This window comes from Paracoccus sp. MBLB3053 (assembly GCF_031822435.1).
GTDB lineage: Bacteria > Pseudomonadota > Alphaproteobacteria > Rhodobacterales > Rhodobacteraceae > Paracoccus > Paracoccus aurantius.
In genome coordinates, this window is the sequence record NZ_JAVQLW010000003.1 from 56,176 (window position 1) to 284,951 (window position 228,776).

General features: G+C 61.6%; 210 protein-coding genes (2 of these 210 only partly in view). 117 read left to right on the forward strand and 93 right to left on the reverse strand.

Annotated features, from left to right (window positions below):
• Window positions 1–99 carry the final stretch of an acyl-CoA dehydrogenase family protein gene (locus RGQ15_RS16885; protein ID WP_311161812.1) on the forward strand. The gene continues 1,029 nt to the left of window position 1, outside the view, so only the last 99 of its 1,128 coding nucleotides appear in the window; its start codon lies beyond the left edge, outside the window; the stop codon is at window positions 97–99.
• A gap of 84 nt (window positions 100–183) precedes the next feature.
• On the opposite strand, the gene RGQ15_RS16890 is transcribed toward RGQ15_RS16885, so the two are convergent.
• Both RGQ15_RS16890 and RGQ15_RS16895 read right to left on the reverse strand, forming a co-directional pair.
• Window positions 184–582, reverse strand: a complete 399-nt coding sequence (locus RGQ15_RS16890) for a hypothetical protein (protein WP_311161813.1) — start codon at window positions 580–582, stop codon at window positions 184–186.
• Between the two features lie 505 nt (window positions 583–1,087).
• Entirely contained in the window at window positions 1,088–2,041 is a 954-nt protein-coding gene (locus RGQ15_RS16895; RefSeq protein ID WP_311161814.1) for a GlxA family transcriptional regulator, read from the reverse strand.
• A 120-nt stretch (window positions 2,042–2,161) separates the two neighbouring features.
• Between RGQ15_RS16895 and RGQ15_RS16900 the strand changes: the two genes are divergently transcribed.
• The 3 genes from RGQ15_RS16900 (at window position 2,162) to RGQ15_RS16910 (ending at window position 5,606) form a co-directional block, all read left to right on the forward strand.
• Window positions 2,162–3,085 (forward strand): BKACE family enzyme, encoded by a 924-nt coding sequence (locus tag RGQ15_RS16900; RefSeq protein ID WP_311161815.1) that lies wholly within the window; start codon window positions 2,162–2,164, stop codon window positions 3,083–3,085.
• Complete coding sequence (locus tag RGQ15_RS16905) at window positions 3,082–4,521, forward strand: carnitine 3-dehydrogenase (protein ID WP_311161817.1); 1,440 nt, start codon at window positions 3,082–3,084, stop codon at window positions 4,519–4,521. Before RGQ15_RS16900 ends, RGQ15_RS16905 begins: the two co-directional genes overlap by 4 nt.
• Before the next feature lie 104 nt (window positions 4,522–4,625).
• Window positions 4,626–5,606, forward strand: coding sequence for a GlxA family transcriptional regulator (locus RGQ15_RS16910; RefSeq protein ID WP_311161818.1), 981 nt, complete (start codon window positions 4,626–4,628; stop codon window positions 5,604–5,606).
• Here RGQ15_RS16910 and RGQ15_RS16915 read toward each other — a convergent pair.
• From RGQ15_RS16915 to RGQ15_RS16925, 3 genes are all read right to left on the reverse strand, one after another.
• Window positions 5,595–5,900 (reverse strand): glycine betaine ABC transporter substrate-binding protein, encoded by a 306-nt coding sequence (locus RGQ15_RS16915; protein WP_311162215.1) that lies wholly within the window; start codon window positions 5,898–5,900, stop codon window positions 5,595–5,597. The two genes, RGQ15_RS16910 and RGQ15_RS16915, sit on opposite strands and share 12 nt — an antisense overlap.
• Window positions 5,843–6,532 (reverse strand): glycine betaine ABC transporter substrate-binding protein, encoded by a 690-nt coding sequence (locus tag RGQ15_RS16920; RefSeq protein ID WP_311161820.1) that lies wholly within the window; start codon window positions 6,530–6,532, stop codon window positions 5,843–5,845. The genes RGQ15_RS16915 and RGQ15_RS16920 overlap by 58 nt, the downstream gene beginning before the upstream one ends.
• 122 nt (window positions 6,533–6,654) lie before the next feature.
• Window positions 6,655–7,110: an Lrp/AsnC family transcriptional regulator gene (locus RGQ15_RS16925; RefSeq protein ID WP_311161822.1), complete on the reverse strand. Its 456-nt coding sequence runs from the start codon at window positions 7,108–7,110 to the stop codon at window positions 6,655–6,657.
• A gap of 133 nt (window positions 7,111–7,243) precedes the next feature.
• On the opposite strand from RGQ15_RS16925, the gene hppD reads away from it, so the two are divergent.
• Window positions 7,244–8,341: a 4-hydroxyphenylpyruvate dioxygenase gene (hppD, locus tag RGQ15_RS16930; RefSeq protein ID WP_311161823.1), complete on the forward strand. Its 1,098-nt coding sequence runs from the start codon at window positions 7,244–7,246 to the stop codon at window positions 8,339–8,341.
• Here the strand turns inward: hppD and fahA are convergent.
• Together fahA and hmgA are read right to left on the reverse strand one after the other, a co-directional pair.
• Window positions 8,308–9,609 (reverse strand): fumarylacetoacetase, encoded by a 1,302-nt coding sequence (gene fahA, locus RGQ15_RS16935; RefSeq protein ID WP_311161824.1) that lies wholly within the window; start codon window positions 9,607–9,609, stop codon window positions 8,308–8,310. The two genes, hppD and fahA, sit on opposite strands and share 34 nt — an antisense overlap.
• 62 nt (window positions 9,610–9,671) lie before the next feature.
• Window positions 9,672–11,033 (reverse strand): homogentisate 1,2-dioxygenase, encoded by a 1,362-nt coding sequence (gene hmgA / locus RGQ15_RS16940; RefSeq protein ID WP_409201350.1) that lies wholly within the window; start codon window positions 11,031–11,033, stop codon window positions 9,672–9,674.
• A gap of 94 nt (window positions 11,034–11,127) precedes the next feature.
• Between hmgA and RGQ15_RS16945 the strand changes: the two genes are divergently transcribed.
• Window positions 11,128–11,556, forward strand: a complete 429-nt coding sequence (locus RGQ15_RS16945; protein WP_311161826.1) for a MarR family winged helix-turn-helix transcriptional regulator — start codon at window positions 11,128–11,130, stop codon at window positions 11,554–11,556.
• Between the two features lie 3 nt (window positions 11,557–11,559).
• Here RGQ15_RS16945 and RGQ15_RS16950 read toward each other — a convergent pair whose 3' ends face one another.
• Window positions 11,560–12,732 carry a dihydrolipoamide acetyltransferase family protein gene (locus tag RGQ15_RS16950; RefSeq protein WP_311161827.1) on the reverse strand — a complete coding sequence of 391 codons (1,173 nt, stop codon included), beginning with the start codon at window positions 12,730–12,732 and terminating at the stop codon, window positions 11,560–11,562.
• 1 nt (window position 12,733) lies between these two features.
• Window positions 12,734–14,812 (reverse strand): alpha-ketoacid dehydrogenase subunit alpha/beta, encoded by a 2,079-nt coding sequence (locus RGQ15_RS16955; protein ID WP_311161829.1) that lies wholly within the window; start codon window positions 14,810–14,812, stop codon window positions 12,734–12,736.
• A gap of 115 nt (window positions 14,813–14,927) precedes the next feature.
• Here RGQ15_RS16955 and RGQ15_RS16960 point away from each other — a divergent pair, with 115 nt between their 5' ends.
• The 22 genes from RGQ15_RS16960 (at window position 14,928) to RGQ15_RS17065 (ending at window position 36,031) form a co-directional block, all read left to right on the forward strand.
• Window positions 14,928–15,407, forward strand: coding sequence for an Lrp/AsnC family transcriptional regulator (locus tag RGQ15_RS16960; RefSeq protein ID WP_311161831.1), 480 nt, complete (start codon window positions 14,928–14,930; stop codon window positions 15,405–15,407).
• Window positions 15,408–15,646: 239 nt separating this feature from the next.
• Window positions 15,647–15,853 carry a cold-shock protein gene (locus tag RGQ15_RS16965; protein WP_311161832.1) on the forward strand — a complete coding sequence of 69 codons (207 nt, stop codon included), beginning with the start codon at window positions 15,647–15,649 and terminating at the stop codon, window positions 15,851–15,853.
• 292 nt (window positions 15,854–16,145) lie between these two features.
• On the forward strand, window positions 16,146–17,153 hold the full coding sequence (locus RGQ15_RS16970; protein WP_311161833.1) for an aKG-HExxH-type peptide beta-hydroxylase: 1,008 nt from the start codon (window positions 16,146–16,148) through the stop codon (window positions 17,151–17,153).
• Window positions 17,153–18,613 carry a class I adenylate-forming enzyme family protein gene (locus tag RGQ15_RS16975; protein WP_311161834.1) on the forward strand — a complete coding sequence of 487 codons (1,461 nt, stop codon included), beginning with the start codon at window positions 17,153–17,155 and terminating at the stop codon, window positions 18,611–18,613. The genes RGQ15_RS16970 and RGQ15_RS16975 overlap by 1 nt, the downstream gene beginning before the upstream one ends.
• 10 nt (window positions 18,614–18,623) lie before the next feature.
• Window positions 18,624–18,863, forward strand: coding sequence for an acyl carrier protein (locus tag RGQ15_RS16980; RefSeq protein WP_311161835.1), 240 nt, complete (start codon window positions 18,624–18,626; stop codon window positions 18,861–18,863).
• Window positions 18,860–20,041, forward strand: a complete 1,182-nt coding sequence (locus RGQ15_RS16985) for a hypothetical protein (protein WP_311161836.1) — start codon at window positions 18,860–18,862, stop codon at window positions 20,039–20,041. Before RGQ15_RS16980 ends, RGQ15_RS16985 begins: the two co-directional genes overlap by 4 nt.
• A gap of 291 nt (window positions 20,042–20,332) precedes the next feature.
• Window positions 20,333–21,127 (forward strand): hypothetical protein, encoded by a 795-nt coding sequence (locus RGQ15_RS16990; RefSeq protein ID WP_311161837.1) that lies wholly within the window; start codon window positions 20,333–20,335, stop codon window positions 21,125–21,127.
• A 207-nt stretch (window positions 21,128–21,334) separates the two neighbouring features.
• The gene (locus tag RGQ15_RS16995) at window positions 21,335–22,753 is read left to right on the forward strand and encodes a mechanosensitive ion channel family protein (RefSeq protein WP_311161838.1); all 1,419 of its coding nucleotides are present in this window, start codon (window positions 21,335–21,337) and stop codon (window positions 22,751–22,753) included.
• Between the two features lie 246 nt (window positions 22,754–22,999).
• Window positions 23,000–23,764 carry a septum site-determining protein MinC gene (gene minC / locus RGQ15_RS17000; RefSeq protein WP_311161839.1) on the forward strand — a complete coding sequence of 255 codons (765 nt, stop codon included), beginning with the start codon at window positions 23,000–23,002 and terminating at the stop codon, window positions 23,762–23,764.
• 24 nt (window positions 23,765–23,788) lie between these two features.
• On the forward strand, window positions 23,789–24,607 hold the full coding sequence (minD, locus tag RGQ15_RS17005) for a septum site-determining protein MinD (protein ID WP_311161840.1): 819 nt from the start codon (window positions 23,789–23,791) through the stop codon (window positions 24,605–24,607).
• 2 nt (window positions 24,608–24,609) lie between these two features.
• The gene (minE, locus tag RGQ15_RS17010) at window positions 24,610–24,879 is read left to right on the forward strand and encodes a cell division topological specificity factor MinE (protein WP_311162217.1); all 270 of its coding nucleotides are present in this window, start codon (window positions 24,610–24,612) and stop codon (window positions 24,877–24,879) included.
• 264 nt (window positions 24,880–25,143) lie between these two features.
• Window positions 25,144–25,977, forward strand: a complete 834-nt coding sequence (locus tag RGQ15_RS17015) for a PaaX family transcriptional regulator C-terminal domain-containing protein (protein WP_311161842.1) — start codon at window positions 25,144–25,146, stop codon at window positions 25,975–25,977.
• Window positions 25,978–26,133: 156 nt separating this feature from the next.
• Window positions 26,134–27,339: a 3-oxoadipyl-CoA thiolase gene (gene pcaF / locus RGQ15_RS17020; RefSeq protein ID WP_311161843.1), complete on the forward strand. Its 1,206-nt coding sequence runs from the start codon at window positions 26,134–26,136 to the stop codon at window positions 27,337–27,339.
• A 14-nt stretch (window positions 27,340–27,353) separates the two neighbouring features.
• A complete protein-coding gene (gene paaA / locus RGQ15_RS17025; protein ID WP_311161845.1) occupies window positions 27,354–28,340 on the forward strand; it encodes a 1,2-phenylacetyl-CoA epoxidase subunit PaaA in 987 nt (328 codons plus the stop codon).
• A 16-nt stretch (window positions 28,341–28,356) separates the two neighbouring features.
• Window positions 28,357–29,808, forward strand: coding sequence for an amidase family protein (locus RGQ15_RS17030; RefSeq protein ID WP_311161846.1), 1,452 nt, complete (start codon window positions 28,357–28,359; stop codon window positions 29,806–29,808).
• Window positions 29,809–29,844: 36 nt separating this feature from the next.
• Window positions 29,845–30,132, forward strand: coding sequence for a 1,2-phenylacetyl-CoA epoxidase subunit PaaB (paaB, locus tag RGQ15_RS17035; RefSeq protein WP_311161847.1), 288 nt, complete (start codon window positions 29,845–29,847; stop codon window positions 30,130–30,132).
• On the forward strand, window positions 30,132–30,905 hold the full coding sequence (paaC, locus tag RGQ15_RS17040; protein ID WP_311161848.1) for a 1,2-phenylacetyl-CoA epoxidase subunit PaaC: 774 nt from the start codon (window positions 30,132–30,134) through the stop codon (window positions 30,903–30,905). Before paaB ends, paaC begins: the two co-directional genes overlap by 1 nt.
• A gap of 5 nt (window positions 30,906–30,910) precedes the next feature.
• Window positions 30,911–31,435 carry a 1,2-phenylacetyl-CoA epoxidase subunit PaaD gene (paaD, locus tag RGQ15_RS17045; protein ID WP_311161849.1) on the forward strand — a complete coding sequence of 175 codons (525 nt, stop codon included), beginning with the start codon at window positions 30,911–30,913 and terminating at the stop codon, window positions 31,433–31,435.
• 34 nt (window positions 31,436–31,469) lie between these two features.
• The gene (gene paaE / locus RGQ15_RS17050; RefSeq protein WP_311161852.1) at window positions 31,470–32,546 is read left to right on the forward strand and encodes a 1,2-phenylacetyl-CoA epoxidase subunit PaaE; all 1,077 of its coding nucleotides are present in this window, start codon (window positions 31,470–31,472) and stop codon (window positions 32,544–32,546) included.
• Window positions 32,547–32,556: 10 nt separating this feature from the next.
• Window positions 32,557–33,309, forward strand: a complete 753-nt coding sequence (locus RGQ15_RS17055) for a Phenylacetic acid catabolic protein (protein ID WP_311161853.1) — start codon at window positions 32,557–32,559, stop codon at window positions 33,307–33,309.
• Window positions 33,310–33,350: 41 nt separating this feature from the next.
• Window positions 33,351–35,414 (forward strand): phenylacetic acid degradation bifunctional protein PaaZ, encoded by a 2,064-nt coding sequence (gene paaZ / locus RGQ15_RS17060; protein ID WP_311161854.1) that lies wholly within the window; start codon window positions 33,351–33,353, stop codon window positions 35,412–35,414.
• On the forward strand, window positions 35,411–36,031 hold the full coding sequence (locus tag RGQ15_RS17065) for an acyltransferase (protein WP_311161855.1): 621 nt from the start codon (window positions 35,411–35,413) through the stop codon (window positions 36,029–36,031). Before paaZ ends, RGQ15_RS17065 begins: the two co-directional genes overlap by 4 nt.
• Here the strand turns inward: RGQ15_RS17065 and RGQ15_RS17070 are convergent.
• The 4 genes from RGQ15_RS17070 to paaG all read right to left on the reverse strand — a co-directional run bounded on the left by RGQ15_RS17070 (window position 36,015) and on the right by paaG (window position 39,300).
• Entirely contained in the window at window positions 36,015–36,614 is a 600-nt protein-coding gene (locus RGQ15_RS17070) for a TetR/AcrR family transcriptional regulator (RefSeq protein WP_311161856.1), read from the reverse strand. The genes RGQ15_RS17065 and RGQ15_RS17070 overlap by 17 nt on opposite strands.
• 113 nt (window positions 36,615–36,727) lie before the next feature.
• Window positions 36,728–38,038, reverse strand: a complete 1,311-nt coding sequence (gene paaK / locus RGQ15_RS17075) for a phenylacetate--CoA ligase PaaK (protein ID WP_311161857.1) — start codon at window positions 38,036–38,038, stop codon at window positions 36,728–36,730.
• A gap of 27 nt (window positions 38,039–38,065) precedes the next feature.
• Window positions 38,066–38,497, reverse strand: a complete 432-nt coding sequence (paaI, locus tag RGQ15_RS17080; RefSeq protein ID WP_311162220.1) for a hydroxyphenylacetyl-CoA thioesterase PaaI — start codon at window positions 38,495–38,497, stop codon at window positions 38,066–38,068.
• 14 nt (window positions 38,498–38,511) lie between these two features.
• Complete coding sequence (gene paaG / locus RGQ15_RS17085) at window positions 38,512–39,300, reverse strand: 2-(1,2-epoxy-1,2-dihydrophenyl)acetyl-CoA isomerase PaaG (RefSeq protein WP_311161858.1); 789 nt, start codon at window positions 39,298–39,300, stop codon at window positions 38,512–38,514.
• A 99-nt stretch (window positions 39,301–39,399) separates the two neighbouring features.
• Between paaG and paaN the strand changes: the two genes are divergently transcribed.
• From paaN to RGQ15_RS17120, 7 genes are read left to right on the forward strand one after another with little or no spacing between them, the layout of a single operon-like run.
• Window positions 39,400–41,049 carry a phenylacetic acid degradation protein PaaN gene (gene paaN, locus RGQ15_RS17090; protein WP_311161859.1) on the forward strand — a complete coding sequence of 550 codons (1,650 nt, stop codon included), beginning with the start codon at window positions 39,400–39,402 and terminating at the stop codon, window positions 41,047–41,049.
• 28 nt (window positions 41,050–41,077) lie between these two features.
• Window positions 41,078–42,223: an ABC transporter substrate-binding protein gene (locus RGQ15_RS17095; protein WP_311161860.1), complete on the forward strand. Its 1,146-nt coding sequence runs from the start codon at window positions 41,078–41,080 to the stop codon at window positions 42,221–42,223.
• A gap of 59 nt (window positions 42,224–42,282) precedes the next feature.
• Window positions 42,283–43,155: a branched-chain amino acid ABC transporter permease gene (locus tag RGQ15_RS17100; RefSeq protein WP_311161861.1), complete on the forward strand. Its 873-nt coding sequence runs from the start codon at window positions 42,283–42,285 to the stop codon at window positions 43,153–43,155.
• A 1-nt stretch (window position 43,156) separates the two neighbouring features.
• Entirely contained in the window at window positions 43,157–44,113 is a 957-nt protein-coding gene (locus RGQ15_RS17105; protein ID WP_311161862.1) for a branched-chain amino acid ABC transporter permease, read from the forward strand.
• Window positions 44,110–44,886, forward strand: a complete 777-nt coding sequence (locus RGQ15_RS17110) for an ABC transporter ATP-binding protein (protein ID WP_311161864.1) — start codon at window positions 44,110–44,112, stop codon at window positions 44,884–44,886. The genes RGQ15_RS17105 and RGQ15_RS17110 overlap by 4 nt, the downstream gene beginning before the upstream one ends.
• Window positions 44,873–45,574, forward strand: a complete 702-nt coding sequence (locus RGQ15_RS17115) for an ABC transporter ATP-binding protein (protein WP_311161865.1) — start codon at window positions 44,873–44,875, stop codon at window positions 45,572–45,574. The genes RGQ15_RS17110 and RGQ15_RS17115 overlap by 14 nt, the downstream gene beginning before the upstream one ends.
• A 2-nt stretch (window positions 45,575–45,576) precedes the next feature.
• Window positions 45,577–47,520 (forward strand): 3-hydroxyacyl-CoA dehydrogenase NAD-binding domain-containing protein, encoded by a 1,944-nt coding sequence (locus tag RGQ15_RS17120; protein ID WP_311161867.1) that lies wholly within the window; start codon window positions 45,577–45,579, stop codon window positions 47,518–47,520.
• 15 nt (window positions 47,521–47,535) lie between these two features.
• Here RGQ15_RS17120 and RGQ15_RS17125 read toward each other — a convergent pair whose 3' ends face one another.
• The gene (locus tag RGQ15_RS17125) at window positions 47,536–49,095 is read right to left on the reverse strand and encodes a winged helix-turn-helix domain-containing tetratricopeptide repeat protein (RefSeq protein WP_311161868.1); all 1,560 of its coding nucleotides are present in this window, start codon (window positions 49,093–49,095) and stop codon (window positions 47,536–47,538) included.
• A 129-nt stretch (window positions 49,096–49,224) separates the two neighbouring features.
• Here RGQ15_RS17125 and RGQ15_RS17130 point away from each other — a divergent pair, with 129 nt between their 5' ends.
• Window positions 49,225–50,304 carry a PLP-dependent cysteine synthase family protein gene (locus RGQ15_RS17130; RefSeq protein ID WP_311161870.1) on the forward strand — a complete coding sequence of 360 codons (1,080 nt, stop codon included), beginning with the start codon at window positions 49,225–49,227 and terminating at the stop codon, window positions 50,302–50,304.
• 6 nt (window positions 50,305–50,310) lie between these two features.
• Window positions 50,311–51,786, forward strand: coding sequence for a pyridoxal phosphate-dependent decarboxylase family protein (locus tag RGQ15_RS17135; RefSeq protein WP_311161872.1), 1,476 nt, complete (start codon window positions 50,311–50,313; stop codon window positions 51,784–51,786).
• A 40-nt stretch (window positions 51,787–51,826) separates the two neighbouring features.
• Here the strand turns inward: RGQ15_RS17135 and RGQ15_RS17140 are convergent, their stop codons facing one another.
• The 5 genes from RGQ15_RS17140 to RGQ15_RS17160 are packed head-to-tail and all read right to left on the reverse strand — an operon-like array spanning window position 51,827 to window position 57,398.
• Entirely contained in the window at window positions 51,827–52,789 is a 963-nt protein-coding gene (locus RGQ15_RS17140; protein WP_311161874.1) for an ABC transporter substrate-binding protein, read from the reverse strand.
• A gap of 19 nt (window positions 52,790–52,808) precedes the next feature.
• Window positions 52,809–53,780 carry an ABC transporter permease gene (locus tag RGQ15_RS17145; protein ID WP_311161876.1) on the reverse strand — a complete coding sequence of 324 codons (972 nt, stop codon included), beginning with the start codon at window positions 53,778–53,780 and terminating at the stop codon, window positions 52,809–52,811.
• Entirely contained in the window at window positions 53,777–55,258 is a 1,482-nt protein-coding gene (locus RGQ15_RS17150; protein WP_311161878.1) for a sugar ABC transporter ATP-binding protein, read from the reverse strand. Before RGQ15_RS17150 ends, RGQ15_RS17145 begins: the two co-directional genes overlap by 4 nt.
• Entirely contained in the window at window positions 55,255–56,349 is a 1,095-nt protein-coding gene (locus tag RGQ15_RS17155) for a Gfo/Idh/MocA family protein (RefSeq protein WP_311161879.1), read from the reverse strand. Before RGQ15_RS17155 ends, RGQ15_RS17150 begins: the two co-directional genes overlap by 4 nt.
• A complete protein-coding gene (locus RGQ15_RS17160) occupies window positions 56,346–57,398 on the reverse strand; it encodes a sugar phosphate isomerase/epimerase family protein (RefSeq protein ID WP_311161880.1) in 1,053 nt (350 codons plus the stop codon). The genes RGQ15_RS17155 and RGQ15_RS17160 overlap by 4 nt, the downstream gene beginning before the upstream one ends.
• Before the next feature lie 104 nt (window positions 57,399–57,502).
• Between RGQ15_RS17160 and RGQ15_RS17165 the strand changes: the two genes are divergently transcribed.
• Complete coding sequence (locus RGQ15_RS17165) at window positions 57,503–58,549, forward strand: LacI family DNA-binding transcriptional regulator (RefSeq protein ID WP_311161881.1); 1,047 nt, start codon at window positions 57,503–57,505, stop codon at window positions 58,547–58,549.
• A 66-nt stretch (window positions 58,550–58,615) separates the two neighbouring features.
• Here the strand turns inward: RGQ15_RS17165 and ilvD are convergent, their stop codons facing one another.
• From ilvD to RGQ15_RS17185, 4 genes are all read right to left on the reverse strand, one after another.
• Window positions 58,616–60,451: a dihydroxy-acid dehydratase gene (ilvD, locus tag RGQ15_RS17170; RefSeq protein WP_311161883.1), complete on the reverse strand. Its 1,836-nt coding sequence runs from the start codon at window positions 60,449–60,451 to the stop codon at window positions 58,616–58,618.
• Window positions 60,452–60,698: 247 nt separating this feature from the next.
• Entirely contained in the window at window positions 60,699–61,229 is a 531-nt protein-coding gene (locus RGQ15_RS17175; RefSeq protein WP_311161885.1) for an SRPBCC family protein, read from the reverse strand.
• Between the two features lie 148 nt (window positions 61,230–61,377).
• Complete coding sequence (locus tag RGQ15_RS17180) at window positions 61,378–61,731, reverse strand: ArsR/SmtB family transcription factor (RefSeq protein WP_311161887.1); 354 nt, start codon at window positions 61,729–61,731, stop codon at window positions 61,378–61,380.
• 112 nt (window positions 61,732–61,843) lie between these two features.
• The gene (locus RGQ15_RS17185) at window positions 61,844–63,256 is read right to left on the reverse strand and encodes a hypothetical protein (RefSeq protein ID WP_311161889.1); all 1,413 of its coding nucleotides are present in this window, start codon (window positions 63,254–63,256) and stop codon (window positions 61,844–61,846) included.
• A 350-nt stretch (window positions 63,257–63,606) separates the two neighbouring features.
• Here RGQ15_RS17185 and RGQ15_RS17190 point away from each other — a divergent pair, with 350 nt between their 5' ends.
• From RGQ15_RS17190 to RGQ15_RS17205, 4 genes are all read left to right on the forward strand, one after another.
• The gene (locus RGQ15_RS17190) at window positions 63,607–65,253 is read left to right on the forward strand and encodes a BCCT family transporter (RefSeq protein ID WP_311162222.1); all 1,647 of its coding nucleotides are present in this window, start codon (window positions 63,607–63,609) and stop codon (window positions 65,251–65,253) included.
• 156 nt (window positions 65,254–65,409) lie between these two features.
• Window positions 65,410–65,970 (forward strand): hypothetical protein, encoded by a 561-nt coding sequence (locus RGQ15_RS17195; RefSeq protein WP_311161890.1) that lies wholly within the window; start codon window positions 65,410–65,412, stop codon window positions 65,968–65,970.
• Window positions 65,967–67,313 carry a GAF domain-containing protein gene (locus tag RGQ15_RS17200; RefSeq protein WP_311161891.1) on the forward strand — a complete coding sequence of 449 codons (1,347 nt, stop codon included), beginning with the start codon at window positions 65,967–65,969 and terminating at the stop codon, window positions 67,311–67,313. Before RGQ15_RS17195 ends, RGQ15_RS17200 begins: the two co-directional genes overlap by 4 nt.
• Window positions 67,314–67,479: 166 nt before the next feature.
• Entirely contained in the window at window positions 67,480–68,898 is a 1,419-nt protein-coding gene (locus RGQ15_RS17205) for an FAD-binding oxidoreductase (protein WP_311161892.1), read from the forward strand.
• A 44-nt stretch (window positions 68,899–68,942) separates the two neighbouring features.
• Here RGQ15_RS17205 and arsH read toward each other — a convergent pair whose 3' ends face one another.
• The 3 genes from arsH to RGQ15_RS17220 form a co-directional block, all read right to left on the reverse strand.
• Window positions 68,943–69,656 carry an arsenical resistance protein ArsH gene (gene arsH / locus RGQ15_RS17210; protein ID WP_409201351.1) on the reverse strand — a complete coding sequence of 238 codons (714 nt, stop codon included), beginning with the start codon at window positions 69,654–69,656 and terminating at the stop codon, window positions 68,943–68,945.
• Window positions 69,657–69,670: 14 nt separating this feature from the next.
• A complete protein-coding gene (arsB, locus tag RGQ15_RS17215) occupies window positions 69,671–70,711 on the reverse strand; it encodes an ACR3 family arsenite efflux transporter (protein ID WP_311161894.1) in 1,041 nt (346 codons plus the stop codon).
• 153 nt (window positions 70,712–70,864) lie between these two features.
• A complete protein-coding gene (locus RGQ15_RS17220; RefSeq protein ID WP_457621029.1) occupies window positions 70,865–71,317 on the reverse strand; it encodes an ArsR/SmtB family transcription factor in 453 nt (150 codons plus the stop codon).
• Between the two features lie 36 nt (window positions 71,318–71,353).
• On the opposite strand from RGQ15_RS17220, the gene RGQ15_RS17225 reads away from it, so the two are divergent.
• From RGQ15_RS17225 to RGQ15_RS17250, 5 genes are all read left to right on the forward strand, one after another.
• Window positions 71,354–72,262: a LysR substrate-binding domain-containing protein gene (locus RGQ15_RS17225; protein ID WP_311161896.1), complete on the forward strand. Its 909-nt coding sequence runs from the start codon at window positions 71,354–71,356 to the stop codon at window positions 72,260–72,262.
• A 108-nt stretch (window positions 72,263–72,370) separates the two neighbouring features.
• On the forward strand, window positions 72,371–73,417 hold the full coding sequence (locus tag RGQ15_RS22400) for an ABC transporter ATP-binding protein (protein WP_409201352.1): 1,047 nt from the start codon (window positions 72,371–72,373) through the stop codon (window positions 73,415–73,417).
• A 49-nt stretch (window positions 73,418–73,466) separates the two neighbouring features.
• Window positions 73,467–74,579 carry an ABC transporter substrate-binding protein gene (locus tag RGQ15_RS17240; protein WP_311161897.1) on the forward strand — a complete coding sequence of 371 codons (1,113 nt, stop codon included), beginning with the start codon at window positions 73,467–73,469 and terminating at the stop codon, window positions 74,577–74,579.
• A 50-nt stretch (window positions 74,580–74,629) separates the two neighbouring features.
• A complete protein-coding gene (locus tag RGQ15_RS17245; RefSeq protein ID WP_311161899.1) occupies window positions 74,630–75,436 on the forward strand; it encodes an ABC transporter permease in 807 nt (268 codons plus the stop codon).
• Window positions 75,433–76,248: an ABC transporter permease gene (locus RGQ15_RS17250; RefSeq protein WP_311161901.1), complete on the forward strand. Its 816-nt coding sequence runs from the start codon at window positions 75,433–75,435 to the stop codon at window positions 76,246–76,248. The genes RGQ15_RS17245 and RGQ15_RS17250 overlap by 4 nt, the downstream gene beginning before the upstream one ends.
• Here the strand turns inward: RGQ15_RS17250 and RGQ15_RS17255 are convergent.
• Window positions 76,239–77,141, reverse strand: a complete 903-nt coding sequence (locus RGQ15_RS17255; protein WP_311161903.1) for a LysR substrate-binding domain-containing protein — start codon at window positions 77,139–77,141, stop codon at window positions 76,239–76,241. The genes RGQ15_RS17250 and RGQ15_RS17255 overlap by 10 nt on opposite strands.
• Window positions 77,142–77,279: 138 nt before the next feature.
• Between RGQ15_RS17255 and RGQ15_RS17260 the strand changes: the two genes are divergently transcribed.
• Both RGQ15_RS17260 and RGQ15_RS17265 read left to right on the forward strand, forming a co-directional pair.
• Complete coding sequence (locus tag RGQ15_RS17260; protein WP_311161904.1) at window positions 77,280–78,416, forward strand: TauD/TfdA family dioxygenase; 1,137 nt, start codon at window positions 77,280–77,282, stop codon at window positions 78,414–78,416.
• A gap of 14 nt (window positions 78,417–78,430) precedes the next feature.
• Window positions 78,431–79,177, forward strand: coding sequence for a class II aldolase/adducin family protein (locus tag RGQ15_RS17265; protein WP_311161905.1), 747 nt, complete (start codon window positions 78,431–78,433; stop codon window positions 79,175–79,177).
• Window positions 79,178–79,190: 13 nt separating this feature from the next.
• Here RGQ15_RS17265 and RGQ15_RS17270 read toward each other — a convergent pair whose 3' ends face one another.
• The gene (locus RGQ15_RS17270; RefSeq protein WP_311161906.1) at window positions 79,191–80,174 is read right to left on the reverse strand and encodes a GlxA family transcriptional regulator; all 984 of its coding nucleotides are present in this window, start codon (window positions 80,172–80,174) and stop codon (window positions 79,191–79,193) included.
• A gap of 57 nt (window positions 80,175–80,231) precedes the next feature.
• Here RGQ15_RS17270 and RGQ15_RS17275 point away from each other — a divergent pair, with 57 nt between their 5' ends.
• From RGQ15_RS17275 to RGQ15_RS17300, 6 genes are read left to right on the forward strand one after another with little or no spacing between them, the layout of a single operon-like run.
• Window positions 80,232–81,392, forward strand: coding sequence for an acyl-CoA dehydrogenase family protein (locus RGQ15_RS17275; RefSeq protein WP_311161907.1), 1,161 nt, complete (start codon window positions 80,232–80,234; stop codon window positions 81,390–81,392).
• A gap of 1 nt (window position 81,393) precedes the next feature.
• Window positions 81,394–83,430: an acetate--CoA ligase family protein gene (locus RGQ15_RS17280; protein ID WP_311161909.1), complete on the forward strand. Its 2,037-nt coding sequence runs from the start codon at window positions 81,394–81,396 to the stop codon at window positions 83,428–83,430.
• Window positions 83,427–84,212, forward strand: a complete 786-nt coding sequence (locus tag RGQ15_RS17285; protein WP_311161910.1) for a carnitinyl-CoA dehydratase — start codon at window positions 83,427–83,429, stop codon at window positions 84,210–84,212. The genes RGQ15_RS17280 and RGQ15_RS17285 overlap by 4 nt, the downstream gene beginning before the upstream one ends.
• A 16-nt stretch (window positions 84,213–84,228) precedes the next feature.
• Window positions 84,229–85,152, forward strand: a complete 924-nt coding sequence (locus tag RGQ15_RS17290) for a BKACE family enzyme (protein WP_311161912.1) — start codon at window positions 84,229–84,231, stop codon at window positions 85,150–85,152.
• Window positions 85,149–86,573, forward strand: a complete 1,425-nt coding sequence (locus RGQ15_RS17295; RefSeq protein WP_311161913.1) for a carnitine 3-dehydrogenase — start codon at window positions 85,149–85,151, stop codon at window positions 86,571–86,573. Before RGQ15_RS17290 ends, RGQ15_RS17295 begins: the two co-directional genes overlap by 4 nt.
• Before the next feature lie 55 nt (window positions 86,574–86,628).
• Entirely contained in the window at window positions 86,629–87,363 is a 735-nt protein-coding gene (locus tag RGQ15_RS17300) for a class II aldolase/adducin family protein (protein WP_311162226.1), read from the forward strand.
• Window positions 87,364–87,398: 35 nt separating this feature from the next.
• On the opposite strand, the gene RGQ15_RS17305 is transcribed toward RGQ15_RS17300, so the two are convergent.
• From RGQ15_RS17305 to RGQ15_RS17315, 3 genes are read right to left on the reverse strand one after another with little or no spacing between them, the layout of a single operon-like run.
• A complete protein-coding gene (locus tag RGQ15_RS17305) occupies window positions 87,399–88,352 on the reverse strand; it encodes an NAD(P)-dependent oxidoreductase (protein WP_311161915.1) in 954 nt (317 codons plus the stop codon).
• A 28-nt stretch (window positions 88,353–88,380) separates the two neighbouring features.
• A complete protein-coding gene (locus RGQ15_RS17310) occupies window positions 88,381–89,229 on the reverse strand; it encodes a sugar phosphate isomerase/epimerase family protein (RefSeq protein WP_311161916.1) in 849 nt (282 codons plus the stop codon).
• Complete coding sequence (locus RGQ15_RS17315) at window positions 89,226–90,209, reverse strand: fatty acid desaturase (RefSeq protein WP_311161918.1); 984 nt, start codon at window positions 90,207–90,209, stop codon at window positions 89,226–89,228. Before RGQ15_RS17315 ends, RGQ15_RS17310 begins: the two co-directional genes overlap by 4 nt.
• A 95-nt stretch (window positions 90,210–90,304) precedes the next feature.
• Here RGQ15_RS17315 and RGQ15_RS17320 point away from each other — a divergent pair, with 95 nt between their 5' ends.
• Window positions 90,305–91,192 carry a LysR substrate-binding domain-containing protein gene (locus tag RGQ15_RS17320; RefSeq protein WP_311161919.1) on the forward strand — a complete coding sequence of 296 codons (888 nt, stop codon included), beginning with the start codon at window positions 90,305–90,307 and terminating at the stop codon, window positions 91,190–91,192.
• A gap of 27 nt (window positions 91,193–91,219) precedes the next feature.
• Here the strand turns inward: RGQ15_RS17320 and RGQ15_RS17325 are convergent, their stop codons facing one another.
• Together RGQ15_RS17325 and RGQ15_RS17330 are read right to left on the reverse strand one after the other, a co-directional pair.
• Window positions 91,220–92,443, reverse strand: a complete 1,224-nt coding sequence (locus RGQ15_RS17325) for a pyridoxal phosphate-dependent aminotransferase (protein ID WP_311161921.1) — start codon at window positions 92,441–92,443, stop codon at window positions 91,220–91,222.
• Between the two features lie 2 nt (window positions 92,444–92,445).
• Entirely contained in the window at window positions 92,446–93,084 is a 639-nt protein-coding gene (locus RGQ15_RS17330; protein ID WP_311161922.1) for a TetR/AcrR family transcriptional regulator, read from the reverse strand.
• 304 nt (window positions 93,085–93,388) lie between these two features.
• Between RGQ15_RS17330 and RGQ15_RS17335 the strand changes: the two genes are divergently transcribed.
• From RGQ15_RS17335 to RGQ15_RS17360, 6 genes are all read left to right on the forward strand, one after another.
• Window positions 93,389–94,162 (forward strand): ABC transporter ATP-binding protein, encoded by a 774-nt coding sequence (locus RGQ15_RS17335; RefSeq protein WP_311161923.1) that lies wholly within the window; start codon window positions 93,389–93,391, stop codon window positions 94,160–94,162.
• A 46-nt stretch (window positions 94,163–94,208) separates the two neighbouring features.
• Window positions 94,209–94,985 (forward strand): transporter substrate-binding domain-containing protein, encoded by a 777-nt coding sequence (locus RGQ15_RS17340; protein ID WP_311161925.1) that lies wholly within the window; start codon window positions 94,209–94,211, stop codon window positions 94,983–94,985.
• Between the two features lie 74 nt (window positions 94,986–95,059).
• Window positions 95,060–95,779, forward strand: coding sequence for an ABC transporter permease (locus tag RGQ15_RS17345; protein WP_311161926.1), 720 nt, complete (start codon window positions 95,060–95,062; stop codon window positions 95,777–95,779).
• Window positions 95,776–96,603 carry an ABC transporter permease subunit gene (locus RGQ15_RS17350; protein WP_311161928.1) on the forward strand — a complete coding sequence of 276 codons (828 nt, stop codon included), beginning with the start codon at window positions 95,776–95,778 and terminating at the stop codon, window positions 96,601–96,603. The genes RGQ15_RS17345 and RGQ15_RS17350 overlap by 4 nt, the downstream gene beginning before the upstream one ends.
• Before the next feature lies 1 nt (window position 96,604).
• Window positions 96,605–97,777, forward strand: coding sequence for a M20 aminoacylase family protein (locus RGQ15_RS17355; protein WP_311161929.1), 1,173 nt, complete (start codon window positions 96,605–96,607; stop codon window positions 97,775–97,777).
• A gap of 12 nt (window positions 97,778–97,789) precedes the next feature.
• On the forward strand, window positions 97,790–98,713 hold the full coding sequence (locus RGQ15_RS17360) for a DMT family transporter (RefSeq protein ID WP_311161930.1): 924 nt from the start codon (window positions 97,790–97,792) through the stop codon (window positions 98,711–98,713).
• Window positions 98,714–98,794: 81 nt separating this feature from the next.
• On the opposite strand, the gene RGQ15_RS17365 is transcribed toward RGQ15_RS17360, so the two are convergent.
• Window positions 98,795–99,694 (reverse strand): hypothetical protein, encoded by a 900-nt coding sequence (locus tag RGQ15_RS17365; protein WP_311161931.1) that lies wholly within the window; start codon window positions 99,692–99,694, stop codon window positions 98,795–98,797.
• Window positions 99,684–100,634, reverse strand: coding sequence for a glycosyltransferase family 8 protein (locus RGQ15_RS17370; RefSeq protein WP_311161932.1), 951 nt, complete (start codon window positions 100,632–100,634; stop codon window positions 99,684–99,686). The genes RGQ15_RS17365 and RGQ15_RS17370 overlap by 11 nt, the downstream gene beginning before the upstream one ends.
• Window positions 100,635–100,702: 68 nt before the next feature.
• On the opposite strand from RGQ15_RS17370, the gene RGQ15_RS17375 reads away from it, so the two are divergent.
• On the forward strand, window positions 100,703–101,431 hold the full coding sequence (locus tag RGQ15_RS17375; protein ID WP_311161933.1) for a hypothetical protein: 729 nt from the start codon (window positions 100,703–100,705) through the stop codon (window positions 101,429–101,431).
• A gap of 19 nt (window positions 101,432–101,450) precedes the next feature.
• Here RGQ15_RS17375 and RGQ15_RS17380 read toward each other — a convergent pair whose 3' ends face one another.
• Complete coding sequence (locus tag RGQ15_RS17380; RefSeq protein ID WP_311161934.1) at window positions 101,451–102,149, reverse strand: hypothetical protein; 699 nt, start codon at window positions 102,147–102,149, stop codon at window positions 101,451–101,453.
• Window positions 102,150–102,726: 577 nt separating this feature from the next.
• Here RGQ15_RS17380 and RGQ15_RS17385 point away from each other — a divergent pair.
• The 7 genes from RGQ15_RS17385 to RGQ15_RS17415 all read left to right on the forward strand — a co-directional run bounded on the left by RGQ15_RS17385 (window position 102,727) and on the right by RGQ15_RS17415 (window position 110,830).
• The gene (locus tag RGQ15_RS17385; protein WP_311161936.1) at window positions 102,727–104,292 is read left to right on the forward strand and encodes an arylsulfatase; all 1,566 of its coding nucleotides are present in this window, start codon (window positions 102,727–102,729) and stop codon (window positions 104,290–104,292) included.
• 75 nt (window positions 104,293–104,367) lie between these two features.
• Entirely contained in the window at window positions 104,368–105,381 is a 1,014-nt protein-coding gene (locus RGQ15_RS17390) for an AAA family ATPase (protein WP_311161938.1), read from the forward strand.
• 108 nt (window positions 105,382–105,489) lie between these two features.
• Window positions 105,490–106,512: a DUF58 domain-containing protein gene (locus RGQ15_RS17395; protein ID WP_311161940.1), complete on the forward strand. Its 1,023-nt coding sequence runs from the start codon at window positions 105,490–105,492 to the stop codon at window positions 106,510–106,512.
• Entirely contained in the window at window positions 106,509–107,027 is a 519-nt protein-coding gene (locus tag RGQ15_RS17400) for a DUF4381 domain-containing protein (RefSeq protein ID WP_311161942.1), read from the forward strand. Before RGQ15_RS17395 ends, RGQ15_RS17400 begins: the two co-directional genes overlap by 4 nt.
• Window positions 107,020–108,024, forward strand: coding sequence for a VWA domain-containing protein (locus RGQ15_RS17405; RefSeq protein WP_311161943.1), 1,005 nt, complete (start codon window positions 107,020–107,022; stop codon window positions 108,022–108,024). Before RGQ15_RS17400 ends, RGQ15_RS17405 begins: the two co-directional genes overlap by 8 nt.
• Window positions 108,021–109,556: a VWA domain-containing protein gene (locus RGQ15_RS17410; RefSeq protein WP_311161945.1), complete on the forward strand. Its 1,536-nt coding sequence runs from the start codon at window positions 108,021–108,023 to the stop codon at window positions 109,554–109,556. The genes RGQ15_RS17405 and RGQ15_RS17410 overlap by 4 nt, the downstream gene beginning before the upstream one ends.
• Window positions 109,553–110,830 (forward strand): hypothetical protein, encoded by a 1,278-nt coding sequence (locus RGQ15_RS17415; RefSeq protein WP_311161946.1) that lies wholly within the window; start codon window positions 109,553–109,555, stop codon window positions 110,828–110,830. Before RGQ15_RS17410 ends, RGQ15_RS17415 begins: the two co-directional genes overlap by 4 nt.
• Here the strand turns inward: RGQ15_RS17415 and RGQ15_RS17420 are convergent.
• The 4 genes from RGQ15_RS17420 to RGQ15_RS17435 all read right to left on the reverse strand — a co-directional run bounded on the left by RGQ15_RS17420 (window position 110,817) and on the right by RGQ15_RS17435 (window position 114,867).
• Window positions 110,817–112,409, reverse strand: coding sequence for a D-aminopeptidase (locus tag RGQ15_RS17420; RefSeq protein ID WP_311161947.1), 1,593 nt, complete (start codon window positions 112,407–112,409; stop codon window positions 110,817–110,819). The two genes, RGQ15_RS17415 and RGQ15_RS17420, sit on opposite strands and share 14 nt — an antisense overlap.
• A gap of 180 nt (window positions 112,410–112,589) precedes the next feature.
• Window positions 112,590–113,549: a biotin synthase BioB gene (bioB, locus tag RGQ15_RS17425; RefSeq protein WP_311161948.1), complete on the reverse strand. Its 960-nt coding sequence runs from the start codon at window positions 113,547–113,549 to the stop codon at window positions 112,590–112,592.
• Window positions 113,546–114,109: a biotin transporter BioY gene (locus tag RGQ15_RS17430; RefSeq protein ID WP_409201353.1), complete on the reverse strand. Its 564-nt coding sequence runs from the start codon at window positions 114,107–114,109 to the stop codon at window positions 113,546–113,548. Before RGQ15_RS17430 ends, bioB begins: the two co-directional genes overlap by 4 nt.
• Before the next feature lie 104 nt (window positions 114,110–114,213).
• Complete coding sequence (locus RGQ15_RS17435; protein WP_311161950.1) at window positions 114,214–114,867, reverse strand: GntR family transcriptional regulator; 654 nt, start codon at window positions 114,865–114,867, stop codon at window positions 114,214–114,216.
• Window positions 114,868–114,992: 125 nt separating this feature from the next.
• Between RGQ15_RS17435 and RGQ15_RS17440 the strand changes: the two genes are divergently transcribed.
• On the forward strand, window positions 114,993–116,066 hold the full coding sequence (locus RGQ15_RS17440) for a lactonase family protein (protein WP_311161952.1): 1,074 nt from the start codon (window positions 114,993–114,995) through the stop codon (window positions 116,064–116,066).
• A 45-nt stretch (window positions 116,067–116,111) separates the two neighbouring features.
• On the opposite strand, the gene RGQ15_RS17445 is transcribed toward RGQ15_RS17440, so the two are convergent.
• The 11 genes from RGQ15_RS17445 to RGQ15_RS17495 form a co-directional block, all read right to left on the reverse strand.
• A complete protein-coding gene (locus tag RGQ15_RS17445; RefSeq protein WP_311161953.1) occupies window positions 116,112–116,888 on the reverse strand; it encodes an IclR family transcriptional regulator in 777 nt (258 codons plus the stop codon).
• Between the two features lie 56 nt (window positions 116,889–116,944).
• Window positions 116,945–118,180 (reverse strand): aminotransferase class V-fold PLP-dependent enzyme, encoded by a 1,236-nt coding sequence (locus RGQ15_RS17450; RefSeq protein WP_311161955.1) that lies wholly within the window; start codon window positions 118,178–118,180, stop codon window positions 116,945–116,947.
• Entirely contained in the window at window positions 118,177–118,668 is a 492-nt protein-coding gene (locus RGQ15_RS17455; protein ID WP_311161957.1) for a RidA family protein, read from the reverse strand. Before RGQ15_RS17455 ends, RGQ15_RS17450 begins: the two co-directional genes overlap by 4 nt.
• Complete coding sequence (locus RGQ15_RS17460) at window positions 118,665–119,639, reverse strand: ABC transporter ATP-binding protein (protein WP_311161959.1); 975 nt, start codon at window positions 119,637–119,639, stop codon at window positions 118,665–118,667. The genes RGQ15_RS17455 and RGQ15_RS17460 overlap by 4 nt, the downstream gene beginning before the upstream one ends.
• On the reverse strand, window positions 119,632–120,645 hold the full coding sequence (locus RGQ15_RS17465) for an ABC transporter ATP-binding protein (protein ID WP_311161960.1): 1,014 nt from the start codon (window positions 120,643–120,645) through the stop codon (window positions 119,632–119,634). The genes RGQ15_RS17460 and RGQ15_RS17465 overlap by 8 nt, the downstream gene beginning before the upstream one ends.
• Complete coding sequence (locus RGQ15_RS17470) at window positions 120,642–121,751, reverse strand: amidohydrolase family protein (RefSeq protein WP_311161961.1); 1,110 nt, start codon at window positions 121,749–121,751, stop codon at window positions 120,642–120,644. The genes RGQ15_RS17465 and RGQ15_RS17470 overlap by 4 nt, the downstream gene beginning before the upstream one ends.
• A gap of 2 nt (window positions 121,752–121,753) precedes the next feature.
• Window positions 121,754–122,614, reverse strand: coding sequence for an ABC transporter permease (locus RGQ15_RS17475; protein ID WP_311161963.1), 861 nt, complete (start codon window positions 122,612–122,614; stop codon window positions 121,754–121,756).
• A gap of 10 nt (window positions 122,615–122,624) precedes the next feature.
• The gene (locus tag RGQ15_RS17480) at window positions 122,625–123,566 is read right to left on the reverse strand and encodes an ABC transporter permease (RefSeq protein WP_311161965.1); all 942 of its coding nucleotides are present in this window, start codon (window positions 123,564–123,566) and stop codon (window positions 122,625–122,627) included.
• Window positions 123,567–123,633: 67 nt separating this feature from the next.
• The gene (locus RGQ15_RS17485; RefSeq protein WP_311161966.1) at window positions 123,634–125,148 is read right to left on the reverse strand and encodes an ABC transporter substrate-binding protein; all 1,515 of its coding nucleotides are present in this window, start codon (window positions 125,146–125,148) and stop codon (window positions 123,634–123,636) included.
• A 253-nt stretch (window positions 125,149–125,401) separates the two neighbouring features.
• Entirely contained in the window at window positions 125,402–126,916 is a 1,515-nt protein-coding gene (gene betC, locus RGQ15_RS17490; protein ID WP_311161967.1) for a choline-sulfatase, read from the reverse strand.
• 19 nt (window positions 126,917–126,935) lie between these two features.
• Window positions 126,936–127,880, reverse strand: a complete 945-nt coding sequence (locus tag RGQ15_RS17495; RefSeq protein WP_311161968.1) for a choline ABC transporter substrate-binding protein — start codon at window positions 127,878–127,880, stop codon at window positions 126,936–126,938.
• A 104-nt stretch (window positions 127,881–127,984) separates the two neighbouring features.
• Between RGQ15_RS17495 and RGQ15_RS17500 the strand changes: the two genes are divergently transcribed.
• Window positions 127,985–128,914 (forward strand): LysR substrate-binding domain-containing protein, encoded by a 930-nt coding sequence (locus tag RGQ15_RS17500; protein WP_311161969.1) that lies wholly within the window; start codon window positions 127,985–127,987, stop codon window positions 128,912–128,914.
• Here the strand turns inward: RGQ15_RS17500 and RGQ15_RS17505 are convergent.
• Window positions 128,891–130,522 carry an acyl-CoA dehydrogenase family protein gene (locus tag RGQ15_RS17505; protein ID WP_311161970.1) on the reverse strand — a complete coding sequence of 544 codons (1,632 nt, stop codon included), beginning with the start codon at window positions 130,520–130,522 and terminating at the stop codon, window positions 128,891–128,893. The genes RGQ15_RS17500 and RGQ15_RS17505 overlap by 24 nt on opposite strands.
• 128 nt (window positions 130,523–130,650) lie before the next feature.
• Window positions 130,651–132,018: a dicarboxylate/amino acid:cation symporter gene (locus RGQ15_RS17510; RefSeq protein WP_311161971.1), complete on the reverse strand. Its 1,368-nt coding sequence runs from the start codon at window positions 132,016–132,018 to the stop codon at window positions 130,651–130,653.
• A gap of 215 nt (window positions 132,019–132,233) precedes the next feature.
• On the opposite strand from RGQ15_RS17510, the gene RGQ15_RS17515 reads away from it, so the two are divergent.
• Window positions 132,234–133,922, forward strand: a complete 1,689-nt coding sequence (locus RGQ15_RS17515; protein ID WP_311161972.1) for a sensor histidine kinase — start codon at window positions 132,234–132,236, stop codon at window positions 133,920–133,922.
• A complete protein-coding gene (locus RGQ15_RS17520; RefSeq protein WP_311161973.1) occupies window positions 133,919–135,256 on the forward strand; it encodes a sigma-54-dependent transcriptional regulator in 1,338 nt (445 codons plus the stop codon). The genes RGQ15_RS17515 and RGQ15_RS17520 overlap by 4 nt, the downstream gene beginning before the upstream one ends.
• An 85-nt stretch (window positions 135,257–135,341) precedes the next feature.
• Here the strand turns inward: RGQ15_RS17520 and RGQ15_RS17525 are convergent, their stop codons facing one another.
• The 6 genes from RGQ15_RS17525 to RGQ15_RS17550 all read right to left on the reverse strand — a co-directional run bounded on the left by RGQ15_RS17525 (window position 135,342) and on the right by RGQ15_RS17550 (window position 141,736).
• On the reverse strand, window positions 135,342–136,355 hold the full coding sequence (locus RGQ15_RS17525) for a TRAP transporter substrate-binding protein (RefSeq protein ID WP_311161974.1): 1,014 nt from the start codon (window positions 136,353–136,355) through the stop codon (window positions 135,342–135,344).
• 41 nt (window positions 136,356–136,396) lie between these two features.
• Entirely contained in the window at window positions 136,397–137,674 is a 1,278-nt protein-coding gene (locus RGQ15_RS17530; RefSeq protein WP_311161975.1) for a TRAP transporter large permease, read from the reverse strand.
• Window positions 137,671–138,210, reverse strand: a complete 540-nt coding sequence (locus RGQ15_RS17535) for a TRAP transporter small permease (protein WP_311161976.1) — start codon at window positions 138,208–138,210, stop codon at window positions 137,671–137,673. The genes RGQ15_RS17530 and RGQ15_RS17535 overlap by 4 nt, the downstream gene beginning before the upstream one ends.
• Window position 138,211: 1 nt before the next feature.
• Window positions 138,212–139,378: a fumarylacetoacetate hydrolase family protein gene (locus RGQ15_RS17540; RefSeq protein WP_311161977.1), complete on the reverse strand. Its 1,167-nt coding sequence runs from the start codon at window positions 139,376–139,378 to the stop codon at window positions 138,212–138,214.
• A gap of 146 nt (window positions 139,379–139,524) precedes the next feature.
• Window positions 139,525–140,241 (reverse strand): FadR/GntR family transcriptional regulator, encoded by a 717-nt coding sequence (locus RGQ15_RS17545; RefSeq protein ID WP_311161978.1) that lies wholly within the window; start codon window positions 140,239–140,241, stop codon window positions 139,525–139,527.
• Between the two features lie 37 nt (window positions 140,242–140,278).
• Window positions 140,279–141,736, reverse strand: a complete 1,458-nt coding sequence (locus RGQ15_RS17550) for an FAD-binding oxidoreductase (RefSeq protein WP_311161979.1) — start codon at window positions 141,734–141,736, stop codon at window positions 140,279–140,281.
• Window positions 141,737–141,875: 139 nt separating this feature from the next.
• Between RGQ15_RS17550 and denD the strand changes: the two genes are divergently transcribed.
• Genes denD through RGQ15_RS17565 form a run of 3 tightly spaced genes read left to right on the forward strand, consistent with a single transcriptional unit; the run spans window position 141,876 to window position 145,533 of the window.
• Window positions 141,876–142,859 carry a D-erythronate dehydrogenase gene (denD, locus tag RGQ15_RS17555; RefSeq protein ID WP_311161980.1) on the forward strand — a complete coding sequence of 328 codons (984 nt, stop codon included), beginning with the start codon at window positions 141,876–141,878 and terminating at the stop codon, window positions 142,857–142,859.
• A gap of 5 nt (window positions 142,860–142,864) precedes the next feature.
• On the forward strand, window positions 142,865–143,752 hold the full coding sequence (locus RGQ15_RS17560) for an NAD(P)-dependent oxidoreductase (protein ID WP_311161981.1): 888 nt from the start codon (window positions 142,865–142,867) through the stop codon (window positions 143,750–143,752).
• A complete protein-coding gene (locus RGQ15_RS17565) occupies window positions 143,749–145,533 on the forward strand; it encodes an IlvD/Edd family dehydratase (protein ID WP_311161982.1) in 1,785 nt (594 codons plus the stop codon). Before RGQ15_RS17560 ends, RGQ15_RS17565 begins: the two co-directional genes overlap by 4 nt.
• Before the next feature lie 77 nt (window positions 145,534–145,610).
• Here RGQ15_RS17565 and RGQ15_RS17570 read toward each other — a convergent pair whose 3' ends face one another.
• Window positions 145,611–146,870: an ATP-binding protein gene (locus tag RGQ15_RS17570; RefSeq protein ID WP_311161984.1), complete on the reverse strand. Its 1,260-nt coding sequence runs from the start codon at window positions 146,868–146,870 to the stop codon at window positions 145,611–145,613.
• Window positions 146,871–146,898: 28 nt separating this feature from the next.
• The gene (locus tag RGQ15_RS17575) at window positions 146,899–147,615 is read right to left on the reverse strand and encodes a response regulator transcription factor (RefSeq protein WP_311161985.1); all 717 of its coding nucleotides are present in this window, start codon (window positions 147,613–147,615) and stop codon (window positions 146,899–146,901) included.
• A gap of 250 nt (window positions 147,616–147,865) precedes the next feature.
• Between RGQ15_RS17575 and RGQ15_RS17580 the strand changes: the two genes are divergently transcribed.
• Complete coding sequence (locus RGQ15_RS17580; RefSeq protein WP_311161986.1) at window positions 147,866–148,312, forward strand: hypothetical protein; 447 nt, start codon at window positions 147,866–147,868, stop codon at window positions 148,310–148,312.
• A 57-nt stretch (window positions 148,313–148,369) separates the two neighbouring features.
• Here RGQ15_RS17580 and RGQ15_RS17585 read toward each other — a convergent pair whose 3' ends face one another.
• Window positions 148,370–150,301, reverse strand: a complete 1,932-nt coding sequence (locus tag RGQ15_RS17585; protein ID WP_311161987.1) for a MacB family efflux pump subunit — start codon at window positions 150,299–150,301, stop codon at window positions 148,370–148,372.
• A 3-nt stretch (window positions 150,302–150,304) separates the two neighbouring features.
• The gene (locus RGQ15_RS17590) at window positions 150,305–151,513 is read right to left on the reverse strand and encodes an efflux RND transporter periplasmic adaptor subunit (protein WP_311161988.1); all 1,209 of its coding nucleotides are present in this window, start codon (window positions 151,511–151,513) and stop codon (window positions 150,305–150,307) included.
• 332 nt (window positions 151,514–151,845) lie between these two features.
• On the opposite strand from RGQ15_RS17590, the gene RGQ15_RS17595 reads away from it, so the two are divergent.
• The 9 genes from RGQ15_RS17595 (at window position 151,846) to RGQ15_RS17635 (ending at window position 161,052) form a co-directional block, all read left to right on the forward strand.
• Complete coding sequence (locus tag RGQ15_RS17595; RefSeq protein ID WP_311161989.1) at window positions 151,846–153,054, forward strand: cytochrome P450; 1,209 nt, start codon at window positions 151,846–151,848, stop codon at window positions 153,052–153,054.
• Between the two features lie 237 nt (window positions 153,055–153,291).
• Complete coding sequence (locus RGQ15_RS17600) at window positions 153,292–154,923, forward strand: ABC transporter substrate-binding protein (RefSeq protein ID WP_311161990.1); 1,632 nt, start codon at window positions 153,292–153,294, stop codon at window positions 154,921–154,923.
• Window positions 154,924–154,997: 74 nt separating this feature from the next.
• Window positions 154,998–155,993, forward strand: a complete 996-nt coding sequence (locus RGQ15_RS17605) for an ABC transporter ATP-binding protein (protein WP_311161991.1) — start codon at window positions 154,998–155,000, stop codon at window positions 155,991–155,993.
• Window positions 155,990–156,967, forward strand: coding sequence for an ABC transporter ATP-binding protein (locus RGQ15_RS17610; RefSeq protein ID WP_311161992.1), 978 nt, complete (start codon window positions 155,990–155,992; stop codon window positions 156,965–156,967). The genes RGQ15_RS17605 and RGQ15_RS17610 overlap by 4 nt, the downstream gene beginning before the upstream one ends.
• A gap of 8 nt (window positions 156,968–156,975) precedes the next feature.
• Complete coding sequence (locus RGQ15_RS17615; protein ID WP_311161993.1) at window positions 156,976–157,905, forward strand: ABC transporter permease; 930 nt, start codon at window positions 156,976–156,978, stop codon at window positions 157,903–157,905.
• 10 nt (window positions 157,906–157,915) lie between these two features.
• Complete coding sequence (locus RGQ15_RS17620) at window positions 157,916–158,776, forward strand: ABC transporter permease (protein WP_311161994.1); 861 nt, start codon at window positions 157,916–157,918, stop codon at window positions 158,774–158,776.
• A 13-nt stretch (window positions 158,777–158,789) separates the two neighbouring features.
• A complete protein-coding gene (locus RGQ15_RS17625; RefSeq protein ID WP_311161995.1) occupies window positions 158,790–159,548 on the forward strand; it encodes a glycerophosphodiester phosphodiesterase family protein in 759 nt (252 codons plus the stop codon).
• The gene (locus tag RGQ15_RS17630) at window positions 159,545–160,225 is read left to right on the forward strand and encodes an HAD family hydrolase (protein WP_311161996.1); all 681 of its coding nucleotides are present in this window, start codon (window positions 159,545–159,547) and stop codon (window positions 160,223–160,225) included. The genes RGQ15_RS17625 and RGQ15_RS17630 overlap by 4 nt, the downstream gene beginning before the upstream one ends.
• 2 nt (window positions 160,226–160,227) lie before the next feature.
• On the forward strand, window positions 160,228–161,052 hold the full coding sequence (locus RGQ15_RS17635; RefSeq protein WP_311161997.1) for a sugar phosphate isomerase/epimerase family protein: 825 nt from the start codon (window positions 160,228–160,230) through the stop codon (window positions 161,050–161,052).
• A gap of 12 nt (window positions 161,053–161,064) precedes the next feature.
• Here RGQ15_RS17635 and RGQ15_RS17640 read toward each other — a convergent pair whose 3' ends face one another.
• Genes RGQ15_RS17640 through RGQ15_RS17660 form a run of 5 tightly spaced genes read right to left on the reverse strand, consistent with a single transcriptional unit; the run spans window position 161,065 to window position 165,642 of the window.
• On the reverse strand, window positions 161,065–161,760 hold the full coding sequence (locus RGQ15_RS17640; protein ID WP_311161998.1) for an ABC transporter ATP-binding protein: 696 nt from the start codon (window positions 161,758–161,760) through the stop codon (window positions 161,065–161,067).
• Window positions 161,760–162,515 carry an ABC transporter ATP-binding protein gene (locus RGQ15_RS17645; protein ID WP_311161999.1) on the reverse strand — a complete coding sequence of 252 codons (756 nt, stop codon included), beginning with the start codon at window positions 162,513–162,515 and terminating at the stop codon, window positions 161,760–161,762. Before RGQ15_RS17645 ends, RGQ15_RS17640 begins: the two co-directional genes overlap by 1 nt.
• Window positions 162,512–163,495: a branched-chain amino acid ABC transporter permease gene (locus RGQ15_RS17650; protein WP_311162000.1), complete on the reverse strand. Its 984-nt coding sequence runs from the start codon at window positions 163,493–163,495 to the stop codon at window positions 162,512–162,514. Before RGQ15_RS17650 ends, RGQ15_RS17645 begins: the two co-directional genes overlap by 4 nt.
• A gap of 5 nt (window positions 163,496–163,500) precedes the next feature.
• The gene (locus tag RGQ15_RS17655; RefSeq protein WP_311162001.1) at window positions 163,501–164,427 is read right to left on the reverse strand and encodes a branched-chain amino acid ABC transporter permease; all 927 of its coding nucleotides are present in this window, start codon (window positions 164,425–164,427) and stop codon (window positions 163,501–163,503) included.
• 54 nt (window positions 164,428–164,481) lie between these two features.
• Window positions 164,482–165,642, reverse strand: coding sequence for an ABC transporter substrate-binding protein (locus tag RGQ15_RS17660; RefSeq protein WP_311162002.1), 1,161 nt, complete (start codon window positions 165,640–165,642; stop codon window positions 164,482–164,484).
• Window positions 165,643–166,013: 371 nt separating this feature from the next.
• On the opposite strand from RGQ15_RS17660, the gene RGQ15_RS17665 reads away from it, so the two are divergent.
• From RGQ15_RS17665 to RGQ15_RS17675, 3 genes are all read left to right on the forward strand, one after another.
• Entirely contained in the window at window positions 166,014–167,009 is a 996-nt protein-coding gene (locus tag RGQ15_RS17665) for an ABC transporter substrate-binding protein (protein WP_409201354.1), read from the forward strand.
• Between the two features lie 74 nt (window positions 167,010–167,083).
• The gene (locus tag RGQ15_RS17670; protein ID WP_311162003.1) at window positions 167,084–167,968 is read left to right on the forward strand and encodes an ABC transporter permease; all 885 of its coding nucleotides are present in this window, start codon (window positions 167,084–167,086) and stop codon (window positions 167,966–167,968) included.
• Window positions 167,961–169,025 (forward strand): quaternary amine ABC transporter ATP-binding protein, encoded by a 1,065-nt coding sequence (locus tag RGQ15_RS17675; RefSeq protein ID WP_311162004.1) that lies wholly within the window; start codon window positions 167,961–167,963, stop codon window positions 169,023–169,025. Before RGQ15_RS17670 ends, RGQ15_RS17675 begins: the two co-directional genes overlap by 8 nt.
• A gap of 100 nt (window positions 169,026–169,125) precedes the next feature.
• Here RGQ15_RS17675 and RGQ15_RS17680 read toward each other — a convergent pair whose 3' ends face one another.
• Window positions 169,126–171,039 (reverse strand): multiheme c-type cytochrome, encoded by a 1,914-nt coding sequence (locus RGQ15_RS17680; protein ID WP_311162005.1) that lies wholly within the window; start codon window positions 171,037–171,039, stop codon window positions 169,126–169,128.
• Between the two features lie 226 nt (window positions 171,040–171,265).
• Between RGQ15_RS17680 and RGQ15_RS17685 the strand changes: the two genes are divergently transcribed.
• Entirely contained in the window at window positions 171,266–172,240 is a 975-nt protein-coding gene (locus RGQ15_RS17685) for an HAD family hydrolase (protein WP_311162006.1), read from the forward strand.
• A 148-nt stretch (window positions 172,241–172,388) separates the two neighbouring features.
• The gene (locus tag RGQ15_RS17690; RefSeq protein WP_311162007.1) at window positions 172,389–173,798 is read left to right on the forward strand and encodes a GntP family permease; all 1,410 of its coding nucleotides are present in this window, start codon (window positions 172,389–172,391) and stop codon (window positions 173,796–173,798) included.
• 3 nt (window positions 173,799–173,801) lie between these two features.
• On the opposite strand, the gene RGQ15_RS17695 is transcribed toward RGQ15_RS17690, so the two are convergent.
• Complete coding sequence (locus RGQ15_RS17695) at window positions 173,802–174,800, reverse strand: 2-hydroxyacid dehydrogenase (protein ID WP_311162008.1); 999 nt, start codon at window positions 174,798–174,800, stop codon at window positions 173,802–173,804.
• A 98-nt stretch (window positions 174,801–174,898) separates the two neighbouring features.
• Complete coding sequence (gene tam, locus RGQ15_RS17700) at window positions 174,899–175,663, reverse strand: trans-aconitate 2-methyltransferase (RefSeq protein WP_311162012.1); 765 nt, start codon at window positions 175,661–175,663, stop codon at window positions 174,899–174,901.
• A gap of 272 nt (window positions 175,664–175,935) precedes the next feature.
• On the opposite strand from tam, the gene RGQ15_RS17705 reads away from it, so the two are divergent.
• Complete coding sequence (locus RGQ15_RS17705; RefSeq protein ID WP_311162014.1) at window positions 175,936–177,186, forward strand: PQQ-dependent sugar dehydrogenase; 1,251 nt, start codon at window positions 175,936–175,938, stop codon at window positions 177,184–177,186.
• A complete protein-coding gene (locus tag RGQ15_RS17710; RefSeq protein WP_311162015.1) occupies window positions 177,183–177,758 on the forward strand; it encodes a c-type cytochrome in 576 nt (191 codons plus the stop codon). The genes RGQ15_RS17705 and RGQ15_RS17710 overlap by 4 nt, the downstream gene beginning before the upstream one ends.
• 69 nt (window positions 177,759–177,827) lie before the next feature.
• Here RGQ15_RS17710 and RGQ15_RS17715 read toward each other — a convergent pair whose 3' ends face one another.
• From RGQ15_RS17715 to RGQ15_RS17750, 8 genes are all read right to left on the reverse strand, one after another.
• A complete protein-coding gene (locus RGQ15_RS17715; RefSeq protein WP_311162016.1) occupies window positions 177,828–179,183 on the reverse strand; it encodes a cytosine deaminase in 1,356 nt (451 codons plus the stop codon).
• 38 nt (window positions 179,184–179,221) lie between these two features.
• The gene (locus RGQ15_RS17720) at window positions 179,222–180,184 is read right to left on the reverse strand and encodes a LysR family transcriptional regulator (RefSeq protein WP_311162018.1); all 963 of its coding nucleotides are present in this window, start codon (window positions 180,182–180,184) and stop codon (window positions 179,222–179,224) included.
• Between the two features lie 10 nt (window positions 180,185–180,194).
• Window positions 180,195–181,190, reverse strand: coding sequence for an isopenicillin N synthase family dioxygenase (locus tag RGQ15_RS17725; RefSeq protein ID WP_311162020.1), 996 nt, complete (start codon window positions 181,188–181,190; stop codon window positions 180,195–180,197).
• A gap of 86 nt (window positions 181,191–181,276) precedes the next feature.
• A complete protein-coding gene (locus RGQ15_RS17730; RefSeq protein WP_311162021.1) occupies window positions 181,277–182,179 on the reverse strand; it encodes an ABC transporter permease in 903 nt (300 codons plus the stop codon).
• 13 nt (window positions 182,180–182,192) lie between these two features.
• On the reverse strand, window positions 182,193–182,972 hold the full coding sequence (locus tag RGQ15_RS17735) for an ABC transporter ATP-binding protein (protein ID WP_311162022.1): 780 nt from the start codon (window positions 182,970–182,972) through the stop codon (window positions 182,193–182,195).
• A complete protein-coding gene (locus tag RGQ15_RS17740; protein WP_311162023.1) occupies window positions 182,972–183,997 on the reverse strand; it encodes an ABC transporter substrate-binding protein in 1,026 nt (341 codons plus the stop codon). Before RGQ15_RS17740 ends, RGQ15_RS17735 begins: the two co-directional genes overlap by 1 nt.
• A gap of 7 nt (window positions 183,998–184,004) precedes the next feature.
• The gene (locus RGQ15_RS17745; protein ID WP_311162024.1) at window positions 184,005–184,196 is read right to left on the reverse strand and encodes a hypothetical protein; all 192 of its coding nucleotides are present in this window, start codon (window positions 184,194–184,196) and stop codon (window positions 184,005–184,007) included.
• Between the two features lie 572 nt (window positions 184,197–184,768).
• Window positions 184,769–185,281: a MarR family winged helix-turn-helix transcriptional regulator gene (locus RGQ15_RS17750; RefSeq protein WP_311162025.1), complete on the reverse strand. Its 513-nt coding sequence runs from the start codon at window positions 185,279–185,281 to the stop codon at window positions 184,769–184,771.
• A gap of 125 nt (window positions 185,282–185,406) precedes the next feature.
• On the opposite strand from RGQ15_RS17750, the gene RGQ15_RS17755 reads away from it, so the two are divergent.
• Entirely contained in the window at window positions 185,407–186,951 is a 1,545-nt protein-coding gene (locus RGQ15_RS17755; protein WP_311162027.1) for an MDR family MFS transporter, read from the forward strand.
• Between the two features lie 139 nt (window positions 186,952–187,090).
• Here the strand turns inward: RGQ15_RS17755 and cysN are convergent, their stop codons facing one another.
• Both cysN and cysD read right to left on the reverse strand, forming a co-directional pair.
• Window positions 187,091–188,998 (reverse strand): sulfate adenylyltransferase subunit CysN, encoded by a 1,908-nt coding sequence (gene cysN, locus RGQ15_RS17760; RefSeq protein WP_311162028.1) that lies wholly within the window; start codon window positions 188,996–188,998, stop codon window positions 187,091–187,093.
• Between the two features lie 46 nt (window positions 188,999–189,044).
• Window positions 189,045–189,950 (reverse strand): sulfate adenylyltransferase subunit CysD, encoded by a 906-nt coding sequence (cysD, locus tag RGQ15_RS17765; protein ID WP_311162029.1) that lies wholly within the window; start codon window positions 189,948–189,950, stop codon window positions 189,045–189,047.
• A 207-nt stretch (window positions 189,951–190,157) separates the two neighbouring features.
• Here cysD and RGQ15_RS17770 point away from each other — a divergent pair, with 207 nt between their 5' ends.
• Window positions 190,158–191,063, forward strand: a complete 906-nt coding sequence (locus RGQ15_RS17770) for a helix-turn-helix transcriptional regulator (RefSeq protein WP_311162030.1) — start codon at window positions 190,158–190,160, stop codon at window positions 191,061–191,063.
• A 60-nt stretch (window positions 191,064–191,123) separates the two neighbouring features.
• On the opposite strand, the gene RGQ15_RS17775 is transcribed toward RGQ15_RS17770, so the two are convergent.
• Window positions 191,124–192,857, reverse strand: coding sequence for a Hint domain-containing protein (locus RGQ15_RS17775; protein WP_311162033.1), 1,734 nt, complete (start codon window positions 192,855–192,857; stop codon window positions 191,124–191,126).
• 470 nt (window positions 192,858–193,327) lie between these two features.
• Here RGQ15_RS17775 and RGQ15_RS17780 point away from each other — a divergent pair, with 470 nt between their 5' ends.
• Both RGQ15_RS17780 and RGQ15_RS17785 read left to right on the forward strand, forming a co-directional pair.
• Window positions 193,328–194,443 carry a metallophosphoesterase family protein gene (locus RGQ15_RS17780; RefSeq protein ID WP_311162035.1) on the forward strand — a complete coding sequence of 372 codons (1,116 nt, stop codon included), beginning with the start codon at window positions 193,328–193,330 and terminating at the stop codon, window positions 194,441–194,443.
• On the forward strand, window positions 194,440–197,073 hold the full coding sequence (locus tag RGQ15_RS17785) for an AAA family ATPase (RefSeq protein WP_311162036.1): 2,634 nt from the start codon (window positions 194,440–194,442) through the stop codon (window positions 197,071–197,073). Before RGQ15_RS17780 ends, RGQ15_RS17785 begins: the two co-directional genes overlap by 4 nt.
• Before the next feature lie 3 nt (window positions 197,074–197,076).
• Here RGQ15_RS17785 and RGQ15_RS17790 read toward each other — a convergent pair whose 3' ends face one another.
• Together RGQ15_RS17790 and RGQ15_RS17795 are read right to left on the reverse strand one after the other, a co-directional pair.
• Entirely contained in the window at window positions 197,077–197,430 is a 354-nt protein-coding gene (locus RGQ15_RS17790) for a cupin domain-containing protein (RefSeq protein ID WP_311162038.1), read from the reverse strand.
• 90 nt (window positions 197,431–197,520) lie between these two features.
• Window positions 197,521–198,366, reverse strand: coding sequence for a 2-keto-4-pentenoate hydratase (locus tag RGQ15_RS17795; RefSeq protein ID WP_311162039.1), 846 nt, complete (start codon window positions 198,364–198,366; stop codon window positions 197,521–197,523).
• Window positions 198,367–198,578: 212 nt separating this feature from the next.
• Here RGQ15_RS17795 and RGQ15_RS17800 point away from each other — a divergent pair, with 212 nt between their 5' ends.
• Window positions 198,579–199,643: a mechanosensitive ion channel family protein gene (locus RGQ15_RS17800; protein ID WP_311162040.1), complete on the forward strand. Its 1,065-nt coding sequence runs from the start codon at window positions 198,579–198,581 to the stop codon at window positions 199,641–199,643.
• Between the two features lie 6 nt (window positions 199,644–199,649).
• Here the strand turns inward: RGQ15_RS17800 and RGQ15_RS17805 are convergent, their stop codons facing one another.
• The 4 genes from RGQ15_RS17805 to RGQ15_RS17820 all read right to left on the reverse strand — a co-directional run bounded on the left by RGQ15_RS17805 (window position 199,650) and on the right by RGQ15_RS17820 (window position 203,817).
• On the reverse strand, window positions 199,650–200,726 hold the full coding sequence (locus RGQ15_RS17805) for an ABC transporter ATP-binding protein (RefSeq protein ID WP_311162041.1): 1,077 nt from the start codon (window positions 200,724–200,726) through the stop codon (window positions 199,650–199,652).
• Window positions 200,727–200,729: 3 nt separating this feature from the next.
• Window positions 200,730–201,617 (reverse strand): carbohydrate ABC transporter permease, encoded by an 888-nt coding sequence (locus RGQ15_RS17810; protein ID WP_311162043.1) that lies wholly within the window; start codon window positions 201,615–201,617, stop codon window positions 200,730–200,732.
• Window positions 201,614–202,507 carry a carbohydrate ABC transporter permease gene (locus RGQ15_RS17815; RefSeq protein WP_311162046.1) on the reverse strand — a complete coding sequence of 298 codons (894 nt, stop codon included), beginning with the start codon at window positions 202,505–202,507 and terminating at the stop codon, window positions 201,614–201,616. Before RGQ15_RS17815 ends, RGQ15_RS17810 begins: the two co-directional genes overlap by 4 nt.
• A 62-nt stretch (window positions 202,508–202,569) precedes the next feature.
• The gene (locus tag RGQ15_RS17820) at window positions 202,570–203,817 is read right to left on the reverse strand and encodes an ABC transporter substrate-binding protein (protein WP_311162047.1); all 1,248 of its coding nucleotides are present in this window, start codon (window positions 203,815–203,817) and stop codon (window positions 202,570–202,572) included.
• Window positions 203,818–204,010: 193 nt separating this feature from the next.
• Between RGQ15_RS17820 and RGQ15_RS17825 the strand changes: the two genes are divergently transcribed.
• The 9 genes from RGQ15_RS17825 (at window position 204,011) to RGQ15_RS17865 (ending at window position 213,582) form a co-directional block, all read left to right on the forward strand.
• A complete protein-coding gene (locus tag RGQ15_RS17825; protein ID WP_311162049.1) occupies window positions 204,011–205,024 on the forward strand; it encodes a LacI family transcriptional regulator in 1,014 nt (337 codons plus the stop codon).
• Window positions 205,025–205,129: 105 nt separating this feature from the next.
• Window positions 205,130–206,008, forward strand: a complete 879-nt coding sequence (locus tag RGQ15_RS17830) for an alpha/beta fold hydrolase (protein ID WP_311162050.1) — start codon at window positions 205,130–205,132, stop codon at window positions 206,006–206,008.
• Between the two features lie 31 nt (window positions 206,009–206,039).
• Window positions 206,040–206,879, forward strand: coding sequence for an alpha/beta hydrolase (locus RGQ15_RS17835; protein WP_311162051.1), 840 nt, complete (start codon window positions 206,040–206,042; stop codon window positions 206,877–206,879).
• Between the two features lie 216 nt (window positions 206,880–207,095).
• Complete coding sequence (locus RGQ15_RS17840; RefSeq protein WP_311162052.1) at window positions 207,096–207,470, forward strand: response regulator transcription factor; 375 nt, start codon at window positions 207,096–207,098, stop codon at window positions 207,468–207,470.
• Between the two features lie 268 nt (window positions 207,471–207,738).
• Window positions 207,739–208,752, forward strand: a complete 1,014-nt coding sequence (locus RGQ15_RS17845) for a BMP family protein (protein ID WP_311162055.1) — start codon at window positions 207,739–207,741, stop codon at window positions 208,750–208,752.
• A gap of 7 nt (window positions 208,753–208,759) precedes the next feature.
• Window positions 208,760–210,295: an ABC transporter ATP-binding protein gene (locus RGQ15_RS17850; RefSeq protein WP_311162056.1), complete on the forward strand. Its 1,536-nt coding sequence runs from the start codon at window positions 208,760–208,762 to the stop codon at window positions 210,293–210,295.
• A complete protein-coding gene (locus RGQ15_RS17855; protein ID WP_311162057.1) occupies window positions 210,285–211,334 on the forward strand; it encodes an ABC transporter permease in 1,050 nt (349 codons plus the stop codon). The genes RGQ15_RS17850 and RGQ15_RS17855 overlap by 11 nt, the downstream gene beginning before the upstream one ends.
• Window positions 211,331–212,278, forward strand: a complete 948-nt coding sequence (locus tag RGQ15_RS17860; protein ID WP_311162059.1) for an ABC transporter permease — start codon at window positions 211,331–211,333, stop codon at window positions 212,276–212,278. Before RGQ15_RS17855 ends, RGQ15_RS17860 begins: the two co-directional genes overlap by 4 nt.
• An 11-nt stretch (window positions 212,279–212,289) precedes the next feature.
• Window positions 212,290–213,582, forward strand: a complete 1,293-nt coding sequence (locus RGQ15_RS17865) for an amidohydrolase family protein (protein ID WP_311162061.1) — start codon at window positions 212,290–212,292, stop codon at window positions 213,580–213,582.
• A gap of 674 nt (window positions 213,583–214,256) precedes the next feature.
• Here the strand turns inward: RGQ15_RS17865 and RGQ15_RS17870 are convergent.
• The 3 genes from RGQ15_RS17870 to RGQ15_RS17880 form a co-directional block, all read right to left on the reverse strand.
• On the reverse strand, window positions 214,257–214,724 hold the full coding sequence (locus RGQ15_RS17870) for a GFA family protein (RefSeq protein WP_311162062.1): 468 nt from the start codon (window positions 214,722–214,724) through the stop codon (window positions 214,257–214,259).
• 97 nt (window positions 214,725–214,821) lie between these two features.
• Window positions 214,822–215,655 carry a GNAT family N-acetyltransferase gene (locus RGQ15_RS17875; protein WP_311162063.1) on the reverse strand — a complete coding sequence of 278 codons (834 nt, stop codon included), beginning with the start codon at window positions 215,653–215,655 and terminating at the stop codon, window positions 214,822–214,824.
• Window positions 215,652–216,335, reverse strand: coding sequence for a GntR family transcriptional regulator (locus tag RGQ15_RS17880; RefSeq protein ID WP_311162064.1), 684 nt, complete (start codon window positions 216,333–216,335; stop codon window positions 215,652–215,654). The genes RGQ15_RS17875 and RGQ15_RS17880 overlap by 4 nt, the downstream gene beginning before the upstream one ends.
• Window positions 216,336–216,566: 231 nt before the next feature.
• Here RGQ15_RS17880 and RGQ15_RS17885 point away from each other — a divergent pair, with 231 nt between their 5' ends.
• The 5 genes from RGQ15_RS17885 to RGQ15_RS17905 all read left to right on the forward strand — a co-directional run bounded on the left by RGQ15_RS17885 (window position 216,567) and on the right by RGQ15_RS17905 (window position 221,241).
• The gene (locus RGQ15_RS17885; protein ID WP_311162065.1) at window positions 216,567–217,541 is read left to right on the forward strand and encodes an ABC transporter ATP-binding protein; all 975 of its coding nucleotides are present in this window, start codon (window positions 216,567–216,569) and stop codon (window positions 217,539–217,541) included.
• Window positions 217,542–217,580: 39 nt separating this feature from the next.
• Complete coding sequence (locus RGQ15_RS17890; RefSeq protein WP_311162066.1) at window positions 217,581–218,846, forward strand: ABC transporter substrate-binding protein; 1,266 nt, start codon at window positions 217,581–217,583, stop codon at window positions 218,844–218,846.
• A 64-nt stretch (window positions 218,847–218,910) separates the two neighbouring features.
• Window positions 218,911–219,771 (forward strand): ABC transporter permease, encoded by an 861-nt coding sequence (locus RGQ15_RS17895; RefSeq protein ID WP_311162069.1) that lies wholly within the window; start codon window positions 218,911–218,913, stop codon window positions 219,769–219,771.
• A gap of 1 nt (window position 219,772) precedes the next feature.
• Window positions 219,773–220,588, forward strand: a complete 816-nt coding sequence (locus RGQ15_RS17900) for an ABC transporter permease (RefSeq protein ID WP_311162070.1) — start codon at window positions 219,773–219,775, stop codon at window positions 220,586–220,588.
• A 2-nt stretch (window positions 220,589–220,590) separates the two neighbouring features.
• Window positions 220,591–221,241 carry an aspartate/glutamate racemase family protein gene (locus RGQ15_RS17905; RefSeq protein ID WP_311162228.1) on the forward strand — a complete coding sequence of 217 codons (651 nt, stop codon included), beginning with the start codon at window positions 220,591–220,593 and terminating at the stop codon, window positions 221,239–221,241.
• A 39-nt stretch (window positions 221,242–221,280) separates the two neighbouring features.
• On the opposite strand, the gene RGQ15_RS17910 is transcribed toward RGQ15_RS17905, so the two are convergent.
• Both RGQ15_RS17910 and RGQ15_RS17915 read right to left on the reverse strand, forming a co-directional pair.
• Window positions 221,281–223,335 carry a catalase gene (locus RGQ15_RS17910; RefSeq protein WP_311162071.1) on the reverse strand — a complete coding sequence of 685 codons (2,055 nt, stop codon included), beginning with the start codon at window positions 223,333–223,335 and terminating at the stop codon, window positions 221,281–221,283.
• A 482-nt stretch (window positions 223,336–223,817) separates the two neighbouring features.
• On the reverse strand, window positions 223,818–224,471 hold the full coding sequence (locus RGQ15_RS17915; RefSeq protein WP_311162072.1) for a TetR/AcrR family transcriptional regulator: 654 nt from the start codon (window positions 224,469–224,471) through the stop codon (window positions 223,818–223,820).
• 103 nt (window positions 224,472–224,574) lie between these two features.
• On the opposite strand from RGQ15_RS17915, the gene RGQ15_RS17920 reads away from it, so the two are divergent.
• The 4 genes in view from RGQ15_RS17920 to RGQ15_RS17935 are tightly spaced (at most 2 nt apart) and all read left to right on the forward strand, a layout consistent with a single transcriptional unit that may run on beyond the window.
• The gene (locus RGQ15_RS17920) at window positions 224,575–225,570 is read left to right on the forward strand and encodes an HlyD family efflux transporter periplasmic adaptor subunit (protein ID WP_311162073.1); all 996 of its coding nucleotides are present in this window, start codon (window positions 224,575–224,577) and stop codon (window positions 225,568–225,570) included.
• Entirely contained in the window at window positions 225,567–227,324 is a 1,758-nt protein-coding gene (locus tag RGQ15_RS17925) for an ATP-binding cassette domain-containing protein (RefSeq protein WP_311162075.1), read from the forward strand. Before RGQ15_RS17920 ends, RGQ15_RS17925 begins: the two co-directional genes overlap by 4 nt.
• Window positions 227,321–228,451: an ABC transporter permease gene (locus tag RGQ15_RS17930; protein ID WP_311162077.1), complete on the forward strand. Its 1,131-nt coding sequence runs from the start codon at window positions 227,321–227,323 to the stop codon at window positions 228,449–228,451. Before RGQ15_RS17925 ends, RGQ15_RS17930 begins: the two co-directional genes overlap by 4 nt.
• 2 nt (window positions 228,452–228,453) lie before the next feature.
• Window positions 228,454–228,776 carry the beginning of an ABC transporter permease gene (locus tag RGQ15_RS17935; protein WP_311162230.1) on the forward strand. The gene runs 790 nt beyond the window's last position, so 323 of the gene's 1,113 nt are visible here — the first part of the coding sequence; it begins with the start codon at window positions 228,454–228,456; the stop codon falls past the right edge of the window.

The window sequence follows — 228,776 nt, forward strand, 5'->3', positions numbered from 1 at the left end:
CCGCTTGAACGCTACCTGAGAGACCTGCGGATATTTCGCATCTATGAAGGAAGCTCCGAGATCCAGCGCACAATCATCGCCCGAAATCTGCTGGCGTGAATCCGCGGGCGGGGCCGGGGCCATGCCCCGCGCCAGGCGGCCCCTCGATGGGGCCGACCGGGCGAGCCTTCCTCGATCAGGCGATCACTTCAAGAGTTCCGACGCCAGGCCGAGGACATGGACGATCTTGAGCGAACTCGCATCAACGAGCACCACGCGATCCTCCACGACACGATAGTCGCGACCTGCGCCCGGCCCGGCAAGCCGCCGCAACTCATCGGACCTAAGCGTCCGGCCGTTCCTCGCCGACCCGCCCGTTCGTGGCGCAGCGTGTTGTTGCTGCGTGGTGACGGATTTTGCCCCCTTATTTGCAGCTTGTGCCTGAGGCGCCTTTTTCTGCTCGGTCTTCTCGCCCGCCGCCAAGGGCTGCACACAGTTCGGTTTGTCGTGTTGGCAGGGGCTTTGTTCCGCCGGCGCGGCCAGTGCTGGGGTGCAGGCCAGGTTCGCAAGGCCCAGTGCCGCGGAAATCAGAAACTTTCTCATCATAGTCCCGAAATTGTTGAAAAGTGGAAATGGTCGGCTGGCAGGGTGCCATTTGCGTCGCCCCGGCCATGACAGGGGCAGCCCCGAGGGCCAGCAGGGGTGACGCCAAGAAGGGTCTTGAGAGAGAGGGGGCGGGTCACGGGATTAACCTTCCATCGCTTGTGTCGTCGATCAGGCTAATCCGGCATTTTTTCTCCCTTTCGTCCGGCGCGTGACGAAACCTTTCTGCGGAAAATGAATTTGCAACCGCGTGTTTCTGTCCGCTTGGGCATGTCGTATTGCAGGCCCTCCTATCCGCACGCAACGAGGTCCCCCGACATGGGGCCCTTCGCCGCGAACCGCGTGCGGCCATGCTGGAACCGCCGTCCCGCCCTGGCTCGAACCAGCCAAGCGGATGCCTGACCGAACGAACGCCTGTACTGTGTCATTCGTCACATGGTGCCAGGGCACGCCCGGAAAGCCGGTCGCGGCAAATCGAGAACGACCGGTCAAGCTGGCGCGCGTCCTACGTCTCTTGTGCGGCGCCCTTGATACGCGGGCTCTGGGATTGCCGGATCGGGTGACCGTAAGCGCGCCGGTACGCCTTGCACAGCGCCGCGGCATCCGCATATCCGCAGCGCAGAGCGATTTCGCGCAGGTCATAGGATGAACCGTCCGCCAGTTCGCGGGCATGCGACAAACGCATCATCTGGAAGTAACGTCCGGGCGACATCCCAAGCTCGGCCTTGAAAAGGCGGTCCAGCTTGCTCAACGAAAGGCCGCAGCAGCTGGCGATCTCGCTCAGAGTCGGGGGGGTCTCGATCGTTTCGGCCATCAGGTTGACGACCTGCCGAAGCCGCGCGGTTCCCTTCCCGACAAGTCGCGCCGCCGTCGACAGGGCATTTTGCTGCCTGTCGAAGTCATGGAGGAACATCGAGGAAGCGATGAATGCATTGGCCGGACCGAAGCGCTCTGAAATGAAGGCCAGCATCAGGTCAAGGGCCGCGGACGCGCCCCCGCAACTCCAGACCTTTCCCTCCATCACATAGGGTGCGGGATCGACGTGAACTTGCGGGAATGTCTCGGCAAAGTCGGGCAGCAGCGACCAGTGTAGGGTCGCGCGCTGATCGCGCAAAAGGCCGGCAGCAGCGATGAGCCAGGCGCCGGTATCCGCTCCGACGACAATTCTGCCTTGCCGCGAAAGCGCCAGGATCTGGCGCAGCGTGCTTCTCGTGGCATGTTCGCGGTAGCCGTAGCCCGCCACCACCACCAACAGATCGATCGCACCTGCGCCATCGGCAGGTCTGTCCGGCGAGATCAGAAGGCCGCTGGAAGACCTGATCGGCTGATCCCCGTCCGTCAGGATCTGCCACAGGATTTCTATGCGCGCCTGATCGCGAACGGCCCGAAGGGGCTCGAGCAGGCAGGAAAGGACCATGTTCGAAAAGCCTTCGAACAGCAGGAAAGTGACGCGAACCATTCAAAAATATGACCGAATTGGACAAGAACGTGACATGATAGGACAATGGCTGACGGGTGTAACCCCCTAGCATCAGCCGAAAGAAAAGCCGCGCCATGCGGCTGCTGTCGGGAGTTCGAAATGCCGCTCACCATGAACCGCGAGGTTTTCATCACCTGTGCCGTTACGGGTTCCGGGGGAACCCAGGACCGGTCACCGCATGTTCCGCGCAGCCCGCGCGCGATTGCCGAGAGCGCGATCGCGGCGGCGAAGGCGGGCGCGGCGGTTGTGCATTGCCATGTGCGCGACCCCGAGACGGGCAAGCCCTCGCGCCGGCTCGACCTTTATCGCGAGGTGACCGATCGGATCCGCGATGCCGAGGTCGACGTGGTGCTGAACCTGACCGCGGGCATGGGGGGTGACCTGGTTCTGGGCTCGCCCGAGGCGCCGCTGCCCTTCAACGCGGCTGGCACGGACATGGTGGGCGCGAATGCGCGCATGGCCCATGTCGCCGAATGCCTGCCCGAGATCTGCACGCTGGATTGCGGCACGATGAACTTCGCCGAGGCGGATTACGTCATGACCAACACGCCCGGCATGCTGCGCGCGATGGGCGGCATGATGACGGCGCTTGGCGTCAAGCCCGAGATCGAGGCCTTCGACACCGGGCATCTGTGGTTTGCCAAGCAGCTTGTCGCCGAGGGCGTGCTGACCGGCCCGGCTCTGGTGCAGCTTTGCATGGGGGTGCCGTGGGGGGCGCCCAATGACCTCAATACCTTCCTTGCGATGGTGAATGCGGTGCCCTCGGACTGGAACTGGTCGGCCTTCAGCCTGGGCCGGGACCAGATGGCCTATGTCTCGGCCGCGGTTCTGGCCGGGGGCAATGTGCGGGTCGGGCTCGAGGACAACCTGTGGCTCGGCAAGGGCCAGCTTGCGACCAATGCGCAGCTGGTCGACCGCGCGGTGACGATCATCGAAAGCATGGGGGCGCGGGTGATCGGCCCCGATGCGGTGCGCGAAAGGCTGGGCCTGGTGAAGCGGGCGCCGGTGGGGGTGATGGCATGAGCAAGGCTGCGATCATTGGCGGCGGCGTCATCGGCGGCGGCTGGGCGGCGCGGTTCCTGCTGAACGGCTGGGACGTGGCGGTCTGTGACCCCGATCCCGAGGCCGGGCGCAAGATCGGCGAGGTGCTGGCCAATGCCCGCCGCTCGCTGCCCGCGCTTTACGACCGCGCCCTGCCCGCCGAGGGCAAGCTGAGCTTCCACACCGACCTCGCCGAAGCCGTCAAAGGCGCAAAATGGGTCCAGGAAAGCGTGCCGGAAACGCTTGAGTTGAAACACAGGGTTCTGCCCGCCATCCAGGCGGCGGTCGGTCCCGATGCGATCATCGGCTCATCGACCTCGGGCTTCAAACCCTCAGAACTGAACGCGGCCGGAACGCGTGCCATCGTCGCCCATCCGTTCAATCCCGTCTACCTGCTGCCGCTGGTCGAACTGGTCGGTGATCCTGACACCTGCGCGCAAGCCGCGGAGATCCTGCGCGGCATTGGCATGTTTCCCTTGCATGTCCGCAAGGAAATCGACGCCCATATCGCGGACCGGCTGCTCGAAGCCGTCTGGCGTGAGGCACTTTGGCTGGTCAAGGACGGCGTTGCCACGACCGAGGAAATCGACGAGTCGATCCGGATGGCCTTTGGTATTCGCTGGGCGCAGATGGGCCTTTTCGAGACATATCGCATCGCGGGTGGCGAAGCGGGCATGAAACATTTCATGGCGCAATTCGGCCCGGCCTTGTCCTGGCCCTGGACGAAGCTCATGGACGTGCCCGAGTTCAATGACGCGTTGGTCGATCTGATCGCCTCGCAATCTGATGCACAATCGGGCCATCTCTCGATCCGCGAGCTTGAACGCCTGCGCGACGATAACGTGGTCGGCATGATCCGGGCGCTGCGTCGGTCGGGCAGCGGGGCGGGGGGCGTGGTGCGCGCGCATGAGGGCGGTCTTGTCCAGGGGGGTGAGCACGAGGGCCTGCCGATCACTGTGGCCCGACAGGTTCCGACGACCTGGACCGATTACAACGGTCACATGAACGAGACGCATTACCTTGAGGCCGCCTCGATTGCGACGGATCGCTTCATGGAGATGATCGGGGCCGATGCAGCATATGTCGCGTCCGGGAAAAGCTATTTCACCGTCGAGAACCATGTCCGCTATCTGGACGAGGTCCATGCCGGTGAGCGGCTTACAGTTACGACGCAGGTTCTGGCGGCCGAAGGCAAGAAGATGCAGCTGTTCCACCGCTTATGGCGCGAGGACGACCGGCTCGCGGCCACGGTGGAGACGCTGCTTCTGCATACCGATCTGACCACGCGCCGGACCAGCCTTCCCGAGCCGCAAGTGACCGCGGCACTGACGGGATGGGCCGCGCGCCACGCCGCAATGCCGGCGGATGGAGCAGGCCGCTTTGTTGGTCAACGAGTTCCGGCTCCGGAAACGGTGTAGCGGGAGCGGGGGGGCTACGGCCCCTCGCCATTCGGCGAGAAAGGGGGTCAATCGCTTGACCCTTTCGTCGGAACCCGTCTTATCATTTGCGCAGAAGCTTTTACATGTCGCGCAACTTGATCTTTCAGCCATCCGATCAACCTCTGAGCGTAACGATCCTCGTTCTGCCCGACGCTTCCCTGATGAGCCTGGCGGCGACACTTGATCCGATGCGTGCAGCGAACCGGATTTCCGGTCGCAAGCCTTATCGCTGGCGCGTCGTGTCCATGGATGGACAGCCGGTCGCGACAAGCTGTGGCCTTGCAATGCAGGTCGATGGCGCATTCCAATCGCAGGACGAATGCGATCTTTTGATCGTGGTCGCAGCTTTCAACATTGCCCGTCACGCGACTTCGGCCGTGCTTTCCTCGGTCAGGAAGGGTGCCCGGCGCGCCAGGATGGTCGGAGGCGTCGAGGCCGGAAGCTGGGTCCTGGCCATGGCCGGGCTGCTCGATCAGCGCCAGGCCACGACCCACTGGGAAGATCTGGAAGATTTCGCCGCGCGGTTTCCGCAGGTCAGGGTGATCCCCGATCGTTGGGTGGTCGACGGACCGGTTTTCACCACCGGGGGCGCCGCCCCTGCGCTGGATTTCATGCTTGCGCTGATCCGGGCGCGACAAGGCTTCGGCTCGGCGCTGAATGTCGCCAGTCTCTATGTCTATGAGGAGGTCCGGCTTCCTTCTGACGCGCAACCGCTGGTATCATTGGGCCGGATCGGCAAGCTCGAGCACCGGGTCGCCCAGGCAATCCGGATCATGGAAGAGCATGTCGATGCGCCGCTTCCGATCAAGGTCATTGCAGGACGGGTCAAATGCTCGGCGCGTACGCTTGAGGGGTTGTTTCGGGAAGCGGTCGAAACCTCGCCCGGTGCCTATTACCTGTCACTGCGCCTTCAGGCGGCGCGCAGGCTGATCGTCGATACCGATCTGTCGATGGCCGAGATCGCCGTCAGGACCGGCTTTTCGTCGATCGCCACCTTGGCGCGGTCATTCAGGCGGCAGTTCGGGCAACCCCCGACCGCCGCCCGCAAGGGATCAAAGGCCTAGCGATTCCTTGGCCGCCGGAAGGCCCGGGGCGCCTTCATAGGTGGTGACATCGGCCAGCCAGCCATCCAGTGCCGCAGGATTTTCCTTGAGCCAGCGTTCGGCCGCGGCGCGGGGTTCCATCCCTTCGTCCAGGATATAGGACATCATCACGTCCTCGGCTTCGACCGTGAAGCTGAGATTGGTCAGGAAATTTCCGAGATTGGGGCAGTCCTTCGAGAATCCCGCACGGGTATTGGTCAGGACGGTGGCGCCCCATCTTCGGGCCCGAACACGTCGTTTCCTTCGGACAGGTATTCGAGCTCATAGCGCACGTTCATCGGATGGGGGCGCCAGCCGAAGAACACGATGTCATTGCCGGACCCGATCGCACGTTGCACTTGGGCAAGCATACCTTGCTCGCTGGATTCGACGAGTTCGAAACCGCCAAGACCGAACATGTCCTCATCGATCATCTTGAGGATGGTTCCGTTCGCGCCACTGCCGGCCTCGATGCCGTAGATCTTGCCTCCAAGCTGGTCCTTGAACTTGGCGATGTCGGCATAGGTCTTGAGGCCGGCTTCGTAGCTTTTCGCCGGGACGGCGTAGCCGATCAGGGCCCCTTCGAGATTGGTCGCGACGACCTCGATCTCGCCGGCATCGACGAGCGGCTTCTGGGTCGCCTCCTGCAGCGGCATCCAGTTGCCAAGGAAGATGTCCGTGTCACCCTTTTTCAGCGATTCGAACGTCACGGCGACGGATAGGATCTGGATTTCCGGCTTGTAACCCAGCGCCTCGAGCAGAATGGCACTTGTCGCGGTCGTCGCCGAGATATCGGTCCAGCCGACATCCGAAAATGTCGGCGCCTGGCACGCGGCCGGTTCTGCCGCGTGGGCCTGTGACATCATGGCAAATGCAGTCAGCATGCCGGTGGCGATCTTGATTTTCATCCTTGCGTCCTCCTGTGTCGGCGTTCTTTCAAGAAGGATAACCGAGGAGTGCCAGCCGGATTGTCACAAAGCGCAGCAAATTTTGCAATTTGCGAATCAGCGCCAAAATCCATGGCACCGAGCTAGACTGGAAGTCCGGCATCGGCCTTGGGTTGGTCCATGACGATCTGGCTTTGAACGCGGGCCACCGCAGGATGCGGCAGCAGACGGTGATGAATAAGCGTGTTCAGCGCCGGCAGATCGGCGCACCAGACACGAAGCAGGTAGTCCGCCTCTCCGGTCAGGGTCCAGCAACTGACGACTTCGGGCAGGGTGGCCACGAGGCGGGCGAAGTTCTGGGCGTTGTCTTCACTGTGCGCCGCCATCTGGACCTGGACAAAAGCCTGCACCGTCAAGCCGAGTTTTCCGGGATCGAGACGCGCACCATAACCCAGGATGATCCCTTCTTCCTCGAGCCGGGCGCGTCTTCGCGCAGCCTGGGATGGTGACAGGTTCAGGACTTCGCCAAGTTCCTGCGCGGTGATGTTCGCCCGGCGCTGGAGGGTGGCAAGCAAGCGGGAATCGGTGGGATCATACATGCGGGTTTTTTGCGATAAACCTGTGATTTAGGCGAATATGACGCATGGAAAGACGGCTTGGAACCAAAAATTGCGCGCATCCGGCATGGATCAGGTGCGATCCTCTGTCCAAGCACCTTTGTGGGAGGAACAAATGGGCCCTTTTCCGCACGACGCACCCCGCGCCACGATATCCGAACAGAACCCGGCGGGAACGGATGGTTTCGAATTCGTGGAATTCGCTCATCCGCAACCGGACGAATTGCGCATGCTGTTCATCCGCATGGGCTATACACTCACGGCCAGACACCTGACGAAAGCCATCGAGCTTTGGCAACAGGGCGACATCACCTATGTTTTGAATGACGAGCCGGGCAGCCATGCCAGAGATTTCGTCGAACGGCACGGACCCTGCGCTCCCTCGATGGCCTGGCGTGTCGCAGACGCGCGGCACGCGTTCGAACATGCCGTGAAGAACGGCGCCAAGCCCTATGAAGGTTCGGGGAAGACCCTCGAGTGGCCAGCGATTATCGGCATCGGTGGTTCCCTGATCTACTTCACCGATCGCTATGGCGGCGATGCCAATCCCTATGCCGACGAATTCAGGTTCATCACGGCGCCCAAGCCGGCGGGCGTCGGGTTTCACTATCTCGACCACCTGACCCATAACGTCCACCGGGGCAACATGGACAAGTGGTTCGACTTTTACGGCAAGATCTTCCAGTTCCGCCAGATCCGGTTCTTCGATATCGAAGGAAAGTATACCGGTCTTTTCAGCCGTGCATTGACCAGCCCCTGTGGCCGTATTCGCATCCCGATCAACGAGGATCGGGGCGAGACAGGTCAGATCGTCGAATATCTGCGCCGCTACAACGGCGAGGGCATCCAGCACATCGCTGTCGGCTCCGAGGACATCTATGCCTCGACCGACGCGATTGCCGCGCGCGGGCTGAAATTCATGCCAAAGCCGCCAATGTCCTATTACGAGATGTCGCATGACCGGGTGAAGGGGCATGAAGAGCCGATCGATCGCATGGCCGAGCATGGCATCCTGATCGACGGCGAAGGCGTGGTCGATGGCGGTGAGACGCGCATCCTGTTGCAGATCTTCTCGAAAACGGTAATCGGCCCGATTTTCTTCGAATTCATCCAACGCAAGGGCGATGACGGCTTTGGTGAGGGGAATTTCCGTGCCTTGTTCGAAAGCATCGAGCAGGATCAGATCGAGCGCGGGGTCCTGCAGGCGTCGTAAACGCCGTCCTCTCGCGCATAGGGATCGGTGAGCGCGGCCAGCAACCGGCCGCTGCAGTCGCCGAAACCGATTGCATAGCCATCACCCTGCGCCCGACCGCGCAGGGTGATCTGGTCACCGTCTTCGAGAAAGCTTCGCGAACCGCCCGAGATCATCACGCGTTCAGTACCCCCCCAGCTTAGCTCGAGCATGCTGCCACGGCTGGCTTTGTCCGGCCCGGAAATCGTGCCCGACCCGAGGAGATCGCCGGTCGACATTGCACAACCGGATAGGGTGTGATGAGCCAGTTGCTGGCCCGCCGAATAGTAAAGCTGCGAGGCGTTCGTTCGGCAGATCACGGTTTCCGTCCCGCCCTGCGGGGTAAGGCCAACCTCAAGAGCGATATCGTAGTTCATCGCCCGCGGCTCGGCCAGATAGGGCAGCAGCGCAGCCTGACGGGTCGGCGTTTCGACCCGGAAAGGCTCCAATGCGGCTCGCGTGACGATCCATGGTGAAATCGTTGTGGCCGTGGCCTTCGATTGAAACGGGCCAAGGGGCTGGTATTCCCAGGCCTGAATGTCGCGCGCCGACCAATCGTTGAGCAGCACATAGCCGAAGATCATTGCATCGGCTTCTTCGACGGTGACAGGTCGACCGGGCTGCGACGGCATTCCGACGACGGCGCCCAGTTCAAGCTCGAAATCAAAACGTGTCGAGGGCGAAAATTGGGGCGTTATCTCGTTCGGATGCTTCACTTGCCCCCAGGGGCGACGCAGCTCTGTCCCGGACACCACCACGGAAGAAGCTCTGCCATTATAGCCGATCGGCATGTGCAGCCAGTTCGGCGGAAGGGCATTTTCGGCCCCCCTGAACATGGTACCCACATTCTCGGCGTGGCATCGAGCGGCGTAGAAATCGGTGTATTCAGCGATTCTGAATGGCAGGTGCAGTTGCGCGACGTTCATCGAAACGAGGTGCGGGGCCACTTCCCTTGCTTCGGCCGAACCTTCCGCAAGCAACTCGATCAATCGCCCACGCATCCGCGACCAGGTACTGGGCCCGGCTGCCATCAAGGCGTTCCAGAAGGGCTTGTCAAACAGCGGCTCGGCCGAAATGTGCAGGAGGCCCGCCCGCTCCAATTTCGCCATGTCGACGATCATATCGCCGATCGCAACGCCGCATCGCGGGGCTTCGCCAAGGCAAGAAAATACGCCGCAGGGCAGATTGTTCAGGGGAAACGAGCTTTCCGCATCATTCGCCCCCGGTACCCAGGACCTGATCAAAGCCATGTTTTGCTTGTCACCTTGATTCAAGAATATGTTGATGCAGCGGTGTGAACCCCATCCGCTGCCTATTTTGGATCGGGTGTGCCGTCGAATTTCTTTTCGAGGCTTCCCCAGCAGTCGATGTAATCTTCTTGCAGGTGACCGGATTGCGCCGCGAACGGCGTCAGGTGTTGGGCGAAGCGGGTTTCGAACATGAACGACATGGTCTGATCGAGTTTTTCCGGTCTCAACTCGGCATTCGATGCCGCCTCGAAGGCGTTTCGATCCGGGCCGTGAGGCAGCATGCAATTGTGCAGGCTCATGCCGCCCGGCGCGAAGCCCTTGGGCTTGGCGTCATAGACCCCGTAGATGTTCCCCATCAATTCGGACATGACGTTCTTGTGGTACCAAGGCGGACGGAAGGTCTGCTCGGCCACCAACCAGCGTTCCCGGAACAGGACGAAGTCGATATTCGCCGTGCCCTCGACCCCCGAAGGCGCGGTCAGGACGGTGAAGATCGAAGGATCGGGATGATCGAACAGGATCGCGCCAACCGGGCAATAATTGCGCAGGTCGTATTTGCAGGGCGCATAATTCCCATGCCAGGCGACAACATCCAACGGCGAATGGCCGATCCTTGTCCGATGGAACTGACCGCACCACTTCACGGTCACAGTCGAAGATGTCTCGCGATCCTCGAATGCGGCAACCGGTGTCTTGAAGTCGCGCCTGTTCGCCATGCAGTTTGCGCCTATCGGCCCCCGCCCAGGCAACGCGAATTTCTGGCCGTAGTTTTCGCAGACGAATCCTCGCGCGGGACCTTCGAGCAGTTCAACGCGATAGACGAGGCCACGGGGGATCACGGCAATTTCCTTGGGCTCGATATCAATGATCCCGAGTTCGGTGCAGAAGCGCAGCCGCCCCTCTTGCGGGACGACCAGGAGCTCGCTGTCGGCGGAATAGAAATAGGCGTCCTGCATCGAATGGGTCACAAGGAAGATATGGCTTGCCATGCCGGTCTGGGTGTTGACGTCCCCAGCCGTGGTCATGGTTCGCATCCCGGTAATCCAATCCAGCGGTTCGTCCGGCACCTTGATCGGGTCCCAGCGATATTGACCGAGGCTGACGATATCGGGGTCAATGCACGGCGCCGTTTTCCATAAGGGCATATCGAGCCGCTCAAAGCGATGGGTGTGGCGAACGCTCGGCCTGATCCGGTAGCACCATGTCCGCTCATTCTGGTGGCTGGGCGCCGTGAAAGCTGTACCCGAAAGCTGTTCGCCATATAGCCCGTAAGTGCATTTCTGCGGTGAGTTCATGCCCTGTGGCAAAGCGCCGGGCAGAGCCTCGGTTTCGAAATCGTTGCCGAAGCCCGGCATGTATCCTTCATGCGGCCCATGGGTCGTCACGGCGCGGATCATGCCCTTGGGAAGATCAATACTTGTCATCTGGGCCCCCTCCGAATCCTTCGTCTTCCATGGTCATTGCATTTGCAACGAAGTCAAGCTTCACTGGCCTGAACTCTCCCGGATGCGAGGCGCCATGACCGGTTTTGTCCTGAACGATTTCCTGCCCTATCGGCTTGCGGTTGCCGCTTCGCGTGTCAGTCGCGCCTTCGAAAGGCGCTATATGGCCGAGGCCGGGATAACCGTGCCGGAATGGCGTGTTCTTGCCCATCTATCGCAGGAAGGGGCGGTGTCCGTCCGCGAGATCGAATTGCGGGCCGACATGGAAAAATCCAAGGTCAGCCGCGCGGCATCGCGGCTTCAGCGTCAGGGGCTGATCGAAAAGCTCGAAAATCCCGGAGACCGTCGGCTGGTCTCCCTTTCCCTGACGCCGAAGGGCCTGATAATGGTTGAGCGTCTCATCCCGCTGGCCATGGAATTCCAGTCGGAACTGCAGGCCGTGCTGGGGGACAGGCTGCTATGCTTCGATAAGGGGCTCGCCACGATTTGCAATGGCAAGTTCTGACGCTCAGCTTGCCGACCACCCTTCCAGCGCCCCGACAAATGCTGTGAGCCAGAGGTTGGTCTGATGACCGTCGAGCACACGATGATCTATGGTCAGGCTGACATAGGCCATCGGGCGGATCTGGATCGTGTCGGTCCCGTCGACTTCGCGCACGACGACCCGCTTTTCCAGCTTGCCGATCCCGAGGATTGCCGATTGAGGCTGATTTATGATGATCGGCGCCGCAAGCAGCGACCCGGAAACGCCGTGATTCGAGATCGTGAATGTTCCGTCGCGCATGTCTTCAGGTGCCAATCTGCCTTCGCGAGCGCGGGTCGTCATGTCCTGCAGACGGGTTGCGACGCCACGCAGCGACAGTTCCTGCACATTGCGGATCACCGGAACGACCAGCCCCTTGTCGCCGAGCGCCGTGCCAATTCCAATATTGGTATCCTCGAAGATCTCCAGCCGGTCCTCGTGCCATCGGCTGTTCACACCGGGAACGGCCTGCATCGCCCGCGCGGCCGCGAGAACGATGTAGGCGGTATAGGATAGCGCGATTCCATCCCTCTCGAACGAGGGCTTGTGACGCCTGCGATGGGTGATGATGGCGCTGAAATCAGCTTCGAAAACGGCAGTCACCTGCGGCGCTTCGCGGACCGATTTCAGCATGTTGCGCGCAATGGCGAGCCTCATCTGGTCATGCGGGACGGAACGGCTGGGGGAACCTTTTGGCTTCGGCGTCGCGGCTGGCGCGGGGGGAGCGGGCCGCTTTGTCAAGCCTTGGGCGGCATCATCCGCGTTGGCCCGATCCACGTCGGCACGGGTCAGGCGGCCGTCGCGGCCCGTTCCCTTGATCGTGGCCGGGTTCAATCCGCTTTCAGCGAGCGCCTTCCGAACGGCTGGAGAGTGCCAATGTGACATGTCGGGCGCGGCAGTTGCCGGATTGCCAGACGGCAAGTTCTCCGCCAGCTCGATCCGGCCCAGGATCATGCCCGGACGGGCCTGCGATCCCGTGTCGATGATGATTTCGGCCAGCCTTCCGGCGACCGGAGAGGGAACTTCGACCGACACCTTGTCGGTTTCAAGTTCGACCAGCGGATCGTTGATTTCGACCATATCGCCAATGGCGCGAAGCCAGTTCGAGACGACGGCCTCGGTGCCTTCCTGCTCAAGTGGAACCAAAATGTCCGTCATGTCAGAACCCCAGCACGTCTTCGAGTTTCGCACGGATCGCCGCGACCGAGGGCACGGCCCATTCCAGCAGCGCAGGGTTATGCGGGCTGGGGATGTCGGGCATCGTCAGGCGTTCCACCGGGGCATCGAGCGTCGTGAAGCCTTCAGAGGCGACGACGGCGGCGATCTCTGCCCCAAAGCCAGCAGTCTGCAGGTCCTCGTGAACGATCAGGCAGCGATGGGTCTTGGCGACCGAGGCCAGTACGGTTTCGCGATCCCAGGGCATGAGCGTGCGCAGGTCGATCACATCGATCGAAAGTCCCTTCGCTGCGGATTCACAGCGATCGACCATGCCGCCCCATGTGACGATGGTTGCGTCCTTGCCCTCGGAGACCAGTTTTGCCTTGCCGAAGGGCAGCGCGAAATCGTCGCCGGGCCAGGGCCGGCGCGCCCAGGAATGGTCGAGCATCGCGCGGTGTTCGAGAAAGATCACCGGGTCATTGCCGCGCAAGGCCGTGCGCAGCAGCCCCACAGCATCCTCGGCATTCGAAGGTGAGGCAACCATCCAGCCCGGGCTGTGGACAAAGGCCACCTCGTTGGTCTGGCTATGCCATGGGTCTCCGCATTTGAAGAAGCCGACCGGCATCCGCACCACCATCGGCGCGGCGAAGCGGTTGTTGGTGCGCCAGCGCATCGACCCGCAATCATTCAACTGCTCGGTCGCGGGTTCGGCATATTTGCGGAACTGGATTTCGGGGACCGGCAAGAGACCCGCCAGTGCCATCCCGACGGCGCGGCCAATGATGCCTTCCTCGGAAAGCGAGGTGTCGAAGACACGTTCGGCGCCGAATTTTTCCTGCAGGCCCAGGGTCACGGCATGGACCCCGCCCTTGGCGCCGACATCCTCGCCGAAGACCACCATGTGCGGGTTCGAGGCCAGTTCCTGATCCAGAACCCGGCGGATCGCGGTCACCATATTGATGCGCTGCCCCTCAGGGCGGGGCATGTCGGTCACAGCAGGGGGCTGCCAGCCGTGATTGCGCAAGCCGCCGACCTGCTGCATCTCTCCATCGTAGAAGACATGCTTCATCACCGAACCGGGCTTTGCGACCGGGCGAAGCTGGGCGGCGGCGCATGCGGTTTCGACACGGGCTGACGCAGCTTCCACCTCGGCATCCCATTCCTGGCCGGACATTCGCGCGGGAACGAGATAGGATTTCAGCTTGTGCCACGGATCTCGCGCCCATTCGGCCTTGACGACATTCTCACCCTTATAGGTCTGGGTGTCCTGGAAGCTGTGCCCCTGAAGCCGCGGGACGGTCAGTCGCAACATGACGGGCGCATGTTCCTCGCGGACATGGGCCACGGCCTCGGCAATCAGCCGGGAGGCTTCGCCGGGATCGGTTCCGTCCCCCGACAGAATGCGCAAGCCCTGCCAGGATGCGAGATTCGCCGCGATATTACCGCCCGGTGTCTGGAAGCTCGAAGGAACCGAAATGCCGAAGCCGTTGTCCTCGACATAGAAAAGCATCGGCAACTTCTGCGTGGTCGCGATGGTCAGCGCCGACCAGAAGCCGTTTGACGCCACCGAACCGTCGCCTCCGAGCACGACCGCGATCGACCGGGCATGTTCAGCCGATCCCAACACCTTGGCGTAAAAATCGAGCGCCTGCGCCCAACCGGCCGTAGGGGTGTACTGGGCGCCAACTCCGCCGCACATCGGCAAGGCCGTCGCGCCGCCCGGATTTGGATAATTGAAGACCACGCCGATATCTCGCCCGTCGGAATAGCCCCCCGCGCGCCCCATCGCGGAACCCAGCGCATCTTCGGGGTCAACACCCAGGGCAAGCAAAAGCGGTCGTGAACGATAATAGCCGCAGACCGCGTCATGAGGCCCGTCGAGTTGCAGCCCCAGCAGGATTTGAGCCATGTCGTGACCGCGCGCCGAAAACTGGTAGAGCACCTTCTTCTCAGGCACGAGCCGGCTTTCCTCCATCTCGTCCAGGGCCCTGCTCATGGCCAGATGACGCAGAAGCTTTCTCCAATCGACCGCCGTGTCGGGCGCGTTGCGCAACGCGGCAATCGTTCCTGTTCTCGCCATGGTGAAGCCTCCCCTGCTTTGGGAAGTATTGTGATCCGAATTTCGCGAATATCTCTTTCAATCGTGTCGGTGTGCGCGCCAAATGATAAACACGCGTTTCATATTGTGGGGAATTGTGAACAAAGCGATCCAGATTGATTCCATCGACCGTAAGATCATCGAGGCGCTGCAGGTCAATGGCAGGCTGTCGAGCCAGGAACTCGCCGAGCGAGTCGGTTCATCGGCTGCCTCTTGTTGGCGCAGGGTGCGAGCGCTTGAGGAAGCGGGCGTCTTGCAGGAAACGGTGCGGCTGGTCGATCCGGTTCTGCTGGGTCGGGGGCTGGATGTCTTTTGCCAGATCAGGCTCAAGTCGCAGGGGCGTTCTCAGCGCGCTGTCTTCGAAACCTTCATCGACGCGCAACAGGACGTGGTCGAATGCTATTCGATCAGCGGTGATTGGGACTATCTTCTGCATGTTGTCGCAAAGGACGTCGCAGATTACGAACGTGTCCTCATGCATGGGATACTGGATCATGACGCTATCGCCAGCTCGTCTTCGATCTTCGTGTTGCGACGGGTGAAGCACAAGACGGCCATCCCGGTTCACGACCTATGATCTCTCTTCCCGGCGCATGGCCCGGCAGCCTGCAAGCAAGCATAAGGCGGGATTTGCCCGCGAGTGCCGCAGGGCATCCTGGCTCATCGTCAGCGGATTGCCGCCGCATGGCCGTTGCCTTCCTGCCATAACAGCTATGCGAAGCCGTCAGAAACCTCGAAACCGAAAGAAGCTGTTTGTAGGCTGGCTCAATCTGTGCCAACCAGAAGCCCGTGTTTTATCAATCGCAGGAAGCGGACATGGCGACGGGCACCGTAAAATGGTTCAATAACGACAAGGGCTATGGATTCATCCAGCCCGATGCAGGTGGTTCGGACGTTTTCGTCCACATTTCCGCCGTAGAGCGGGCCGGCATCCGTAGCCTGCCGGATGGACAGAAGGTTTCGTACGAAATCGAACGCGGCCGGAATGGCAAAGACAGCGCCGTAAACCTGGCGCTCGTCTGATCCAGAACACGCGCGCCGGGGCCCGCTGAAGGGAGCCCGGCGCGAGCTTGCACGCAGATGTGCGGGCGTTCGCCTGCCTGATTCGCATGGCATGTCCCGAGCGGACAACCTTCTCCACTTAGGAATCTTTTGGTCGGACGTGTCGTCCGTGCCCCCAGCGGGATGCTCGACCTGTCGACGCGTCTGCGCAATTGGTCTGACGATCCTCGAGAAAGTCCGTGACAAGTTCCGGCGCCTTGATGAAGATCAGACCGAGTCAGAAGTGCATTTCACATCTGTCGGGGCATTGCGAATGACCAATTCTGTTCTTCCCAATTCTTCGAAAATGCTGCTTTTGCGGGCCGAGTTGCAGAACCGCCTGCACCAGTCGCTGGCCCATATGCTGACCGAAGTGGTCGAGCCAGAACCGGCGCTGGCCGTGAAGATTCAGGATGGATTGGCCCGAGTGCAGCGGAGTTTCCCCGAGCCTGCGCTTTTCGCTTTGCACATGGCCCTGCGCGACAGCCTGCTGGCGGGCGATCTTTCTGCTTTCATGGCCGCGCGCGCGCAATTTGCTGGCTGGCCCTTCGAAGATGCGGTGAGGCCCGATCTTGCGCTCCGAGTGCTTACGCCGTCCGAAATCGGGCGCAATAAGTTCGCGCTGATCGCCCGGGCGCTCGCCGATGATGTGGGCTTGACCGCGACACTCTGCCCTCCACCCGCCGGGGCAGCCTCGGTGATGGCCGAAGTTATCGCCCAAGCCGAGTCAGTGCTTGCGCAGACCGCGCCGGCCTGGGCGGCCGAATTGCAGCTTCTTATCTCGGACATTGTTCTGGCGGTCAGCGGAGACGATAGCGGGCGGCAGGGCTTTGCCGGCGGGTCGAGTTTCGATTTGTTCGGCGGGATACTCATGAACCCGCTCTACCGTGCCGATCTTGCACATTGCCTGATGACGCTGATCCACGAATCCTCGCATCTGCGCCTGTTCTGCTGGCATCTTGAAGATGAGATAGTGCTGAATGGCCCTGAGGAAACCTTTCGCTCGCCACTTCGTCGCCAGCCGCGCCCGATGGAGGGGATCTTTCACGCGACCTGGGTATCGGCTCGCATGGCTGTCTGTGGCGAGACAGTACTGTCTGAGCCGAATGGCGCGCTGACACCCGCCGACGAAGTCCGGCTCGGGCAGGATGTCGAGCGAGCACGCGCCACGTTTCGCGATGGCGTGGCGGTCGTGCGCGAGCATGGCCGACTGACCGAGCGAGGCAAAGAACTGATCGAGGATGCGCAAGACGCGGTCGCACATCTCGTGCAGGCCATCTGATGGCGGGCGAGGGCTTTGCCGATGCGCTTCGTCGCAGGCTGGCCCAAGACGCCGATCGGGAGGTAATCCGCGAACCGCAGCGCTGCCTGACGGGCGGCGATTTGCTGAACCGGGCAGAGCTGATCGCAGGCTGGCTTGCCCGGCAGGCGGAATGCGAAAGGGCAACCACGATCGGCCTGGCGCTCCACCGGAACAGTTGGATGATCGCGGCTGCGCTGGCTTGCTGGCGACTGGGCAAGGCGGCGCTTTTTCTTGACTATCGCCTCACGCCCACGGATGCGCGTTCCTGGCTCCGTCGGGCCGGACCTGTCATGATTGTCGCGTCCCAGGCACGTCTGCGCGATGCAGGTGCTGGTGTGGCGATCATGCCCGATCCCGACACTTTGCCCGCCCATGCCTTTGCTGACCACGATGCTGCCCCGGACGACATCTCTGAATTCGTCACCAGTTCGGGCGTCACGGGTGAGCCGAAGATAACGCCGATCAGTCATGAGCGATTGCTTGGCATGGTGCGGGCCTCGGCCGAGGATGGTCGACGCGGCCCATGGGGCGAGGCGCTTTCGCCGCTCAGCGTCGCCTTTGGCGGCTCGCGTCATGTCTGGTGGCGCAACCTTCTGGCAGGCAAGCGCATCCACGCGATGGAGATGCTCTTTTCGACCGCCGAACTTGACCGTGCCCTGCGCGAGCCGGGTGTCGAGGAATGTGGCCTGCCGCCACATCTGATCCGCGCCCTGCTGGACCATGCCCGCCGTCATCCCGGTCCCGAGCCGCGCTATCCCCACCTGCTCAAGCTGCATTGCATTGGTGGGCCGGCCAGGGCCGAAGACAAGCTTGCGGCACAGCAACTGCTATGCGCCGACTATCTGATGACCTACAGCTCGACCGAAACGGGCGTGTTGGCGCGAATCTCGGGTACCGACCTTCGGCGCAAGCCCGCCTCCTGCGGCAAGGTCAGCCTGCCGCCCGGTGCCCGTCTAGACATCATCGGAGAAGATGGCGCGCGCCTTCCTGTGGGAGAGGCGGGGCGCATCCGCGTGAGCTATCCGGCGCGAAGTGGCGGCGATACGATCCACCTGTACCCCGGCGATCATGGCTGGATTGACGATGAAGGGTTCCTGTTCATCACCGGCCGAGGTGCGGGGATACTATGCCGAAACGGTGTGAACTTCTCGGTCGCCGCGCTCGAAGCCAAATTGATGGCAAGCGGCCTTCTGCGCGATGTGGCCGTGCTGCCCATGCGCGCTGCGGCGGGGGATGATGCGCTTGCGATCGCGGTTCTTCCTCTTCATCCCGGCGCAAGCGAGATCGGTCGGAACTTGCGCCGCCACCTTGTAAGCCACGAACAGCCCGAGCATCTGATCCGGCTGCATCCCACCGACCTGACCCCTGGGGGCAAAATACCCCGAGCCGCGCTCCTTGAACGGCTGATTGCTGCCCCGCAAGATCTTGAGCACATCTGAAGGAAGCCAAATGGACGAAGCGACGGTGCGACAGGAAGTCATGCTCGCGTTCTCTCGCGTTCTTGGCTGCGAGTTGGGTGAGTTCGACAATTTTTTCGACCTCGGGGGGGATTCCCAGAAGGCGGTCGAGCTGATCGAGACGGTTTCCGAGCGTTTCGGCATCTATCTGGAGTTTGCATTGCTGCTCGATTGTCCAAGCCCGGCCGAATTGTCGGGCCGCGTATTGGGAAAGCTGGGCCGGGCCAGATGAGCTTGCCGAACGACGATGCGCCGCTGGTCGATCTTGCCACTGCGCTCCGGCGTATCGAGCTGGTGAATCGCAGTTGGCCCGGTGAAAAGCTTGAGCCTGTGGGGGCGCTGCGAGGGCTTGGGCTGGACGGCGATGCGGTGCCGGTCTTCTGGACGTTCAACTCTGCTCTGGAACTCCCGGCATTGGCATCGCAACTGCCGCCAGGCCAACCCATTGTCGGGATGCGTTCGCTGAACGAGATCGTGCATAAGGCTGCGCGCGAACGCAGCAGGATCGTCGATGTGCTTGCCGGCTATTATGCGCGAAACCTGATCGCGCGCTTTGGCAATGAGCCCTGCATCGTCGGTGGGAACTGTCAATCCGCCGAAGTGGCATGGCACGTCGCCCTGCACCTTCTCGCGGCTGGGGTCGATTTGCGAGGTTTCATCACTCTCGATGCGGACTGGCAGCTGCCGCTCCCGGTCCCGGTGCGGATGATATTCGGCAGCGAAAGTTCGTTCAACCCGAGCTTGCGAGTGGCGCGGGCCGAGATGGAGCGTCGGCACAGACATTGGTCCGCCCTGTTTCCCGCCTACGAATTCTGCGTCACTCAGGGAAGTCACGGCACGTATTTCCGTCCCGAGAATATCGCCGCACTTACCGATCACATCCTGGCTCCCATGCCGGCTTTCAAACTGCGGCCGACGGCGATACCGCAGCGTTGGAGCCTGCGCCGGAAGGGTGATCAATGGGTTCTGGCGCTGCCAGCCCGGCATATGCCCGAAGATGTTCGGGATGTGCTCGTCGTGCCCTTTCTGGGGCGACCTGATGCATCGCCTCTTGCCTGGTCGGAACTGTTCGACCTGGCCGCGCGACCAGAGCGCCGCGGGCGACATTGGCAGGTCCGCTTGGGGCCGCTGCCCGGGCCGGGCCCTTGGCAGGTCGCACCGCTCGCCTGCGCAAAGGGCATAGGGCCGCTTGCCTGGCCCCCCAACAAGGAGACGCTGCCGCTAGGGTGTATCAATCTTCCAATGGAAACCCCGGTCCGCAGATCCGGCGTGCTGAGGTGGCTTCAATGGCTGCGAAGCCCATTTTCAGGCCGGCGGCTCGCCCGGTTCGCCGATCTTCGGGGCGGAAGCGGCAACGCTGCCCCGGAGCATGAGAATCTTCGCGAGGTTCAATTTCGAGAGGATAACTGAGTTCATCAGGCCAATTCCCCTTTCGCTTGCAAACGCATTGCAACCGGATGCTATGCGCAAGCCCCGGACCTGTAAACGATCTTCTTTTAAACCGGTGCGATTGGCTGGGCATTGTTCCGATCTGCCCTGGCCGATGCCAGACGCGGCGGTTGCGATGGGACTCTGCTAGCCCGTTTCGCCAAGAACGAATCTTGGTGCCTCATCTCTGCTCTTGCCGTTTCAATCGCCCGGGATATCTTGTCGCGAAAGGTGGCCACACAGGCTGCCGGTGCGGGGCCTTGGATTGCACAGATGCCGTTCATCGAATTTCTAGAAAAGAACCCGCTCGCCTTCTTCCTTTGCTTGCTGGCAGGCCTGATCCTGTCCTTCGAACTGGGTCTGGGGATAGGAAGACGAAGGCGCAGAGCGATTGGCGCAGGTGCGGATGAAGGCGCCACGCTGGTCGTCGGCAGCGTTCTGGGGTTGCTGGCATTCGTGCTTGCCCTGAACCTTTCGACAGCATCCACGCGGCTCGAAAATCGCATGAATAGCGGTCTTGCGGAGGTCAATGCGATCGGGACGGCAATTCTTCAGGCGCAGGCCGTCGGAGGTGATCAGAGCGCGGCGATGGTGCAGGATCTCAAGCGTTATCTCTTGTTGCACTATCGTTTCGTGCGCGCGGCACCGGATTCGTCCGAGATCGGCGAAACCACTGCCGAGTCCGATCTGCTTCAGGCGCGGATCTGGACGATGCTGGAACGGCGAGTTGCCGAGGCGCCAACACCAGCCGTCACGTCCTTGATGAATTCTCTGAACAACGCTTTCGATTCCACGACCGCCATGCGGCTGATGATGGAATATCGGATGCCGATGCAGTTGATCTGGCTGCTGCTCGCGATGAGTGCCCTTGGCTCGGCAACTGTCGGTTACCAGTTCGGTCTGACCGGACGGCGCGGCCAGATGGCGGCGATCGTCCTTTCGGTCCTGTGGTGCGCGGTCGTGACGGAGATCATTGATATCGGCTCGGGGCGGATCTGGAGTTTCCGGACGGATGCCCGTGTCTATGAATGGGCGATGGACGGATTTGGAGTGGATCGAAGCCCTTGATTGCCTTCCGTGTTGCGACCTGTCGCCGCCATCTGCGAAGGGGGCGTTCCCAACGGGCGACACCCTGTGCTAGTCTGCCGCTGACATTCTAGAACGGCATAAGCAGCAAGGGAGTGGCCCTTTGTTTTCTCGCCCCGGAATAGACTGCCTTTCTCCAGATCCGCATTTTTTTGCCCTGACGGGATGCCGGGCCGAAAGGCACCAGCCATGATCGCGTCGGTCGGACGGCCCGCGCGGCTGCTGAGGTCTTTGACCGTCGCGATGGCGGTTTCGCTGGCCGCAGGCTCCGTCCTCGCCCAGCCCGCAGGTGGCGCAGATGAGCCGCCGCCAGTCACGACAGAGGATGTGCGGTCAGCACTGCAAGAGATCGTGGCTTCGGCTGACGCGGCCGAAGAGGCGGTGACAACAGACGATCCAGAGGTTGATCCTGTCGTGCTCGATAGGCTCCTGGAGCCCCTGACACTGAGCCAGCTCAAGACCGAGATGTCGGCATGGCAGGACCTTCTGCAAGGGGCTGTCAACGATCTTTCCGAGGCCGAGATCGAGTTGCTTCGCCTGAATGCCGAACAGGAAAAGGCGCAGGGCGAGGAGGCAGCCGACGCGCCGGCGGAGTCCGAGCCTGAACTGACCCCCGAGCAGGAAGAACTGGTCAAGAAGATCTCGGGGCTGCGTGAAAGACGAACCGCGATTTCGGACCGGTTCCGCCTGGTCATGGACGCCTATGAAGACAAGGGAGGAGACCCTGCCGATACCCAGAGCTATCGCGCATATGTCAAGGACGTGGGAGGAGTTCAGCTTGATACCCGGGATTTGAATTCGGCCTGGCTCACGCTCAAGGAATGGGCCTATGCCGAAGATGGCGGAAAGCGGCTGGCCCGCAAGGTCATGACCGTCCTTATTGCCACTGTGGTCGGTATCATGGTGGGATGGCTGCTGAGCCTTGCCGTCAGTACCACCCTCAGGAAGACGGGTCTGAGTTCCCAGTTGATGCGTCATTTCCTGCGACGCTGGATTGCCCGCCTTGGCGGGCTGATCGGCTTTCTCGTTGGCCTGTCGTGGATCGGCACAAACATGACCCCGATCCTTGCGGGGCTTGGTGCAGCGGGCTTCATTCTGGCCTTTGCGCTGCAGAACACGATCAGCAATTTCGCCAGCGGCATGCTGATCCTGTTCCTTCGCCCCTTCGACGCGGGGGATGAAATCGAGGCGGCGGGCGTTTCGGGTGAAGTCGAAAAGGTTTCCCTGTTCTCTACGCATTTGAGCACGGCCGAAAACCGCAAGGTGATCGTCCCCAACAACAAGATCTGGGAAGATGTCATCGTGAACTCGACCGGGGCCGACACGCGCCGTCTCTCGCTGGAGATCGAGGTCAAGGCATCCGAACACAGCCTGGACGAGGCCGAGTCGATCCTCCGCAAGGTCATGGAGGAGAACCCCGATGTCATGAAGGAGCCTGCGCCGGCCCTGACGCTCAGCGCAATGACCGGCGACGCATATACATTCACCTGCTGGCCTTGGGTGCAGACCGCAGAACGCAATCGCGTCCGATGGCAACTTGTGTCCGAGATCGGCAGACGCCTCAGCGTCGTGAAGGGGGCAACGAAACCCGCTGAAGAGTCATCGTGACGCGGTGCGTGGGGAAATGACCAATAACCGTCTTGGCATGCTGACGCTGGCAGCAGCGATCTGGCGGTCCTTTGCACGGTTGCGCAGGCAGCGTGAGATGGCGGTCAGATTTACGGCGCAACTTTGCCGAATTCGTATTTCGACTGTATTGTTCATGGACGCAGCGGCGCGGACGTATTACTGATTCAGAAAACACCCACGCGCAGGACACAACTTGTGCGTGTATAAATCGGGCAGAAGTCGAGCGTGCAAAAAGAACAATTCAGCGAGTCGACGTCGCGGCAGGTCGCGCGCGTCAAGCCCGTCCAGATCCGGGGACGCTTCTTTACGGCGGTGGCCATTCAGCTTGCCGGCGAGGCGGATGAGGGCTTTTTCGAGGCGCTGGATGTAAAGCTGCGCCAGACTCCGCAGTTTTTCGAGAATGCTCCGGTCGTCATTGACCTTGAGCAGTCTGTCGGGCTCGACAGTTCCGAGGCTATCGGCCGGATCGCAGATCAATTGAGAGCGAGAAAACTGTCGGTCTTTGGCATCCAGAATGCGACGGATCTTCAGATCGCCGCCGCCGAAAAGGCCGGCCTGATCCTTTTGCCCGGTGGTCGCAATGCACCCCTTGATCGGGTTTCGCGGCCAGATCGGCGCGCCGAGGTCGTTCAGGCACCGGTTGCGAAGGAGCCTCCTTTGCCGGGATCGCGGCTTGTCACCCAGCCGGTCCGTTCGGGGCAGACGATCTTTGCCGATCGCGGTGATCTGGTTATCATCGGGTCGGTCAGCTCCGGTGCCGAAGTGATCGCGTCGGGTAACATCCACGTCTACGGTCGCTTGCGCGGTCGCGCCCTTGCGGGGGTCAATGGAGACGTGTCCGCCCGGATTTTCTGCAATGATCTCGACGCCGAGCTTCTGGCGATCGCAGGTCTTTACCGAACAAGCGAAAACCTGGGGCCGGACATCCCCAGACAATATGTGCAGGTCTTTCTCGACGATGAGAAACTGCGCGTTGAAACCCTCAAGTAGTCCACGAAGCGAAAGGATGCGCAGGTGAGCAAGGTCATCGTAGTCACTTCTGGCAAAGGCGGTGTCGGCAAGACGACTTCCTCTGCCGCAGTCAGCGCCGGGCTTGCGATGCGCGGCAAAAAGGTTGTGGTCATCGATTTCGATGTGGGACTGAGAAATCTTGACATGATCATGGGCTGCGAGCGTCGCGTGGTCTTCGACTTCATCAACGTGATCCAGGGCGACGCCAAGCTGAAGCAGGCGCTGATCAAGGATCGTCGGCTTGAAAACCTGTTCGTGCTGCCGACCTCGCAGACCCGTGACAAGGATGCGCTGACGCAAGAAGGCGTCAAGGCGGTTCTGGACGAGTTGCGCGAAGAGTTCGACTATATCGTCTGCGACAGCCCGGCCGGGATCGAACGCGGCGCACATCTGGCCATGTATTATGCCGACGAGGCGATCGTCGTGACCAATCCCGAGGTTTCCTCGGTGCGTGACAGCGACCGGGTTCTGGGCCTTTTGAACAGCAAGACCCATCTGGCCGAAAAGGGCGACGGAAGCGCGGTGAAGTCGCATCTGCTGCTGACCCGTTTTGATGCTCAGCGCGCCTCGACTGGCGATATGATGAGCGTCGAGGACGTGCTTGAAATTCTCGCGATCCCGCTCCTGGGCATCATCCCGGAAAGCCCGACGGTGTTGCGGGCGTCGAACGTCGGCATGCCGGTGATCCTTGACGAGAAGTCCGCCGCGGCCAAAGCCTATGAAGATGCTGTCGGCCGGTTGGTCGGCGAGCAGATCGAGATGCGGATCAATCCCGCCGAACGTCGCGGCCTGCTTCAGCGTCTGTTGGGACGGACGGCATGAACATGTTCGGTTTTTCGTTCCGCCCGCGAAAGCCCAGTCCGGCAAGCACCGCCAAGGAACGGCTTCAGATCTTGCTGGCGCATGAACGCGCCGGCGGTTCCAGCCCGGACTACCTGCCGATGCTTCAACGCGACATTCTTGAGGTCGTTCGCCGCCACATGGAAATCGACAGCGATGCCGTCGAGGTCAAGCTCGAGCGTGGCGATGATCTGTCGAGTCTCGAGATCAACATCGAGCTTCCGGGCGCCACCAAGCTCAAGCGCGACAGCTGAGGCGACGGGCCCCAATCCTGTCTTCATTCTCCGGGCAGTTCGACTGGGTTGGGCCCGTCGAAATTTCGCGCCTCGGTCCGGGGCAGGCGGCGATACCGCATTCAGGTCGTCGGGTGGGGCACATAATTGCGCTTCGCCCTTGGCATCGACAGTCATGTTTGCCTGACGAATGACGCTCGCTATGGCGCAACCGACTGGCTCATCGTAAGAAATCTCACCTCGCGGGCTGCTCGTCGGTCTTTGGGTCTGCCGAAAGGGGGGGCGATGGCTGAGGATGGATTGATTGCGAAACTGCTTGAAGGGATCTCTCTGCGTTCCGCTGCCTTCATTGTCACGGTTTACGGCGATGTCGTGGTGCCGCGCGGCGGGGTTTTGTGGACCGGAACGCTGATCGAGGTCTGCCGACTGGTCGGGATCAATGAATCCCTCGTTCGCACCGCCATCTCGCGGCTGGTGGCGGCCAAGAGATTGCAGGGAGAGCGTGCGGGTCGGCGCAGCTATTACCGGTTGGACGCGTCTGCCCGGAAGGAGTTCGAAGAGGCTGCGGCGCTGCTTTACGCTCCGGACATGCCAACGCAGGGCTGGCAGATCATCCACGCGCCCGGCCTGACCGACGAGGAAGCCCGACGGCTGAGGCTGGGTAATATGGGCGGGCAGGTCTACATTCGCCCGGATCGCGGCCAGATCGCGCCGACCGCAAGCACGATGTTTCGTGCCGCCGATCCGGAAGATATAAGTCATCTGACGGCCTACTGGGATCTTGCGGGGCTTCAGGCGCGCTATCTGGACATGATCGCCCGGTTCGAGCGCCTGCGCACGGCGATTGGCCGTGACCGAATGTCGGACGCCAGCGCGCTGGTGGCGCGACTGCTGCTGGTCCACCTTTATCGCGCTGTGCTTCTGAAAGATCCGCGACTGCCTCAGGCTGCGCTTCCGGCCGATTGGAAAGGCCATGCAGCCAAGGAGCTTTTCCGTGAGCTTTACCTGGGTCTCACCGAAGCGGCGGAACGTCACATTGCAGCGCGATTCGAGGGGATCGACGGACTTCTACCCGCCGAAACTCAGGAAACGCGGATCAGACTGACCGGATTGAGATGAAATATTCGCATTTCCAACGCCTTGATCGCATATTTCAAAACATCACATAAAATATGAATTTTCTATTTATTCGTGATGTTTTGTCGCGTATAAGCTGACCAAGCGGTCGGTGAATTGGAGGTTTGCCGATCTTTCCACACTTCAAGGGAGCGAGGCATGAACGACGCCTTCATCTGCGACGCGGTACGGACGCCCATCGGGCGTTACGGCGGGGCCCTGGCCTCGGTCCGGGCGGACGATCTGGCGGCCTTGCCGCTGAAAGCGCTGATGGAGCGCAATCCGGGCGTCGACTGGTCCGCGGTCGATGACCTGATCTTCGGCTGCGCCAACCAGGCCGGCGAGGACAACCGCAACGTGGGCCGCATGGCGGTGCTGCTGGCGGGCATGCCCATCGGCGTTCCGGGAACCACGATCAACCGGCTCTGCGGTTCGGGCATGGATGCGGTCGGCATGGCCGCCCGCGCGATCCGGGCGGGCGATTGCGATTTCGTCCTCGCGGGCGGCGTCGAGTCGATGTCCCGCGCGCCCTTCGTCATGCCCAAGGCCGAAAGCGCCTTTTCGCGCAGCAATGCGGTCTATGACACCACGATCGGCTGGCGCTTCGTCAACCCGGCGCTGAAGAAGCAGTTCGGCGTCGATAGCATGCCGCAGACCGCCGACAACGTCGCCGCCGATTTCGGCATCTCGCGCGAGGACCAGGATGCCTTCGCCGCGCGCAGCCAGGCCCGCTGGGCCGCCGCGGAAAAGGCAGGCATCTTCGCCGCCGAGATCGTCCCGGTCAGCGTCGCGCAGCGCAAGGGCGAGCCGGTCATCGTCGCGACCGACGAGCATCCCCGTCCCGGCACCACGGCCGAACAACTGGCCAAGCTCAAGGGCGTCAACGGCCCCGATCTGTCCGTCACCGCGGGCAATGCCTCGGGCGTGAATGACGGCGGGGCCGCGCTGGCGATCCTGTCGGGCGCCGCCGCCCGCCAGCACGGCCTGACGCCCAAGGCCCGGATCGTTGCCATGGCCGCCGCCGGGGTCGAGCCCCGCATCATGGGCATCGGCCCCGCGCCCGCCGCCCGCAAGGTGCTGGAACGCGCCGGTCTGACCATCGGCCAGATGGATGTGATCGAGCTGAACGAGGCTTTCGCCAGCCAGGCCCTCGCCACGCTGCGCGACCTTGGACTGCCGGATGACGCACCCCATGTTAACCCGAACGGAGGGGCCATCGCACTTGGCCATCCGCTGGGCATGTCGGGCGCCCGGCTCGTGACCACCGCGATGTATCAGCTTCACCGCAGCGGGGGGCGCTACGCGCTTTGCACCATGTGCATCGGCGTGGGGCAGGGTATTGCCATGATCATCGAACGCGTCTGACAGGGAGGCCAGCCATGTATGCACAGCTTGTGAAATCCGAAGGGTCGAAGACCCGCGACGAGATGACGCCCGAGGAAATCGCCTTCCAGGAGCGCATCGACCGCGGCGAGAAGATCGAGCCCAAGGAATGGATGCCGGAAGGCTATCGCAAGACCCTGATCCGCCAGATCGGCCAGCACGCCCATAGCGAGATCGTCGGCCAGCTGCCCGAGGGCAACTGGATCACCCGCGCCCCCACGCTCGAGCGCAAGGCGATCCTGCTGGCCAAGGTGCAGGACGAGGCGGGCCACGGCCTTTATCTTTACTCGGCGGCCGAAACCCTGGGTGTCTCGCGCGACGAGCTGCTCGAGGCGCTGCATGCCGGCAAGATGAAATATTCCTCGATCTTCAACTATCCGACCCTGACCTGGGCCGATATCGGCGCGGTCGGCTGGCTGGTCGATGGTGCGGCGATCATGAACCAGGTGCCGCTGCAGCGGACCTCGTATGGCCCCTATAGCCGCGCGATGATCCGCATCTGCAAGGAGGAAAGCTTCCACCAGCGCCAGGGCTACGACATCATGATGAAGATGGCCTCGGGCACGCCCGAGCAGAAGGCGATGGCGCAGGACGCGCTGAACCGCTTCTGGTATCCGGCGCTGATGATGTTCGGCCCCTCGGACAAGGACTCGGTCCATTCGGTCCAGTCCATGGCCTGGAAGATCAAGATGAACACCAATGACGAGCTGCGTCAGAAATTCGTCGACCAGACCGTGCCGCAGGCCAAGTATCTGGGCCTGACCGTTCCCGACCCGAACCTGAAATGGAACGAGGAAAAGGGCGGCCACGATTTCAGCGAGCCGGACTGGTCGGAATTCTTCGCGGTGATCGCCGGCAACGGCCCCTGCAACGAAGAACGCCTGGGCGCGCGCGTCAAGGCCTGGGAGGACGGCGCCTGGTTCCGTGACGGGCTGATGGCCCATGCCGAGAAAGCGGCCGCGCGTCGCCAGGCCGCGGAATGAGCCTTTGGGGGAAATGATGGACGATCTTGCACCGAAACTTGCCGCCAAGGCCGCGAACCGCCAAAGCGCGGGCGAAATCCTTGCCTCGATCCGCGACGGTGGCACCACGGCGGTCGCGGCAGTCGAGGCCGCGCTGTCCGGCATTGCAGGCTGGTCTGAACTGAACGCCACCGCCCATCTGAACGCGGATGCGGCGCTGGCCGCCGCGCGCCGGGTCGATGCCGGCGAGATCACCGGCCCGCTGGCCGGCCTGCCGATCGTCGTCAAGGACAATATCCAGGTAGCGGGCCTGCCTGCCGCCGCCGGAACCCCGGGCCTGCAGGATGCGATTGCCGGGGCCGACGCCCCGGTTCTGGCCAAACTGGTCGAGGCCGGCGCCATCGTCGTCGCCACCGCGAACATGCACGAGCTGGCCTTCGGCATCTCGGGCTACAACCCGACCTACCGGACCGGCTCGGAGATGGGCGTGCGCAACCCCTTTGACCTGACCCGCTTTGCCGCGGGTTCCTCCAGCGGCACCGGCGCGCTGGTCGGATCTGGCGCGGTGGCTGCCGGGCTTGGCACCGATACCGGCGGCTCGGTCCGCCTTCCGGCCGCGATCAACGGCATCTCGGGCCTGCGCCCGACCCTCGGCCGCTACCCGGCCGAGGGGCTGGTGCCGATCTCGCGGACCCGCGACACCGCCGGCGCGCTCGCCGCCAGCGTCGCCGATATCGAGCTGATCGACCGCGTCATCACCGGCGCGGCCGAGATCCAGCCCGCCGCGCTGAAAGGCCTGAAGCTTGGCCTTGGGGCAGAGTTTCTCGCCGGGCTGGACGAGGATGTGCAGGCGGTCTGGAACGGCGTGATCGCGCGGCTGGAAGCCGAGGGCGTGGAATTCGTCACGCTCGATGTCGCCGAGATCTTCGCGCTGAACCATGCCGTCAGCTTCCCGGTCTGCTTCGGTGAGGCGGGTGACCATCTGCGCGACTACCTGGCCGCGCATGTCCCCGGCAAGACCATCGAGGATGTCGTGGCGGCGATGGTCAGCCCCGATGTGCGCGCCACCTACGAGAGCTTCATCCTGCCCGGCATGATGCCGACCCCGGATGGTGGCCTGACCGAGACCGCGCCGATCTATCGCCACGCGATCGAGGTCGCGCGTCCGGCGCTGATCGAGGCCTATCGCAAGCTCTTCGCCGAAAGCGGCGTCGCGGCGGTGATCTTCCCGACGACGCCGCAGGTCGCGGCCAAGCAAGCCCCCGAGGCCAGCGCGCCCGAGGTCTTTGGCGCCTATATCCGCAATGCCGATCCCAGCTCGAATGCGGGCATTCCCGGCCTTTCCGTCGCGGCGGGGCTGGGGCCGGTGACCGGCCTGCCGGTCGGCATCGAGCTGGACGGGCCGGAAGGTTCCGACCGCGACCTGCTCGCCATCGGGATGGCGATCGAATCCCTGCTCGGGCGCACCGCTCTGCCCGTCAGCGCATGAACAACCTGCCTTCACGGCAAAAGGGAGGACTCGAGAATGTCCAAGAATGAATGGCCGCTCTGGGAAGTTTTCATCCGGGGTCAGCACGGCCTGAATCACCGCCATGTCGGCAGCTTGCACGCGCCCGACGCCGAAATGGCGATCTGCAATGCCCGCGACGTCTATACGCGCCGTAACGAGGGCGTCTCGATCTGGGTCGTGAAGTCGAATGACATCACCGCCTCGGCCCCGTCCGAGAAAGGCCCGCTGTTCGAGCCGTCGAACTCGAAGGTCTATCGCCACCCGACCTTCTTCGACATCCCCGAAGAAGTGGGGCACATGTGATGGCCGAGCTTGCAAGCATCGACCGGACCGCTTTCGCGGAATGGCTGCTGCGGGTCGGGGACAATGCCCTGATCCTGGGTCACCGCGTCTCGGAATGGTGCGGCCATGCGCCCGCGCTGGAAGAGGACATCGCGCTGGCCAATACCGCGCTCGACCTGATCGGCCAGTGCCAGCTCTGGCTCGGCCTTGCCGCCGAGGTCGAGGGCAAGGGCCAGACTGCCGACCAGCTGGCCTATCTGCGCGACGCGGGCGCCTTCCGCAACCTGCTGCTGGTCGAGCGCCCGAATGGCGATTTCGGCGTGACGCTGATGCGCCAGTTCCTGTTCGACGCCTTCCATGCCGAGCTGCTGCGCGCGCTCGAGAAATCGAGCGACCCGCGCGTCGCCGAGATCGCCGCGAAAGCCGGCAAAGAGGTGGCCTATCACCTCGAACGCTCGGCCGACCTGGTGATCCGTCTGGGCGATGGCTCGGCCGAAAGCCATTCGCGGATGGAAAAGGCGCTGAAATCGCTTTGGGCCTATACCGGCGAGATGTTCCTGGACGATGCGACAGACGCGGCCATGGCCGAGGCCGGCATCGCGCCGCTGCCCTCCAGCCTGAAAGCCGGCTGGGACGAGACGGTGAATGCGGTCCTGGCCGAGGCGACGCTGGAAAACCCCGGGCAGGCCTGGCAGCACAAGGGCGGCAAGCAGGGCATCCATTCCGAGCATCTGGGCTTCATCCTGGCCGAGATGCAGTTCCTGCAGCGCGCCTATCCGAACGCCGTCTGGTAAGCGCCATGGCCGCCGCGCTTCATCCCGGCACGGATCAGGTCTGGGACTGGCTCTCGCAGGTCCCGGACCCCGAAATCCCGGTCATCAGCCTGACGGACCTCGGTATCATCCGCGCTGTCGCCTGGGCCGATGACACGCTGGTCGTCACCGTCACGCCGACCTATTCGGGCTGCCCCGCGACCAGCATCATCAATCTCGATATCGAGACCGCCCTGCGCGGCCACGGCATCGAGAAGCTGCGGCTGGAACGCCAGCTTTCGCCGCCTTGGACGACGGATTGGATCACCGCGGAGGGCCGCGACAAGCTGCGCGCCTATGGCATCGCGCCGCCGATCGACGGCACCGCCGCCGATGGCCGGCTGGCCGGGCGCATCGCGCGGCTCGCGGGGTCCTCGAACCTGGTGATCGCCTGCCCGCGCTGCGGCTCGACCAAGACCGAGAAACTCAGCCAGTTCGGCTCGACGCCCTGCAAGGCAAGCTATCGCTGCACCGACTGTCTGGAACCCTTCGACTATTTCAAATGCATCTGAGGATGCATCCCGCTTCTTCAGGAAGGATACCCGAATGGCACGCTTCCACCCGCTGAAGGTCACCGATGTGCGCCGCGAGACCCGCGATGCCGTGGTCGTGACCCTGGCCCCGCGCGACGAGGACCGCGCGCTCTTCGACTTCACCCAAGGCCAATACCTGACCTTCCGCCGCGATTTCGACGGCGAGGAGCTGCGCCGCAGCTACTCGATCTGCGCCGGTCTCGACGAGGGCTGCCTCAAGGTCGGGATCAAGCGCGTCGATGGCGGCGCCTTCTCGACCTGGGCCAACGAAAATCTTGCGCCCGGCGATGAAATCGACGCCATGCCGCCGATGGGTAAGTTCTATACCCCGATCGAGGCGGGGGCGGAAAAGCAGTATCTGGGCTTTGCTGGCGGCTCGGGCATCACGCCGCTTCTGTCGATCATCAAGACGGTGCTGGCGCGCGAGCCGGGCTCGCAATTCACGCTGGTCTATGCCAACCGCCAGATCAACACGATCATGTTCCGCGAGGAACTGGACGATCTGAAGAACCTGTATCTGGGCCGCTTCTCGGTCATCCATGTGCTGGAACAGGAAGGCCAGGAGATCGACCTCTTCACCGGCCGGGTCGATGCCGAGAAGATGAAGGCGCTCTTCACCCATTGGATCGACGCCGAGGCGATTGACACCGCCTTCATCTGCGGCCCCGAGCCGATGATGCTGGCCATCGCCGCCTCGCTGCGCGAGCATGGGCTGGACGACAGCCAGATCAAGTTCGAGCTTTTCGCCAGCAGCCAGCCGGGCAAGGCCAAGGCCCGCGCCGTATCGCGCGACGCCGTCGCGCCGGGCGCGGGGACCGAGGCCACGGTGACGCTGGACGGCGCCACCCGCAACTTCACCATGGCGCGGCAGGGCGAGACGATCCTCGACGCCGCCATCGCCAACAACATGGACGCGCCCTATTCCTGCAAGGCGGGTGTCTGCTCGACCTGCCGTTGCAAGGTGATCGAGGGTGAGGTCGAGATGGCGGTGAACCACGCGCTGGAAGATTACGAGGTCCGCGCGGGCTATGTCCTGAGCTGCCAGGCCTATCCGCTGTCCGACCGCGTGGTCGTGACCTATGACGAGTGAGGCCCGCGCCATGTCGGACACGATGAACATCGAGGACTACCTGGCGCAGGGCGGCGTGCTGACCGCGCCCGAGAACGTCCCGGCCCGCTATCGCGGCGAGCTGCTGCGCCTGATGGCGAGCTTCGTCGACAGCGAGCTGGCCGCCTCGGCCGGTTTCGCCGGGGCGATCAATTTCGCCCCCGGCATCAAGGCGCGCATCGCCGCCAGCCGGATCACGCTGGAAAAGGCCGATCACGCGGGCCGCGTCCTTGCCGTGATGGGCGAGTTCGGCACCGATACCTCGCGCTACGAGACCAGCCATGACTGGGCGGCGCGGGTCTCGCGCGAGGCCGATCTGGGCGCGAGCCGCCTTGGCGGCGACATGCGCCTGTCGGTCCTGCATTACCCGATCACCGGCTGGGCCGATGCCGTGGTGCTGAACACGCTGCAGGGCCTCGCGACCGGGGTGCAGATGACCGAGCTGACGCGGGTGAGCTACGGCCCGCTGGCCGAGGTCTTCCGCGAGATCGCCCCGCGCGAGGCGCGCCATGCCGAGCTGGGGCTCGAGGGCCTCGAACGCCTCGCCGCGACCGAGGCCGGGCGCGAAGCCGCGCAGGCCTCGCTGGCCTATTGGCAGCCGCGCGTCGCGGCCGGTTTCGGCAGCCTCGCCTCGAACCGCTACGACATGCTGGCGCGCTTCGGCCTGCGCCGCACCCCGAACGAAACGCTGCTTGCCCGCTGGCAGGCGCTTGTCACCGAACGTCTGGCCGCAATCGGCCTTTGACGGGGGCCTTGCCCCCACTGAACTGATCGAGGAATTGACCCATGACCACTCCGCGTCGGCTTGAAAGCTATGTCTGCGGCCGCTGGACCCCCGGCGCGAAGGACGGCCAGCCGCTTCTGGATGCCGCGACCGGCGAAACGGTTGCCCTGATCGACTCGACGGGCCTTGATTTCGCCGCCACCCTCGCCCATGGCCGCGAGGTCGCCGGGCCGAAGCTGCGCGCCATGTCCTTCCATGACCGCGCCGCCATGCTCAAGGCGCTGGGTCTGGCCCTGATGGGCATGAAAGAGGAATTCTACGCCGAGAGCCTGAAGACCGGCGCGACCCGCACCGATGGCTGGATCGACATCGAGGGCGGCATCGGCACGATGCTGACCTTCGCCTCGAAGGGCCGCCGCGAGCTGCCCAATACCCGCGTGCTGACCGATGGCGATGTCGAGACCCTGTCCAAGGATGCGAGCTTCAGCGCGCAGCATATCCTGACGCCCCTGCAAGGCGTCGCGGTCCATATCAACGCCTTCAACTTCCCGATCTGGGGGATGCTCGAGAAGATCGCGCCGACCCTGCTGGCGGGCGTGCCCTGCCTCGTCAAGCCGGCCTCGCAAACCGCCTACCTGACCGAGCTGATGGTGCGCCGCATCATCGGGACCGGCATCCTGCCGGAAGGCGCGCTGCAGCTGATCTGCGGCTCGGTCGGCGACCTTCTGGACCATGTCACGGGGCAGGACGCGGTGACCTTCACCGGCTCGGCCTGGACGGGGCGCAAGCTGAAATCGCACAAGGCGATCGTCGAGAACTCGGTGCGCTTCACCATGGAGGCGGACAGCCTGAACGCCGCCATCCTCGGCCCCGACGCGGTCGCCGGCACGCCGGAATTCGATCTGTTCGTGAAAGAGGTGGCGCGCGAGATGACCACCAAGGCCGGGCAGAAATGCACCGCCATCCGCCGCGTCATCGCGCCCCGCGCGCAGGTCGAGGCGCTGGTCGAGGCGCTGCGCGCGCGGCTGGAAAAGACCGCCGTCGGCCTGCCGGGGGATGAGGCGACCCGCATGGGCCCGCTGGCGAGCTTCGAGCAGCGCGACGAGGTGCGCGAGCGCATCCGCGAGCTGCAGGCCGATGCCGAGATCGTCGCGGGCAATCCCGACGAGGTCCGCCTGTCCTCGGGCGATGCCGAGCGCGGCGCCTTCCTGAACCCGGTCCTGCTTTACGCCGACAATCCCTTCGCGGCGGCGAACATCCACGATGTCGAGGCCTTCGGCCCGGTCTCGACCCTGATGCCCTATGACGACCTGGGCGAGGCGGTCGAGCTGGCCCGGATGGGCAAGGGCTCGCTGGTCTCGTCGGTCTTCACCGATGATCCCCAGGTCGCCGAAGAGGTGGTGATCGGTGCGGCACCCTTCCATGGCCGGGTGATGATCGGCAACCGCGCCTCGGCCAAGACCTCGACCGGGCATGGCTCGCCCTTGGCGGCGCTGGTCCATGGCGGTCCGGGCCGCGCCGGCGGCGGCGAGGAAATGGGCGGCATGCGCGGCGTCAAGCACTACATGCAGCGCACCGCGGTGCAGGGCGCGCCGCGCCTGCTTTCGGCGGTGACCGGGCGCTGGATCGAGGGCGCGCCGACCCAGCGGGGCGTGCATCCGTTCCGCAAGTCCCTGGCCGAGCTCAGCATCGGCGACCAGCTGGTGACCGCGACCCGCACCATCACCCGCGAGGATGTCGAGCATTTCGCCCAGTTCACCGGCGACACCTTCTATGCCCACATGGACGAGGTGGCGGCCAAGGCGAACCCGTTCTTCGAAGATCGCGTGGCGCATGGCTACCTGATCGCCTCCTTCGCGGCGGGCCTTTTCGTCGAGCCCAATCCGGGCCCGGTGCTGGCGAATTACGGCGTCGACAACCTGCGCTTCCTGTCCCCGGTCTATTTCGGCGACACGCTGCAGGTCCGCCTGACCTGCAAGGAGATCAATCCGCGCGCCAATGCCGAGCATGGCGAGGTGCGCTGGGATTGCCAGGTCACCAACCAGAACGGGGCGGTGGTCGCGCAATATGACGTGCTGACCATGGTCGCCAAGACCTGGCCCGCCGTCGCCCAGGCCGCGGAATGAGCCGAACCTATGCCTGGGACGGCATCGTCCCGGTGATCGATCCCGCCGCCTTCGTGCATCCCGAGGCGGTGGTGATCGGCGACGTGATCATCGGCCCAACAGTCTATGTCGGACCGGGCGCCGTTCTGCGGGGCGATTTCGGGCGCATCATCCTGAAGCCGGGCTGCAATGTGCAGGAAACCTGCGTCATCCATTCCTTCCCGGGCAAGGATGTCGTGGTCGAGGAACTGGGCCATATCGGCCATGGCGCCGTGCTGCACGGCTGCCATGTCGGGCGCAATGCAATGGTCGGCATGAATGCGGTGGTGATGGACGAGGCGGTGATCGGCGAGAACACGATCGTCGCGGCCATGGCCTTCGTGAAGGCCGGGGCGCAGATCCCGCCGAACAGCCTCGCTGTCGGCTCGCCCGCCAAGGTCATCCGCGAATTGTCCGCCGACGAGATCGACTGGAAGCGGCGCGGCACCGGCGTCTACCAGCAGCTCGCGCTCGAGGCGCGGGACAAGCTGAAGCCGGCCGAGGCGCTGACGGAACCGGAAGCGGACCGGCGTAGGGCCGAGGCCCCGCGCTATGATCCCTTGGTGCTCGAACGCGCGGGCTTCAGCGAACGGCCTTGATCCCCTCGAGGATCAGGGTCGTCGCGACATCGGCATAGTCCTCGCGCGAGATCCGGCCACCATCGCGGAACCACATGTAGACCCAGTTCATCATGCCGAAGAGCGACATGGTGACCGGGGTCAGCAAGGGCCTTTCGGGATTGTCGAGATCGGGATTTATCTCGCGCAGTACCGTGGCGAAATGCCTGACGATCTGCTTTTCCACGGCAAGGATCTCGGCCTTCTGCTCATCCGTCAGGGCGGAGGTCGCGTTGAGCTGGACCTTGTGCTGGTTGTCTGCGCCCCGGTAGTTCTCGAGGACGATGCCGACCAGCTTGCGCAGCCTCTGCTGCGGCGGAAGCAAGTGATCATCAGCCGCCTCGATCGCCTCATTCAGTTCTTCGAGATGAGTGATGATGATCTCAAAGATCAATTCGCCCTTGCTGGGGTAGTAGTGATATAGCAGCGCCTTTGAGACCTGGCCATGGGCCGCGATCTGCGCCATGGAAGCTTTTTCCATGCCCAGGTCGGCAAATACGGCGGCCGCGCTATCCAGCAGGCCGCGCCGTTTCTCATCGAAATCTACTGCTCGTGTCCGAGCCATGAAAATCCTTTCGTCCGCCTCAATCAGCGTCCGGCACGCGGACGGGGGCCATAAACCCCCGTCTTTTTAGCGATTACGTCGCAGCATGTCATGTCGGACGCCGCGACCGGTTGTCATTCCTTGGGCCGATTGTCCACCACGCGCTTGGCCTTGCCTTCCGAGCGGGCGACGCCGTTCGGATCGGTGACATTGATGCGTGTCGAAACGCCAACGACCGACTTGATGTGATGCGCGAGTTCCTTGGCCGAATGGGCGCGGGCGCTTTCGTCGCACATCTCGGGCGTGCATTCGACATGGACGGTCATGTTGTCCATCCGGCCCGAGCGGGAAAGCTCGATCTGGAAATGTGGCGCGAGGCCCTGGCATTTCAGGATCTGCTCTTCGATCTGGGTCGGGAAGACGTTGACGCCGCGCAGGATGATCATGTCGTCGCTGCGGCCGGTGATCTTCTCGATCCGGCGCATGCTGCGCGCGGTGCCCGGCAGCAGGCGGGTCAGGTCGCGGGTGCGGTAGCGCACCATCGGCAGGCCTTCCTTGGTCAGCGTGGTGAAGACGAGTTCACCAAGTTGGCCGTCGGGCAGGACCTCGCCGGTGACCGGGTCGATGATCTCGGGATAGAAATGGTCTTCCCAGACATGCAGCCCGTCCTTGGTCTCGACGCATTCCTGCGCGACGCCGGGGCCCATGATCTCGGACAGGCCGTAGATGTCCACGGCATGCATGTTGAAGGCTTCCTCGATCTCTTGGCGCATCGAGTTGGTCCAAGGCTCGGCCCCGAAGATACCGATTTCCAGCGAGCTCTCGCGCGGATCAAGGCCCTGACGGCGGAACTCGTCGAGGATCGACAGCATGTAGCTCGGCGTCACCATGATGATGCGCGGCTTGAAGTCGTTGATCAGCGTCACCTGGCGTTCGGTCATGCCGCCCGACATCGGGACCACGGTGCAGCCGAGCTTCTCGGCACCGTAATGCGCGCCGAGGCCGCCGGTGAACAGCCCGTAGCCATAGGAGTTGTGCAGCATGTCGCCCGGACGGCCACCCGCCGCGCGGATCGAGCGGGCGATCAGGCTGGCCCAGGTGTCGATGTCGCGCTGGGTATAGCCGACGACGGTGGGCTTGCCGGTGGTGCCCGACGAGCCGTGGATGCGCACCAGCTTTTCGCGCGGGGTGGCGAACATGCCAAAGGGATAGGTCTCGCGCAGGTCCTGCTTCACGGTGAATGGAAATTGCGAGATATCGGCGAGGCACTTCAGGTCATCGGGATGGGCGCCGTTTTCATCGAAGCGCCTGCGATAAAAGGGCGAATTCTCGTAGGCATGCTTCAGCGACCATTGCATGCGGCGGAACTGAAGTTCGGCGATCTCATCGCGCGAGGCGGTTTCGATGGGGTCAAGCCCGGCATTCATCGGGGACAGGTCTTGCATGGTTTCCTCCCTAGCAAGGCGGTGCGGTCAGCTTTCGACCGGAAGATGGGTTCCCTTGACGGTGCGCGAGTGACCACGAAACTCGGCCACATGCTCGCCGTTCTGGTTGAAAATGCGAATGTCGTAGATCCCCGAACGACCCCGGCGCGACACTTCGCGCGCGCGGGCGGTGAGCCGGTCTCCGATCCGGCCGGGAACAAGATAGGTGATCGAGCAGTGCTGTGCCACGACCAGCTGATTGTAGCTGTTGCAGGCAAATGCAAAGGCGCTGTCTGCCAGGGTGAACATGTAGCCGCCGTGGCAATTGCCATGGCCATTCGACATCTCGGCGGTGATCGTCATCGTCAGGTCGGCCTCGCCAGGGGCGATATGATCAAGGCTCATGCCGAGACGCTGACTGGCGGAATCGTCGTTCCACATCGCCTTGGCCGAAGCCTCGGCCAATTCCTGGGGGGTCATTTCGGAGACCGGTTTCATTGACCGCTGAACTCCGGCTTGCGCTTTTCCAGAAACGCAGTGACGCCTTCGGCATAGTCTGAGCTGCGCCCGGCACGCCGCTGGCAGTCGCGTTCAAGGTCAAGCTGCTCGTCAAGGCTGTTGGTCGCTGCCGCCTGAATCAGATGCTTGGTCAGGCCAAGACCGAGGGTCGGGCCTGCCGCGAGCTGGGTCGCCAGCGCGGTGGCCTCGGCCAACAAGGCATCATCCTCCACAACTTTCCAGATCAGACCCCAATCGGCGGCCTTTTCGGCCATCAGCGGCTCGGCGGTCAGCGCCAGCGCCTTGGCGCGGGGTTCGCCCAGAATGCGGGCTAGGCTCCAGGTGCCACCGGCATCGGGAACAAGACCGATCTTCGCGAAGGCTTGGATGAATTTCGCGGATTTCGCGGCCAGCACGATGTCGCAGGCAAACGCCAGATTCGCGCCCGCGCCGGCGGCCACGCCGTTGACCGCGCAAATCACCGGCTTTTGCAGATTGCGGATCAGGCGCAGCGTCGGATTGTAGAAAGTGTCCAGCGTGTGACCCAGATCCGGGGCAGGCCCACCCTTGCGCGGATCACGGTCACCTAGATCCTGTCCCGCAGAGAAGGCACGGCCGTTTCCCGTCAACAGGACGGCCCGAACGGTCGGATCCTCATGGGCCATCTCGAGACCAGTACGCAGGGCCAGATGCATTTCCTCGTTGAAGGAATTCAGCTTTTCCGGACGGTTGAGCGTCAGTGTCAGGACGCCCTCGACCAGCGTCGTCAGAACCGTGTCTGTCATGTCGAAACTCCCTGCCTCGCTCCTCCGAGGCTCCTTGAAGATTTGTGTTGCATAAACCGACCGGTCGGTCAATGATAATGTGATCTTGGGAGGGATGTCATGTCAGAGTACTTCAATCGGCACCGGCCGATGCTGGATGACGCGCTGGACGCGCTTCAGGCCCGTGGTTACTGGACCCCTTTCCCGGAAGTACCAAGCGGCAAGATCTATGGTGAAACTGCCCGCGAGGATGGCGCGGCCGCGTTCGCAGCACTGCTCGGAAGGAAGTTCGATATCCCCGGGCACCCCGAGGACCGCCGCCTCGGCGCTGAGCTATCGCCGTTCGGCCTGGAACTTGACATTGCCTATCCTGCAGCATCAGTCGAATCCCTGATCGACACTGCTCAGGCAGCCTCGGCCCGGCTTTCTGCCGCTTCAGCCGAGTTGCGCGTCGGAGCATGCCTTGAGGCGCTGGTCCGCTTGAACCGTATGAGCTTCACGATGGCGAACGCGGTCATGCATACCACCGGACAAGCGTTTGCAATGGCATTTCAGGCAGGCGGCCCGCATGCGCAGGATCGCGCCCTGGAAGCCGTCGCGATGGCCTGGGACGAGATGAACCGTTTCGCCGGTTCGGCCCGTTGGGAAAAGCCGCAAGGCAAGGCTGCCCCGATAACGCTGGAAAAACAGTGGTCCGTTGTCCCGGCAGGCATCTCCGTCGCGATCTGCTGCAATACCTTTCCGACGTGGAATTCCTATCCGGGGATATTCGCAAGCATCGCGACGGGAAATCCGGTCATCATCAAGCCGCATCCTTCGGCGATCCTGCCCCTTGCGCTATCTGTTCGCGTATTGCGCGAAGTCTTTGCCGAGGCTGGATTGCCCGCCGGGGCCATCTTGCTCGCGGTGGACGAGCCGGGTGCCGAGATCACCAAGGATTTGGCGGTTCATCCCGCAGTGAAGCTGATCGACTATACCGGCTCGGGTGCCTTCGGCGACTGGTTGCGAGAAAATGCGACGCAAGCGCAGATATTCTCGGAAGAGGCGGGAGTGAACACGGTGACAATTGCCGAGAGCGACGATTTCTCCGGCATGTGCTCCAATCTTGCTTTCTCGCTGGCTCTCTATTCGGGTCAGATGTGCACCGCGCCTCAAAATATCTTCATCCCGAAGGACGGGATCGAGACCGATCAGGGTCACAAGAGTTTCGACGAGGTCGCGGGGGCGCTAGCCTCGGCAATCGACGAGTTGCTTTGCGACCCGGCGCGCGCTGCCGGTATCTGCGGGGCGATCGCCAATCCGGCCACGCTGGAACGTGTCGATCAGGCCCGTTCTCGCGGTCGGATCTTCCGGGACAGTTCGGCCCTGGCGGAAGGGCGCACCGCCACTCCACTTCTGCTTTCGGTCGAAGACGGCGATCCTGCCAGCGAAGAAGAATGGTTCGGCCCCATTGCCTTCCTGATCCCCGTCGCGGATGCGGCGACAGGGATCGACCGCGCCGCTGATCTCGCCCGCCGCAAGGGCGCCATCACCGCCGCGATCTATGATCTGGATGAAGCCCGCATCCAGCACGCCGTGACGGCATTCGGTGCCGCGGGCGTGAACCTGTCGATCAATCTTACCGGCAACATTTTCGTCAACCAGTCGGCCGCCTTCAGCGACTTCCACGTCACCGGGGCGAACCCGGCCGGAAATGCCAGCCTGACCGACAGCGTATTCGTCGCCAGCCGGTTTCGGCGCGTGATGTGGCGCCGTCCTGCGGCCGCCTGAACTAAGTTACTTTTGGGAGGAGGAACCCATGATCAAGACCCTGAAGACGACCGTACCGGTCGCCCTGATCGCGCTTGGACTTACCGGCGCGGCGCATGCCGAAATCAAGCTGGGAGCTTCGGTTTCGGCGACTGGTCCCGCGGCGTTTCTTGGCGACCCCGAGGCCAAGACGCTTGAAATGTTGGTCGAGGAACTGAACGCAAAAGGGGGCATCAACGGCGAAGAAGTCGAACTGGTGCTGTACGACGACGGCGGTGATGCCAACAAGGCGCGCACCTTCGCCACGCGTCTGATCGAGGACGACGAAGTGCAGGCCATCATCGGCGGCACCACGACCGGCACTTCCATGTCGATCCTGTCGGTCGCGGAAGACGCCGAGGTGCCCTTCATCTCGCTCGCCGGGGCCATCGACATCATCCAGCCGGTGAAGCCTTTTACCTTCAAGACCCCGCATACCGACCGCATGGCTTGCCAGAAGATCTTCGAAGACATGCAGAAGCGTTCGATCACCAAGATCGGCATGATTTCTGGGACGGACGGGTTCGGGGCCTCGATGCAGGCGCAATGCAAGGACGTCGTTGCAGAATACGACATCGAGATCGTCGCCGACGAGACCTACGACCCCAAGGATGCCGACATGACGGCGCAGCTGACCAAGATCAAGAACGCGGCGGGCATTCAGGCTGTCCTTAACCCCGGCTTCGGCCAGGGCCCGTCGATCGTGACCCGCAACTACAAGCAGCTGGGCATCGACCTGCCGCTCTACCAATCCCATGGCGTGGCTTCCGATGGCTTCATCGAACTTGCGGGCAAGGATGCAGCCGAGGGCGTGCGCCTCCCAGGCACGGCCTTGCTCGTGGCCGATCTTCTGGCTGATGACGACGCACAAAAGCCCGTGGTTGCCGCATACAAGAAGGCTTTCGAGGATAGGTACGAGATGCCGGTCAGCACCTTTGGCGGCTATGCCCATGATGGCTTCGCGCTGATGGTCAATGCAATCACGGCGGCGGGCAGCAATGAGCCCGAGGCGATCCGCGACGCGCTCGAAAGCGTGGCTGGCCTCGCGGGAACCACCGGCATCTATACCATGTCCGCCGAGGATCATCTGGGGCTCGACCTCTCGGCCTTCCGCATGCTCGAGGTCCGGAACGGAGCCTGGAGCATCGTCGAGTAAGCCGTTGCGGCCCCGCATGGGGCCGTCCACGCCCGAGCCCTTAGCCTTAGGACCCCAGCATGTCCGAACTCCTGCAATTCCTGTTCTCAGGATTGACCGTCGGTGCGGTCTATGCGCTTGTCGCGCTAGGATTCACCATCATCTACAACGCCTCGGGCGTGGTGAACTTCGCACAGGGCGAATTCGTCATGCTGGGCGGCATGATCACCGTCTTCGCCCATGCCGCCGGATTGCCGCTGCCGCTGGCCGCGCTGCTGGCCATTGCGGCCACGGCAGCTATCGGGGTCGGGCTGAACAAGTTCGCAATCGAGCCCGCGCGCGGCGCGCCGGTCGTCTCGCTCATCATCATCACCATCGGCGCCTCGATCTTCATCCGGGGCGCGGCGCAACTGATCTTCGACAAGCAGATCCACAGCTTCCCGTCATTTTCGGGTGATGATCCCATCCATGTGATGGGCGCGACGATCCTCACGCAAAGCCTCTGGGCCATTGGCGGGGCCTTCGCGGTCTTTGTCGGGCTGTGGCTGTTCTTCACCCGCACGATCCTTGGCCGCGCGGTGCTGGCGACCTCGAACAACCGCCTCGCGGCGCAGCTTGTCGGCATCAACACGGATTTCGTCATGACGCTGTCCTTCACGCTTTCGGCGGCCATCGGCGCCTTCGCGGGCGTGCTGATCACGCCGATTACCATGACCTCGTATGACGTGGGTCTGGGTCTTGCGCTGAAGGGATTCGCGGGCGCGATGCTGGGCGGCATGGGCAATCCCAAGGGCGCTTTTGCGGGCGGGCTTCTGCTGGGTCTACTTGAGGCGCTGACAGCGGGTTACCTGTCGTCGCAATACAAGGAGGCCGCGGCCTTTGTCGTGATCCTTGCGGTGCTGTTCTTCATGCCGCAGGGCCTCTTCGGGTCCAAATCGACGGATCGGGTGTGACATGCGGATTTCCAGCAAACATCTGACCTTGCTCGTGCTCGCCGCATTGATCGCGGTTGCGCCCTTGTTCTTTCCGTCGGGCTATTACTTCCGCGTCGGTGCCCTGATTTTCGTCAATGCGCTGGCGGTGACCGGCATCGTGATCCTGACCGGCTATGCCGGGCAGATCAGCCTCGGCCATGCCGGCTTTGCAGGCATTGGCGGCTATGCCTGCGCGCTCGCCCCGGTGCATTGGGGAATACCCCCGGCGCTTGCGGTGGTCCTGGGCGCGCTCGTTTCGGGCATTCTGGCCTATCTTGTCGGGCGTCCGATCCTGCGGCTAAAGGGCTATTACCTTGGTGTTGCCTCTCTGGGCTTCGGCATTCTCGTCGCGATGGTTCTGAACAATGAACGCCAACTGACCAAGGGACCGGACGGAATTGAGGTTCCGGATCTTGGTCTGCGCGGCTTGCTCAAGGACTGGGGACTGAACCTGTCGAACGGCGAATTCTGGTATGCCTTCACCGGAATCTGCTTGCTGATCGGCGCCTGGATCGCGCTGAACCTCTTCAACAGCCCGAGCGGACGCGCCTTGCGCGCCCTGCACGGCTCCGAGATCGCCGCCGGAACCGTCGGCATCGACGTCGCGCGCGTCAAGCTGCAGGCCTTCGTCATCTCGGCGGTCTATGCCTCGGTCGCGGGCTCGCTGACCGCGTTGCAGAACAAGTTCGTGACGCCCGACATCGCGGGCTTCATGCATTCGGTCGAGATGGTCACCATGGCCGTGCTGGGCGGCGTCGGCTCGGTGCCGGGCGCGATACTCGGCGCGGGGATCCTGACGCTGCTGCCGCAGGTGCTGACGGTCTTTGCCGAATATGAGCAGCTGATCCTTGGCCTCGTCATGATGCTGGTGATGATCTTCCTGCGCGAGGGGCTGGTGCCCTCGATCCTGCGCAAGATCCGGGGGAGGGGCGAATGAGCCTGTTGCAGATCGAGCGTCTCGGCATCGCCTTTGGCGGGCTGCGCGCCGTCCATGATGTCAGCTTCTCCGTCGAGCCGGGCGAGATCGTCTCGGTGATCGGCCCGAACGGCGCGGGCAAGACGACGCTCTTCAACATGATCTCGGGGGTCTATCGCCCCGGTTCGGGCAAGGTGCGCCTGAAGGGCGAGGACGTGACCGGGATGGAGCCGTTCCGGCTGGCCGCCCGCGGCATGTCCCGGACCTTCCAGAACCTGCAGATCTTCCAGAACATGACCGTGCTGGAAAATGCCATGGCCGGGTTCCACCTGCAGGAACGTGGCCCGGTTCTGGCCGACCTGCTGAACCTGCCCTCGTCGCGCAAGCGCATCCGCATGGCCGAGGAGGGCGCGCGCGCGCTTCTCGCCCGCGTGGGTCTCGAGCGCGCCGCCGACCGCGAGGCCGGGAACCTCTCCTATGGCTCGCTCAAGCGGCTGGAGATCGCCCGGGCGCTGGCGATGAATCCCGCCGTCCTGCTGCTCGACGAGCCTGCCGCCGGCTGCAATGCCGTCGAGACCGAGGAGATCGACCACCTGATCGCCGAGGTCGCGACATCCGGCGTCGCCATCCTGCTGGTCGAGCATGACATGAAGATGGTCATGCGCATCTCGAACCATGTCGTCGTGCTCGATCACGGCGAGAAGATCGCCGAAGGCCCGCCCGAGGCGGTCAGCCGCAACCCGGCGGTGATCGCCGCCTACCTGGGCACGGAGGCCGCCGATGCTGACCGTTGAGGGACTGCGCTCGCGCTACGGGCGCATCGAGGTGCTGCACGGGCTGGACCTGCATGTCGACAGCGGCGAGATCGTCACCGTGGTCGGCGCGAATGGCGCGGGCAAGACCACGCTCCTGCGCTGCCTGTCGGGGGTGCAGCCGGTCTCGGGCGGCAAGATCACCTTCCGCGGCGAGGCGCTGACCACGGTCCCCGCCTACAAGCGGCTGTCGCGGGGGCTGGCGCAATCGCCCGAGGGGCGGCAGATCTTCACCAATCTCTCGGTCGAGGAGAACCTGCGGCTCGGGGCCTTCCTTTACAGCGATGCGCGCGTGGAGAAGGACATGGAAGACGCCTTCCAGATGTTCCCGATCCTGCGCGAGAAGCGCAACCTGGCCGCGGGCGGCCTGTCGGGCGGCCAGCAGCAGATGCTGGCCATGGCCCGCGCGCTGATGGGGCGGCCGAGCTGCCTCTTGCTCGACGAGCCCTCGATGGGGCTTGCGCCGATCATCGTGCAGCAGATCTTCGATGTGGTCAGCGGCCTCAAGGCGCTTGGCGTCACCGTGCTGCTGGTCGAACAGAACGCCTTCGGGGCGCTCAAGATCGCCGACCGTGGCTATGTCATGGAAACCGGCCAAATCACCATGCAGGGCGCGGCGGCGGAACTGATCGCCGATCCCCGCATTCGCGAAGCTTACCTGGGAATTTGAACATGTCCGTCGTCACCATTGCCCGCCAAGGGGAAATCGCCACCGTCACCGTGGACAACCCGCCCGTCAACGCACTGGGTCTGGCGCTGCGCCAGGGGCTGTGGGACGCGGTCGCAACGCTCGACGCCGATCCGGCGGTGCGCGCGGTGGTGCTGATCTGCGCCGGCCGCACCTTCATCGCCGGGGCGGATGTCACCGAATTCGGCAAGCCTCCGGTCGCGCCGCACCTGCCCGACCTCGTGGCCCGGATCGAGTCCGCCGAAAAGCCCTGGATCGCGGCGATCCACGGCTCGGCGCTTGGCGGCGGCTTCGAGGTCGCGCTGGGATGCCGCTTCCGCGTCGCCCTGCCCGAGGCCTCGGTCGGCCTGCCCGAGGTGACCCTCGGCATCATCCCCGGCGCGGGCGGCACGGTGCGCACCCCGCGCCTGTGCGGCGTGGCGACTGCCGTGGACATGGCGACGACCGGCAAGCCCATGCGCGCCCCGAAGGCGCTCGCCGCCGGGCTGATCGACGCGGTGATCGAGGGGGATCTGTTGACCGGCGCGGTCGAATTCGCCCGCGCGGCGATCGCGCAGCCCTTGCCACTGCCGGTCTCGCAGCGCGGGATCGAGGCCCCCGAGGCGGGCTTCTGGGCCGAGGCCGAGGCATCCGTCGCCAAATCCGCCAAGGGTGCCGCCGCGCCCGCCCGCGCGCTGGCCGCGATCCGCAAGGCCGCCGAGGCGCCCTTCGACGAGGCGATGGGCTTCGAGCGTACGACTTTCCTAGAACTGCGCGGCACCGAACAGGCCGCCGCCCTGCGCGCGGTCTTCTTCGCCGAGCGCGCCGCGCCGCGTCCCGCCGCCCTGCGCGATGTCGCGCCCCTGCCGCTGAAGACAGTCGCCGTGATCGGCGGCGGCACGATGGGCGCGGGCATCATCGCCGCGCTGCGCGATGCGGGCTTGCCGGTCATCCTGATCGAGCGCGACGACGAGGCCGTCGCGCGCGGCCTCGCCAATGTCGCCAAGGTCTTTGACGGCGGGGTCAAGCGCGGCAAGCTGTCCGAGGCGCAGGCCCGGGCGCTGAAGGACGGCGTCACCGGCACGACCGATTACGCTGCGCTGCCCGATGTCGACATGGTGATCGAGGCCGTCTTCGAGGAGATCGGCGTCAAGCGCGCGGTCTTTGCCCAGCTCGGCGTGGTCTGCCGCGCGGATGCGGTGCTGGCGACGAACACCTCGTATCTCGATCCGCGCGCCATCGCGGAAGGGCTGCCGAACCCGTCGCGCTTCATCGGGCTGCATTTCTTCAGCCCAGCCAATGTGATGAAATTGCTGGAAATCGTGCCGACGCCCCAGACTTCGGCCCGGACTCTGGCGACCGGCTTCGCGCTTGGCCGGCTGCTGAAGAAGATCCCGGTCCGATCGGGCATCTGCGAGGGCTTCATCGGCAACCGCATCCTGAAACGCTACCGCGCCGCCGCCGAAGGGCTGGTGCGCAAGGGCGTTCCGATCGCGCGGATCGACGCGGCGATGCGCGGCCATGGCCTCGCCATGGGTCCGTTCGAGGCGCAGGACCTGGGCGGCCTCGACATTGCCTATCTGCAACGCGAAGGCGCGCGGGCGGCGGGTCAGGACGTGCCCGAGACGTTGGGCGACATCCTTGTCCGCGCTGGCCGCAAGGGCCAGAAGACCGGCGGCGGCTGGTATGATTACGCGGCCGGTGAGCGCAAGCCGCTGATCTCGGATCAGGTGGCGCAACTGCTCGCCGCCGAGATCGCGCCGCCCTCGGCGATGACCGAGCCCGAGATCGCGCAGGCGCTGGTCGCCGAGATGGCCGCCGAAGGGCAGGCCATCCTCGACGAGGGCATCGCCGCCAGCCCGGCCGATATCGATCTCGTCAAGATCCATGGCTATGGCTTCCCGCGCTGGCGCGGCGGGCCGATGTTCGCGACCCGCGTGCGGGAATGACCGCGCAGGTTTCGGTCAACGAATGCCGAAACGGGCAAGCTCGCGTCGAAGCAGATCTTTCTTGCCTTGGTCCCGGAAAGGGAAAGCCGCGAAGAAAAGTTCGGCATTGACGTCGGGCCGAAGCGAGCGCGTATGGCGCAGCCATTCTTGCGCGCGCTCGTTTCGCTCAGCGAGACCGTTCGCCACCATCGCGATCATGCCGATCAAGAAATGCGCATGTGGAGCGGAAGCTGCGCGATCCGCCCAATCGGCCGCCTCTGCATACTCTGCTCGCAGCAGGTATGACATCGCCCGAGTACCGAACATGCCGTAAAGAAGCGGATCAAGCGGGCTGAGACGCAGGGCCTTGTTGACCTCATCTGCGGCAATGTCGGCTTCGAGCATGATCACATCGGTCAATGCGCGGGAATAGAAACCCTGCGCATAATTGGGATTGAGATCGGTTGCGCGTGCCAGCCAGCCCGCCGCGAGATCCAGTTCGTCCGTGAGCCAGTACGAGCGCCCCAGAGTAAGCGCCGCGAACGGGTCCATCGGATCCAGTTCGACGCTGCGCTCGGCCTGCGCCCTGGCGCGGTTCACGGCTTCGCCCCGATCGAGACCATAGCGCAGGAAAGCCTCCTGAAAGCTCGTGAATGACAGTCCGGCATGGGCACGTGCGAATTTCGGGTCCTGTCGGATCGAACGTTCGAAGAATTTTGCGGCGCGCTGATTGCCCTCGGGCGAAAACAGAAACATCTGACGCAGCCCGAGATGATAGTTTGCCCAGGCGTCAAGTTGCGAAAGGTCCTTGCCTTCGGCAAGCTGCGCCTCATGCAGGGGAACAGTCACCTCGAGAGCCGTCGCGACAGAGGTTACGATTGCATATTGCAGCTCGGCAAGCAGGTCGATCGGCCGTGCCAGGCGATCCGTCCAGATCAGCTTTCCTGTCGCGGCTTCGACGAGTTCGACGCTGACGCTAAGGATGCGGCCAGACAATTCCAGCGTACCGACAAGAATGTAACGCACGGCAAGGGTCCTGCCGATCATTCCCAGATCGGGCGATGTGCCCGAAAAGCGGAACGACGATCCGCGCGATATGACCGTCAGCCACCGCATCCGGGCCAGCGCACGCAGGATTTCATGGGCGACCGCCTCGGCCAGGATGGCATTTGCCCCATCGAGCTCGACGGCGCGGAATGGCAGGACCGCGATCGAGGGTTGGCCTTCGGGATCAGGCGCCTCGGCTGCTTGCGTGATCCGGGGATGCGCGGCGGGCGTCGTGTCGTCAGATACCCGCACGGGTGGAAGCAGGCGGAAGCCGCGACCATGAATGGTGCGGATGATGGTCTGGCTTTTTCCATCATCACCCACCGCATTGCGGGCGGCACGCATCCTGCTGGCGATACAGGCATCAGTTATGGCGCGCCCATGCCAGACGGTTTCGACCAGATCATCCTTGCTGACCAGTCGCCCTTGGGCGCGCAGCAATTCGCGCAGCACAAGAAAGACCTGCGGTTCAACCGACACCGGCTGACCGCTTCGCGTCAGCTCGAAAAGCTGATCGTCGAGCCGAAGATCGCCGCAACTGTAGATCATGGCCCAATTCTACCCGAAATGCATCCATTCTGCATGAGTTCTTCATCTTCTGATCAAGCAGGGACGCCTCGAATCTGGCACTATGTCCCTGGATGAGAGCGAGCCCCCCATGGAGGAGTGATCGGAAAGATGGATATGCGCACAGTTCGGACAACCAGTGGTCGTGGTCGCATCTTTGACAGTGTCCTCGACACTGTCGGCGACACGCCGGTGATCCGCATCAACAACCTTGCGCCCGCAGGCGTGCAGCTTTGTGTGAAGGCCGAGTTCTTCAACCCGGCCGCATCGGTCAAGGACCGTCTGGCCCTGAACATCGTGGAAGCGGCCGAGCGGTCAGGTGCCCTGAAGCCCGGACAGACCATTGTCGAGGCGACAAGTGGCAATACCGGGATCGGGCTTGCAATGGTCTGCGCGCAGAAGGGCTATCCCCTTGTCGTCACCATGGCCGACAGTTTTTCCGTCGAGCGCCGCCGCCTGATGCGCATGTTCGGTGCAAAAGTCATTCTGACCCCGCGCGCAGAAAAAGGGACGGGGATGTACAACAAGGCCGTCGAACTTGCCAATCAGCACGGATGGTTCCTGGCCCGGCAGTTCGAAACGCCCGCCAATGCCGATATCCACGAACATACCACGGCGCGAGAGATTGTGGGTGACTTTGCCGGGCACCGCCTGGATTATGTCGTGACCGGATACGGCACCGGCGGAACGGTATCTGGCCTTGCCCGCGTCCTGCGCCGCGAGCGGCCGGAAACCAAGATCGTACTGGCCGAGCCCGCCAATGCCGCACTGGTTTCAAGTGGAATCAGCCAGAACCGAGGCGAGGACGGCTCGCCCGCGGCCAGCCATCCGGCTTTCGAGCCCCATCCGATCCAGGGATGGACACCGGATTTCATCCCTTTCGTCCTGCAAGAGGCGCTGGACAGCAAGGGCTTCGATGATCTTTTCACCATTCCGGGCCCCGAAGGAATCGCCTGGGCCAAGAACCTGGCCGCGCGCGAAGGCATCCTGACAGGTGTTTCGGGTGGCGCGACCTTCGCGGCGGCGATGAGGCTGGCCGAAAAGGCAGAGCCCGGAACCGTGATCCTGGCAATGCTGCCCGATACCGGCGAACGCTATCTTTCCACGCCGCTGTTTCAGGACATCCACGAAGAAATGGATGAAGAAGAGCTTGCGCTTTCCCGCTCGACTCCCGGCTACCAGATGGGATGAACGATCGTGGAGGAGAGGCTGGAAACCCTCGACCCGGAGGATTGGCAGGCCTATGCGCGCGAGGTCCATGCGACGCTTGACCGGGCGATCGCCCTGACCGCGAGCCTGGGGCACGATCCGGTCTGGCGCCCTGTTCCCGCTGAAATCCGCGCGGGATTCGAAAGCGGTGTGCCGCGTGAGCCCTCTTCGCTGGCGGATGTGCTCGACGAGACCTGGGCGACGGTTCTGAGCTATCCGTTGGGCAACCGGCATCCGCGCTATTGGATGTGGTACATGGGCGCTTCCTGCCTGACGGGTGCGCTTGGGGATTTCCTGGCAGCGGTTGACGGATCCAATCTTGGCGGCGGCAATGACGCTGCCGTCGAGGTCGAGCGGCAAGTCCTGCGCTGGCTCAAGGAAATCATCGGCTTCCCGCCCGATGCAGGGGGGACGCTTACAAGTGGCGGGACGGTTGCGAACCTGATCGGGTTGACCGTCGCGCGGAACCGCATGGCCCAAGGCAATATACGGGAAAACGGGCTTTCGTCGCTAAAGCAGCCCTTGCGTTACTATGCGTCAGACCAGGTCCATGCCTGCCATCAGAAGGCGATCGAGCTTCTGGGTCTGGGCAATCGCGCGTTGCGACGCGTTCCGACCCGGGCCGATTGCCGCATGCAGACCGCGGCGCTGCGCGCCGCGATCGCAGAGGATCGCGCGGCAGGTTATTCCCCTGCCTGCGTCATTGCGACGGCCGGAACCGTCAATACCGGTGCGATTGACAATCTGCGCGAACTGGCAGGGATCTGCCGCGAGGAAGGTTTGTGGTTTCATGTCGACGGCTGCATCGGCGCGCTGGCGCGCCTGTCCGAAAGCCATAGGGGGCTGCTCGACGGAATCGAACTGGCAGACAGCGTCGCGCTTGACCCGCACAAGATGATGCATGTGCCCTTCGAGGCAGGTTGCGTCCTTGTCCGGGACGCGGCGGCACAACTGCAAAGCTTCTCATTGGGTTCGGAGTATCTTGAATCGATGCAGCGCGGTGTCTCCGCTGGCGGCTGGCTGTTTGATTACGGCATCCAGACTTCGCGGGGCTTCAGGGCGTTGAAAATCTGGTTGATGCTGAAAGAGCACGGCGCGAACCGCTTTGGCCGGATCATAACCCGCAACATAGATCAGGCACGGCGAATTGCCGACCGTATCGACGCCGAACCACGCCTGCATCTGTTGTGGCCCGTGACGCTGGACATCGTCTGCTTCCGCTTCGATCCGGGCGGGCTGGAAACGGCCGCCCTGACCGCCCTGAACATCGAGATCATGATCAGGCTGCAGGAATCGGGCATTGCGGCTTTCTCGGACACGACTGTTCATGGTGAACACGGATTGCGGATCGCCATCTGCAATCACCGAACGACGGATGAAGACCTTGCGAGCGCGCTGGACGCAGTCCTGGAATTGGGTGAACGCCTCTGCAAGGAAAGATCTGTTTCCGAGCCGGCCAAATAGACCGACCCGGACCGATCTCGCGCAGGTCTGTTCCGGCTGCCTAGAATGGGCTGTCGGGGAAATAGAACTGTTCGGCGTTTTCCGGTGTGATCAACTGGGACCCGATGATAAAACGGCCCGTGACAGGCGCCTTCGAGACGAAATGCAGTGCGGTCATCTCGATTGCGGATGAGATCAGCGCCGGGGGATAGGTTACGTTGACAGGCAGTTGCTTGTCGCCTTCCATGATCCGCTTGACGATCTCCTTCATGCCGGCCCCGCCGATCACCCACATCTCGTCGTTGCGATTGGCGGCCGAGATGGCCTCCATCACGCCGATCGCCATGTCGTCATCCGCTGCCCAGACGGCGTCGATCTCGGGATATTTCGACAGGAAGTCCTGCATCACGGTGAATGCATCGTCGCGGTTCCAGTTGCCATGCTGCATGTCGAGTATCTCGACCCCGGAACCTTCCAGCGCTTTCTGGAAGGCATCGACCCGTTCATTGTCGAGCGTGGTCGGAATTCCCCGCAGCACGACGATCTTGTCGCCAGATTGCAGGTTTGCCTTGAAGTAATCTCCTGCGACCCGTCCGAATGCCGTATTGTCGCCCGCGACGTAAAGATCCTCGATGCCTTCCTCGGAAAGACCACGATCGACGACGGTCACGAATTTGCCCGCATCCTTGACCGCCTTGACCGGTGCGGTCAAAGGCTCGGATTCGAACGGCAGGACGACAAGCCCGTCAATGTTGCGGGTCGCCATCATGTCTTCGATGTCGTTGACCTGCTTGGCGGATTCGCCCGCCGTGGCAAGTACGAATTCGAGGTTGGGATAGGTTTCGCTCAGCCGCTTGATGGTGTCCTGCGCGTGCCAGTTCAGGCCGCCCATGAAGCCATGCGTGGCGGACGGGATCGACACGCCGATGATCTTCTTTTCGGCATCCTGCGCAACGGCGGCTCCGGCCGACATGGCCAGCGTTGCGGCCAGTGCCGCGCCTTTCATCACGTCTCTGCGTTTCATTTTCCTCTCCTCCCCAGGATTACCGCTCCTCGGCGGCGCTCTTTTCCCGCTGCAAGACGACAGCAAGAACGATGATGACCCCCTGGATGGCCCCGTTCAGGTAGGGGCTGACCAGATCGGCCAAGTTCAGGATATTGTCGATCAGGGACAAGATGAGGACGCCGACCACGGTACCCCAGACCCGACCCGTTCCGCCCTTGAGCGCCGTGCCACCGATGATGACGGCTGCAATCGCCTCAAGTTCCCACAGCACGCCAGTCGAGCCCGAGGCCGAACCCAGGCGGGGAACGTAAAGCACGACGGCAAGCCCGACCAGAAGCCCGAGAAACACATAGGTCATCAGCTTCACCCGATTCACGTCGATCGCGGAATAGCGTGCGACGCGCTCGTTCGAGCCTATGGCCTCGACATGGCGTCCAAAGCGGGAATGGCGCATCATCCATTCCCCGATGATCGCGACGACGGCAAAGGTGATGATCGGCCAGGTGATCCAGCCGATGCCGCCATAATAGACCGGGCGATAAAGCGTGCGAAGCCCGGATTGCAGGCTGAGTGTTCCGCCATCTGCGAGCCAGGTCACCAGGGATCGAAAGATCCCCATCGTGCCCAGGGTGACGATAAATGGCTCGATCCGGGCCTTGGTGACCAGCGCGCCGTTCAGATAGCCCGCAGCCAGCCCCCCGACCAGCGCGACTGCGATGCCCAGGATGATCGTGACCAAGTTCGGCCCCAGTGCCGGAAGCGCCGCGTTCATGGCAAGGATTGCGAGCCCGGCGAGAAAGGCCGCCATAGAGCCAACCGAAAGATCAAGCCCGCCCGATGTGATGACAAATGTCATGCCCACGGCGATCAAGCCGATGAAGGCCGAGCGGGCGAGCACATTCGCAATATTTGCGGGCGCAAGAAACGAGGGGTTCAGGAAGGCCCCAAGTGCCACCAGCGCGACAAGGGCGACGACGGGACCAAGCATATGCAGGTTGGGGCGCTTCATGCGGCCTCATTCACGCCCATGGCAAGGCGTACAATATTTTCCTCGGTCATGTCGCTGCCCTTCAGTTCGCCCGCGATCCTTCCGCTTCGCATCACAAGCACGCGGTCCGATATACCGATGACCTCTGTCATCTCGCTGCTGATGACGACAATGCTGCGGCCCTGGTCGGCCAGTCTGCGGATGAAGGCGTAGATCTGCCGTTTGGTGCCGACATCGATCCCCCTTGTCGGTTCGTCGATCAGGATGATCTCGGGGTCGGGCAACATCGTCTTTGCCAACAGAAGTTTCTGTTGATTGCCTCCGGAAAGCTTGCCCGCTGGCATGTCGCGGCGCGGAGCGCGGATGTCGAACTCTTTCGAGGCACTATCCAGGGCCCGATCCTCGGCGCGCGTGTCCAGATGCCACTTGCCAAAGCGCTCGAGCGCGGCGAGGGTCAGGTTCGTGCGCAGCGATTTTTGCAGCAGCAGGCCCGCTTCCTTCCTGTCTTCGGTCAGATAGGCCAGTCCTGCGGCAAAGGCATCGCGCAATCCCTGAATTCGGACTAGCTTGCCGTTCACGCGAACTTCGCCCGATGCAGGACGAAGTCCCACGAGGCCCTCGGCCAATTCCGTCCGACCCGAGCCGACCAGCCCGGCAATGCCCAGCACTTCACCCTTGGCCAGGGTCAGGCTTGCCTGATGGACCGCCCCGGGCACGTTCAGCCCTACCACTTCAAGGGCGGCTTTGCCGAGGGGGGTGCCCTTCGGCGGATAGAAGTCCCGCAACTCGCGGCCGACCATGGCCGTGGCCATCTGGTTTTCGTTCATCTCGCCGCGTTCAGCGCGGCGGACCACGCGGCCGTCGCGTAGGACGGTGATACGGTCCGCGAGATGCTCGACCTCATCCAATCGATGCGAACAATACAGGATCGCGACGCCCTCCGCCTTTAACCGATCGATTTGTTCATAGAGCGTGCCCACTTCACGATGAGTCAGAACCGCGCTGGGTTCGTCCATGATGAGCACGCGTGCCCTGCGCGACAACGCCTTGGCGATCTCGACCATCTGACGGTCGGGGACTGACAGGCTGCGGATCAGGCTGTCGGGGTCTATCTTGCTGTGCAATCGTCCCAGCAGTGCCAGGGTCTCTGCGCGCATCGCGGCATGATCGAGCCGCCAGTTCCCTGTTTCCCGCCCAAGAAAGACATTGGCCGCGACGCTGAGATCCTGGGCGAGGTTGAATTCCTGGTGGATGACGGTGATCCCGGCCGCCTCGGCCTCGGGTCCGCTCGCAAAGCGGTGGGGCTTGTCATCCAGCAGGATCTCTCCGCTGCTCGGATCCAGAAAACCGCCGAGGATCTTCATGATCGTGGACTTTCCGGCCCCATTTTCGCCGATCAGCGCGTGAACCTCGCCGGGTTCCAGCGCGAGGTCGACGCCGTGCAATACCTCGATCGGGCCGAAGCTCTTCGAAACATTGCGCAGCGCCAGCACCGTCATGGGGAAACCTCGGTCCAGGCGCCATCGCGTTCGGACGAAGACTTTGCCGCGGTGATGAAGGCCATGCCGGAAAGCCCGGCCGAAAGTCCTGGGACACGATCAGCGGCGGACAGATCGCCACGAATGATGGACGCGATGTCCAGATAGAGGTTCGCGAAGCCTTCCAGATATCCTTCCGGGTGGCCGGGCGGAGTTCGAAACGAGGCCGAGCGGTCATGCGCCCGCGTCAGGATCTGCGCAGGGCCGTTCTTGGGCGAAAAAATCAGCCGCTCGCTGTCCGAAAGTCGCCACTCCAGTGCGGCCTCGTCGCCGAACACGCGCAAGGACAGTCCGTTTTCCTGCCCGACTGCAACCTGGCTCGCCCAGATGCCACCTTTTGCGCCCGAGGCATAGCGCAGCGCGACCCGCGCATCATCGTCGATCGGGCGGCCCGGCACCATGCTCGAGAGATCGGCCGAGACATAGCTGGGGGTCTGGCCGGTGACGAATTCGGCCAATTGCCAGGCGTGCGTGCCGATATCGCCAAGCGCGCCTGCGCCTGCCTGCGCCGGATCAGTGCGCCAATCGGCCTGCTTGCTGCGAACATTGTCCGCGAGCCAACCTTGCAGATATTCGGCCTGAACCAGCCGAACTTGACCCAATGATCCTTCGGCGACTCGGGCGCGCGCCTCACGCACCATGGGCAAGGCCGAATAGTTATGCGTCAGGAAAAAGCGCGCTGAACTGGCTTCGGCAGCCTTGGCGATCTCGCGGGCCTGTTGCGAAGTGGCGGTCAGAGGCTTGTCGCAGATGACATGGATGCCCGCATTGAGAAAAGCGACGGCTGGTGCGGCATGCATGTGATTTGGCGTCACGATCGCGACGGCTTCGATGCCATCCTCGCGCAGGGGTTCCGCCTCGGCCATGGCCGCGAAACTGGAATAGCTGCGAATTCCCAGTTCGGCGGCGCTCGTTGTCGCGCGATCAGGATCGCTGCTGAGTGCCCCCGCGACCAGATCGAACCGCCCATCCATGCGTGCAGCAATGCGGTGGATCGCACCGATGAATGCACCGCTGCCGCCGCCGACCATCCCCAAACGGATAGGTTTCATAGCCCAAGCGCCCTTTCGATCGCCATGCGGTCCACCGCGCTTGCCGCGAAATCGTCGAAGGCATGGGGGGTGACGCGAATGATATGCTCGCGGACAAAGCGCGCGCCCTCTTTCGCACCATCCTCCGGGTGCTTGAGCGCGCATTCCCACTCCACCACGGCCCAGCCGCCGAACCCGTATTGCGTCAACTTCGAGAAGATCGCGCCGAAATCGACCTGACCGTCGCCCAGGCTGCGGAACCTTCCGGCACGGTCCAGCCAGGGCTGGTAGCCGCCATACACACCTTGCCGCCCATTCGGCCGGAACTCGGCATCCTTGACATGGAACATGCGGATGCGGTCGTGATAGATGTCGATATTCTGCAGGTAATCAAGCTGCTGCAGCACATAGTGTGACGGATCGTAAAGCATGTTCGCGCGGGCATGGCCATTGACGCGGTCGAGGAACATTTCGAATGTCACCCCGTCATGCAGATCTTCGCCCGGATGGATTTCGTAGCAGATGTCGATGCCATTTTCCTCGGCCAGATCCAGAAGCGGGCGCCACCGTGCCGCCAATGCATCGAACGCTGTCTCTACCAGACCCGGGGTGCGCTGCGGCCAAGGATAAAGATAGGGCCAGGCAAGCGCCCCCGAAAAGGAGGCCATGGCATTGAGCCCCAACAGGCGGCTGACCCGGATCGCGCGGCCGACCTGATCGACCGCCCATTCCTGCCGGGCTTTCGGATTGCCGCGAAGGCTTTCGGGTGCGAAGGCATCAAAGCCCGCATCATAGGCCGGATGGACCGCGACCAGCTGACCTTGAAGATGCGTCGACAGCTCTGTCACCTCGACGCCGTTCTGTCGCGCGATGCCCAGAAACTCGTCGCGGTAATCCTGCGAGCTTTCCGCACGATCTAGATCAAGAATTCGCGGATCATGCGTCGGCACCTGCACGCCCGCATAACCGCAATCGGCCGCCCAGCGGGTAATCCCGTCCCATGAATCAAAAGGTGCCTCGGCACCTATGAACTGCGCCAGAAACAACGCAGGTCCCTTGATGGTCTGCATGGTTTTCCTCACTCCCTGACTTCAGGCTGCCTTGCATTGAAATCGATTGCAAGAACTAGTTTCCTGCCTTGCGACGAGGTTGCGGGACGACTTACTCTGAGCACATGGAGAAGTTCGTCCCTCGTGTGAAACTAGCCGACGTGGCTCGCCTCGCCGGAGTTTCGGCATCAACCGTCAGTCGTGTTCTGTCCAATCCAGAAGTGGTCGCCGTAACGACCAGGCAGGCGGTGATGAATGCGGTTGAGGCCACTGGCTACCGGCTGAACCACGCTGCGAGGAACCTGCGAAAGCAACGCACCGGAAGCGTCGTGGCGCTGGTCCCCAATCTGGGAAATCCGTTCTTTTCGAAGATCCTTGCAGGCATGGGCCGTGAACTTGCCCAGGCAGGTTACGATCTGCTGGTGGCAGACACCATGGAGGGATCAGCAGAGCAGAAATCTTTCCGCCGTTTTTTCGATCCGTCCCGTGCTGACGGTATCATTCTGCTGGACGGTCGTGTTCCTGCGGATGAACTCGCGCCGCAGCTCGGACTTCCGCCGATGGTCTGTGCTTGTGAATGGGTCGAGGGTGCCGATTTGCCTTGCGTCAGGCTCGACAACGAAGCGGGGAGCCGGCTCGCAGTCGAACACCTGCTTTCGCTAGGCCATCGTCATATCGGATTGATCGGTGGACCGGCCGGGAACGTCCTGCACATGGCCCGTCTCGCGGCGTCGAAGGCCGCCGCAGGGAATGCCCGACTTACCCTTTTCCAAGGTGATTTCACCCTGCAATCTGGACTGGCCGCCGCGCGAAGCTGGATCGACATGCCCCGTGCTGACCGACCTTCCGCGATCCATGCCTTTTCGGACGAAATGGCATGCGCCTTTCTGTCGACCGTTCAGCAGGCCGGGTTTCGGGTTCCCGAGGATGTGTCGATCGTCGGCTTCGATGACATTGAGCTCGCCTCGTTCCTGACGCCGGCGTTGACCACGATCCATCAACCGAAACGACAAATTGGCCGCGATGCTGCGCGACTCATCCTTCGCGCGATCGGTGGCGAGAGCGTTACCCCTGTGACCCGTTTGGTTCCGGATCTGATGATCCGAGGCTCGACCGGTATCGCGTCAGACCGCATCCATGGTGGCCGTCGGGGCGCGAAGGCCGATCGGTAAGCTTTCAGTAGCGGGCCAGTTGAGCCGTCGCCCGCTTTGTCCATCGGCGGGCGACGGCGTGTGTTTCTATTCGGGCAGGATGCGAACGGCGCCCTTGTCTGCCGATGAGGCGAAGGCGGCATAGGCGCGAAGCGCGAGCGTTACGTTGCGCTTGCGCTGTTCGGCTGGTTTCCAGCCCTGCTGGTCCTGTGCGGCGCGCCGATCGGCAAGCTCGGCCTCATTCACGGCAAGGTTGATCGTTCGGTTGGGAATGTCGATCTCGATGATGTCGCCATTGCGGACCAGACCGATCATGCCGCCCTGCGCCGCTTCGGGCGAGCAATGGCCGATCGACAGCCCCGAGGTTCCGCCCGAAAAGCGACCGTCGGTGATCAGGGCGCAGGATTTTCCAAGGCCCTTAGATTTGAGGTAGCTGGTCGGGTACAGCATTTCCTGCATGCCCGGACCGCCCTTCGGACCTTCATAGCGGATCACGACCACGTCGCCGGCTTTGACCTTGTTGCCGAGGATGCCGCTGACTGCAGCGTCCTGGCTTTCGAAGACGACGGCAGGCCCGGTGAATTTCAGGATCGAGTCGTCAACTCCCGCGGTTTTCACAATGCAGCCGTCGAGCGCGATATTGCCCTTGAGAACCGCAAGGCCGCCATCGGCCGAAAAAGGCGCATTGACCGAGCGGATGACGCCATTCTGGCGATCCATGTCCAGCGTGTCCCAGCGCGCCGACTGCGAGAAGGCCGTCTGGGTCGGGATGCCGCCGGGGGCCGCGCGGTAGAAATCGTGGACCGCTTCGCTGTCGGTCCGGTCGATATCCCAGCGGTCGATCGCGTCACCTAGCGTGGGGCTGTGAACCGTTGGCGTGTCGCGATGGATCAGTCCGCCTCGTTCCAGCTGACCTAGGATCGCCATGATCCCACCGGCGCGATGAACGTCCTCCATGTGCACGTCCTGTTTGGCGGGTGCGACCTTGGACAGGCAAGGAACATTGCGGCTGAGCCGGTCGATGTCGCCAAGGTCGAAATCGATGCCGCCTTCATGGGCGGCCGCAAGGATATGCAGAACCGTATTCGTCGAACCGCCCATGGCAATGTCAAGCGACATGGCGTTCTCGAAGGCGCGCTTGTTCGCGACGTTGCGAGGCAGGACGTTCACGTCGTTCTGTTCATAGTAGCGACGCGCAAGGTCGACGATGACATGGCCAGCTTCGACGAAAAGCCGCTTGCGGTCGGCATGGGTCGCCAGCGTCGATCCATTGCCCGGCAGGGAAAGCCCGAGCGCCTCGGTCAGGCAGTTCATCGAGTTCGCGGTGAACATGCCCGAGCAAGAGCCGCAGGTCGGGCAGGCCGAACGCTCGATGGTCTGGACGTCCTCGTCCGAAACGGAATCGTCGGCGGCGGCGACCATCGCATCGACCAGGTCCAGCGCATGGGTCTTGCCGTGCATGACGACCTTGCCCGCTTCCATAGGGCCGCCCGAAACGAAGATCGCGGGAATGTTCAACCGCATTGCAGCGTTCAGCATGCCGGGGGTGATCTTGTCGCAGTTCGAAATGCAGACCATGGCGTCGGCGCAATGGGCATTCACCATGTATTCCACGCTATCGGCGATGATCTCGCGCGAAGGCAGCGAATAAAGCATGCCGTCATGGCCCATCGCGATGCCGTCATCGACCGCGATCGTATTGAACTCCTTGGCGACACCGCCAGCCGCTTCGATCTCGCGCGCGACGAGCTGGCCCAGATCCTTCAGGTGGACGTGACCCGGCACGAACTGGGTGAAGGAATTGACCACGGCGATAATGGGCTTGCCGAAGTCACCGTCCTTCATCCCCGTGGCACGCCAGAGGCCGCGGGCCCCGGCCATGTTCCGTCCATGGGTGGTCGTGCGAGAGCGATAGGCTGGCATAGTCGAAATTCCCGTTTTGTGCTGAACCGCTCCGGGTCCGAGCGTTCGTTATCACTTCAGGCGGGGAACGTTCCAGTGCTGCCGACGCAATTTATGACATTAAGTGGTCCGAAAAGTGAAACTTCCGTTCGCGTCCGGTCAGGTTTGAACGTCGGCACCCTTCGGCCAGGCTGTCCCGGCCGGCCGAACCGGCCAGGACAGGCTGGACTTTCCGCAACCTCGACGGTCCTTCTCGCAAGGGCCGGGTTCAGCTCGGGATACGGTTCGCATACTCCGCCTTGAGGCTCGACCAACTGGCCCAGAAGCTTGCAGGCGTCGACCCGGATGCCTCCGAGACGAGAAGGTCCAGATGGGCATGCCATCCCGCGCTGACCATGAGCTTGGCCGATCGTTCGCTCAGACCGGTATGGGTCAGGGTCAGAAGCACCCGATCGCCTTTCGGCTCTAACTCGAATGTGACCTCGCCGTTGCCCCAGGCAATGGTCAGGCTTCGCAAGGGATCAAAGGCGATCACTCGGCTTTCCAGCCGATGTTCGGCCGGAATGTCCTCTGGTCTGGGATCGGACGGGCTGCTGAGTTCATCGTTGCGCCAGACAAGTTCGAGTGGTGCTCCGGGTGAAAGTGTCATTTCGCCTGCGGCAAGCCATTTTCTGCGCTTCTCGCCGTCGATGAGATAGCTCCAGATCCGGTCGACCGGTCCTGGCAACCATCGACGGATTACCAATGTGGTGGGCGAAACCATTGTTCCGAATTCGTCGGTCATGTCTTGAAGGGTCATTTCGCGTAGCCTCCGTGTTGTAAGGTCAGTTGGGGCCATCGATCCGGCTGGGATCGATGATGAAACAGTTGCCTTCGGGGTCAGTACGTTTCCTTGGTGCCTTGCGAGGTGGCCGACCGGCTAGGGAAAGCGTCCGGCACGGCGATCATCATTCCTTCGTTGATCGCTGCTTCTTTGGGTTGGTGGGCAAAGCCTCGTCATCTTCGCTGCGCAGAAGGCGTTCCAACCGATCCAGCCGATCCGTCCAAAACTGCTCATAGAAGGCGATTTCGTCGAAGGCGCCTTTCAAGGGCGCGGCTTCGAGACGGCAGATATGCGTCCTCCACTGGATCTCGCGGCGAATGAGCCCAGCTTTCTCAAGGACCTTGATATGTTTCGAGGCTGCGGCCAGCGACATTTCATGCGGCGCGGCAAGCTCGCTGATCGTTCTCTCGCCGCGGGCCAGATCGCGGAGCATCCGCCTGCGGGTCGGATCGCCAAGTGCATTGAAAACCATGTCCATGAGTGATTCTCGTTCAACCATATTGTTAAATTACCACGACCGGTCTGTTCGATCAACTGGTTGGTTTAATGATTGGCCAAGTTGTCCAGGGGACAGGCGCGGCGCCTTGTTTTCACATCGACATTGCCAGAAATGCCGACCAGGCCGAGATGACTATCCCCATGACCAAGGCATAAAATCCATTCCACGCCAGTCCGACATGACGGGGCGAGACCTTGCCGAATGAGCCGATCAGCAGAACTGACGCGGTGAAAGGCGATGTTGTTCCCGTGATCGCCCAACCGCCGACGATCGCAGCGACCAGGGCGGCAGGGTCCACACCCATTTCAGCCGGGGAGGGCAGCATCGGAACGATCAGCGAGACCGAGAGGATGGGGTTCATGCCCATCTGCCCTGTCAGCGGGACCAACCAGACCATCGAAACGACGATCAGCAGGGGCGGCAGCGCGCCGAGGTCGATCCCCAGCCTGGGCATCATGGGGACCAGAAGAAACGCCCCCAGACTGCCGATGAACGCTGCCATGAAAAGAAGCACGATCTGCCCGCCATAGGCAGGCAGCTCTCGTGTCGTGAACTCGCCGACCCGGTGTCCGAGATGGGACATGCGCCCAGTGCCGCTCGATTTGCCCTGCTGCAAGATCCACGCCATCGCGACGGTCGGCACGAAGGACATGACGGCCACGACAACGTCGACATGCGCGGCTTGATGCAGCAGGAAAACTCCTGTGACCACCACTGCCAGAAGAAGCAAAAGGGGCCTGAGGTGCAGAAGCCAACCTCCGCCAGGCCCCGAGCCGATGGGCACGGGACGGTTAAGGCGAGGCTTGAAGATCGCATCCATGCCCCAGCCGACGATTATCATCGTGATCGAGATGGCAAGGCATGGCAAAGCCACCTTGGGCCACTCCGCGCCGGGAACCAAAGCGGTGGTGATGGCCATCGAGAAGCCCAGCGGCGACCAACTGAGCGTCGAGGCAAATCCACGCTGAACCGCCACCAGCATGCGCCTCCGGCGGTGTCGGCGGATTTCGGGATCGGGCTCGCGCATTGCGCTTTCCGATGCAAGCGATCCCAGCAATGCAATCGATCCGTAAAGCAGGATCAACCCGAAGAGGTGCCCGCCAATCGTCAGGGCAAGATAGCGCAGGCCGGGCCGTTGGCCGGCGAGAAAACGTCCGCAGGCAAGGATTTCCTCGGACCCGGACGCGGCAATGCGGATTGCCGAAAGGGCTGTGTATAGGGCGATCACGAAACTGCCCTTTTCGACCGCGCTCCAGCTTCCCGCCAGCCCATCGGACCTCGACAGGATGGCCAGGATGACCATGGCCAGCCCGACCACGGCGAATATCCGGGGTGAAGACCTGTCGCTGACGCAGAAAGCCAGAATTGTCGCCAGCGAAAGAACACCGGACAATCCCGCGAGCACAGGGCTGGACCCATATTCAGCCGCGATGGTGCCGAGCATGACCCCGACGGGGAAAACCCCGGAGAGCGCCCTGAGCCGAGGAGCCAAATTGCCTGACATCGCTGTTCCCATGCTGCATGCGATGCCGAACACGCCGCGTCGCTCCTGCAATGCGCTCGATTCACAGCATGTTTTCCGACGAGAGCCAAGGGGCGGCTTCCTGAATTGGCGCTGTTCCGGCGACCCTGATGTGTCCCGTCTGTCTTGGCCGGAACCAAGTCGGGGGTCGTCAAAACACGGGCGCCTCCTCTCGCGGTTGTGAAATGGGCCTATCGCGGCTATGCTTTGATCCTTCGGAATGCAATTCGTCCATGCTTGACGGATCAGACGGCCTCAAGCGGCTGCGGGCGAGTTGCCGGATGCGAACTGAAAAAATCAGGGAATAATTCTTGTCAGAGAACACAGAGATTGTGATCGATCCTGCATCGCACGAGGCGATCCCTTCACCCGAAGGGGCAACCCAGCTCATCGATACGGATTACGAGATCGGGCAGGACAATATCAACTATCGGCGCCGGTTCGTCTTCGAGTTGGACATCCATAACGTCGTCTTCAGCGTCTCGGCCATCGGAGTGGTGGCCTTCACCCTGCTGACGCTGATGTTCCAGAACACGCTGGAGCCTTTCTTCACCGCCACGCGAAACGTTTTGACTTCGAACCTCGACTGGTTCTTTCTCAGCGCCGCGAATGTTTTCGTGCTGCTTTGTCTCGCCCTGATCGTGCTGCCGCTTGGCCGTATCCGTCTGGGCGGGCCCGACGCCACACCGAATTACAGCTATGCTTCTTGGTTTTCGATGCTTTTTGCTGCCGGCATGGGCATCGGCCTGATGTTCTACGGCGTGGCCGAGCCGATGGGCAACTACACCGCCGCCTTCGATGGGCCTGTTGTCGGACCTGACGGGCTGCGAACGGACTGGGCGCCTCTGGATGGCGCGCCGGGCGATCCGCTGGGTGCTCGCCGACTGGCCATGGCAGCCACGATTTTTCACTGGGCGCTGCACCCCTGGTCGATCTATGCCATCGTCGCCCTGTCGCTGGCGCTGTTTGCCTATAACAAGGGGCTGCCGCTGACCTTGCGATCGGTGTTCTACCCGCTCCTGGGAGAGAAGGTTTGGGGATGGCCTGGCCATGTCATCGACATTCTCGCGGTCTTTGCGACAATCTTCGGCCTATCGACCTCGCTCGGCTTTGGGGCGCAACAAGCCAGCGCCGGGCTGAACTTCCTGTTCGGCTGGCCCGCCACCACCGGAGCGATGATCTTCCTGATCATCATTATCACCGGCATTGCGACGGCTTCGGTCGTGGCCGGTATGGACAGGGGCGTGAAGCTTTTGTCCGAGATGAACATGGTTCTGGCATTCCTGCTTCTGCTTTTCATCGTCGCGGTCGGACCGACATTTCAGATCGCGTCGGGGTTCTTCAAGAACCTTCTGGCCTATGGCGAATACCTCCCGGCGCTGTCCAACCCCTTCGGCCGGGATGACGACAATTTCCGCCAAGGCTGGACGGCCTTCTACTGGGCGTGGTGGATCAGCTGGTCACCCTTTGTCGGCATGTTCATCGCCCGTGTCAGCCGTGGCCGCACGGTCCGCGAGTTCCTGGTGGCCGTACTGCTGATCCCTTCGCTTGTGTCGACCCTGTGGATGACTGCGCTTGGAGGAACTGCGATCAGCCAGGTCGTCAGCGAGGGTCTGACCTCGGTTCAGGATGCGGCGCTTGAACTGAAGCTGTTCGAGATGCTGGCCCATCTGCCGCTGTCTTGGCTGACCTCTCTGATCGGGATCGTGCTGGTTATCGTGTTCTTCGTGACCTCGTCGGATTCGGGGTCGCTGGTCATCGATACGATCGGCGCCGGAGGCAAGGTGAATGCACCAGTGCCGCAGCGCGTCTTCTGGGCCACATTCGAGGGCCTCGTGGCGATTGCCCTGCTGCTGGGCGGGGGATTGGTCGCGCTACAGGCGATGGCCGTTTCGACGGGATTTCCCTTTGCGATCGTGCTGCTCTTGGCCGCCGTCTCGCTGGTGATGGGATTGCGCGCCGAGCCACGGCCAGACTGACACGAGATGCCCCGTGCGAGCCGCCTTGAAGGCGGTTCGCATTATCTTTGCATCACTCCACGTCTTCATGAACCCGGCGCGTCGGTCCAGAGGTTGTGAGACGTTCCCTTTTCTAGATTCACGCCTCGGATGACGGTAAGCTGACCCTGCTCAGGAATGGAGGGTAGGCTGGCCAGAAGCGAATATCCCGCATCACCCGCTCAGGAAGCCATTCCCGGCGGAGAGTATCTGGACGGCTCTCCCCTGAGGGTCGATCTCGCGCAATTCGTTCAAAGCGGAATCAGCGTTATCCTTGGGTCGGTCGACAGGAACGCGCGACCCGTTGCCGCGATCGGCCTTGCCTGCAGGGTTCTTGATGGCGGTGTTCTGCGCGTGATCGCACGCGCGCCCGCGATCACACCCATTCTGGCCTCGGTTGCGGCAGGGTCCGGGATCGCCGTGACATTTTCCCGACCTGTCACGCATCGTTCGATCCAGTTCAAATCCGACCGCGCCAGGATCGTGCCCGCAGAAGACGCCGATTGGCTGGCGGTCGAGCATCAGACAGCGATCTTTCGGCAGGAACTGCTCGAAGTCGGTCACGACGAGGCATTTGCCGACTACATCGTGATGTGCAGCGTGAACGAGGTTGCAGTATTCGAGCTCACACCCGATCACGGATTCGTCCAGACGCCTGGCCCAGGGGCGGGTGCCGCGCTTGCGGGGCGGCCCGGATGAGCCTCATCAACATGGATGTCCTGCGTCGCTCGCTGGAAGGGATCATTCCTTCCGTGCTCGCGACATGCGATCTCGAGAATGTCCCGAACGTCTCGCTGATTTCGCAGGTGCATTACGTCGACTGCGATCATGTGGCGTTATCGTATCAGTTCTTCAACAAGACGCGCCAGAACCTGCTCGCAACTGGTTCCGCCTCGGTCGTCGTGATCGATCCGGTGACCATGATGCAGCACCGTTTGTCGCTCGACTATGTCGAGACACGGACCGAGGGACCGATTTTTGAATCCATGAAGGCGCGTTTGGCAGGTATCGCATCTCACGCAGGGATGGCAGATGTCTTCAAGCTGCTCGGTTCGGACCTGTTCCGCGTGCGCGAGATCGAGCAGGTTCCCGCACAGTGCCGACCAGAGCCCTATCCCGAACGTGACCTGCTTCTGGCCCTTCGCCTTACCTGTCGGGAGCTTTCCGCGGTCGTCGAACTCGGCACCTTGCTGGATCGCGCACTCGACTGCCTCGAACGGTATTTCGGGATCGCGCGCTCAATGGCGCTTATGCTTGATCCGGACGCGGCGCGGCTGTTCACGCTTGCCTCGCATGGATATTCGCCCTCGGGCATCGGGTCGGAAGTGTTGCTTGGCGAAGGCGTCATCGGGGTCGCCGCGCGTCAGGACACCGCGATACGGATCGGCCACATGACCCGCGAATACGGTTATGGCGAAGCCGTGAGGAATGCGGCGATACGTTCGGGCCTTGACTGGCAGCGCGCGACCGAGATCACCTTTCCGGGGCTGGCCGAGCCGGCCAGCCAGATCGCTGTCCCGATCCGCTCTCCCACAAGGCTGATCGGGGTGCTGTTTTGCGAAAGTGAGCAATCCTTCCGCTTCTGGCATGATGACGAAACTGCGCTGTCGATACTGGCCGATCATCTCGGGGCGCTGATCGAGCTCTTGCCTGATCGCGCCGGCACGGCCGATCCCCCCATCATCCTGCCCCGGCCGGGTGGGGAAAATAGGGTCGTGATCCGTCATTTCGCGCAGGATGACAGCATCTTTCTTGGCAATGACTACTTGATAAAGGGGGTCGCCGGCGCCATTCTTCTGCGGTTGGTCCGTGAACGTATCGCTACCGGACGCGACGAGTTCACCACGCGCGAGCTGCGGCTGGACCCAAGCTTGCGGCTGCCCGACAATGCCGAGAATCTTGACGCCCGTCTCGTCTTGCTTCGCAAGCGTCTGGAAGAACGCGAGGCTTGTCTGAGGATTGAAAAATCCGGCCGCGGGCGGTTCCGGCTCTGCACCGCCAGCCCGCTGGTCCTGCAATCCATTGCGGGCACGCCCGGCTGACCGTTTAGCAAGAATTTAGCATTTCATGCCGGAACACTTAGCAAGCGCCATGGCGCCCCCGGCTGTATTTCTCCGACCTGTTCTCAACCGGGCAGACAGGGCCTGATCGGCCGGAAACAGGCGTTTGCGGTGACTGGGAAGGCTGCCCCATTCTGGATACGATGTGATGGAACTAGAAGAACTCAGAGCGAAGATCGGCGGGAAAGTGACGACGGCACAGGACGCGGCACATCAGGAAGCGGCTGCGGCGCTGCAATGGAATGCTCGAAAAAGCACGCGCGTCCCTGCGGTCATCGTGTCGGCGACGTCTGTGTCGGACGTTCAAGTGGCAGTGCGCTTCGCCGCTGCCAATGGGTTGCGCGTTTCTGCGCGTGGGGCGGGGCACAACCTTTCGGGAATTGCCATTCAGGACTCGATCGTGATCGACCTTTCGCGCCTCGACGCATGCCAGATCGACGCAGGTCGGCGCATCGCGCAGCTTGGTCCAGGCGTGACGAATGGCAGATTGGCCGCGGCGCTGGATGCCGAGGGGATGGCGTTCCCGCTGGGGCATTGTGCGAGCGTCCCGATGAGCGGTTACCTTTTGGGAGGCGGCCTGGGCTGGAATTCCGGCACATGGGGCTTTGCCTGCTCGCGTGTCGAGGCGGTCGATGTGGTCATGCCGGATGGCGCGTTGCGGCAGGCAACGGCGGATCATTGGCCCGACATATTCTGGGCTGCGCGCGGCGGCGGGCCGGAATTCTTTGGTGTGATCGTCGGATACAAGGTGAACCTGGAGCCATTGCCCAGGGGCATGATGAGCGCTGTGCGTGTCTATCCACTGGATCGCATGGCCGAACTGGAACGCTGGATGGCGCATGTCCTTCATGCCTACCCGCGCAATGTCGACGTCGTGATCGACTTGCGCAATGCTCCTCATCCCGAAGATGGGCGTCCGGTGCCCGTCGCTGCGGGGATCTGCGTGGTCTATGCCGAAACGCAGACCGAAGCAGCACGGCTCCACAAGGACGTCGCCGCGCTCGCGCCGCAGGATGCAGTGCAGGCCATCGGTCCGATGCCCGTGTCATTCGGCGACCTCTATGCGCAAACCGAACATGCCATGCCGTCCGGCAAGCGGTTTCATATCGATTCATTCTGGGCTGGATCGGATGCCGGGCAGTTCGTCCGACACATTGCTGCGTCCATCTCGCAAGCGCCGTCGCTGCTTTGCCACAGCATCGTTGCTCGCTATCCCGAAGGCCGACCGGCGATGCCCGACGCCGCCTTTTCGATGGCAGCGCCGGTCTGGGGTTCGCTCTGTGCCATCTGGGACGACGCAAAGGCCGACCCCGAGCATGTCTCATGGGTTCGCGACGGGGCGGACATGATCGGCGATCTTGCGCTTGGGCATTATGTCGGCGAGGCGGATCTGCAGCGACCGGGACGATTGAACCACTGTTACGCCCCGGCTGCGCTTGGCAAGTTGAGAGCCTTGCAGCAGCTCTATGATCCGAAAGGTCTTTTCCTGCCGGTCGAGGCGCGGCCCGAAGCGAATGGCAAATCTTCCGAAGCGTTGCGTGTCAGGACAATGACGCCAGCCGAATGACGGTCTGAGAACGGGTCGGGCAGATCCAGGGATCTGCCCGGGCCTCAGACCGCCTTGCCTTGATTGACACGTCTGGACAGGGCCTCGTGGGTTTCCACGCGCTCGGAATAACGGTCAACCAGGGTCCCTCGAATATCGCGCGTGAGCAGGGTGAACCGGACCAACTCCTCCATCACGTCGACGATCCGATCGAAATAGGGTGAAGGCTTCATGCGGCCCGTTTCGTCGAATTCATCCCATGCCTTTGCAACCGATGACTGGTTCGGAATTGTCAGAAGCCGCATCCAGCGCCCAAGGATGCGCAGTTGATTGACGGTGTTAAAACTTTGGCTGCCACCGCAAACCTGCATCACCGCCAGGGTCTTGCCCTGCGTCGGCCGGACGCTGCCGACGGAAAGCGGAATCCAGTCGATCTGGCTTTTCATCACGCCGGACATCGCGCCATGGCGCTCGGGCGAGGACCAGACCATCCCTTCACACCAATTTACCAGATCGCGTAACTCGGCGACCTTGGGGTGCTCGACAGGGACCGCATCGACCATGGGCAGACCGTGCGGATCAAAGAAGCGGGTCTCGGCGCCAAAGGCCCTCAGGATGCGCGCGGCCTCTTCTGCGGCGAGCCGAGAATAGCTGCGTTCACGCAGCGAGCCATAGAGTAACAGGATCTTTGGTGGATGGGTGCCGCGTTCAGTCGGATGCAATGTCCGTGCATCAACGGAATGAAAGAATTCTGGCTTGAGATTTGGCAGGTCGGTCAAGTCATCGCTCCCTTTCAGGCGAAGCGGTTGCGGGTGCGGTTGGCAAAGGCGACAAGCGAAAGCATCACCGGCACTTCGACGAGAACGCCAACGACTGTGGCAAGTGCCGCGCCCGAGTTCAGCCCGAAAAGACTGATCGCGACAGCAACCGCCAGTTCGAAGAAATTCGACGTCCCGATCATCGCGCAGGGGGCAGCGATACGATGAGGCAGGCGCAGGGCGTATGCGGCTCCATAGGCGAGCGCAAAAATCGCGTAGCTCTGGATCACGATCGGGGCGGCGATCAACGCGATGACAAAGGGTCGGTTCAGGATGACCTCGCCCTGCAGTGCAAACAGGATCGCCACGGTGGCAATGAGCCCGAGGATCGACAAGGGCTTGATGCGCGCCGAAAAGGCGTCGATCTCCGGCTGAGAGCCAAGTACCCGCCGTGTCAAAAGCCCGGCGGACAGGGGAAGGACGACGTAGAGCAGAGTCGCAAGGACCAGGGTTTGCCAAGGCACCGAAATATCGGTCACCCCCAGCAGAAGCGCGACGATCGGGGCAAAGGCCACCACCATGATCATGTCATTCACCGAAACCTGAACCAGCGTGTAAGTCGCATCGCCGCGCGTCAGTTGCGACCAGACGAAGACCATCGCCGTGCAGGGGGCTGCACCCAGAAGGATCAGGCCGGCGATGTATTGCTGTGCATCTTGCGGCGCGATCCAGGGCGCAAAGACGTGATCGAAGAACAGGACCGCCAGAAAAGCCATGGTGAACGGCTTGATCAGCCAGTTGACCGTCAAGGTGATGAGCAGGCCCTTCGGCTGGCGCGCGACTCCGGCAATGGCTCCGAAATCGACATTGACCATCATCGGGAAGACCATTGCCCAGATCAGAACTGCAACGACCAGGTTGATCGAGGCGACCTCGGCCCCTGCAATTCCAGCGACCAGTGTGGGAGCAAGCGCGCCGATGGCGATGCCCACAATCATGGCGAAAGCCACCCAGAGAGTCAGCCAGCGTTCGAATGCCCCCAAAGGGCTAGCTCCGGTTCGTGTCATTTCGGCCATGGTTTTCTCTGCGGATCAAAGGTTGAAGGCGGTTGAGTTTTCGGGCGGACAGCGATCGGGCAGGGCCGCTTGGGACAGGGCGAGGCCCCGACGGACACAGAGCTTCTGCAATTCGGGTCTTTCGCGACATTTGCAGGGCGCGAAAGACAGGCTTCAACAGCTACAACTGATCTGGTCCAGGAGGGGCTGGCAGAGCTCAGCTCGGCCACCGCAGCAATCCTGCATCAGAAATTCGAGCAAGCCCCGCATTGTCTCCATCTCGGCAAAGTATCGGATCGAGCGTCCCTCGCGTCGCGAGCGCACGAGCCTCACCGCAGCCAGAATGCTGAGATTGTTCGACAACGTGTTCGGGCGAGTTTCCAGGCTTGTGGCGATCTCGCCCGCAGTCATGCCCTCGGGTCCCGCGCGGACAAGCATGCGAAAGACATCAAGGCGGATGTCTTGTGCGAGAGCAGAGAGCGTCTCTAATGCGGCTGACTTTTCCATATTTCCGGTAATATAGAAATATTCGATGTCAGGCAACCCTGCTTTCAGGTCGTCAGGTGTCACGCTCGGCTTGAAACCCGCAAGTGGATGGCCATTGTCGAAGCGGGCATCCCAAGGCAAGTTCCTGTCGTTTAAGATCCGCCCGAAGGAGGAACATTGGCCCGCATCCCCTCGATCCAGGCTTTGCGCGCTTTGGAAAGCGTGGCGAGGCTAGGCACGATCTGGCAGGCGGCGGAAGAGCTGAACCTGACACGCAGTGCCATCAGCCATCAATTGCGCCTGCTGGAGCGCGAGCTTGATTTCCAGCTGATGCTGCGGGTGGGAAACCGAATCGAGTTGTCGTCCCGAGCGCAGGAATATGCCGAGGACGTTCGCCGGGCGCTTGCCCTGATTTCGACATCCAGCCACCGTCACGCTCATGGCGGGGTCGGCGGGCCGCTGGCCATCAGCTGCCCGTCTGGGTTTTCGTCAAGCTGGATGTGTCGGCACCTGAGCGAATTCGTTGAACAATATCCTGATGTTATTGTTTCACTTGTTACTCCGATTCGGCTCGACAGCACGAATAACCCCGAAATCGATACCTTCATCACCTTCGGGCATGATGGCCGCTCGGACATGGTTGTGGAGCCATTGCAGCCGGTCGAGTTCACGCCGCTTTGTAGTCCGGAATACCTTGAGCGCATGGGTGGGTTCCCTGACAGTCACAGCCTGCTGGGCGCCACGCTTTTGCATATCGGCGATTTCGTCGATTGGGAGGCCTGGATGCGCAAGGAAGGGCTCCCGGCAGAACGGGCCCATCGCGGGATATGTTTTTCCAGCATGAACGTGGTCCATACTGCGGTCCTGGCGGGGCAGGGGATCGCCATCGGCGACGTGATCGCATGGCGCGAGGATGTCGAGGCCGGACGTCTGGCGAGGCCATTCGAGGCGGCACTGCATTCCGACACTGGTTATTATTTGTGCACGCCCGTTGATAAATTGGCAAATCCAGTTGTCATAGCTTTTCACAGATGGCTGAAAAACTGCTTGCGAAATCCTCCCTTCAGCAATTCACAGTCTGATTGACAAGTAAGATTTGTCGAAGAGAGCAAGAAGTTTCATTTGCTTTGCGCCTTTCTTCATCTCTAGCCTTGGCTCAGACAGGCTCTGAGACCGATCCAACATGAGGCTAGGGTGACAATTCCCGCACAGATTGAAGCAAGCGATATCGGCATGACATTCGGCACCTTCGAAGCCCTCAAACAGGTTTCGCTTACCGTGCAGAAGGGAGAATTCCTGTCGCTTCTCGGGCCTTCGGGTTCTGGCAAGACCACTTTCCTGACTGTCCTGGCGGGTTTCTACCAGCCGACAAATGGCAAACTGTTTCTGGACGGCAAGGATGTCACGAAGATGCCCGCGCAGCAGCGGGGCTTTGGCATGGTCTTCCAAGGATACGCCCTTTTCCCGCATCTGAGCGTTGCCGAAAACATCGCCTTTCCCCTGAGGGTTCAGAAACGTTCGCGGGAACAGATCCGCAGCCGTGTGGATCACATGATCCAGACGGTTGGGCTTGTCGGGCATGAGCATAAGAAGCCATCGCAGCTCTCAGGCGGGCAGCAGCAGCGTGTCGCGCTTGCGCGGGCTCTGGCATACGAGCCGGAAGTTCTGTTGCTGGACGAACCCTTCTCTGCGCTCGACAAGAACCTGCGCGGCCAGATGCAGGATGAACTGCGCCGTCTTCACCGCGAACTTGGAACGACCTTCGTCTTCGTCACACATGACCAGGAAGAAGCCTTGGCTCTTTCGAGCAATATCGCGATCTTCAATCAGGGCCGACTGCAGCAACTTGGTTCGCCGAGCGAGGTCTATGAGCGCCCGTCGAACCGTTTCGTGGCGGAGTTTCTCGGGGACATCAATATTTTGCCGGTCGAGGGTGTCGGCCGCGACGCCAAGGTCGAAGGCCAGGCGATCGCCCTGCCCGCGCCACAGGGCAGCGCGCGGAGCCATGTCGCGATCCGGCCCGAGCACATGCGTCTTGCCCGACCCGGCGAGGCTGGAAACGCGCTACCGATGCGGCTGGTCGATCAGATCTATCTGGGCGCCGAAAGCAGGTTGCAGCTGCAGACCCGAGGGGGGGTGCCGATCGTCCTCAACATCCCCAATTCCGCGACGCCCAATGCCATCGAGGTCGGATCAGAGGTTCTGGTCGGTTGGGATGCGCAAAACAGCTTTCTGATCTGAACGGTCAGCAGGACAACAAAAACGACGACAACAACGACAGGGAACAAACATGCACGGCCATTTCCAGAAAGATTGCGTCGAACTGCTGCGCGAGCGTTTCGAGGCGGGAAAGATATCGCGACGGTCCATGATGCAGGGGCTCGGCCTTCTGCTTGGCACATCGGCTTTGGGCCTCAGCGCAGGCCGCGCCGCCGCCGAAGGAAAGGAGCTCGTCTTCGTGAACTGGGGTGGAGATGCGGTCACCGCCATGGGCGAGGTTTTTGGTGAGCCCTTCACCAAGGATACGGGTGTCGTCGTCAAGTTCGACGGCTCGGGCCCGACCGAAGGTGCCATCGCGGCGCAGGGCGAAAGCGGCCATCCGACCTGGGACCTGGTCGATTGTGATCCCTTCTCGGGACAGGCGATGGGCAAAAAGGGCTATATGTCACCGATCGACTATTCCATCGTCGATCCGGCGAAGATCCGGCCCGGTTTCCAGTGGGAATATGCCTCTTCGACTTATTTCTATTCCTATGTGATCGCCTATTCGAAGGAAGCTTTTCCCGAGCCGCCGACGAAGATTGCCGATTTCTTCGACGTTGAGAAATTCCCGGGCAAGCGGTCGATGTACAAATGGGGCGTCGGCATGTGGGAAGCAGCTTTGCTGGCCGATGGCGTCGCGCCGGCAGATCTTTACCCACTGGATCTTGATCGCGCTCACGCCAAGATCTCGGCCTTCAAGGACAATGTCGTGGCATTCTGGGGCGGCGGCGCGGAAAGCCAAACGCTGATGATGGACGGCGAAGTGACCATGGCACTGATCTGGAGCACGCGCGCCAAGGTGCTTCACAAGGACACCGAAGGCGAAGTCACCTTCATCTGGGACGACGCCGTGGTAGCCCCGGGTTCGACCGGCGTGCTCAAGAACAATCCGGGCGGCACCGAACTTGCGATGCAGTTCATTGCCGCGAGCCAGGCACCCGACCGTCAGGCTGGCCTGTTCGAACTCCTGGGCAACGGGCCCGGCAATCCCGCCGCCGATGCCCTGATCCCGGAAGAAGAGCGCGCATTCAACCCCGTCGACCCCGAAAACTTCGCCAAGCAGATCCCGCTCGACATGGCGTGGTACGAAGAAAACTACAGCGCTGCGCTTGATGCCTACCTGAAGATCATTTCGGCCTGATCGCAACCTTCCCGGCCCAGCAAAGGGCCGGGAACTCATCTGGAATGGACATGAAAGCGCCAGCGCTCCTGATCTTGCCGCTGATCCTTTTTCTGGGACTCAGCTATCTGGTCCCCTTTCTCGGCATCATGCAGCTGAGCATTGCCGGCCCCGAACCCCTAAGCCAGTATCATACCGTCGTCACCGACCCGCTGATCCTCGGCGTATTCTGGCGGACCTTGCGAATATGTGCGGAAGTCACGTTGATTTCGGTCAGTGCGGCCTATGTGATGACCTATCTCTGGGTGCGCAGCACGCCCTTGGTCAGTGCGCTGGTCGAACTGTGCATCATGATCCCCTTCTGGATTTCTGTCCTGACGCGTGCTTTCGGTTGGCTTGCAACCCTGTCGAACCGAGGTGTGATCAACAGTTGGTTGAAGGATTGGGGCCTGATCTCGACCTCGCTTCCGCTTGTGCGCAACGAATTCGGGGTAGTGGTCGGAATGGCGCATTACCTGATCCCCTTTGCGGTCTTTCCGCTGGCGACGGCAATGAGAAACGTGGATGAGCGCGTGCTCATGGCCGCAGAGGGCATGGGGGCATCCCGCCTGCGCATCTTCTGGCAGGTCTTCCTTCCGATGACGCGAAGCGGGATCATCGGCGCGCTGCTTCTGGTCTTCGTCTTTTCGATCGGATTCTACATCACGCCGGCGGTGCTTGGTGGTGGCCGAAGCGTGATGATCGCCGAACTGATCTACCTTCGCATCTTCCAGGCGCCCGACTGGGGGCTGGCAGCGGCGATCAGTGTCGTGCTGATGCTGCTGGTCGGAGGACTTCTTGTTGCCCTGATGCGGCGCTACGGAAAGCTCGCGAAATGACATCATTCCGCCCCGGACTCGTGATCTCGACCATTGGCGCTCTGGTTTCAGTGTTCCTGCTGATGCCCCTGCTTGCCGTGATCCCTGTCAGCTTCACGCCCAAAAGGTTCTTGAGCCTGCCCGATGGTGAGTGGTCATTCCGGCATTATCAGGCCCTGATCGAAGATCCCGGCTGGATGCAAAGCCTGCTGCTTTCAATCAAAATCGGTATTGTCTCAAGCTCGCTTGCCTGCCTTCTCGCGACTGCGTTCTGCCTGGGCATCTGGTTGTTTCGACCGGTTTTTTCAGGGCTGCTGACCGGTTTTGTCCTGCTGCCCATGGTCGCGCCTCCGGTTGTCTCGGCCTTGACGCTCTATTTCTTCCTCACATCGTTGACGCAGTACAACGGCATCATTGCTTACGACAAATGGGCCGGCGTGGCCGTAACCCATGCCGTCATGACCGCCCCCTATGCCGTCGTCCTGCTGATGGTCGCGCTGTCTCAACTGGACCGCCGGATCGACCTGGCGGCGCAATCGATGGGGGCGGGGCTCGGCACGCGGATCTTCAAGGTGATCCTGCCGAATATCCGCTTCGGCATCGCAGGGGCGTTTCTCTTGTGCTTCCTGCTGTCCTGGGATGAAATCGGGGTCACGTTGTTCGTCACATCGGTCGATGCAATCACTTTGCCGCGCCGCATGTGGATGGGACTGCGCGACAATATCGATCCCGCTATCGCTGCCCTTTCGGTCGTGCTGATCGGGCTCGTCACGATCCTGACGCTGATCCGGTCCGGCATGCAATACCGGGCGCGCAAAAGGGCTCAGGGTTGATGGTCAGCGCCCTTCGCCAATAGCCATTCCGTGAACAGCCCGCAGGCCGGATGTCTTTCGGCCTGCGGCATCACGGTAAGATAATATGCCGTGCCAAGATCGATCTCTCCATCTGGCCATTGGACCAGCCGTTCGTCCGCCACAAGCTGATCTGTAATCGACCGCCAGCCCAGCATCAGGCCCTGTCCGGCCAGAGCCGCCTGCACGGCCTGGACGTAGGTGTTGAATCGCATGCCCCTGCGCGGCGGAGAGGGCAGGCCGCGCGCTCGGCAATACTCCGCCCAGCCGGCCCAATGCCTTGCACCCTCGAATTCGACATGGATCAGCGGAGCCGAGGTGATTTCAGCGTCCTGCCTTAGCATTTTTTCGACAAGCTCGGGTTTCCCGACAGGGCAGATCCGCTCAGGAAAAAGCACCTGGGTCCGCCCTTCGCTCCATCGTCCGTCGCCGTAACGCAAAAGCATGTCCATCCCCGGAGTGGGGCGATTCAGATCCGAGGGCATTGCCTGGACGTTGATGAGGATTTCCGGATGCTCACCGTAAAAGGCCGACAGCCGCGGCATAAGCCAATGCGTCGCCATTCCCACGGTGCAGGCAACCGTCAACGCCCGATCCTGATCCGCGGCCATGGCGCGGATCGAATCGATCGATTCCGCGATCAAGCCGATACCCTCTCGAACCGAAGTGGCAAGCAGTTGTCCGGCACTCGTCAGCTGCACCGGGCGGCTCGAACGGTCGAATAGCGCAACGCCGACGTGATCTTCCAATGATTTGAGGGATTGACTGACTGCGGGCAGCGACACGTTCAAGATGCCCGCCGCGGCGCGCATGGAACCGTGTCTTTCCACGGTTTCGAAAACGGTCAGCAGGCGCAATGGCGGAAGACGGTCCATAAGTTAACTTCTTGCTTAACTAATGATCATTCCAAACAGGCTATCCGCATGCCCGTACATCGCACAAGATAGTACTATCCCAGTCGGTTTTCCCCTCACTCCGACCGATCTCCTCCCCATTCAAGTTAAGGATAACTCATGAACACCGTCGTCGCGATCGAACCGTCCGAAGTCACGCTGGGCGAAAAGGGGCTAAGCTTGCCTCTGAATGGCGAGCAGGCTTATTTCAATTACTATTGGCTGCGCGACAACTGCCTCAGTTCATTCGACAGCCAGACGCGTGAGCGGACCTTCGACATCTTCCATCTCGATGGGGCTCCGGTGCCTCAATCGGCCGCGATCGAAGGCGACAACCTGACCGTGCTTTGGGCCGGGGATGGGCACATCTCGCGCTATCCGCTAAGCTTCCTTTCGGAATTTTCATCGGCAAAGCCGCGCCACGATCCTGCGGACCTGCCGCGTCGTGCCTGGTTTGCCGACCACTACCCCAACATGGCGCGGTTCTCTCAGGCCGAACTCAAGGCCGATCCGCAGAAGGTCGCGGAATGGATCAAGGCGTTGATCGTCGATGGAGTGGCCATCGTCAGCGACATGCCTGACACCGATGCAGCCCTGACAGAAACGGTCGAACTGATGGGTCATGTGCGTCCGACCTTCTTCGGCCTTTATTTCGATGTGCGGACGCATATCAATCCGACGAACCTGGCCTACACGGCCAAGGCGCTTGAACTGCACACCGACACCCCGGCCGAGGAACACGCCCCCGGCATGCAGTTCCTCCACATGCGGGCGAACACGGTGGAAGGTGGGCGCAACCTGTTCCTTGACGGCGTGGCGGTGGCCAACGATTTCCGCGATCTCTATCCCGAGGAGTTCAAGCTGCTCGCCGAAACCCCGATCCCCTTCTATTGCGAACACGACAATTACGACATGCGTTCGCATCAGCGTGTGATCGAACTCGATCAGCATGGCAATGTCTCGGGTCTGACGATCAGCCAGCACATGCTTGACGTCTCGGATCTGTCCCAGGAATTCCTGGACAGCTATTACCCTGCGTTCTGCCGCTTTGGCCGGATGCTGCAGGACGACAAGTATGTCATGAAATTCACGCTGCATGCGGGCGAATGCATCGTCTTCGACAACCACCGCATCGTACATGGCCGCGCCTCCTATACTGCCGAAAGCGGTGAGCGCTACCTGCGCGGCTGCTATTCCGACCGCGCCGAGATGCGCTCGACCTATCGCGCGCTTGTCTCGGAGGGCCGCTTCAAATGAAGCATGAATGCATCATGAACGATTGCGCCGAACCGGCCGACCTGCTGCGATTGCGGCAGGATCTGGCTGCCGCCTTCCGGATCTGCCACCGCTTCGGCTGGAGCGAATCCGTGGGGAACCATTTCAGCGCCGCCCTTTCGCCCTGCGGGCGCAAGTTCCTTTTGAACCGGAAATGGCAGCATTTCGGCTCGATCCGTGCCAGCGACCTGATGGTTGTGAATGCTGACGATCCGGACGTGATGAACCGGCCCGATGCACCGGACGCCTCTGCATGGACAGTGCACGGAACGATGCATCGGATGCTGCCAAACGCCCGCGTGATCCTGCATTGCCATTCGCCATATGCGGTTGCCCTGTCCTGTCTCAGGGACCCGACGGTGCTGCCTCTCGACAACAACACTGCGCGATTCTTCGGGCGGACGGCCTATGATCTGTCCTTTGGCGGCATTGCGGATGCCGAGGAAGAGGGTGCACGCCTGGCGAACGCAATCCGGGGGCATTCTGTGCTGGTCATGGGCAATCACGGCGTCTCAGTCGTGGGAGAAACCGTGGCGGACGCGTTCGAGGATCTTTACTTCTTCGAGAAGGCCGCCCAGACGATCGTTCTGGGTCTTTCGACGGGCAAACCGCTCGCGGTTCTGTCCGATGAGGTGGCGCAAGCTACCGCCGAGGGATGGAAGCCCTATCGCGGGATGGCGCAGAGGCATTTCGACTATCTGAAATCCGAACTGGATGCCGCAGATCCAAGCTGGCGCGATTGAAGCAAGCGAAACCCTAAACGAGTGGCGGATCGATCCTTTCGGTCCGCCGTTTGCGCAGATCACGCGGTGTGGCGTCGAATTCCTTACGGAATGCCCGAGTCATCGCGCTGGCATCGCGATAGCCGCATCGCGTCGCGATTTCCGCAACCGACATGGTTGTCCCCTCGACAAGCCGCTTCGCTTCACGCAAACGGGTGGCAAGATAAAGCCTTCGCGGTCCGACCCCGAACCTGTCCATGCAGCGCTGTCCGAAACTGCGCCGGTTGAGGCCGAGCTTGGCGGCCAGTTCGGCCACGGGCAGGGGGGTCTCGATCGACCTGCGCATGAGCGACATTCCGGCTTCGGCGACGCTTCCCGAGCGTAGAGCGGGCAGCGGTCGACTTTCCCCGTACATGAACAGAGCGGCCACCTCGAGCCGCAGCATGGCCCCATGATGCCGTTCGATGAGGTCGAGGATCAGTTCGAACGTCGTGGTCGTGCCGCCGCATGACAGGATGTTTCCGTCATGCACGACCCGGTCATCCGAGACATTCACATCGGGGAATTTCTCGGACAGGTTGGTCAGCTCGTCCCAGTGGATTGTCGCCTTCCGGCCCGACAGAAGTCCGGCAGAAGCCAGCAACCAGCTTCCCGTATCCATACCGACGAGGGTGCCGAAGCGACTTCGCGCCGCGCGCAGCGCGCGGGCGCATTGCACCGTCGCGTGACTGTGGAAATCGTAACTTGGCATCACGAAGAGGTAATCCGCGCCGGCATGGTCCGAAAGCGCGCCTTCGCTCTGGACCGTGAGACCGCTTGATGACGCGACCGGTCGTCCGTCAAGACTGATATATTGCCAGGCATAGAGATTGCGCCCGGAAAGATTGTTGGCAGCCCGCAAGGGTTCGATCGCATTGGCGAGGCAGTGGTTCGAAAACGACTTGAACAGCAACACTGCCACCTTGCGCGGCCCGCGAGAATATTTCTCGTTCTGCATGATTTTCGACCCAAACTGCATGATGCTATCCGTGCCTGCCTTCCATGTTTGGTCAAGTCTGACAAGGGGGCATGAGCCATGTATTTCGGGTTGAGCGACGAACAGGAAATGATCGTCTCGACGGTGCGCAGTTTCGTCGAGAACGAGATTTATCCCCATGAGGCGCTGGTCGAGCGTACGGGCGAAGTCCCCGAGGAAATTGCCCAGGACATCAAGCGCAAATGCATCGATATCGGGTTCTACGCCTCGAACTTTCCCGAATCCGTCGGGGGACCGGGGCTTTCCCATCTAGAGTTCGCCCTTGTCGAGCGGGAACTTGGGCGCGGGTCGATGGCTCTGACGCATTTTTTCGGTCGTCCGCAGAACATCCTGATGGCCTGCAAGGATGAGCAGGTCGAAAGATATTTGATGCCCGCCGTGCGCGGCGAAAAGATGGATGCGCTTGCGATGACCGAACCGGATGCCGGGTCCGACGTGCGTGGCATGAAATGTACGGCGACGCGGGACGGCGGCGATTGGGTCTTGAATGGCTCGAAACATTTCATCTCGGGCGCAGAGCATGCCGACTTTTTCATCGTCTTCGCCGCAACCGGGGTGGATGAAACGCCGAAAGGTCCAAAGAAACGGATCACCTGCTTTCTCGTCGATCGCGGCACACCGGGTTTCGAGGTCCGGAATGGCTACAATTCCGTGTCCCATCGCGGCTACAAGAACTGCGTGCTGTATTTTGACCAGTGCCGGCTTTCAGACAGCCAGGTCCTGGGCGAGGTGGATGGCGGCTTCCAGGTGATGAATGAATGGCTCTATGCCACACGTATCACGGTTGCGACGATGTGTGTCGGAAGGGCGCGCCGTGTCTTCGATTTGGCCGTCGATTTCGCTGCGAACCGCAAGCAGTTCGGTCAGGAGATTGCCAAGTTCCAAGGTGTCGGGTTCCAGATCGCGGACATGGTGACGGAAATCGACGCAGCAGACTGGCTAACATTGGCCTCGGCCTGGCGGCTTGACCAAGGGTTGCCGGCGAACCGCGAAATCGCCTCGGCCAAGGTTTATGCCTCGGAAATGCTGGCGCGGGTCACGGACCGGGCCCTGCAGATCCATGGCGGCATGGGCCTGATGGACGAATTGCCGATCGAGCGGTTCTGGCGAGACGCGCGGGTCGAGCGGATCTGGGACGGCACAAGCGAGATCCAGCGCCACATCATCAGCCGCGAAATCTTCCGTCCGCTCGGAGCCTGACATGGAAAGCCTGCTTCGTCTTTTCAGCCCACAGGCCATCACGGTCGTCGGCGGTGGCGCATGGTGCGAGGCCGTGGTGCAACGCTGCATCGCAAGCGGATTTACCGGGCCGATCTGGCCTGTGCATCCCAATAAGCCCGCAATCGGGGGTGTTCCTGCCTTCCCTTCGCTTGCCGCGCTGCCGGGCGTGCCAGATGCGGCATTTGTCGGGGTCAACCGTGAACTCAGCATCGAGGTCTGCGCCGAACTCTCGGCGATGGGTTGCGGCGGCGCGGTCTGCTTCGCAGCTGGCTTCCGCGAGGCATCTGCCGAGCTTTCAGATGGTGCGGAACTGCAGCAACGCTTGGTCGAGGCGGCGGGCGACATGCGCATCCTCGGGCCGAACTGCTACGGTTTCGTCAATATGCTGGACGGCGTGTCGCTTTGGCCGGATGTCCACGGCCTAAGCCCGGTCGAACGTGGCGTGGCAGTGGTGGGCCAATCGTCGAACGTGCTCATCAACCTTACCATGCAGCGTCGTGGACTGCCGCTGGCCTGTGTCGTCGCGGCGGGCAATCAGGCGCAGTCCTCGATGGCCGAAATCGGCATGGCCTTGCTGGACGATCCACGGATAACCGCATTGGGGCTTCATATCGAAGGGCTGACCGACCTGCCGGCCTTCGAGGCGCTCGCCCGGCTTGCGGCCCGGCGTGGCAAACCTGTCGTCGCGCTCAAGGTCGGGCGGTCCGAACAGGCGATGGCGGCCGCGATCTCGCATACCGCTTCGCTGGCGGGGTCGGATGCCGGTGCGCGTGCCTTGTTCGAACGTCTGGGGATCGCGCAGGTCGACAGCCCGGCAGAGCTGATCGAAACCTTGAAGATCCTCCATGTCACCCGTGGTCTCAGCGATGCGCGGATCGTTTCGGCGTCCTGCTCGGGAGGGGAGGCGTCGATCATTGCCGATCTCGGCAAGATCATCGGGATCGAGTTCCCGGCGCTGAACCAAAGCCAACGCGACGGGCTGCGCGCCGCGCTTGGACCGAAGGTCGCATTGGCCAACCCGCTCGATTACAACACCTATATCTGGGGTGACGCGGCCGCGCTGACCGCGACCTTCACCGCGCTTATGGCGGGTGAGCAAGGCCTTGGCTGCGTGGTCCTAGACTATCCCCGCCCGGAAAGCTTCGAAGCGCCTAGCTGGGATATGGCGGTCGATGCCGTCATCGCCGCAAGCCGCGCTTCAGGCAAGCCGATGGCGATCATCTCGCTTCTTGCCGAGAACATGCCCGAGGCGGTCGCGCGAAGATTGATGGAAGCCGGTGTCATCCCGCTTTGCGGCATGTGGGACGCAGTCCGCGCGATCAGGGCAGCGGCCGGGATCGGCAAGGCGGCCTCGGCGCCCATTCTTCTGCCCGGTGTTCCCGCTGCCAAGGCGAGGATGATCGGCGAGGCAGAGGCCAAGGGACTGCTTTCGGCTGCCGGCGTTCCCGTGCCCCGCGCCCTGCGCGCCGGTTGCGCCGATGAGGCGGCGGAGCTTGCGACCAAGATCGGCTTTCCGGTCGTGCTCAAGGGCGAAGGGATCGCCCACAAGACCGAGGCGGGCGCAGTCGCGCTCAACCTGAGCGATGCCGAGGCGGTGCGGATCGCGGCACTTGCCATGCCCACTTCCTCGTTCCTGGTCGAGGAAATGGTCACGGGCGCCGTTGCCGAACTGTTGATCGGCGTGCTGCGTGATCCTGCACATGGCTTTGTCCTGACGCTGGGCCCGGGGGGAGTTCTGACCGAACTCATCCATGACAGCGCGTCCATGCTGATACCGGCATCGCGTGAGGATGTCCGCTCGGCGCTGGACCGGCTGCGGATCGCGCCCATGCTGCGAGGCTATCGCGGCAAGCCGGCGGCCGCGCTGGATACTGTCGTCGATGCGGTGATGGCGGTTCAGGATTATGTCGTTGCGCATGCCGCGCATCTCGAGGAACTCGAGATCAATCCGCTGATTTGCACCACGGCAGGTGTCATCGCGGCCGACGCACTATTCAGAATAGGAGAACAGCAATGACGGAATCCCCCATCAGTATCGAACGGCGGGGCGCCGTCCTCGAGGTCACGCTCGATCGGCCAAAGGCGAATGCGATCGACCTCAAGACAAGCCGCGAACTGGGCGAGATCTTCACCGATTTCCGCGATGATCCCACGCTGCGCGTGGCTATCATCACCGGCGCGGGCACGAAATTCTTTTGCGCTGGCTGGGATCTCAAGGCAGCGGCGTCTGGCGATGCGGTCGATGGCGATTACGGCAAGGGCGGTTTCGGCGGGTTGCAGGAATTGCGCGATCTGAACAAACCCGTGATCGCCGCCGTGAACGGAATATGCTGTGGTGGCGGGCTCGAGCTTGCGATCAGCGCAGATATCATCCTGGCCGCCGACCATGCGACATTCGCCCTGCCCGAGATCCGCTCGGGGACGGTGGCTGATGCAGCTTCGATCAGGTTGCCCAAACGCATTCCCTATCACATCGCGATGGAGATGCTGCTGACTGGACGCTGGTTCGACGCGGATGAGGCGCATCGCTGGGGTTTGGTCAACCGCATCCTGTCGTCGGATGAGCTGATGGAAGCGGCGCGTGCGCTGGCCGATGACCTCGCATCGGGGCCGCCGCTGGTATTTGCCGCACTCAAGGAAATCGTGCGCGAGGCCGAGGACATGAAATTCCAGGATGCGATGAACCGCATCACCAAGAGCCAGCTTGCGACCGTCGAAAGACTCTATCGCTCGGAAGATCAGCTGGAAGGCGCCCGCGCTTTTGCCGAGAAACGCGATCCGGTCTGGAAGGGCCGCTGAGACTGAAGGACCGACCATGCCGCTCACCATGAACCGCGAGGTTTTCATCACCTGTGCCGTTACGGGTTCCGGGGGAACCCAGGACCGGTCCCCGCATGTTCCGCGCAGCCCGCGCGCGATTGCCGAGAGCGCGATCGCGGCGGCGAAGGCGGGCGCGGCGGTTGTGCATTGCCATGTGCGCGACCCCGAGACGGGCAAGCCCTCGCGCCGGCTCGACCTTTATCGCGAGGTGACCGATCGGATCCGCGATGCCGAGGTCGACGTGGTGCTGAACCTGACCGCGGGCATGGGGGGTGACCTGGTTCTGGGCCCGCCCGAGGCGCCGCTGCCCTTCAACGCGGCTGGCACGGACATGGTGGGCGCGAATGCGCGCATGGCCCATGTCGCCGAATGCCTGCCCGAGATCTGCACGCTGGATTGCGGCACGATGAACTTCGCCGAGGCGGATTACGTCATGACCAACACGCCCGGCATGCTGCGCGCGATGGGCGGCATGATGACGGCGCTTGGCGTCAAGCCCGAGATCGAGGCCTTCGACACCGGGCATCTGTGGTTTGCCAAGCAGCTTGTCGCCGAGGGCGTGCTGACCGGCCCGGCTCTGGTGCAGCTTTGCATGGGGGTGCCGTGGGGGGCGCCCAATGACCTCAATACCTTCCTTGCGATGGTGAATGCGGTGCCCTCGGACTGGAACTGGTCGGCCTTCAGCCTGGGCCGGGACCAGATGGCCTATGTCTCGGCCGCGGTTCTGGCCGGGGGCAATGTGCGGGTCGGGCTCGAGGACAACCTGTGGCTCGGCAAGGGCCAGCTTGCGACCAATGCGCAGCTGGTCGACCGCGCGGTGACGATCATCGAAAGCATGGGGGCGCGGGTGATCGGCCCCGATGCGGTGCGCGAAAGGCTGGGCCTGGTGAAGCGGGCGCCGGTGGGGGTGATGGCATGAGCAAGGCTGCGATCATTGGCGGCGGCGTCATCGGCGGCGGCTGGGCGGCGCGGTTCCTGCTGAACGGCTGGGACGTGGCGGTCTGTGACCCCGATCCCGAGGCCGGGCGCAAGATCGGCGAGGTGCTGGCCAATGCCCGCCGCTCGCTGCCCGCGCTTTACGACCGCGCCCTGCCCCCCGAGGGCAAGCTGAGCTTCCACACAGACCTCGCCGAAGCCGTCACAGGCGCAAGATGGGTCCAGGAAAGCGTGCCGGAACGGTTGGAGATCAAGCATCAGACCTATCGGGAAATTGCGACCATCGCGCCGGGCGGGATCATCGGCTCATCGACATCGGGTTTCAAGGCAAGCGAACTTGCCATCGACGAGGCAGAGGTTGTCGTCGTCCATCCGTTCAATCCCGTCTACCTGCTGCCGCTGGTCGAACTCAGCGGACCGGCCGAGCCCTGCGAAAGGGCAGCCGCGATCCTGCGCGGCATCGGCATGCGTCCGTTGACGCTTCGCAAGGAAATCGACGCCTTCATCGTCAACCGGTTTCAGGAATGCGTCTGGCGCGAGGCGCTCTGGATGATCCGCGACGACGTCGCCACCACCGCCGAGATCGACGACGCGATCCGGCTGAGTTTCGGTCTGCGCTGGGGCCAGATGGGCCTGTTCGAAACCTACCGCATCGCCGGAGGCGAGGCGGGGTTCGACAGCTATCTGCGCCAGTTCGGCCCGTCGCTTTCCTGGCCCTGGAGCAAGCTGACCGATGTTCCGGAACTGGACGAGAAGCTGGTTGCAGCGATCTGCGCGCAATCGGACGAACAATCGGGCAGCCTTAGCATCCGCGAACTCGAGCGACTGCGCGACGACAATCTCGTCGGCTTCATCAGGGCGTTGCGGCATAGCAGGATGGCTGCCGGTCTGACGGTTCTCGAGCATGAGGCCGGTCTTCCCGAGGGCGGCGAGCATGAAGGGCTGCCGATCACGTCGCAGCGGCAAGTGCCAGTTGGCTGGACCGATTACAACGGTCACATGAACGAGGCGCACTACCTCGAGGCCGGAAGCTGGGCGACCGACGGGTTGATGCGCATGATCGGTGTGGATGCTGCCTATATCGAGGGCGGTCACAGCTTCTTCACGGTCGATACGCGCCTGCGCTACTTGGCCGAGGTTCATGCCGGCGATAGGTTGACCATCACGACGCAGGTGCTGGCTGCGGAAGGAAAGAAGATGCTGCTGTTCCATCGGATCTGGCGCGGTGACGGAACGCTCGCTGCAACCATCGAGACGTTGCAGGTCCATACCGATCTTTCGACGCGTCGCAGCAGTCTGCCCGATCCGGCCGTCGCGGCAGAGCTTTCAAAACTCGTTGCTGCGCACCGCGGTTTTCCGGTCGAGGGTGTGGCGATTGGCTTCAGCCCGGCGGCCGTTCATTGACGACCCCATTGGGGGAAAGGAAAACAGGATGAATCTGTCATCACCCAATCCGATCATGTCGGATGCCGAACGCCAGACCCGCGAGGAGTTGGCGGCCTGCTACCGGCTGGCCGCGAAGCACCGTTTTACCGACCTGATCTATACCCATATCACCGCAAGGGTGCCGGGTGAGGACGGTCATTTCCTGATCAACCCCTATGGCTGGCGCTGGGAGGAAATCACGGCCTCGTCCCTGGTCAAGATCGACACCGAGGGGCGCAAGGTGGATGGCAGCCCGCACCGCGTGAACCCGGCAGGCTTCACCATCCATTCCGCACTGCACATCAATTGTCATGACGCCGCGTGGATCATGCATACCCATACGCGTGCCGGGGTGGCGGTTTCCTGCATGGAAGAGGGGCTCCTGCCGCTCAACCAGATCGCGCTGCAGTTCTATGACCGTATCGCCTATCACGATTTCGAAGGCATCGCGCTGGATCTGGCGGAGCGCGAACGGATCGTGTCGGATCTGGGCAGAAAACCGGTGATGGTGCTGCGCAATCACGGCCTTATTGCCACGGGACGCAGCGCCGCCGAGATGTTCAACAACATGTTCTACCTTGAACGTGCCTGCGAGATCCAGATCGCGGCACTGTCCACCGGTCGTCCGCTTCGACCGGTCGAGGAGGATATCGCCCGCCATGTCGTGGACCAGTATGCACAGATGAATTTCGATGATGGCGATCTCTTGCTGGAATGGGAGGCCCATCTGCGCAGCATCGAGAACAAGGGCGCGGATTACCGCGCGTGACACGCTGCGCGGCCCTCGGCCGCGCCGTTGCGGTTTCAGTAACCTCGCACCCGATCGATGGCGAAGCTGAGCGGCAACCCGTCCCGCAATTCTTGGGCCGAGCAGAGAATTTGCTCGGCCACCACCCGCGGGGTTGCGGTGCTGGCGACATGCGGTGTCAGGCGAAGACGGGGTTCCGACCAGAAAGGGTGATCCGTAGCCAGGGGCTCGCTGCGGAAGACGTCGAGCGTAGCGCCGGAAAGCTGGCCCGCTTCGAGCGCGGCGATCAGATCGGCCTCGGGCATGTGCTCTCCCCTGCCGATCTGGATCAGATGCCCGCCCCGGGCCATCTGATCGAAAATCCGTCGGTCCAGGATGTCACGCGTCTCGTTTGTCAGGGGCAGGACATTGACGAGGTAGTCTGCGCCGCTTGCTGCCTGCAATATGCTGTTGGGTCCAGAGTGATACTTCACGCCCGAAATCGGTGACTTTGGGGTCGAACGACAGGCAACCACGACCGAGAAGCCAAGGACATGAACTGCACGAACCACCGCTTCCCCCATGCTGCCGTGACCCAGAATGGCAACGCGCACTTCGCTTGGCGCGCGCAACGCGGGCGGGGCCCAGATTCGCTTTCGTGCATTCGCTTCCATCAGGGGGAAGTCACGCTCGAGATGCAGGATTTCATGGGCCACATATCCCGCCATCTGAAGGGCCTGATCGGGGTCGCGGACCCTGCAGACCGGCAGATCAGGGGGAAGTCCGGGGTGACCGAGAAGACTGTCGACGCCCGCGCCGACCGCCGCCGCGAACCCGAGATTGGGATAGGTGTCAAAGGTTCCCGGGCCGGGCTTCCAGCAGATGGCAAAGCGCACCTTTTCCGCATCCTCGATCTCGGACGGCCGGTCGATGCGGATGTCGCCGGACAGCTGGGCGAATGCGGCGCCGAATTCTTTCTTGAGATCGAAATCGGCGCTTAGATAGACGCCCTGCATTGGCTCGAAAGACACGGTATTTCCTTGTTTTTCCGCGCTCAGGCTAGCCCTGCATCTGTTCGAGTTCCAGCCAAATATCCTCGATCCAGCCCTTGATCCTGAGCGATTCCTCCCACCGGTTCGACATCTCGCGACCATCTGGACCGGTCATGGCATATTCTGGGGGGCCGAGCTCGCAAAGGAAGACGCAGTCACCAGACTGATTGCGCCGGGACCAGCCTTCCAGCCCCTCGCGCCACCAACCGCGGAACAATTCCACCCATTTCTGGTGCTGGGGGAAATCAAGCTGCAGCTGGATTTGCTGTCGCGAAGCAACACGGCCCTGGAAACTGTCCGAACGTGTCAGGATACGCGACATCAGGGCCTTGTCGTGATCCGAAAGCGGGAACCAGAATTCGCGGTCGACGACATAATGCGAAAGATCCGCGCACATCCGCATCTCGGGGATCGCGTCCAGCAGGACCAGCGTCGAGAAAAGGTCGTTGGTGATGCAGTTGCGGTGTGTTTCGAACAGGATCGGCATGCCTTCCTGTTCGGACATCTCGATCCAGGCGCGGATGACCGGGATCATCCCTTCGACCGTCAGGGGCATGACCTGTCCGATGACAACGACGAACGGAGCGCCCCAGTCCTTGGCCATCCGCAAATCTTCACGCAGTCCTTCGACTGTGGTCGGGAAGGACACGAGGAAGGCGCGCAACCCCGCTCGTGCCATCATCGGCTGGATCCGCTTCAGATCGTCCAGGCTGGTGGCGCCGCGATCCAGAGCCATGCCGGCGAAGCCGGCGCCCGCGACCATCTCGACCACTTGCTCATAGGGCAGCTTCACCCCGCTTGCATCATGCGGCTGCATCGCCCAGAGCGAGGTGAAGACACTGAGGCTACTGCTCATTCGGCGGCCACCCGGATGTGCCGACCGCCGCGGGTCGGGATGACCCAGACTTCGTTCATGGGATACTGGCTTTCGTCCTTGGCCATCAGCTTTCGGATCACCTCGATCTGGAATTCGATCCATCCCATGCGCCAGACTTCTCCGGCCTTGTCCTCGATCTTGTCGTTCAGCTTGTGCAGCTTCCAGAACGGGACCGAAGGGAAGGTATGATGCGCGGTGTGATAGGGCATCTGCCAGCACAGCCAACGGAACAGGGCATTCGTTCGGGTCGAGCGGGTGTTCTCGAAGATATCCTGTTCATGCGACAGGCCCAGGTGCTCGATCGTATTTTGCAGCTGGTGCACGGGTTTTGTCAGCACCATCGGCAGGATCCAGAAGCTGAGCCACCACCAGTTCCCGAGTGCGGCGGAGATCGCGATGATAGCAACATATAGCACAAGGTGGATGCGGCTTTCGCGGATCACCATCGTCTCTTGCTGGGGCTTGATATAGGGCTCGATGATGATCCCACGCGCACGCCGAACGATTCCCAGAACGCGGTTGCGCCAATAGGTGATCCCCGAGAGCCACAGCAGATATGTCGTCAGGGTATAGGGTTCGCGCACCAATTCGCCATCGCGTTCCCAGTCCTGCGTCCATTGGTGATGCGCGAAATGCATGACTTGGTCGTAATCGCGCGGGAACAGCATGACGAAGCCGATCATGCGGCCAAACACCTCGTTCAGCTTGCGTGTGGCGAAGACGGTGGAATGCGACAGTTCGTGCTGCCCGGCGTAAAGGAAGTTGATCAGAACGCCCAAAACGAATCCGGTCAGAAGAACCCACCATGTGCCCAGGGCCGATGCGTGGGCAAAGACCGCCAGAGCTATGGCGCCCAGATGTGAGCCGAGTTGCAGCCAGCCGCGCAGGTCCGATCTCTGGTTCAATTCCCGCAGCTCTTCGGGTTGCAGAAGTTTCCTGCGTGAGAAGCTCGCTTCCATGGGTCCATTCCTAGGGGTGCTTGATTTCATCAGGCTACCGGTGCATTAATTTCATGTCTAATGGCATTATTTCCAGTGAGTGATGAGATCTTTGCATGAATATGCCGCCCCTGTCTGCGCTCGAAGCGCTTGATGCCTTGGACCGTACGGGCTCGGTGGGCGAGGCGGCGCGCGCCTGTGCCCTGAGCCAGAGCGCGGTAAGCCACAAGCTTCGTGCGCTGGAAGCGCGGTTGGGGTTTGCCCTGACAGAGCCACGTGGACGCGGGGTGGTGCTGACCAGCCAGGGGCGACGGTATCTTGCGGCAGTGCGACCCGGGCTCGAGGCATTGCGCGAAGCGCATCGCGGCATCGGCCAGGCGCGCGGCAATCTTGAGGTGGGATGCGCTTCCGGCCTTGCTGCGACATGGCTCGCTCGGCGCTTGCAGGGTTTTCTGAACCGGTTTCCCGAAGTTGCGCTGAGCCTGCGCAGCCTGCCCCTCGGGGAACCGCAGCCAGGCTGCGACATTGCGCTGGCCTTCACCGACACTGCCCTGCCTGGAGCGGTTCACCTGCTAGACGTGCGGTTCTTCCCCGTTTGCTTTCCCGGCCTCATGCACCGCGCGGGAATTCCCGACCCATCGGATCTGCGACCCGAGATGCTGCTGCACCTTCAGAACCGGGGCGACTGGGCCGATTGGCTGCGGCTTGCAGGTGCAGATGGAAAGGCGGCCCAGGGTGGCGTGCGCTTCACCGGGCTGCTTGCGATGTATGCTGCGGCGGAAGCGGGCCTGGGTCTTTGCCTTGGGGACGGGCTGACCTGTGCGGATGCCCTGACGACCGGGCGTCTGATGCGGCCATATCCGCATGAAATCAATGTTGCCTCAGCCTATTGGGCCGTGCCGGGCGCGGGTGGATTGACCGCGCCGGCCGAGGCTTTCCTGATCTGGCTTCAGGCGGAAATGGCGGCATCGCTGCCATCCCCGGACGGCGATCCGCCGCCCTGATCGGCCGAAGCATGGTCGGCGGCCGGGTTACGCGGAATGCAGGGACTGCTCCGTCTCGTTGCGCCGGATTTCACCGCGTCCGGCAAGAACGCTGGCGAAATGCGCGATCCTGTCGCAGGCTTCCGCAAGGCGCTCATCCGGAACTGTCAGGCTGAGCCGGATGTAGCTTGCCGCTTCGACCCCGAACGAGGCACCGGGCATGACCGAGACAAGCTGCTCTTCAAGCAATCGGGAGGCGAACTCCTCTCCGCTGAGAGAGGTGCCGGCGACGTCGATCAGGATGAACATGCCGGCATCGGGCGTCAAAGGTTCAAGCCCTTCGACCCCGGCAAGCATTTCAACGACAAGGCCCGCCCTGCGACTATATTGTTCACACATCATGCGGGCCGTGGGCAGGTCGTTTGACAGGGCGAAGGCAGTCATGTCTGCGATGAAGGGCTGCCCGCCGAAAAGCATTGACTCGGACAGGGGCAAGAGCCGGTCGCAGAACTCTGTGGGTCCGATGGCCCAGCCGCTGCGGAAGCCGGGCGCGGCGTGGGATTTCGAGATTGACGACGTGACGATGGTTCGATCGGCGAGCTCTGGCAGATCGAATGGCGAGACGAACTCGCCATCGAAGACAAGCTGTTCGTAGACTTCGTCGGAAATGATCCAGAGATCATGCTTGCGGCAAATCTCACCGATGGCCGCAATCTCATCCCGGGATAAGACCGCGCCCGTCGGGTTGTGCGGGTTGTTCAGAAGCAAGGCCCGGCAATCCGCTGTGATCGCAGCCTCGAGATCCTCGGCCCTCAGGTGAAAGCGCTGATCCTTGCGCAATTTGACTGGGGCGACTTCGGCACCCGGCGCACGGATGACGGCTTCGTAGGTCGCGTAATAAGGGTCGGGCACAAGCACCTTGTCGCCGGCCTCGACCAAACCTGCAAGAACCACTGAAAGCGCGGTCTGCGTGCCCGGAAAGCAGAGGACATTGCCCCGCGAGACCTCTCGTCCCGAGCGGCGAGAATATTTCGCCGCCAACGCGTCTATGACGGAAGTCTCGCCACGACCGTTCGAATAGCGCACCCGGCCGTTTTGAAGGGCACGTTCGCACGCGTCGATCAGGCGGGGATCGGGCGGAAGATCGGGTTCGCCTATGGTCAGTTCGATGACCGGCAATCCTTGACCGGCCATCTCACGGCCCCGCATGTGCAGGGTCCATTTGCCCGAGCCAAGATCCTTCAGCCGCTCTGTCACTGATGCGTAACGCATTGTCATTCCTTCGTCTTGCTCAAGCGGGGTAGTTTGGTCTGCAAAAGTGCTTCGGTCGCCTCAAGCCCGATGGCGACGTAATCTTCGGGATGTTCGCCCGGATTCTGCAGGCAGCCTTCCAGCCACAGCCCGTCGAGAATGGCGTTGATGGCGATGGCTGCCCGAACGCATTGGGCATCGCTCGCCGTCCGCCCTTCGGCCTGCAGGATTGCCGCGACCATCGGCTCGATCGCGGTGCGATAGGGCAGGTGCCCTTCATCATGGATGCGCGCCATTTCCTGATCGACATTCACCTGGCTCATGAAAGCCGCCCAGAGCGACAATAGCCGGGGATCGGACACCTCCCCACCGATACTGGCCGCGACGAACCGTGCCAGCCGATCGTGCGGAGGAAGGTCGGATGCCTCGATCACATCGCGGCCCTTCCGGGTCAGCATTTCGACCGTTTCGCGATAGGCGGCGCGGATCATGTTTTCCTTGCTCATGAAGTGATGCCGGATAAGCCCGATGCTGACCCCTGCATAGGAGGCCACCGCGCGTACCGTGGTGCCCTGAATGCCGTGATCGGCGATGCAATCGAGCGTCGCCCGGATGAGCTCCGCACGACGGTCAAAATCCTGCATGCGCCGAAACGACTTCATTCCCGGTTCCCCATCGCCAGCAGCCCCGCGGATTCGGGGCCGGTCTATCCATTTTCCGCATTGCAAGCGGAGGCAAGTGCACTAGAGCTTGAAACAATACGATCGTTCAGTAAATATGCGATCGTATAGTTTTTGGGCATCACATCCGCGGTGATGGGCAAAATTCGTCCGGAGCCCGTCTTGGCGCGGTGATCGACGAAAAAACCAAGGAGGTTCCGAATTCTTTGTGCAAGCTAGCCTCCAAGGACGCCGTAAGGCGCAAATCCGCCCCTGCAAGCGGGGCAGTTCTGACCGGGAGAGGGATTTGACAGAGCCGAACTACGCCATCGAGGTGGCCGACCTGCACAAGAGGTTCGGAAAGCTGGAGGTCCTCAAGGGGATCTCGCTTCAGGCCCGCAAGGGCGAAGTGATCGCGATCATCGGCGGATCAGGATCGGGAAAATCCACCTTTCTGCGTTGCATCAACCTGCTTGAAATGCCGACATCGGGTCGGATCACGGTTCGCGGAGAAGAGATCGCGCTGAAACCGGAGCGCGGCAAGGACATGCGCGCGACGGATCGCAAGCAGGTCGAGCGCATCAGGTCGCGGCTTTCGATGGTCTTCCAGAACTTCTGCCTGTGGCAGCACCGCACAGTTCTGCAAAATGTCATCGAGGCGCCGATCCATGTTTTGGGTGTCCCCCGCGACGAAGCCGTTGCAGTGGCTGAAGACCTGCTTCGCCGGGTCGGGCTATTCGAGAAACGCGACATCTACCCGGCCTATCTGTCTGGCGGGCAGCAGCAGCGCGCGGCCATCGCGCGTGCTGTCGCGGTCAATCCCGAGGTGATGCTGTTTGACGAGCCAACCTCGGCATTGGACCCCGAACTGGTAGGCGAAGTGCTGAAGGTGATCGGCGACCTCGCGGGCGAAGACCGAACCATGATCCTCGTTACCCATGAAATGAAATTTGCCCGCAACGTGGCCGATCGGATCGTCTATTTCCATGGTGGCCAGATCGAAGAACAGGGCGCGCCCGATCAGATGTTCGAGGCGCCGCGTTCGGAAAGACTGCAGCGTTTCATCCGGGCGGCACACTGAGCCGACCGGGCACATCAAGAAGAAAACGACAACGACAGGGAATGACATGAAGAAAGCTTTTTCCATTCTGGCCGTCGCCGGATTTGCCGCGTTGACCGGTGCCGCGTCGGCACAAGCCGAACAGGTGAAGGTCGGCATCGCGGCCGAACCCTATCCCCCCTTCACCGTCCCGGATGCATCCGGCAACTGGAGCGGTTGGGAAATCGACTTCATCAATGCGGTTTGTGACGAAGCGAAGCTCGACTGCGTGGTGACGCCGGTGGCTTGGGATGGGATCATCCCCGCCTTGAACAGCGGCAAGATCGACATGATCATTGCCTCGATGTCGGTCACCGAAGAACGCAAGAAGACGATCGATTTCACCGACGGCTACTATCGTTCCAAGGCCATCGTCGCCGGGCTGAAGGACCTGACCTTTGATGCAACCCCCGCGACCCTGGCTGACAAGATCATGGGGGTGCAGGTCAGCACGATCCACATGGCCTATGCGCAAAAGCACTTCGCGCCGGCCGGCACCACATTGCGTGAATACCAGACTCAGGACGAAGCCAATGCGGATCTTGCCGCGGGTCGGATCGATGCCGTTCAGGCCGATGAGATCGCGTTGCGTGATTTTCTTGCCAGTGACGCCGGAAAGGCATGCTGTGATCTCAAGGGCACGGTCGAGTCCGATCCCGCAGTCATGGCCGAAGACGCCGCCATCGGTCTGCGCAAGTCCGATCCCGAATTGAAGGAAAGGCTGAACGCGGCAATCCATGCGATCCGGGAAAACGGGACCTATCTCGCGTTCAACAGCAAGTATTTCGACTTCGATATCTACTAAGTCGCGGGGTCTGGGCGGCACGGGGCAAGTTCTCGTGCCGCGTGACCCTGTGATCCACTGACGGGAAAATCAGGATGGGATCGATCGATTGGGGACTTCTGGCCCTTTCGCCTCCCGGTTGGGGCGGCGTGCTGCTGGCCGGATTTCTGCGTTCTATTGAAATCGCGCTCGGAGGATACTGTCTGGGGCTCGTGCTTGGCATCGGTGGTGCGATGGGCAAGCTTTACGGCAATGAACTCATCCGCGATCTGATGGAAACCTATACGACCGTCGTCAGGGCCGTGCCGGAGCTCGTGCTGATCCTGCTGCTTTATTACAGCGGCACGGACCTTCTGAACCGTCTGATGGCCTGGATGGGGCGGGAGGCGGTGGATATCTCGGGGCTCGCCGCCGGTATATTCGTCATCGGGATCGTGCAGGGGGCATATTCGACCGAGGTCATCCGTGCCGCGATCAAGGCCATAGCACCGGGGCAGATCGAAGCAGCCAGGGCCTTCGGAATGTCGCCGTTCAAGGTGATGCGGCGCGTCACATTGCCCGCGATGCTTCCCCATGCCATCCCCGGCCTTGCCAACCTGTGGCTGATCGCGACCAAGGATACGGCGCTTCTCGCGGTTGTCGGCTTCAGCGAATTGACGCTGGTCACCCGTCAGGCCGCAGGCGCCACCAAGCACTACTTGCTGTTCTTCCTGGCGGCGGGTGTCCTTTACCTGGGATTGACGCTCGTCTCCAACCTGCTGATAGGCCGGATCGAAAAACGGGCGCGCCGCGGGATCGCAGAGGCACGCGCATGACGCAAGCGGCATCGAACATGGTTCAAGACAGCGCCGGTGCCCCGGATGCGCAGCTTCACGTTTGGCTGAAACCGCACCGCATCGTGCTGATCGCCATAGGTCTCGGCATTCTGGCTGCGGCCGGGTGGTTCGGCGAATGGGATTGGCTCGCACAATATCGCGCCCAGCTTTGGCAGGGGCTGTGGGTGACCCTCGCGTTGCTGGCAAGCTCGGTGCTGATCGGATTTCTCTTCGCGGTCCCCATCGGGCTTGCGCAGGTCGTCGGACCCTGGTGGCTTTCCGGCCCGGCCCAGGCATTTTGCACGGTGATCCGGGGGACGCCGCTGCTCTTGCAGCTATGGTTGCTCTATTACGGTCTCGGGTCGCTTTTCCCGATGATCCCGGGCATCCGGGGAAGTTTTCTCTGGCCTTACCTGCGGGAAGCATGGCCCTATGGCGTCGCGTCGCTCGCGATTTCCTTCGCCGCCTACGAGGGCGAGGTGATGCGAGGTGCCTTCGCAGGCGTCCCGGCAGGAGAATTGCAGGCCGGGCGCGCCTTTGGAATGAGCCCGCTTAAGCTCTTTTGGCGGATCTGGCTGCCACGAGCCCTGCACCGCGCCCTGCCGGTCCTGAATGGCGAGACCGTCCTGCAGCTCAAATCCACCCCGCTTGTCGCCACGATCACCGTCGTCGACCTTTACGGTGTGATCTCGCGGGTTCGATCGGGAACCCTGCTCACCTATGAGCCATTGCTGCTGCTGGCCCTGATCTACCTTCTTCTGACCGCCATTCTCGTCTTGATATTCCGTTTCTTCGAAAATCGAATTCCGACCAGAGGTGTTTGAAATGAGGACTATTTCTCCGGCAGAAATTGCGGCCATCGACGAATTCGTGACCTTGCGGCGTGACCTGCACAGCCACCCCGAGCTTGGTCTCGAGGAACACCGCACAAGTGATATCGTTGCGCGAGAGCTTGCTTGCTATGGTTACAAGGTGGCTCGCGGCCTTTCGAAGACAGGGGTTGTCGGCACATTGGTCTGTGGTTCGGGCAATCGGGCAATCGCGCTGCGGGCCGACATGGACGCCTTGCCGATAACTGAGGAAACCGGGCTGCCCTACGCGAGCAGGTCCGCGGGGCTCATGCACGCCTGCGGTCATGACGGGCATACTGCGACGCTGCTCGCCGCCGCCCGCACCTTGGCTGAGCGTCGTAATTTCGATGGCACGCTGCATGTCATCTTTCAGCCCGCCGAAGAGAATTGGGGTGGAGCCAAGATCATGGTGGAGGAGGGGATCTTTCAGCAGTTTCCCTGTGACGCGGTTTTTGGCATGCATAATGAGCCCGCGTTGCCCTTCGGACAGTTCACGTTTCGTGACGGGCCGATCATGGCAGCGGTAGATGAGTGCTACATTCAGGTGATCGGGGAGGGCGGGCATGGCTCGACCCCCGAGTTCACCCGTGACCCTGTCGTGGCAGGGGCCTCGATCGTCATGGCCCTGCAATCGATCGTGTCGCGCAATATTGCCGCCATGGACCCCGCCGTGGTGACGGTCGCCGCCTTTCACAGCGGAACCGTCAGCAATATCATTCCCAGTAGCGCAGAGATCGTGGTCGGCATTCGCAGCTTCGATCGGGTCGTGCGTGACGAAATTGAACGGCGCATCAACCTGATTGCGAAGGCTCAGGCCGAAAGCTATGGCCTTTCGGCCAAGCTTCGCTACGTGCGCAGCTATGATCCCACGATCAACCACCCGGCCGAGACGGCCTTTGCCCGAGACCTTGCGCGCGAAATGTTCGGGGCAGAAAGGGCTGTCGATTTCGACCGACCAATGATGGGAAGCGAGGATTTCGCATATTTCCTGAACGAGCGTCCGGGCAGCTATTTCTTCCTCGGCACGGCGAAAGGGCCTGCCGATCCCGGGTTGCACCACCCGAAATTCGATTTCAACGACGATGCGCTGGCTGTCGGCGCGGCCTTCTGGGTCGCTCTCGCTGAGCGTTATCTGCAACGCGCCTGACCTGAACCGCTCATGACCGAGCTATCGCCGGGCTCTTCCATGATCGAAGAGCCAACACCGTTTCGCGGCATCCTCCTTTGCACCTCAGCCTACGGGCTTCTGTCGCTGCAGGACGCGGCGATGAAGTGGCTTGTCGACGAGCAATCGGTGACCGTTTCGCTGTTCTGGCGCAGTGCCTCCGTACTTCTCGTATGTCTCGTCCTGGGCCGGGGCGCGATGATAGGGGAAATCATGCGCTCTCAGGGCCGGGGATCGGTGGTCTTCCGGGCATTCGTTTCAATCATTGCCTGGATTCTTTACTATTCGGCCGCGCGCCATCTGGACCTTGCCGAAATGACCACACTTTATTTCTCGGCTCCCGTGATGGTGATCGTCCTCGCTGCAGTCGTGCTGAAGGAAAGGGCGAACCGCTTGCAATGGATGGCGGTCATGCTGGGGTTCATCGGAGTCGTCGTGGCCGCACGTCCCGATCGGATCTCCGAGCCGAGGGCAGCCGCGATGGTCCTGCTGGCCGCCATGCTTTGGGCTTACGGTTATATCCTGCTGCGACAACTGCAAGGCAGGATGACCGTAGGCAGTCAGGTGCTTTTGACGAATCTCGTTTTCGTCATAGTCACAGGGATCACGCTGCCGTGGCAGGGCGGGCTGCCGGGGGCAGATCAGATCGGGCTCATGGCTTTGGTGGGGCTCGTCGGCGGGTTGGGACAGTTCGCGCTTTTCGCCAGCTTCACCCGAACATCGGCGACGGTCCTTGCCCCGTTCGAATATACAGGGCTGATCTGGGCCTATCTGCTGTCGACTGCGATCTGGGGTGCGCCGCCCAGTCCATCTCTCATCGCAGGCGCCCTTTTCATCTCGGTCAGCGGAGTGTTGGGTATTTACGGGGCAAACCGATTGTCGCGGGCACGAAGGTCGCGACCGGCGCGAATGGACTGACGCGGATTTTCCGTCGGATGTTCAAGTAACAGACCGTCAGCCGAAGCGAAGCTTTCTTGTCGAACGCGAAGCTCGATCAGTTCAGATTTTTCCCGTTGGGGTCTGGTCGACTTCGCGGTCCGCCGCGGCGGTGCGTGCGATATGCTTCTGCTTTCGTGTCCGTGGCCGTATTTTTCTGAACTTGGAATCGATATATCTAAGCACCTTGGTAATGGACATAAGCCGGTCGATGACCGAGCTTAACCCCATCATGCGTTCGGATAAGATCTCGTCGGTGGTCAGCGCGACCGTCGCGGGCGAAAATTGCGGGAAATGTTCAGATATTTCCTGATAGGGGTTTTTGCGTGGGGCGTCGTGGATGAAAATCTTGCCATCACGGTAGAGCAATCGAATCAGAACCTGTTCGAAGGTCCAATCGTGTACGTCGAAGACCTTCCATTGTTCGCTTCGTTTCGCCGAGAACCCTGCCAGATGAATCGACGCCGGCAGATCCTGGCTCAGTAACCACATGCAAAGTCCAAACCCGGTGGTCGGAACCTTGTTTTCTGGATAATAGGCAGAAAGAAGCTTTCCGAGATGAAGGTGTTTTACCGGCGCCCCTTCGAACGCTTCCTTTGGGCTGAACCTTTCTTCCTGGCCTATCGCAATATTTAAAACACCCCGAAAATCACTCGAATCGAAAAAATCAAGGACTGTCGAGACTTCGCGGCGATGGACGATGTTGGCACCCATCATCCCGCTTCGGCAGACCAGCATCGCGGGCCGTGTGAAGGATGATCCAAGGATCTTGTAGACCTTGTTGAAAAAAACGAAAAGGGTCCCTTCCGGGAAGGATCTCGCAATCTGATCGACATTCGAATCATCGCTATTTGCGACCAGCACGATCTGGGAAAAGCCAGCGAACAGCTCCCGTGCGGCGCGGTCCAGCTCCGCTGAATTGGCGGGTTCGGTCTGGGCGGTTCCAGTCGCCTTAGCTTTCATCTTTCCACATCCCGCTCTGCCCGCCTTCCCGTATGAATTTCCGGACCATTGCCGATTTTCTTGCGCCTTCAAGCCGTTTTCCCGCATCGAGAAGAAAATCTTGAAAGTTTTTGAGGGAACCTTTTGTGGTTAGAGTGTTTTCCCATGGTGTGCCCTGCAGATAGCCTTCATATATACCGCGATAACCTCTGTGAATCCAGGCACTGTCCGGGCTCCAGGGCTTGCGGCGCCCGGTGAAATGCAGGATGGAGGGGTTTGAAATTTCGCGTAGGAAGCCGGTTTGCGCGTTCCATTTCGGATCAATCCGCAGCCAGTTTCCGTCGAGTGCCGCGTTCAGGGCATCCTGATCCAGAGCGCGATATCTGGCGTGGAAGTTTTCGACATTCCGTCGAGCGACCTCGAGCGTGCCGTTTTTCCGAACTTCAGACCAATCGAGCAGGATGACGCCGGAATTGAAGTAGGAACTTTTGGAACTTAGCCCTATTTCAGCGCGGCGCTTCTCGAGCTTTCGTTGAAAGGGTGCAATGTAATCGTCGACCGCTGCGGCCAGATTTCCACCCAGATCAAGACCCAAGAGCTTGTCCAGCGAACGAACTGCCAAGGTGTCGGCATCGAGATAGAGAAGGCGTTTGACATTGGGCAAGTCTACCTGATCAAGGAATAGTCGGATCAGTGCCGCCTGCGCCCATCGTCCTTTTGAAATTTTCGGAAGAACTTGTTTTTCTATGGGCAGGATGCGGATCTCAACGCCGTGATGAGAACAAAATAGACCAATGGCATTTTTATCGGTTTCAGTGATATCAAGTGCCACAAGATTCATCGATGCGGGTCGCGAGATATTCTGTCGGGCGGAAAGCAAGGCGCAGCAGCCAGCGGCAAGCATGTTGCGATCGGCACAGGTGACGATTGCAAAATCTCCTGCGGCTTTGGTGGTGTTCATCCTTGTGTCATCCCGGGAATTGGAGAATCTTCAATCGAAGAGTACAACCCCGAGGGGGAAGATCAATCGTGCCCTTCCTGGACAGCGTCGCGCGGCGCAAGCGTTTCCTTTACCGTTACATCAAATATCATGTTCTGCGCCCCCCAGTTCCCGAGCAGAAAGCGCTGCTGAGAGGCAAGACGGCCGTGGTTGTCGGTTCGGCTCCGGGCTCGCATCGACCCGTTGGCTGGAATGAGTCCTTCCGTGTCATCACCGTGAATGCGTCGCAGGTTGCAGCTGCGGACTGGTTGTCGGATGTGCCGGACATCACCTTGATGCAGTTCAATCAGATCGAGGGTGAGAATCCATCGGCGCTGGAGGTGCGGCGCGTGTTGCGCGGCAGGCGGACGGGAAGCCTGATCCTCATAAACTGGCGTCATGATCTGCAGCGACTGAAGAACGGGCTTGCACGATTCGATTACGGCTATGATCGGCTTCTCACGATGAGCAGGTATGAACGGATCGCGCTGATGGAGCGCTGCCTTGGCAAGCTCAACCTGGAACTTGACGCGTCGACGAAATGGTCAAACGGCGTGGTCGGGGTGGCGCTGGCACTGCAAAGCGGTGCCCGGCGCGTCATCCTGACCGGGATCGATCCTTGCTCTGCAGGTCACGGCTACAACGACCTGCGGATGACCAGACTCCACGCAACGACAGATCTTGAGGCTTTGACCCTGCTGCGTGATGCGGGGCTTCCGATCTTCACTGCAGATCCTGCGGTTTCAGAACGAACGGGGCTTGCGCTTTGGGCAGGGTGACGGCGCCCGGAAAGCGGGCTCAGATCGGTTGGAAGCCGGGGTCGATGGACTTGGCGATCTTCAGCCAGTCCTCGGCATAATCGACATTCTGCCAGTCCTTGAACCACGGGCCCCCATTGGTGAAGTGAACGGCCTTCGGCTTGCCTGCGGAAGGTTTCTCGCTCCAGCCTTCCAGCCAGTTCCATTCTTCGGGAACTGAGCCGATTTCCTCGTCCTTCGCCCATTGCATTCGATGCAGATAGGCACCGGATTCGGAATTGACGACTTCTGGCGTAAGCCCTTTGGTGGAGGGGTGATCGCAGTTGAAAAGCATCAGCGACGACCAGTTCTTGCGCGGGTAGCTGGTCTGAGCCTTGCCATCCATCTTGGTTTCATTCTTCGGCTTGTAGTCGTGATGCACGCAGCAGACTGCCTTGCTGTCATCAAGCATGCCAAGCAATTCGGCCACGTCGCCAAAGAACAGAAAATCGCAATCGCAAAAGGCAGCCCAGCCGCTATTGCCCGCGAGCCATGGTGTGAAGAAGCGCGAATAGGTGAACTCGGTCGAGGCCAAGGGATCGACGTCGCGGGTATAGACCCCCCGCGATACGAGGTCCTGAAGCCTGATCGGGGTGACCTCGACATCAATCGACGCGTTCTGCAACAGCGACTGCCGTGCCACCTGATAGGCAATGTCCTCGCGCGAGTCCCAGCCGACAAAGAATTTCAGATCAGGCAATCGGTTTCTCCGCAGTTGGTCTCGTCGGTTGGACCCAGTTCCTTGATTGACGGAATTCGATCCCGTTCGGCGCGGGTTGGCGTTGGGGCGCGGTCCCGGCCAAGCTTACGCGGCGGGCAAATCGCCATTCAAGTCCATTCGTTGCATTCTTCCCCCTGTCCGCCAAGGTGCCGGGCAGGGCGCAGGCGCGCCGCTGGCATGATGAAATCGCCATTTGGTTGCTCAAGGGCACGGAATTTCCCCGGTGTTGGCGCGGTTAGGCCAGCTTCGACAGGGGGCCTGACCATCCGGGAATCCCCGCCATCGCGCTTGGTCAGATCGCGCTGTGATCGTGTTCCTCCCATGAAGCAGAAGACGGGAGTTGCAAGTTCAAATTTATACACTTACGATCACATCGTGGCTGGCTGATTGACTCAAGGGACCGGAACTCAAGACTAATTTACTTCCTCCTCCTGTGAATCCGGCAGCCTGAAGCGAAGAAGATCTGTGGCAATTCTCGATTGCTGTCGGGATGCGCCGATTCTGCGGTGCGGCGCTTGTCCGAGCTTCGGATGGGCGCGCCTTTTGGGAGAAACCCATGCTAAGAAAGATCGGACTGGCGACAGCATTCACATGCTTTGCAATCGGGGGTGCAGTCGCACAGGATTCACCTCAAACCGAAAAGCCCAACATCCTTGTCATCTTCGGCGACGATATCGGACAAGGTAACCTGTCGGTTTATACCAAGGGGCTTGTTGGCTATAAGACCCCGAACATCGACCGGATTGCGAATGAAGGGCTTGTCTTCACCGACTATTACGCCGAACAAAGTTGCACGGCCGGACGTTCGACCTTCCTGACGGGCCAATCGACCTTCCGCACCGGGCTGTCGAAAGTCGGTCTGCCGGGTGCCAATGCCGGCCTGCAAGCGTCCGACGTCACGCTCGCATCCGCGCTCAAGGATCAAGGCTACGCGACCGGTCAATTCGGCAAGAACCACCTGGGCGACAAGGATGAGTTCCTGCCCACCGCGCATGGTTTCGACGAATTCTTCGGTAACCTCTATCACCTCAACGCTGAAGAGGAACCAGAACAGTTCAACTATCCCAAGGACCCCGAATTCCGCGAGCGGTTCGGACCGCGCGGCGTTCTGAAATCCTCGGCGGATGGCACGATCGAAGACACCGGGCCGCTGACCCGCAAGCGGATGGAAACGATCGACGACGAAACCTCTGCCGCGGCCATCGACTTCATGAAGCGCCAGCACGAAGCGGGCACGCCCTTCTTCACCTGGATGAACACCACGCGCATGCACTACAAGACCCATGTGCGCCCCGAACATCGCAGCGAACCCGCTCTGGATGCGTTGACGGAATATGCCGATGGCATGATCGAGCATGATGCCTTGATCGGGACGCTGCTGCAGTCCCTCGAAGATATGGGCATCGCGGACAATACGATCGTCATCTATACGACGGATAACGGACCGCACCAGAATACCTGGCCAGATGCCGGGACGACGCCCTTCCGCAGCGAAAAGAACACGAACTGGGAAGGCGCGTTCCGCGTGCCGGCAATGATCCGCTGGCCGGGCCATATCGAGCCGGGCTCGGTCGCCAATGACATCTTCTCGGGCCTTGACTGGTTCCCGACCATCATGGCCGCTGTAGGCGACACCGACATCAAGGATCGCCTGCTGACCGGCGCGACCATTAACGGAAAAGAATACAAGAACCATCTGGATGGCTACAACCAGCTTCCTTACCTGACCGGCGAAGCTGAAGAAGGCGCCCGCGACGAGTTCTTCTATTTCAACGACGATGGCGAAGTGGTTGGGCTTCGTTACGAGAACTGGAAAGTTGTCTTTGCCGAGCAGCGTCGTCAGGGGACTATGGCCGTTTGGGCCGAGCCCTTCACCAAGCTGCGCGTGCCCAAATTGTTCGATCTGCGCGCCGACCCCTATGAGCGTGCCGACATCACCTCGAACACCTATTGGGACTGGATCAGCGACCACGCCTATCTGGTCGGCCCGGCAAGTGCCGAAGTTGGGAAGTTCCTGGCGACCTTCACGGAGTTCCCGCCAGCACAGCGCCCGGACAGCTTCTCGATCGATCAGGTTCAGGAAGACCTGATGAACTCGCTGAGCAGCTTGGGCAGCCAGTAAGCGGAAATGGGCCGGCGACGCTTATTGTTGCCGGCCTTTTTCTGACGATTTTCAGAAAATCCGGGGTCTTATCCTATGACTGCACGCGATGCATTCACTTCGCTGATGGCGGCGATGAACAAATCTGTCATCGGACAGGAACGTGTGGTCGAGCGCATGGTCATTGGCCTCTTGGCCGATGGTCATGTCCTGATCGAGGGGCTGCCGGGACTTGCCAAGACGCGAGCTGTGAAAGCCATGGCCCGCGCCTTGGATTTCGACTTTACCCGAATCCAGTTCACGCCTGATCTTTTGCCCGCCGATGTGACCGGATCGGATGTCTATTTCTCGAAGGACGGGGAAGGTGAGTTCCGCTTTCAACCCGGTCCGATCTTCGGAAACATTCTTCTTGCGGACGAAATCAACCGTGCTCCCGCAAAGGTGCAGGCGGCCTTGCTCGAGGCGATGGAAGAGCGCCAGGTGACGGTCGGCGAAGCCAGCCACCCCCTTCCTTCGCCCTTCATGGTGCTCGCAACTCAGAACCCGATAGAACAGGAAGGCACCTATCCTCTGCCCGAGGCGCAGACCGACCGTTTCCTGATGAAGATCCTGGTCGAATATCCGCAGCCGGCGGATGAGTTGAACGTGCTGCGCCTTGTCAGGAACGAGGAAATCGCTGCCTCTGCCCCGTCTTCACCCCAGTCGCAGCCCGTCGGCCACCCGGCAGGCGAGGACGCTCGGGCCGAAGCGTCGTCCCTGGCCACACTGTCCGAGGCGCGCCAGGAGATTTCAGCGATCCATATCGCCGAGGGCATCGAGCAATATATCATCGACATCATCAATGCGACGCGCCACCCCGCGAAGCTGTCCGAGGACCTGGGCCGAATGATCGAGCTTGGCGCAAGTCCGCGTGGTGGCATTGCCATCGACCGCTGCGCCCGCGCGCATGCCTGGCTCAAGGGGCAGGACTTTGTGTCTCCGACGGATGTGCAATCGGTCGCGCCCGATGTCCTGCGCCACAGGATCGCGCTGAGCTACGAGGCGCATGGTGCCGGACGATCCGCCGACGACGTGATTGCCGACCTGCTGCAGTTGGTTGCGATCACCTAGGAGCACGTCAATGCCTTGCCCCAATCCCATGCATGGAGACGGCGGGAGAAGCCTTCGGGCAAGCGGCGCGATGGGGCGACGCGCTTTTCGGTCGGGGAGCAGAGGCTGATGCCCGGCAAGATGAAACCCGCCACAGGACCGGGGCTGGGGGGCGGAGCAGACCCGCGCATCCACGTCACCCTGCCGGTTCTCGTCGGTCTCGAGGGCAAGGCAAGGGGGTTCGACTTCCTGCCAAGTCAGCCTGTGGGAAGTGTCCTGTCCGGGCGTCGCGCGTCGCGGCTGCGAGGTCGTGGTCTCGAATTCGAGGAAATCCGCGCCTATCTTCCGGGAGACGATCCAAGGAGCATGGACTGGCGTGTCACGGCGCGAACTGGCGCGCCCCATGTCAGGGTCACGCGGGAAGAACGCGATCGTCCGGCCCTGATCCTGGTCGATCAACGTCAGGCGATGTTCTTCGGAACAAGGCTCAACATGAAGTCGGTGACGGCGGCGGAACTCACGGCCCTTGCCGCCTGGCGCATTCTCGGCGCAGGTGATCGGGTGGGTGGATTTGTCATCTCGGATCGCGCGATAGATTATCAGCGCCCCGCGCGCAGCCGCCATTCCGTGCTGCGTCTGCTGTCCCAGCTTGCGTCGCGCAATCAGGCCCTCTCCGCCGAGGCTCCAGTTGTTTCCGAGGCTCCGGCCATGTTGAACCTGGCTCTTTCCCAGGCGGCACGTATCGCAACGCATGACTGGCTTGTGATCGTCCTTTCGGATTTCGACGGCGCAGACGACAACACCTTCCGATCGCTTTCACGCCTGTCGCGCGGCAACGATATCGTGCTTGGCCTCGTCTATGACCCGCTTGCGAACGAGGTGCCCTCACGCGGCAGGCTTGTTGTCGGAGACGGTCATTTGCAGGTCGAACTGGACCTCGCCAGTCACAAGGTCCAGCAAAACCTGGCCGAAACCGGCGGCAAACGCCTCCGCCGTCTGCTCGCCTGGCAAGACCGCCTTGACGCCGCCATCCTGCCGATCAGCGCCGGAGAGGAAACTTTGCCGCAAGTCTTGCGTCTGTTCCAATCCGGCCGGCCCGGCCGAGGGTTGGGATTGGGGAACGGGCCGGAGGAAGCGGGGAAACAAGCATGAACCCCGATGTCGAAGAAGCACCCGTTGCCGCTGACGACAGCCTGGTTTCGCTGTTGGGCCAGATGCACGACCTGCGCGAACCGCCTGCGGTTTCAATGTGGCCCGCGACGCCAATCTGGGGAGTGATTGGTATTATCCTTCTGGCTCTCCTGCTTTTGCTGGCGTGGCGTTGGGTTAGATACCGCAAGGCAAACGCCTACCGGCGAGAAGCGCTTGCGCTCTTGCAGGGGATCGAACCGGGCCTTGCACGGGGTGACAGGCGGGCGCTTGCCGAGCTGGACCAGTTGCTGCGCCGCACGGCCCTGGCCGCCTTTCCCCGCCGCGAGGTCGCTGCGTTGACCGGCGCCGAGTGGGCAGAGTATCTTGATCGCACGGCCACACCCGGTCCCGAGGGTGGATTTCGAATGCTGAACGGTTTGCTGGCAAGCGCGCCCTATGCGCGCCAAGTCCCGGAATTCGACGGTGCACGGCTGATGCGGCTGGCTCGGCACTGGATCAGGCACCATCATGCTTGAGTTCGACGCCCCGCTTGCATTTCTGGCCCTGCCATTGCCGTTCCTGGTGCTGCTGTTCGCGCCGGCGCGGCGAGAGCGGGTCCAGGCTATCCGCTTGCCTTTTTTCGAGAGGGTCAGCGCAGGGCTTCCCACGGGTGAGGGGGCCGTGATCCCCGCACGAAAACGGTTTCAGCTTGGCTTCACCGGCCTGCTCTGGCTGCTTGTGATCACAACAATCGCGCGGCCGGTCTGGCTGGGGGATCCGGTTACACGAACCGAGGCAGCACGGGACATCATGCTTGCGGTGGATATATCGGGCTCGATGGCGACCGTCGATTTTTCAGGGTCCGATGGCGCCGTCGACTCGCGGATGGAAGGCGTGAAGCAGGTGCTGGACAGCTTCATTGCCGGTCGAAAGGACGACCGCATCGGGCTGATCGTCTTCGGGTCATCCGCCTATGTGCTGGTGCCCTTCACTCAGGACGAGGCGGCTGCGCGCCAATTGCTTGCAACACTCGAGCCGGGAATGGCAGGGCAGAACACCGTGCTGGGCGATGCGATCGGCCTTGCGATCCAGTCCTTTGCGGCAAGCGAAGTCGAAGAGCGTGTGATGATAGTCCTGTCCGACGGATCGGACACTTCGTCGCGCATGGCACCGGCGAAGGCTGCGGACATTGCCGCCAAGAACGGGGTCACGATCCACACGATCGCGGTTGGCGATCCGGAAGGCGAAGATGAGCAGAACAAAGTCGATATCGCGACGCTCGAGGCCATAGCCGATGCGACCGGCGGTACCTTCAACCGTGCCGAGGACAGCCAGGGATTGACCGAGATCTATCAAGGCATCGATGCACTTCATCCGGTTGAAGGCAAGGCGGTGTCCTGGCGACCGCGCATTCCCCTGACGATGTGGACAAGCGGAGCCTTTGTCCTGCTGACCATCGTGGGATATCTTGCCGCTCTTGCTTTACGCTGGCGTCGGGTTCGCCGATTTTCCGCAGCGGAGTCGAGAGCATGAACGCGCTTTCCGATCTCGCCGGCCTGACCTTCCTCCGCCCGCTCTGGCTATTGGCGATCCCGGCCCTTGCACTGGTCTGGTGGCAACTGCGGCAGCGCGAGGCATCGGAAAGTCCGGCTTTGCCCGAGATAGCGCCGCACTTGCTCAGAGCGCTGACCATCGGCCGGGGAGAAGCCAGCCGCTCACGCGCGGCCCTTATCGTGCTTGGAGCGGCCTGCCTGATGGCAATCGGGGCGGCAGGCCCCGCGTTTCGTCCCGCACCTTCCCCTTTCGTGACCGAGACGGCGCCTCTTGTGATCGCACTCGATCTGTCACCGGGAATGGACATGGGTGACATTCCACCGTCCCGGCTGGAACGGGCCAAACAGAAGATCCGGGACCTGATCGCGCTGCGCGCGGGTGGCCGGACCGGGCTGATCGCTTATGCAGGAAGCGCCCATCTTGTCATGCCGCCGACCGAAGATCCGACGGTGCTTCAGAGCTTTCTCGAAGGACTTACGCCAGGTATCATGCCCCGAGCGGGCCAGCATCCGTCGGAAGCGATGCGTCTCGCAACCACCCTACTGGCGACCGAGGATCAAGCCGGCACCGTTCTTTTCGTGACTGACGGGGTGGACCCGACAGATATCGCCAATTTCCCGACCGATGGCCCCGGAAGCGTCGCATTGATCGTTGCGCCTGACGGAGGCGGACCCGAGCTGGATCGATGGGCCAGGGCGGCAGGGGTCCGCAAGGTCGCGGTGACAGTGGATGACAGCGACCTTCGCGCCGTGAATCGGGCTGCCGCATCGAGCCTCGCGCGCGCGGCCAGCGAGGACGGGCGGATGCGCGATGACGGATGGCTACTGGCCATTCCTGCGGCCCTCCTTCTGTTGTTGTGGTTCCGGCGCGGCACAACCTTGCACTGGGCGGTGATTGGTGCCGCGGTGATGCTTGCTCCGGATGCGCGCGCCAATGAACTGTCTGACCTGTTCTGGACCAAGGATCAGCAGGGGGCTCGTGCCTATGCTGCACGCGACTTCCCGCAAGCGGCCGAGGATTTCGTCGATCCGCCGTGGAAGGCCGTTTCCCTGATGCGATCCGGGCAATATGGCGAGGCGGCGGCCGTCCTCGAACCAATCCAGACCAGCGACGCACAGTTCAACCGCGGTATCGCCCTGATCCGGGGGCGCGACTACCCTGGCGCCATAGCGGCGTTCGAGGCGGCGGTGAAGCTTGATCCTTCAGACCAGGCGGCACAGGAGAACCTGGCTCTTGCGCGACGCATCCTCGACTATCTGAACGAGACGAGAGAGGCTGAGGACACCGAAGTCGACAGCGAGGACAATGCCGCCGATGGAACGGTCGAGGATTTGCAATCCGATCAGGGCCAGATGAGGCGGATTACTGGGGATAGCGACCTTTCCGAGGACGCGGCCGAGCAATGGATGAAGCAGGTTCAGACGAAGCCAGCCGACTTCCTGAAATCGCGGTTTGCGATCGAGGCGGCCCAGACGCGGGCCCCGAGCGATACGGGGGCAGAGGTCCAATGATCCGATCATGGCCCTTTTGGGTGATCGTGCCGAGCTGGTTTCTTGTCGGCGCAGCCCTTGCCCAGAACGCAGGCGTCGAACCTCGGGTCGAAATCACGATGCGGCCAGAGGACGGCGCGGTGACGGTCGGGACACCCCTGCAGGTGACGGTCAGCGTGCTTGTGCCCAACTACCTGGTGAGTACACCGGCTTGGCCCGACCTTCAGGTCGCCGACGCCATCACGCGGATGCCCGCCAACGCGGCCCGCCCAGGGTCGAGGCGGGTCGGAGACCAGACGTGGATCGAGGTCTCTCGCGTCTATCAGTTCACCCCGCAGCGTGCGGCAGGTTATGACCTGGCCGAGCAGAGCATCAGTCTGGCCTACGCCGATCTGGAAACCGGTGATCCGGTTTCGGTCGAAGCGATCATGCCCGCGATATCGTTCACGGGAACGGTTCCGAAAGGCGCAGAATCCCTGTCGCCTTTCATCGCGGCAAGCGCCATCACGCTGAGCCAGTCGGTCGATGGGCCCGGCGACGATCCAAGCCCCGGCGCAGCTGTGACCCGGACAGTCACGATAGAAGCAAGGGGGACCCAGTCCATGCTTCTTCCCGCGTTGCTGGGGGCCGAGTCACCCGAGGGGCTGCGGGCATACCCGCGGCAGCCGGATCTAAGTGATACGCCCGGCCAGCGCGGTGCAGCCGGGGTGGCGCAACGGGTCGAAAGCGTGACCTATGTTGCCGAGGCGCCGGGCGAATTCACCTTGCCGTCGCTGCAGCTTCGATGGTGGAACATGGACAGCTCGCGCATCGAAACATCAGATGTCGAAGGGGTGCAGTTCAGCATCGTGGCGCCACGTGGCTGGCACCCGCCCGGAACACCCGATCCGCGTCGGGGGCCTGTCATCTGGAGCCTGTCGGTTCTTTTCTTGCTGGTGCTTGTCCTGGGCCTGGGGCGCCACAGGATCAGGGACGGGCTTGTTCGGCTTTCGGCATCCGAGCCCGTTCTTTTCCGCCGGATTCTGCGTCATGCGAACAAGAATGAAATCGGAGCCGTCACGGGCAGCCTCGATCGCTGGCTCGCGAGATTTGACCGCCGTGAACCGCCTCCGCAACTCGCGGCTGCCTTGCTGAAGGCCGAACGGGAAATTTGGGGGCCCGACATTGGCGCCGGGGGCCATCAGCGCGAGACAAGACGCGAACTTGTCGCGGCATTGCGGCAGGCCCGACAGAGCATTCGAAGCGAAAGCCAACGTATCCGTCCAACTGCCCTGCCGCCTCTCAACCCGTCATGACTCCATTTTCGGGGAGGGATGCGCTGACCCGCACATACGTGATGTTTCGGGCAAGCCAACACCCCAGGGTCAGACCGGAAACATTGCCCGTTTCATCGCGCTTGAAAACGACGGTCCAGTCGCCGGGCGCGGGTGCATCCATTGATCTTCGGGTGGCAAGGATCCAGATATCGAGCCCGGCCGGGGCCATACGTTCCATACGGCCTTGGCCCAGCAAGCCGCTGAAGCGGGCGAAGGCTGCGCTGCCCTGTGCCTCGATCATCATCTCTGCATCGAGCTCATCCGAGACATAGCGGCCCGCGATATCGGAAGCGTTGCCGCTACTGACTTCGGGCACGGCAACAAGTTCCGTGGCAATGTTTTCGCCGGGGCGGCGCATCGTCAAGAGCCCGCCCTTGCGCGAGAGGACCACATTGGGTGCCGCGAGGTCGCCCTGGGCTGTCAGCAACATCTTTTCGGCTGCGGTCGCATGGCGCAGCATCGCCGAGTTTCTGCCGGTTTCAATTCGGCTCAGAAGGCCATCAGGGCCGATCCATTGCCCATCCCAGGCCTCCGGGATCTGGGCGGGCGCGGTATCTCGTGCGCAGAGCGCTGCCTTGATCAATGCTGTTGCGGCAGCGAAACAGTCGGCTTCATGGTTGAAGATGACCACAACCGACAGGCGCGCATCGCGGGAATTCAGTCGCTGCGCGCGGAAGCCTCGCAACGCGCCGGAATGGCCCGTGAAAGGCAGGCCTGCGATCGTTGCATGGGCCAGGCCATATCCGTAGCGAGCGGGGGTCCCGTCCGCGAAACCTGGCGGAACCGAGATGCGGCGATAGAGGTTGCGCTCGTCGTCGCGGCCCGCGTCGATCCAGGTCTCATAAGACATCATGTCTTCCAGAGATGCCGAAATTCCGGCGTCGCCGATCCAGTAGATTGCATTTTGGGCCGGAAAGAAACCGGTCGCATCGCTGCCCTCGTAACCCACCACCCCGTCCAGCGGCCTGCGTGTATCAGGCGTCAGCACCGCGGTTGTCATCCCGGCGGGTTCCCAGATGTGACGACGATAAAGTTCGTCGATTGCCTCGCCGGTCTCGGTTTCGATCAGTTCGCAGATGATACGGTAATTGCAGTTGCAATACGAATAGTGCGCTCCGGGCTCGAAATGCCCGGTTTTCATTCGGGCGAGCAGGGGCAGGGCATCTTCACGACTGAACTGTTGTTCCGCCATCGCGCCCTGCAAGATGGTCAGGGCCCAGTAATCCCGCAAACCCGACTGGTTGTCACAGAGCTGTCTGACCGTGGGCAGGGTGCCTTCGAAGTTTGGGAGGAATTCGGCCACCCGGCCATCGAGCCGCGCGGGATCTTCGATGGCTGCAAGGAGCACCGCGCAGGTGAACTGCTTCGAGATCGAGCAGATTGGCAGCCGGGTTGAGGTCGTCATGATCTGACCCGTGTCGAGATCCGCATATCCCCACGTTCGTGTCGCCACGATCCGGCCGTCCTTGACGACGCCGGCCACGCCGCCGGGGCCCGGAAACTGTTTCGGCAAGGCGTCCAGTGCCGCCTCAAGTGCGGAATGGCCTATCTCGGTCATCTGTCTCATCCATGCGGCGCGGAAATGACGGCAGGCATCCCGGCCGTTGCCGAAGTTCAGTATGAATCCGGCACATTCTTCAAGGAAGATCTGGCCGCGCAGGTCAGCAGGGCCAGCCCTTGTTCAACGTGTCGAGATTCAGCCTGACCACGACCGCGAGTCAGGGTCCATCTTGCAGGATCAATTTTCCATTCGCGGCGCCAGATCCCTGATTAGCCGTGCGTCATCACCGATATCCGCGTTTGGTGTTGTCAGCAAAGTCTCGCCGTAAAAGATGGAATTTGCACCGGCAACCAGACACAATATCTGGGCCTCGCGATTGAGGCTCGAACGTCCGGCCGATAGCCGCAAGATAGAACCTGGCAGCACGATGCGCGCGGCGGCGACCATTCGGACCAATTCCAGTGGGTCGATGCGCGGTCGTCCCGCCATGGGTGTCCCTGGCACTGGCACCAGGGCATTTATCGGCACGCTTTCGGGGTGGGGCGCCATCGCCGTCAGCACCCTCAGCATGGAAGCCCGGTCGCGCGGCGTTTCTCCCATCCCGATGATACCCCCGCAGCAGAGTTCGATCCCGTAAGCGCGCACCGTGGCCAATGTCTCCAGCCGGTCCTCATAGGTTCGGGTAGAGATGATTTCGCCGTAATATTCCGGGCTTGTATCCAGATTGTGGTTGTAGGCCGTGAGCCCTGCATCGGCGAGGCGCTTGGCTTGATGCGGCTTCAGCATTCCCAGTGTCACGCAGGCTTCCATACCCAATGCGCGCACCCCGGTGACCATCGCGATCACCGCATCGAACTCTCGCCCGTCACGAACTTGCCGCCACGCGGCCCCCATGCAGAAGCGCTCAGCTCCGGCTGCCTGCGCCACAGCGGCCATGGCAACGACCTTGTCGGGGTTCATCAAGGTTTCGCGTGTCAGTGTCACTTCGCGATGATGCGCCGATTGCGGACAATAGGCGCAATCCTCCGGGCAGCCTCCGGTCTTTATCGAGAGGAGGCTGGCTTTTTGCAGGCGCTTCGGGTCGTGATGTGCAAGGTGGACGGCGCTTGCCCGGCCGACCAGCTCAAGCAGGGGAAGGTCGTGAAGCGCAAGGATCTCGGCAACGCTCCAATCATGCCTGATGAGTCCATCGCTCATGCATGTGCACTCCGAAGGCGTGATGCGAAGCGCAGGGCAAAAGCGACGATGGCGATCTTTAGAAGGTCGCCGGGCAGGAAAGGCCACACGCCAAGCTCAAGCAGCCGGTTTGCGGGAACGAACGCAGCAAGCCAGGCAATGCCTGCGGCGTAGACGATTGTCAGCCCGGCCAGCATCGCCACGACCTGACCGATCGTGCCCCGTCCTGAAGCGAGCATGCCGGTCGCGCCGGAGGCCAGCAGATAGCCCAGAAGATAGCCCCCGGTCGGCCCGATCATGTAGGCAAGGCCCACGCCGCGTTCGGGCGTTCCGGAAAACACGGGCAGTCCGATCGCTCCTGCGCCCAGGTATGCTGCGAAGATCGCGATGGCCCTGCGCGGTCCGAACAGCACCGCAAATGCCATGACGGCCATGGTATGCAATGTCATCGGAACGGGCCAGAACGGAACCTGCGCCTTGGCCGCGAGCGTCATCACAGCGGTCCCCGCGATGAGAATGATAAGGTTTCGCCCTGACCTGATTGCATCTGCCCGGGCAAGCCTTGATCCAAGGGATTGCATCCAACTCTCCATATTATCGATAATAATGCGAATCTAGGTCTGATGAGGACATTTCGCCGGGTGAGGCGCAAGGGCTGCGCATTATTTTATAGATAATATGGGTTTTATCTTGCTTCGCCCCCTCTGTTGGTCACGGCCCGCATGCGCGGTCCGGTCCATTGAACATGGCGCGCGAGAACCGCGCATGCGCCATTGACATCGCCAGACCTGAGCGCCGAAAGGATTGCGCGGTGATCGCGATCGGTCGGAGCATCCCACTCCGCACGCCAGCCCGAAAACAGGAAGCGGGCGCTGGCTGCATGGAGATCATCGATGCTGCGGAGCAGACGCGGCATGCGGCAGGGCTCAAGGATCAGACGATGGAATTTTCGGTTCGCTTCTTCCCACGCCTGCACGTCCCCGGCCTTGTCACCTGCAGAGGTCGCATCTTCTGCCAGATCCAGGATTGCCTGTGTCAGATGCGGTGCCGCTTGTCGCAGGGCAAGGGTTTCAAGTGCTGCGCGCATCTCGGCGACCTCGCGGATTTCGGATTGGCTAAAGCCCGCGACACGAACGCCGCGGCGCGGTTCGCTTTTCGCCAGTCCTTGCGCTTCCAGCCGTCGGAATGCCTCGCGTACCGGAACATGGCTTGCTCCGTATTCGACAGCGATATGGTCCTGACGCAGCCTTTCGCCAGCCGCGATCGCGCCGGAAATGATGCGCTCAGCAAGCTCGCGGCTGATCCGGTCAGCCAAGGTTTCTTTATGCGATGGGGTCATGGACTATAGATAATCTGCTGCGCGACTGCTGTCGAGCCTGCCATTCGGAAACCGGTACTTGCCTGTCCGCCCGAGTTCCCCGACTGTCCGAAGGGTTCGGATGGGCGAAAATCAACGGAGGGCGGGTGGGAAATTCGGGTCGCAGCAGCTTGTTCGTCGGGTCGTACACCGTTTCGCTTCCCCATGTCGCAGCGCGGGGCGAAGGCGTCACGCTGCTGGAACTCGACCATGCGAGCGGTCGGTTGTCGCGCGTCTCGGTCCTGAACGATGTGCGAAACCCTTCCTATCTGGCCCTTGGGCGAGGCGGTCGGTGGATCTACGCGGTCGAGGAGCTTTCCGAGGCGGAGGGTGCCTCTGTCGTCACAATCATGGTCGATCGGCAGACGGGAAGGATGCAGACCGTGTCCCGGATGGGCGCGCTTGGGGATTACCCCTGTCACCTGACGGTTTCGGGGGATGGGCGACAAGTCTTTCTTGCCAACTATGCAAGCGGCAGCGTGGTCAGCTACGCGACGGATGAAAAGGGTTTGCCAAAAGGACCCGGCCAGATCCTGCGACGAGAAGGCAGCGGGCCAGACCGCTATCGGCAGACGGGGCCGCACGCTCATCAGGTGCTCACCAGCCCGGATGGAAATTCGATCATCGTCTGCGACCTCGGGACCGATGAGATCGGGATCTATCCGTTAGCGGATGGACGGATCGGGACCTCTGCGTCAGACACGGTCCGTCTCGTGCCGGGATCTTTGCCGCGACATGCGGTGCAGTCAGAAGACGGAGAGCACATATTTGTCGTGACCGAGGCCAGCTCGACAATGGTGACCTGCATCAAGACTTCCTCCGGTTTTGTGCGGGCCAATGAAATCTCGACCTTGCCGCCGGATTGCAGCGCTGTCTCCGCCTGTTCTGCAGTCAGGCTGCATCCGGGTGGGCGGTATCTTTACGCCGCGAACCGGGGACATGATACGATTGCTGCCTTCTCGGTTGGGTCCAACGGTGCGCTGTCGCGGATCGGATGGTTCGATACCCGGGGTGCGATACCGCGCGATTTCGCAATTGATCCGTCCGGCCGTTTCATGGCCGTGGCCAACCAGGACGGGCATTCTCTGTCCGTTCATGAGATCGACGGGCAGGACGGTTCGCTGCGACCGATCGGGGAAACCTTTCCGATTGGCAGCCCGGCCTGTGTCATGTGGGCGTGACATGGCATGCGATCTGGCCCACCCTTGCGGGGATATCTCGCGCGGTTATGCCGCGCCCTCGACATATCCAACCGCCCGCTCGATCCGCAAGGCGGAATCCTGAACCGCCTTGGCCAGTTCTTCGCCGCGTTTTTCCGCCTGCCGCTCGGCCAGGACGATCGAAATGGTCGCGGCGCATGCGCCACTTTCGTTCCGGATCGGAGCGGCAATGCAGGCCACGGCAAATTCCGACTGACCGATCTGAATTGCCAATCGGCGCGCGAAATCCTCATGTGACTGGCGCGCCAGTTGCGCGGCATCCGTGTCGGCCTTGCCGGTCGCGGATGGCCGGGCGGCCTCGGTGAATGCGGCGATGCGCTCGTTTTCGGGAAGGTGGCCCAGAAGCAGTCGACCCGACGCAGTCCAGTTCAGGGGAACGCGGGTACCGACATCCGATGTCACGCGGAAATGGCCGGGGCCCTCGACCATCGCGATAACTGCCATCATGTTGCCGTCGCGTGCGCAAAGCTGGACAGTTTCTCCGGTCACCTCGGCCAGATGGCGCATCTCGCGGCGTGCCTCGGCGTAGAAGTCGATGGATGCCCTGTATTGCAGGCCATAGCGCATGAGCCGAGGGCCAAGCCAGATCAGCCCATTCTCATGGCGGGACAGCATCTCGCGTTCGACGAGTTCGTCCACCAGCCGATAGACGGTGGAAACCGGCGCACCCGCCGCCTTGCCCAGTTCGTAAGCGCTCATCGCGCGGCCGGTTTCGGTCAGGACGTCGAGAAGCTGCAGGGACCGGTCGATGCCGCTGGTGCGGGTACGGGGGCTTTCGGCCATGTTACCTCCGGGGGTAGGTCTCGCTTATAGGGGAGGCGCCACCTTGCCTGCAAGCTTCAGGCTTCCGCGAGCCAGCCAAGATACCCGCGCGCGCCGCCATTCCGCGCGCGATCATCGTCACCCGGCAATACTGGGATTGACGCCGCATCGCGCAGAACCTCGGCCAGAACGGCGCCGACCATCTCGGCCTGGCCGGGCGCGAGATTGCAGGGGTCGAGCTGAAAATAGCCCAGCTCGGTTTCGTGGTCCCTGACGATGATCGCGGGATCGAGTTCGCCGAGATGGCGGCAGACCGCCGCAGCAGTCGTCCCGGCCTGCGCGGGATCAATCTCGACCTGCAGCCGATCCAGCGGGTTGCGTGTGGGATCTGCGACGATGCGCGGCAAGATCCCGGGCATGCCGGCCAGACGCGACATCCACAGATCAAGGGCGGCTTTTTCCTCGGCGCGGATCGCCGCATGATCCCGTTCCATCCATCGTTCCATGGCACGGATCGCCCCTGCCATGCTTTCCTTGCCGATCTTCATGCCCCGGCCGATCCCCATGTTCTGCAGGTAGGCCGCGCGCACCAGGTCACGTCGACCGGCAATGATCCCGCTCGTCGGGCCACCCAGGAATTTGTGGCCGGAATAGATCACGAGGTCGGCCCCGTCTTGCAGGAACCCCCGCAGGTCGTATTCGGATGCCGCATCCACGATTACCGGGACGCCGTTGGAATGGCAGATTTCGGCAAAGCGTCTTAGCGGGATCTGGCCGTAATGGACGACGTGGTGCGAAACGACATATAGCGCCGCGGCGGTCTCTGGCCCCAGCGCGGCTTCCAGCTGGTGGTCCATCGCCAAAGTGGATTGCCCGATTTGGCGGACCGTCGCGCCGGTCAACTCGATCGCCGTCGAGATCGGCGCACCATAGCCGCAAAGATGGCCCATTTGTACCGCGACCTCGGATCTGGGGCCGGGATCACGCGGCAGGGCCTCGGCACGTGCGGGGTTCAGCCCCGTCATGCAGCCCGCGATGGAAAGTGAAATGCCGGCGCTGGCCGAAGCGGTCAGGCAGCCTGCCTCTGCCCCGGTCAGGGCCGCGATGACACGGCTGGCATGGGTCTGAATTTCGTGGATCTTCAGGAAATGACCCATCGCTTCGGCAGTTGCCGACGCGACATCGGCGGCAGCGCGGCTGGCCCCAAGCCCGGTCATCGTGCCAGAGACATTGATCACGGGCGAGTATCCATGCTTGCGGTGCCACGACCAGTCTTCGTTTTCGCCGAAATGACGTTCCTGCATATCCTTCATCCCTTCTGCGCCAGTTCGAAGATCGCCTCGATCTCGACGGTGATGCGGTTTGGCAGCGATCCAACGCCGAAGGACGAACGGGCATGCACGCCCTCTTCGCCGAAGACCTGATGCAGCAGTTCGGAGGCGCCGTCTATGACCTGCGGATGCGCCTCGAAATCCGGCTCTGCATTCACCAGCCCGAGCAGCTTGACGACACCGCCTATTTCGTCAAGCGATCCGAGTTCCTCGCGAAGCACGGCGAGGATGTTCAGCGCGACCAGCCTCGCATGGTCGCGAGCTTCTTCCGCGCTGACATCGCCACCGACCTTGCCGCGCATGAGCGTGCCGTCTTCCCGGATCGGCCCCTGGCCCGACACATAGATGCAATTCCCTTGCCTGCGCAGGTTGCGGAATGAACCGATCGGCGTGGGGGCGGCCTTGGGAAGGCAGATGCCCAGGGCATTGAGCCGCTGTTCAGGTGTAGCTGTCGGCGAAACGAAGGTCATGCAGTCTCCTCGGACTTGAGGCAGTAGCTGTGATGGGATGGCCCGACGGCAACCGGGCCCGGCAGGGTGGCCGCGCAAGCCGCATCGGCGATGGGGCAACGGGTGCGGAAGACGCATCCCGACGGCGGATCGAGCGGGCTTGGGATGTCGTCGGACAGAACCTGCCTGTCGCGTTTCGCGCGCGGGTCTGGTTCGGGAATCGCCGATATAAGCGCCTGCGTATAGGGGTGCCTTGGCGCGTGATAGACCTCGCGCGCCGGGCCGATCTCGACAATGCGTCCCAGATACATGACGATGATCTGGTCACAGAGATATTCGACCACCGACAGATCATGAGCGATGAACAGCATCGTCAGGTCGCGTGTTTCACGCAGATCAAGCAGCAGGTTCAGGATCTGGGCCTGGATTGAAACATCCAGCGCCGAGACGCATTCGTCGGCAAGGATGAACTCGGGGTCCAGCGCCAATGCCCGCGCGATGCCGATCCGCTGACGTTGGCCGCCCGAGAATTCGTGGGGGTAGCGGCTTGCCGCATCGGCAGCGAGCCCGACCTCGGAAAGCAGCGCAGCAATCCGCGCGTCACGTTCGCCGCGTGTGCCGATCCGATGCGCGACCAGACCTTCGCCGATGATCTGTCCGACGCGCATGCGAGGGTTCAGTGATGAGACCGGGTCCTGAAAGATGATCTGGGCGCGGCGGCGGAGTTCTCGCAGGGAACGCTGGTCCATCTCATTGATATCGTCGCCATCGAATTCTGTCCGTCCAGACGTCGGCTCGACCAGTCGCAGCAGCGTCCGGCCCAGGGTCGTTTTCCCCGAACCGCTTTCACCGACCAGCCCGGTGATCGAGCCGCGCGGGATCTCGAACGAAATGTCGGACACAGCGCGCACCGTGCCTTTGGGCGTCGGAAAGTGCTTGTTCAGACCATGGACACGCAGCAGGGCGGTTGCATCGGGTTTTGCGTCAAGCATGGCGCGCCTCGTTCGGCAGTTGAGCCGCATGGGGATGAAAGCACGCCACGCGATGACGGGGCAGAATATCGTGCAGCTCAACGTGGCGCGCGCAGACCGCATCCGATAGGGCGCAGCGCGGCGCGAAGGCACAACCCGGCGGCATTGCCGAAAGCGACGGGACCGCGCCCGGTATCGGAATGAGCCGCGCGCCCGGCGGGCGGTGGGGGCGCGGGATCGAGGCAAGCAGTCCCCGCGTGTACGGATGGCTTGGTGCATCGAAGAGACTGGTTGCGGGCGCAGTTTCGACAATCGCTCCGGCATACATCACGGCGACCTCATCCGCGATTGCCGCGACGACGCCCATGTCATGGGTGATGAACAGGATGGACATCTCCATCTCGGCCTGGAGGCGGCGCATGAGATCAAGGATCTGGGCCTGCACCGTCACATCCAGCGCGGTTGTGGGCTCGTCCGCGATCAGGATGCGGGGGCGGCAGATCAGGGACAGTGCGATCATGACCCTTTGGCGCATCCCGCCGGAAAGTTCATGCGGATATTGGTCCAGTCTGGTCGCTGCCGCAGGGATTTCCACCAGTTCCAGCATCTCGAGCACACGCTTGCGTCGCGTGGGCCCGTCGACATGCTCGTGCAGAAGAAGCATTTCTCCGATCTGGTCGCCGACGGTGAAAAGCGGGTTCAGCGAAGACATGGGTTCCTGGAAGATCATCGCGATCTCGGCTCCGCGGATCTTGCGCATTGCCGGGACGGAGGCCGATTGAAGTTCAACGGTGCCGCCATCGCCCTGCGTGTAGCTGATGCGGCCAGCGCTCACACGTCCATTGCGCGGCAAAAGACCCATGATTGCCAGCGACGACACCGACTTGCCCGAACCGCTTTCGCCGACCAGCGCGAGGGTTTCGCCTTTGGCCAGCGAAAAGCTGACATCGCGCAGCGCCGTGACTTCACCCCGTCGCGACGAAAAGCCGACGCGGAGCCCTTCAACCTGCAGAATCGGATTGGTCATTCCAGTCTCCTTGCCGCAGCCATGTGACTGTCGCCAAGGACGGTCGCGACAGGTTCCAGCATCTTTTCAAGAACAAGGCTCGCCCCCTGGCTGTCGATCACCTCATGTGAGATGTCATCGAGCCGGAACAGTGTGAAATCCGCCCTGTCTCCGATCCTGGGGGCTAGCGTGATCCCCAGCGTCTCGCGCGGGTTGATGGTGATCGCGCGTATCGTGTCCCCGAAGGAAAGGCCCACGGCCATCAGCTTCGAGGCCGTGGTGGGCATGTCCTTGACCGAACCGCGGATATTGCGCAGGTGCAGGTCGGTCGAGATCGACCAGGGCCTGAGCCCGTCCGCAATCGACCCGCGTGCGGTTTCGAAGCTGAACGACGCCTGACCATGGCCGATATCCATGCGCACGCCGCGCCTGGAAAGCTGCACGGCTTGGTCGAACAGCGCATCGGTATCGCGGATCGAACCCGCCTTCTTGCCGTTAAAGCAATGGGTGACGATATCGCCGGGCCCGAGGATATCGAACACCTCGTCCAGCAGCGGCGGCATCTCGCCCACATGGACCATCAATGGCAGCTTGGCGATTTCCGCGACGCGCTTGGCGATCTTGGCGGGCGTGATGCCCCATGAACCGACGATGACGCCAGATGCGCGAACCTTGATGCCGCATATGACGTCCCGGTTTGCCTCGATGACTTCAAGTGTTCGGTCCACGTCGATCGAACTCATGCCCTGAAGCTCGGACACACGGTTGCAGGCGACCAGCCCGATCGAGCCGATATTGACGAAGGCGCGGATCGTTTCGGCAGACGGTTCGATGATGTATTCGCGAAGGCCATGAAAATTCGCCTCGCCCGCCGATCCGGCGTCGGCCATCGCGGTTACGCCGCTGCCACGACCCGCCTCGCTGGGCCGCACCGATATATCCGTGCCGCCATGCCAGATATGGGTGTGAAGGTCGCACCAGCCAGGTGACAGGAACGCGCCCTCGCAATCGATGATCTCGGCACCCGGCTGGGCTTCTGGGCGGATCAGTCCGTCGTCGCCGACATGGATCGTCCCGGGCAGGCCCGGCAATTCGACGGCGCGGAAATTCGTGAGGGTCAACGGCATGGTCAGAGGTCCTTGGCAAGGCGGGGGTCGAGCGCATCGCGCAACCCGTCCCCAATGAGCTGAAGCGCGAGCACGGTGATCGAAATCGCGATGCCCGGAAAGAAGATCAGGAAGGAAGCCTGATCGATATATTGGCGACCCTCATTGATCATCGTGCCCCAGGTGGGCGTTTCTGGGCTGACCCCAACTCCCAGGAATGACAGACCGGCCTCGGCCAGCATGGCATAGGCAAAGATGAAGGTGGCCTGCACGATCACGGGAGAGATGATGTTGCGGGCGACGTGGTTGCGAATGATGTAACCGGTCGATGACCCCAGCGCGCGGGCGGCCTCGACAAAAGGCAATTCGCGGATGACCAGCGTCATCGCGCGGCTGATCCGGGCAAAGCGCGGCGAATAGACGATGGAAAGCGCCACGATCACGCTCAGGACCGACCCACCCATCACAGCGACAAGCGCGATTGCCAGCAGAATGTCTGGAAATGCCATCATGGCATCGACGAGCCGTGACAGCGGTGCGTCAAGCTTGCGGACGAACCCTGCCAGAAGCCCAAGTGTAACGCCGATCACGGTCGAAAGTCCGGCCACAGCCAGCCCGATCATGAGCGACATCCGACCGGCATGAAGCAGCCTTGAAAACACGTCCCGGCCATAGGCATCGGCGCCGAGCAGGTAGGTAGCGGAAGGTGGAGAAAGCCGTGCGCGCACCGACATGCGCGAGGGATCTGCAGGCGCGGTCAGGTTAGCAAGCAGGCATGCTCCGGCGATCAGCAGAAAGAGGATCAGCGCGATAAGGACCGTCCGCCTTGCCAGCAGAAGGCGCAGAAAGCCGGGCTCGTCATTGGCAATGGAAGTGTTGGCCATCGCTTGCCTCTCAGTATTTCACACGGCGGTCGATGACCGCGTAAAGCAGATCGACGACAAGATTGATGATGACGTAAAGCGTCGCAACCACGATCAGGGTGCCCTGGATCACGGGGTAATCCCTGCGAAGGACGGCGTTGACCACCAGGTTGCCCATTCCGGGAATGTTGAAGACCCGTTCGGTGACCACCGCCCCCGACACCAGCAGGGCGAATGTCAGGCCAACGACGGTGATGATCGGAATGGCCGCGTTCTTCAGCGCGTGGCGCAACACGACGCGCAGCTCACCCATCCCCTTGGAGCGCGCGGTGCGCACGTAATCCTCACCCAGAACGTCCAGCATCGACGCACGGGTGAAGCGCAGGATCAGTGCCGAATTGACGATGCCGAGCACGAGCGAGGGCAGAAGCAGGTAATGCATCCGTTCAAGGAAGGTCGCATCCGGTCCGCCATAGCCCGAGGCCGGGAACCAGCCAAGTGTCGTGGCAAAATGCCTTTGCAGGATCAACCCCATCCAGAAGGAGGGGATCGAGGCCGCCAGCATCGCTGCGGAAATTGCCGCCTGGTCAAGGAAGGAGCCGCGCCTGTAAGCGGCGAAGATGCCGATCGGGGTTGCGATGACGACGGCGAAGATGATCGAGAAAAGCGCAAGAAAAACCGTCGGTTCTGCACGGTCGGCAAGAACCTGCGTCACGGGTTGGTTGAAGAAGATCGAGGTTCCCAGATCGCCGCGGAGCGCGTTCAGAACAAAGCTCGCATATTGGACCAGGATCGGTCGGTCCAGACCCAGCTTCTGGCGCAGGTCTATCGCGTCCTGCACCGATGCCTCGGGGCCCAGCAGCAAGGCCGCGGGATCACCCGGCGCAAGCCGGACGATGACAAAGGCGATTGTCAGAACAAGAAAAATGACGGTCACCATGCCGACCAGTCTTCGGGCGATGTACTGGACCATGTGCGGCCTTCCGTAAGAACGGTTGTTCAGACCGGGGGGCGGGATCGTGCCCCCCGGATGACAGGCATTACTGGGCGCCCGCGCCCCAGAAGGCGGGCCAGGGCGAGGGATCGACGCCGTGCAATCCCTTGGCCTTGCCGTGTAGCGAGGCAAAGTTGCCGATCTTGATGAAGCCGACATCGGAAAGCAGTTGTCCCTGCAGCTTTCCGAACAGATCCTGTCGCTTGGCCATGTCGGTCTCGGCCGTGAACTGCTGAAGGATCTCATCCTTTTCCGGGTTCGACCAACCCAACCGCGAGGTAGGGGCGTAAAGGTCGGTCAGCGCAGGTTCGGGCAGGAAGGGCGAATGTGTGATGTAGACATCCCACAGGGCGGGGTCGTTGCGTTGCTGGCCCAGCGTCGCCCAGTCCACGACATTCATCTCGACCTTGAAGCCAGCCTGCTCAAGCGCCATTTTCGCGATCTCGGCCATCTTGAAGTGGAACTCATACTGCCGCGAGGTCAGGATGCGCAGCGGCGTTCCATCGTAATTCGCGGCCTTCAGAAGTTCTGCGGCTGTCTCGGGGTCGTTCTGGTTGTAAAGCCCGACTTCGGTTTCGTTCCGCCAGGGCCAGCCCTCGGGATACATCGCACCATCGACCTTGAAGAACTTGTCATCCCCAAAGGCCGCGAACATCATGTCATCCATCGGAAGCGCGGCCTGCAATGCCTTGCGGATATTCGCATCGGTCAACAGACCGGCCTTGTGGTTGATCGCCCAGACCGGCCAGCCGAAATCCTGAAGCAGGACCGGCTCGGCCTTGTCTGATGCCGATACGCGGTCGAATGCCTCGACCGGCAGCGCATCGGCATAAGCGAACTGACCTGAAAGCAGGCCTTCGACGCGGGTGCTGGGATCGGGGACCGGGACGAAGCGGATTTCGTCGGGGACCTGCTTGCGTCCACCTGCATTTCCGCTGCTCGGCTCCGAGCGAGGCACGAACCCCTCGAACCGGGCAAGCGAGATGTATTGGTCCGGCTTGTGCTCGACCAGTTTGTAAGGGCCCGTTCCGACGATGGCGGTCAGGTCGCCATCCTTCATCACCTCTTGCGGATAGATCGCGGCGGCAGAGTTCGAGAAGGCCAGAAGTGACAGCAGCGGCGAGTAAGGCTGTGAAAGCTTGATCTCGACGGTGTGGGCGTCAGGGGCGGTGATCGATTCCACCTGTTCGGCCACGCCCTTGCCCCGCGTCGCGACCGAAAGCCAGCGGTTGAGCGAATCCACCACATCGGCACTGTCCAGCGTTGAGCCGTCGTGGAAGGTGATGTCGTGACGCAGCGAGATGCGGTAGAGCGTTCCGTCCTCGGAAATCTCTGGAAGCGCCTCTGCGAGAAGTGGGGCTACCTGCCACTGGCTGTCGAAAGTGTACATGGTCTCGACGAAATGCTGCGTGACGATGCTCACAACATCCTGTGTCGACATCATCGGGTCCAGTGTCTGCGGTTCACCAATGATCGCTACCTCGAGCGTCTCGGCGAGTGCGGGTGAAAGCGCGGTTCCTGAGAGCAGCGCGGCAAGCGCCAGATTGCGTAGCTTATTCATGCGACCTCCCTTATTATGTAATATAGTCTCTTATTGAGAAAGATTAGTGCGGGATTCGCCGAGCTGTCAACTGTCTTGCCGTCCTTGTCGTGCGCTCCCGCGCAGGGCAGAGAGACGCGGAATGGCATTCAGCCGCCCTGCGGGATTGCAAGGGCGGCTGAACGATGGAGAAATTTTCGGTGGTCAGTGTTGCGCGCGGTTTTGGTCGCCAGTCCGACAGTCCCAGCGACCACTGGGAATCAGGTCGGAGTCGCTATTCACCACGGGGGTAGCGTTGATTGTCTTCAAGCACGTTCAGGTCCATGTGATTGCGCATGTAGCGCTCGGAAGCCTTCTGAAGCGGCTGGAAGTCCCAGGGGAAATAAGCCCCGTTTCGCAAAGCCTCATAAACGACCCAGCGTCGCGCCTGGCTTTCGCGCACCTCTGCATCGAAGGCGCCAAGATCCCATCTCGCATTGGCCATTGCCATCAGACGCTCATACGTTTCGGCGTGCGCGGATGATGCGGCAAGGTTTTGAAGTTCGTCCGGGTCGGTATCCAGATCGAACAACATGGGCGGGTCGGCTTCGCAGAGCGTCAGTTTGTAGGACCCATCCCGCAAGCCGACCAAGGGGGCGATGGAGCCTTCGGCGGCGTATTCCATCGCCACCGGGCCACGTTCAATTCGATGAAGTGCCAGCCCTGTCAGGTCTTCGCCATCCGTCCAGCGGGCGAGCCGTTCGATGTCGATCCCCGCGAGCGCCGCAAGCGTCGGTGTCACGTCGAGAGTCGATGTCGGGCTGTCGATCCTTGAAGGCGTCCAGCCCGGCGCCGCGATCATCAGCGGCACGCGCGCGGACCCCTCGAAAAAGGACATCTTAAACCAAAGCCCGCGCTCGCCAAGCATATCGCCGTGATCGGAAGCAAAGACGATGATCGTGTTTTCGTCCATCCGGCCCAGCCTGAGAACTTCAAGTATCTCGCCGATCTTGTCGTCGATATAGGAAATGTTGGCGAAGTAGCCCTGCCGCGCGCGGCGCACATCTTTGGGCGTGATATCGAAGCTGCGGAAGTCGCAGGCTTCAAGAAGCCGTCGGGAATGCGCATCCATCTTTTCGAATGGAATTGCTGCGATCTGCGGATCAAGCGCCGGACAATCGTCGTAAAGATGCCAGTAGCGTTTGCGCGCGACATAGGGATCATGCGGATGCGTGAAGCTGACCGTCAGGCACCAGGGTCGATCATCCTGACGCCGCGACAGGTCGTAAAGCTTGCGCGTCGCGTGGTAGGCAACCTCGTCGTCATATTCCAGCTGGTTGGTGATCTCGGCCACGCCGGCGCCGGTAACCGATCCGAGGTTGTGATACCACCAATCGATCCTTTCGCCGGGCTTCGTATAGTCTGGCGTCCAGCCGAAATCCGCAGGATAGATGTCCGTGGTCAGCCGCTCTTCGAACCCGTGAAGTTGATCCGGGCCGACGAAGTGCATCTTTCCCGAAAGCCCCGTGTAGTATCCCGCGCGGCGCAGGTGATGGGCATAGGTCGGGATGTCAGATGCGAACTCTGCGGCATTGTCATAAACCCGCGTGCGCCGCGGCAACTGACCGGACATGAAGCTTGCCCTGGCCGGCGCGCAAAGCGGGCTGGCTGTATAGGTGTTGGCAAACCTGACCGAGCGTTCGGCCAGGGCCCTCAGATTCGGCGCATGCAGGAAATCGGCAGGCCCGTCTGGGAAGAATGTCCCATTGAGCTGGTCGACCATCAGGATAAGGATGTTGGGCCGTGTCACTTCTTGTCTTCCGTGAGTTTCAAAGTCCGAGCGCGGCTTTCGCGGCCTGTTCCGCCGGCTTCCCGTCAAGCGTGGTCACGCCGTCAAGCCAGGCGTTCAGGACGGCAGGGTTGTCCTTTAACCATGCTTCGGCCGCATCCTTGGGATCGGTGCCGTTCAGGATTTCGCCCATCAGGATGTTCTCCATGCCGATATCAAAAGTCATGTTCGAGAACAGCCTTGCGGCATTGGGGCAGGATTCCGGCCAACCCTTTCGGGCCAGGGTGTAAACCTCGGCGCCGCCGAAATTAGGGCCGAAATAATCGTCCCCGCCCGACAAGTATGCGATATCGTGCTGCTCGTTCATCGGATGCGGTGCCCAGGCAAGGAAGACGATCCCCTTGCCTTCCTTCTCGACCCGCGAAACCTGGGCGAGCATGGCCTGTTCGCCCGACTCGACAAGTTCCCATTCACCAAGACCGAAATCGTCGGCTTCGATCATCTTCTGTATATTGGCATTGGCCGGCGCGCCGGGTTCGATGCCATAGATCTTCATGTCGAAATCGTCCGCATGCGCGGCGAGATCGGCAAAGTCCTTGACGCCTTTTTCTGCCATGTAGTCGGGCACCGCCAGGGTAAACTTTGCACCTTCGAGGTTCTTGTTCAGCACTTCGATCGCGTCGGCGGACTTCAGGTCTTCGATGAAGGCCGTCTGCGCCGGCATCCAATTTCCGAGGAATACGTCGATTTCCTTGTTCTTCATCGACTGGTAGCCGATCGGCACCGACAACATCTTCACGTCAGGCCGATATCCCAGTGCCTCGAGCACGGCGCTCGCGACCCCGTTTGTTGCGGAAATATCGGTCCAGCTGGGGTCGGACAGCCGGATCGTCTGGCATGTATCGTCCTCCGCATGGGCGGCAAAGGTGGTCAGGCCGCTGGCAAGAATGGCCAGAAGTCCCGAAATCATCCGTTCTTGTTTCATGTCCATGCCCTGTCAGATATTCTTGTTGCTTATATTAGGGACCGATTCTTTCCGCTGTGCAGCAGGAAATTGTTCATGGCCTGGATAAAGAAAGTTTATGGCACATGCGGAATGTGGATCTGGGCTGGATCAGGGTGTTTGTCGAAGTGGCACGGGTCGGCACCCTGTCGGAAGCTGCGCGCAACCTCAACCTGACGCAGCCCGCCGTAAGTTATCAGATCCGTCGTGCCGAAACCGAACTGGGTGTTGCGCTGCTTCACCGCTTGCATCGCGGCGTCCAGCCGACCGAGGCGGGGGCGCGGCTTTACGACATTCTCTCGCGCACGGTAGTGCAGGTCGACGATCTTGCCCTGCGCATTCGGCGGGGTACCGAAAAGACCGGCCTGCGTGTTCTGACCGACTACGCGTTTTCGGCCCTCTGGATGATCCCCCGCATGCACGAGTTTCGTGAGACATATCCCGACCTCGATCTGCAGATCGTGGCTGCGCAGCGTCCCGCCCTGGCCCATCTTGAAGAAGGCGATATCGCCGTGGCTTTCGGATCGCGCGAAGATATGGGGGCGGAGGCGATTCTTCTGATGCCCGAAACGGTGGTTCCCGTTTGCGCCCCCGACTACGAGTTTCGCGGCTTTGCCCACGCCAACCTTATCCACCTGGACAGTGCTTCGCCCGCGCCTTGGTTCGATTGGGCAGGCTATCTTGATCGAGCGGGTCTGGAGGCAAGACCCGCCGCGGACGGGACGAGCATGCGGTTCAACACATACTCGCTTGTGATCGAGGCCGCGAGCGCAGGGCAGGGGGTCGCTCTCGGCTGGCGTGGCCTGGTCGATTTTCACCTGAAAAGGGGAACGCTGATCGAAATCGGTCCAGAACTGACAGCGCAAAACCGGGGTTATTTCCTGCTGGAAGGAAAGTCCGAGAATGCGGTCACGTCCCCGCTGCGCGATTGGCTTCTCTCGTACAGGGTTGATCGGGGCGTTGCCGATCAGTGGTCGACGACGAATAGCGCGCTAAGGTCTGGCCAGTCTTGTTAGGATTTTTGCGCTGTCGGCAAGCCTGACCGCGCCCGGCATGCGGCCCCTTGGCTCGGACAGTCTTGTCCGGACGTATTCCTCTGTAATTCCTTCGGGGGCGGATTGGATCAGCGCCGCGGCCGAAAGCAAGAGCGCGGTCTTTTCGACAAAGGCCCTGGCCTGTCCGGCTTCCGGAACAGAGGGCCAATCGCGCCAGTAATCCTGCAAGGCGCGGCGAAACATCGCGTCCTGTCCGGCCGCCGCCTCGAATTCCATTTCAATCATCTCTTTGGCGAGTGGCAGCTTTTCCAGCGTGCGAAGCGCGTCGAGGCAGATGACATTACCCGATCCCTCCCAGATCCCGTTCAACGGCGCCTCGCGGTAGAGCATCGGCAGGGGTGTATCTTCGACGTAGCCCATGCCGCCAAGGATCTCCATCGCTTCTCCGATAACGATCGGGCAGAGCTTGTTCGAAAGATACTTGGCCAAGGCTACGCCGATCCGCGCAAAAGCACGTTCCTCTGCGCTGGTCCCGTCAAAGGCACGCGCGATCCGCATGCCAAGTGCCAGACTTCCCTCCAGATCAAGCGCCAGATCGCAAAGCACGTTTCGCATCAGCGGCTGGTCGATGAGCCTGCGCTGGAAGGCGCTGCGATGGCTGACCCAGTGATGTGCCTCGGCCAAGGCGGCGCGCATCAGTCCGACAGGAGCGATCGCGGTGTCCAGTCGGGTATGGTGGATCATTTCAATGACCGCCTGAACCCCTTGCCCGACGTCTCCGACTTGCCAGGCCAGCGCCTGCTGATATTCGATTTCCGCCGATGCGTTCGAGCGATTGCCGAGCTTGTCCTTGAGCCGCAGCAACCGGATGCCGTTGCGTTCGCCTTCAAGCCATCGCGGCACGAGAAAGCAGGTCAGGCCGGATTCGGTCTGAGCCAGTGTCAGAAAACCGTCCGACATGGGTGCCGAACAGAACCATTTGTGCCCCGTCAGACGCCAGCCATGCCCGTCCCGCTGTGCCCACGTCGTATTGGCCCTCACGTCCGAGCCGCCTTGCTTTTCGGTCAGCGCCATCCCCATCGTCGCACCGGTCTTGCTCGCAAGGGGCGCGACCGACGGGTCATAGCTGGGCCGCAGCAGCTTGTCGCGCCATGCCAGAATCTTCGAGTCGTCGCTTTTTGCAAGGGCTGGGATCGCGGCATAGGTCATGGTCAGGGGACAGCAATGGCCGGGCTCGACCTGGCTTGCCATATAGACCATCAGGGCATGCGCGCTGTGGCCACGCGGCGTTCCTTCCCAGGCGATGCTTGAATAGCCGGCCGAGCGAGACATGGTCATGAAGCGATGATAGGCGGGATGAAAACGCACCTCGTCCAGCCTGCGGCCGGCCCGATCAAAAAGGAAAAGCTCGGGACCATGGCGATTTGCCTCGCGCGCTGACCATCGCATATCTCGCGAGCCGATCGCGCGCCCATAATTCCCAAGCCGACGTCGCGTTTCGTCGTCAAGTTCCGCCAGGCTTTCCTGGATTGCGGGATCGTCATTCATGAGATCAGCGTCATCCCGCTCGGATGGCTGGTTTTCGACGCGGTGTGTGCCAAGTTCCGATTGAGCTTCGATCGAGCGCATACCCTGACTCCTTCGGCAACGACGTTGCCGACCCAGCCTAGCAGCTTGGCGCGGATGCGCGACCCGGAATGGATTGCGCCCGCAGGCCTGGGGCTGCGGGCGCTGAGATCGTCAATGGAAGCTCCGATTCAGTCGGCGCTGGCTTCGTTCAACTGCAAACCGGCCGGGGCAGCATTCAGGTCGCGCACGGGACGGACCACGCCATCTGAGCCACCGGCCAGGGCCAGGTCGAACTGCTCACGGTTCAGTGCGCCTTCCCAACGGCTGACGACGACTGTCGCGACGGCATTGCCAATGAAGTTGGTGATCGAGCGGCATTCCGACATGAACCGGTCGACGCCCAGGATCAGCGCCATGCCCGCGACGGGAATGGTCGGGACCACGGACAGTGTCGCGGCCAGGGTGATGAAGCCCGCTCCGGTGACGCCTGCTGCGCCCTTGGACGACAGCATTGCGACCAGCAGCAGCAGAACCTGCTGTTGCAGCGTCAGGTCGGTATTCGTCGCCTGAGCGATGAACAGCGCGGCCAGGGTCATGTAGATGTTCGTGCCGTCTAGGTTGAAGCTGTAACCGGTCGGAACGACCAGGCCGACGACCGAGCGCTTGCATCCGGCCTTCTCCATCTTCTCCATCAGGGCGGGCAGGGCCGATTCCGACGAAGACGTGCCCAGCACCAGCAGGATTTCGGTCTTGAGATACGAGATCAGTCGGAAGATCGAGAAGCCGTTCAGCATGCAGACGGTCCCGAGGATCACGATGACGAACAGGGCCGAGGTCAGGTAGAACGTACCGACCAGCGTCGCGAGATTGACGACCGAGGCGATACCATACTTGCCAATCGTGAAGGCAAAGGCCCCGAATGCACCGATCGGCGCGGCCTTCATGAGAATGTCGACGACGCGGAATATCGCGTGACTCAGCGCTTCGAACAGTGTCACGACCGGCTTGGCCTTGTCCCCGACCAGGATCAGCCCGATCCCGAACAGGATTGCCACGAACAGCACTTGCAGGATGTTTCCGTCGACGAATGCCGAAGCGATCGTCGTCGGGATGATATCCATGACAAAGCCGGTGATCGAGGTTTCATGGGCCTTGGCTGCATAATCCGCGACCTTGCTGGCATCGAGGCTTGCCGGGTCGATGTTCATGCCGGCTCCTGGCCGGATGACATTCGCAATGATCAGCCCGACCACCAGGGCGAGCGTCGAGAAGGTGAAGAAATAGCCGAAGGCCTTTCCCACCACCGATCCCACACCTTTCAGCGTGCCCATCCCGGCAAGGCCCGTGACGATGGTCAGGAAGATGACCGGCGCGATGATCATCTTCACCAGCTTGATGAAGGCGTCTCCCAGCGGTTTGAGCGCTTCGCCGGTTTCAGGATAGAAATGCCCGATCAGGGCTCCGGCAGCGATGGCACATAGAACCTGGAAATAGAGATGTTGGTAGAACGGGCGCGGGGACTGGATGCCCGGCGCAGCCGATGTGTCGATTTGCATAAAGGCCTCCTCCGACCTGCGAATGACGGATTGTGACGGCCATGATATGATTTCGGGATGCAGCGCACAAAATTAGCACGCATGGCTGCAATGCGTTGTAAACATGGCTTTTTGTTGCCATCTGGCGGCGTAGCATGTGCGGTTTTCCACACAGCTGTCTTGTGGTAGTGTGGAAATCCGCACAATGGATCATGACGCCAACTGAAGGAATTGCGATGGAAGATTCGGGCGTCGCATATGCGCCAGGGACGCGGGCCAGGCACTTGTATGTGCTGCCGGTCACCGCTGCCATCATCGCCTGCCTTTGCATACTCGCGCTGACCTTCTGGATCGTGCGTGAAAGGGGGATCGATCTACAGACCCGGCAATTGGAAGGGGCGGCCCGCACTCAGATTCAGACGCTGGAAAGCATCCTTGCAAAGCAACGCGCCGTTGCTGCTGTGCTTGCGGATGACAGTGGCATTCGCGATGCGCTGGTTGATAGGCTCGACTCGGACGTCGCGCGGGTTTCCATCAAGCTCGACCGATTGCGCGATCAGACAAACAGCGCCGTCATCTATCTGCTTGATCGGGAGGGAGTCGCGATCGCGGCTTCGAACTGGGACGAGACCGTCAGTTTCGTCGGGCTTGACTACAGCTTTCGGGAATATTTCAGCGAGGCCCTGCTGAGGGGCGAGGCAACGCAGTTCGCCCTGGGGACAGTCAGCAAGCGTCCCGGACTTTACCTGTCCCATGACGTGGTGAGCGGGGAAGAGCAACTGGGCGTCGTGGTGGTAAAGGTCGAATTCGACGGGGTCGAGCAGAACTGGGGACGCTCGGCCCAGGATATCCTTGTCGTTGACGGTGCCGGGCAGGTGATCCTGACCAGTCAGCCGGACCGCCGTTTCAAGCCGCTCTTGCCCGCCAAGGGTGCCGAGGTGGTGGTCGAGCTTCCTGTTTCCGGGGCGGATTGGCGCCTGATCGCCCGCGCGGTTCCCGCCGGGGCAAACCAGGCGGCAGCCCTGGCGGCCGGGACGGTCGGTTTTCTTCTGACGCTATCACTTGCCGGCGCGGTCTGGGCCGTTCGGGCAAGAACGCGTGCAGCCCGCAGGGCAGAGACGGAAAGGCTCTACCGAGCGGATCTGGAACGGGCAGTCGACGAGCGGACACACGCACTTTCCGAAGAAATGCGCGAAAGACGGGCGGCGGAGCAACGCCTGGTCCGGCTGCAAGGGGAAATGGTGCAGGCCAACAAGCTTGCGACATTGGGCCAGATTACGGCCGGGGTCGCGCATGAGGTGAACTCGCCACTCGCGACCATCCGGCTCTTGGCTGAAAACGGGCAGCAGATGCTTTCGGCCGGTCAGGGCGCGCGCCTCGACGGAAACCTTGGCCAGATCATCCGAATGTCGGACCGGATCGCCCAGATCATCACCGAGTTGCGCAGCTTCGCTCGCAAGGCGACAGGCGAGATTGGGGCGGTTCCACTGGGCGAGGCGCTCGACGCGGCTTTGCTGCTTGTCGCCAGCCGTCGTCGGGCAGAGGGGATCAAGATCATGCTGCCAGCGGTCCCACCGCGATTGCGGGTGCAGGCGGAAACCGTCAGGCTTGAGCAGATCCTCGTCAACCTGATCCAGAACGCTCAGGAAGCGCTCGCGGGGCAAGTTGATGCCGAGCTTCGGATCGCTCTTTCCATGACCGATGACCGCGTTCGCGTGACGGTTTCGGATAACGGGCCGGGCCTCTCACCGGAAATAGCTGCGCATCTGTTCACCCCCTTTGCGACGAGCAAACGAGAAGGGCTTGGATTGGGGTTGGTGATTTCCCAAGGAATTGCGCGCGATTTCGGGGGCGAGCTGACCGCCGAGCCGCCTTGCCCCGGTCAGGGGGCGACCTTCCACCTTGATCTTCGGATGGCCAAATGACCGATATGCCCCTTGTCCGCCTTGTCGATGACGATCCAGACCTGCTGGCAGCACAGGTCCAATCGCTGGAGATTGCAGGCTTTCGCGCCGAAGCCTTTACTGAACCCGATGCGGCGCTGCGCGATCTCGGAACCGACTGGCCGGGGATTGTTCTAAGCGATGTCCGCATGCCGAAAATGGACGGCTTTCAGCTTTTCGAACGCATCCATGCCATCGATCCGGAATTGCCTGTCATTCTGCTGACCGGGCATGGCGATGTCCCGATGGCGGTGGCGGCGCTCAGGCAGGGGGTTTACGATTTTCTCACGAAGCCGATCGGAGGGGGCTCGCTGATCGCGGCGCTGGGTCGGGCCGCTTCGGCGCGCGCGTTGGTGCTGGAAAATCGCAATCTTCGCCGACTGCAACATGAGCGATCGGCCAGCGAAACCCGGCTGATCGGGCAAAGTGCCTTCATGATGCATCTGCGTGAAACGGTCGAGCGGCTTGGCGGGGCCGAAGGTGACGTGATGATCCTTGGACCGACAGGGTCGGGAAAGGAGACGGTTGCGCGGGCCATCCACCGGCAAAGCCAGCGGCTTGCTCGCAATTTCGTCCGGGTGTCCTGCGCCACGCTCGACGAAGCTCGATTCGACAGCGAAATGCGGGGGAGCGAGGCCGCCGGACGCGGCCAAAGGATCGCGGGCCAGCTTGAGCGGGCGCATCGGGGAACGCTTTACCTCGATGATGTCGAAGCCCTGTCGCCGGCCTTGCAGGCGCGTCTTCTCGAACTGATCGAGGACAAGGCTTTTGTGCCAACGGGGGCAACCGGCCCTCGCCCCTTGGATGTCCGGATCATTGCGGCAAGTCGCGCCGATCTTGGACAGTGCATGAAAGACGGTTCGTTTCGCAGCGACCTGTTCTATCGCTTGTCCGGGATCACCCTGACCCTGCCTCCATTGGCGGAGCGGCGCGAGGATATTCCGGAATTGTTTCAGCATTTCCTGCTTTCCGTGGCCGCACGGATGGACCTGCCGGTGAGGCCGATCACCGGCGAGGTCAAGGCCCGACTGTCGGCCTATGGCTGGCCGGGCAACCTGCGCGAATTGCGGCATTTTGCCGAACATCATGCGCTGGGACTATCGCCATTCGAGCCGTCGGCTTCGGGTGCAGAGAGTCAGGGGCTGACCGATCTTGTTGCCGAATATGAGGCCGAATTGATCCGGGATGCCCTTCGGTTGGCCGAGGGCAATGCGACGGCCGCCATGTCCCGGCTGCGGCTGGCGCGGAAGACCTTTTACGACAAGCTGACGCGGCACGGGATCAAGCCTGTGGAGTTTCGCAGAACCCGGACCTGAGCGGTACCTGTGCAAAAAAAGATCGGCGCCGATCCCCCGGCGCCGATCTGAAACGTAAATGAGGCCGCAGAACAGCCGTTTTAGATCAGTTCTTTGCGCGAATTTCTTCGAGCGTTTTCTGGACCCGATCGACGACTTCCTCGCCGATCTCGGCCTTGTGCTTTTCGTAGACCACTTGCGATTTCTCGAGCATGCGCTCCTGCTCGGCCGGGTCGATCGTGTTGAATTCCAGGCCAGCAGCCTCGATTTTCGCCAGCGAGGCCTTGTTCAGGTCCTGGATAACCTTGCGTTCTTCGTCGCGGCCGACGGCCGCGCAGTCACGCAGCGCCTGCTGTTCTTCGGGCGAGTAGGTGTTGAAGATCGCTTTCGAGAACAGGAACAGGAACGGCGTGTAGGCGTGTTTGGTTTCGCTCACGTAGCTTTGCACCTCGTAGAACTTCGAGGTGTCGATCGTCACATAGGGGTTTTCCTGAGCGTCGATCGCCTTGGTTTCCAGCGCCGAGAAAACCTCGCCGAAGGCCATCGGGGTCGCGTTCGCACCGAAGTTCGAGAAGCTGTCGAGGAAGATGTTGTTCTGCATCACGCGCAGTTTCATGCCCTCGAAGTCTTCCCATTTGGTGATCGGGCGCTTCGAATTCGACACGTTACGGAAGCCGTTTTCCCAATAGGCGAGGTTGACGAGCCCGGCTTCGTCCAGCTTTTCGTTCAGGAAATCTCCGAACTCGCCGTCCATCACCTCATAGGCTTCCTCATTGCTGCGGAAGAGGAACGGCAGGTCGAAGACGCCAAGCGCCGGGACGATGCCCACGAGCGGCGAGGATGAGGTCACGACGGCTTCCTGCACGCCCGAGCGCAGGGCCTGGGTCGCTTGCAGGTCGCCGCCAAGTGCGCCGCCCCAGAAACCCGTCATCTTCATCTGCCCGCCGGTCTTGTCGTCAAGACACGCCTGCATGGCCTTCATGCCGTTGTTGACCGGATGGTCTTCATTGATGCCGTTCGACACCTTGAAGTTGCGCGACTTGAATTCCGCCATGGCGGGGGTGGCCGCACCGAATACGGTTGAGACAAGCAGGACTGCCTTGATTGCGGAGCTTTTCATGTGGATCCTCCCATTTGATGGAAAAGCGGTAAAACGGTTGATCAATAGAACCAGCTCGCCGGCACCAGAATGATCTGGGGGAACAGCACGAGCAGGAGCAGGACCGCGACCTCGGCGATCAGGAAGGGCAAGACCCCGACAATCACCCGGCCCAATGGAACCTTCCCCACGCCACTGACCACGTTCAGCACGACGCCGACGGGTGGGGTGAGCAGACCGATGCAGCAGTTCATGATGAACATCACGCCGAAATAGACCGGATCGATGCCTGCCTTGGTGATGATCGGCAGCAGGACCGGCGTCAGGATCAGGATGGTTGGGGTCAGGTCCAGAGCCGTGCCGACGATGAGGATCAGGATCATGATCGCCAGCATCAGCAGTTTCGGGCGATCGATCAGCGGCTCGATATATGACGTGATTTCGGCCGGAATGTTCGCTGCGGTGATCAGCCAGGCCGATACCAGCGCTGCGCAGACCAGGAACATGATCGCGGCGGTGGTGCGCGCGGCGGAAAGCAGCACCAGGTGCAATTCGGTGATCTTGAGTTCGCGATAGACGAACAGGCCCACGAACAGCGCGTAGAACGCGGCGACAACCGCGGCTTCGGTCGGGGTCACGACGCCCAGCTTGATGCCACCCAAGATGATGACCGGCATGCCAAGTGCCCAGACCGCGCGGGCCGAAGCGCGACCACGCTCACCCCAGCTTGCCTTCGGCAGGGTTTCGACATTGTCCTTCCCGGCCACGACCACCCATGTGAACATGAGCACGAGGCCCATCAGAACGCCCGGCACGATGCCAGCCATGAACAGTTTGGAGATCGAGACGTTCGCGGCGACGCCGAATACGATGAAGGCCATCGAGGGCGGGATCACCGGTGCGATGACGCCGCCTGCGGCGATCAGGCCCGCCGAGCGCGGCACGTTATAGCCGGCCTTGGCCATCATCGGGATCAGGATCGCGGCCAATGCTGCGGTATCGGCAGCGGCCGAGCCCGAGATCGAGGCCATGATGATCGCGGCAAAGATCGCGACGAAACCGAGCCCGCCACGAATATGGCCGACGCAAGCGATCGAGAAGTCGATGATGCGCTTGGACAGCCCGCCTGCGTTCATCAGCTCGCCCGCAAGGACGAAGAAGGGAATGGCGAGCAGGGTGAAGGTATCCGCCCCGATCATCATGTTCTGAGCGATGATCTGGGTATTGAACATCCCCATGTAGCTCATGAGAATGACGCCGCAGAACATGAGCGCGAAGGCGACAGGTGCTCCGATCGCCATGGCGCCGAGGAGCGAGACGATAAAGACGACGAGGGTCATAGAGCGCGCTCCGAGAGTTCTTCGACGCTGTGCCGCTCACCCGCGAAGGCGGCAATCTCAGCGTCCGAAACCTTGCCGGTCAAGAGCCGCAGAAAGCGTTCGAGCGTGATGAGAATGATGCAGGTGGCCGTGAACAGCCCGGTCCCGTAGACCCATCCCATTGGTATGCCGGATACCGGGGCGGACATGCTCATGTTGATCGGAAGCTGCTTCCATGTGCCGATGAACAGGACCGCCGAACAGCCGATGATCAAGAGGTCAGACAGCCCCATCGCAAGCATCCGGCCCTTGCGACCAAGCATGGCGACAAAGGTTTCCATGCCCATATGCAGATTGTGACGATGCGCGACCACCGCGCCGATGAAGGTCAGCCATACGAAGAAGAAACGCGACAATTCCTCGGTGACGGGGATGCCCGAATTCATCGCATAGCGAAGAACGACGTTGACGAAGACCATCAGCGCCATGCCCCCGATCAGGACGCAGAGCAGCACGTCAAGCAGGCGGTAAAACAGGTTGATTGCTGCCCTGACCATCTCAGATCCTTTCAGCCAGGCCGCGCTTCACGAGGTTGCGCAGCAGTTCGCGCGCGCCGAAATCCCATTCGGGGCATGCATCCGAGCGATCTACCCAATTGACCAGCCGACCCAGGCGCGGCGTCGAGATCTCGACCCGGTCGCCCATTTCGTGGGTGAAGCCCTGGCCCTTGCCGCGGCGGTCCTTGACCGGGGCAAACATCGTGCCCAGAAACAGAACAGCGCCATCGGGATATTGATGCGAGCGGTTGCGCATCTGCGCCACCAGGTTCGCCGGCTTGCGGCTGATCGCTTCCATGGGACTTTCGCCGTTCATGACGAAGCCGTCCTCGCCCTGGACGAGCAGCGAAACGACGGCCTTTTCCAGCACATCAAGGGTGAAGTCTGTGTCGAACAGGCGGATGAACGGCCCGATCGAGCAGGACGCATTGTTGTCCTTGGCCTTGCCCAGCAGCAGCGCCGAGCGGCCTTCGACATCGCGCAGGTTCACGTCATTGCCGAGTGTCGCGCCGATGATCCGACCGTCCGAGCGGGTGACCAGAACCACTTCCGGCTCGGGGTTGTTCCATTCCGAGATCGGGTGCAGGCCAACCTTGTCGCCGCAACCGACCGACGAAAGCGGCTGGGCCTTCGTGAAGATCTCTGCGTCCGGGCCGATCCCGACTTCGAGATATTGCGACCAGAGACCCATTTCTTGCAGCAGGGTCTTGACCTGCTGTGCCTTCTCGGACCCTGCTTGTACGCCACGCAGGTTTTCCCCGATCACCGGGGCAAGACGGGCACGGATTTCCTCGGCATGACCAGCGTCACCGCGTGCCTGCTCTTCGATCACGCGTTCCAGCATGCTATCGGCGAACGTGACGCCTGCGGCCTTGATCGATTGCAGATCGACCGGAGCAAGCAGGCGGCCTGCCTCGCCGTTCAGGAACGCGTCGAGATGGCCCAGATCTGGAAGATCGGGCGTGCCGAGACGGTCGAGCAGGTCGTCGAATTCGAGCAACCCCGACACGGTCGCGGAAATTCCGCTCAGGTCGAGAACGCGTTCGTTTCTCAGGATCACCGGACATGGGCCACCTGCGGCATCGGACCACACACGTCCGACAAGGATGGCTCGATCGGCATCTTCCGGCAGAATCCCGGCAGCCGTCAATACTTGCGTCGAAGTCAATGCAACCTCCCTTCTCGTAGCGCCTCCAAACGCTACGCTGACAAAATTTGCTGTCAGACAACATTATGACCAGATCAATAACCTTGCGATAAACATCTGTCCACCGACAAAACCTTCCGCGGCGAATTTTCGGGCAGATAGTTGATCTAGATAAAGAATTTCAACTGCAGACCGACGCGACTCGCCGAGCCTTTCAGGTGTGACCGCATTGCCTGGCGCGCGGCTATGGGATCGCGGGCGTGAATTGCATCACGGATCGCGCCATGTTCCTCAATCGTGATCGACTTGATTTCGTCCAGCATGATCTGTTCTCGTGCCGCGATGATGACATGACCTACCCGATCGGCAATCGCGCTGATGAACTGGTCGAAATAATCGTTCCCTGTCGCCAAAGCGATGATGCGATGAAACTCCAGGTCCGCCGCCACGCCCTCGGTATTCCAGTCGTCGGATGCGGACATGCGAAGCAGCGCCTCCTCCAGCAGCCCCATTTGCTCTTCCGTATGGTTCAGCGCTGCCAGACCAGCGGCCTCGATCTCCAGCGGTACGCGCAGCTGAAACAGGTCCTGGAAGGCGTGATTGTCCATCAGACCGCCATCGCCAAGTCGAATATGCCGGGCTTGTCGTTCCACCACGAAAGCGCCGACCCCCTGACGCGTTTCGACGAGGCCTTCATTTCGAAGCTGGGCAATCGCCTCGCGAACCACCGTGCGGCTGACGCCGAAAGTCTGCGCCATCGAGTGCTCGGTCGGAAGCTTGTCGCCGGGCTTGATCGTTCCCTTGTGAATGAGTTGCGCAAATTGCGCCGCGATTCGCGCGGGCAGGTGTTCGTTGCGCGAAATCTGTCTAAATCCTTGAGCCATACCGGATAGTCTCTCCTCCCTTTCCTGAATGATTACCTCAGGTCCGGTCTATCTGGCAGCCCGGATTCATCGTCCAGTGGGGATCGACCGCCCGCTTGATTGCCGTCAGAAGCTGGCGATGGGTATCGGGCAGTCTCGTGTCGAAATCGGGTTTCTTCAGCCTGCCAATGCCATGCTCGGCACTGATGGAGCCTTTGTATCTGTCCAGAACGGAATTCACGATCTTCTTGGCCTTCAGGATCTGGGCGTCGATCGCGGCGCTTCCCGCTTCGAAATCCGGCAGCACGTTCAGGTGCACGTTGCCATCACCGACATGCCCATATGAGACGCAGATTGCGTCAGGCATTTCACTTGCGACGGCGGCTTCGGCCTCGGCGACGAATTCTGCAAGCTTCGAAAGAGGCACGGAAACATCGGTGCGCAGGTGCTTGCCGCGCTTGGCCTGGCCTTCGTTCATCCCCTCGCGGATCAGCCAGATATTCTGGGCCTGCGCCTGGGATTGGGCGAGAACACCATCGATCACCAGGCCGTCCTCCATCACCTGTTCCAGGAATCGCGCCATCAGATCGTCGATGTCGACAAGACCCGAGCCCGAAATTTCCATAAGGACGTAAGCGGAGTGATCGGCATCCATCGGAAGCTGAAGGTCCGGGATGCCCTCCTGCGCAAGACGCAGCGCAAGTGGCGGCATGAATTCGAATGCCGACATGAGATCACAGCACTGATGCCGGGCGCGCCGGTAAAGCCTGATCGCGTCGTCGAGCGACTCAAGCGCGAGAAGGGCGGTCGCGACCTGCTCGGGACGTGGCAGAAGCTTGACCGAAACGGCGGTGATGATGCCAAGCGTGCCTTCTGCTCCGATGAAGAGCTGTTTGAGATCAATGCCGCGATTATCCTTGCGAAGCTGTGACAGGCCGCTGAAGACCGAACCGTCCGGCAGAACCACTTCAAGACCCAACACCAGCTCGCGAGTCATCCCGTAGCGAAGCACGTTCACGCCGCCTGCGTTTGTCGATACGTTGCCCCCGATCTGACAACTGCCTTGGGCACCAAGCGCCAAGGGGAAGAAAAGCCCGGCCTTCGACACCTCGTCCTTGAATGTCTCGAGCATCACGCCGGCCTCGACGACAGCCGAGAAGTCGTCCGGATCGATCTGCCTGATCCGCGTCATGCGCTCGAGGCTGAGAACGACGACCGCTACGGGCGTGTCAGGGACACCACCCAGAACAAGGCCAGTATTGCCTCCCTGCGGCACGATCCCCAGCCCCAGGGTGGCGGCGGCCCGAACACATGCCGAGACCTCTTCCGTGGTGCGGGGGCGAAGAACCGCTTCGGCGCGGCATTGAACGTCGCCGTGCCAGTCGCTGCAATAGCGTGCGGTCTCATCGCCGGTCAGGACGAGATCGGCGCCAAGTGCATTGCGCAGCGCTTCTGAAAATCCGTTCTGACCCGCTTCGCTTGCCGCGAAACCGGCTTCCTCCAACTGACGATCCATGCCGCCATATCCTCCCTGATCGCACATGGGCGTGAAAACGACTTGCATCATACAAAGATCAGGTTATCAGACAACCATATAAATCCGTCGGCCGGCACGGGGCCGGAGACGGATCAGATTGCCCGGGAGGAGGACAAAGATGCATATCCTGATCATTGGTGCGGCCGGAATGGTGGGTCGCAAACTGACGCAACGGCTGGTTGCCGATGGTGGCTTCAACGATCAGACCCTCGAAGCGCTCACGCTGGTCGATGTGTTCCAGCCTGCAAGCCCCGAGGGATTCACGGGCAAGGTCAACAGCCTGACCGCCGATCTGTCGGATGCGGGCACGGCCGAAAAGCTGATCGCGACTCGTCCTGATGTGATCTACCATCTTGCCGCCATCGTCTCGGGCGAGGCCGAGCTTGATTTCGAAAAAGGCTATCGCATCAACCTCGACGGCACCCGCGCCCTGTTCGAGGCGATCCGCCTTGCGCAAAAGGAAGACGGATACCGTCCGCGCGTCGTCTTCGCTTCGTCCATCGCGGTCGTCGGCGCACCCCTGCCTTTCCCGATTCCCGACGATTTCCACACCACGCCGCTGACCAGCTATGGCACCCAGAAAGCCATGAGCGAGCTGCTTCTGGCCGACTATTCCCGCCGTGGCTTCTTTGACGGCATCGGCATCCGACTCCCCACGATCTGCATCCGTCCCGGCAAGCCGAATGCGGCGGCCTCGGGCTTCTTCTCGAACATCCTGCGAGAGCCGCTGGTGGGGCAAGAGGCGGTATTGCCGGTTCCTGAAGAGATCCGACATTGGCACACTTCGCCGCGGTCTGCTGTGGGCTTCATGCTGCATGCCGCGTCGATCGACGTGAATGTCGTGGGCCCGCGCCGCAACCTTTCGATGCCGGGTCTGAGCGCGACGGTGGGCGAACAGATCGAGGCCCTGCGCCGTGTTGCCGGGGAAAAAGCCGTCCGCCTGATTCGTCGCGAACCCGATGACATGATCATCCGCATGTGTGAAGGCTGGGCTCCCGGCTTTGAGGCCAGGCGCGCCCGCGAACTGGGCTTCACGGCTGAAGACAGTTTCGACGAGATCATCCGCGTCCATATCGAGGACGAGCTGGGCGGCCAGCTATGAGCGGCATGAACATCGCATTCCTGGGCACCGGGCTGATGGGGGCACCCATGGCGCGCCGGCTACTTGGTGCGGGTTTTCGGGTGACCGTCTGGAACCGGGCGGCGGAAAAAGCGCAAGCCCTGGAAGCCGCGGGAGCGATTGTCGCGGCTGACCCGGCCAGCGCGGCGGCGGGTTCCGACGTGGTTTTTACCATGCTTTCCGATGGTCAAGCCGTGGCAGATGTCCTTTTCGCGCGCGGTGTCGCCCAGGCGATGCGCGCTGGCGCCGTCCTGGTCGATACCTCTTCGATCGCCCCGGAAATTGCGCGGGATCATTCTGCCCGGTTGAGGGAAATTGGGATCGCCCATGTCGACTGCCCGGTCTCCGGAGGAGTGGTCGGTGCCGAAGCCGGCACGCTTGCACTGATGGCCGGGGGCGATGCCGATGTGATCGCGCAAATCACGGATATCTTCGCGCCTCTGGGCCGGCTGACCCATGTCGGGCCATCGGGCGCCGGTCAGGTCTGCAAACTTGCGAACCAGCAGATCGTCGCGGTCACCATCGGCGCGGTCGCGGAGGCTATGATGCTGGTTCAGGCGGGCGGCGCGGATCGCGAGAAGTTCCGCGATGCCATCCGGGGCGGTTTCGCAGAAAGCCGGATCCTGGAATTGCATGGCGGCAGGATGGTTCGGCGCGACTTCGCGCCGGGCGGACCTTCGCGATTGCAGCTCAAGGATCTGAACGCGGTTTCTGATCTTGCCCAGGCGACGGGACTGAAACTGCCCTTGACAGCAGCGGTGCGAGATGAATTCACCCAATTCGTCGCCGCAGGTCACGGTGATACGGATCACAGCGGATTGCTGTTGCATCTGGAGGGAATGAACGCAGGACTGCCTGTGGAGGAAAGCAAATGACATCGGATCATCAGCCAACGCGCCGCCTGCGCTCGCAGGATTGGTTTGACAACCCCGACCATGCGGACATGACCGCGCTCTATCTCGAGCGGTTCATGAATTACGGCACCACGCCGGAAGAACTGCGTTCGGGCAAGCCGATCATCGGCATCGCGCAATCGGGCAGCGACCTGAACCCCTGCAACCGCCACCACCTGGATCTGGCCAAGCGCGTGCGCGACGGCATCCGCGATGCGGGTGGCATCCCGATCGAGTTCCCCTCGCATCCGCTGTTCGAGAACTGCAAGCGCCCGACCGCCGCGCTGGACCGCAACCTGGCGTATATGGGCCTGGTCGAACTGCTTTACGGCTATCCTTTCGACGGCGTCGTGCTGACCACGGGCTGCGACAAGACCACACCCTCGGCGCTGATGGCGGCGGCCACGGTGGACATCCCGGCGATCGTGCTGTCGGGCGGGCCGATGCTCGACGGCTGGCATGATGGCGAGCTGGTGGGCTCGGGCACGGTGATCTGGCGCTCGCGCCGGAAATATGCGGCCGGCGAAATCACGCGCGAAGAGTTCCTCGACGCCGCGCTCGACAGCGCTCCCTCGGTCGGCCATTGCAACACCATGGGGACGGCCTCGACGATGAACGCCATTGCCGAGGCGCTCGGCATGTCGCTGACCGGCTGCGCCGCGATCCCGGCTGCCTATCGACAGCGCGGCCAGATGGCCTATCGTACCGGCCGCCGCGCGGTCGAACTGGTGCTGGAAGACATCCGGCCGTCGCATATCCTGACGCGCGAAGCCTTCCTGAACGCGATCCGGGTGAACTCGGCCATCGGCGGCTCGACCAATGCCCAGCCCCATATCATGGCGATGGCCAAGCATGCCGGGGCCGATCTGCGCCCCGAGGACTGGCAGGCGCATGGCTATGACATTCCTCTGCTGGCAAACGTCCAGCCCGCTGGCGCCTATCTGGGCGAGCGTTTCCACCGCGCGGGCGGCGTTCCGGCCATCATGTGGGAACTGCTGCAGGCCGGGAAGCTCGACGGCAGCGTCCCGACCGTGACCGGCGCGACCATGGCCGAGAACCTTGAAGGCCGCGAGGCGAGCGACCGCGAGGTCATCAAGCCCTATGCCGACCCGATGATGGAGCGCGCGGGCTTCTTCGTGCTGAAGGGCAACCTCTTCGATTTCGCGATCATGAAGACCTCGGTGATTTCCGCCGACTTCAGGGCGCGTTACTTGTCGGAACCGGGCCGCGAAGGCATCTTCGAGGGCAAGGCCTTCGTCTTCGACGGCTCCGAGGATTACCATGCCCGGATCAACGATCCGGCGCTGGAGATCGACGAGCGTTCGATCCTGGTCATTCGCGGCGCGGGTCCGCTGGGCTGGCCGGGCTCGGCCGAGGTGGTGAACATGCAGCCGCCGGATCGCCTTCTTAAGCGCGGAATCACCAGCCTTCCGACGATCGGTGACGGACGGCAATCGGGCACGGCGGACAGCCCCTCGATCCTGAATGCCTCACCCGAAAGCGCGGCTGGCGGCGGTCTCGCATGGATCCGCACGGGCGACGTGATCCGGCTGGATCTCAACTCGGGCACCTGCGACATGCTGGTGGATGAAACCGAGATTGCGCGCCGCAAGATGGATAGCATCCCACCGGTCCCGCCCTCGCGCACCCCATGGCAGCGGATTTATCGCGAGACGGTCACGCAGCTTGAAGATGGGGCCACGATCCGCGGTGCCGAAGACTTCCAGCGCATCTCGACGACGCCGCCGCGCCACAATCACTGAGGCAACAGCAAAAGAACGCGAAGACCGGCGGCAGAACTGCCGGTCTTTGCCGATCGAAGACGCTAAATCTCCGATACTTAGTGCCGGTCTTGGTTGGGGAAAGTGCATGGTATCGAACAAATCTGTTCGAGGCCGTGAGGATCGCGGTTCCGGATCGTGATGGTACCGCTATAGCGTTCGATGATCTCACGCGCGATGGCTAAGCCCAGGCCCGCACCCGGAACCGATTTGCGCCGCGCCTGGTCGACGCGGAAGAACGGCTCGAACACCTGCGAAAGCAGTTCGGCCGGAACGCCCGGCCCGCTGTCGACAATCCGCACGACTGCGTGGCCGTCCTCGCAAACCATTGAAACCTGTGCGCCCTGACCATGAGTTGCCCCATTGGTGATCAGGTTGCGCAGGGCACGCTTAAGCGCAATCGGACCGGCCGCCACCTCGATCCGCGGCAGATCCGCCAGCTGAACCTTCTGGCCAAGCCCGTGCAGTTCCGAGACGATCTCGCCCAGCATCCGGTCCAGCCGAACCGGCTCGCTGTCATCGGCCCCGACCTCTTCGCGGACCAGTCGGATCGCGCTATCCGCGATCATGTCGAGTTCCTCGAGATCCGAAAGCCATTTCGCACGCTCTTCGTCATCTTCGATGAACTCGGCGCGCAGGCGCATCCGAGTCATCGGCGTGCGCAGATCGTGCCCTGCCGCGGCAACCAGGCGCATCCGGCTTTCCATCGACTGGCCGAGTTGGCGCGACAGGCGATTCAGTGCGCGTGCCGCGGCGCGAACCTCGCCCGAGCCGGTTTCGGGGACGGGCCGCAGCGTTCCGTCCGGTCCGATCTTGTCCACCGCGTCCTCGATCATCTGCAGCGGGCGGGTCAGCCTTTGCGCCGCATGGATCGCGATGGCTGCACTGCCCAGCCCGATGAGTGACAACCAAAGGCTGAGCATCTTCCACTGACCGGAAGGGGGCCGCATGTCCGGGACATGGACCAGCAGCCATCCCTGTCCTTCGATCGGAACGGACGCAGTCGGAGCGACCTGTTTTGATTCCTGGGTCACCAGGACGTCCAGAGGCTGGCCCGTCCGCGCAAGCGAATGCCGCAGAAAATTGGTGAGCTTTTCGTCCAGTTCGCCCTTTGCCGGTTCGGGCTGCAGCATCGGCCGTTCCGCCGGGCCATAGCCCAGCAAGCCAAGCGTCATGTGGATCTGACGGGCCACGACATCGATCGTTGCCTCGGGCAGCGGCGGGTGCATGACGCGCGTCGCCGTGAAGGTTGCCAGAACGACCACCGACACGATCGCGGCGATGAGCAGGGCGGCAATTCTGGTTCTGAGCGAATTCATCCTGCCTCACACGGGTCGATGGTCTCGGTCATGCTGGCCCGGTCCCGACCGTCACCGGGACCGAAAGCTGGTAGCCACCGTTCCGGACCGTTCGAAAGATCGCCTCCGTGTTCTTTTCGGCGAGCTTGCGGCGCAGGCGGCTCATGAGCACGTCGATCGAGCGGTCCAGCGGATCCCGGTCACGCCCTTGGGTCAGGTCCAGCAGCTGGTCTCGCGACAGCAGACGCCCCGGACGTTCCAGAAAGACATGAAGCAGGTCGAATTCGGCCCCCGTCAGATCGATCTCGGTGCCGTCAAAGGCCAGCACCCGTCGCTGACCCGGATCGACCTCGAAACCGGCAAAGCCATAGATGCGTGCCTCGGGGGCTGGCATTTCGTCGGACCCGGCCCGGCGGAGCACGGCCTTGATCCGTGCGACAAGTTCGCGGGGGTTGAAGGGCTTGCCCAGATAGTCATCTGCGCCAAGCTCAAGGCCGACGATGCGATCGACGTCTTCCTTCAGTGCTGTCAGAAGGATGATCCGCAAGTCGGGGCGGTGCTCGTGCAGGCTGCGGCAGATGTCGAGCCCCGACCCATCGGGCAGCATCACGTCGAGCACGATCAGGTCAGGACGCGAATCCGCGACACGCGCCTCGCATTCGCGCCGGTCCGCAGCCATGGATACGCGAAAGCCCTGACCCTCAAGATAGCGGCGCAAAAGATTTCGGATCTCGGGGTCGTCATCGACGATCAGGATGTGCTTCATCGTCATGTCCTATGCATCTGGCCCTGTTCTAGCGTTTTTCCGCCCATCGCGCCTTGGCATTTTTGTGACGAAGCATTTCCGGGTTCGGGCCGGAAACAACGGGTTACAATTCAGTGGGCGGCAGACACAATTCGTCACTTCCCGGACCTCGTCCCGACATGGCCACAAGCTTTAGTGCTGGCGGTGATCCGACCGGCCTGCCTTTGTTTGCCGGTCGTGATCTTCGAGCAGAAAAACAAGGATTGATGCAATGCGTCGCTTTCTGATGATGACCGCAATCGCGGCGACCACTCTGGGTTCGGCTCAACTCGCCCAGGCCGAAGCCCGTCCCGACGGACCGCCGCCGGTCTGCCGACAGGACCAGAAGGACTGTCCCAAGCCGCAGAAGGCTGAGCAGAAGAAACATCGCGATGACCGGGCAGGGCGTCCGGGCGACGATCGCCGTGGACCGCCCCCCGAAATGCGCGCCGGCCGTCAGGAACCGCGCCGCGATGACCAGCCCGGCATGGCACCGAGGCATTTGCGGGTCGGCGATAATGGTGCCGCAGGAACACCGTTCAAGCCGGGCAAGGACATGCGTCTCAAGGAAGCGCCGCGCGGCAAGGAATACCGGGTGATCGACGACCGCCTGGTGCTCGTGAACAAGAAGGACCACAAGATCGTCGAGGTCCTGGGACTTGCTCCGCGCCTGCGTTGATCTGCGGGTGAGACGAGACAAAGGCGGCGGCCGGTAATACCGGCCGCCGTTTGTCGCTCAGGCGGCGAGTGCCGCCACGGGATGCAGCCGAGAAGCATTTGCGGCCGGCAGATAGCCGAAGATCAGGCCGATGCCACAGCTGCTGGCCATGGCTGCGGCGATCGAAAAGGGTGAATAGATCGGCTGGAAGCTGCTGCCGAAATGTTCGAAGGCAAATCCAAATCCCAGCGCGGCCGTTACCCCTGCGGTGCCGCCGATCAGGCAGACCAGAACCGCCTCGATCAGGAATTGCGCGCGAATATCGGACCTGCGCGCGCCGACCGCCATGCGAAGGCCGATCTCGCCGATCCGTTCCGTGACCGAAACGAGCATGATGTTCATGACGCCGATTCCGCCCACGAGAAGCGAGATCACGGCGATGGCCGCGATGAGGATCGTCATTGTCCGGGTCGTGCTGGTGATGGTCGAGCGGATCTCGTCATTGTTGATGATGAAGAAGTCCTTGCTGCCATGGCGTTGGGTCAGGAAGTCTGTCACCGACTGCTGGGCAATGCTCATTTCGACATCGTCCGCCACACGCAATGTCAGACTGCTGACGCTGGTTGATCCAAGATAGCGCGCCTGAACCGTGCTATAGGGCGCATAGATCGTCAGGCTGGTGCTGCCGCCGGGGCCGCGTTGCTGAATGGCGGCCACGCCAATGACGCGCAAGGGGACCTTGCCCGCCATGAAGACCTGCCCCAGCGGGTTTCCATCCGGAAACAGATTTTTCCTGGTGTTCTCGTCGATGACCACATCCTGGGTCATTGCGGCCACGTCGGATGCGTCAAATGCGTGCCCCTGCGTCAGCGTGATGCCCGCGACGTCGAAATATTGTTCGCTGACCCCGCTGATCTGGGCAGTGGCTTCGGTCGCGCCATAGCGAAGGGTCTGCGCACTGCTGACCGAGGGACTGACCGAGGCGACATAGGACTGCCGGGCAAGCTGCGTTCCGTCCTCGAGCACAAGCGTCGTCACCCGACCCGAGCGAGTGTCACCGAAGCTTTGGCCCGGGTAGATCTGCAGCGTGTTTGTTCCGAGGCTTGAGATATTTTCCAGAACCTGCTGCCGCGAGCCTTCGCCAAGCGCCACCACGGACACGACCGACGCGATCCCGATGATGATCCCAAGCATGGTCAGAAAGCTGCGCAGTTTGTGGGCACGCATCGCCAGGACCGCCATACGGAACGCCTCGGCCATCCGGCCAATTCCGGGGGCGGCGCCCGCTGCTTCCGTCCGGGGAACAGAGATGCCGGGCGCGTCGACCGACGTCGCGCTGTCCGATACGATCCGGCCATCGGCAATCTCGATCACCCGGCGCGCTAGTGCCGCGACGTTGGGATCATGGGTGACAAGGATCACCGTCCGCCCTTCGGCGTTCAGTTCTTCCAGGATCGTCAGGACCTCTTCGCCGCTGCGGCTGTCGAGCGCGCCGGTCGGTTCGTCCGCGAGAATGACCCGAGCATCGTTGACAAGGGCGCGGGCGATCGAGACGCGTTGCTGCTGGCCGCCGGAGAGCTGCCCCGGGCGGTGGTCCAGCCGGCCTCCCATTCCGAGCCGACCCAGAAGGGCGGCCGCCTTGTCGCGGCGGGAGGTGGCGTTCAGCCCACGGTAGATCGCGGGTACCTCGACATTGCCCAGTGCCGTCATCTCGGCAAGCAGATGATAGCGTTGAAAGACGAAGCCGAAGAACTCGCGTCTCAGCCTTGCCAGATCGGCGCTGCCGCGTTCTGCGACCTCGCGACCATCAAGCAGGTAGCTGCCCGAACTCGGACGATCGAGACAGCCCAGAATGTTCATCAGCGTCGATTTGCCCGATCCCGACGCGCCAATGATCGCCACGAACTCGCCTTGGCCAATCCTGAGGTCGATATCGTCGAGGACCTTGAGTTCTCCCTCTCCCGAAGGATAGCTGCGGCTGATCGAGGAAAGATGGATCAGGGAACTCATCTCCTAGCCTCCCATCGGTGGCGGGCCCATCATCCCGCCCGTCATGCCCGTTTGCGGACCCGAACCTGTTGCCTCGCCCGTGATGACCATTTCGCCCTCGGACAGACCGTCGAGCACCTCTGCAACAACCTTGTCGTTCAGCCCGATGCTGACCTGCCGGGGGTGCACGGTTCCGTCGCTCTGCCAGATCCGCAATGTGTATTTGCCATTTTCATCCTGTCGTCCGAGTGCGGCCGAGGGGATCGTCAGAACGTCGTTGGATTGTCCCAGGATGATACTCACCTGTGCCGTCATATAGGTGCGCAGATGGCCGTCAGAATTCTCGACGGGGATGATGCCGATGTAATAGACGGCTTCGCTGCTGCTGTCCGAGGTACTGTCCGGATCGATGGCGATGTCATTGACGATGGCCTGCGGGGCAGGTGCGATTTCTTTCAGGGTGGAATCGTAGCTCCGGCCAATATCGCCCAGCAGGTTGAAGCGCACCTTCTGACCCGGCGAAAGGCGAATGATATCTGCTTCGGAAATCTCGGCATGGACGTTCATCCGGTCGAGCTGGCCAAGCACGACGATGGTCGGTGAAGATTGAACCGCGTTTACCGTCTGTCCCGCCTGGTTGACGATGGCCAGAACGGTGCCGTCGCTGGGGGCAGTGATACGGGTATAGTCAAGGTTCGCCTGTGCCGACTCGATGGCGACCTGGGCACCTGCGATCTGGGCATCCAGTGCAGCAACCTGGGCTACTGCCACGGCGACGGCCTCTTCGGCGCTGTCATAGTCGCTATGCGGGGTGCTGTCGCTTTTCAACAGCCTCTGCTGGCGCGCCAGGGTCTTTTGCGCCAATGCCAGAACAGCCTCTTGCTGTGCCCTCTGGGCCTTGTAATTTGCAAGAGTCGCCTTTGCAATCCGCAGGGCGTTTTCCTGTGTCACCGAGTCGATCTCGGCGATCAGGTCTCCCTCCTTCACTTCCTGACCCAGACTGACGGCAAGCAAGGTGATGCGACCAGACACCTGTGCTCCGACCGCCACCAGCCTTTCTGGCTTCAACTGCCCCTCGGCCATCACCGTCACCTCGACATTGCCGCGCACGACGGGTGCAGTCATGTAGCTGGGTGTCGCCGCATTGCCAGGCCCAAAACCAGCAAGGCGGAACACCAGGCCGCCGAGAACCAGGGCCGCGACGACCAGCAGAAGTGTCGCGGATTTGCGCATCTCTCAGTTCCTTGTCTAGGTGTCTTCGCGGGCGCGGCAGCGCCCGTCACGTCCGACAAATAGGATTGCGGGGTTTCAAGGCTAGATCCGGCGGGTGAGTAAATGTTTCCTCCCGCCCCGTTTTGTAAGGAAGTGTTGCTGGTTCCTCCGGGGCAATAATTCCTTACAAATCTCAGCCTGCGCCGGGCTTCGCTACGAAGGGGGTCGACAGCCAGAATGGCGGTGGTATCGCCGGGACGGAACCTGACGTTCTGCCAGAAGCGACAGTTTGCGGGCAAAATACCGCCAGGTTGTGATACAATCGCCAGGTATCCTGATCAGGAGGTTTCGCCATGGCGCTCACGATCGGAGAGGATGGCATCCCGATCTGTCCGGCCGAGGAACTCGCTCAAGCTCCATTGACGAAGATCGATGACCTGCGACGGATATCTCCAGTCGTGCGGACCGACGCGAACCGGGTGATGGCGCTGCGCGCCGACGACGTGGCCCGCCTTTCCCACGATCCGCAATTGCCGCAGTTGCCGGGGGCTCACTTCGCGAAAGCTCTGGGCATTCCAGAAGGTCGATGCCGCGCATTCCTCGAAAATTTCATGCTCATGTCGAATGGCGCGGATCACCATCACAAGCGAGGGGCATTTGCCAAGACCTTCTCGCATCCGGCCATTCGGGCCAAGCGGGGCCTTGTCAGGGTGGTGGCACGCCAGATCGTCGCCGATCTTCCGCGGGGCGAGCCCTTCGATTTCTTGGCGCTTTGCGCATCGCGTTTGCCCGCCGAGGTGATCGCCAAGATGCTGGGTCTTCCCGTCCAAAGCAGTTCATGGTTCGCAGGACAGGTCTATTCATTTAGTCGCTGCCTGATGGTGCCATATGCGATTGATCGTCATGACGAGATCGAGGGCTCAGCAGAGGCTCTCTACAGATTTGTCAGCGCTGAGCTTGATGACCGCCGCGAAAAGGCGCGCGACGATCTGTTGTCTTCGCTGGTGCAGGACGAAACCGCACGCGCGCTGGAATCCGAGGATCTGATCTACCAGGTCATGGGGATCATCCTTGCGGGAAGCGACACCACCCGGTCCGGCTTCAACCTTCTGGTGGGCAGACTGCTTGCCGACCGAACTCTGTGGGAAGCGGTGGGCGAAGATCGCGCGTTGATACCAGCCGCGATAGACGAAGCGCTGCGGATCGAGCCTCCGGTCGGGTCATTGCCCCGCTTAGTGACCGCGCCCGTCGCTCTCGATAGCCATTTGGTGGCCCCGGGGCAATTGCTTGCACTGTCGACGCTTTCGGCCATGCGTGACGAAGCGCGCCTTGATGCGGCCCAATGCTTCAACCTGCAGCGGACAGATCACATTCGCCCGCATCTCGTCTTTGGTGGCGGCCCGCACCGGTGTCTCGGAGAGATGCTTGCACGGATCGAACTTGAGGAAGGGCTTGCGGCCTTGCTGGACGACGCATCAGGCATCGAGCTGATCGAAGCGCCCCGGATGATGGGGATCAGTGGAATCCGCCGCTCGACGCCGCTGATTGCCCGCATTTCCTGATCCGGGGCGGGATTGGGATCAGGACTGGATCGCGCCGACGGGCAAAGGGGTTATGATCCGCATCCCGGCCAAGTGGGACCAGTCAGGCGGGCCTGCCCCAGTTTCTTGTCCCTTCGGACCGCGCATCGTTCAGATTTCACTTAAGCTTCATCGAACTCTCGCGTCCTTGCCACAATCCGGGCGCAAATGCGTCGCGACTTTGACGCAAGTCGCGACAACAACGCGAGAGGGAAACAAATGCTCATCAATCGTCGCCACACGCTTGGCCTGTTCGGTGCCGCCGCTGGCTCGCTGATCCTGCCGCGCGGCCTGCGTGCACAGGGCCAGCGCCGCGAGATCACCATCGCGGTGCAGAAGATTACCAACAACAATACGCTCGATGTGTGGAACGAACAGTCGAACGTGGGCGAGCGCGTTTTCTTCCCGAACATGTGGGAAGGTTTGATCCTGCGCGACTGGATGGGCAATCAGGGCCCGATGCCGGGCCTTGCGACCGAATGGAAGCGCCTGGATGACAAGACGCTGGAACTGAAGCTGCGCCAGGGCGTGCGCTTTCATAACGGCGATGAGCTGACCGCCGAGGATGTCGTCTTTTCCTTCTCGGACGAGCGGCTCTTTGCCGGAACTGAGCCGGCTGGCGGCAAGACGATCTATGCCGAAAACTTCAAACCCCAATCGGCCAAGGAACTGCCTGCGAATATTCCTGGTATCGCACGTCGCATGTGGCCTGCGCTGCGCGGTGTCGAAGCCGTGGACAAATATACCGTCCGCTTCCACAACGCGACGCCCGACGTGACGCTGGAAGGCCGCCTTTATGCCCATGGGTCGCAGATTGCCAACAAGCGTGCCTGGGACGAGGCCGGCAGCTATGCCGAATGGGCCGCCAAGCCCGTCACCACCGGCCCCTACATGGTCGAGGAATTCCGCCCTGACGTTTCGTTGACGCTGGTGGCCTTCGACGATTACTGGGGCGGCCGTCCGCCGCTGCAGCGCATCCGCTTCGTCGAAGTTCCCGAGGTCGCAAGCCGTGTGAACGGCCTTCTGTCGGGCGAATATGATTTCGCCTGCGACCTGCCGCCGGACCAGATCTCGACCGTCACCGCCGCGCCGGGGCTCGAGGTGCAATCCTCGACCATCTGGAACCACCGCATCACGGTCTTCAACAAGCAGAACGAGTTCCTGGCCGATCCGCTGGTGCGCCGAGCCTTCACCCATGCCATTGATCGCAAGGCAATCGTCGATGCGCTCTGGGGGGGACAGACGGTCATCCCGGCCGGGCTGCAATTCGAAAGCTTCAAGACCTCGGACATGTTCGTCGAAGGCTGGAGCGTGCCCGAATACAATCCCGATCTGGCTCGCGATCTGCTCAAGCAGGCCGGCTACAAGGGGGATGCGATCCCGTATCGCCTGCTCAACAACTACTATACCAACCAGACGCCCACGGCACAGATCCTTGTCGAAATGTGGAAGCAGGTCGGCCTGAACGTCGAAATCCAGATGAAAGAGAACTGGGCGCAGATCCACGATCCCGAAGGGGTCAAGGGCGTCCGCGACTGGTCGGCTTCGAACACGATCAACGACCCGATCACGCCGCTCGTCGTGCAATTCGGCCCGAACGGCGAAGCCCAGCAGAAGCGCGACTTCTGGAACGACGAGGTGAACCAGCTGTCGTCGGTCATGGAAACCTCGACCAACCGCGCCGATCGCAAGAAGGCCATCACGCGGCTTCTTGAGATCACCGAACGCGAGGACCCGGCCTATACCGTGCTGCATCAGAACGCGGTCTTCACCGGGATGAAATCCGACCTGAACTGGAAGGCCGCGCCGGCCTTCGCGATGGATTTCCGTTCTTCGAACTGGAACGTCTGATCCTTCTCGGGACAGGGCGGGTGCACGGCATCCGCCCTGTCTTGATTCCGACCAGCTAGACAGGAGGACGGCCGATGTCGTTCGTCTCCATAAGCGATTTGCGTGTCGCCTTTGATGGGGTGCAGGTCCTGCACGGCATCGATCTTGAGATCGGCCGGGGCGAGGCGGTGGGCCTGGTCGGCGAAAGCGGCTGTGGCAAATCGGTGACATGGCTCGCGGCATTGGGGCTATTGCCGGGCAAGGCATCGGTTGAAGGCTCGGTCACGCTTGAAGGGCAGGAACTGATCGGCGCACCCCGCCGTGCGGTCGAGGCCGTCCGCGGCGCCCGTATCGCAATGATCTTCCAGGACCCGTCGTCTGCGCTGAACCCCGTTCAGCGGGTCGGCCGCCAGATCGGCGAAAGCCTAAGGCTGCATCGCGGATTGCGGGGGGCCGCGGCACGTGCCGAGGTGCTTCGGCTGATGGACATGGTGGGTATCCCCGACGCGAAAAGCCGCATTGACCTGTACCCGCACGAATTCTCGGGTGGGCAATGCCAGCGGATCATGATCGCGATGGCGCTGGCAGGTGAGCCCGATCTTTTGATCGCGGATGAGCCGACCACGGCGCTGGACGCGACGATCCAGGCCCAGATCCTTGACTTGTTGTCCGCGCTAAGGCGCCAGACCGGCATGGCACTGGTTTTCATCAGCCATGACCTTGGCGCCGTTTCGGCGGTCTGCGAGCGGGCAGCGGTCATGTATGCCGGTCGTATCGTCGAAACCCATGACATCGCTGGGCTGTTTCGCGATCCGGCCCATCCCTATACCCGTGGCCTGTTTCAGGCCATCCCGGATCTCGATGCAGGCCAGCATCGGTTGCAGCCGATCGAAGGAACCGTGCCCGATCCGCGCGCCTTGCCCCAGGGCTGCGCGTTTGCTCCGCGTTGCACGAGGTCGTCAGATATCTGCCACGCCTACCCCCCGGATCTCAAGGCCCAGCGAAACGGCGGCAGAGTCGCATGCTTCCATCCCGTGACGGCCCCCGGTGCCGACAGCCTTCCTCAGATGCGACAGGAGATCTCGGCATGACCATGCTGCTTGAGGCGCGGGGATTGGTCCAGCGCTACACCACTGCCAAGCCGCTCTTTGGAAAGGCAAGCGAGGTGCGTGCCGTGGACGGCATCGACCTTGCCGTTCGCGAAGGAGAGATCCTGGGCATCGTGGGCGAAAGCGGATCGGGCAAATCCACCTTGGGTCGGATGCTTTTGGGGCTGGAAACGCCCTTTGCCGGTTCGGTCACCTACCGTGGACAGCCTTTGCCCGACCCGCATGGCGAGGCCTGGCGCAGGTTGCGCGCCAAGATGCAGCTTATCTTCCAGGACCCGCTTGCCGCGCTGGACCGGCGCATGACCATCGCGCGCCAGATCGGTGAGCCTCTCGAGATCCACGGCCTCGCCAAGGGTGCCGCCCTGCGCGAACGCGTCGCAACCCTGATGGCGCGGGTCGGGTTGCGGCCCGATCAGGCGGCGCGCTACCCGCATGAACTTTCAGGCGGTCAGCGTCAACGCGTCGTCATCGCCCGCGCGCTGGCAAGCGGACCGCAGTTTCTGGTCTGCGACGAACCGGTTTCGGCACTGGACGTGTCCATTCAGGCCCAGGTGGTCAACCTGCTGCGCGAACTTCAGGAACGCGAGCGGCTCACCATGGTTTTCATCAGCCATGACCTCAAGGTCGTCCGCAATATCTGCGATCGGGTCGCGGTCATGTATCTGGGCCGTGTCGTCGAGGAAGCTCCGGCGGACAGGATCTTTTCCGACCCGCGCCATCCCTATACGCGAGCACTGGTATCCTCGATCCCGAAGGCAGGGCAGGGACTCGAAGGGCGCATCATCCTTTCGGGAGAGCCTCCAAACCCCGCGAACCGGCCTTCGGGCTGCGCCTTTCATCCCCGTTGCCCAATGGCCGATGCGGCCTGTGCCGCGACGCAGCCGACGCTGTTGCGCCATGACGGTCGGATGGCCGCCTGCCTGAAGCTGGGCCAAAGCCTGCAACCCGCCGCCTGAGGTTGAACATGATCCGTTTCCTATCCGCCAAGCTTTTGCGGGCATTCCTGACGATCCTTCTGGTCGTGACCTTCGCCTTTGTCGTTCTGCGCCTGTCCGGCGACCCCGCACAGGTTCTGCTTGGGCCGGATGCGCCACAGGATGCCGTCGACGCCTTCCGTGCGCGCTGGGGGCTGAACGACCCGCTTTGGCAGCAATATCTGGCCTATCTGAAGCAGATCCTGAGCTTCGATTTCGGTGTTTCGATGCGCGACCAGTCGCCCGCTATCAATCTGGTGATGGAGCGCATTCCGGCGACGCTTGCGCTGACATTGCCTGCGCTGTTCCTGAAGCTGGCCATCGGCATCCCTGCCGGCGTCTATGCGGCGTTGCACCGTCAATCGGTCGCTGATCGGGGCGTGATCATGATGTCGATCTTTGGTTTCACGATCCCGTCCTTCGTGCTGGGCCTTGTGCTGGTGCTGATCTTTGCGGTCAAGCTCGACTGGCTGCCTTCGGGGGGGCAGGACAGCTGGCGTCATGCCATCCTGCCGATTGCCACGTTGTCGATCGGCGGGATCGGCATTCTGGCGCGGTTCTCGCGTTCGGCGATGATCGAGGTGCTGGGTCAGCCCTATATCCGCACCGCAATGGCCAAGGGTCTGCCCTGGCGCGATGTGGTCTGGCGTCATGCCCTGCCAAATGCCGCCGTCCCGATTGTCACGTTGATCGGCTTCATGGTCGGTTCCCTGATCGCCGGGGCCGTGGTGGTCGAAAGCATTTTCTCGTGGCCGGGCGTCGGGCGGCTAATCGTGGTTTCGGTCGCGAACCGCGACCTTGCCGTGGTGCAATGCCTGCTGCTGGTCATTGCCGCCTCGATGGTGGTCGCGAACCTGCTCGTGGACTTCGCATACGGCCTGCTTGACCCGAGGCTGCGCGCGAAATCCGCCGCTCACTGAAGGACCGAAGATGAGCTCCGCCACAACCATGCCTGCGCCCCGCATCCTGACCCGCATTCGGCTGAAATTGCCCGTTCTGGTCTTCCTGTCATTGATCTGGCTCGGGTTGATGGTGCTGACGGCCATCTTTGCCGACCTGATCCGGCCCTATGACATCACCCGCATGGATCTGATTGCGCGTCTCGCGCCGATGGGAACACCCGGCCATCTGCTGGGCACGGACGAGCTGGGAAGGGATGTGCTTTCCCGACTGATCCAGTCGATCCGTGTCTCGCTGATCATCGCCTTCGGCGCGACGATCCTGTCGGCGCTCTTCGGCACGACACTGGGTTTTCTGGCCGCGCAGTTTCGGGGCTGGGTCGAACATCTGGTCATGGCCCTGGCAGATTTCCAGGCCGCGCTGCCCTTCATGATCATGTCACTGGCAGTTCTCGCCTTTTTCGGGTCGTCGATGGTTCTGCTGGTCTGTCTGATGGGGTTCTACGGCTGGGAACGCTATGCCCGCATCGCGCGCGGGCTTGCGATCTCGGCCTCAGCGCAGGGCTATGCGGCGGCGGTGGTCCAGCTTGGCGCGACGCCCCGACGGGTCTACCTGAACCATATCCTGCCGAATGTCGCGTCCACCCTGATCGTGTCGATGACGTTGACATTCCCCGAGATCATCTTGATGGAATCGGGCCTGAGCTTTCTGGGGTTGGGGGTCCAGCCGCCGCAGACCTCACTGGGCAATATGGTTGGGTTCGGCCGCGAATACCTGACGCGTGCGCCCTGGATCATGCTCGCGCCTTCGATCGTCATCGTGCTGACCACGCTCAGCATCTCGCTTCTGGGTGATTGGTTGCGCGATCACCTCGACCCCACCATTCGCTAAGGGAATTCCGAACATGGTCAAGATCATGGCGCATCGCGGCGCCCGCAACCTTTGGGCCGAGAACTCGGCATTGGGTTTCCGCGAAACCGCAAGGCGTGGTTTCGAGGCGGTCGAATTCGACCTGCACCTTTCCGATGCGGGCGAACTTCTGGTGATCCACGACGCGACGCTGGAACGAACGACGGACGGCGCGGGCCCGGTGCGCGCGCTAAGGCCCGATGAACGCAAAGCGCTGCGGTTGCGGGATGAGGATGGGGCACTGATCGACGAGGGTGTGCCAAGCTTCGACGAGGTGCTGGATATCCTGGAACCGCATCCCGTCGCCCTTTACGTCGAGCTGAAAGCCGACATCGAAGGCCAGCCCTATCCGGGAATGGTCGGTCTGGTGGCTGAAACATTGCGCAGACGTGGGCTCGAAAGCCGCTCGGTCCTGCACAGCTTCGACATCTCGGTCGTGCACGAGATCCGGGATGTTGCGCCCGACTTCGGTCGGCTCATCTCGGTCAATCTCGAATGGGCAGAACGTCAGGGCGGCATCGCCGCGCTGCTGCGCGAGGTCGAAGGGCTGGTCGATGTCGTGGGCATCCACCATGAGCTTTACGAAGCCGAGTTCGAACAGATCCGCAGGCTGCGTCCCGTCGAGGCCACCTCGGTCTGGACGGTGAATGAGCCGGAACTGATCCGGCGCTGGATCGCGCGCGGTCCCGGATTTGTCGTCTCGGACAATCCGGTTCTCGTGCGTGAACTTATGGCCGAAAGCTGCCCGGCATGACCTACAAGGCGATCCTGTTCGACTGCGACGGTGTGCTTCTGGACAGCGAGCCCCTTGGATGCGAGGCGCTGGCCCAGGCGATCAGCGCAGCGGGTGTTCCCTTGACCCGCGCCGAGGCGGCACAGATTTTCTCGGGCAACGGTGCCGATCAAAGTCGGGCATGGATGTCGGATGCCGGGCTCGACGCGAAAGCCGTCTTTGCCGAGGCCGACCGCATCCTGTTTCGCATGTTCGACGCGAATGTCCCGCATGTGCCCGGGATCGAGCCCGTCCTTTGGGACTTTGACGTGGCCATGGCGGTCTGCTCGAATTCCAGCATTGTCCGGCTGGAAAAATCGATCATGCGCACGCCGCTTGCGATGCGATTTGCCGGTCAAGTCTATTCTGCCGAGCAGGTTGCATTGGCGAAGCCTGCACCCGATCTTGCGCTTTTCGCCGCAAACCGGCTGGGCGTCGCGCCTGAAGAGGCGATCTTCATCGACGACAACATCCACGGTATCCGCTGCGCCCGTGACGCGGGATGCCTTGCCGTGGGCTTCGTCGGACCTTCGGAGCATCGCCCTGGCCATGCCGAGCGCCTGCTGGAAGCGGGTGCCGATCATCTGGTTCACGGCATGGCCGAATTTCACGACCTGCTGAACGACCTTTCCCTGCCCCTTTTCGAAAGAACAGCCTGATCATGAGCGATCTTCCCCTGCTGGGCGTTGCCCTGCCGACCAAAGAGCTAGAACATTTCCGCGATTTCATCCTTTCCGATGATCGCGATCTGGAACTTCAGGATTTCTTCGACGCGGATCTGTTGAACGGCGACTGGAAAGCTGTTGCGGATCGGGCCAAGGGCCTTCTGGCCGGCTATGCGGGCCGTCTGGGTATCCATGGGCCGTTCTGGGGGCTGAACATCGCCAGCCCCGATACGGACCTGCGCGCGATCATGACCCGAAAGTTTCTTCAGGGCCTCGAAGTCTGCGAATATCTGGGTGCGACCCAGATGGTGATCCATTCGCCCTACACCACCTGGGATTTCAACAATCTGGACAATTTCACCGGACGCTCGGCTTACGATCGCGTCACCGAGAATTGTCACCTGACCATGGCGCCCGTGGTGCGCCGCGCCGAAGATATCGGCGTCACCATGGTCATCGAGAACATAGAAGACAAGGACCCCGACATCCGTCGCATCCTGGCCGACAGTTTCGACAGTCCCGCCATGGCGGTGTCGATTGATACCGGCCATGCCCATTACGCCCATGGCTCGACCGGCGCGCCTCCGGTTGATTTCTACGTCCGTCGCGCGGGCGAGCGCCTTCAGCATATCCACTTGCAGGATGCCGATGGTCATGCCGACCGCCACTGGGCCGTCGGGGAAGGGTCGGTCAACTGGTATGCCGTCTTTCGCGCTCTTGGAGAATTGACGATCAAGCCCAGGCTGATCCTTGAATTGCGTGACAAGGCTGGCGTCCTGCCCTCGGTTGCCTGGTTGAACCGCATGGGACTGGCGCGCTAGTTCCTGACCTGTTCAGACATGCAGGAAACGCGTCTTGACGTCCGGGCTCCGCAAGAGTTCGGGCGTCGAGCCGGACCAGACGACCTTGCCTTTCTCGATGACGACATGACGGTCAGCAATGCGGGCGAGCGCGTCGACATTCTTGTCGATGATAAGGATGGCCTCGCCCTCGTCCTTGAGATGGCGCAGGCATGCCCAGATTTCGTCACGGATCAGTGGCGCCAGTCCCTCGGTCGCCTCGTCTAGGACCATCAGGGCAGGATTGGTCATCAGCGCCCGGCCGATCGCCAGCATCTGCTGTTCACCGCCCGACAACTGATCGCCCATATTGCGCCGCCGTTCGCGCAAGCGCGGGAACAGGCCATAGATCCGTTCAAGCGTCCATCCGGCCTTTCCACGTGTTCGGGCCGTGGCGATCAGGTTTTCTTCGACGGTCAGCGGCGCGAAGACCTGCCGACCTTCCGGCACAAGCCCAAGACCTGCCCGCGCGATGAGGTGGGGCTCGGCCCCCGTCAGGTCTCGCCCGTCCACGCTGACGCGCCCCGCACGCGGCCGCAGCAGCCCGAAGATCGCACGAACCGTCGTCGTCTTGCCCATGCCATTGCGGCCGAGCAGAGTAACGACTTCACCTCGACCGACCTCGAGGTCGATCCCGAAGAGCACCCGACTGTCGCCATAAGCGGCCTGCAACCCATCGACCTTCAGCATCAGCCGGCCTCCTCCTCTCCCAGGTAGGCGGCGCGGACCTTCGGATCGGCGCGCATTTCAGCTGGGCTTCCGCTGGCAAGAATGCTGCCATAGACCAGCACCGATACCCGATCAGCCAACGCAAAAACCGCCTCCATGTCATGTTCGATCAAAACCATGGTCAACCTGCCCTTCAACCCGGCAAGCAGGCCAATCAACTGGTCTGCTTCTTCGAGCCCCGTGCCTGCCAATGGTTCATCAAGCAGCAAGAGCCGGGGGCGGGTCGCCAGGGCCACGGCGATCTCGAGTTGCCGCTTTTCGCCATGGCTGAGCGCCGAAGCCGGTCGATCGGCACGATCAGCAAGGCCGACATCCTGAAGATGCTGCATGGCCTCGTCATTCCGCGCCGCCTCCGAAGCCGCGGCGCGGAAGAAGCGGAACGATGATCCGTTCCGCGCCTGCACCGCCAGCGCAACATTTTCCTTCACGCTGAAGCCAGGCAGAAGCGTGGTGATCTGGAAGGACCGCGCCAACCCCTTGCGGACGCGCGCCGCCATGTCGAGCCGGGTGATATCCTCGCCGCCATAAAGAATACGACCGGAATCCGGCCGGACCTGTCCGGAAAGCTGAGCGATCAGGGTCGTCTTGCCCGCCCCGTTCGGCCCAATCACGGCATGGACCTCACCTTCGGTTACGGTCATCGAGACTGCATCAGTGACTTTCAGCGCGCCGTAGTTCTTGCTCAGCGTGTCAACCTGCAACAGCGTCCTGGTCATTTGCTGTCCCGCATCAGCCCGAGCCGTCGCAACAGCCCGGAGATCCCGCCGGGTGAAAACAGCGCGATCAGAACCAGCACCATGCCAAAGCCAAGCCGCCAATGTTCGGAGTAGCTCGCGAATGCCTCTTCCAATGCGATCGTCGCAAGGGCGCCTGCCAGCGCCCCGGTCAGGCTGCCGATCCCGCCAAGGACGACCATGACGATAAGTTCACCCGAGCGATGCCAGCTCATATAGGCGGGGGAGACATAGGCGGCCTGGTTTGCCAGCATGACGCCAGCGACTGCGCAGATACATGCGGCTATGACATAGGCTGTCAGCTGGTAGGGAAAGGGGCGATAGCCGATCGCCTCCATCCTGAGCGCACTTTCACGGGTACCCGACAGCACCCGGCCAAAGCGGGACCGTGCGATCAGGTAGAGAACTGCATAGGTCGTCACGAGAAGGAACATCGTGACGTAGAATAGTCCGCTGGCCTGCTCGAGCACGGGGCGCCCGAAAAGCGTCGAACGTGCTGCAAGTGCGATCCCGTCATCGCCGCCGAGCGCTGAAAATGAAACGAAAAAGAAATAGGCCATCTGCCCGAAGGCAAGCGTGATCATGATGAAATAGACGCCTCGAGTGCGCAGTGATATCGCGCCCGTGACCAGCGCAAAGGGTATTGCCGCGCAGATGGCCGCCAGAAGATGTAGTCCCAGGTCAGAGATACCGGCACGGGACAGGATCGCCACAGCATAGGCGCCAAGGCCGAGATAGGCAGCGTGGCCGAAGGAGACGAGCGCCCCATAGCCAAGGATCAGATCAAGCGAAAGTGCCGCAATCGCGAAGACAGCCATCCGCGTCGCGATCACGATGAGGAAAGGTTGCCCGACGATATGCGCAAGCGGCGGCACAAGCGCCATCGCGGCCAGCAGCACGATTGCGACCTTGAGCCGACCGGAGAGGCGGGCGCGAGAGCGGAGCGGGAAAGCCGTCGCCATGCCGTTCATCGTGGCGTCGCCGTGCGTCCGAAAAGACCGGCGGGCCGCCAGAACAACACGGCGGCCATCAGGATGTAGACCAGCATGGGTGCCAACGTCCGCCCGGCCTGGGCGGCCGCGGCGGGTTCCATCACCGCCTTGAGAAGGATCGGGCCGAACATCCTGCCCAAAGTATCGACCGTGCCGACGAGAAGGGCCGCGAAGAACGCGCCCTTGACCGAGCCGACGCCGCCGATGACGATGACGACAAAGGTCAGGATCAGGATGGAATCCCCCATGCCCGGATCTACTGACAGGATGGGGGCGACGATCGCTCCTGCGAAGCCTGCGAGCATCGCTCCGGCTGCAAAGACCAGCATGAAAAGCCGGTTGATATCCACACCCAGCGCTGCGACCATCTCACGGTTTGCGGCCCCCGCCCGCAAGAGCATCCCGATGCGGGTTCGGGTGATGACGAACCAGAGCCCTGCTGCGATCGCAAGCCCTGTCCCGATCACTGCGATGCGGTAGATCGGATAGCGCATCGGTCCGACAAGTGCGATCGAGCCTGACAATGCCTCGGGCATGGGCACGGAAAGTGGTGCCGAGCCCCAGAAGATCCTGACAAGTTCCGAGAGAACCAGCACCAGCCCGAAGGTCGCAAGCACCTGGTCAAGATGGGGGCGATCGTAAAGGTGTCGGAAAACCAGCAACTCGAGAACTATTCCGACGCCCAGAGTGACTGGCAGCACAAGTGCGAGCGAGAACCAGAAGCTGCCGGTCGAGCCGGTAAGCGCGGCCATCACATAGCCGCCCACCATGTAGAGCACGCCATGCGCGAGATTGATGAAATCCATGATGCCGAAGACCAGTGTCAGGCCAGCGGCGACCAAGAACAGCAGGATACCGAACTGTGCTCCGTTGACGAGCTGCAGCAGGAACAGGTTGAACATCTTGGGTCCTCGGCCGATCGCGCCGCGCCCGTGGGGCCCGACGCGATCGGCGGCTTACTTCATTGGGCACTCGGCGACATAGCTGTCGGCGGCTGCGGTGAAGATTTTTTCGACCACCGAGGTGCGATAGGAACCGTCTTCGGCCTTGATCGCCTTTGTCAGGTAGAAGTCCTGAACGGGGAAGTGGTTGGACGAAAAGCTGAACTCGCCGCGCAAGCTGGGGAAGTCGGCGGCCCTTATCGCCTCGCGCAGCGCCTCGCGGTCAGTGGTCCCTGCCTTGCGGATCGCGCTGTCGAGGAGCATCAAGGAATCGTAGCCCCCCATCGCGTAAAGTGAGGGGACATGACCATAGGTTTCCTCGAAGGATTTGACGAATTCCGCATTGCCGGGTGTGTCGAGATCAGGCGCCCAGTTCGATCCGGTCAGCATGCCCACCGCCGCATCCTGTTCAGCCGGCAGGGTGGTTTCATCGACGGTAAAGGCCGACATCAGCGGAATGTCCGAAAGCCCCGCCTGGCCCCATTGCTTGACAAGATTGACCCCCATGCCCCCTGGCATGAAGGCGTAAACGGCCGCGGGCTGCATGGCCGCGATCTGTGCCAGTTCGCCAGAGAAGTCGAGCTGACCCAGCGGCACAAAAAGCTCTCCCGAGATATCGCCCTTGTAGACCGATTTGAACCCGTTCAGGCTGTCCTGCCCTGCCTGATAGTTCGGGGCCATGACATAGGCATTGGGTACTTCCTGACGGTTCATGTATTCAGCCAGAACCTGCGGCATCTGGTCGTTCTGATAGGACACGACAAAGATATTGGGATTGCAGTCCTTGCCGGCAAAGTTCGACGGCCCCGCATTGGGCGAAACAAGGATCGCTCCGCCATCGGTCACGGGCCCCGCAATCGCATTCATCACATTCGAGAAAATCGGCCCGATCACGAAGTCCACGTTTTGCCGCTCGACCAGTTCGCGTGCCTTCTGCGCCGCGATATCGGGCTTGCCCTCGTCATCCACCACGATGACTTCCGTGCTGCGGCCACCGATCGAGCCCCCCAGTTTCTTGGCCGCCAGCAGGACCCCGTCGCGCGCATGTTCGCCCAAGACCGCAGGCGGCCCCGAAAGTGTCACCAGGACTCCGATCTTGAGAGGCTCATCGGCATGGCCGGTCAATGGCAAAGCAGGCAGGACCAGCGCAGTCCACAAGGCAAGACGACGACCCATCAAGTGTTCCTCTTCATTCGCAAGGCAAAAGGTTGCAGCGCGAACAAACTCCTACAGGAAATTTCCCCGACGCAAGGAAAAACCGCCGAGGGGCCGCATTCCTGACGCTGATGCGATCTTGCAGCCTGAAAGGACAGCGTTACGCGATCATCTATTGACCTTGCGTCAAGCGAGGTTCGGTCGCGGGAAATCACGTTAATTTTCAATATATTTCATATGGATACGATTTAACTCCGCAGGAACATGTGACATTTGCGAATCTTTTAGGTATGCTCATGTCAAGCCCACGTGCTTGCGGCTGCCATCCGGCGGCCAGTCGCGGAGTCCCAAAGGGTCTCTTTCGATGGACAAGAAACGAAAGGTCAAACTTCATGAAATTGCTGAGAAGCTCGGCGGCTCTTCTGGGCCTGATGACGGCTGCGCAAGCGGTCCATGCGGCCGAGGATTGCGGAAGCTTCACGATCGCCGAAATGAACTGGGCCTCGGCAGGCCTGGCCGCCTGGGTCGACAAGATCATTCTGGAAGAGGGCTATGGCTGCGATGTCGGCCTGGTGACCGGCGATACGGTGCCCACCTTTACCTCCATGAACGAGAAGGCCGAACCTGACATCGCTCCCGAGCTTTGGGTCAACGCGGTCAAGGTGCCGCTGGAAGCGGCGACGAAGGAGGGGCGGATCATCGTGGCCTCGGAAATCCTGAGCGATGGTGGCGTCGAAGGGTTCTGGGTCCCGACCTGGCTGTCGGAGAAGAACAATATCAAGACGATCGAGGATGCCCTGTCGCATCCCGAACTTTTCCCGGGCGCCGAAGACGAAAGCAAGGGCGCGTTCTTCAATTGCCCGTCGGGCTGGGCCTGCCAGACCATCACCGCCAATCAGTTCGAAGCCCTTGGTGCAGAAGAGAAGGGTTTCGAACTAGTTGACAGCGGCTCGGCGGCAGGGCTCGACGGTTCGATCGCGCGTGCCTTCAACCGTGATGAAGGCTGGCTGGGCTATTACTGGGCCCCGACCGCGATCCTGGGCAAGTACGAGATGACGAAGCTGGATCTTGGTGTCGAACATGATGCCGAGCACTGGCATAACTGCACCGTCTCGAACACCTGCGCGAACCCCCATCTGAACGAGTGGCCGCGTTCGGATGTCTTTACCGCTGTGACCAAGGAGTTTGCGGAAGCAAATCCGGTCACCATGGAGTATCTTGGCAAGCGAGCCTGGTCGAACACGACGGTGAACGAACTCCTGGCCTGGATGGGTGACAATCAGGCCACCAACGAAGATGGCGCCTGGTACTTCCTTGAGAATTACCCGCAGGTCTGGACCGCTTGGCTGCCCGAGGACGTGGCCGAAAAGGTCAAGGGCGCGCTGTGAGCGACGATGCGGGGGCGCCTTCTGGCGCCCCGATATCCCGGACGCCGAAACCATGACGCAAAAGAAGAAGAAAAATGGACCTAGCTGAGTTTCCGGCAATGAGCCGGGGCGATCTTCGTGCCATGCGCACGGCTATCGATGGCGCATTCCGCGATTTCACCAGAGCCTATGGCGACACGCTGGAAAGCCTGTTCCACCCCGTCCAGCAATTGCTGATCTTTATCGAGAACCTTCTGATCGACACCCCGTGGATCATCGTCCTGATCGCTCTGGCCGGGTCGATCTGGGTGCTGGGTCGAAACTGGAAGATCGTCGTTGGAAGTGTGATCGCCCTTTGCCTGATCGGCTATTTCGGCATGTGGGAAGACACGATGCGCACAATCGCCATGGTCACGGTCTGCACCATGATCGCGGTTGCGATCGGAATTCCGATGGGAATCCTGATGGCCCGTTCCGACCGTGCAAATGCGATCGTGACGCCTGTTCTCGACATGATGCAGACGATGCCCAGCTTCGTCTATCTGATCCCGGTGGTCATGATCTTCGGCCTTGGCAAGGTTCCCGGCGTGATCGCCGTCGTGATCTATGCGGTGCCGCCAGTGATCAGGCTGACCAATCTGGGGATCAGGCAGGTCGCCGCAGACATGCTCGAGGCAGCCGCCGCCTTCGGGTCAAGCAGCTGGCAGACGCTCAAGGATGTGCAGATGCCGCTTGCCTTGCCGACGATCATGGCAGGCGTGAACCAGACCATCATGATGAGCCTTGCGATGGTGGTGGTTGCGTCGATGATTGGTGTGCGCGGATTGGGTCAGCCGGTTCTGCAGGCAATCAACAACCAGTATTTCACGCTTGGCGTGATGAACGGTCTGGCGATCGTCGCGATCGCGATCATCTTCGACCGCTCGACCCAGGCATATGGCAAGCGCCTGCAAAAGCATCTGGAGATCGTCCATGGCTGAAGCGATACACGACATCCAGATCCGCGACCTCTACAAGATCTTCGGTCCCAACGCCGCCGCACATGTCGCCGATGTCAAGGCGGGCATGAGCAAGGAAGAACTGAAGTCCCGTTTCAATCATGTGCTGGGCCTGAACGACATCAACATGGACATCCCGGCAGGCCGCATCCAGGTCGTGATGGGGCTGTCTGGTTCGGGCAAGTCGACCTTGATCCGTCATATCAACCGGCTCATCGAACCAACTGCCGGAGAGGTGATTTTCGAGGGGCAGGATGTCGTCAGGATGAGCCAGGCAGAGCTGCGCGAATTCCGTCGCAGGAAGACGGCGATGGTATTTCAAAAATTCGCGCTTTTCCCGCATCGAACGGTTCTTGAAAACACGACTTACGGCCTTGTTGTTCAGGGCCTGTCCCGCCGCGAAGCCGCAGAAAGGGCGCGTCGCTGGATTGCGCGCGTCGGGCTCGAAGGTTTCGAGGAAAGCTATCCAAACCAGCTTTCCGGCGGCATGCAGCAAAGGGTCGGGCTTGCCCGCGCGCTGACGAATGACGCGGAAATCCTGCTCATGGATGAGGCCTTCTCGGCGCTTGATCCGCTCATCCGGACCGATATGCAGTCGGTGCTTCTGGATCTGCAGCAGGAATTGCGCAAGACGATCGTCTTCATCACCCATGACCTCGACGAGGCCCTGAGGTTGGGCGATCAGATCGCCATTCTTCGTGACGGCCGGATCATCCAGCAGGGAACGGGCGAGCAGATCGTGTTGCGCCCTGCCGATGACTATATCAGCAGCTTCGTGCGTGACATCAAGCGCGGGCATGTGATCTCGGTAGGGACCATCATGCGCAAGGGGGCGCGGGCCGACTCTCCAGTGACGCTGCCCGCGACGGCCCTTTTGGAAGAGGCGGCTCGGGCGATGACCGGGGCGGATGCGAACCGGGCCAACATTGTCGACGCTGCCGGCAGGCATCTTGGGATGGTGACGCTTGCGAAGGCGGTGGCCGAAATGATCGCCCCCGACGAGAGCGAGGATCTTGACCCCGAGGCGCTGAGCGCCTGAGCTTCCCCAATCAAGGAACGGATCGGCCCCCAAGCATTCGTGCACGGGGGCCATTTTTTTCTTATTCGGCGAGAACATCTGTCGACGCCTGAACTCGCGATCAGAGCTGCGAACGAAGGTCGCGCAAGGCAGGGTCCTCGGGGTTGATCGCAAGGGCTTCATCAACAACCCTGCGCGCGGCATCCGGGCCATTCTGAGCGGCCGCGATCCTGACAAGCATGACCCAGGCCTCGACCCGTTGGGGGTCGAGCCTTACGACCTCGCGGAATGCACCCGTCGCGGCAGTCAGGTTGCGCATCGTCAGTGCAAGCCCGCCCAGCACCAGATGCGTCTCGGGGAAATCCAGCCTGTTGCCCAATGATCCGCGCCATTCATCCATGGCCCGCTTGAGGTTTGACCCGACGCTTTGCGAAAGGCCGGCCGTTGGCAATGACAGAAACTCCTGCGCCGCTGCAAAACGCACGAGCCTGACCGGATCGGTCAGCAGCGGCGATAGGTACTTGACGCTATCTTCGGGCGCGGCCGCGCGCTGCAAGCGCGCAGCCGAGGACCGGACGATCGGGCTTGGATCGCGCAAAAGGGCGCTTGTCGATCCTGCGAGCTTGGGATCGGCCGCGGCTTCAAGAAGATATAGCGCCGTCGCCCGCACGATATCGGGCGAGTTCTTGTCCCGCGCAAGTGCGGCAAGAGAAGGAACCGCCCCGGCCGGCTCTGTCTGCATCCGGGCAATCGTCGTGCCGAAATGGGGACCGCGCTTTTCAGAGTCAGGATACCACTCCTCGATCTTCGTCGCGGCCCATTCGGCCGTCTGGTCCTTGTGGCAGGTGGTGCAGGCGTCCGGTGCACCGGTCTCGGCGGCGAGATCGGGACGCGGGATGCGGAAGCTGTGATCCGCGCGTTCGTCGATCCCCATATAGGTCTGCTCGACCATGTGACAGTTGCGGCAGAGCGCTCCTTCGGAGCCTTCCTTGTGGAAATGATGCGCGGGGCTGTCGAATTCTTTCAGCGGAAGGGTGGGGAAATCGGGGTTTCCGGCGGGCGAATGGCATTGCAGGCAGACCGCGTTTCCGTCTGCGACGAGCTGGGCGGAATGCGGGTCGTGGCAATTCATGCAGCTGACGCCTTTCGCATACATCTTGGATTGCAGGAATGACCCGTATTCATAGACCTCTTGCAGGATCTGCCCATCGGAATGGTAAAGCCCCGGCGTCAGCAGCGACAGGCGATAGGCATCATGATAGGGCGTTCCGGGCAGGGGGTTTCCCTCTCCGAATGCCTCGCGACGGGAATGACAGCCGGCACATTGCTGGATCCATTTCTCGGCCCCGCCATCCGTGGGCATCGTGAAGCCATGGGCGTCCAGCCCCGCGATCGAGACAGGAATGCGGTTTTCGACCCATTCGAGATGCTTCGAGCCCGGTCCGTGGCAGGCTTCGCAGCCGACGCCGATCTCGGCCTGGATCGAATGATAATTGCGGGTCTCCGGGTCATAGTTCTTTTCGAATCCGGTGGCGTGACACTCGGCGCAACGGGCGTTCCAGTTCTTGTAGGAGCCCGTCCAGTGCAGCCCGTCCGAGGGTGGCAATTCCTGATCGGGATATAGGTGATACCATTTCTTCAGATCATCGTCCCAGACCACGTCGAAGCTTTGCAGGCGGCCCGGTTCAGTTTCGAAGATATATTGCTGAAGCGGGGCGATGCCGATCACCGAATGGACCGTGTAGTCGGTCGTCACCCCATCCCGTTCGGTGACACGAGCATGATACCCCTTGTCGTCGTGCGAGAACTTGACCGTCATTCCGTTGCCCTCGAACGAGGAATTGTCGAAATCGGCGACGATCGTATCCTGTGAAGGTTCGGTCCATGCCAGGCCGTGATGTGACCCCTTCCACGTCTCGGCCTCGGCCGCGTGGCATGAGGCGCATTGCGCGGACCCTACATAGGCTGGAGTTTCCTGAGCAATGGCCGGACCAAATGTCAGCGCGAGGAGAAGGGCGGAGAGTCTGGCTATCAACGGTCTGTGCTCGGGCTTGGCTGCGTCGGGACGAGCCTAGCTGCGTTCGCGCGCGCAGCACAACGGAAAGATCGTCGATGGCGGCGATGGCGGTAATGCCGCAACAGACCTTTTTCGTGCATCGGACTTGGACTTGCTCTCGCCTCAGGGCATTCTGAACGCACCTAGACGGCCAATCTCCCGAAATTGTCGGGAGCAATCGGAAACCTGATACCGGAGCCGACCCATGCGTGCATTGCAAACCGTTGCCGTTCTTCTTTGTTCTGCCATTCCTGCCACTGCCGACCCGCTTCCGTCCTGGAACGACACCCCGACCAAGACGGCGATCATCGAATTCGTCGAGAAGGTCACGGACCCGGCCTCGGACGACTTCGTCGCCATGGAAGATCGTATCGCGACCTTCGACAATGACGGGACACTCTGGGCCGAGCAGCCCGCCTATTTCCAGCTTTTCTACGCGCTCGACAAGCTGAAGGAGAAGGCGGCTGCCGATCCGTCGATCCTTTCATCAGACGTTCTGAAGGCCGCGAACGAAGGCGACATGCAGGGCATGATGGCCAAGGGCGAAGAGGGTTTGATCGAGATCCTGAACATTTCACATTCCGGCATGACGGTGGATCAGTTCATGGCAGATTCCAGCAACTGGCTCTCGACCGCTGCGCATCCTACCACCGGGATGCATTATGCCGACATGACCTACCAGCCGATGGTTGAATTGCTCAGCTATCTACGGGATGAAGGGTTTTCGACCTACATCGTCTCTGGTGGCGGTGTCCATTTCATCCGCTCTTTCTCGGACGAGGCCTATGGCGTTCCGCCGGAAAACGTCGTCGGGACAGAGGGTGAAACAAAATTCGAAGAGGTGGATGGAAAATTCGTGCTGATGAAGCATGGCGGAGTGACCTTCATCGACGACAAGGAGGGCAAGCCGGTGGGAATCGATCGCCACATCGGGAAACGCCCGATCTTCGTCGGCGGAAATTCGGATGGCGACTTCCAGATGCTGCAATACGCAACCGAAGCCGAAGGGCCGACTTTCGGCCTGATCGTTCACCACACTGATGGGGAACGCGAATTCGCCTATGACCGCGAAGGTTCCATCGGCGTTCTCGATCGCGGTCTGGACGAGGCCGACGCACGAGGCTGGGTGCTGGTCGATATGGCAAATGACTGGAGCCGGATCTGGTCCGGCAAGAAATAGCTAGCTCGACCGATCGCGAGTGCGGTGGCGGGAACTGACGGGCCCGCCAACCTTGCGGGGCCGTTCCGCCCGATAGACTTCGCCGGTGTTTGCCGCCGTCAGGCGGCGGCGGCGCGATGCAGAATGTCGTCTCAGTTTCGGAGCACAAATGGGAATCGCCATAATCCTGCTCGCGTTGTTTCTGCTTATCGTGCTGGCTTATCGGGGCGGATCGATCCTGGTCCTGAGCCCGCTTCTGGCTGTGGGGGTCGCGGCAGCATCGGGTGAGCCCGTGCTTGCGAGCTACACCCAGACCTTCATGAACAACACGGGCGGCTTCATCGTCACATATTTCCCGCTTTTCCTGCTGGGGGCGATCTTCGGCAAGCTGATGGAGGTATCGGGCGCGGCGGCGGTCATCGGCGAGGTCAGCGTCCGTATTCTGGGCGAGGGCAGGGCTATGTTAGCAATTATCCTGTCCTGTGCGGTCCTGACCTATGGCGGGGTTTCGCTTTTCGTTGTGGCCTTCGCGGTCTACCCGATCGCTGCGGCGGTGTTCCGGCGCGCCGATCTGCCGGCCCGTCTCATCCCCGGCACGATCGCACTGGGTGCATTCACCTTCACGATGACGGCTCTGCCGGGAACCCCGGCCATCCAGAACGCGATACCGATGCCGTATTTCGGAACGACGCCATTTGCCGCGCCCGGCCTCGGGATCGTGGCCGCGCTGGTGATGCTGGCTTTGGGATATGCCTGGCTGAAGCACCGATCCATTTCGGCCCTTCGCGCCGGAGAGGGCTTTGACGGCAGACGGCCGGTCGGCGTCGGCGCGGATGTGGTCAGGGATGCCCCGCAGTTGCCAGAAGGAGACACGGGGCAAGCGGGGCGGCAGATATCGCCCCCGCTCGCGCTGCTTCCCATCGTGCTGGTCATCGTCACCAATTTCCTGCTGTCGAAATGGATATTCCCTGCCGCGGATCTATCCTACCTTGCTGAGCCTCGATGGGATGGTCTGAGGCCACAGGATGTGATCGGCGTGTGGTCGATCATCATTTCACTGACGGTTGCCTGCTTGCTGGTGCTGGTCTTGAATGCGCGACAGGGCGGGTTGCGCGGTGCAGTATCGGAAGGCGCGCACGCATCATTGATGCCTATTTTCAACACCGCGTCCCTGGTCGGCTTCGGAGCGGTCATCGCTGCGCTTCCCGCCTTTGCCGCCATCCGCGATGCGCTGATGCAACTATCGGGTGGCAATCCGCTGATCTCGCTTTCGATCGCCGTCAATATTCTTGCCGGCATCACGGGCTCGGCCTCCGGTGGCATGAGCATCGCTCTTGATGCCATGGGCGATCAGTATCTCGCCTTGGGTCGAGATGCGGGTATCCCGCCCGAATTCCTGCATCGTGTCACCTCGGTCGCAACCGGGGGGCTGGACGCATTGCCGCATAACGGGGCGGTCGTGACGTTGCTTGGCATATGCGGAATGACCCATGCGAAATCCTATCTCGACATCTTCGTGGTCGCCGTCGCGGGTCCGCTGGTGGCACTGGTCGCGATCATCACGCTCGCATCGCTCTAGGCTCTATGCGCCTGCCGTCACGGGATGAAGCGGGGCGCCGCTGCGCGAAAATGCTGAAATATTGGCAAGGGTCATCTGGGCGATAGCGTCAAGCGCCTCGGTGGTCAGAAACGCCTGATGGCCCGTGATCAGCACGTTCGGGAAGGTCAGCAGGCGCGCAAAGACATCGTCCGGGATGATCTGGCTCGACAGATCTTCAAAGAACAGATCCCCCTCTTCTTCGTAAACATCAATACCCAAAGCCCCGATCCGCCCGGATTTGAGCCCTTCGATCGCCGCTGCCGTGTCGATCAGCGCCCCGCGGCTGGTGTTGATCAGCATCGCCCCCTGCCGCATCGAGGCGATGGTGTCGGCATTGATCAGGTGTCTCGTGCCAGGCGTAAGGGGACAGTGCAGCGAGAGGATATGACTTTGCGCCAGAAGCTCGGCAACGGGAACGTAGGTGACCCCCAGTTCGAGGCAATCGGGATTATCGAAAAGATCATGGGCAAGAACGCGGCACCCAAAGCCGGTCAGGATGCGGGCCAGTACGACGCCGATCGCGCCGGTGCCGACAATTCCGGCGGTCTTGCCGTGCAGATCAAAGCCGATCAGCCCATCCAGTTCGAAATTTCCCTCGCGCACGCGGTTCCAGGCGCGGGTTATCTTGCGGTTAAGGGCCAGAATCAGGGCCATAGTATGCTCGGCAACCGCGTGGGGCGAGTAAGCCGGAACGCGTGCCACCGCAATGCCCCGGCGGCCTGCTTCGACCAGATCGACATTGTTGAAGCCCGCGCAGCGAAGCGCGATCAGACGGACGCCGCGTTCCGCCAGGCCCGCAATCACCTTGGCATCCAGCTGGTCATTGACGAAGACGCAAACCGCGTCGGCTTTGTCTGCGAGAGCCAGCGTGTCTTGCGACAGGCGTGATGAATGGAACCGCAGCTGGCAATCCGACGCGGCATTGGCCCGATTCAGCGCGGCCTTGTCATAGGGTTTGGTCGAAAACACCGTCACACGCATCGTCGCAACCTTTCTGGGGCCATGCCACGATCCCATAACTCTGGCTGAAGCGATAGCCGGACCGCCCGGAAGGGGATAGACAGTTGCATCCGAAGTTCTCAGCGCCGCGCGACGAAGAAGTGACGTGGAAAGGCCAAGAGGCAGCGACCAGCGGTTTCAGGATATGCGGGACGGATTTCGGCCTGATAGGCAGAGAGGAACTCGTCCTGCTCGGAAGGCGCGAGCAATTCAAGATATGGCCTCAAGGCAGAACCCTTGAACCATTCGACGATTGCCGACGTCCCGCCTAGTTCGAAGTGGTAGGTCGTTTTCCAGACGTCCACAGCCGAACAGAGTGGCCGGAGCAGGGCGTGGATTTCCTGGGGGGAAAGAAGGGGTTTGCGTCTTTCTCCAGCCCCATGCAGTCGGCCCGCCCAGCGTGGGTCCGCCGCGACCGCGCGCATGGCACGATGCGAAGGCTCATCCAGATTGTCAGGCATCTGCACGGCAAGAACCCCACCGGGCGCGGCGAGGCTCAGCAGCTGCGGGAAGAGCGATGCGTGGTCACCCACCCATTGCAGCGAGGCATTGGCAAAGATCAGGTCCGGTGCTCGTGTTGGGCGCCAGTCCTCGATCGGAATTTCGGTGAACCGGCAGGCCGCAAGGTTGCTTCGGGCTGCCGCGATCATGTCCGGATCGGAATCGATGCCTTGGATTTCGGCTTCGGAATATCGCTCGGCCAGAAGGCCGGTCGAGTTCCCCGGCCCGCATCCCAGATCAACGATGATCGCTGGGTCGGTCAACGGAACCGCCGCAAGCAGATCGCGAGCGGGGCGGGTTCTTTCGTCGAGAAACCTCGAATATTGCGTAGCATCCCATCCCATGTATCAGGTCCCCTTCCATCCAGGACGTCGCAACCATTCATTAGCTTGCATGCGATCTGCAAGCTTCGTCATGAGGCGGTTTCTCGATTGGGGTCATGGCGAGACGGGAATTGTGCATCCAGGCACGCTGCCTGGCCTGTCTTGCTGGGAAGAAAGTCGTGCAAAGGCTCATGGTTGTTGACAGGAACGTGATCCGGCAAGCACCCTTGAGTTGATTTCCATCGCGTCGAGGGGGGAGCCTGACGCATCGGAGATGTACAGGGGAGGAAGAGATGAAAAGACAAGGAATTGTTGCTGGGCTCATGCTCAGCTCTGTCCTGGCCGGACCGCTCGCCGCGCAGGACAATATGGACAAGCTGACCAGCATGCAGCGCACCGATGCGACATTCACAATGGTGCCGCAGGATGATGAACATGCGCAAGCGCTGCAGGACATCATCCAGCACATCAAGGTACCCAGCGGCTTTGAAGTCAGCCTTTACGCGGTGGTGCCCGATGCGCGCTCGATGGCCGTTGCACCTCAGGGAACCGTCACCTTTGTCGGGACGCGAAAGGACAAGGTCTGGTCCGTCGTGGACCGCGACCGCGACCGGGTGGCGGATGAGGTCAAGGATTTCGCCCCATCAGTCACGTTCGACATTCCGAACGGACCTTGCTTCTCACCCGACGGTTTTCTCTTTATCGCCGAGCGGAACCGCGTCCTGACGTTCCCCGCGGCCGAATTCTTCTTCGAGGGGCCTGACCCTGCCGTCGGCGTCGTGGTCGAAAAGGGCGAGCTGATCCCGCCCGACGAGGAAAGCTTCAACCACACCGCGCGGGTCTGTCGCGTCGGGCCCGATGGAAAACTTTATATCTCGCTTGGCCAGCCGCATAATGTCCAGCCGGTCGACAAGTATGAAATTTATGACGAATTGGGCATCGGCGGTATCATCCGCATCAACAAGGACGGCTCGGGGCGCGAGGTCTTCACCCGTGGTGTGCGGAACTCGGTCGGGCATGACTTCAACCCGGCGAATGGCGATCTGTGGTTCACCGACAATCAGGTCGACGGGATGGGCGATGACATTCCGCCCGGCGAACTGAACCGGCAGACTGCGGCTGGCCAGCATTTCGGCTTTCCCTGGCTGAACGGATCGGTCGAGATCCCCGAATACAAGGACGTGCCGCGACCCGAAGGTGTCGAATTCGTCGCTCCGGCGGTCGAGATGCAGGCCCATGCCGCCGATCTGGGCATGCGTTTCTATACCGGCAACTCATTCCCCGAAAAATACCGGGGCGGGATCTTCTCGGCCCAGCATGGCTCGTGGAACCGCACGACGCCGGTCGGCGCCCAGGTCATGTTCACGCCGGTCGATGCCGAGGGCAATGCTGGTGCGACCGAGGTTTTCGCCGAAGGCTGGCTGAACAAGGATACCGGAGAGTATCGCGGCCGTCCCATGGACATCGCCTTCCTGCCCGATGGCTCGATGCTGGTTTCCGATGATTTCGCCGGCGCGATCTGGCGTATCGCAGCCACGAAATGAGGATTGCCCTTTCTCTGGCTCTCGGCGGGCTCATGCTCGCCGGGGGCGCCGTGGCCGAGCCGCAGGGGAACCGTGCCGAAGGTCGCAAGCTTGCCGGCCAGTGTCGCACCTGCCATGGGCTGGATGGTCTGGCCCAGATCCCGATTGCGCCCCATATCGGCGGCGAGTCGGAAGCCTATATCCGCACGCAGCTTGCCGCTTTCCGGGACGGCACGCGCGAACATGAGATGATGAGCATCGTCGCGAAGACCCTCACCGATCAACAGATTGCCGATCTCGCGGCATGGTATGGGAGTCACCGTGTCACCGCGACGCTGCAGGCCGACCCGGCTGCGGCACCCGAGCAATGCATCGCATGCCACGGGACGGACGGCATCCGCCAGATCGACGAGGCGCCCAATCTCGCGGGCGAGACGAACATCTATATCGACACTCAGCTTAAAGCCTTCCGAAGCGGTGCGCGACAAAGCGACATGATGTCTCCGATCGCGTCCGACATGAACGACGAGGAAATCAGGGCTGTCGCGGACTGGTTTTCTGAAGTGAAGATCAAGATCGATCTGGTCGAGTGATCTGGGTCGAGGTCGATCCGGGGGAGTTGCCACCTCCGGATCTGAATTGTCTCTGGAAACAGGCGACCGTCAGGCTGGCCTGACTGGAAGCAGGTCGTAGGATGGGGCTTTGGCCTCCAGATGCGCGCCGCGACGAAGAAGCAGGCGATCGGACTGCGGGCGCGAGATCATCTGCTCGAGGCTCCAGGCCTCGAAAATCATCAGATCTGCCCGCCGTCCCTCACCGATACTCCCTGCCTGAAGGCCGGTTATTGCTGCCGGCCTGGGTCCGGCCAGCGCGGGAGCGTCATCGAAGGGATGGTCGAGATGCAGGATGCGCACGGACTGACGCCAGGTGTCGAGCATGTCGTGATCGCCATAGGCGTAGAAAGGATCTCGGCAATTGTCTCCGGCCACGGCAACCGGAACACCGGCAGCACGCAATTCGTGGATTGGCATCACGCCGCGCCAGCGCGGCGTATGTCCCGGTTCGCGATCCTGCAGATACATATTCACGGTAGGTAGCGTGATCAGCTGCAATCCCGCCTCGGCGATCAATTCAATGGTCGCGGCAAGCTCGCCATCGGGCAAAAGCGCAAGCGAGCAACAATGGCCGCATGTGACGCGGCCCTGATAACCGTGCCGGATCGTGGCCCGCGCGACATGGGGCAGGGCATCGGCCTTCGCCGCTTCGTCGACGTGAAGATCGATATCGAGATCGCGATCGGCCGCGAGCGTGAAGAGCTTGTCCAGCAGCGCATCCAGATCGCCGAGCCCGCCGCCATGGGTTCCGCCAGACGCCCGCGTCACGCCCCCCATCAGGCCGCCGTGCCGGGCGACCAGATCGGCCAGTTCGGTTCCGTAATCCTCGCGATAGGCATCGATCGGGACAAGGGCCACGGCCTGAAGGTCGATCCGGTCGGCCCATGCGGCGCGGGTTTCGGCGAAAGCGGCCCAACTCTGCGCGCCTTGGCCTTCGTGGCTGTCGATATGGGTGCGGATCGTGGCAACCCCATGTGCCTCGGCGCAGCGCAAGCCGAAATCCATTCGTGACAGCAGGTCATCGCGGCGCCAATGCGCGATGCGGTCGCGCGTCGTGGCTACCCGTGCGCCATTGTGGTTCCCGCCCGAATCCGGGGCGCGGCCCGCAACATGGCCCTTGTCGAGATGGGTATGGGCATCGACCAGCATCGGCCATAGCTGACGACCCTGAAGATCTATGGCAGGCGCGGCGACATGACCCGCGCCGCTGGCGCGGATCTGCATAACCGTTTCACCGTCCAAGAGCAGGTCAACCCGAGCCGACCCGTCCCCATCGACATCAGCGCCACTCGGGACGCCGCCGGCAAGAAGCGATTGGGGCACACGGGCATTGCGCAGCAGAACGCGACCCTTGCCGTCGAGGCGGCGCAGTTGCATTGCCGCGGGGATCATCTGGTCATCCATCACTTTTTCTTTCCATGAAGTCTTCGGGTCGTGCCGCCTCAGTCGCCATCTGGGGCGGTCGTGAACAGGCGCTGCACAAGTTGCAAAAACCGGCTGCCGGCCGGAGAAAGCTGACCTCGTGCGCGATGCGCGAGCATCAGCCGCTGACGGCCGGCAGCCGCTTCAAGCGGCAGGAAGGCCAGGTCGCCATCACGCAATTCCTGATCCACATCGACGCGGTTCAGGAAAGTGATATGGGGCGCACGCCGGACCAGGCGTTTCATCAATTCGGTCGAGTTGGTCTCGACGGTCGGCATCAGCACGGACCCGGCCGGGGCGAGGTTCTGGACCACCTCGCGCAACGAGAGACTTGGATCGGCCAGCACCAGCGGATAGACCAGACAATCGGATAGCCGAACGCTGCTCTTGATCGTCAGGGGATGGTTTCGCGCAACCACGGCGCCAAGCTGATGCTGAAACTCGGCGGCGAGGTGAAGGCGCGGGTCGATCGGCAGGTTATAGGCAAGCGCCAGCTCCGCCTCACCCGAGGCCACGGCCTCGATGACCTCGGGGCGCGTCCCGACCGTCACCCGCAGATCGACCTGCGGATGAGTTTCGCGGAACTCTGCCACGACATCGGCAAGGCGCCCAGCGGCGAGCGTCGCCATGGTCGCGACGGTGACCTCTCCCCGCGACAGGCCCTTCAGGGCCTTGATCTGCGCGCGCATCCGGTCATGCGCACGCAGCGTTTCGCGAATATGGGCGACCAGCATTTCGCCCGAGGTGGTCAGCTTCAATCCTTTCGGCAGACGTTCGAAGATAGGCGCGCCTAGATCTTCCTCCATTTCGAGAACGAAACGGTTCACCGCCGAGGCCGAGACGTTGAGGACACGCGCTGCCCTGCGGATCGAGCCCTGACGCGCGACTTCGTCGATATAGCGCAGCGCGCGACCGTGCAGCATGAGCCTTCCGGAATTCGAGACGGGTGTGTTTGCACCCACGATGTCACCCGGAAGGCCCATTCTCAACGTCTCACTTCTTGATCGCGGCGAAGTTCGCGTTGATGCGCATGGTCAGGTAGTCGCCCGCGGTCATGGGCTCATACTTGCCCAAGGGGCCGACCATCAGCGCGTCGCGATTGGCTTGGCAGAAGAATGGAAGCGACAGGCGACGGCCCATGTATTCACCCTCGCGCGGCATGCGGACGCGGTGGAGCGTCGATTGCAGCTGATCGTCCGACCAGCGCATCAGCATGTCGCCGATATTGCAGGTGATGTAGCCGTTGCGCGGCGGCACGTCGGTCCATTGGCCGGTCGCGGCGTCCTTGCCGGGGCAGACTTGCAGCCCGCCTTCGCCCTCTTTCTGGTGCAGGATGGTCAGGCAGTCAAAGTCGGAATGGGCGCCCGCACGCCACGCCTTGAAGTCCTCGGGCTGGGCGTTCTCCATCGACATGTAGTGGATCATCCGCAGGGTCGACTGATACTGATCGCTCGACGGGTCATGGGCCTTGGTGAAGAAATCCTCGGCAAAGCCCATCTTCAGTGCGAAGCAGGACAGGATGCGCATGCCAAGTTCCCAGTTCTGACGCTCGAAGCGCAATGCGCGCTCCTTGAAGCCGGGCAGTTCCGCTTCGGTTGGCCACTTGCCGTCCATCAGGGGGCGCGTCACCTGATAGCTTTCCTTGTTGTCCGGCGTTCCGGTCGAGGGCCGGACCTGGGCCTTGAATTCCCAGCCCGCATTCGTGCCCTTGGGCATCGGGTATTGCGCCTTGATCTCTTGCGGCAGTTCGAAGAACTCCCATGCGTTGTCGAAAGCCGCGTCGATGTCTTCTTGCGGGATGCCGTGGTTATAGACCTGGAAGAAACCGATATCGGTCGAGGCCGCCCAAAGCGCATCGGCGATCTCGTGCTTGCGGTTCTCGAAATCCGAAAGGTCGATCGCTGGAACGGCCCGCTCGACGGTGGTGCCCTCGCCGCCGATGGTGGTTTCCTTGTTCAGCTCGGCCAGAGCGTAGTTTTCGTTGGACATTGCAGTCTCCTTTGATGCCGTTTCCGGCGGTGGGGGAGCAATTTCCGGACCCGATAGGGCCTGAACGCTTCTACTCCGGGGCGAAATCAGCGGGTTTCCTTGGGCAGGCTCCAGGGAAACAGACGTTTCTGGATCTGGACGACGGCCTGGAACAGGGTCAAAGACATGGCGGCCAGCACGATCAATCCGGCCCAGGCCTGCGGCAGTTTGAACATCGAGGTCGAGAACTGGATGAAATAGCCAACACCCGCCTCGGCGGCGACAAATTCGGCCACGACTGCCCCGATGACGGCAAGCGTGATCGAGATCTTCAGTGCCGAGAAGATATAGGGTACGGCATAGGGCAAGCGGATCTGGGTCATCTCGCGGCGCGAAGGTGCGCGCAGGCTGCGTGACAGCTCGATCAGTTCGGGCGGGGTTGCTGCAAGCCCGGTGGCCGTCGAGACCACAAGCGGGAAGAACGTGATCAGCGTCGTGATCACAACGCGCGGCAGGTCGCCAGCACCCAGCGCCACGATGATGATGGGGGCGATCGCGACAACCGGCGTGGACTGCACGATGACCAGCAGGGGATAAAGCGTCTTTGACAGGATCGCCGAACGCATCATCACCATGGCAAGCGGGATCGAGACGGCGATGGCCAGACCGAAGCCAAGCAGCGCAACCCTGAGCGTGGACCAGATATGGGTCAGCCAGCGTTCAAGGCCAATGGCGGTAAAGGCGTTCAGGATCGCGCTGGGGGCCGGCAGCAGGTAGGAGGGGATGGAAAAAAGGCGTGTCGCCGCCTCCCATAGCAGGATCGTTCCGACAAGCGTCAACCCGGTCGCAAAGCCGGGGAGCCGGGCCAGTTGTGACAAACTGCGGCGGTGCGGGTTCGGGGCGGGCTTTGCCGCCGTGGTTTCAGCCGGCTGGGAAGATGGCCGGACAAGAGCGGGACGAACCGGGGCAGGGCGCGGAGATGCGGCCCGGGCAGGTTGGGTCTGGGTCATCGCTTCCTCCATTTCACGCGGCCTCCCGTGCCATCAGCCTGTCTCGCAGGTCGGCTGTCAGGTCGAGCAGAGCGGGGTCCTTCATGCTTTCGGGGCCGCGAGGGCGGGAAACCGGCACGATATGTTCACATGCGACCGTGCCGGGGCGGCCCGACATCACCAGAACCCGATCGGCAAGCAAGGCCGCTTCGCTGACCGAATGGGTGATGAAGACGACGGTCTTCGGTTTCTCGGCAAAGATCCGCAGCAGATCGAAGCCCATGACCTCACGCGTCAAGGCATCCAGCGCCGAGAACGGCTCGTCCATCAAGAGAATGTCGGGATCCAGATGCAGGGCGCGGGCGATGCCCACGCGCTGCTGCATGCCGCCTGAAAGCTCTTCGGGAAGTCGCTTGCCAAAGCCTTCCAGCCCCACCATCGCCAGAAGCTCCTGCGCGCGTTCCCGGTCGCGCTGGGACACATGACCGGTCTTGTGCCGAACCGGAAAAACCACATTGTCTTCCACCGTGGCCCAAGGCAGCAGCGTGGGTTTCTGGAAGACGATGCCGATATCGTCCCGCGGCCCTGTTACGGGCATGCCGAAGACCTCGACCGCGCCGCTGGTCGGTGTGAGCAGCCCCGCGACCATCCGCAGAAGCGTAGACTTGCCGCAGCCCGACGGGCCCAGAATGGCAAGAAATTCATGATGGGCCACGTCGAAGCTGACGTCGCGCAATGCTTCCGTCTGTCCCGATCGGGTCTGGAAGACCTGTCCGAGACGGTCAAAGCGGATGGCGGGGGGCTGCTCGATCATCATTTCAGAGCAAGCATTTCGCGGGTTACGGTGGTTTCGACATCGTAGCTGGCCGGATCGATCCCCTGAGCCGCAGCGACGCGGGCCCAGGTCTCGGCAAGGCGACCGGGTTCGAACACCCCCAGACCGTCCTTTTCGGTCACCTCGTTATAGACCAGTTCCATCGCATCGGTCAGCGATCCCTTGACGTCTTCGGTGCCAAGCTCGGCCACGATATTGGTAACGGATTTCGCTGCCGCGTCGGGGTTATCCCGTGAGAACTCGACCGATTTCTTGTAGGCGGCGACGAAGCGACGGGCGACATCGGGCCGGTCCTTCAGGAAACTGTCATTCGCGATCAGCGAGGCGGAATAAAGGTTCAGACCCGCCGCAGACCATGGCAGCGCCTGAATTTCCTTGCCCGCCTCTTTGCCCTGGTTGGTGTATCGGGTGAGGTCCGTCATCCAGGCAACGATGCCATCGACCTGTCCGGTCATCAGCATCGGCCCCAGCGCGCCGGGATCGGCGTTCACGATCGTGACCTCATCCGGGGAAATGCCCGCATCCTTGAGCACCAGCGGCAGGTAGACGTTGGACGAAGTGAAGGGAGAGGTCGCGATCTTCTTGCCCTTCACATCCGCGACGGCGTCGAAGCCGCCACCCTTGACGGTGTAAAAGGCATGCGGACCCTTGTTGAAAACGGACATGATCGCGGTCACGCCGACTTTTTCCTGGGCGCGGGCGGCCATGAGTGCGCCGATATCGGCCACCCCGACGTCAGATGATCCGGCGGCAAGACGCGAGATGGCATCCGTCGAACCGCGACCCGAGGCGATTTCGACGTCCAGGCCTTCATCCTTGCAGAAGCCCTGGTCGATGCAGACATAGATCGGCGCCTTGTCGCCGCCGGGTAGCCAGTCGAGCTGGAATGTCACCTTGTCCGAGGCGAGAGCCGGGCTGGCCATCATGGCAAGCGCGGAGGCGAAGAGTATCTGGCGTGGAACGGGCAGGCTGGATGGCATGGTTGGTTTCTTCCTGTTGGTCATTTGTTGATCATTGCGTGCGCTTCGCAGAGCTTCTCATGTCCTCGATCGCCTTGACCGAATATCCGGCGGCAAGCATGTGGCGAAATGCGCAAGCGCGCTTCTTGCCGTTGTCACCTTGCAGACAGGCGAGGCAGCGATGCGCGCCGGTCTGCTGGACGATCTTTGGGCTGGTGTCGGTCTGTGCAGTTTGTTCGAACATCTGGACCTCGTTTCGACAGGTTTGACCGTCGAGCAATGTCCAGGATCATTTCCCGACCGCTTCTACTCGCATGGTCCCATGATGGGTGGACTGTCCCGATTTAGGCAACGGAAACGCGCCTATCTTGACATGTGTTATCGGTCTGCTGCCGTGTTGCAGCGCGTCTGACTGCAATTGAGGCAGACTTATAAAATCTTGTAATAAAAGCCAAAAATATCGATGCCGACGGTGCCGTGAAGCTGTCAGCTTCGCCGTTCATCTACCGGAAGCCAGATGTTCTAAAAATTGCTACAGGTAATCGGGAAAACGCGGCTTACGCGTCCTCAAAAACGGGACAGAGATAAAGCGGGCCCGGCCTATTTTCGGGCAGGAAGGCAGTGTGCGCCGGGCATGATCCCGCTTTCCCGCCCGTTCACTCTGGATGGGGCGGGAATGTCGAATGGCGCCTGCATCGATTCGAACCCCTTTGGCGCGCGACGACGATCGGTTGGAATGGAAACAGATGCGCTTCCTGGGGTTCAGGGCAGCGTCGAGTTCCAACCGCTCGGGGCGGTCTACCTGCACTTCAGTGTCTAACCCTTTTCTTTCTGATCTGACCTGATCCGCGCTTCGAAGGCCGTGGTGAAATCGTCAAACGAAGCAGCAAAAGACAGCAAACGTTCCTCGGGCCAGCCACCGGTAATCTCGCGGATCAGTTCCAGCTTTATCCGACTAATTTCGGCAAAGATCCGGTCACCGGCTTCTGTGCGCAGCAGGACTGCGCGCCGTGCGTCATGTTGCGAAACGGCGCGGATCAGGAACCCACGATCCACAAGACCGGCCACCAGCCTGCTTGCGCGAGACGGGTCGATATGCAGATGCCGCGCAATATCACCAACCGATACGTCTTCCGCTTGTGGGCAGTGGATAGGCCCGAGCAGCGTGCCGGGTATCACGCCCAATATATCCAGATCGGCCATGTCCAGGGCAGGGGCCAGATTTGTCAGGGCGATCCGGCTGAGCACACGCCGCCCGATCAGAACGCGAAACCGCGCCATCGCCGAGGAAATCATCTCGATACCGTCCTCGCGCATGGGGTCCTGCATGTTTCTGTGTCTCCTGAGAGCTGGCATATTATGTGCGGTTGACATATATTTGCGTTCAGCACATATATATCTCGTCAGTCATGGTTCCGCAATTGCCTGCGGATCACATCCGGGTTCCACATAAAATGTCTCAACAGCCACCTCTCAAGGCCGGGCCTGCAGGTCTGACCGATCGACGCCGGAAGGTTATCTTTTCGTTCCTGATGCTCAGCCTGTTCATGGCCACGCTGGACAATCAGGTAGTGTCCACCGCGCTGCCCACCATCATCGGCGAGTTCGGCGCAATCGAGCGTTTCGGATGGATCGGATCGGCATATCTGCTGGCGCAAAGCGCCATCATGCCGGTCTATGGCAAGTTGGGCGACCTGTTTGGCCGCAAATACGTCATGATGTTCGCGGTCGCTTTGTTCACGCTGGGTTCGGTTCTTTGCGGCCTGGCCTGGTCGATGGACAGTCTGATTGCTGCCCGTGCCTTCCAGGGCCTTGGCGCCGGAGGCATCATGGTATCGATCTTCTCGATCAACGCGGATCTGTTTGAGCCGCGGGAGAGGGCAAGATACCAAAGCTTTTCCAGCCTTGTGCTGATGGCATCGGGGTCCATCGGGCCAAGCCTTGGCGGCACGATGAGCCAGGCTTTGGGTTGGCGATCGATATTTCTGATCAATCTGCCCATCGGGATCGTCGCCTTGGTCGGTCTCGCGATCATGCTCCCTTCGCGGCGGCCCGAACGGCAGCCCAAGGTCGATTATCTGGGCGCACTTACCCTTGCCGTGGCGATTGCCGGCATCGTGCTTTGGGCCGATAGCCAATCGCTGTTTGGCTCACTCACCGCCGCGCCCGCGCTGGCGCTGCCGGTGCTCTCGGCGGCGGCGCTGGCGCTCTGGATCGCAATCGAGCGTCGCGCGCCTGAACCCATCATCCCGCTGAGCCTGTTTCGAGACCGCAACTTTTCACTTTTGCTCATCGTTGGCGTGGTCAGTGGCGGCATCGGGATTGGAATGGTCAACTACCACGCCCTGTTCCTGCAGATGACAACAGGGCTATCGCCGGCCCGAGCGGGACTGTTCTTCATCGCCATCACCGCCGGGATTGCCATGGGCTCGCTGACCTCCGGGCGGCTGATTTCCCGGACGGGGCGATATAAGCCTTGGCTGGTTCTCGGACTTTCTCTCACTGTCCTGTGCTTGATCTGCCTGGCGATGATGCCGGTCAATGTGCCGCTCTGGCTTGTCGCGACGGTTTTGCTTGCGCAAGGGATCGCGATCGGATTGGGTCAGCAGGCACCCGTGATCGGGGCTCAGATTGCCTCTCCGGCACAGGACGTCGGTGCTGCAACGGGTGCCGTGACGCTCTCGCGGATGGGTGGCGCCGCACTGGCCATCTCGGTCTATGGGGCGATCCTGACCGACCGGTTGATGAACACGGTCGTGCCCGGCGGCGGTTCCATCGAGAAAATGACGCCGGATCGGATGGCCACGCTGGCGCCAGCCGCCCGCGATGCCATCGCACTGGCATATCGAGGAGCCTTCGACTGGGTCTATTTTGCCGCAGTCATCATGGCAGGAACCGGCTTTCTTGCGGCAACGATGCTGCGGCCCGTCATGCTCTCTCCGGCCGAGCCTGTGGCGAAGCCCTCTCAGGCGATCGAGGCCTCGCCCGGTGCCGGCTGATCGGGCCTGCGCCGCCAGTCTGCCCGTTTCGCCAGAGGCTTCATGTCAACAGTGTGGGCAACGACAAAGGGCGGACCGCAGGGTCCGCCCTCATCATTCGATCAATGATCCGACCTGGCCCTGAGGGAACAGGAGATCCTCAGGGGATCAGCCTTGCGATGATCAGATCAGCGGCCTGCTCTGGCGTCATGTCCGTCGTATCGATCCGGATTTCCGGCGCATCCGGTGCCTCGTAAGGCGAATCGATGCCAGTGAAGTTCTTCAGCTGACCCGAGCGTGCCTTGGCGTAAAGCCCCTTCACGTCACGCTCTTCCGCCACCGAAAGCGGCGTATCGACAAAGACCTCAAGGAACTCGCCGGGCTGCATCATGCCGCGCACCATGTCGCGTTCCGAGCGAAACGGCGAGATGAAGGCGGTGATCACGATCAGGCCCGCATCGGTCATCAGCTTGGCGACCTCGCCGACGCGGCGAATGTTCTCGATCCGGTCGGCTTCGGTGAAGCCCAGATCCTTGTTCAGGCCGTGACGCACGTTGTCGCCGTCAAGCAGGAAGGTGTGGCGGTTCATCCGCGCCAGCTTCTTCTCGACGATGTTGGCGATGGTCGATTTGCCCGAACCCGAAAGACCGGTCAGCCAAAGCACGGCAGGCTTCTGGTGCTTCATCTTGGCGTGATGCTCGCGCCCGATATCGGTCGCCTGCCAGTGGATGTTCTGGGCCCGGCGCAGCGCGAAATGGATCATCCCGGCAGCGACCGTGTGGTTGGTCATCTTGTCGATCAGGATGAAGCCGCCAAGGTCGCGGTTCTCATCATATGGCGCGAAGGGAATTTCGCGGTCCGTGGTGATGTTCGCGACGCCGATGGCGTTCAGGTCGAGCGTCTTCGAGGCCAGATGTTCCTGGGTGTTGACGTTGACCTCGTATTTCGGGGCATGAACCGTGGCCGAAACCGTCTGGGTGCCGATTTTCAGCCAATAGGCGCGACCCGGAACCAGCTCTTGTTCATCCATCCAGACAAGGGTGGATTCGAACTGGTCCGCCACTTCCAGCGGCGACTGTGCAGCGACGATCACCGAACCGCGCGAACAGTCGATTTCGTCTGCAAAGGTGACGGTGACGGATTCGCCGGCCACAGCCAGATCGCGGTCGCCTTCAAGGCTCACGATCCGCGAGATGGTCGAGGTCTTGCCCGACGGAAGGACGCGGATCTTGTCACCCGGTTTTGCAGAACCGCTGGCAACCAGTCCGGAAAAGCCGCGGAAATCGAGGTTCGGGCGGTTGACCCATTGAACCGGCATGCGGAATGCCTTGGTCTGCTCGACCGTCGAGTCAAGCTCGACCGTTTCAAGATGCGGCAGCAGGGCCGGGCCGTCATACCAGGGCGTATTGTCGCTGGGGCCGGTGATGTTGTCACCCTTGAAGCCCGAGATGGGCATCGCGGTGAACTCGGTAATGCCGATGCTCCGCGCGAATTCGCTGTATTCTTCGACGATCTTGTCAAAGGTCGCCTGGTCGTAGCCGACAAGGTCCATCTTGTTCACCGCCAGCACGATATGGCGGATGCCCAGAAGATGAACGAGATAGCTGTGACGGCGGGTCTGCGTCAGGACACCCTTGCGCGCGTCGATCAGGATGACCGCGAGGTCGGCGGTCGAGGCGCCCGTGACCATGTTGCGGGTATACTGTTCGTGGCCGGGCGTGTCTGCGACGATGAACTTGCGCTTTTCGGTCGCGAAGAAGCGGTAGGCCACGTCGATCGTGATGCCCTGTTCGCGCTCGGCCGCAAGGCCGTCGACGAGAAGGGCGAAGTCGATTTCCTGTCCCTGCGTGCCAACGCGCTTGCTGTCGGCTTCCAGTGCGGCAAGCTGATCCTCGAAGATCATCTTGCTGTCATAGAGCAACCGCCCGATCAGGGTGGATTTGCCATCATCGACCGAGCCGCAGGTGATGAAGCGCAGCATGGTCTTGTGCTGATGCGCCTCGAGATAGGCGTCGATGTTCTCGGCGATCAGAGCGTCGGTCTTGTAGATCGGTTCTTGGGTGTTCATGGGTCACCTGATTTCGATATGGAGGGCCGGAGACGAGGCGAAAGGCTCAGAAATAGCCTTCCTGCTTCTTCTTCTCCATCGAGGCGGCCTGATCATGGTCGATCGCGCGGCCCTGACGCTCGGAGGTCGTGGTGAGCAGCATTTCCTGGATCACTTCGGGCAGGGTCTGCGCTTCGCTTTCGACCGCGCCGGTCAGCGGATAGCAGCCCAGCGTACGGAAGCGGACCGACCGCATTTCGGGCGTCTCGCCATCTTCCAGCGGGAAGCGCTCGTCATCGACCATCAGGATCAGCCCGTCGCGCTCGACCGTGGGACGCGGCGCAGAGAAATAAAGGGGAACGATCTCGATCCCTTCGAGATGGATGTATTGCCAGATATCAAGCTCGGTCCAGTTCGAAATCGGGAAGACGCGAACGCTTTCCCCCTTGGCCTTGCGGGCGTTGTAAAGCCGCCAGAGTTCGGGACGCTGGTTCTTGGGGTCCCAGCGGTGATTGGCCGAACGGAACGAGAAGACGCGTTCCTTGGCACGGGATTTCTCTTCGTCGCGGCGCGCGCCGCCGAAGGCAACGTCAAAGCCGTATTTGTCCAGCGCCTGCTTGAGGCCCTCGGTCTTCCACATGTCGGTATGCAGCGAACCGTGGTCGAACGGGTTGATGCCCCGCGCAATTGCCTCGGGGTTCTGGTAGACAAGGAGTTCCATCCCCGCATCCTTCGCGGCCTTGTCGCGCAGGGCGTACATGTCGCGGAACTTCCATGTCGTGTCGACGTGCAGCAGTGGGAAAGGCGGCGGCGACGGGTAGAAAGCCTTCTTCGCCAGATGCAGCATGACGGCACTGTCCTTGCCGACGCTGTAGAGCATGACGGGGTTTTCCGCTTCGGCGACAACTTCACGCAGAATGTGAATGCTCTCCGCCTCGAGGCGTTGAAGGTGAGTGAGGGTTTTCTGGTTCATTCGAAATTCTCTTCAAAAACCTGATTGACCGAGCAGTAACCGGCGGGCTAAGCATCTTAACCCCCCATTTGGGGGGCAAATGGACGAGGTGGCGCCATTTCCGCGGAATCCGATACTCTCAAGGCACTTTTTGCCGACGCTGCTCAAAATTCGGGCGTAGAACATGGCTCGGAGCAGGGACCATGGGACCTGTTCCTGGGAAAACTTGTGCTGCAGACGCGCGCAGAGGCAGCGACATTTCGGATCGACTGGCCGGGCGCCCGCAGCCAGGCATGGTCTGCCGCGCGCGAAGTCGGGCTGGCAGACGGCACTCTGCGGCAAATGCGACCGGATCGGGTCTATTCGCAGGTGGATCTGCCGGGGTTTGAGGATCGGTCAGAGCCCCTGCGCGCAATGAAATGCGGCTTTCGGACCGGGGGACACGCCGTCATAGTCCTGAGCCGGCAAGGTCAGGATTTTCGGGCAATCGACGGGGTACATCTTTCGGAACTGGCGCCTTTCGTCAGCCAGGCTGTGCAGATCTGGCAGGATCTGAGTCTGGAACGTGCCAGGGCGCTCCGGGAACGGCGGATGAATGTTGATCTGGGTGCTGGATGGGTCATCTTCTCTCCGCTCGGAAACGTTCTCGACATTGCGCCCCAGGCCCGGGTCTGGCTGGAAGACGTGGATGGGGTGCGCTTGCGCGCGGGCGGGCGGCTGGAGTTTCACAACGGTGAGACGGCTTTGGAGTTCCGCCGAGCCATTGCTGCGGTCCAATCACCCGAAACTGCGACGGTGACGGTCGCCTTGTCCGATGATCCGCGTATGGAGTTGCGCCTGCGCGCCGGTCTGCACGAGGGAGAGAAAATCATCACTGGCTCGATCCGGCTTGCGCAGTTCGCGAGGTCCCTTGACGCCAGAAATGTCGCCAACAGCCTGGATCTCAGCCACAGCGAGGCGCGCCTCGCGATCCTGCTCTGCGACGGGTTCAGCCTGCAGGAAGCCGCCGCAGAGTTGGGCTGGACGTCCGAAACGGCACGCAGTTGTTCCAAGCAGATATTCGCCCGAATGGGCGTAACCGGCCAAGGCGGCGTCCTGCGCAGGATGCTCGCGGGCAGCATGTGGTTTTCGTGAAAACGGCGGACCCGTCGGGTCCGCCGCATGCATGTTCTGGACTGGTCGAGCTGATTTCGCTCAGGCCGCCTTGGCGTTAGCCATCAAGCCATGATGTTCGATGATCGTTGCGGCCGAACGCGGCAACGGGGCGCCGTCGCCGACGCGACGAAGCTGCAGCGCTGCGGCCTCGGCCTCGGTCAGTTTGCGGGGCAGTTCAAAAACAAAGGCCACATCGCCCAGCTTCGCCGCGGCGAGATCGTGGCGCGGACGGCAGGCCAGCACGGTTCCCAGGACCTCGTCACCCAAGGCAACTTCAAGCACGACCGGCTGGACAGGGTTCGCCTCATCCCGGGCCCAACCCTCGATCCGGTCGAGCTTCGTGACGCGGTCCAGATGGCCCTGCAGCCGCCCCTGAAATCCGGGCAGGCCGGTGATCGTCTGTCCATCACTTGCACGGCGCACGACAAGCCGCCGCAGCTCGGCGGTCGAGAGTACGGATGCCCCCGAGAAGACGAACCCCATCCGGTTCGCATTGCGCTGTTCGGGACCGGTCAGGCAGGCGATGGTTGTGCCGATCACCTTGCCATCAAGCACGACCTCAAGCGCAATCGGATGTCCTGGGTGAGAGACATCGCGCGCCCAACCGGTCACGTAGGCAGGGGCCGCAACGCCTTCGATCCGACCCTCGATGGCACCCGAATGGCTGATCGTGCCGGCATTCAGTGCGCGTTTCGCCATCGCAATAAGCGCTGATTGAAAGCTGGGCCCGGAAATCGGGCGCGGCGCGCAAAGAAGCGGCTCGCTTGGGGCCACATGATCGGGGAAGCTTGCGCGAAACTCTGCGACATTGTCGAAGCTGTCCCGGAAGTCGCCGCAATCGGCGAAGCTTTCTGACCATGCGCCATCGGCAAGAACCAAATCGTGCGCGCCGAAGTCGATCTGGAAATAGTCCAGTTCGTCCTGCAGCGGTGCGCGGGTCACGGTGATCCCGTTGACCAGATTGGCGGCCAGAACCAGGATTTCACCGATCAGCATCGAATGACCTTGGCTCACGAACAACGGTCGGCGCGGCATGCCTTCCGAAATCGATCCGGGTGCAAAGCAAATGGCGCGTTCCTTATGCGCACTTGCGCCGTCAAAGTGCTGATGGCCGATCCAGCGGATCTTCCGCAGGCCACCGAAGCGGCAGACGATCGAGTCACCCTGGCGCAGATCCTCGATCGCGATTTCGCCGCGCTCGGTCAGGATCATGGTACCGCGCCGATAACAGACGGCCGTGTCCTCTTGCGGTTGGCGCTGCGCCAAGGAAAGCGCGCTGCTGACATCCGAGAAGGTCAGCTCACCCGCGCCACCCGCTGCGGGATAGTACATATCGGTCGGTGTCGTGCCGAAGCTCTTGCCGATATCGAGGATCAGATGCGATGCACCGCCGCCCTGACCTTCGAAGACAATGTAATTTTCGCCTTCTCCCAGACCCGAGACCAGATCGGGCTTCGGAGCGAGCTGAGTAAAGACATAACCCTTGCCAGAAGCGGGCCACCCTTCTTCACCGGTGGAGGGGTCGCCATCCGTATCGAGGGAGGGGTCATATTTCTGAATGGCCCAGAATTGACCATTGCTGAACCCGTCGGCGCTGTTGTTGATGTTCTGGACCCAGACCAGACGGTAGTAATCCGTCGAGGTTCCGACAGCCGTGACACCCTTGAGATTCATGCCGAAATTGGCGTCGTTCGGGTTGCCCTGGTTGGTCGGCTGCGACGTCAGGGTGGCGAGATGGTCGCCGGTAAAGATAATCGGGCCTGTGTAGGGCATAAGCCTATCCTTTTCTGGCCAATGTTACTTTTTAACGCAATCGGTAATAAACGATATCGTGCCAGAAATTCACTTCGCGCCGCGGAGTTTCTAATTGAGGCGACCTAAAGTCCCGACGTCTATCGACCATGAGCATCTGATATCAGGGGAGAAGAGAAGAAGTGAACCTGACTTTATGGATATGGTCTTTTTGGACATGTTCATCGATGCAACAATATGAAATAAAAAGAAAGATATTGCATACAGCGAAACCAGGCAGAACCTGTACTTTGTCAGGTCAGATACCGGACGCCACAACCTGAAAGAGAGCTTCCGCCCCGCTTGAACTGTCTTTTGCAGCATTTATGAATTAGCGCCGCATTCAAGTTGGGGGAAGGCAGATAAACGCGGAGAACTTGGTATGGCACTCAGGGATCGTTTCCGGCTAGTAATAAGGGCAAGCCATTTTTTGCCATGCGGGGCCCGCACTCTTGAACTTTCGTTTCCTGCATTCCTCAGATCTTCACTTGGGCAAGCCCTTCGGCTCCTATCCCGAGGCGATCCGCAACCGTCTGCGCGATGCCCGGCATGACTGCATCGCGAAGTTGGCCGAGGCAGCCCGCGCGCGCGGCGCAGGAACGATTCTGTTGGCCGGCGACACCTTCGACGCCGAGACGCCATCCCCCGAGACATTGCGCCATGCCCTACGTGCCATGGCAGCCGCGGAAGACATCCGGTGGGTGCTGCTGCCGGGCAACCACGACAGCCTTGCAGCATCCGAACTTTGGCGCAGGATCGTCTCTGACGGTCCTGGGAACCTGAGTCCGGTGACCTCATCGGCGCCCCTTCCGCTTGGTGGCGGGGCGATGCTGCTTCCCGCGCCTTGCACCCAGCGGCGCCCAGGGCGCGATCTGACCGAGGCAATGAATGCTGCAACCCCGGAAGGGACGCTTCGGATCGGATTAGGCCACGGCGCCATCACCGATTTTTCCGGTGAGGAGGGAAGCACGGGCATCATCCCGCCCGATCGGGCAAGGATTTCCGGGCTGGACTACCTGGCTCTGGGCGATTGGCACGGGCGGATGCAGGTCGGTCCAGCCACCTGGTATTCCGGAACGCCCGAGGCTGATGGTTTCAAGCATGACATGGCAAGCGGTGCGCTCTTCATCGAACTCTCACCCGTCCCTGTTGTTGAAGTGGTTTCGACCGGCCGGTTCAGTTGGCAGATCATGCCCATCGAGCTTTTGCCGGGGGAGGAGCCTGTGGAACGGCTTTCTCGGATACTGCCGCCGATCGAGAGCCGCCGCGATCGCATGTTGCGCTTGGTTGCCCGGGGGCGCCTTCCGCTTCCTCGGATTGCCGAACTTGAAACTGAAATCGCGGCGATAGGGCCCGATTTCGGCTGGTTCGACAGCGATCTGTCGGCCCTGATCACGGAAACTCGTCCCGATGATCTGGATCAGATCGACCGAGCTGGGGCGTTGCGGCAGGCGGCAGAGGCGCTTCTGGAGGAGGCGGGGGACGAAAGGTTGACCCTTCCCCAGCGCGAGATCGCCAATATGGCGCTTGCCAGGCTCTACTCGCTGGCACTTGAGGAAGAGCAATGAAGATCCGCGCGATCGAACTGACCAATGTGCGCCGCTTTGCAGGCCGTAAGGCACGGATCGACCAGATAAGCGATGGAATAACCGTGCTGTCCGAGCCGAATGAGTTCGGCAAATCCACTTTTTTTGACGCGCTTCATGCGTTGTTCTTCGAGCGCCATCGCGGCACGAAACAAGCTGTCAAGTCGCTTCAGCCCCATTCGGCAGGCGCGCCGGAAGTGGCGATCGAGATCGACCTGCCGCAAGGTTGGTTCAGGATCGAGAAGCGGTGGCTTTCCCGCGCCACCGCGCGGGTGCTTGATGCACACGGCAGGATCCTCGCTCAGGACGACGAGGCCGAGGCATGGATAGATCAGCTTCTCGGCAATGGGCTGGCAGGGCCTACGGGTCTGCTTTGGGTGCGACAGGGGTTGCTCGGGCTCGAGCCGGAAGGGACCACGGCCAGCGACAAGAACGAACGCGAGCGTGGGCTGAAGACACGGCGCGACTTGCTATCCTCGGTTGCGGGCGAAATCGACACGATGACGGGCGGTCGTCGGCTGGACAAGGTCTTGTCGCGCGTTGGCCATGAACTCGGACGTCTGGCGACCAGCACCCAGAAACCGAAGGCTGGAGGAGAATGGGCAAGGGCGGCAGAGGAGTTGGCAAGCCTCCGGTCCCGCGAGACCGAATTGGCCGCAAAGGCCGCCAACCTTTCAGAAAGCCTGGCCCGGCGTTCGGAAATAAATCGGCAGTTGCGAGAACTGAACGATCAGGATGCCGAACGTGCACGCAAAGACGCTCTGACGAAAGCTCAGGATACTCAGGCACAAGCAATCGCTCATGCGGATCGGCTTTCCGAGGCACAGAAGAACCTGAGGCTTGCCCATCTGACGATGACAGGAACCGCAGACGAAATCACAAGGCTGGAGAAACTGTCACTGCGCCTTTCCGCAGCCGAAGACGATACCAGGCAAGCGACCGCGAAAGCCGCCGAGAGCGCCGCAAGAGCCAAAGACCTCGCCGCAGCGGACCGAGCCGCAGCGGAGCAGTTCGAGCTTGCGCGAAATCATGCGGTGAGCCTTCGAAACAGGTTGGCGGCAGCGCAGCGTGGACAGCTTGCTCAGTCCGCGCGCCTTCGCTGCCAGCAACTGGAGGTAACCCTGGGCCGAGCGGAGGAACTGAGGCGCGAGATCGAGGCGAACCGCGCCTTTCTTGCTCTCTGCAAGGTGACACCAGAAAGAGTGCAGGGGGTCGAAGCCGCGCGCGAGTTGCGAGATCGGCTACAGGCCCAGATCGAAGCGCAAAGCGTTCATGTCAGTCTTCGCTATGAAGGCGCGTCGCGGGTCCATGACGAAAGCGGCGCGGCCATCGAAGGGGTGGTTCAGGTCACTGCAGCACGAAGCTTCCGCTTGCCGGGGATTGGCACGATGGTGATCGATCCCGGCAGGAACTCGGCCGAAACGCTTGCGGTGAAGCTTGCGGACGCGGAAACCAAACTTGCCGCGAAACTCGACGACTGCGGCTGCTCAACGATCGCCGAGGCGCGCCAGAAACTGGCGGAGGTTGAACGGATCGAACGGGCGAACCAGACATGTGGGGCAATGCTGGACCAGATTGCCCCCGAGGGGCTGGACCAGCTCAGGCAGGAAATCGCGATTACCGAGGCGCGTGCGACGCTGAGCGGAACCGAACTGGAAGCACCAGAAGAGATCGAAGCCGTACTGGAAGCCGCGACGCAAGTGGAGGATGAGACGAGAAACCTGGCCACGGAAGCGCATCTCCGAGCCATTCGTGCGGGCGAGGAGCGCGCGGCGGGGCAGTCAGCCCAGCAGGCGGCCGCACGTACCCTTGAGGATTTTCAGGCCGAAGCGGGCGATGTGTCCGAACTGGGAAACCGGCTCAATGCATTGCGCGCTGCTCTTGTCTCGCAAATCGCCCATCACCGCGAGGCCGAGGCGATAGCTGCCAGACTACGGGATTGCGCCCCGGATCAGGAGACGATCGGCGCGGCTCTTGCGCGTGCGCGTTCTGTCGTGGAACAGGCGAACGCGTCCCGCGACCGGCTTCGCAACGAGCAGGCGACATTGAACGGGTCGATCGGCGCGCTGGCAGATCAGGGGATCGAAGAGGAATTGAACGAGATCCGTGGTCGCCTTGAAGCCTCGATCGTACGCGAGCAACGCTATGCGACCGAAGTTCATGCCCTTGCACGGTTGCGCACGGCACTTGAGGATGCGAGACGTAGCGCCCGCGACAGTTATTTTGCTCCTGTGATGCGCGAACTGACCCCTTTGCTTGCGCTGATTCATCCTGATGCCGAGCTGCGCATAGATGACCAGTCTCTCTTGCCCGCCGCGCTGACGCGGATGGGCCAGATCGAAACGCTGGACATCCTGTCCGGCGGAACCCGCGAGCAGATCGCAATTCTGACCCGGCTGGCCTTTGCTCGGCTGTTGTCACGGTCAGGTCAGCCGGTTCCGGTCATTCTGGACGACGCTCTGGTTCATAGCGATGACGAGCGTATCGAGGCGATGTTCACTGCCTTGCATCGCGCCGCAAGGGATCAGCAGGTACTTGTTCTGACCTGTCGGCAACGCGCGTTTGCCGCACTAGGAGGAGAGCGGGCCCATGCCGAGATCACTGCTATCTGATCATCAATCCGGTTCTGGCATGGGCAGCGGGTAGGAGATGATCAGTGTCAGGTCGCTGCTTCCGACCTGGTGAATTCCGACCTCTTGGCCCGAAAAGAGATAGGCCGCCTGACCTGTCGTGATCGTCCGTGTGACCCCATCGGCAAAAACTTCGCCTTCGCCTTCGAGCACATAGTAGACTTCGTCATGCGCAATGAGATGCGCCCCGATCGCCGCTCCCGGGCGGAGAATGCGCTTGCGGAAATCCATGGTCCGGTTGGGGACTTCATCTGATATGCGAAAGGCCACGGAAATGCCGATCGCGCCATGCGGCGTCGCTTCCTCGCGCATCACGTCCATTTCATCGACGATAATCATTTCGCGGTCCTGATTTGGATTTCATAAATCAAACGAGATCAATCATATAAAACCATATCCTGAATCTTTTCCAGATGCTGGGAGGATGATCTAGTCAAAGCTGACGCTCACCTCGGGATCGCCTGGCAAGCCATGGTAAGTTACCTTCACGGCAAGCCCCGGCTTGGGGAGCAAAAGAGGGCCGAAAGACCCAACGCTCACAAGATCCCCGGCCTTGAAGCGGACACCGCTTTGCAGAAGCCACAGAAGCGAATTCAACGGATTGCCCAGTACGGCTGCGCCGGGTGCTCTGGCCAGTTCCTGTCCTTGCGCATCCGTGACGACAACCTGCATCTCGGCCAGCTTCTTTTCGAAGGCTTCATCATGCACGACAGGCAGGGCGTCCCCCAGCACGCCTTTTCTGGCCCCTACGTTGATCGCGGTGATGGAAGGGGCCGTCAACGACCTTGGATCGGCCACCACCAGATCGGGCAGTTCGATGAAAGGGTGAATGGCCGAGAGGTGAGCCAGAACATCCCCAGCCGTCTTTGCATCATTGATTGCGGCGTCCGCAACGACAAGGATCAGGTCGGCTTCGAACCGGGGCAGGGCCGCAAAACCTGAAGGTACGGACGCTCCGTTCGGCAGCATCATGGCGGCATACAGCACGCCGCGGACCGGCTCTGTAGCGTTGAAGGCGTCCTGCGCGGGTTTGCTGGTCAATCCGGCCTTGTAGCCGACAGGCGCGCCCCATTCCCTGGAAAGGATGTGAACAAGCTTGTCCTGGGCGCAAAGGGCGTCTTCCATGCTATCGACAGCTGGGGTCGGGGAAGGGGTGGCCGACAGGATGCTGCGGGCCAGCATCGCGATTGTCGCGTCATCGGGGCATTGCGCCATCAACGGGGCCGCCAGCCATATCGGGGTAATCAGAGCAGCGCTCCAAAGCAGTTTTCGCATTTCCTGACATCCTCCGGGCAGGATCGAAACTCGTCCCGACTATGCCACGAAATGCTTTGCCCGGAATGGGAAAACTGCCGATCCTGAGTTGGGAAGGACGCCTGCCGCAGACGAAACTGGGGGCGGGCAGGCCGGGGCGGGGAAGGATCAGGGGAACGCACCATACGGCCCGCCGTTGTTCTTTTCGCAGATGCAGAAAAGATGGAGGGCTCATGCCGGAGTGGATCGAAACATTGCTTGTCTTTCTTCCGGCGCTTCTGCTGGCTTGGGCAGGATGCTTCTTGCTCTATCGGCTCGCGGCGAGGGCGCTGGTGCATCGGGACGAATTCTGGCGCTCTCTGCTCGCGCGGACCCGGGGACCGGTCCAGATGGGCATGATGATCCTTGCCGTGTCGTTTGCGGCGAACGCGACACCCCTGCCTGCGCGCGAGGGACAACTGCTTCGGCATGCGTTGTTGCTTGCGTTCATCGCCTGCGTGACGTGGTTCATCAAGACGATGCTTGAGATCTGGACAACCCTGCATCTGCGCCGGTTTCGCATCGACGTCGAGGACAACCTGCTCGCGCGCAAGCACGTCACCCAAAGCCGCATCCTGCAACGTGTCGGCTCGGGCATCATCGTGGCGGTCGGGTTCAGCGCTGCGCTGATGACCTTTGACGATGTCCGGCAATATGGCGTCAGCCTTCTTGCCTCAGCGGGTGCGGCCGGTATCGTGCTGGGCCTTGCCTTGCAGCCGGTGCTCCGTAACCTTCTTGCCGGCATCCAGCTTGCCGTGACCCAACCGATCAGGATCGACGATGCGGTGATCGTCGAGGGTGAATGGGGGAATGTCGAGGAGATCACGTCCACTTATGTGGTTGTTCGCATCTGGGACAAGCGGAGGCTCATCGTGCCGCTGAACTATTTTATCGAGCAGCCCTTCCAGAACTGGACCCGAAGCGACGCGACGCTGATAGGTTCGGTCATGATCTATCTCGATTACGGCGTATCGGTTGCCGATCTGCGCGCCGAGGCCGAGCGGATCGTGCGCGCTTCGCCCCTGTGGAATCGCGACGTTTTCGCGTTGCAGGTGACGGATTTCCGCGAACGTGAGGTTGAAGTCAGGATACTCGCCAGCGCGACCCATGCTGCCAAGGCGTTCGACCTGCGCTGCGAGATCCGCGAAAAGCTTCTGGACTATCTGCAACGCGAACAGGCGCGCGCCCTTCCAAGGTCACGGACGGATCTGATGGTGGGGACCGAGCAGTCCCGGCAGGCAATCGAGGCCATCGCCTGAGGCGAGCTAGTCGATCCTCTCTTTCGTGGCTTCATCAAAGATGACCGCGCGCGAAACATCCATCTGCACCTGTGCGATTTCCCCTGGGCGCGGGTCGGCGGTCGCAGGCAGTCGCGCGGCCAGAAGTGCTCTTTCGAGTTTCATCCAGATATAGATGTCAGAGCCGGTCGGCTCGACGATCTCGACCGGCAATGCCAGAGCAAATTTCGCCTCGGTCTCCACTGAGACCCCGATGTTTTCTGGCCTGATGCCATAGATGACCCGCCGTCCCGGGACCATGGGGGCCGTCAGAGGGATGGCAATCTCGGGTGCCGCATCGCTGATGAAGTCCCTTCCGCGATCACCGACGCGGCCGGGCAGCATGTTCATCGCGGGCGAGCCCATGAAATCTGCGACGAACATGTTCGCCGGTCGATTGTAAATCTCGGCAGGGGTGCCGGCCTGCTGGATCACACCTTCCTTCATCACCACGATTTGGGTCGCAAGGGTCATCGCCTCGATCTGGTCATGCGTCACATAGATGATCGTGGCCCCGGTCTGCTGATGCAGACGCTTGATCTCTGCACGCACCTCGACCCTCAGCTTCGCGTCGAGATTCGAAAGCGGTTCGTCGAACAGGAACAGGCGCGGATTCCTGACCAGGGCGCGAGCCATCGCGACGCGCTGCCGTTGGCCGCCTGACAATTGTCCGGGACGGCGGTCAAGCAGATGTTCGATCTGCAATGTGCCCGCGACGGCACGGATGTCCTTCTCGCGCTGCGGCTTGGGCGTTCCCGCCATTTCCAGCGGAAATCCGATATTCTGCGCAACCGTCATGTTCGGGTAAAGCGCGTAGGATTGGAAGACCATCGCAATGTCGCGCCTGGAAGGATGAAGGCCAAGCACGCTGGCTCCATCGATCCTTATGTCACCAGAGGTCGGGGGCTGCAGGCCGGCAATGGCATTCAGCAGCGTGGACTTGCCACAGCCCGAAGGGCCGACCAGAACCAGAAAGCCCCCTTTCTCCAGCGAGACATCTATCCCTTTCAGGATCTTGTGCCCGCCGATCGTCCGCTCGAGCTGCTCAATTTCGATGAATGCCATGAACTATCCCTTGACTGCGCCAGCCATGAGCCCGCGCATGAAATACCGCCCCGCGACGATATAGACGACCAGAGTGGGCAGGCCCGCGATCATCGCCGCAGCCATGTCCACATTGTATTCCTTGACCCCTGTCGACGACGACACGAGGTTGTTCAGCGCCACTGTCATTGGCGCACTTTCCCCGGCGGCAAAGGACACGCCGAACAGGAAGTCATTCCAGATATTCGTGAACTGGTAGATCACGCAGACCACGATGATCGGTGCCGATGACGGCAGCAGGATGCGCCAGAAGATCGTGAAGAACCCCGCCCCGTCCATCTGTGCCGACTGCACCAATTCGCCGGGAAAGGATTCGTAGTAGTTTCGAAAGAAGAGCGTGGTGAACCCAAGCCCATAGACGACATGGACAAGCACCAGCCCCGCCGTGCTGTTGGAGAGCCCAAGCTGGCCCAGGACCCGCGCCATCGGAATGAGCACCGACTGGAAAGGGATGAAGCAGGCGAAAAGCATCAGCCCAAAGACGACCCTGTGCCCCGGAAAACGCCACTTGGTCAGGACGTAGCCGTTGAGCGCCCCGAGCGCGGTCGAGATCAGCACGGCAGGAACCACCATGCGAAACGAATTCCAGAAATAGCCCTTGATACCTTCGCAAGTTACCCCGATGCAGGCGCTGCCCCAGGCTCGAAGCCAGGGTTCGATGGTGGGATCACGCGGCAGCGCAAGAATGTCGCCGCCGCGGATCTCGTCCAGGGATTTGAACGAGGTCGAAAGCATCACGAATAGTGGTGTGAGATAGATCGCGGCAAAGATCACAAGCAGACCGTAAATCACCACGCGGTTCATCAGTGACGGCCCGGCAGCCGTGGCAATTGCCGATTCGCGCGTGCTCATCGCTGGCCCTCGCGCAATTCGGAGTAGAGATAGGGGACCATGATCGCGGCGATCCCCATCAGCATGATCATCGCCGAGGCAGAGCCCACCGCCATCTGGCTGCGCGTGAAGGTATAGGAATACATGAAAGTCGAAGGCAGTTCGGTCGCGTTGCCGGGGCCGCCACCCGTCAACGCGATGACAAGGTCGTAGGATTTGATCGCCATATGCGCCAGCACGATCACCGCGGACAGGAAGGCCGGGCGCAGCAGCGGAATGACAATGCGGCGGTAGATCGTGAAGCTCGAGGCACCGTCGACGGTTGCGGCCTTCAGCATCTCACTGTCGATGCCACGCAGACCTGCCAGGAACATTGCCATGACGAAGCCCGAAGCCTGCCATATGCCGGCGATCGCGACTGTGTAGATCGCCATGTCGGGTCGCACGAGCCAGTCGAAGGTGAAACTCTCCCAACCCCAGCCGCGAACGGTGTTCTGAATGCCCATGCCCGGGTTCAAGAACCACTTCCAGGCGGTTCCGGTCACGACGAAGGACAGGGCCATCGGATAAAGGTAGATTGGGCGCAAGACGCCCTCGATCCGGATTTTCTGATCAAGGAGAATGGCCAGAAACAGCCCCAGGGCGATGCAGATCACGATGTAAAGAGAGCCGAAGATCGCAAGGTTCTTCAAAGCCATGTACCAGTTCGGCTGGGCAAACAGCCGTTCATATGCGTCGAAGCCAGCCCATTTGTAGACCGGTAGAATACGCGAGGTCGACAGCGACAGAACCGCAGTCCAGACAATGAAGCCATAGACGAAGAAGAGAACCAGCGCAAAGGACGGGGCCAGGACCAGCCGTGGCAGCCAGTCCTGCAATCCGCGCCTGGTGTCGGTGGATGAAATGGACAAAAGGTTCCTCGCAGCTTGACCGGCAATGTGCCCGGACCGCGCGAGATCCGGGCAGCATCTGGTTACATCGCGGCGGCAACCGCCTCGGGCAGACGCTTGAGCGCGTCATCAGTCGAGATCTGCCCGTTCACATGCTGAGTCACGACGTCGAAGATCGCTTCCTTGACGGATGACGGCTGGCCGTGGCCATGGGCCAGCGAGCCGGCAAGCGTCCCACCCTGTGCCGCTTCGGCAAGATCCTTCATTCCCTTCTTGCCGCAATCATCGAATTCGGTATCGGGCACGTCCGTACGGGCGGGCACCGAGCCCTTGACCGTGTTGAAGGCAACCTGGAAGGTCGGGTCCTCGACGGCCGAGGCCATCTTCAACTGCGCCGCGCGCTTGTCCTCGTCGCCCAGGTCGAACATCACGAACTGGTCCGAATTGAACAGGACGCTGCCTTGGGTGCCCGGAAAGCGGATGCAGACGAAATCCTCGCCCGGCTTCTTGCCCGCGCGCAGGAACTCGCCCTTGGCCCAATCGCCCATTTCCTGCGCGCCAGCCGTGCCTTCGATGACCATTGCCGAAGCGAGGTTCCAGTCTCGGCCCGAGAAACTATCATCGAAATAGCTGCGCAGCTTCGTCATGTGGTCAAAGACCTTGCGCATGGTCTCTCCGCCCAGGGCCTCGGGGTCGGCGTCGATCACGGCCTTCTTGTAGAAATCCATCCCGCCCTCGGACAGCACGACCGCCTCCCACAGCGTGCCGTCCTGCCAGGGCTGGCCGCCATGGGCGAGCGGGGTGATGCCCTGTTCCTTGAAGTTGTCCAGCATGGCGAAAAGCTCGTCCATGTTCTCGGGTGGCTTGCCCCCGGCCTTGTCCAGCGCGGCCTTGTTGATCCAAAGCCAGTTCGTCGAGTGGACGTTCACGGGTGCGGCGATCCAATGGCCGTCATACTTCGAGAAATCCTGCAAGGCGGCGGGGATCACCTTGTCCCAGCCCTGTTCGGCGGCCAGATCGTCAAGGTTGCCCAAGACGCCCATCTCGGCCCAATCTCGAATATCGAAACCAAGCATCTGAACGGCGGTCGGAGGATCTCCGGCGGTAACGCGCGCCCGCAATGCGGTCATCGCCTGCACGCCCGAGCCACCTGCGACCGGCATGTCCTGCCAGCCCACCCCCTTCGAGGCGAGATCGTCCTTCAGCACGCCGAGTGCCGCGGCCTCGCCGCCCGAGGTCCACCAATGCAGGACCTCGACGCTTTCCTCGGCATGTGCGGCTGAAATGGCCATGACGGAAATGGCCGTTCCGGCCCACAGAAATCTACGCATGTTCTCCCTCCCTCAGCCGGCTCCCGTTCCGGCACGATATTTATAACGTTTTAAATGCGGGGCCTGTCAACAAGAGTGCAGAGCGGCAACCAGCTATCTTTTCGACATATTACCGAGATCTCTGTCTGTCTGATGCCGATCAAGATATTTACAACGATGCATGCATGACGAATCGCCTGCGGCAGGGGGGAAGATGACACGGCGGGACAGACCGACGCTGCGCACCATCGCGGCGCAGGCGGGCTTGGCGGTCACGACCGTATCGCGCGCCTTGGCCGACGATCCCAGGATCGCGCCCGAAACACGGGCGCGTGTCCGCCAGATCGCGTTGCAACAGGGCTACTCTCCCGATCGTGCCGCACAGCGCCTGCGGACCGGCAGGACGAACGTGATCGCCTTTCTTCTGAACCCGCATGAGGAAATCCTGGGCTACGGTCAGTCGATGATCCGCGGGCTTACCGAAGCGCTGCGCAGCACCCCCTATCATCTGGTCATCATGCCGGTCTTTCCCGATCGGCCGGTGGTCGAACCGGTTGAAAACATCCTCCGGAACCGCTTGGCCGACGGGGTGATCTTTTCCCGCACAAGTCCGGACGACCTGCGCGTGCGTCTGCTGCTTGAACATGGGTTCCCTTTCGTAACCCATGGACGAACGGAACTTGCCACACCCCATCCCTATGTCGATTACGACAATTTCGGCTTTGCCCAGGCTGCCGCGGCCCGTCTCATCGAACTTGGCGCGCGCAAGCCTTGCCTGATCCCTGCGCCGGCGAACATGACCTTTGCCCAGCATCTTTTCATGGGGTTCCAGCGCGGATGTGGCGCGGCAGGCATCGAGGGGAAAATCCTGTCAGGTATCACCCTTGATGCAGCACCCCAGCAGATTCACGCTCGAATTGCCGATCTGATCCGGAACGATTGCCTTCCCGACGGTTTCGTCTGTCCGGGCGAGGTCAGTGCCATGGCGGTTTATGCCGCCTGCAGCGATGCCGGGCGTGCGGATGACTGCAGGATCGTGATGAAACACACGTCCGGGGTTGCGAATATCATCCGCCCCCATTTCGACAGCATCTTCGAGGATCTCGCCGAGGCGGGCGAAACCATGGGCCGCTTTCTTCTGCGTGCGATTGCGGGCGAAGGGCCAGAAAAGCTGATGTTCCTGCAGCCCGCTGAACTGGTGGAAGGTGCGTCCCGATCGCCAGGCTAAAAGGGTAAGCTATCCGATCGTATAATCTGCTCAGCCGATCGGAGAATTCTCATGCGTCTGCTCCGGGTTCATGCTGCTTGGGCGTGAACCCGGAGGAGATATCCGATGAATGCCCCAATGGCCGTCGAGAGCGCCCGCAGCGTCGCAACCAGGTTCGCGGATTGCCGCGATCGAAGGATTGCATATCGCGAACTCGGCTCGGGCGAACCGCTGATCTTGTGCCTCAGATTTCGTGGGGTTCTCGACAGTTGGGACCCGGCATTCCTCGACAGCCTCGCCAAGTCCTTCCGCGTCATCACCTTCGACTATTCCGGACTGGGCCAGTCGACGGGCGAGCCAAGTTACCGCTCGGAAGCGCTGGCCCGCGATGCCATCGATCTCGCCGATGCGCTAGGCATCGAGAAGTTCGCGATCGCGGGATGGTCGCTGGGTGGCTTGGCTGCACAGGTTGTTGCCTGTCTCATCCCCGATCGCATTACCCATGCGGTCCTTATCGGCGCGGCTCCACCCGGTAAGGTCGAAAACCCGTCTGAGCCGATCTTCCTTGAGCGAGCCCTGAAGCCGATCAATGACCTTGAGGATGAAACAATCCTGTTTTTCGAACCCGCATCGCCCGAAAGCCGTGCGGCGGCGGCGGCATCCCGAAAGCGGATCGAAGAGCGCAGCGCAGATCGCAGTCCTGCCGTCGCGCCGGAAATCTATCTGAAGTTGCTTCAGGACCGCGCCGCAGAAGATGCCTTCCCGGATATTGATGGTTACGCCGAATTCCTTGCGAATGCGGGGATCCCAATTCTCGTGATCACGGGAGATCATGAGATCGTCTTTCCTGCGCCGAACTGGTTCGCGCTGAACAGGGTCTGGAAAAGCCTGCATCTGCTTGTGTTGCCGCAGATGGGGCATGGTCCCCAGCACGAGGTGCCCGAGATGGCCGCCGAATTCATCGCGAGCTTTGTTCGCCATCGCAGCAAATCCCAACCGGCCTGATCAAGCGGCCGCAGAAGTGAGGACGGCGGGAATGTCGAACACCATCGTGCTGATCCACGGAGCTTGGCTCAATTCGCTGTGCTGGGAGAACTTCAAATCCCGCTATGAAGGTGCGGGATTCACCGTGCTTGCGCCCGACTGGCCCCATGACGACCGCTCGCCTGGCGAGCTTCGCGCCTCGCCTCATCCGGAATTGGCAAGCCTGTCGCAACGCAAGATCATCGCACATTATGCCGCGCTCATCTCGCACCTGCCGGAAGAGCCCATTCTAATCGGTCATTCCCTGGGGGGCGTATTCGTCCAGCACCTGCTCGATCAGGGCCTTGGGGTTGCGGGCGTCGCCATCGACCCTGCGCCCACGCCGGGTGTTCGGCTTTATCCACATGCCATCCGATCGGCGCTGCCGGTATTTGGCGACCCGTTCAGTTGGCAAAAGGCCAAGGTCATGTCTCGCGCTTTCTTTGGGAACCGCTTCGCGCAAACCGCACCCCGCGATCAGGTCGATGCGCTTTATGATCGCTATATCGTGCCGACGCCCGGGCGGGTCTACTGGAACGGTCTGGTCAACCCGATCAAGATCCGTTGGGACAATCCCCAGCGTGCACCGCTTTTCCTGATCGGAGGCGAGCTTGACCTGATCGCGGATAGCGAGATGACTGCCGCGATCTTTCGCAAACAGGAACGAGCGCCTTCAAGAACGGATCTGAAGATTTTCGCCGGGCGGTCGCATTGGACCTGTCTCGACACCGGTTGGGAGAAGGTTGCAGATGCCGCTTTGGACTGGGCCGTGGCCAATGCCCGCCCGCAGAGCGGCCGAACCGACGCGACGCATTCCGTGACCAGACGCAACGCGGTCAGAGCCGCAGTCTGAACAACCCCGAAGACCTAATGCCGGTCTCGCAACCGCCCCTTCGCCAAGGGGCGGGGCTGAACCTAAGTATAATTGACAGCGTGGAAAAACGCCAAGATTCTCGGGGTTGCGAAAACGACCCCGGCGGACAAAGCCTCGTTTGCGGAATTGCGCAATTTCGCGCTGGTATCGTCTTCGGGACAGGGACTTCGGACCAAGGGGGGTATCAGTTTCGCGATGGACGACTGTCCGGAGATAGCCGTCGTCGACGATGACGAGGCAATCCGCGTTGGCCTCTCGAGCCTGCTCAGATCAGAGAACTATCGGGTAGGGCTATTTGACTGCGCCGAAGCGTTTCTCGGCAGTCTTGCGCAGGCGATGCCACAATGCCTGCTTACGGATATACAATTGCCCGGGCTGAGTGGCCTCGACCTGCAGTTTCGAATGCGCGTCGATCATCCCGAGCTTCCGGTGATGGTGATGACCGCCTTTCCCTCCGAGAACGCCCGCCAGATGGCCCTTGCCACGGGCGCCATCCGATTTCTCAGCAAGCCGTTTTCCGATGGCGAATTGCTGGATTGTCTGCGCAGCTTGCTCGGACGGCCCAGATGACGAACGGACAATGGCCAGATGTGCTGGTACGTTTTTCGGACGCTTCCGCCGTGATCAGCGCAGAGCGCCCCACGCGCGAGTGAGCGTGCGGCCGTGGATCTGCACGATCGCTGTGTCGTCGTGAAACATGGTCTGGGCCCCGAAGAATTTGCGCAAACTTTGAGCAAATTCCGTCGATTTCAGATGATCCGCAAATTTTTCTTACCGAATCGCCAATCGCTTAGCCACCTTTCAATGAACGACGGCCGAGAGATTTCACGGGGGAACCATGACGAACGGATTTTCATTGAACAGGCGCCATCTGCTGGTGTCGGGGGTGGCGGTGGCAGGGCTCGGCCTCGTACCGAAACCTGCCCGCGCGCAGAGCGCCCCGGTCAAGGTTGCGGGGATCTACACCGTACCAGTCGAACAGCAATGGGTCAGCCGTATCCACAAGGCCGCTCAGGCCGCGCAGCAACGGGGCGAGATCGAATACACCTTTTCGGAAAACACCTCGAACACCGACTATCCGCGTGTAATGCGCGAATATGCGGAAGGCGGTGCACAGTTGATCGTCGGCGAGGTTTTCGGTGTCGAACAGGAGGCACGCGAGGTTGCAACGGATTATCCTGAAACGGCCTTCCTGATGGGATCGAGCTTCATGCCCGATGACGCCTTGGCAAATTTCGGGGTGTTCGACAATTATATCCAGGATGCCTCATATTTGACCGGCATCGTTGCCGGAGCGATGACCAAAAGCGGCAATATCGGCATGGTCGGAGGTTTCCCGATACCCGAGGTAAACCGCCTGATGCATGCCTTCATGGCTGGCGTCCGCGAAATGCGCCCCGATGCCAGATTCCAGATCAGCTTCATCGGTTCGTGGTTCGACCCGCCCAAGGCCAAGGAAACCGCTTTGGCCATGATCGAAAGCGGGGCCGACGTGATGTATGCCGAACGTTTCGGGGTGTCGGACGCAGCCAAGGAAAAGGGCGTGCTGGCGATCGGCAACGTCATTGATACCCAGGCGGACTACCCGGAAACCGTGGTGGCCTCGGCGCTTTGGCATTTCGAACCCACGCTTTCGGCTGCGCTCGCGAAGGTGAAGGCCGGGGAATTCCAGGCTGCGAATTTCGGGCTTTATTCCTATATGAAGGAAGGCGGTGCATCACTCGCACCCTTCGGCACCTTCGAAGGCAAGATCCCGCAGGAGGCGCTCGACATGATCGCCAGCAAAAGTGCGGCGATCAAGGATGGAAGCCTTGAGGTCGAGGTCGACGACAGCGAGCCCAAGGCTTCCTGAGCATCTCATGACCTTCACGGACCAGCCCCCCGGTTCCGTTGCGCTCCGCATGACCGGCATTACCAAGCGTTTCGGAACCGTTCTCGCCAATGACGCGATCTCGCTCGAAGTGGCGAGAGGCGAGGTGCTGGCCCTTTTGGGTGAAAACGGCGCGGGCAAGACCACTTTGATGAATATCCTTTTCGGCCATTACACGGCTGACGAAGGCGATATCGAGATTTTCGGCCAACCGCTGCCCGCCGGTCAGCCACATGCCGCGCTGGAACGCGGCGTCGGCATGGTGCACCAGCACTTCACCCTGGCCGAAAACCTGACGGTCCTTGACAACATCATGCTGGGGACCAGGCCGATATGGGCCCTGGGGTCTGGCAAGGCCCGTGCCATGGAACGGCTTCAAAAACTGGCCATGGAGTTCGGTCTTGCGGTTGATCCGAACGCCCGCGTATCGGATCTCTCGGTCGGAGAGCGGCAACGGGTCGAAATCCTCAAGGCCCTTTACCGCGATGCGCGGGTTCTGATCCTTGACGAACCGACGGCCGTCCTGACACCGCAAGAGGCGGATGCCCTGTTCGCGACCCTGCGGCAGGCCGTCGATCGCGGGTTGGCGGTGATCTTCATTTCACACAAGCTGCATCAGGTCATGGCAATCGCCGATCGCGTCATCGTCATGCGCCATGGTCGCATCTCGGGAGAAGCGCGGGTCGCCCAGACGACTCCTAGGCAACTTGCCGCGCTCATGGTCGGAGCCGAGGTCAGGATCCCTGCCGTGAGTGAGGTCAGTGAGGGCGAGGTCTCACTGCGGCTTGACGATGTTTCGACGCGCGGTTTCCATCCGGATCTGACATCGATCGACCTCGAACTCGTGTCGGGCCGCATAACCGGGCTGGCCGGTGTCTCGGGAAACGGGCAGGGGGCAATTGCTGCGCTGATCGCCGGTTTGGCCTCGCCCCGCACGGGCCGCATCGAAATCGCCGGGCGGCCGGTGGACGATTGGTCCGCTCAAGCAGCCATCCGCCTCGGTGTGGGACGAATTCCCGAAGATCGCCATCACACGGGAACGATCGGCGATTTCAGCCTGACCGAAAATTCCGTGCTGGAGCAGATCCATGACCCGCGCTTCTCGCGCCGTGGATGGATCAATTGGCCTGCGGCACGAGCTCGTGCCGCATCGCTCATCCGCGACTTCGACATTCGCTGCCCTGGGCCCGACACACGCATTCGCCTGCTGTCCGGTGGAAACATGCAGAAGTTGATCCTTGGCCGTGTTCTGGCCGAAGCTCCGTCGATCATCCTGGCGAACCAGCCCGTGCGTGGCCTCGACATAGGTGCCGTGACCTTTGTCCAGGAACAGCTTTTGGCGGCCCGCGCGCGCGGAGCGGCGGTGCTCCTGATTTCCGAAGATCTTGAAGAAATCATGCTCTTGTCGGATATTATTCATGTAATTTATCAAGGAAATCTCTCACCCGCCTTTCACCGCGGATCAATCAACCAGGCGGATTTGGGCATGTGGATGGCGGGGCAGGGGTTTGATCATGCGGCTTGAGCCGATTGTCGCGCCCAGCATGATGCGCCGGCTCGTACCCCCTATCATTGCATTTGCCGCAACAATGGGGCTGGGCGGTCTGCTTGCGCTGATCGCGGGCGCTGATCCACTCGGGGTGTTCGGACTGATGGTGAGGGGCGCAATCGGCTCGAAATTCGCCCTGCTGGAAACGCTCAATCGTGCCACACCCCTGATTTTCACCGGCCTTGCCGTTGCCGTCGCCTTTCGGGCCCGTCTTTGGAATATCGGTGCGGAAGCTCAGTTGTACGCCGGCGCGCTGATGGCCGTGTTGCTTGGCACGGGAACCTTGCCACTGCCGGGACCGATCCTGATCCCGGTGTTGGCCCTCGCAGCGATCCTTGCGGGTGCGCTCCTGCTCGTCGGTCCGGCCCTCCTCAAATTGCGCTTCGGGGTCGATGAGGTCGTGACCACACTCCTTTTGAATTTCGTCATGCTTCTTTTCGTCTCGATGCTGCTTGAAGGGCCGCTGAAAGATCCGATGGGCATGGGCTGGCCCAAATCCCCGGCCTTGCTGAAGGAAGCACGCCTTCCGCGTATCATTCCCGGGCTTCGCCTGCACTGGGGCTTCGGGCTGGCTCTCATCGCGGCATGCGCCATATGGATCCTCGATCGCCGCACGGTGGCCGGGTTCGAAATGCGGGCGGTCGGCGCAGGGGAGGCCGCCGCGCGCTTCGCGGGGATCAAGGTTCCGCGTGTCGTTATCCGTACCGCCGCGATTTCGGGTGGTCTGGCGGCCCTTGCCGGCTTCTCCGAGGTGGCAGGGCTGAAAGGAAACCTCACGCTCGATCTTTCACCCGGATATGGCTACACCGGCATCGTTGTCGCCATGCTGGCAGCACTGAACCCCCTCGGTGTGGTTCTGGCGGCTCTCTTCGTGGCGGCCATCTTCGTCGGCGCCGACAGCATGAGCCGGGCAGTCGGCGTTCCGACCTATATAGCCGACATGCTTCTTTCCTTTTCACTGCTTGGGATGGTTCTTGCGCTGGCCATGACTCGTTACCGGTTGCGGCGCGCATGACGGACATCCTGTCGATCCTCGTTTCGCTCAGTCTTTGGGTCGCCATGGTGCGGATCGCATCGCCGCTGATCTTCGCGACCCTGGGCGAATTGCTTTGCGAACGGGCGGGCGTCCTGAATCTCGGCATAGAAGGCATCATGGTGGCCGGTGCGTTCGCGGGCTGGTTTGCGGCCTATTCAGGCCTTGGCCTTTGGCCTTCAGTTCTCGTTGCCTGCCTTGCCGGGATGGGCTTCGGAGCATTGCACGCGACGCTCTCCGTTCTTTTCGGGCTTTCGCAGCATGTGGTGGGAATCGGCATTACCCTTCTAGCCACATCGTCGAGCTATTACGCCTACAGAATTGCGTTGCCCGAGGTCACCTCGCCACCGAAGATCGATGCATTCCAGAATTGGGCTATCCCAATGCTGTCGGGGATTCCGGTTCTCGGCCCGGTCTTCTTCAACCAGACGCCCCTGACCTATCTGGCCTTTGTCCTGACGCTCGCTCTGATGCTGCTGCTATCCCACACGCCGCTTGGTCTGGCGATCCGAGCCGTGGGGGAAAACCCATCGGCCGTCGAGGCACAGGGGCTCTCCGTTGCAGCATTGCGCGCGGGCGCGGTCATTGCAGGGTCGGGGCTGATGGGAATTGGCGGATCGTTTCTGACGCTTTCATCCTTCAACTCCTTCTTCTTCGAAATGGTCAACGGGCGCGGCTGGATCTGCATCGCCCTGGTCGTTTTCGGGGCATGGAAGCCGGGAAAGGCCGTTGCGGGCGCCTTTCTCTTTTCAGCCTTCGACGCCATGCAGATCCGGCTCCAGCAGACACCACTCGGGGCGCATATGCCTTATCAGGTATTCCTCATGCTGCCATATCTTCTGTCGATCCTGGCGTTGATCGTTTCGTCGCGACGCGCATCCGTTCCCGCCGCATTGATGCAGCCCTTTCGCAAGGGCGAAAGATAGAAAGGTCCCAGATGAGCCAGTTCGATCTGATCGTGACCGGGGGTGTCCTGCCCGATGGGACCCGAGCCGATATCGGCATTAACGGCGACCGGATCTCGGCCGTCGGAGTTCTGCCGGACACCGTCGAGGCCGGTGAAATCATCGACGCGAGTGGCGATCTTGTCAGCCCTCCCTTCGTTGATCCGCATTTCCACATGGATGCGACGTTGAGCTATGGTCTTCCACGCATCAACGCCTCGGGAACATTGCTCGAAGGGATTGCCCTTTGGGGCGAACTCAAGGAAATCGTCACGATTGAAGACATGGTGCAGCGCGGCCTGACCTATTGCGACTGGGCCGCATCCATGGGCTTGCTTGCAATACGCAGCCATGTGGACACCTGCGACGATCGGTTGCTGGGCGTGCAGGCAATGCTAGAACTTCGCGAAAAGGTAAGGGATTACATAGACCTGCAACTTGTGGCCTTCCCCCAGGATGGCTACTATCGCGATCCCACCGCGCGGGAAAACACGATCCGGGCGCTGGATATGGGGGTCGAGGTCGTGGGAGGTATCCCGCATTTCGAGCGAACCATGTCCGATGGTGCTGCTTCGCTCAGGGAACTGTGTCAAATCGCGGCTGAACGCGGGCTGATGGTCGACATCCATTGCGACGAGACCGACGATCCCATGTCGCGCCATATCGAAACCCTGGCCTATGAGACGCGGCGTCTCGGTCTTCAGGGGCGGGTCACCGGCAGCCACCTGACGTCGATGCACTCGATGGACAATTACTATGTCTCGAAGCTCCTGCCACTGATTGCAGAGGCAGGCGTTTCGGCGATACCGAACCCGCTCATCAATATCATGTTGCAGGGTCGGCACGACAGCTATCCGAAGCGGAGGGGGCTGACGCGGGTAAAGGAAATGAGGGCTGCCGGTATCCGTGTTGGCTGGGGCCAGGATTGCGTCCTTGATCCATGGTACTCGCTCGGAACGGCAGACATGCTTGATGTGGCCTTCATGGGACTGCATGTTGCCCAGATGTCATCGCCCGAGGATATGGCGAGTTGCTTTCGGATGGTTACCGAAACCAATGCAGGAATCATCGGACTGGACGATTTCGGGCTAAGCGTTGGAAAACGGGCGTCGCTGGTCATTCTGGATGCCGCAGATCCCGTCGAGGCGCTGCGTCTAAGGCCCACGAGGCTAACCGTCATTTCGCGGGGAAAGGTCATTGCGCGCAGTCCAAAAGGCGATACCACCCTGTCCATTCCTGGTCGTCCCGAGTTGGTCCGAAGACGCGCGATCACTTGCACGACATAAGATTGCGGATGCTGGGCCAATTTCAGTCCCATCTCGCTGCATGGGCGCATATATTATAACATAATCTTCGTTATCCGCATTTAGCGACTGGCGCGAGCGCCATCGACGACCTCCCGGGAACTGAAGCGAAATATGTTCCTGGATAGCGAACTTCCGCAGAATAGCGGCGACTTTGCCGTGAATGCGCAGAACATGTACGCACGGCGTCGCGCGCGGCACCGAAAGCTCGTCATCCATCCTGAATTGAAGGCTGCGGTCGAATACGCACTCAAGTCCGGTTGGTCGCCCGAGCAGATCGCGGAAAGCATGCGGCTTGGTCACCACGATGATCGGGCGGACCAGCCGGTTTCTCGTCGTGCCGCAGACAATGAAAAGCGTAGGAAATCGATCACGGCCCGGATCGCCCGGGTGCTGATGCCCCTGCCCGGGCACGCCTGCCGCTCGGTCCGCTTTGATCGCGGCTTCGAGTGTCTCCAGCCAAATTCCTTGGCCTCCGCATGCCCGCCGTACTGTCCCAGGCCCATATCCTCGGCGGCGGACATCGCCGCGCCGGGCACGCATCGCAACCCAGCTCGCATCCGGGCGGGCGCGTCGAGCATCGCAAATTTGCACGATAACCGGGTTGCTTGTTCGCGAGAGGATGGGGAGGTCCGAAGCATCCAAATGCCGGTCAGTCAGTCACGCCGCCTGAGTTCAGATTCGCGGCGCGCAAGTGCCTCGGGCGTCCAGATCGCGGCCCGATCATAAAATTCCCGGAATACGGGGACTTCAGACGAAAGCAACACCCAAGGATGAGCGCTGAGCGCGAAGATATGGACGTCGGGCTTGACCAGCCGGGCGGATTCGAGCGTGCCAACACGGACAAACGCCAAGCGTGGCCCGGAATCGGCATAATGAGACCAGAGTATGCCGTGGCATGTCACGCATCGGGCAACCTTCTGACCCTGGCCACTTTCCGAAGGGAGGATGTCATATTCGACAGATCCGCATTCAAGAACGACATGGCGCGTCTCGATAAGTGCATTCAACACGAAGGCGCTGCCCGTTTCGCGCTGGCACCAGGTGCAATGGCAACAATGGACGATCAGCGGTTCCGCCGCCAGTTCGTAGCGGACGGTTCCACAAGGGCAATGTCCCTGCATGGTCGGTTGCCTCACCTGCGGCAGCATGAGATGCGCAGCTCGTTGGGTATCACAGGTTGCGTCACTCGTCTGCAGTTTCGACGCTGGATTGCGATGGTCAGCCGAGTTCCATGGACGCCACCGCCTGAAGCGACAAGTCACCCACAGGCGCAGGGCCCCGATACATTCTTGCGGTCGAAAATCCCGGATCGAAGCCGAGTCGCACAAGCCGGTCGGCGAGCCTTCTGGATGACGCCGGAAGATCGATCGAAACCTGCGGTGCGGGCAACGTGGCAAGCGCGGCCCGGGCAAGATCAAGCGCTCTCTCATGACCGGGTGCGACGATCGGGCCGATCTTTGCCCCATCGCGGCAAAGCCGGATCGTCGCAAAGCCTTCGGCACTCGCTGATCCGTCGGCGATGACAGTCAACCTGCAGGGCGAAGGCGAAAGCCATCCTTGCAGGAAGCCTGACCTGTCAACCCCGGTCGCGGCCCGGTCGAGCTTCATGCAGGCTGCGAGGTCGTCCCGAGCAAAGGGACGAATCCCGGGCACGGGAGCGCCGCTCATCCGTCCGGTGTATCGTGTCGTTGCCCCTGCAAGCACGAAACCCGACTTGGCATAGTTCGCCTGCTGCGCTGCCACGCCGTCAAGCCCGATCGTCCTCCTTTCGGCATGGGCGATCGCCTGCTTCCACAGGGCGAAGCCGATACCCCTGCCCCGATAGGCCCGAAGGCAGATATAGAGGCCCAGGAACGAAAAGTGCTTGTCGTGATTGACGACCGAAATCGCTGCTACGGGATTGCCGTCCAGATCAGCGACAAAGAAGCCCGTGGGATCGGTTTCAAAGAAGGCATTGGCATCATCCAGACCCGGGTTCCATCCTTCGGAGGCGGCCCAGTCGAGGATCACCGGAAGTTCTTCCTGACGCATGTTTCGAAAGAGAATGGTCATGATCTGAGCGCCTCACGCAGCGATGCAGGGGCCGAATCGCGGTTCCGAAGGTCCAGCGAGGTCATCAGCGAAATCAGATGCTCCTTCATCAACTCGTCCGCCTTGTCCTCATTCCCCGTCGCCAATGCGTCGATCAGGGCCGCATGAGCATGAGATTCGCAGAGTGCCGCGCGGCGTTGCCAATAAAGCGCGATCACAAGCGAAGATCTCGCCACCAGTTGCGAGATGAATTCGGTGATCGTGTCCTGATCGGCGATCCGCGCGATCTCGACATGAAACTGACCGGAAAGATGAAGCGCCTGCCCCGACCGCCCCGCCTCAAGGGCCTCGTGTTCCTGACGAATGTGCTGGCGCAGATGCTCGATCTGGGAGGGCGAGATTCGGGAGGCTGCCGCGCGGGACGTTCTTGGCTCCAGCAGCAGCCGTGCCTCGAACACCTCCTGTGCTTCGCGAATGCTTGGCTGCGCCACGAATGCGCCGTGGTTGCGCCTGATTTCGACGAGGCGGCTGTGACCCAGACGCTGAAGCGCGGCGCGAACGACGGTTCTCGAGACACCGAAAACTTCGCCGACCTCGTCTTCTGACAGTTTCGAACCCGGCGTGAGCCGATGTTCGTGAATCGCATGAGCAAGCGAGGCGGCGATGGCCTCTGCACTGTTCTGCCTGGCCGGTTGCGCCATGGGGTGCCTCCTTTCCCAAGATAACTGTCCACCCGAAACGCCTGCCGCAAGATCGGCAGATCTGAACACACTATTGTATACATGTTCGGATCAAATTGCGGGCGATCAACTTCGCGATCAGATCAATTGCCGCGCATTGTCAGAAAAGCGCCTTGCTCCCGTTCGATTTTTTCTGCTGCGGCGCGGAATCATCGCAGGCTTGGAAGATCAGCCGGACTTGAAGGAACGCGGATGCGCACCCCGAACGATCTCGAGCTTGCCAATCTCAGCAAGCGGTATGGCGATACGGTGGCCGTGAACGGCATCAGCCATATTTTCGCACCTGCCAGCTATGTCTGCCTGCTTGGCCCTTCGGGCTGCGGCAAATCGACGACCCTGCGGATGATCGCGGGGCACGAAAGCGTGTCGGACGGCAATATCGTGCTGGAAGGGAAGGAAATCTCGCACCTGGCGCCGGCGCAGCGCGGCACGGCGATGATGTTTCAAAGCTATGCCCTGTTTCCGCATCTTTCGGTCGAAGACAACGTCGCCTTCAGCCTGAAGATGAAGGGGGTCGACAAGGCGACAAGAATGGCCAAGGCGCACAAGCTCTTGGAACTCGTCGCGATGGACCACCTGTCAAAGCGGATGCCGGCCCAGCTTTCCGGGGGTCAGCAGCAGCGCGTAGCCTTGGCGCGCGCGCTGATCACCGAGCCGCGCGTGCTGCTGCTGGACGAGCCCCTGTCCGCCTTGGACCCGTTTCTGCGCATCCGGATGCGGGCCGAGTTGAAGCGGTTGCAACGCGAGCTTGAGATCACCTTCATCCATGTCACCCATGGTCAGGACGAAGCCCTGGCCTTGGCGGATGAGGTTGTCGTCATGAACAATGCGGCGATCGAACAGGCTGGCTCGCCCCGCCAAGTCTGGAGCCGCCCGCGCACTGAGTTCGTGGCGCGGTTCATGGGCGGACACAATGTGATCACAGTGAACGGCGAGCGTTACGCCATCCGATCGGACGTCATCCGGATCGGGAACGAGGGCCTGCCTGCAACAGCCACGGGCGTCGAATATCAGGGGGATCGCGTCGCGATCACCACGCGCACGGAAGCAGAGGAGGAAATCGTCGCATTGCTTCCGGAAGAACACTTCTTCGGTCAGCCGATCAATCCCGGTGATGCCGTCAATCTCGGCTGGGATGCTCGTTGGCAGCACCCGCTGGAAGCCTGAACCAACCACAAAAGAAAAATCAGACAGAGAGGAGATGCCATGTCCAGAATGAGATTTTCCCGCCGTTCGCTTCTCAAGACCGGTGGTGCCGCCGTCGCCGCTTCGGCCTTTCCCGCGCCGATGATCTGGGCGCAGGAGATCAAGGATGTCACCTTGCGCCAGTTCGGCACGGGTGTGTCGAACCTCAATGAGGTCGCCCAGAAGGTCAAGGAAGACCTGGGGTTCACGCTTGAGATGACTGCGCTCGATAGCGACAGCGTCACCCAGCGCGCCGCGACCCAGCCCGACAGTTTCGACATCGCCGATATCGAATACTGGATCTGCAAGAAGGTCTGGCCGACCGGCAACCTGCAGGCGATGGATACGTCGAAGATCAAGAACTACGACAAGATCGTCGGGATCTTCAAGGATGGCAAGCTGACGCCGGAAAGCGTCATTGCGCAGGGCACCGCGCCGCACACGGTCGGCTTTGTCGAAGGGCCCGACAGCAAGGCATTTGCGACAGAACAGACCCAGTGGATGACCCTTATCCCCACGATCTACAATGCAGACACGCTGGGTATTCGTCCCGACCTCATCGGCCGTCCGATCGAGACCTGGGCCGAGCTTCTGAACCCGGAATTCAAGGGCAAGGCCTCGATCCTCGACATCTCGTCCATTGGCATCATGGACATGGCCATGGTCTGCGAATCCATGGGCGAGATCAAATACGGCGACAAGGGCAACATGACCAAGGAGGAGATCGACAAGACGATCGCGATCTTCACCGAGGCCAAAAAAGCTGGCCAGTTCCGTGCCTTCTGGAAGTCTTTTGATGAAAGCGTGAACCTGATGGCCTCGGGCGAGGTCGTCATCCAGTCGATGTGGTCGCCCGCCATCACCGCCGTCAAGACACGCGGCATTCCCTGCGTCTACCAGCCGCTGAAGGAAGGCTATCGCAGCTGGGGCGGCGGAATTGGCCTGTCGAAATCGCTCAACGGCATCGCGCTGGACGCGGCCTATGAATATATCAACTGGTATCTCTCGGGCTGGGTCGGCGGCTTCCTGATGCGCCAGGGCTATTATTCTGCCGTGCCTGAAACCTCGAAAGAGCACATGACTCCCAACGAATGGGGCTACTGGTTCGAGGGCAAGGCTGCCGCCGAGGATATCTCCAACCCCTTCGGCGATGTCATGGCAAAGGCCGGCGAGGTCCGCGACGGAGGCTCGTTCTACGAGCGCATGGGAGCGGTCGCCTGCTGGAACTCGGTCATGGACGAGAACCAGTACATGGTCCGCAAATGGAACGAATTCATCGCCTCATGATATTCCCAGCACGAAGGCAGGCCCCGCCTGCCTTCGCCGCGAAGCCCTGACCCGAGGCCCGCCCATGTCGCTTTCCAAATCCGAAACACTCAGGGGATGGGCGCTTGCCTCCCCTCTCGTCCTGGTGCTTCTGGCCTTTCTGGTCCTGCCGATCGTCATGATCGTGATCGTCAGCTTCTGGCAGGCAACCGAATTTTCGATCGTGCCGGCTTTCTCGCTTGAGAATTACGAATTCCTTTTCACCTCGCCAGTCACATACAAGGTGTTCTGGGCGACCTTTCGCTATGCGCTGATCACCTGGGCGACAACCTTGCTGATCGGTTTCACGGTAGCCTATTACCTCGCGTTCCACATCCGTTCCAGCCACATGCAGACGGTGCTGTTTCTTGTCTGCACCATCCCGTTCCTGACCTCGAACATCATCCGGATGATCTCGTGGATTCCGTTTCTTGGCCGCAACGGCATCGCCAATCAGGCGCTGATCGGCATGGGGGTGATAGATCAGCCGCTGGAATGGCTGCTCTATTCCGATTTTTCGGTGATTCTGGCCTTCGTGCATCTCTATACGCTTTTCATGATCGTGCCGATCTTCAACACCATGATGCGGATCGACCGATCGCTGATCGAAGCCGCCCGAGACAATGGCGCGTCGGGCTGGCAGATCCTGACCAACGTGATCATTCCGCTTTCGAAACCCGGCATCATGATCGGTACCATCTTCGTGCTGACGCTGGTGATGGGGGATTTCATCACCGTGCGTTTCATGTCCGGTTCTCAGGCCGCGAATGTCGGGCGTCTGATCTCGAACGACATCTCGTTGCTGCAATACCCGTCCGCATCGGCAACTTCGGTCGTTCTGCTCATCACCGTCTTGCTGATCATCGGCACGCTGATGCGCTTCGTGAATATTCGCAGGGAGCTCTGAGATGGAACCGCGTCCGCGCAGCTTCTATTGGCTGACCGCCTTCTTCGTCCTGTTCGTGATCTTCCTCTACGGCCCCACGATCACCATCGGCATCCTCAGCTTTCAGGGCCCTCAGGGCGGCCTGACTTTCCCGATGAATGGCGTATCGTTCCACTGGTTTCACAACCTGTTCGAACAGCAGGCGGTGGGCGACATCTGGGGGGCATTCCGCCGCTCCTTCGCCCTGGGGCTAATGGTGATGGTCGCAACCGTGGTGATCTCGGTCATGGCAGGTCTTGCATTCCGGAAGCGCTTTGCCGGATCGGGTGCGCTTTTCTACCTGACGATCGCCTCGCTCGTGATCCCCTCGATCCTGGTTTCTCTGGGGGTCGGTCTGATCTTCAACCAGGTCGGTGCCAAGGTGCACTGGTCCAGTTCGGGCTTCGGGGCGCAACTAACCTGGACCCTGCCCTTTGGCCTGCTCATCATGTTCGCGGTCTTCAACCGCTTCGACAAGCGCTTCGAGGAGGCCGCGCGCGACCAGGGCGCCACGCCCTGGCAGACGATCCGCCATGTGGTCCTGCCGATTATCGCCCCCTCCGTCGTCGGGGTGGCGCTTTTCGGTTTCTCCCTTTCATATGATGAATTCGCGCGGACGCTCCTCACGGCGGGCAGCCATAACACCCTGCCCCTCGAAATCTTCGGGATGACGACAAACGTGACCAAGCCGGTGATCTACGCGCTTGGGACGCTGACGACTGTTTTTTCCTTTCTCATCATCGTCGCATTTCTCGGCACGCTTTGGGTCATCGGCAAGCGGCGCCGGGATCGGGCTTGATGATGCGGCTGCTTTATCTCAACCCCAACTCGTCAAGGCATATGACGGACAGCATCGTCGAGGCCGCGCGACGAGCCCGTCCCGATGTCGAGATCGTCGGCTGGACCAACGAAGGTGCTCCTCCCGCAATCCAGGGTCCGGACGACGGCGCGGCTGCCATCCCGGGCCTTGTCGCAGCGCTTCCACGGGCGCGGATCGAGGGGTTTGACGCGATCGTCATCGCCTGCTTTGACGATACCGGCCTTGAGCAATTGCGCAAGAACGCCCATTGCCCTGTGCTGGGGATTGGCCAATCCGCCTGCGCGACAGCTACGCTGCTGGGGCTTCCCTATTCGGTCGTGACAACCCTGTCCGTTTCGGTTCCCGTAATTGCCGAAAACATCCGCCGTGGTGGCTACGCGGCGCTTTGCACGTCAGTCAGAGCGTCGGAAATGTCAGTGCTGACCGTCGAGGCCGGGGGTGACGAGGTCTGCCAACGATTGGCTGCAGTGATCGGCGAAGCGGCCCAGGCGGAAGGCGCCCGGGCCGCTGTTCTGGGCTGCGCCGGCATGGCGGGTCTCAAGCAGCAGCTTTCGACCATGACAGCCCAGCGTCTGATTGACGGCGTTGAGGCCTCGGTTCATCTGGCCGCGGCCATGGCTGCAATGCGCTAGACCACGACCAGATCTGGCACCTGTCTGCTCCCGACAGGATCAGGCGAGATCGCGGATCTTCTTTTCGCGGTCCCAATAGCGCAATGTCGCGGCTTTTGGCAGGCTGGCGAGATCGGTGACCCCCTCATCGGCCTTGATGCCCGCTCGATCGAGCAGCGGCTTTGCACCATCATCATGCCCTATGGCCTTGAGATGGGCGAAGGCATCCATCACGAAGCCCACTGCCGCACTGTCATGGGCAAGCTTTCCCGCGGCTTCGCTGGAAAGCACCACGGCAACTGCATCGAAGATCCAGGATGGCGATCCGGCAAGCTGTCCGTCGGCCTCCATCTTGCCGCCCTCGAGCGCAATACCGCCGACCTTGGGCGCAATCGTGAAGGGGGTGCCGCCGGCGTCCCGGATCTGACTGATCAGACGGTCCACCGCCGCCTTCTCGGACCCTTCCGCGAACAGGATGCCGACCTTGCGCCCCTCGAGCGTGGCGTGCCAGCGCTTCTGGATGGAAAGCGCTTCCGAAGGTTCCAGCGCGACGGGGTCACGCGCGGCCGGCGCCCGATCAGGAAGGGACAGGGCCAAACCCTTGGCCACCCGTTCCGCGAGCTCCTCGTCGACATTACGCAGTTGCGACAACACGCGCAGACGCACATGCTGAAGTGCAACCTTCGACAGCTCGAAGGTGATCGCAGAGGCAATATGGGCCTGTTCGTTCGCGGTCTGCGACTTCCAGAACATGCGCGGTTGACTGTAATGATCGGCGAAAGTCTCGGGTCTGACACGCAGCTTTTCACCTTCGACGGGCTGGCTGGCCGTTCGAAAACCTTCCTGGCGCGGACGCGGACCGCCATCCTCGCCAGCCTCGGCAAGACTGTTCGGCTCATAATTGGCGCGTCCCTTCGGGACATGCGTTTGCATCATCCCATCGCGCATCATGTTGGCATAAGGGCATTTCGGCGCATTTACCGGGATCTGGTGGAAATTGGTCGTGCCCAGGCGCGATTTCTGCGTGTCGAGATATGAAAACAGCCGCCCATGCAGCAGCGGGTCGTCGGAAAAGTCGATGCCCGGCACAACATTCGAAGGCAGGAAGGCCAGCTGTTCGTTTTCGGCAAAGTGATTGTCTGGATTGCGGTCCAGAACCATCCGGCCGATCACTCGCAGCGGCACCACCTCTTCCGGGATGATCTTGGTCGGATCAAGCACGTCATAAGGCAGGCTTGCCGCAAGCTCCTGGTCGAAGACCTGAATGGCGAGGTCGTATTCAGGATAATCACCATTCGCAATGGCCTCCCAGAGATCGCGGCGATGGAAATCGTTGTCGGCCCCCTGGATCTTGGCGCTTTCATCCCAGATCAATGATTGCGTCCCAAGACGGGGCCGCCAATGGAATTTGACGAAGCTTTCCTGTCCCTCGGCGTTTACCAGCTTGAATGTGTGGATGCCGAAGCCCTCCATCATTCTGTAGCTGCGCGGGATGCCGCGATCGGACATGGCCCAAAGCACGGTATGGAGCGACTCGGGCATCAGAGAGACGAAATCCCAGAACGTGTCATGGGCCGAGGCCGCCTGCGGGAAGCCGCGATCGGCCTCCATCTTCACGGAATGGATGAGGTCGGGGAACTTGATCGCATCCTGGATGAAGAAGACCGGAATGTTATTGCCGACAAGGTCCCAGTTCCCCTCATCGGTATAGAACTTGGTCGCAAAGCCTCGCACGTCGCGGGGGGTGTCGACCGAACCCGCACCGCCTGCGACCGTTGAGAATCGCACAATGACCTCGGTACGCTTGCCTTGTTCAGAAAACAGGCTCGCCCGGCTCAGATCGGGGATCGGATCGGTGCATTCGAAATACCCGTGTGCAACCGAGCCGCGGGCATGGACGATCCGTTCCGGGATGCGCTCATGGTCGAAATGGAAGATCTTTTCGCGAAGGATGAAGTCCTCCAAAAGGGTCGGCCCGCGCGCGCCGGCTTTGAGGCTGTTCTGGTTGTCCGAGATAGGCGTGCCATGGTTGGTCGTCATCACCGGCGTATCGCCACGCCCGATCTGCTGCGTGTCGCCGCCTTCGCCCGTCATGCTGTCATAGGGTTTCGCCATCTTCTTTGCCTTCCCAATATGGTGGGTCACGGGCAAGCCACCGCTTGCCCAGATCGTCAGGCCAACGCGATTTCGCGGGACCGGTTCCGATGCGCAAATCGATCAGCGGTAGAAGGCCAGATGTTTCGGCCGGTATGTATTTCCCGGAACAATCGTCGCCCGAACTTGTTGATTGATGAATGGAGGGCCGCCGAAAAAATCCTTCCGCGCCCGGTCAATCAGCACTGGAGAACAGACCATGAGCGATGGATTTCTTCTCATATCATATGTGGTTATGGTAGCATCATTGTTGAAGGTTGCCTTCGACCTGATCCGCATCCCGGCGGCACTTCGCCAACGCGACATGAACAGCAATGCTGACACAGCAGGTTCATCTCAAAGATAAGCCCATGCACAGCAGTCACCTGCAATCCGGTCGATAGAGGTCTTGCGAGAAAGCCATTTGGCCGAGCTTCCGACGGCGCCGGCGACATGCCCTATCTTCAGGACGGCTCGCCCAGGCCGGCATTCTTGATGGCCGACATTCCACCCAAAGCGAATTGGTAGAAATGCTCGGCCAGTTCCCGGCGCGACAGCTCGAATCCTTGGGCGGGAAAAGGCAAAGCGCGACGAGCAACAAGCAAGATCACACAGGGCGCAAAGACGCTAAGCGCACAGCGGAGTAGCTCGGGATTGTCAGGTGAAATCCCGGTGATATCCGAGAAAATGGCCAAAACGATCCGAAGCTTTCCAGCTATTTCCTGATCCTTGAGCGCCTGCATATGGGATGACGGAGAAAGTATTTCGCGTGCAAGGACCCTGCCGTGCCAGCTTTCGGTCCCTGCCGTCCCGCTGACCAGTCCTTCTATCAAGGCGCGCAACTTGTCACGCGGCTCCATTCCGGACTGATGAAGATTCTCCAATGTTTCCAGACTGATCAAGCGCCGATGCGCCTCGAACAGAACCGCCCGATAGAGACCTGCCCGACTTCCGAAATGATAATTGATCGAGGCGATATCGGCTTCAGCGCACTTCGCGACCGCCTTGTTGGTGGTTTCGGCAAACCCATTCTCTGCGAACAGGCCGCCGGCGGCTTCCAGGAGCTTTCGGCGGGTGGCTTCCCCGTCTGTTCGCGGTACACGCCTTGGCTTTGTCATTCCGGTCGAGCTCCAGGCCGCCTCGCCCCGTTGCGAAACGTTGAATTCGATCGTCGCATAGATTAAATTGAATTTAAAGTTAAGCGACGCGCGAGACTTCCTGATGCGAAAGGCCTTCCCCGTCGTCATTCTGATTGCCGCTTTCGCTCTGGGGGGCTGGTGGTGGTCCGAACGCGACAGCCAAAGCCCCGATGCTCTCATCTTTCAGGGAAACGTGGACATCCGGCAGGTCGCGCTGGCTTTCGATGGCAGCGGAAGAGTTGTCCAGATCGACGTGGACGAAGGGGATCAGGTCAAGACGGGAGATGTCCTTGCCCAGATCGACACGAAAACGCTTGAATTGCAGGCGAGAGAGGCCGAAGCGCAACTGGAAGCGGCCCGTCAGGATCTGCTTCGCCTTCAGAACGGCACGCGGCCCGAAGAAATCGATCAGATCAAGGCCCAGCTCGTCTCGGCCGAGGCAACTGCGCAGCGCGTCGCGCGCGACTACGAACGCCTCGCGAAGCTTTTGACGGGCAGAAGCGGTGCCGTCAGTGCCCAAAGCGTCGAACAGGCCGCAAGTGAATCCGATGCCGCAACCGCAAAGGTTGCAGAGGTGCGCGCGGCATTGGCTCTGGCCGAGGCAGGCCCGCGTGTCGAGGAAGTTGCGGCAGCCAAAGCAAGACATACCGCAATGGAAGCGAATCTGGCCCTTCTCAACTATCAGATAGAGCAGGGCACGCTGCGCGCGCCAATCGACGCTGTCGTGCGGTCGCGTCTGCTTGAGCCAGGCGATCAGGCGACACCGCAGAAACCGGTCTTTGCGCTTTCGGTGAACAGACCAAAATGGATCCGCCTCTATATTGGCGAGCCGGATCTTGGGCGAATCCAGCCAGGCATGCCTGCAGAAATTCGAACCGACAGCGATGCTGCAAATCCGTTCGCGGGCAAGGTGGGCTATATTTCGTCCGTCGCAGAGTTCACGCCCAAATACGTGCAGACCGAAGAGTTGCGGACCAGCCTTGTCTACGAGGTTCGGGTGATTGTGGATGACGCCGCAGACAAGCTTCGATTGGGACAGCCTGTGACGGTGGAACTCGGCCTCGGGCGAATGCCATGACCCGATCGTCTGACATCGTTGTCGCTGAACAGCTTTGGAAATCCTTTGGCGCGGCAGACGGTTCGGAAGTGACGGCTATCAAAGGGATTTCAATGTCCGTCGGCGCGGGGCAACTGACCGGACTCGTCGGAGCGGATGCCGCGGGCAAGACCACATTGCTGCGCATGATGGCCGGCCTGCTCAAGCCCGACGGCGGGACGTTGCATGTCCTTGGTCTGGACGTGGCGAAAGATTGGCAGAAAGTTCAAGACCAGATCAGCTATATGCCGCAACGCTTTGGCCTGTATGACGATCTGACCGTCTTCGAAAATCTCGGCCTCTATGCCGATCTTCACGGAGTGCCCGAAACAGACCGGCAGAATCGCTTCGATCGGCTGCTTCAGATGACAGGTCTTGCGCCTTTCACCGAGCGGCTCGCCGGAAAATTGTCGGGCGGGATGAAGCAGAAGCTTGGTCTTGCCTGCACTCTGGTACGATCACCCTCACTTCTCTTGCTGGATGAACCAAGTGTCGGGGTCGATCCGCTATCGCGCCGCGATCTGTGGCACATCATCATGCAGCTTGTCGTGGACGAGAGACTGACTGTTGTGGTGAGCACGGCCTATATGGACGAGGCCGACCGCTGCGACAGGGTCATTGTCATGGACAGGGGCACTCTGCTTGCCGAAGGCAGCCCGTCAGCGCTTCGGGCAGGGGCAAGCGGTCGAACCTTTATCGCAACGCCTCCCCCCGGTCTTCCCGCTCGCGAAATGCAAGTGCGACTGATCGAATGTCGCGACCTGGTTGTCGATGCGGTGCCGCGCGGTGGGTCGGTCAGCTTCATAACGCGCAGCGGCACCCTTCTGGCAGAGCTTGCAAATCGACTGCCCGACATCTGTTTCGATACGCGCGAAGAGGTTCTGGAAGATGCCTTCATGATCCTGCTTCGCGAAAGCGACGGAGCGGCCGACCCCGCCCCGGAGCCACTGGTCGAGCACGTTCCCCATCATCCAAGGCAAGGGCCGATCGTCCAGGTGCGCGACCTTGTCCGACGGTTCGGAAATTTTACCGCAGTCGCCAATACGTCATTTGACGTCGCTCAGGGCGAAATCTTCGGCTTGCTCGGGCCAAACGGAGCGGGAAAGACAACCACTTTCCGGATGTTGTGCGGGCTTCTTCCCGCCAGCAGCGGGCGTATCGAAGTCGCCGGCCGCAATCTGCGGACTGCCCGCGCGCAGGGCCGGGCAAGGATTGGCTATGTTGCTCAGAAATTTTCTCTTTATGGCAATCTGACGGTCCGCGAGAATCTCGCATTCTTCGGTGGTGCCTACGGTCTGCGCGGTGCGGCGTTGCGAGACCGCATCCAGGTATCGCTCAGCCAGTTCGACCTGGACCCCGAAGCCAAGAGCGGCAACCTGCCCGCGGGCTACCGACAAAGGCTGGCCATGGCGACGGGGCTTCTGCATGGCCCTGACATCCTATTCCTGGACGAGCCAACAAGCGGGATCGATCCTTTGGCGCGACGATCGTTCTGGCGAAGCATCACGTCATTGGCCAAGGCCGGCGTGACGATCATCGTCACCACTCATTTCATGGAGGAAGCCGAATATTGTGATCGCATCGCGATCCAGGACGCGGGAAGGATGCTTGTCATCGGAACACCGGATGAAGTCCGCCGTGAAGCCGGCACCCAGGGCGGGGCGGACATGAACAGCGTCTTCATCTCGATCGTCGAGCAGGCTCGGGCCCGCTCGAGCGGTCTACAGCCGCGATGAAGGTGCCTCGGTTCACCGGAAGGCTCGTCGCGCTCACCCGCAAGGAAACGCGTCAGATGCTTCGCGACCGTAGCAACCTTTTCGTTGGCCTGCTGCTGCCCCTCGCGTTGATTATGCTTTTCGGTTTCGGCCTGTCCTTCGATGTCACCAATGCCCGGTTGGCCGTTGTCGTGCAGGACAATACGCCGTCAGTCCGTGACTTCGTGGCGCGCCTTTACGGATCGGAATACCTTGCACCAAGTCGGGTGTTCAGCACGCACGAGGCCGAAAATCTCATGCGGGCTGGCAGGGTCGATGCCATCCTGACCATACCTGCTGATTTCTCGGCTGATCTGGCCCAGGGTGGGGCACGGCTTCAGTTGCTGCTGAATGGGGTCGACAGCAACAGCGCGTCAAGTATCGAAGGCTATGTGAGCGCCGCGATCGCCGTTCAGGGCGCCCTTGAACTTGACCGGGCCGGCAACAACAGAACGACCACGGGCGGCATCGTCATCACGCAGCGCACCTGGTTCAACGAAGCCGGCGAAAGCACCTGGTTCCTTGTTCCAGGGCTTATCGTTCTTATCATGACGCTGATTGGCGCCTTCCTCACATCGCTGCTTGTGGCAAGAGAGTGGGAGCGAGGAACGCTCGAGGCGCTTTTCGTCACGCCGGTCGCGCCGATCGAACTCGTCCTGTCGAAACTTGCACCCTATCTCGTCATCGGTTTCGTCGATCTCGTCATGTGCCTGCTGGCCGCCCGCTGGCTCTTTCATGTTCCGATGCGTGGTTCGCTGGTCGTGATCCTGCTGGTCTCGCTGCTTTATCTGCTGGTATCGCTTCTTATCGGGCTGTTGATTTCGGCCACGACGCGCAACCAGTTTGCCGCCAGCCAGATGGCACTTCTGCTCAGCTTCATGCCTGCATTGATGCTCTCGGGGTTCGTCTTCGATCTCAGGAACGTGCCGGTCGCCGTCCAACTGGTCAGCCAGATCCTTCCCGCCACGCATTTCATGGGGCTGATCAAGACCTTGTTCATGGCCGGAAACAACTGGCCCGAAACATTCCGCACCTCGGCAATCCTTGGCGGATACGCGTTCATCATGCTTCTGGCGACGCGGCGCGCCTTGCGCAAGAGGCTCGAGTGACGATGGATGCTGGCCTGATCTATCTGTCGCAAGTGATCGCGCTGATCAGAAAGGAGTTGCTCGCCATTCTCAAGGACAGGTCGAGCCGGGCTCTGCTGTTGATGCCGGCCCTGCTGCAATCTCTCCTTTTCGGCTATGGGGCAACCTACGACCTGACGAATGTACCCTATGCGATCCTAGACCAGAGCCGTGGCACAGCGGCTGCGAACCTGATCGCCGGACTGGACGGGACGGGCGTGTTCCGACGGGTGGCCACCTTGAACTCGACCGATGAGATTGCCGTGCTGGTGGACGAAGGAGACGCGCTTGTCGTGATCACGATTCC

Coding starts and splice junctions, on each gene's coding strand:
- RGQ15_RS17160 (WP_311161880.1), bottom strand. CDS start 57,398: ATGCAGACCATCAAGGGACCTGCGTTGTTTCTGGCGCAGTTCATAGGT.
- RGQ15_RS17895 (WP_311162069.1), top strand. CDS start 218,911: ATGTCGCTTTCCAAATCCGAAACACTCAGGGGATGGGCGCTTGCCTCC.
- bioB (WP_311161948.1), bottom strand. CDS start 113,549: ATGAGCGATGGACTCATCAGGCATGATTGGAGCGTTGCCGAGATCCTT.
- RGQ15_RS16905 (WP_311161817.1), top strand. CDS start 3,082: ATGAGCAAGGCTGCGATCATTGGCGGCGGCGTCATCGGCGGCGGCTGG.
- RGQ15_RS17600 (WP_311161990.1), top strand. CDS start 153,292: ATGCTCATCAATCGTCGCCACACGCTTGGCCTGTTCGGTGCCGCCGCT.
- arsB (WP_311161894.1), bottom strand. CDS start 70,711: ATGGCCGAAATGACACGAACCGGAGCTAGCCCTTTGGGGGCATTCGAA.
- paaN (WP_311161859.1), top strand. CDS start 39,400: ATGTCAGAGTACTTCAATCGGCACCGGCCGATGCTGGATGACGCGCTG.
- RGQ15_RS17785 (WP_311162036.1), top strand. CDS start 194,440: ATGAAGATCCGCGCGATCGAACTGACCAATGTGCGCCGCTTTGCAGGC.
- hppD (WP_311161823.1), top strand. CDS start 7,244: ATGGGCCCTTTTCCGCACGACGCACCCCGCGCCACGATATCCGAACAG.
- RGQ15_RS17415 (WP_311161946.1), top strand. CDS start 109,553: ATGATCCGATCATGGCCCTTTTGGGTGATCGTGCCGAGCTGGTTTCTT.
- RGQ15_RS17860 (WP_311162059.1), top strand. CDS start 211,331: ATGACGGACATCCTGTCGATCCTCGTTTCGCTCAGTCTTTGGGTCGCC.
- RGQ15_RS17205 (WP_311161892.1), top strand. CDS start 67,480: ATGGAACTAGAAGAACTCAGAGCGAAGATCGGCGGGAAAGTGACGACG.
- RGQ15_RS17435 (WP_311161950.1), bottom strand. CDS start 114,867: ATGACCCCATCGCATAAAGAAACCTTGGCTGACCGGATCAGCCGCGAG.
- RGQ15_RS17300 (WP_311162226.1), top strand. CDS start 86,629: ATGTCGGATGCCGAACGCCAGACCCGCGAGGAGTTGGCGGCCTGCTAC.
- paaE (WP_311161852.1), top strand. CDS start 31,470: ATGGCACGCTTCCACCCGCTGAAGGTCACCGATGTGCGCCGCGAGACC.
- RGQ15_RS17475 (WP_311161963.1), bottom strand. CDS start 122,614: ATGGCCAACACTTCCATTGCCAATGACGAGCCCGGCTTTCTGCGCCTT.
- RGQ15_RS17310 (WP_311161916.1), bottom strand. CDS start 89,229: ATGAGCAGTAGCCTCAGTGTCTTCACCTCGCTCTGGGCGATGCAGCCG.
- RGQ15_RS17880 (WP_311162064.1), bottom strand. CDS start 216,335: ATGGCGCAACCGGCCAGGCAGAACAGTGCAGAGGCCATCGCCGCCTCG.
- RGQ15_RS17865 (WP_311162061.1), top strand. CDS start 212,290: ATGAGCCAGTTCGATCTGATCGTGACCGGGGGTGTCCTGCCCGATGGG.
- fahA (WP_311161824.1), bottom strand. CDS start 9,609: ATGGCTTTGATCAGGTCCTGGGTACCGGGGGCGAATGATGCGGAAAGC.
- RGQ15_RS17330 (WP_311161922.1), bottom strand. CDS start 93,084: ATGAAGTCGTTTCGGCGCATGCAGGATTTTGACCGTCGTGCGGAGCTC.
- minE (WP_311162217.1), top strand. CDS start 24,610: ATGTTCGGTTTTTCGTTCCGCCCGCGAAAGCCCAGTCCGGCAAGCACC.
- RGQ15_RS16945 (WP_311161826.1), top strand. CDS start 11,128: ATGACCGGTTTTGTCCTGAACGATTTCCTGCCCTATCGGCTTGCGGTT.
- RGQ15_RS17295 (WP_311161913.1), top strand. CDS start 85,149: ATGAGCAAGGCTGCGATCATTGGCGGCGGCGTCATCGGCGGCGGCTGG.
- RGQ15_RS17510 (WP_311161971.1), bottom strand. CDS start 132,018: ATGCAAATCGACACATCGGCTGCGCCGGGCATCCAGTCCCCGCGCCCG.
- RGQ15_RS17245 (WP_311161899.1), top strand. CDS start 74,630: ATGAAAGCGCCAGCGCTCCTGATCTTGCCGCTGATCCTTTTTCTGGGA.
- RGQ15_RS17280 (WP_311161909.1), top strand. CDS start 81,394: ATGGAAAGCCTGCTTCGTCTTTTCAGCCCACAGGCCATCACGGTCGTC.
- RGQ15_RS17385 (WP_311161936.1), top strand. CDS start 102,727: ATGCTAAGAAAGATCGGACTGGCGACAGCATTCACATGCTTTGCAATC.
- ilvD (WP_311161883.1), bottom strand. CDS start 60,451: ATGCCAGCCTATCGCTCTCGCACGACCACCCATGGACGGAACATGGCC.
- RGQ15_RS17900 (WP_311162070.1), top strand. CDS start 219,773: ATGGAACCGCGTCCGCGCAGCTTCTATTGGCTGACCGCCTTCTTCGTC.
- cysN (WP_311162028.1), bottom strand. CDS start 188,998: ATGAACACCCAAGAACCGATCTACAAGACCGACGCTCTGATCGCCGAG.
- RGQ15_RS17325 (WP_311161921.1), bottom strand. CDS start 92,443: ATGCGTTACGCATCAGTGACAGAGCGGCTGAAGGATCTTGGCTCGGGC.
- RGQ15_RS17675 (WP_311162004.1), top strand. CDS start 167,961: ATGGCTGAAGCGATACACGACATCCAGATCCGCGACCTCTACAAGATC.
- RGQ15_RS17480 (WP_311161965.1), bottom strand. CDS start 123,566: ATGGTCCAGTACATCGCCCGAAGACTGGTCGGCATGGTGACCGTCATT.
- RGQ15_RS17500 (WP_311161969.1), top strand. CDS start 127,985: ATGCGGAATGTGGATCTGGGCTGGATCAGGGTGTTTGTCGAAGTGGCA.
- RGQ15_RS17130 (WP_311161870.1), top strand. CDS start 49,225: ATGGATATGCGCACAGTTCGGACAACCAGTGGTCGTGGTCGCATCTTT.
- RGQ15_RS17915 (WP_311162072.1), bottom strand. CDS start 224,471: ATGACAAAGCCAAGGCGTGTACCGCGAACAGACGGGGAAGCCACCCGC.
- RGQ15_RS17495 (WP_311161968.1), bottom strand. CDS start 127,880: ATGAAACAAGAACGGATGATTTCGGGACTTCTGGCCATTCTTGCCAGC.
- RGQ15_RS17105 (WP_311161862.1), top strand. CDS start 43,157: ATGCGGATTTCCAGCAAACATCTGACCTTGCTCGTGCTCGCCGCATTG.
- RGQ15_RS17360 (WP_311161930.1), top strand. CDS start 97,790: ATGACCGAGCTATCGCCGGGCTCTTCCATGATCGAAGAGCCAACACCG.
- RGQ15_RS17720 (WP_311162018.1), bottom strand. CDS start 180,184: ATGGGCCTTCCGGGTGACATCGTGGGTGCAAACACACCCGTCTCGAAT.
- RGQ15_RS17455 (WP_311161957.1), bottom strand. CDS start 118,668: ATGACCTTCGTTTCGCCGACAGCTACACCTGAACAGCGGCTCAATGCC.
- RGQ15_RS17065 (WP_311161855.1), top strand. CDS start 35,411: ATGAGCCGAACCTATGCCTGGGACGGCATCGTCCCGGTGATCGATCCC.
- RGQ15_RS17890 (WP_311162066.1), top strand. CDS start 217,581: ATGTCCAGAATGAGATTTTCCCGCCGTTCGCTTCTCAAGACCGGTGGT.
- RGQ15_RS17795 (WP_311162039.1), bottom strand. CDS start 198,366: ATGCGAAAACTGCTTTGGAGCGCTGCTCTGATTACCCCGATATGGCTG.
- RGQ15_RS17790 (WP_311162038.1), bottom strand. CDS start 197,430: ATGATTATCGTCGATGAAATGGACGTGATGCGCGAGGAAGCGACGCCG.
- RGQ15_RS17925 (WP_311162075.1), top strand. CDS start 225,567: ATGACCCGATCGTCTGACATCGTTGTCGCTGAACAGCTTTGGAAATCC.
- RGQ15_RS17505 (WP_311161970.1), bottom strand. CDS start 130,522: ATGCGCTCGATCGAAGCTCAATCGGAACTTGGCACACACCGCGTCGAA.
- RGQ15_RS17070 (WP_311161856.1), bottom strand. CDS start 36,614: ATGGCTCGGACACGAGCAGTAGATTTCGATGAGAAACGGCGCGGCCTG.
- RGQ15_RS17165 (WP_311161881.1), top strand. CDS start 57,503: ATGGAGAAGTTCGTCCCTCGTGTGAAACTAGCCGACGTGGCTCGCCTC.
- RGQ15_RS17320 (WP_311161919.1), top strand. CDS start 90,305: ATGAATATGCCGCCCCTGTCTGCGCTCGAAGCGCTTGATGCCTTGGAC.
- RGQ15_RS17395 (WP_311161940.1), top strand. CDS start 105,490: ATGCCCGGCAAGATGAAACCCGCCACAGGACCGGGGCTGGGGGGCGGA.
- RGQ15_RS16980 (WP_311161835.1), top strand. CDS start 18,624: ATGGACGAAGCGACGGTGCGACAGGAAGTCATGCTCGCGTTCTCTCGC.
- RGQ15_RS17590 (WP_311161988.1), bottom strand. CDS start 151,513: ATGCGCAAATCCGCGACACTTCTGCTGGTCGTCGCGGCCCTGGTTCTC.
- RGQ15_RS16970 (WP_311161833.1), top strand. CDS start 16,146: ATGACCAATTCTGTTCTTCCCAATTCTTCGAAAATGCTGCTTTTGCGG.
- RGQ15_RS17370 (WP_311161932.1), bottom strand. CDS start 100,634: ATGAACACCACCAAAGCCGCAGGAGATTTTGCAATCGTCACCTGTGCC.
- RGQ15_RS17845 (WP_311162055.1), top strand. CDS start 207,739: ATGACGAACGGATTTTCATTGAACAGGCGCCATCTGCTGGTGTCGGGG.
- RGQ15_RS17625 (WP_311161995.1), top strand. CDS start 158,790: ATGGTCAAGATCATGGCGCATCGCGGCGCCCGCAACCTTTGGGCCGAG.
- RGQ15_RS16955 (WP_311161829.1), bottom strand. CDS start 14,812: ATGGCGAGAACAGGAACGATTGCCGCGTTGCGCAACGCGCCCGACACG.
- RGQ15_RS17015 (WP_311161842.1), top strand. CDS start 25,144: ATGGCTGAGGATGGATTGATTGCGAAACTGCTTGAAGGGATCTCTCTG.
- RGQ15_RS17345 (WP_311161926.1), top strand. CDS start 95,060: ATGGGATCGATCGATTGGGGACTTCTGGCCCTTTCGCCTCCCGGTTGG.
- denD (WP_311161980.1), top strand. CDS start 141,876: ATGCATATCCTGATCATTGGTGCGGCCGGAATGGTGGGTCGCAAACTG.
- RGQ15_RS17575 (WP_311161985.1), bottom strand. CDS start 147,615: ATGAAGCACATCCTGATCGTCGATGACGACCCCGAGATCCGAAATCTT.
- RGQ15_RS17095 (WP_311161860.1), top strand. CDS start 41,078: ATGATCAAGACCCTGAAGACGACCGTACCGGTCGCCCTGATCGCGCTT.
- RGQ15_RS17670 (WP_311162003.1), top strand. CDS start 167,084: ATGGACCTAGCTGAGTTTCCGGCAATGAGCCGGGGCGATCTTCGTGCC.
- RGQ15_RS17445 (WP_311161953.1), bottom strand. CDS start 116,888: ATGGCCGAAAGCCCCCGTACCCGCACCAGCGGCATCGACCGGTCCCTG.
- RGQ15_RS17285 (WP_311161910.1), top strand. CDS start 83,427: ATGACGGAATCCCCCATCAGTATCGAACGGCGGGGCGCCGTCCTCGAG.
- RGQ15_RS16890 (WP_311161813.1), bottom strand. CDS start 582: ATGAGAAAGTTTCTGATTTCCGCGGCACTGGGCCTTGCGAACCTGGCC.
- RGQ15_RS17855 (WP_311162057.1), top strand. CDS start 210,285: ATGCGGCTTGAGCCGATTGTCGCGCCCAGCATGATGCGCCGGCTCGTA.
- RGQ15_RS17620 (WP_311161994.1), top strand. CDS start 157,916: ATGAGCTCCGCCACAACCATGCCTGCGCCCCGCATCCTGACCCGCATT.
- RGQ15_RS16965 (WP_311161832.1), top strand. CDS start 15,647: ATGGCGACGGGCACCGTAAAATGGTTCAATAACGACAAGGGCTATGGA.
- RGQ15_RS17195 (WP_311161890.1), top strand. CDS start 65,410: ATGGAGGGTAGGCTGGCCAGAAGCGAATATCCCGCATCACCCGCTCAG.
- paaZ (WP_311161854.1), top strand. CDS start 33,351: ATGACCACTCCGCGTCGGCTTGAAAGCTATGTCTGCGGCCGCTGGACC.
- RGQ15_RS17180 (WP_311161887.1), bottom strand. CDS start 61,731: ATGGACATGGTTTTCAATGCACTTGGCGATCCGACCCGCAGGCGGATG.
- RGQ15_RS17545 (WP_311161978.1), bottom strand. CDS start 140,241: ATGGCTCAAGGATTTAGACAGATTTCGCGCAACGAACACCTGCCCGCG.
- RGQ15_RS17695 (WP_311162008.1), bottom strand. CDS start 174,800: ATGCGTGTGACGGTGTTTTCGACCAAACCCTATGACAAGGCCGCGCTG.
- RGQ15_RS17535 (WP_311161976.1), bottom strand. CDS start 138,210: ATGGTCAGGGCAGCAATCAACCTGTTTTACCGCCTGCTTGACGTGCTG.
- RGQ15_RS17910 (WP_311162071.1), bottom strand. CDS start 223,335: ATGGCGAAACCCTATGACAGCATGACGGGCGAAGGCGGCGACACGCAG.
- RGQ15_RS17460 (WP_311161959.1), bottom strand. CDS start 119,639: ATGCTTGACGCAAAACCCGATGCAACCGCCCTGCTGCGTGTCCATGGT.
- RGQ15_RS17275 (WP_311161907.1), top strand. CDS start 80,232: ATGTATTTCGGGTTGAGCGACGAACAGGAAATGATCGTCTCGACGGTG.
- RGQ15_RS17725 (WP_311162020.1), bottom strand. CDS start 181,190: ATGTCCAACGAAAACTACGCTCTGGCCGAGCTGAACAAGGAAACCACC.
- RGQ15_RS17660 (WP_311162002.1), bottom strand. CDS start 165,642: ATGGGTCGTCGTCTTGCCTTGTGGACTGCGCTGGTCCTGCCTGCTTTG.
- paaI (WP_311162220.1), bottom strand. CDS start 38,497: ATGACCCCCCAGGAATTGGCCGAGGCTTCGGCCAAGGCGATGTGGAAC.
- RGQ15_RS17735 (WP_311162022.1), bottom strand. CDS start 182,972: ATGATCGAGCAGCCCCCCGCCATCCGCTTTGACCGTCTCGGACAGGTC.
- RGQ15_RS17630 (WP_311161996.1), top strand. CDS start 159,545: ATGACCTACAAGGCGATCCTGTTCGACTGCGACGGTGTGCTTCTGGAC.
- RGQ15_RS17470 (WP_311161961.1), bottom strand. CDS start 121,751: ATGCCGTTGACCCTCACGAATTTCCGCGCCGTCGAATTGCCGGGCCTG.
- tam (WP_311162012.1), bottom strand. CDS start 175,663: ATGGGATGGGATGCTACGCAATATTCGAGGTTTCTCGACGAAAGAACC.
- hmgA (WP_409201350.1), bottom strand. CDS start 11,033: ATGACAAGTATTGATCTTCCCAAGGGCATGATCCGCGCCGTGACGACC.
- RGQ15_RS17640 (WP_311161998.1), bottom strand. CDS start 161,760: ATGCTGAAGGTCGATGGGTTGCAGGCCGCTTATGGCGACAGTCGGGTG.
- RGQ15_RS17350 (WP_311161928.1), top strand. CDS start 95,776: ATGACGCAAGCGGCATCGAACATGGTTCAAGACAGCGCCGGTGCCCCG.
- RGQ15_RS17550 (WP_311161979.1), bottom strand. CDS start 141,736: ATGGATCGTCAGTTGGAGGAAGCCGGTTTCGCGGCAAGCGAAGCGGGT.
- RGQ15_RS17100 (WP_311161861.1), top strand. CDS start 42,283: ATGTCCGAACTCCTGCAATTCCTGTTCTCAGGATTGACCGTCGGTGCG.
- paaA (WP_311161845.1), top strand. CDS start 27,354: ATGTATGCACAGCTTGTGAAATCCGAAGGGTCGAAGACCCGCGACGAG.
- RGQ15_RS17690 (WP_311162007.1), top strand. CDS start 172,389: ATGGGAATCGCCATAATCCTGCTCGCGTTGTTTCTGCTTATCGTGCTG.
- RGQ15_RS17410 (WP_311161945.1), top strand. CDS start 108,021: ATGAACGCGCTTTCCGATCTCGCCGGCCTGACCTTCCTCCGCCCGCTC.
- RGQ15_RS17635 (WP_311161997.1), top strand. CDS start 160,228: ATGAGCGATCTTCCCCTGCTGGGCGTTGCCCTGCCGACCAAAGAGCTA.
- paaC (WP_311161848.1), top strand. CDS start 30,132: ATGGCCGAGCTTGCAAGCATCGACCGGACCGCTTTCGCGGAATGGCTG.
- RGQ15_RS17265 (WP_311161905.1), top strand. CDS start 78,431: ATGAACGATTGCGCCGAACCGGCCGACCTGCTGCGATTGCGGCAGGAT.
- RGQ15_RS17260 (WP_311161904.1), top strand. CDS start 77,280: ATGAACACCGTCGTCGCGATCGAACCGTCCGAAGTCACGCTGGGCGAA.
- RGQ15_RS17580 (WP_311161986.1), top strand. CDS start 147,866: ATGCGTCGCTTTCTGATGATGACCGCAATCGCGGCGACCACTCTGGGT.
- RGQ15_RS17270 (WP_311161906.1), bottom strand. CDS start 80,174: ATGCAGTTTGGGTCGAAAATCATGCAGAACGAGAAATATTCTCGCGGG.
- RGQ15_RS17570 (WP_311161984.1), bottom strand. CDS start 146,870: ATGAATTCGCTCAGAACCAGAATTGCCGCCCTGCTCATCGCCGCGATC.
- RGQ15_RS17250 (WP_311161901.1), top strand. CDS start 75,433: ATGACATCATTCCGCCCCGGACTCGTGATCTCGACCATTGGCGCTCTG.
- paaG (WP_311161858.1), bottom strand. CDS start 39,300: ATGACAGACACGGTTCTGACGACGCTGGTCGAGGGCGTCCTGACACTG.
- RGQ15_RS17525 (WP_311161974.1), bottom strand. CDS start 136,355: ATGAAAAGCTCCGCAATCAAGGCAGTCCTGCTTGTCTCAACCGTATTC.
- paaK (WP_311161857.1), bottom strand. CDS start 38,038: ATGCAAGACCTGTCCCCGATGAATGCCGGGCTTGACCCCATCGAAACC.
- RGQ15_RS16920 (WP_311161820.1), bottom strand. CDS start 6,532: ATGAAAATCAAGATCGCCACCGGCATGCTGACTGCATTTGCCATGATG.
- RGQ15_RS17420 (WP_311161947.1), bottom strand. CDS start 112,409: ATGACCGAGATAGGCCATTCCGCACTTGAGGCGGCACTGGACGCCTTG.
- paaD (WP_311161849.1), top strand. CDS start 30,911: ATGGCCGCCGCGCTTCATCCCGGCACGGATCAGGTCTGGGACTGGCTC.
- RGQ15_RS16990 (WP_311161837.1), top strand. CDS start 20,333: ATGCCGTTCATCGAATTTCTAGAAAAGAACCCGCTCGCCTTCTTCCTT.
- RGQ15_RS17825 (WP_311162049.1), top strand. CDS start 204,011: ATGACACGGCGGGACAGACCGACGCTGCGCACCATCGCGGCGCAGGCG.
- RGQ15_RS17155 (WP_311161879.1), bottom strand. CDS start 56,349: ATGAAACCTATCCGTTTGGGGATGGTCGGCGGCGGCAGCGGTGCATTC.
- RGQ15_RS17120 (WP_311161867.1), top strand. CDS start 45,577: ATGTCCGTCGTCACCATTGCCCGCCAAGGGGAAATCGCCACCGTCACC.
- RGQ15_RS16900 (WP_311161815.1), top strand. CDS start 2,162: ATGCCGCTCACCATGAACCGCGAGGTTTTCATCACCTGTGCCGTTACG.
- RGQ15_RS17145 (WP_311161876.1), bottom strand. CDS start 53,780: ATGAAGCGCCCCAACCTGCATATGCTTGGTCCCGTCGTCGCCCTTGTC.
- RGQ15_RS17840 (WP_311162052.1), top strand. CDS start 207,096: ATGGACGACTGTCCGGAGATAGCCGTCGTCGACGATGACGAGGCAATC.
- RGQ15_RS17655 (WP_311162001.1), bottom strand. CDS start 164,427: ATGTTCAACCTGTTCCTGCTGCAGCTCGTCAACGGAGCACAGTTCGGT.
- RGQ15_RS17185 (WP_311161889.1), bottom strand. CDS start 63,256: ATGTCAGGCAATTTGGCTCCTCGGCTCAGGGCGCTCTCCGGGGTTTTC.
- RGQ15_RS17530 (WP_311161975.1), bottom strand. CDS start 137,674: ATGACCCTCGTCGTCTTTATCGTCTCGCTCCTCGGCGCCATGGCGATC.
- RGQ15_RS17365 (WP_311161931.1), bottom strand. CDS start 99,694: ATGAAAGCTAAGGCGACTGGAACCGCCCAGACCGAACCCGCCAATTCA.
- RGQ15_RS16895 (WP_311161814.1), bottom strand. CDS start 2,041: ATGGTTCGCGTCACTTTCCTGCTGTTCGAAGGCTTTTCGAACATGGTC.
- RGQ15_RS17645 (WP_311161999.1), bottom strand. CDS start 162,515: ATGACCAGGACGCTGTTGCAGGTTGACACGCTGAGCAAGAACTACGGC.
- RGQ15_RS16995 (WP_311161838.1), top strand. CDS start 21,335: ATGATCGCGTCGGTCGGACGGCCCGCGCGGCTGCTGAGGTCTTTGACC.
- RGQ15_RS17405 (WP_311161943.1), top strand. CDS start 107,020: ATGCTTGAGTTCGACGCCCCGCTTGCATTTCTGGCCCTGCCATTGCCG.
- RGQ15_RS17515 (WP_311161972.1), top strand. CDS start 132,234: ATGGAAGATTCGGGCGTCGCATATGCGCCAGGGACGCGGGCCAGGCAC.
- RGQ15_RS16950 (WP_311161827.1), bottom strand. CDS start 12,732: ATGACGGACATTTTGGTTCCACTTGAGCAGGAAGGCACCGAGGCCGTC.
- RGQ15_RS17885 (WP_311162065.1), top strand. CDS start 216,567: ATGCGCACCCCGAACGATCTCGAGCTTGCCAATCTCAGCAAGCGGTAT.
- RGQ15_RS17750 (WP_311162025.1), bottom strand. CDS start 185,281: ATGCAGGACCCCATGCGCGAGGACGGTATCGAGATGATTTCCTCGGCG.
- RGQ15_RS17610 (WP_311161992.1), top strand. CDS start 155,990: ATGACCATGCTGCTTGAGGCGCGGGGATTGGTCCAGCGCTACACCACT.
- RGQ15_RS17875 (WP_311162063.1), bottom strand. CDS start 215,655: ATGACCATTCTCTTTCGAAACATGCGTCAGGAAGAACTTCCGGTGATC.
- RGQ15_RS17340 (WP_311161925.1), top strand. CDS start 94,209: ATGAAGAAAGCTTTTTCCATTCTGGCCGTCGCCGGATTTGCCGCGTTG.
- cysD (WP_311162029.1), bottom strand. CDS start 189,950: ATGAACCAGAAAACCCTCACTCACCTTCAACGCCTCGAGGCGGAGAGC.
- RGQ15_RS17290 (WP_311161912.1), top strand. CDS start 84,229: ATGCCGCTCACCATGAACCGCGAGGTTTTCATCACCTGTGCCGTTACG.
- RGQ15_RS17705 (WP_311162014.1), top strand. CDS start 175,936: ATGAAAAGACAAGGAATTGTTGCTGGGCTCATGCTCAGCTCTGTCCTG.
- RGQ15_RS17175 (WP_311161885.1), bottom strand. CDS start 61,229: ATGACCCTTCAAGACATGACCGACGAATTCGGAACAATGGTTTCGCCC.
- RGQ15_RS17125 (WP_311161868.1), bottom strand. CDS start 49,095: ATGATCTACAGTTGCGGCGATCTTCGGCTCGACGATCAGCTTTTCGAG.
- RGQ15_RS17595 (WP_311161989.1), top strand. CDS start 151,846: ATGGCGCTCACGATCGGAGAGGATGGCATCCCGATCTGTCCGGCCGAG.
- RGQ15_RS17820 (WP_311162047.1), bottom strand. CDS start 203,817: ATGCGTAGATTTCTGTGGGCCGGAACGGCCATTTCCGTCATGGCCATT.
- RGQ15_RS17740 (WP_311162023.1), bottom strand. CDS start 183,997: ATGACCAACAGGAAGAAACCAACCATGCCATCCAGCCTGCCCGTTCCA.
- RGQ15_RS17400 (WP_311161942.1), top strand. CDS start 106,509: ATGAACCCCGATGTCGAAGAAGCACCCGTTGCCGCTGACGACAGCCTG.
- RGQ15_RS17665 (WP_409201354.1), top strand. CDS start 166,014: ATGAAATTGCTGAGAAGCTCGGCGGCTCTTCTGGGCCTGATGACGGCT.
- RGQ15_RS17450 (WP_311161955.1), bottom strand. CDS start 118,180: ATGAAGGATATGCAGGAACGTCATTTCGGCGAAAACGAAGACTGGTCG.
- RGQ15_RS16910 (WP_311161818.1), top strand. CDS start 4,626: ATGTCGCGCAACTTGATCTTTCAGCCATCCGATCAACCTCTGAGCGTA.
- RGQ15_RS17585 (WP_311161987.1), bottom strand. CDS start 150,301: ATGAGTTCCCTGATCCATCTTTCCTCGATCAGCCGCAGCTATCCTTCG.
- RGQ15_RS17920 (WP_311162073.1), top strand. CDS start 224,575: ATGCGAAAGGCCTTCCCCGTCGTCATTCTGATTGCCGCTTTCGCTCTG.
- RGQ15_RS17755 (WP_311162027.1), top strand. CDS start 185,407: ATGTCTCAACAGCCACCTCTCAAGGCCGGGCCTGCAGGTCTGACCGAT.
- RGQ15_RS17150 (WP_311161878.1), bottom strand. CDS start 55,258: ATGACGGTGCTGGCGCTGCGCAATGTTTCGAAGAGCTTCGGCCCGATC.
- RGQ15_RS16985 (WP_311161836.1), top strand. CDS start 18,860: ATGAGCTTGCCGAACGACGATGCGCCGCTGGTCGATCTTGCCACTGCG.
- RGQ15_RS17685 (WP_311162006.1), top strand. CDS start 171,266: ATGCGTGCATTGCAAACCGTTGCCGTTCTTCTTTGTTCTGCCATTCCT.
- RGQ15_RS17730 (WP_311162021.1), bottom strand. CDS start 182,179: ATGACCCAGACCCAACCTGCCCGGGCCGCATCTCCGCGCCCTGCCCCG.
- RGQ15_RS17710 (WP_311162015.1), top strand. CDS start 177,183: ATGAGGATTGCCCTTTCTCTGGCTCTCGGCGGGCTCATGCTCGCCGGG.
- RGQ15_RS17830 (WP_311162050.1), top strand. CDS start 205,130: ATGAATGCCCCAATGGCCGTCGAGAGCGCCCGCAGCGTCGCAACCAGG.
- RGQ15_RS17355 (WP_311161929.1), top strand. CDS start 96,605: ATGAGGACTATTTCTCCGGCAGAAATTGCGGCCATCGACGAATTCGTG.
- RGQ15_RS17810 (WP_311162043.1), bottom strand. CDS start 201,617: ATGAGCACGCGCGAATCGGCAATTGCCACGGCTGCCGGGCCGTCACTG.
- RGQ15_RS17055 (WP_311161853.1), top strand. CDS start 32,557: ATGTCGGACACGATGAACATCGAGGACTACCTGGCGCAGGGCGGCGTG.
- RGQ15_RS17255 (WP_311161903.1), bottom strand. CDS start 77,141: ATGGACCGTCTTCCGCCATTGCGCCTGCTGACCGTTTTCGAAACCGTG.
- RGQ15_RS17110 (WP_311161864.1), top strand. CDS start 44,110: ATGAGCCTGTTGCAGATCGAGCGTCTCGGCATCGCCTTTGGCGGGCTG.
- RGQ15_RS17800 (WP_311162040.1), top strand. CDS start 198,579: ATGCCGGAGTGGATCGAAACATTGCTTGTCTTTCTTCCGGCGCTTCTG.
- RGQ15_RS17200 (WP_311161891.1), top strand. CDS start 65,967: ATGAGCCTCATCAACATGGATGTCCTGCGTCGCTCGCTGGAAGGGATC.
- RGQ15_RS17650 (WP_311162000.1), bottom strand. CDS start 163,495: ATGGCGACGGCTTTCCCGCTCCGCTCTCGCGCCCGCCTCTCCGGTCGG.
- RGQ15_RS17140 (WP_311161874.1), bottom strand. CDS start 52,789: ATGAAACGCAGAGACGTGATGAAAGGCGCGGCACTGGCCGCAACGCTG.
- RGQ15_RS16925 (WP_311161822.1), bottom strand. CDS start 7,110: ATGTATGATCCCACCGATTCCCGCTTGCTTGCCACCCTCCAGCGCCGG.
- RGQ15_RS17605 (WP_311161991.1), top strand. CDS start 154,998: ATGTCGTTCGTCTCCATAAGCGATTTGCGTGTCGCCTTTGATGGGGTG.
- RGQ15_RS17715 (WP_311162016.1), bottom strand. CDS start 179,183: ATGGATGACCAGATGATCCCCGCGGCAATGCAACTGCGCCGCCTCGAC.
- RGQ15_RS17240 (WP_311161897.1), top strand. CDS start 73,467: ATGCACGGCCATTTCCAGAAAGATTGCGTCGAACTGCTGCGCGAGCGT.
- RGQ15_RS17615 (WP_311161993.1), top strand. CDS start 156,976: ATGATCCGTTTCCTATCCGCCAAGCTTTTGCGGGCATTCCTGACGATC.
- RGQ15_RS17850 (WP_311162056.1), top strand. CDS start 208,760: ATGACCTTCACGGACCAGCCCCCCGGTTCCGTTGCGCTCCGCATGACC.
- RGQ15_RS17835 (WP_311162051.1), top strand. CDS start 206,040: ATGTCGAACACCATCGTGCTGATCCACGGAGCTTGGCTCAATTCGCTG.
- RGQ15_RS16975 (WP_311161834.1), top strand. CDS start 17,153: ATGGCGGGCGAGGGCTTTGCCGATGCGCTTCGTCGCAGGCTGGCCCAA.
- RGQ15_RS17520 (WP_311161973.1), top strand. CDS start 133,919: ATGACCGATATGCCCCTTGTCCGCCTTGTCGATGACGATCCAGACCTG.
- RGQ15_RS17870 (WP_311162062.1), bottom strand. CDS start 214,724: ATGCAGGGACATTGCCCTTGTGGAACCGTCCGCTACGAACTGGCGGCG.
- RGQ15_RS17565 (WP_311161982.1), top strand. CDS start 143,749: ATGACATCGGATCATCAGCCAACGCGCCGCCTGCGCTCGCAGGATTGG.
- RGQ15_RS17805 (WP_311162041.1), bottom strand. CDS start 200,726: ATGGCATTCATCGAAATTGAGCAGCTCGAGCGGACGATCGGCGGGCAC.
- RGQ15_RS17430 (WP_409201353.1), bottom strand. CDS start 114,109: ATGCAATCCCTTGGATCAAGGCTTGCCCGGGCAGATGCAATCAGGTCA.
- RGQ15_RS17115 (WP_311161865.1), top strand. CDS start 44,873: ATGCTGACCGTTGAGGGACTGCGCTCGCGCTACGGGCGCATCGAGGTG.
- RGQ15_RS17905 (WP_311162228.1), top strand. CDS start 220,591: ATGCGGCTGCTTTATCTCAACCCCAACTCGTCAAGGCATATGACGGAC.
- RGQ15_RS17775 (WP_311162033.1), bottom strand. CDS start 192,857: ATGCCCTACACAGGCCCGATTATCTTTACCGGCGACCATCTCGCCACC.
- RGQ15_RS17390 (WP_311161938.1), top strand. CDS start 104,368: ATGACTGCACGCGATGCATTCACTTCGCTGATGGCGGCGATGAACAAA.
- RGQ15_RS17030 (WP_311161846.1), top strand. CDS start 28,357: ATGGACGATCTTGCACCGAAACTTGCCGCCAAGGCCGCGAACCGCCAA.
- pcaF (WP_311161843.1), top strand. CDS start 26,134: ATGAACGACGCCTTCATCTGCGACGCGGTACGGACGCCCATCGGGCGT.
- RGQ15_RS17315 (WP_311161918.1), bottom strand. CDS start 90,209: ATGGAAGCGAGCTTCTCACGCAGGAAACTTCTGCAACCCGAAGAGCTG.
- RGQ15_RS17485 (WP_311161966.1), bottom strand. CDS start 125,148: ATGAATAAGCTACGCAATCTGGCGCTTGCCGCGCTGCTCTCAGGAACC.
- paaB (WP_311161847.1), top strand. CDS start 29,845: ATGTCCAAGAATGAATGGCCGCTCTGGGAAGTTTTCATCCGGGGTCAG.
- RGQ15_RS17560 (WP_311161981.1), top strand. CDS start 142,865: ATGAACATCGCATTCCTGGGCACCGGGCTGATGGGGGCACCCATGGCG.
- RGQ15_RS17745 (WP_311162024.1), bottom strand. CDS start 184,196: ATGTTCGAACAAACTGCACAGACCGACACCAGCCCAAAGATCGTCCAG.
- RGQ15_RS17465 (WP_311161960.1), bottom strand. CDS start 120,645: ATGACCAATCCGATTCTGCAGGTTGAAGGGCTCCGCGTCGGCTTTTCG.
- RGQ15_RS17930 (WP_311162077.1), top strand. CDS start 227,321: ATGAAGGTGCCTCGGTTCACCGGAAGGCTCGTCGCGCTCACCCGCAAG.